Origin of the sequence: Arachnia propionica (assembly GCF_037055325.1) — a bacterium.
Classification (GTDB): Bacteria; Actinomycetota; Actinomycetes; order Propionibacteriales; family Propionibacteriaceae; genus Arachnia.
The window spans coordinates 230,686-461,371 of the sequence record NZ_CP146373.1; the positions used below are offsets into that span (position 1 = coordinate 230,686).

Below are 230,686 nucleotides of genomic sequence, written 5' to 3' on the forward strand. Positions count from 1 at the left end.
GCGGAGGCATCGTGACCACTTTTGCGGTCTTCGCGGTTTCTTTCGCGATGGCCGCGGGCGCCGCTTTCCTACTCCCCGAAAAACGCGATGCCGGTATCGACTGATATGGGCCGGGTCTGGAACCAGTGGGCTGACGGGCTCGTAGAGAGTGTTCCGGAACCTTGATGCCTTTGAGGTTGCACCAGCGGGAGGCTCTTGACGCCTGGCGTAGGAATATCTCGGCGGGGGTTTCCAGGGGTTGGATCGTCCTGCCACCGGGCGCCGGCAAGACCATGGTCGGTGTGCGGGCGATTCGCGAGTCAGGGCGCACCGGTGTGGTTTTCAGTCCGAACATCGCCATTCAGGGCCAGTGGCAGGTCGCTGCGCCGGAGGTTCGCTGCCTGACCTATCAGGCACTTGCCAATTTCGGGGACGACCTCGGTGGGAGCACACAGCTGGCTCGTCTGCACCCGAACGGAAGAGCCTTGGTGGCCGAGCTCGCAGCTACGGAGAACCTGATGATCGTCTTGGACGAATGCCATCACCTGCTCCGGACGTGGGGACGGCTGCTGGCCGAGGTGCTCGGACTGTTGTCCGACGCCGTCGTACTGGGTCTCACGGCCACCCCGGCAACCGCCCTGACTGGAGCGGAGGCCATCCTGGAGAACGAACTCTTCGGTGAGATCACGTATTCCGCGACCATTCCCCAAGTGGTGGCGGCCGGGGACCTGGTCCCTTATCAGGAGCTTGGCTGGCTGACGAACCCCACCGCCGCTGAACGCGACTGGCTGGGAGAGCAGCAGGGGAGGGTTCAGGAACTGCTCACCCATCTCAGCGCCCCGGACAGGGCGAGCATTTCACTCTTCGAGGCAGTGGCGAACCTGCAGGCCAACGTCTCCTGGGAGGACCTCGCGGCCACGGATGAACGCCTGACCGATGCCCTACTGCGCCTCGCCCACGCGGGTTACGCCGAACCACCCATCGGAGTTGCGTTCGGCGAGTGTCACCGACGCGATCCCGGAATCGAGGACTGGGTGGCGGTACTGAACCAGTGGCTCCTTCCGTTGGTCGACAGCCCCGACCCGCGGGACCACGCCCTGATCATGGAGGTCCGGGAGGTTCTTCCCTCCATCGGTTACCGCTGGACTCGGCGAGGCATCAGCGCGACCGCCTCCACCATGGACCGGGTACTGGCCCGCAGCGCTTCCAAGGCTCTCGCCGCGGTCGAGATAGTAAGTCTGGAGGAGGAAAACCTCGGAGCTGACCTGCGCGCCCTGGTGGTGTGCGATTTCGAGCGGGCGGCCGCGCTGCCACACGGTCTGTGCGACGTGGTGACCGCGGACTCGGGATCGGCCTGGCAGACCTTGAAGGCCTTGGCCGAGAACCCGGTCGGGCAGCGCCTCGAACCGTTGCTCGTCACCGCTGGGGTCGTCGCGGGAACCCCGTCGAGTTCCCGGGCGCTGATGGACTTCGCCGCGGGTCGGCTCCCCGGGCACTCCTTGGATATCGCCGAGGAGGAGGGTCTGGTGCGGGTTCTCGGCTGGAATGTCCGCCAGTGGGTGCCGGTGGTCACCGATTTCTTCCAGATGGGTGGCACCAGGCTCTTGGTCGGTACCCGTGGGCTGCTGGGGGAGGGATGGGACGCCCCGGGCGTCAACTGTCTGGTGGACCTGACCAGCGCAACCACACCTGGTGCCGTGATTCAGCTTCGCGGGCGCAGCCTACGACGCGACCCGGAGAATCCGGCTAAGGTCGCGATCAACTGGTCGGTGGCCTGCGTCGCCGACGGGGTGATGGGGGACGCGGATTGGCGTCGTCTCGTGCGCAAGCACCGTGGTTACCTCGCTCCCGACGAGCGGGGCGATCTGGTGGACGGGGTGGCGCACCTGGCTGGTGGGTTCAGCGAGTTTCGGACTCCGGAATCGGACGGGATCGAGGCCGCCAACATTCTTGCGGCCCGGCGTTCCCGGGAACGCGACCGGGTCACAGAGCAATGGAACGACCCGCGGATCAGGACCGGCCGGGAGGTGTCGGTGGTGCGGGTGAGTTCCAGGGCGAAGGAACCGTTGACCGGAAGCGGTTTCGGGGAGGCGGCGCCCCGGAGGCTGGGGCTTGTGCTGTGGCCCTGGGCGCTGGGCACGGCCCTGGTGCTGGTGGTGCTGGGGCTGTCCTGGTGGGTGGTCGCCGCACTGGTGTTGACAGGAGCGGATCTGTTGATCCGGGTGATACGGGCGGGACGCAGGCTCACCGGGCTGGCGGCGAACGTCGGTGTTGGCAGGGTGGCTAGGGCGGTTGCCGATGCTCTCCAGGCTTGCGGCTTGCTCACTGCAGGGGCCGGGGCGGTTGCGGTGGAGGTCAGAGGACAGGAACTGCACTGTCGACTGCTCAGAGTGTCCGCGGAGGAAGCAGCCAAGTTCGCGGAGGCTTTGGACGAGGCGTTGCAGCCTGTTTCCCGACCCCGATATCTGATCTCCCGTCTCACCGCCGCCCCACCCCGGTTTCGGGACGTCTTGAGGCTTGCCCTGACCGGGTGGGAAACCGTTCTGGAAACCTGGCATCCGGTCCCGAGCGTGCTCGCCTCCAGCCGGGACCAGGCCGATGCCTACCTACTCGCCTGGAAGCGATGGGTGGGGGAAGGGGAGGTTCGGTACGCTCACGGCCCCGAGGGCAAGGGCATCACGCGAGCGGTGCGTGGCGCCGATCCGTGGCAGTTCACCTCGGTGATTCGTCTGCACTGGGAGTGAGTGCTCTTGTGGTTCGAGTTGGCTGGTTCACCATGCCGCACTTCTGATGTGCTGACAGGCCATTGGAGCCGGGTCGCTGTTGCTTCTCTCAAGTGCTTCTCTTGGAGACCGGGAGCAGGCTGCCCTGCACTCTTGGATTGGTAGAATTAGACCTGTAGTACACGACGGGAGGGTCTTACAGGGTGAGTGTCTTCCTGATTCTCGGAGTCGTAGGAATCGCAGTCCTGCTGGTGTCTTTGATCCTGGGGGATCTGCTGGATTCGGCTCTTCATTTCGACGGCTTGGATTCCGAGGTCTTCTCAACCTCGGTCATCGCGGCCTTCATCGGGGCCTTCGGGTTCGGTGGGGTGGCCGTCCAGGAATTCACGAACAATGTGTGGTTGGCCTCCTTGGTCGGCATGGTCACGGGAAGCCTGGCTGGCTGGGGGGCGGTGACTCTCACTCGCTTCCTGAAACGCGCAGAAACCGGGCAGGCGCTTCGCAGTGACCACCTGATCGGGGCGGAAGCCCATGTCATCACGGACATTCCGGAAGACGGTTTCGGCGAAATCCGGATCGGCACCCACAAGCGAGCAGCACGGGCGGAACTGCCGATTCCCGCCGGAACCCCGGTCTGGGTTTCTGGTGTCCTGTCTCCCACAGCCGTCGAGGTTCGTCCCAGCGTCAATGAGCTTCCCCAGCCCTGAGCAGAAACAGAAAGGTCCAAATATCCATGAATAATTTCTCCTCCCTGATCACCGGAGTGGGAGGCATACTTCTACTGATCGCCCTGCTGATCTGGCTGGTTGCCAGCCGGTACCGGGTGGCCCGTCCGAATGAGGCCTACATCATCACGGGCCAGAAGGGCAAGGCGGTCACCAACCCCGAGACCGGCCTGGTTTCCACCGACCTGTCCGGACAGAAGGTCATCATGGGCGGCGGTGTCTTCGTGATCCCTCTGATCCAGCGTTTGCACGTGCTCGACCTGTCCAGTCGTCGCATCATGGTGCAGATCCGCAACGCGGTCTCCGGTCAGGGCATCAAACTGAACCTCGACGGCGTTGCAATTGTCAAGGTGGGTGGCAACGAGGACTCCATCCGTGCCGCTGCACAGCGCTTCCTGATGCAGCAGGAGGAAATCGAGACGTTCACCCAGGAAACCCTTGCTGGTGCGCTCCGATCCATCGTCGGTGGGCTTTCCGTGGAGCAGATCATTCGTGACCGTGCTGCTTTCGCACAGAGGGTGGCCGATGAGTCGGAGGCATCCCTGACTGGTCAGGGTCTGGTGCTTGACACCTTCCAGATTCAGGACATCACCGACGATGGTTCCTACTTGTCGGACTTGGGGCGTCCGGAGTCGGCCAAGGTTGGTCAGATTGCCGCGATCGCCGAAGCCGATGCTCGACGGGAGGCTGAACAGGCGAGGCTGGCCGCCGAGCAGGAGATTGCGATCTCGGAGCGGGCCCTTGTGCTCAAAGAGGCCGAGATCAAGGCCGAAACGGATGCTGCTCGCGCCCAGGCAGCCGCAGCTGGGCCGCTCGCCCAGGCCGATCGTGATCAGGCCATCCTTACCGAGCAGGAGAAGGTCGCCGTGCGGCAGGCGGCGCTGAAGGACCGCCAGCTCGACACCGAAGTCCGCAAACCCGCGGACGCGAAACGGTACGAGACCGAGACCGCGGCCCAGGGACGGCGCAACTCCGAGATCTTCGAAGCCGAGGCCCGCAAGGCAGCCGCCATCGCCAACGCAGAGGCCCAGGCCGAGACAGCACGTCTTACCGGTGAAGGTGAGAAACAGCGCCGTGCCGCACTCGCCGAGGCTGAGGCCATCGAAGGTGCGCGTCGCGGTGAGGCCGAGAAGGCACGTCGTATCGCCGAGGCCGATGCCATCCGCGCCGAGGGAGAGGCCAAGGCCGCCGCGGCCCTTGCCGTCGGTACCGCTGAGGCGGAAGCCATGAACAAGCGGGCCGCCGCCTTCGCGAACTACAACGAGGCAGCGGTGTTGCAGATGCTTGTTGAGGTGCTGCCGCAGGTCGCTGAGAAGGTTGCCGCCCCCATGGGCAGCATCGACAAACTCACCGTTGTCTCCACGGAAGGGGCGGCCGCGTTGCCCCGTCAGGTCAACGACAACGTGCTGCAGACCGTCGAGATGATCAAGAACACCACTGGTATCGACCTGCTTGACATCCTGAAGGGTCACACGAGCGGCAAAGCTCTCAAGGGCGAAACCGTCGAGTGACAATCCCTGGAGCGCGAGGGGCTGGACCTCATCAGGTCCGGCCCCTCGTCTCGTTGATCAGCTGGCCACGGCGGCGGCAATCCGGTCTCCGACCTCGGAGGTCTTGACGGCGCCGGGGGTGCGGCCCGCGATATCGGCGGCAACTGCGTCGTCAATGCGGCGGGCCGTCTCGGGGTGTCCCAGGTGCGCCAACAACAGAGCCACGGAACTGATGGCCGCGGTCGGATCAGCGATGCCTCGACCGGCGATGTCCGGAGCCGAACCATGAACGGGCTCGAACATTGATGGGTACTCGCCTGACGGGTTGATGTTCGCGGAGGCCGCCAGGCCGATGCCCCCCGTGACCGCCGCAGCCAGGTCTGTGACGATGTCGCCGAACAGATTGTCGGTGACTATCACGTCGAACCGGGCAGGGTCGACCACCATGGCGATCATGGCGGCGTCGATGTGCAGGTAGTCGCGTGTGACCTCAGGAAACTCCTCACCGATCTGATCGAAGAGGCGACGCCATAGGCCCCCGGCATTGACCAGGACGTTGTGCTTGTGCAGCAGGGTGATCCTGCCACGCCGCGCCCGGGCGCGTATGAACGCGTCACGAACCACGCGCTCCACACCGAAAGCAGTGTTGACGGAAACCTCGGTGGCAATCTCCTGAGGGGTGCCGATTCGCACTGCGCCACCATTGCCGCAGTAGAGTCCCTCGGTTCCTTCACGCACCACCACGAAGTCGATGCCGCCCTGGGCCGCGACCTCGGGGGACAGGGGAGTGGAAACTCCCGAGTAGAGCCGTGACGGGCGGAGGTTCACTGCGTGATCGAAGGCGAACCTGAGCTTCAGCAGCAGTCCCCGTTCGAGCAGGCCGCTCGGGATCTTGTCCGAACCGGGCGCAGCCCCGACCGCTCCGAGCAGGATGGCGTTGGTGGCCCGCAGATCCTCCAGAGTGGAGTCGGATAGGACCTCGCCGGTACGCAACCAATGCTCCGCACCGAGATCGAGATGCACCTCCTCGAAAGTGTTTTCGCCCGCGGCGGCCCGCAACACCTTGAGCGCCTCGGCAGTCACCTCCGGGCCGATACCGTCGCCGCCAATAACTGCCAGGGTCTGTCGTGTCATGCGGGAAGACTAGGCGTGCCATCGGTGGTGGCAGTCCGATTCCCACTTCTCGAGATGGATGCGATCGCCGCGGCCTCGCGCCCCGATCCCGGTTCCGTCGCTAGGCTTGCAGCATGCGTATCGCCCGTTTCGCCGTGGCCGGCAAGGATCCCGCCTACGGCATCATCGAGTTGGAGGTCGACGGCGGGGAGTACCCGGAAACTGTCGCCGCGATAACGGGGGACCCGCTGGCCGGGGTGCCCGTCAATTACACGGGCGCCAGGCACGACCTCGCGGATGTTCGGTTGTTGGCACCCGTCATTCCCCGAAGCAAGATCGTTGCGCTCGGGCGCAACTACGCCGATCACGCCGCCGAACAGGGGGCATCCATTCCGGAGGAGCCAATGGTGTTCCTCAAACCGAACACCTGCGTGATCGGACCCGACGAACCCATCGTGCGCCCTGAAGGATGCAGAGATCTGCATTATGAAGGTGAGCTGGCCATCATCATCGGGAGGATCTGCAAACAGGTCCCGGAGCAACGAGTGGCCGATGTGGTGTTCGGCTACACCATCGCAAATGATGTGACCGCACGGGACTGGCAGAAGGAGAACGATCAGTGGTTCCGGGCTAAGGGATGCGACACCTTCTGCCCTCTTGGTCCGTGGATCAACACACACCTTACCCCGGCGGAGGCGGGTCATCTCGCGATCGAAACCCGAGTGGGTGAGGATGTGCGGCAGCAGGGGAACACGTCCCGGCTGGTCCGGGGTATTCCGGAGCTGGTGACCTACGTCTCCTCGTTCACAACACTGCTTCCTGGGGATGTCATCCTCACCGGAACCCCGGCAGGGGTGGGTCCGATGGCCGACAGGGACGTGGTCTCGGTGGAAATCGATGGGCTCGGGGTGCTGAGCAATCCCGTGACCTCCGCGTGACCGCCCGCCTGCCCGGACCGGAGCTCAGATATCCGGTCGCCCTGCGGGGCGAAGACCCCGGGAAACTGGCGATGGGCCTGCTGGGAGCGCTCTTGGCTTTCCTGGTGGTGGTGCAGCTACTGGCGCAGGCCGTATTGGGGGTCGGTTGGTTGTTTAGGGGGCAACCGACCTTCGAGGATTACCGGTCCCGTGCGCTGGCCTATGAACTTCCCGACGGAATCTTGGCGAGCCATCTTGGGATCGCGGGTCTGCTGCTGTTCGTGCTGCTGATCCAGCGGTACTGGCATGGCAGGAAGGCCGGCTGGGCGATTTCCGTCCAGCCGGGGGGACGCTGGCGGTACTTGTTGATCTGCCTCGTGCTGGCGGCAGTGCTGCTGAATATCGTCATGTGGCTCATGCGCGGGGGGAACATGGCATGGCAGGCGGCCCAACCCGACTGGATGGTATATCTCGTGCTGATCCTCATCACCTCGCCCCTGCAGGCAGCTGCGGAGGAGTTTTTCTTTCGCGGTTACCTGCAGCAGGCCATCGGTTCCTTGGCAGGCAGGGCCTGGGTCGGCGTTCTGTGCTCAGCTCTGGTTTTCGCGTTCTTCCACGGAAATCAAAACATCGCGCTTTTCGCGCATCGTTTAGGTTTCGGACTGATAGCAGGGATCCTGGTGTGGGCCACAGGTGGCCTGGAGGCTGCGATCGCCGTCCATGTGGCCAACAACGTCTTCGCCTTCGGATATGCGCTGTTCACGGGTGGGGTTGTCGCACTCAAGGCAACCTCGGAGATTTCCTGGGAGGCGGCCTGTTCAGACCTCGCCGGTTTCGCCGTCTTCGGCGTCGCTGCATGGTGGATCGGCCGCAGGATGCACGTCGCGACCCTGACACCCTGAGTGTCTCCAGATGCTGACTCGAGTCACCGTCAGGGTGGCCGTGAGGTGCGGCGTCTTACACTCCTGTCATGATGGATGTGCTTCTAGGGGTTGTGGACCGGGGGTGGGTATCCGAGAGCCACCACCGGGGCAGGATCAGTGTGGTTCGCGAGGACGGACGGCCTCTGCTGTCTCTCGGAGACATGACCGCGCCCACCTTGCCCAGGTCGGCCCTCAAACCGTTCCAGGTCATCGCGATGCTGCGCAATGGCCTGGATCTCGAAGGTCAGCTGCTCGCGCTGGCCGCGGCGTCGCACCTCGGGCAGCCCATGCATACGGAAGGGGCACTGCGCATCCTCGAGATGACCGGGCTGAGTGCGTCGGACTTCCAGCACACCGCTGACCTTCCCGGCGATGAGACATCGCTCGCGGCCTGGCTGGCTGCTGGGAGGAGGAAAGAGCCGCTGGCGCACAACTGCTCCGGGAAACATGCGGCCATGTTGCGCACCTGCCGACTCGCAGGGTGGCCCCTCGATGGCTACCGAGACCCGTCGCATCCCCTGCAACAGGCCATCAGGGCCGTCATCGAGGAGTACTGCGGTGTGCTCGGTGAACCGGTGGTCGATGGCTGCACGGCACCTGCCTTCGCCACCACGTTGCCGGGGCTGGCACATGGTTTCGCGCGCCTGGCATCTGAGGAGAAGGGCCCCGGCAAGCTGGTGGCGGACGCCTTCCGCCGCTATCCCGAATACACATCCGGTGCTTCCCATCCTGTAGTCAGCCTCGTGGAACAGGTACCAGAAGCCGTGGCCAAGGTGGGTGCCGAGGGAATCCTCGCCGTCGGTTTGCCCGAGGGGATTGGGATCGCGGTGAAGATTTCCGACGGGATGGGTCGTGGACGCTTTGAGGTCGTTGACGCCATCCTCACCCGCCTCGGACACCCGGTGACCAGCGGGCCAGGTGAGGTCCGCATCAGTTCCGAATTGGAGGAGAATCTCGCCTCCTTGACGGGGTGAACCACCAAGTTGCGCGCCTGAGACGGGCCGTGTACTGTTTCTCTCCGTGCTCGGGAGAGCGCACAGGGGTATGGGGTAATTGGCAGCCCGACTGATTCTGGTTCAGTTAGTCTTGGTTCGAGTCCAGGTACCCCTGCGGAGCGGGTCTTCGAGGAGATCCATCCCATCGCCTGGCCCCGTTGTGTAGCGGCCTAGCACGCCGCCCTCTCAAGGCGGTAGCGCGGGTTCGAATCCCGTCGGGGCTACCAGGACAATTGCCTTGGTCAGACGCAGGTTTGGCCAAGGCATCTGTCGTTCGTGGGGTGCAATATCCCGCACCACATTTCGATTCTCCTGTTTCACAGGGTACCCCGCAAGATTTCCTCCAGGATCGTCACGCCAGTGCGGAGAGCGAGCAACGCCAGCTGCACCCGATCCCGCGACCCCGTTCTTGATACCAAGGGTTGTGACCGTGGGCATCGCCCGTCCTTGGGGCTGCGGCGCTCGGCATCCCGCTGCTGCTGCACGCTTTGGTGTCGATGCTGATGAGGTCTTTACGCTGCATCTGTGGCTATCTTTCTAGCGGATGCATGATTGGTTTTGCTACTGCTGTTCGGGAGTCCTAACGGGACTGTTGGTGCGGCACCGGCCTTGTGGCTCACGAGTAGGTTCTCGTGCGTTGGTCATTCGGTTCCGTTGCGGCGCAACACCTCACTCAGGCGTTCAGCAGCGGCCATCACGGCGGGGGCGTGGAGCCGTCCCGGCTGCCGGGTCAGGCGTTCGATGGGACCGGAGACGCTGACGGCTGCGATGATCTTTCCAGAGGGGGAGAGCACCGGGGCTGAGACCGAGGCGACCCCCGGCTCGCGTTCGGCAACAGACTGCGCCCATCCGCGGCGGCGTACCTGCTGCAATGACAGCACCGTGAACGTGGCTTCCTTGAGTAGACGAGGCAGGTTCTCGGGTTCTTCCCAGGCCAGCAACACCTGCGCGGCAGAACCTGCGGTCATGGAGAGCTGTGCCCCAAGGGGAACGGTGTCTCGCAGACCCGAAGGACGTTCCACAGCGGCGGAGCAGATTCGGAGATCACCCTGGCGGCGAAACAATTGGGCCGATTCGCCGGTGATGTCGCGTAGCCGGGTGAGGATGGGTCCTGCGGTGGCCAGCAAGGGATCCTCCGCGGCGGAGCTGGCCAGCTCCGCGAGGCGTGGGCCCAGAACGAAACGTCCCTGGAGGTCTCGGGTGACCAGGCGATGGTGTTCCAGGGCCACTGCCAGTCGGTGTGCCGTCGGTCGTGCCAAGCCGGTGGCACCTACTAGGCCTGCGAGCGTCAGAGGGCTGTTTTCCAAGGCAGTCAGTACGGCCGCTGCCTTGTCGAGAACTCCTACTCCGCTTCCTTCGTCCATATTCCGAGATTATCGTTTCGAATGTTGGACATGCAAGATAGAGTGCCGCCACCTGGCAGGCCCTGTCCTGCGATCAATCGTAATGAGGAAGCATGAAAATGGGGAAGACCCTCGCTGAGAAGGTTTGGGATGCGCATGTCGTACGCGCTGTCGATGGTGAACCCGACTTGCTCTACATCGACCTGCACCTGGTGCACGAGGTTACGAGCCCGCAGGCCTTCGAGGGTTTGCGGATGAATGGTCGAAGGGTGCGCCGTCCGGATCTCACCTTGGCGACTGAGGATCACAACACTCCCACGCTGAACATCCTCGAACCGATCGCGGATCCCGTCTCCCGAACCCAGGTGGAAACACTGCGCAGGAATGCAGCTGAGTTCGGAATCCGTCTTCATTCGCTGGGCGATCGCGATCAGGGGGTCGTCCACATCATCGGCCCGCAGCTCGGGGTGACCCAGCCCGGCATGACCATCGTCTGCGGCGACTCCCACACCTCGACCCACGGTGCCTTCGGGGCCCTGGCCTTCGGCATTGGCACATCGGAGGTGGAACACGTGCTCGCCACCCAGACGCTGCCGCAGAAGAAACCCAGAATGATGGCCGTCAACATCAACGGCGACCTGCCGCCCGGGGTCACCGCCAAGGATGTTGTCCTGGCGTTGATCGCCAAGGTCGGCACGGGCGGTGGCCAAGGCTACATCGTCGAGTACCGGGGAAGTACCATCGAAAAGTTGTCGATGGAGGGTCGCATGACGATCTGCAACATGTCCATCGAGTGGGGCGCCAAGGCCGGCATGATTGCTCCGGACGAAACAACCCTCGCATACCTGAAAGGCCGCCCCCACGCTCCAGAAGGAGCCGAGTGGGATGCCGCGGTTGAGTACTGGAAGACTCTTCGCTCCGACGACGACGCCCACTTCGATGCGCAGGTGGACATCGACGCGACCCGGCTGACCCCCTTCGTCACGTGGGGCACCAACCCAGGGCACGGCGTGCCGCTCGGGGGTGTGGTGCCCGCTCCTGAGGATTTTGATTCCGATGTGGAGCAGGCCACAGCGCGCCGAGCCCTCGAATACATGGATCTGACCCCGGGGACCCCGATGCGGGAGATCGCGGTAAACGCAGTGTTTCTCGGTTCCTGCACCAACGGCCGGATCGAGGACCTGAGGCTGGCGGCCTCCGTGCTCCAGGGACGCAGGATAGCCGAGGGCGTGCGGATGCTCGTCGTCCCGGGTTCGGCCCGGGTTCGGATCCAGGCTGAGCTCGAGGGCCTGGACAAGATCTTCCTCGCATCTGGGGCCGAGTGGCGGGCGGCGGGATGTTCGATGTGCCTTGGCATGAATCCCGATCAACTCTCCCCGGGGGAAAGGTCGGCCTCCACGTCCAACCGCAACTTCGAGGGACGCCAGGGCAAGGGTGGACGCACCCACCTCGTCAGTCCCGCGGTCGCCGCCGCGACTGCCGTCACCGGGTACCTCGCTGCCCCTGCTGACCTGATCGGAGCCTGAGACATGGATGCTTTCTCCACTCACACCGGAATCGCCGTTCCACTGCGCCGCAGCAACGTCGACACCGACCAGATCATCCCCGCCGTCTACCTCAAACGCATCACCCGGACCGGCTTTGAGGACGGGCTGTTCGCGGGCTGGCGCAGCGACCCTGATTTCGTGCTCAACCGCGAGCCCTTCACGGACGGGACCATCCTGGTGCCCGGACCTGACTTCGGGACTGGCTCGTCGCGAGAACATGCCGTCTGGGCGCTGCAGAACTACGGCTTCAAGGTGATTGTGGGAACCCGGTTCGGTGACATCTTCCGTTCCAACTCGGGCAAGGCAGGGTTGCTCGTGGCCCTCGTCACGGAGGAGGACCGGGACAGGCTCTGGGCTGCCATCGAGACCGCCCCCGAGGAACCGGTGACGGTGGACCTGCCGGAGCAGACCATAACCCGCGGGGATCTCGTGATCGGGTTCGAAATCGACGAGTACACCAAGTACCGCTTGCTGAACGGCTTGGACGACATCTCCATGACCCTGCAGCACGACGACGAGATCGGGGCGTACGAGGCGACCCGCCCGGGGTTCAAGCCGAAGACCCTGCCCGTGCGGACTGTAGACACCGTCTCCTGAGGACCGCTGCTCGGACGGGTGACGATCCCGACGGTATTCTCCTGCTTCGTGGAAGTCGAAAAACGTCCCTGGCATCGCTCTCTGCGTGAGGCGAACCAAGAAACGGCGCCCCGTGCCTACCGTTTCCTGGCGCGACTGGTTCACCTGGTGATGGGTGGTCTGGTCCGGCGGACCTGGCGGGGGCAGGAGAACGTCCCGCCCGGCGGGGTGCTGGTGGTATCCAATCACCTCTCGAACTTCGATGTCCCTACGACCGGCGAGTTCCTCGTCTGGTCCGGGCGCTGGCCCCGCTACCTGGGCAAGTCCGAGATCTGGAAGGTGCCGGTGGTTGGGTGGTTCGCGCGCGAGTGCCGCCAGATTCCTGTCATACGCCACTCCGAACGGGCCAAGGACTCGCTCGTGCATGCTCGCGAGGCCCTGGAAGCGGGGGAATGCGTCGCGATCTTCCCCGAGGGAACCATAACGGCCGATCCCGATGGCTGGCCCATGACCGGGCGCCCGGGCGCCGCCCGCCTGGCGCTCACGACCGGGGTGCCGGTGATCCCGGTCTGTCAGGTCGGGACAGACGCCCTCCTGGGTCGGAAGAAGCTGGAACTTCACCGGCTGTTCTCCCTGCGTAGGCGCCCCGTGATGGTGCAGGCGGGGCCGCCTGTCGACCTCAGCGCCTTCCCGATGGGGGAGGAGCCCGCGAAGGAGGACGTGGAACAGGCCAGCGTCGCGATCATGGACGCGATCACCGCGGTCGTAGCCGAACTCAGGGGCGGCCCCGCCCCCGAGGGGCGCTGGGACATGCGGGTAGGTGCCCGCGTGCCCCAGCGGGGGTGAGCCTCAGGCGGGATCGTTCATCAGGGTGCGGGCCTGTTCCATCAGTTCGACGGTGGCGATGGTGGCGTTCAGCGGACGCAGCGGGGACTCGGTGATCCCCGCTGCGATGCAGCGAGCCACCTCCACGGCCTCGTGGAAGAGGCCCTCGTGGTGGATACGTGGCTCGTCCCAGGACAGCACCCGGCCATCCCGGAACCTCACCTCGACGGGCCCCGGGCGGTAGAACGGGCCGTCGAGCACCAGGGTGGCGTCGCTGCCCCCGATGACGGCGACGCTCGGGGTGTCGGTCAACATCGAGGCGAACACACTCGCCTGGCGCCCCTCGCCGTCCCCCAGCAAGGCCATGAACTGTCCGACGGCGCCCGTCGCGTGCCGGGGACCGACGGCCGCCACCACCTCGACCCCGGGCAGGACCCAGTCGGCGAACATCAGCGGATAGATCCCGAGATCGTTCATGGCCCCGCCACCCTGGGCCGGGTCCATGGCGCGGCGGTGATCCACCAGGTACTCGCCCATGTCCACGGTGACGGCCTCGATCCTGCCCAGCAGATTCGCCGCGAGCACCTGCCGGACCACGTCGAAGCGAGGCAGGGCCAGCGACCACACCGCCTCCATGCAGAACAGGTCCTTGTCGCGGGCCAACTCGACCAGTTCCCGCGTGGCCTCGACGGTGGGGGTCATGGGTTTCTCGACGAGCACGTTTCGCCCGGCCTCCAGGGCGAGCCGGGCGTGGGAGGCGTGGTCTAGGTGGCCTGTAGCGACGTAGACGACATCCAGGTCCTGGGCTACGAGTTCCTCGTAGGAGCCGCAGGCCTTCTCGACGACGTGTCCTTCAGCGAATTCGCGCGCTCGATCCAGGGAACGGGATCCGACGGCGACAATGCGCTGGGAGGTGTTCCGGGTCACCGTGGTGACGAACTGGTCGGCGATCCATCCGGTTCCGATCACGCCCCAGCGAAGGGAGGGGACGGAGGTCGGGTCGGTGGTGCGGGGCTGGGGCAGGGAGTCAGTCATCTGGAGTCCGTTCCGGGCAGCAAAGCCCACATTGTCAGGACAAATTCTCTAGCTGATTCTATCTCTCGGTGCGCAGAGGCTTGTCGGCGCCTCCGGAGGGTCGCCTCAACAGGGCTGACCGGCCACGGACAGGGTCGCCTCATTCTACGGAAGCGCACACATTCGGAACGACCCCGCCGCCGAGCTGGGAGCGCGGCCATATTCGACGGGCCATCAGCCTCGGAGGCGGGATGGCTGAAGCTCGCCGAGGACTTCGCATGCTCAACCACATCATCAGGAGGAACCCATGAAAGAAAGCAGTAGAAATCATTTCTCACGGGGCTGGTTGCCTTGTCTGCGTTCCTGACGAGCTGCTCGTCGGTCCCCGTCCACACGAGCAGATCCCAGGTCCTGCGGCCTCCGTATCGGGAGGATCATTCAGCTTCAAGGACATCGGGGGCGCGACACCGAGTTGGTGGCTCCGACGAACCTGGCCTGCGGGGTGGGTCCTCTCGCCACTGCACCTTCGGCGCGGACAAACTTGCCGGCTGGAACGCCAAAGCGACCGAGCGGGTATCCCGGTAGGTGACTCCGGAGGCTGCGGAGCTGCCGGGTCTCGGTAGGGCGAACGCCAAGGACGGCGCATTCAATGCCGAGACTCTGTTGGGCCGCGGGGTCAACGTCATCCTCGACGCGGGTGAAATCTCCACCGCGTACGCGAAGATCGACGACGATCACTGACGAGCAATGTGTCTTCGTCTACTACGGCACAGGTGATTCGGGCCTGAGCACCGCGGGGAGCAAGACCATCCAAGTTCAGGTGATCGATGTCATTGGTGCCACAGACGTCTACGGAACGACTGCGAAGGCCTCGGGCTGGGGCGACGTAAAAGCCGAGCAGCTGCTCACCCCGGATCCTGACTGGATCATCGCCATGCCCGGAAGGGTGAGACGGACCTGGCGCGAGTGATGTTTTCAAGCCCTTGTGGGCGGCTTCCCAGGGCAACGTGCTGATCTCCTCGCAGATCCCTGGGGTTGGATGGACGGCCCACCCTCGGTGAACCAGGTGATCGGCGCGGTCTAAGCGGTGGAGAGCACCTACCCGGTTGTCTACAACTTTGCCCCTCCGAAAGAAGTGAAGGAGATCCACTTGCTCTTCTACCGTCACGAGCTGACCGAGTCCGAGGTAAACGGGATTCTCGTAGGAACCGGTCGTAGAAGTTGATCTATCCGGGGAGCCGTGACAAGTTGGATGAATCGGCAGTCAAGCTCAGGAGGCCCCGGTGTCGGAACGAACCAAAATTGCCCTGGTTTTCGGTGGAAGATCATCGGAACACGGCATTTCCTGTCTGACTGCAGCCAGCGTGCTCGGAGCCATCGATCGGGAACGGTTCGATGTTGTGGCCGTCGGTATTTCGAAGAGCGGTCGGTGGTCCCGGATGTCGTTGGAGGAGGTTGCAGATCTCCGCATCTCCGGTGGCGCAACCCCGGAGGTTCCGGAACCGGAACACGATGCGGTCTGGCTGATCGGTGAGCACGGGGGCGAGATCGCGACCCGGGTCGGCGACCAGCTGGTGGACATCCAGGAAGTGGATGTCGTCTTTGCCCCGCTGCACGGCCCCTACGGCGAGGACGGCACCATCCAGGGGATGTTCGAGATGATGGGTATCCGCTACGTCGGACCGGGGGTGCTGGCCTCCGCGGTGGGCATGGACAAGCACTTCATGAAGTTGGCCTTCGAGGCGGCGGGGCTGCCTGTTGGTCCCTACGTCGTCGCTTCGGAACGTCGGTTGCGCCTCGAACGTGAGGCCGTGCTGGCCGAGGTGGCCGGGCTCGGCTTCCCGGTGTTCGTCAAACCTGCGAGGGGAGGCTCCTCCATTGGAATCACCCGGGTCACCGATCCGTCCGGACTGGAGGCCGCCATAGCGGAGGCGCAGCGCCATGATCCCAAGGTGATCTTCGAGCAGGGATTCGTTGGAACTCGGGAACTGGAGGTGGCGGTGCTGGGTGACCCTGATGCCCCTGAGGGATGCCAGGCCTCGGTGGTCGGTGAGATCCGTGTCCAGGACGGGAATGGTTTCTACGACTTCGCCACCAAGTACCTGGATGATGACGGGGCCGCTCTCGACGCCCCTGCCAGGACCACCCCGGAACTGGCTGCCACACTCCAGAGGTTGGCCTGCCGGGCCTTCAATGCACTTGGCGCCGAGGGCCTCGTGCGTGCTGATTTCTTCGCCACCGAGGACCAGGCGTGGATCAACGAGGTGAACACCATGCCAGGGTTTACCCGCATCTCGATGTATCCGGCCTTGTGGCAGGCAACTGGTATTTCGTATCCCGAATTGGTCACCAGGCTTATTGAGCTCGCCCTCGAGCGCCCGGTGGGGTTGCGTTGATGAGCGCCGAGTTCGAGATGATCGCCGAACTCACCGATGGTTTGGCATTCGGCCCCGATGTGCGGTTGGGCCCTGGTGATGACGCGGCGGTGCTGGTGCCGCGCGGCGAGATCGTCATCACTACCGATGTGCTGATCGAGAACGTCCATTTCAAACGCTCCTGGTCGCCCGCCTTCCAGGTCGGTAGGAAAGCTGTGGCGGTCAATGTCTCGGATGTCGAGGCCATGGGGGCCGAACCCAGCGCGGTGGTGATCGGGCTGGCCTTCCCGAGAGACCTGGACCGACGCTGGGTCAGCGACTTCCAGGAGGGTGTGGTTGAAGAGTGCGCCCGGGCCGGGGTTAGCCTTGTCGGCGGTGACCTGTCCTCGTCGCCGCACATCGCGCTCGGGGTGACCGCTCTGGGAAACTTGTCCGGGCGCCCCGCGATCACCCGGGCGGGTGCGAGGATTGGCGACCAGGTTGCGGTGTGCGGTCGGCTCGGCTGTTCGGCGGGCGGCCTGCTGGTCTTGCAACGGGGCTTCGGTTCTCCCAAGGACCTGGTTCTGGAACAGCAGTGCCCAACAGTCCCCTACGGGCAGGGAAAGGCTGCCGCGGAAGCCGGGGCCACCGCGATGATCGACATTTCCGACGGTCTGCTGCAGGACCTCGGGCACATCTGCGAGCTCTCCGGGGTAGGTATCGATGTGAGAACCGCGGCGTTGAAGATACACGACAGCCTGGCGCGTCTCGCGGCAGCCACGGGCAAGGATCCGCTGGGTCTCGTTCTTGCCGGCGGCGAGGATCACGCTCTTGTGGCGACCTTCCCCGCACAGGTGGAGCTTCCGCAGGGCTGGCTACGAATCGGCACGGTGACCTCAGGTGCGGAAGTGATTGTGGACGGCATGCCCTGGGCGGGTAGCGTCGGCTGGGATCACTTCGCTTGAAAGGAAAATCGATGAGAATCAGCGCTCGCAACCAGCTCAGGGGAACCGTTGTCTCCATCGAACAGGGAGTCGTCAACGGTATCGTCCAAATTGAGGTCGCGCCGGGACTAGTTATCAGCTCCTCGATCACGAACGAGGCCATCCGCGATCTCGGGCTCACGGTCGGCGGGAAAGCGGTCGCCGTGATTAAATCGTCCTCCGTGATGGTAGGTGTGCAGGACTGAGAAGTTCCTCCCTCCGATCCCTTGGGAATCCGCGTGATGGGGTACTGAGCGGGTGGGTCATCGGAGTGGGTTTCGCATCTGATACGCCCTCTGGACTAGGTTGGAATTATGGCGACACGCGGCTCTTCCTCTGCCAGGAGTTCTTCCAGCAAGTCGGGTGCCGGGCAACGGACCAAGAAAGCGAGCACCGCATCCCGCGGTGGTTCGAAGAAATCCGACACCCGAAAACCGGCTGTCAATTCATCCGATACCCGAGGGGCCACGGAACCGAATCCTGTGTTGCAGTTTGTGGGGAGGATGCTTCGAGGGCTTGCCCACGGAGTGGGTGCGCTCGCCAGGAGCTTTGGGGGAGTGGAGAAGGACGTCGAGCCCGAGCGACGCCGGGATGGCACGGGTTTGTTCATCCTGGTGCTCGCTCTCGTATTCGCCTCACGAGCCTGGTTCATGTTGCCGGGGCCTGTGGGAGAGAGCATAGGGGCTATCACCTCGACCCTGTTCGGAATGACTGCCCCACTGATACCAGCGGTTCTGTTCTACGGTGCCTGGCGGGTCCTGCGACACCCGAGGGACCTGGACGGGGCTTCCCGCAGGGGCTTGGGCTGGTTCCTTCTCACCATGGGTGCGCTCGGGCTCATCAATCTTTCACGTGGGCTGCCCCGCCCGGACCAGATGGCGGAGCTGCAGCGTGCAGGCGGGGTGCTCGGTTTTCTGGCGAGTAGTTTCATCGCCGACCTGACCTCGGCATGGGTCGCGGTTCCTGTGCTTCTCGTCGTCACTCTTCTGGGTGTTTTCTTCGTGATCGGTAAACCCTTGCGAGTGGTCCTTGCCGGGATCCGGGCGGCCTTCTCATCGTTGGTGGAACGCCCGGAGGTGCCACAGGAGAAGCTGAAACTCGGCGTCGACGTGCCCTACGACACCCCGCTGATCACCGAGAAGGACGATCCTTCCCATGAGGATTCGGTTTACGACTACGAGGCGGACGAGGACTACTCCTTGGAGTCCGGTATGGAACTGGATGACTCGCAGGTCCATGTCCCCACTGTTCCCCGTGCGGAGGAGAAACCCGACCTGCCCCCGCCGGTGCATACCCCCATGGCAGGGCGGGCTGAGCAGCTACAGCTCAGTGGTGACATCATGTATCAGCTCCCGGATGAATCGCTGCTCGCACCCGGAACCCGTCCGAAGGCTCGGACTGAAGCCTCCGACCGGATCGTGCGGCAGCTCGCTGCCACTCTCGAGGAGTTCAGTATCGATGCCCGGGTCACCGGGTACACACGAGGTCCCACAGTCACCCGTTATGAGGTCGAACTCGGCAATGCCATCAAGGTTTCGAAGGTCACGGGACTGGCCGACAACATTGCCTACGCCGTCGGCAGCAATGAGATCCGTATCCTCACGCCGATCCCCGGGAAGTCCGCCATCGGGATCGAGATCCCGAACCTCGACAAGGAGGTGGTCAGTCTCGGGGATGTGCTGCGTTCCCCGAAGGCGCGTTCTGATCATCACCCCCTCACCGTCGGACTGGGAAAGGATGTCGAGGGCGGGTTCGTTCTGGCCAACATGGCCAAGATGCCGCATCTGCTGGTGGCGGGTGCCACCGGGTCTGGCAAGTCCAGTTTCATTAACTCGCTGATCACATCGATCATGATGCGAGCCACCCCGGAGGAGGTGCGGTTGTTGCTGGTGGATCCCAAACGGGTGGAGCTCAACCAGTACGAGGGTATTCCGCACCTGGTCACCCCCATCATCACAAACCCGAAAAAAGCGGCGGAAGCCCTGGCCTGGGTGGTTCGCGAGATGGATATGCGCTACGACGACCTGGCTGCTTTCGGGTTCCGACACGTTGACGACTTCAACAAGGCTGTCAAGGCCGGACAGGTCAAACTTCCCGAGGGGTCCCAGCGGGTGCTGGCTCCCTACCCATACCTGTTGGTCGTGGTGGATGAGCTCGCCGACCTGATGATGGTCGCCCCACGGGACGTGGAAGAGTCGGTGGTGCGGATCACGCAGTTGGCGCGAGCTGCGGGTATTCACCTTGTCCTGGCCACGCAGCGGCCCTCCACAGACGTCGTGACCGGGCTGATCAAGGCCAATGTGCCCTCACGCCTGGCCTTCGCCACATCCTCCATGACCGATTCGCGGGTGATTCTCGACCAGCCGGGTGCAGAGAAACTGGTTGGCAAGGGTGATGGGCTGTTCCTGCCCATGGGGGCTGGCAAACCAATTCGTGTGCAGGGCGCGTGGGTGAACGAATCCGAGATTCGCGAGATCGTTGCCCATATCTCGGGGCAGTTGCAGCCCACTTATCGGGAGGACGTGACCACGGCAGCAGCTGAGAAGAAGGTCGTGGATGACATCGGTGACGATCTCGAGTTGGTGCTGGACGCGGCCCGTCTCGTGGTGGAGCTCCAACTCGGTTCCACATCGATGCTGCAACGCAAGCTGCGCGTCGGTTTCGCCAAGGCGGGACGTCTGATGGATATCCTCGAATCCCGCGGAGTGGTGGGCCCCTCGGAGGGGTCCAAGGCGCGCGACGTGCTAGTGAAACCTGACAATCTTGATGACCTGCTCGCTTCCCTCGGAGCCGGGTGAGTGATACTGGGAAGATCATGAACAAGGTCCACATCCAGACGTTGGGCTGCGCCCGCAACGACGTTGATTCTGAGGAACTCGCGGGCCGGCTGGCGGCGGGGGGATTCGTCCTGGTGGATGACCCGGCGGAGGCAGAGACCGTGGTGGTCAACACCTGCGGTTTCATCGAACAGGCCAAGAAGGATTCCGTTGACACGCTGCTGGCGGCCGCCGACCTCAAGGAAACCGGCACGACGAAGGTGGTAGTGGCGGTGGGATGCATGGCTGAGCGCTACGGCGTACAGCTTGCGGGGGCCCTTCCCGAGACTGATGCGGTGTTCGGGTTCGATGACTACGCGGATATCGCTGATCGGCTCCGAGTGATCCTCGCCGGAGGCAGCCACGAGGCCCACATCCCGAGAGATCGACGGGAACTGCTGCCGCTCACGCCAGTGGACCGTCCGCAGGCCGCCGGTCGGATTGTGACACCGGGACACACCCCCTTACCTGAGGGACTGGCCCCTGCAACGGGGCCGCGCGTGACCCGTCGCCGCCTGGGATCAGGGCCTACGGCTCCCTTGAAGATAGCCTCCGGATGCGACCGACGCTGCGCCTTCTGCGCCATCCCTGCTTTCAGAGGCGCCTACCTCTCGCGTCCCGTCTCCGACATCATCGCCGAGGCGCGCTGGCTCGTGGAACAGGGAGTCAAAGAGGTGTTGCTGGTTTCCGAAAACACATCCAGCTACGGCAAGGATCTCCCCGGCGCAAGCCTGGAGACCCTGCTGCCCCAGTTGTCCCGGGTGGACGGGCTGGAGTGGATTCGGGTCTCCTATCTACAACCCGCCGAGATCCGCCCCGGAATGTTGGAGGTCATGCTCGACACCGACAAAATAGTGCCCTACTTCGATCTCTCCTTCCAGCATGCAGCGCCCGGCGTGCTTCGGCGTATGCGACGTTTTGGTGACCCGGATACTTTTCTCGGACTGATCGAACGGATCAGGGAGGCCGAACCAGCAGCCGGTATTCGCAGCAACGTGATCGCAGGGTTCCCTGGGGAGACCGAGTCGGACGTCGAGACTCTCCGGGAGTTCATCATCGAAGCCAATCTGGATGTTCTTGGAGTTTTCGGCTACTCCGATGAGGATGGTACGGAGGCAGAGGGCCTGGACTCCCACCTGGGCCAGGCAGAAGTGGAAGCGCGGCGGGAGATGCTGGCAGATGTCGCCAACATGGTGTGCGAGTCCCGAGCCGCGGAGAGGGTGGGGGAGCGGAGCGTGGTTCTGGTTGAGGAAACCGATGCCGACGGGGCGTCGGGGCGCGCGCCGCATCAAGGCCCCGATACTGATGGGGTAGTGGAGCTTCCTCCCGGAGCCGATCTCCGGATTGGGCAGTTCATCGAAGTTGAGTTCATAGATGCCACAGGAATCGACATGGTGGGAGAACCCTGATGACCGAAAAACGGTCCAGTAATCTGAACGTTCCCAACGTGCTCACGGTGCTCCGCATTATCATGGTGCCGTTGTTCGTCGCGGTGTTGTTCTGGCAACCGGCGAACCAGGGGTGGCGTTTCACCGTTTCCGGAATCTTCGTGGCCGCGATGCTGACTGACCTGGCGGACGGTTACATCGCCAGGCGCTACGACTTGATCACGGATTTCGGAAAGCTCTGGGATCCGATAGCTGACAAGGCCCTAACCGGCGCGGCCTTCATTTCCTTGAGCCTGTTGGGCGAGCTTCCATGGTATTTCACGGTGCTGATCCTGGTTCGTGAATGGGGAATCACGTGGCTGCGGGCAGCCATTGCGAAATACGGGATCATGGCTGCCAATCGTGGTGGCAAGCTGAAGACCGTCACGCAGTCGTTGGCCCTGATCGTTTTTCTCGCGTGGCTGCCAAGCCTGCCGGGAGCGGTGCAGTTTCTGGCCTGGGTACTGATGTGGGCGGCTCTGATCCTGACGCTGGTGACCGGTGCAGACTACATTCGCGAGGCCATCCGAATCCGTGCCCGGGGGAAGCAACCACGGCGCTCCGCCGAGTGAACACGGGAGCGATCAGCTGCCGGTAGTGGTCTTCGGTTCAGCGGGAACTGGGACGACTACCACTTCGACGCCCAACTCTCGGATGTGAGCCAGCTCCTCTTCCGGGGCGTTGGAGTCGGTGACGAGAATGTCGATCTCGCTTAGATCGGCCATCTTCGCTAGGGTAACGTGCCCGATCTTGGAGGCATCGGCTACAGCGATCACTCGTTGTGCCCGTTCGATCATCGTGTGGTTGGTGCGAGCCTCGATGTCGTCATGGGTGGTCAGCCCTCCGGACGAACTGAGTCCGTCGACCCCCACTAGGGCGGTGCCGACATTCACGAGCCGGAGTGTCGCCTCGGCCAAGGAACCCACGAGTTCCAAGGAGTTGGAACGCAGCACCCCGCCGGCGATGAGGACGCGACTCTGCCCCTGCTCGGCTGCCTCCAAGCCGATGCTCAGCGAGTTGGTGATGATCGTCAAATCTGTTCGATGGTGCAGGGCTCGAAGTACCTCGGCGGCTGTGGTTCCGCCACTGAGACCGATGGCGTGCTTGCCCTCGGGGACGAGCTTGGCTGCTGCTGCTGCAATACGAGATTTGGCGGCTTGATTGCGCCCATCCCGCAGTCGTACAGGAAGCTCACGACTGCCCTGGATTGGACGGGCGCCACCATGGGTACGATCCAGCAGTCCCTGAGAAGCGAGTACGGCCACATCGCGCCGGATGGTGGCCTCAGAGGTTCCCAGCTCGGTGGCGAGACTGGACAACGACATCTGTCCATTTTCCTGTAGCAACGCGAGCATCGCGAGCATTCGATCGGAGCGCTTGTGGGAATGCGTACCCGCAGCGTTCATGTCGACTCCTTCGTGCGCTTTCTGAGCATTTGGTGATCGTGTTCGTGGGTCAGTGTAACGAGAAACTTCCTCGGTTTGCTGTAAGCCACTTGGGATAAGAGGTTTCTTGATTGTTGGATGTTCGGATTTCCTATCCTGTGGAGGTGTTTCGCGAACGGGGTTTCGCTGTCGCTGATGCTAAGATACGCAGCTGTTCATGATGGGCTATTTAACAGCACCCTGAAACAAGGGGTGTGGAACGGGATGGTGTACGTGGTCCGGGAGTTGCAGGCTGCGTAAGGTTGCCTACATGCGCGAAGTGGAATTGTGGTCGAGACTCGTGGCTGCGCTTGGTGGAGAGTATGCCCGGAGCTGGGCGTCGACGGTTGCTTTACAAGAACTTGAGAGCCGCACTGTGGACGAGGCCTTAGCTGCCGGCGTTTCATGCAAAGAGATCTGGAGGGCTGTGTGGGTTGCGCTTGAGTTGCCGGCAACGATGCGTTGAAGACAGGATGCGTTGGCAGGTATGTGTCGCGCACTCTGCCACGAGCAGTTTCACAGGCGACTTGGATCGCACCTTTCGGGAAATGTGTGATTGGGCTGGCGTGTCGAGTCCGCAGGATGCAGGAGGCCGGCGGGACATCCCCTGGGGTTTTGTGACGTGTCATCGCGACACGTCGCGATGCAATCGAACACATGTTCGGCTACACTGTGTATGTCTTCGGGTTTTCCACAGCCTGGAGGTGAGCCGAATTTTTGTCACCCCCGATTCCTACAGTGAGGGTGAAGGTTGAGCTGGGCCTGAAGGAAGGCTCGGGGAATCGAAAGGAATCACACCATGGCTGTTGCGGACCGCGCCAAGGCGCTTGAAGCCGCCCTCGCTCAGATCGAGAAGGTACACGGAAAGGGATCGGTGATGCGTCTGGGGGAAGATACCCGGTTGCCCATCGACGTCATCCCCACCGGGAGTGTCGCCTTGGATGTGGCTTTGGGGATCGGTGGCCTGCCGCGAGGTCGGATCATCGAAATCTATGGTCCTGAGTCTTCGGGAAAAACCACCGTTGCTCTCCATGCCATTGCGAATGCGCAGGCTGAGGGTGGGATCTGTGCCTTCATCGACGCGGAGCATGCGTTGGATCCAGATTATGCGGGAAAGCTCGGTGTCAACACCGATGAGCTCTTGGTCTCCCAACCGGACAATGGAGAGCAGGCCCTCGAGATCGCAGACACTTTGGTGCGTTCAGGCGCCTTGGCGCTCATCGTCATCGACTCGGTGGCCGCGCTAACTCCGCGCGCTGAAATTGAGGGCGAGATGGGAGATTCGCACGTCGGTCTTCAGGCGCGTTTGATGAGCCAAGCCCTCAGGAAGATGACCGGAGCCCTGAAATCTGCCAACACCACTGCTATTTTCATCAACCAGCTGCGTGAGAAGATCGGTGTGATGTTCGGATCTCCCGAGACCACCACGGGGGGGCGTGCGCTCAAGTTTTACTCCTCCGTCCGTCTCGATGTCAGGAGGATCGAAACGCTGAAAGACGGCTCGGAGATGGTTGGTAACCGGACCCGAGTGAAAGTGGTTAAGAACAAGGTCGCCCCACCTTTCAAGCAGGCTGAATTCGACATCATCTACGGAGAGGGGATCTCGCGGGAGGGGAGCCTGATCGACATGGGTGTCACCAATGGAATCATCCGCAAGGCAGGTGCTTGGTTCACCTATGAAGCCGACCAGTTGGGGCAGGGCAAGGAGAATGCCCGGAACTTCTTGAAGAACAATCCAAAAATTGCGGAGGAGATCGAACGCCGGATTCGAGCCGTTCTTGGCGTAGCGGAAGGTGCGATCAATCCCGAAACAGGTGAGGTCAAGGTTGTGTCCTGAAACCAGCCGTGCGGAGCAGATCGAATTCGCTAGACGAATAGCGCTCAAACTTTTAGATCTCAGGAGTCGTTCGGAGGCAGAACTTCGGGAGCGACTGGATGCTCGAGGCGTGCCGGAGGATATCTCCGAAGAACTGATCGGGCGTTTCCGCGAAGTCGGGTTGCTGGACGATGCCGTTTTCGCGGATGCGCTCACGCGGACCCGGCTTCAGGTAGACAAGCACGGCCTCGCCCGGATTCGGACGGAGTTGCGACGTCGCGGGGTGGGTGAGGATGCGGCGACGGAGGCTTTATCCAAGGTGGGGCATGAGGAGGAGCTGGAGGCAGCGCGAGCCTTTGCGCAACGTCGTGCTCGTGCCTTGGCCGGACTGGATTCCCGAGTCGCGCGCCGGCGTCTGTTCGGGGCGCTTGGGCGCAGAGGATTCAGGGGATCCGTGGTGTCGTCAGTCCTCGATGAGGTGCTTGGGGAAACGGACCCCGACACGGATGACATGGCCTTGTGAACTAGCCTTGGCGGTCGTAAGGTCATTGACTCACGGTTCGAGACATCTTGGTTGGTCCCATGGGCCCGTGCGCGGCCCGGCACGACGTGCTCACGTCTGCCGTTCAGCAGTTCGGGGTGCCCTGAACCTCCAGGTCACTTCGTCAGGTGCAAAGGGGTAGCCATGGAATGGCTGGGCTGGCTCATCGCCGGGCTGCTGGGCGTCATCTTGGGGATTCTCGCTTGGCGACAGAGGAGGGTTGCTCTTTCATTTATTCAGGAGAGAGCCCGCATCGAGCGCCGGAGCCGTTCAGACGCTGCATCGATTCGCAAGCAGGCAATCGAGGCGGCCGAGCAGCTCAGGGCGGATGCAGCACGCACACTTGAGCAGGCGAAGGAATGGGTTCAGGAAGCGGGGGCGGACATCGACAGGCGCCGAGAGGAACTAGACGCGTCAATCGCAGCGCAAAGGGCCGAGCTTCGCGAGCAACGCAGCGCGCAGGAGCGACAGGAAGAGCGCCTCAACGAGAAGGAGGACCGGCTCGCAGCAGAAGCAGAGGGACTCGCCACACGGTCGGAACTCCTCGAACGGCAGCGTGCGGACCTCAGGAAACAGCGTGAGGAACTTGTAGCGGAGCAGAAACGAGCGACCACAGAGCTTGAACGAGTGGCCGGGCTGACGGCGAGCGCTGCTCAGGCTGAACTCATGGCCGACGTCGAAAGACAGGCTCGTTTGGCAGCAGCCACTTTGGCGCGTGACATCGAGGAAACAGCGAAGAAGGAAGCCGATCAGCGGGCCCGTGCGATAGTCGTGACCGCTATTCAGCGATGTGCTGCTGAACAGACGAGTGAATCTGTGGTCTCGAGCGTCGATCTTCCCAGTGACGAGATGAAGGGGCGAGTCATTGGGCGTGAGGGTCGTAACATCAGGGCTTTCGAGCAGATCACTGGTGTCAATGTGATGGTGGATGACACTCCGGAAACCGTGTTGCTTAGCTGTTTCGATCCGGTGAGGCGTGAAGCTGCACGATTGACCCTCATGGATCTGGTGGCTGATGGGCGTATCCATCCGGCACGCATCGAGGAGGTGCACGCCCGTAGCATCCGGGTCCTGGACGAGCGCATCAGGGCTGCGGGAAACGAGGCCCTCCTGGAGGTGGGGATCACTGATCTTCATCCGGAGTTGCTGCCTGTGATCGGTTCCCTCGCCTACCGCACCAGCTTCGGGCAAAACGTTCTCGCCCACCTGGTCGAGTGCGCACACTTGGCTGGGGTCATGGCGGCTGAGCTGGGGCTCGACATTGCACAGTGCAAGCGAGCAGCGTTTCTGCACGATATCGGCAAGGCTCTCACTCACGAGTCCGAAGGGCCTCATGCGATTATTGGAGCCGATTTGTTGCGTCGTCACGGTGAAAATCCCGACATCGTTCACGCCGTCGAGGCGCATCACAATGAGGTGGAACCCCGTACCGTTGAGGCCATCCTTACCCAGGCTGCAGACGCCATCTCTGGGTCACGCCCAGGAGCGAGGCGTGAGTCGCTGGAGGCCTACGTGGAGCGGATGCAACATCTTGAATCCATCGCCATGGCTCATGAAGGTGTGACCCGCGCCTACGCGATGCAGGCGGGAAGGGAGGTTCGGATCATGGTTGCTCCCGAGGTCGTGGATGACGTGATGAGTCGGGTGCTTGCGCGTGAGATCGCGGCCGAAGTGGAGGCGAATCTCACCTATCCGGGACAGATTCGTATCACGGTGGTGCGTGAGTCACGTGCCACGGAGTTGGCTCATTGAGCGTGCCCATGTGCGCGCACGCCCCAGACCGCATTCGCTGAATCACCCGGGCGCAGCATAATTCGGTCCCTATACGTTGGCCCTTCGTTGAAGGCGTCAGGACCGCACGTCATCGGTTCCACCGCAATGCTGTCGCGGTGCGGCGCGGTGAACACTTGCGCCCACTGGGTGGTCGCTTCACCCCACACGTCGATCGTGCGACCGTCGCCGCTCAGACTGATGACCCAATCTCTGGTCAGGGGATCAGTGAAGGCAGTGTCCAGGACAGTTGTCTCTATGGCGCGGGGCTGGAGGAAATCGTGTGCGGGTGTTACGGGACCGAGCCGGATGGGGAGTCGCCTGTCAGGATCGACTGTCAGTTCCGCGTCGAACGGCACGGTCAACTTCACATTCGAGATGTCATCGAAACGGAAGTAGGGATGGGCGCCATACCCCCAGGGAAAGGGTGAGGTTCCGATGTTCGTGGCGGTGACCTCCACCCTGAGGCCTCCTGCACCTAGCTGGTGCAGGATCTCCACGGCAAGGATCCCGGGCCAGCCGCGTCGGGGCCAGAGAACGACCCGCTGTCGAACAAAATCTCCGGAATGTGCCAGGGATTTCCACGCCAACCCCACGTTGAGGCCATGATTCGCATTGTTCCGGGCCGGTTCGTTGATGGGCAGCTGGAACTCCTGGCCACTGAGACGATAGCGTCCGTCCCGGAGTCGGTTGGGCCAAGGAAATAGATGTGCTCCCTCCCAGCCCTTCGGGGCCTGGTCGGGTCCATGTGTTGCAAGGAGCTCTGTTCCGTCAAAGGTGAAGCTGCGCAGTCTGGCACCCACTTCGGTGATCACGGCGCTGTAACTCCCGGCGTTGATCTCATATTGCTCGCCTGTTGGGAAGACCATGAATCAACACTAGAGGTTGTGTCAACAAGCGAGATTGCTGGTGGCGTCAGGAAATTGATCAGCGCGTGCGGGAGGAACGGCATGGGCGTGATACGTGAAGCACAGCCAACAGGTCGCCGAGTTGCGGCGGTTCGGCGTTGCACACCACTAGAGTTGGGCCACCATGACTTCACGCACTTACCACGTCATTACCTACGGCTGCCAGATGAACGTCCACGATTCCGAACGGATCGCGGGTTTGTTGGAGGAAGCCGGCTTGATGCGTGCCCCTGAGCCCGCAGAACCTGTTCTCGGAGCAGGAGCAGATGTGGTGGTCTTCAACACCTGTGCGGTGCGCGAGAACGCTGACAACCGTCTTTACGGCAATCTTGGGCACATGGCGGCAATCAAGGCACGCCATCCCGGGATGCAGATCGCGGTGGGTGGTTGTATGGCCCAGAAGGACCGGGATGTGATTCTGCGCAAGGCGCCATGGGTGGATGTTGTCTTCGGTACTCACAACGTGGGCAGTCTTCCTACGCTGCTTGAGAGGGCCCGCGTAGAGGAAGCCGCCCAGGTGGAGGTGGTCGAGGCCCTGCAGACCTTCCCCAGCAACTTGCCGAGCCGTCGCGAATCGCCCTACTCCGCCTGGGTGTCGGTGAGTGTCGGATGCAACAACACATGTACCTTCTGCATTGTTCCGCAGCTCCGTGGAAAGGAGACTGATCGACGTCCGGGAGACATTCTTGCCGAGGTGCGGATGCTAGTTGACCAGGGTGTGCAGGAGATCACCCTTCTGGGGCAGAACGTGAACGCCTATGGAGTGGAGTTTGGGGACCGACAGGCCTTCGCGAAGCTGCTGCGTGCATGCGGCCAGGTTGAAGGTCTGGAACGAGTGCGGTTTACATCCCCCCATCCCAAGGATTTCACCGACGATGTGATCGTCGCCATGGCCGAGACCCCCAATGTCATGCCGCAGCTTCACATGCCCCTGCAATCTGGCTCGGACGCGGTTTTGAAGGCGATGCGGCGCTCATACCGCAGGAAACGGTTCCTTGGGATCTTGGAACGTGTTCGGGAGGCCATGCCGCATGCAGCGATAACCACGGACATCATCGTTGGTTTTCCCGGGGAGACCGATGAAGACTTCGAGGCCACGATGGATGTGGTGCGTGAAGCGCGTTTCTCCGCCGCATACACCTTCCAATACTCGAAACGACCGGGAACCCCGGCAGCTGAAATGAAAAATCAGGTGGCCCCTGAGGCTGTCCGGGAACGCTACGAACGGCTGGCCGAGCTGGTAGGAAAGATCGCTTGGGAGGAGAATCGTCGCTTCGAGGGCGAGGAAATAGAGGTCATGTTTGCTCTAGGGGAAGGGCGCAAGGACTCCGCAACCAACCGTATGAGTGGGCGGGCCCGTGACAACAGGCTGGTGCATGTGGCGGTTGGTGAAGAGCCAACGGAACGTCCGAGGCCCGGGGACATCGCCTATGCGACCATCACCCATGCCGCTCCGCACCACCTGAATTCCGATGCCCCGCTCAGGGGACTGCGGCGAACTCGGGGTGGCGATGCGTGGGAAGCCGCCAACACGGAGGTGCCTGAAACCACGGGAGTTTCTCTGGGCATGCCAGGCCTGCGGCGCCCCTGAATAGAGAACAACCCCCGGCCTGAGGCCAGAGGTTGCCGAGGTGAGATGTCAAGAACCGCCCCGGTGGGGAGCGCCGTGGTGGCGGGCCGGTGAGACGGTGCGATGAGGAACGGGCCGGGCGACCAAGAGTATCGGTACACAGCCGCGAAACCCCGTTCGTATGACCTTCTACTCGCCCTCCTTCTTGTTGGCCAGACCGCCAACCTTGTCCTTGACGAAATCGGTGGCCTGATTGATCTGCTCGCTGTGTTTGCCGCCAGTCTTCTCATCGATGAATTCGGCCCCCTTCTCGATTGCCTGATCGATGGTTTCGCCGTGTTGGGCCACCTGCTCGCCGATGTTGTCGAAGATTCCCATGTCATTGCCTCCTGGTCTGAGTGCCTGGCGCACCGTAGGGATCCATCATGCCTGTTTCGGACAAGTTCCGCACCGGGACTGGCAGGATGGTGCTCATGCATCCGCCCCTGATAGTGCTTGTCGGACCTACCGCGACGGGCAAGTCGGCGCTCGCGGTCTCGCTGGCCCGCGAGCTTATTGGGCGGGGGAAACCCGCCGAGGTGGTCAACGCGGATTCGATGCTGGTCTACCGAGGCATGGACATCGGTACCGCGAAACCTTCCGAGGTTGAACGAGGTGGAGTTCCGCACCACCTGATCGACATCCTGGAGGTCACCGAGACCGCATCTGTTGCTGATTTCCAGGCCCGCGCCAGGGAAGTCATAGCGGATTTGCGGGATCGTGGAGTCGTTCCGATCCTGGTCGGTGGTTCTGCTCTTTACACTCGAGCCATCACCGATGCCTTCGAATTCCCGGGCTCAGACGCGGTTCTCAGGGCAGGGCTGGAAGCCGAACTGGAACGTGTTGGGGTGGAAGAACTGTACGCTCGCCTGACGGTTCTGGCCCCGGAATCTGCTGCTCGCATCGACCCCGGAAATGGCAGACGCATCGTGAGAGCGCTGGAAATCCGTGCGCTGACGGGGGGGCATCAAGCAGTGCTTCCCGATTGGACCTACGAACTCGATGGGGTACACCAGGTCGGGCTGGAACTGGATCGGAATGAACTGGACAGCCGCATCGACGCACGGGTGGAAGAGATGTGGCGCCGAGGCATCGTGGCCGAGGTCGAGAACCTGATTCCTCGTGGCTTGCGGGACGGGCGGACGGCCTCCCGTGCGATCGGGTACCGACAGGTTCTCGCCTTCCTTGACGGACAGTGCAGCGAGGAGGAGGCGAAAGAGGAGGTGAAGCGAACCACCCGGAGGTTTTTCCGCAAGCAGCTAGGATGGTATCGACGGGACCCCAGGATCGTGTGGCTGCCTGCGAGGGATTCTGGTAACCCCGCCCGAATCATCGAAATCTCCGGGACGTAGAATTGTTGAATCGGGCTGGAAGGGATAGGTGGGCACTTTGTTCCGGTACACGTTCGCCAAGGGTCACGCCACAGGCAACGACTTCATCATCATTGATGATCCACACGGGATGCAGGATCTGAGCGCCGAAGCAGTTGCTGCGCTCTGCAACCGCCACACCGGTGTCGGAGGAGACGGGCTGCTGCGGGTGGTGAGGGCCGGCCAGGTGGCCGGAGAAGAATTCGATCCGGAGCTGTGGTTCATGGACTACCGCAACGCCGACGGGTCGATTGCTGAGATGTGCGGGAATGGTCTGCGACTGTTCGCCCGCCACCTCTTGAATGATCAGCTGGTCCAGAGCGGGGAGTTCACCGTCGCGACCCGGGTGGGGCTCAAGCAGGTTCGGGTCGCCCGCGGAGGACTGATAGCGACGAATTTGGGTGTGGTTAGCTTGGGAACGGAACCTGTTGCCATCACTCACGAGGAGCGGATGTTTACGGGTCGGGCTGCCGATGTCGGCAATCCACACGTTGTTGTGTTCACAGACCATGACGTCCTCCGGCGACTCGATCTTTCCAAAGCTCCATCATGGAGCCCCACGGATGCCTTTCCTGCGGGTGTGAACGTTGAATTCGTTCATGAAGTCTTGCCCGGGGAACTGCTCATGCGTGTTCATGAACGCGGCTGTGGGGAAACCCTGAGCTGCGGCACGGGAGTGGTAGCCGCTGCAACCGCTTATCGTGATCGCAGTGGATTTGATGGTCCAATCCAGGTGCGTGTCCGTGGTGGAGATCTGACCGTGAGCTTTGAGGGTGATGATGCCTGGTTGACGGGACCGGCCGTGATCGTAGCGCGCGGTGAGTACTGGAGCTGAGAATTTGTCGTCGGGGCCTGAAAGAATGGTCCGACGATGAGCACTTCCTTTGAGACACAACCGCACCACGACGGTGATCAAGCTGAGCTTGCCGAGCGGCACTCGCTCAGACGAGTCATTGGTATGCGCACCGAATTGGAGGATATCTCCGAGGTCGAGTACCGCCAGCTGCGGCTGGAACGGGTGGTGCTGATATCTGTGTGGACTTCCGGGACCCAGGAGGACGCCGATAACGCGATGGCCGAGTTGAAAATGCTGGCAGAGACCGCTGGCTCCGAGGTTCTGGAGGCCTTGGTGCAGCGGAGAAATCAACCCGATCCCGCCACCTACATCGGACGCGGCAAGGTGGAAGAAGTGGCCGATGTGGTTCGCGTCACCGGCGCCGATACGGTTGTCTGCGATGGCGAGCTGCAACCGGCGCAATTGCGGAATCTGGAAGATCGCATCAGGGTCAAGGTGGTGGACCGGACTGCGTTGATCCTTGATATTTTCGCATCGCATGCGAAATCTGCGGAGGGCAAGGCCCAGGTGGAACTTGCCCAGCTGCAGTACCTGAAACAGCGCCTCCGTGGCTGGGGTGGAAACCTGTCTCGACAGGCTGGCGGTCGCGCCGCTGGCGGCGCGGGTATCGGTGGCCGCGGGCCCGGTGAGACGAAACTCGAGACGGATAGGCGGCGCATTCACCACCGGATTGCACAGCTTCGCCGCAGGCTCCGTGACATGGATGTCACCCGAGAAGGCAAACGCGCTGAACGCCGCAGAAACAGGGTGCCCAGTGTAGCGATTGTCGGATACACCAATGCGGGCAAGTCTTCGTTGCTGAACCGGCTGACTGGCGCGGGTGTGCTCGTGGAGGATGCGCTGTTTGCCACCCTGGACCCCACCACCCGCCGCACCGAGACCCGGGACGGGAGGGTGTTCACGTTGACCGACACTGTCGGATTTATTCGTCATCTTCCACACGACTTGGTGGAGGTGTTTCGTTCGACCCTGGAGGAATCCACCACCGCGGATCTTCTCCTTCACGTAGTCGATGCCTCAGACCCGGATCCCGAGGGGCAGATCGCGGCGGTGCGTCAGGTCCTCGGTGAAATCGGCGCCGGCGATGTGCCAGAACTGCTGGTCTGTAACAAAGCGGACCGTGCGGATGACGCCACACTGCTGGCCCTACGGGCCGGACATCCCGGTTGCGTGGTGGTTTCCGCTCGTACAGGTCAGGGCCTGGAGGAGCTGGCCGATGCCCTGGAGACCAAGCTGCCGAACCCGGAGGTACACGTCGAGACGCTCATTCCGTACAGCCGCGGTGACCTCATGGACCGCATCCACCGGACAGGAACCATTGAGGCGCTGGAGCACACCGGTGATGGCACCAAGGTGCGTGCGCGAGTCCATCCCGGCTTGGCGGAGGAACTGAGCGAATACGGTGTCTGACCTTGCGGGACGGATCCTGGAGCGGGCGATCTCCGGGATCGATGGAGGCGAAAGGCCCGGCCAGGTGGCGATGGTGGCAGCTGTTGCCGACTCCTTGGAGGAGGGCACCCATCTGCTTGTCCAGGCCGGAACCGGAACTGGCAAGTCCCTCGGCTACTTGGCGCCAGCGCTGGCGCGGATCGTGGAGCGTGGCGAGGTCATTGTGGTCGCAACGGCCACCTTGGCGCTTCAGGCCCAACTGGCCGGCTCCGACATTCCGGCTGCTCTGGACGCGGTCGAGCATGTGGCGGGACAACGTCCCCGGGCCTGCGTGCTGAAGGGACGCAACAACTACGCTTGCCTGTTCCGTGCCCGCGATGGGTCTACCGAGAGCGGTCAAGGGACTCTCCTGGGGGCGGCTGAACTGAGCGATTCCCATGAATCTGGGTCGCCTTCAAAACTCGGAGTTGAGGTGTTGATGCTGCGTGAGTGGGTGGAGGAACAGCTCCTGGCGGGAGGGGCAGGTGATCGTGATGAGGCTCCGCCCCACACAGCCGCTGCTTGGCAACAGGTTTCCATCCCGACCCGGGAATGCCCAGGCGTCTCTCGGTGTCCTTTTGGCGGGGAGTGCTTCGTCGAGAGGTCACGGGAGTCGGCTCGGAGCGCGGATCTGATCGTTACCAACCACGCCCTGGTGGCGATCAACGCCATGCACGGTGGCACTGCGCTTCCGGAACACGATGCGCTGATAATCGACGAGGCGCACGAGCTGATGGGTCGCCTCACCACGGCTGCGACCGGGGAGCTGAGCGCTGGGGTTGCAGAACGAGTGGTGAAACGCTGCTTGGCCTGGCTGGGTGATGAACTGGGTGGTGACTTGTTGGATGCGGTCGAGGAACTACAGGATGCTCTGGCAGACAGCCCCACGGGACGCATCACTGGGGCTGACGTGCCGTTGCCGGTGGCCTGCGCCGGCCTTCGCGATGTCTCGCGCCGGGCGATCAGCGATTTGGGGAAAGACAGGGACAATCCTGAACGTTCTCAGGCGGCTGGGGCACTGGGGGAAATCTTCGACATTTCCGAACGAATCGCGCGACTGGCCGATCAGGATGTGGTGTGGGTCAGCCGTTCGGACGGGATGGGGGAGACTGTCCATGTTGCTCCGCTCTCGGTGGCAGGTTTGCTGCGGGAACAGGTGTTCGGGCAGGCAACCACGGTGCTCACATCCGCGACCCTCACACTGGGAGGTGATTTCCGGGTCTTCGCTACCAGCATCGGGCTTAATACTGCCGATGAGCTGAGCGGGTACGCTGGAGGAGCCGAAGGTGACGCCAGCTGGCGAGGGGTTGACGTGGGGTCTCCCTTCGACTACGCCAAGCAGGGTATCCTTTACGTCGCTGCATCTTTGCCTCCACCCGGTAGGGATGGGCTCACCGACGCCGTGCTGGCCGAGATCGCGCAACTCGTCTGGGCGGCTGGCGGACGGACCCTGGGGCTGTTTGCCTCGCGTCGGAACGCCGAACAGGCGGTGACGCACTGCCGTCGGGTGTTGCCGGAGCTCGAGTTCCTATGCCAGGGGGATGCGCAGCTTTCGGAACTTCAACGAAACTTCCGGGAGACACCGGCCACGAGCCTGTTTGGCACCATGTCCTTGTGGCAGGGGGTCGATGTTCCAGGAGAGACCTGTCAACTGGTCATCATTGACAAGATCCCCTTTCCACGTCCCGACGACCCACTGATGCAGGCGCGCAAGAAAGCTGTGGACGATGCGGGAGGCAACGGTTTCATGGCGGTGGCAGCCACTCATGCGGCGTTGCTGCTGGCGCAGGGAGCCGGTCGGCTGATTCGGCGTGAGGATGACCGCGGTGTGGTCGCGATACTTGACCCTCGGGTCATCAGGGCCCGTTATGGAGGATTCCTCACTAGCTCTCTTCCGGGATTCTGGCGCACGAAGAACCTGGATATCGCTGCCAATGCGCTCTTGAGGCTGCGCGGCGCCGAGTAGAAGACCCGGCGCCGCGCAGCTGCTTGAGAGGAAAAGGGAGAAACCTCACATGGAAATCCCGATTGATCGGAGGTAGCTCATCGGGTTTGTGGCGGAGTAGACATCGCCAGGGGTGACCCCGGAGGGATAGTACTCGAAGTGCAGGTGAGCGCCGAAGCTGCGTCCTGTACTGCCCACGTTCCCGATCTTTTGCCCAGCGGTGACCTGCTGGCCCACCTTTACATCAGTACCGCTCATATGCGCGTACAGGGTGGAAGAGCCATCAGCTGCGCGGATGACGACGTAGTTGCCGGCCCAGGAACCGACATTCCCGCTGATTACGGTGCCGGAGGTCGCGGCGTAGACGGGGGTTCCGCTACTGGCGGCGAAGTCCTGACCAGTGTGGTACCGGGACCAGCTTCCAGTGGCTCCGAAGGCTGCACCGATCCGGTAGCTTCCCTTTGCCAGGGGTGCTGCTGCCCCGCTGGTGGTTGTGGTGCTGCTGGGGGCAGCCGCGTCGCTGCTGGCGGCGGGGCTAGTGGATGATGAGCTGGAGGAGCTGCTCGACTTGGAACTGCTCTTCGTGTAGGAATAATTTCCCGAGCGGGTGCTGCCGTTGTAAGAGTTCTTGGAGTGCCCGGCTCGTTTCTTGTTGCTGGTGGACCCGGAGTTCTTCTTGGCGGAACTTGACTTGTTGCTGGTGGACCCGGAGTTCTTCTTGGCGGAGCTCGATTTGTTGCCGGTGGAGCTCTTGCTGTTGTAGCTGCTCTTCTTGTTGGGTGAGCTTGAGCCCTTGCGGCTGTACGAGGAGCTGCTGATGCTCTTGTCACCGTCAGTGGACGTCTGAACGGATTCGGAGTGCGCGCGTCGAGGAACGGACTGCTCATTGCACTCGTGATTGCTGGCGGCAGCGCGCTTCGGGGTCACAGCGTGGTCAGAACCGGACTTCTGGGTGTCGCGAGACGTGGATTTGGCAGAGGCCGGATTCTGTTCGCCAGACTTGTTGGTAACGGCATCATGATGCCCTGCCGACGGGTCGATCTCGGCGGCAGCTGCGCTCTGGGATGCCATGCCCATCGTTCCTATGCTTCCTGCCAATACCAGCGCGGCGAGCGGGCGACGCCAAGGAGCAGGTGGAGTCGGGAGGGCTCGGCGCGGGATGGCTCCCGGACCAAAGGCTGCGCAGCCACGACGAGGCTGAGTGGGCTTCAAGAATCCCATGGTTGGTCCTTTCGGTTGGAAGATGCCATCAATCCTGAGGGTTTCTCAGGATGAGTTCAAGTTTACTTCAGGGTTCTGCGGACGGTCGGCGGAGGTTGAGTGTTCAAATCGCTTTGACTAGGGCTTTTGTCAAAATTCTTCACAGAAAATTCATAGGTTGGTTGAGGTTGGGGTGCATGTGGGTGAGCGTTAACTGAGAAATTCCTGAGGATGTGCTTCTTGCTGTCGTGCCTCGGCGTATCGGAGGTGTGGGTACGGAGGGAGCCGGTCTGCTTGAGCAAGATGTCCCCGGTCGATGGAGTTTGGAGGGTGTCAACTGTGGGCTGCGGCATGAAAAAGACGTCGGGATGAAAATCCCGACGTCTGTGATTGCGTGTCCGAGGTTCAACGACCATCGAGCCAGCTGGTCAGAGGACCCGAGCATAGTAGCGGGGACAGGATTTGAACCTGTGGCCTCCGGGTTATGAGCCCGGCGAGCTACCGAACTGCTCCACCCCGCGGTGCTTGATCAACTGTACACCGGGTGTGAGGGAACGCCAAATCGCTTGGGCGGCGCAGCATTAACGTTTGAGGGGGGGGAGCGGGTTAGGATTGCCGAGGTCTTCATCGCCGTCCATCACGGGAGAGAACGTAGACATGAGAACCAACCGGCCTTTTCGCCTTTTGACGGCTCTGCTGGTCATGTTGCTGGGATTCAGCCTGGCATTGGTGTCCTGCGGCGGATCCAGTGGGGCAGGGTCGGGACCCATCGTCCTCAATGTTGGGGCAACTACCGAGCCCACAGGCATGGATCCAGCCACTGATACGGGAGCAGGTACACCGTTTGTGCTGCTGTACAACGTCTACGAGACATTGGTGCGTATCGATGAGAAGGGTGAGATCAAACCCCTTCTGGCCCGTTCGTGGAGTGTTAGTTCCGACGGTAGTGTCTACACCTTCAAGTTGGAACCCAACGCCACCTTCGCTTCTGGGAAGTCAGTCGATGCAGCTGCGGTCATCGCATCCTTCGAACGTACGCGGGATGGTGAGAACACAACCGAGGTGCTCAAAAAGCAGATGAGTCATGTCAAGGAGATGCGTGCCGTCGATGAACGTACGGTGGAGGTGTCCCTGACAGGTCCAAGCCGACGCTGGCTCTATGACATCACATCCACGGCTGGGATCATCTACGACCTTTCTTCTGGACAGAACCTGAGTGCGCAACCTGCCGGTTCCGGCCCGTATGTTTTCTCGCGCCATGACATCGGTTCCGTGGTTTCCTTGGCGCGAAACAAACAGTACTGGGGAACCGGGCCTCGCGTGGACGAGGTGAACTTCAGGTATTACGCAGATGCGAACGCCATGGTGGCGGCGATGCTGTCGGGTCAGTTGGACATCATCTCCAACTTGGCTGTTCCTCAGTCGGTGAGCCAGTTTTCCGATGCATCCCGCTTCAAGGTGCTCGAAGGCACCACGAACGGCGAAGTGGTGCTGGGTTTCAACCACAGCAACCCAGCTCTTTCCAATCTCAAGGTTAGGCAGGCCATCAACCACGCCATTGACCGCAGGGCCGTTCTGGACAGTGTCTGGGGTGGGAAGGGAACCCTCATCGGTTCGATGGTTCCCCCCACCGACCCGTGGTATGAGGACCTCTCCAACACGTACCCGTACGATCCGGCCAAGGCGAAACAACTTCTTGAAGAGGCCGGATATGCCAGTGGCCTGACCTTGCGCCTGCGGGTGCCCACCCTTCCCTACGGTCCCCCTATCGCGAAACTCGTAGCTGCCCAGTTGCGTGCGGTCGGTATCGAGGTCAGCGTCGAGGAGCTGGACTTTTCCACGTGGCTGTCGCAGGTTTACACCCAGCACGACTACGACATGACCGTCGTGGCCCATGTTGAACCCTGGGATCTTCCCCAGTTTGCCAATCCCAACTACTACTGGAAGTACAACAACCCCCAGTTCGCGGAGCTGATCAACAAAGCGGACGCTGCCCCCACGAGCACAGAACAGGAGACCATCTTGAAGGAGGCAGCGAAACTGCTGGCGGATGATGCCGCCGCCGACTGGTTGTTCCTGCTACCCAATCTGGTGGTCACCACGACCGAGATCTCGGGGATAACGACGAACGCCACGGGACTGTCGTTCGACATGACCCACGTAGCCACCAGCCGCTGAGGTGTTGCTCAGGGATCTCGGCCGGCGGCTGATCGGCCTGATGGTGAGTCTGTTGGTGGCTTCGCTTCTGATCTTCCTGGTCACCAACGCGCTTCCCGGGAGCATCGCCAACGTGGTGTTGGGGACCCAGGCGAGCCCGGGAGAAGTGGCTGCCTTCGAGGAACGTCACGGATTGAATCGTCCGCTACTGCTCCGCTATTTCGAATGGCTCAAGGGAGTCATGGTGGGCGATTTCGGAACCACCTTCGTGGGGGGGCGCGACGTACTGGGGGAGATCCTGCCGAGGCTTGGTATCTCCGTGTGGTTGGTGGTTCTCGGGATGCTCTTCGCCCTGGTCATCGCGATCCCGCTCGGCTCCTTCGCGGCCCTGAGGCGACGACATGTCAGCGGGTTCATCGCATCGACGTTCTCCCAGGCCGGTTTGTCCGTTCCTGCTTTCTGGGCAGGCATGTGGTTGGTTATCGTGTTCGCGGTGAACTTGCGGTGGCTGCCCGCCGGGGGCTACATTCCCCTGAGTCGTGATCCGGTGGGCTGGGTGACCCACCTGGTGCTCCCCGTCGCGTCCTTGGCGTTGGTTCAGGGCAGCCTGCTGGCGCGTTATGTCCGAAGCGCTGTGATTGAGGTGACCAGTGAGGACTGGTTCCGTACTGCCCGTGCCGTTGGGTGGTCCAGGCTGGGTGCGCTGCTGCGTCATGGAACCCGCAACATCGCGATATCACTGCTCACTGTGATCGGACTCCAGGTGGCGACGCTGCTGGTGGGGGCAATCATCATCGAACAGGTGTTTGCCATCCAGGGGCTGGGCTCACGGCTGTTGCTGGCAGTCTCCCAGCGTGACCTGGTGTTGGTCCAGGGAATCGTCCTGATCCTCGTGTGGGCGGTTCTGGTAATCAATTTCGTGGTTGACGTGGTGTACCAGGCCGTCGATCCGAGGCTCAAGGAAGCGGGGACGATCTCATGATGCGTCGGTCGAATCTGGCCTTCGGTGCCGTGTTGATCTCCTTCGTTGTCCTACTCGCCCTGGTGGGGTTGTTCTGGACTCCTCATGGCCCTGCAGCTGTCACGGGAGGCGTCCGGGAGGCGCCATCGCTCGCCCATTGGCTGGGTACCGACAACAGCGGTTTTGACATTGCTAGCCGCCTGATCGCTGGGGCGAAGCTGGTGCTCCTGGTCGGGCTGGGATCGGTGGCCGGGGCCGCGCTGATCGGTATCCCTGCGGGAATGATCGCAGGGATGTCGCGCGGTTGGGGAGCCGTCCTGATCTCTCGGGGAGCCGATGTGCTCTACGGTTTCCCTGCCCTGTTGCTGGCCATTTTGTTTGCGGCTGCGCTCGGCGGATCCGTGTGGACTGCCTTGATGGCCATAGCCCTGTCCACAATCCCGAGTTTCGTGCGGATTGCCCGTGCAGCGACCATCCAGGTGATGGGGTTGGCCTTCGTCGAGGCAGCCCGGCTGTCCGGTACTCCGCGCCGGCATATCGCACTCAGACACGTGCTTCCTAATATTGCTCCGGTGCTGGGGGTGCAGGCCAGCGTCAGCGTCGGGATCGCCATCCTTGCGGAATCCGGACTTTCCTATCTGGGACTGGGGTCGGGAACGGATGTACCGACATGGGGGCGGATGCTGCAGGAGGCACAGAAAGAGATCTTTGTGGCTCCTGTGATCGCCTTGTGGCCCGGAGTGGCCATAGCTGCGGCGACCATGGGGTGCAACCTGCTCGGAGATGGTCTTCGTGATCTTCTCGACCCCAGGCTGCGGGAGCTGACATGAGTCTTCTGGAGATCGAGGATTTGCGAGTAACCTTCGGTCGGCGTCGGAAGGTGGCGGTCGACGGGGTCTCGTTCGTTCTCGGTGAGCGGGAGCGTCTCGGCCTCATCGGGCAGTCCGGTTCCGGAAAAACCGTGATAGCGCTGTCCGTCATGGGGCTGCTTCCAGAGAACGCTCAGGTCAGCGGGTCGATCCGATTGGCTGGCAGAGAACTTGTGGGACGCCCCGAGAAGGAACTTCGAAAACTGCGTGGAGACGTGGTTTCGATGGTTTTCCAAGAACCCATGACGGCGCTGGACCCAACCATGCGGGTCGGCCGTCAAATTGGTGAGGTGGTGGCCTTGCATCACGCCGAACACAGGGGAGAAATCCGGGCCCTCGTGCTAGATTGGCTGGCGCATATAGGGCTGCCGGATCCTGAGCGTATTGCAGACTCCTTCCCACATCAGCTCTCCGGCGGGCAACGACAACGCGCCCTGATCGCCATGGCCCTGGCCAACCGGCCGGACCTAGTGATCTGTGATGAACCGACCACTGCACTCGACGTGATCGTGCAGAAACAGATTCTCGACCTTCTCGATGCCGAGTTTGCGGGCCGGGCTGCGCTGTTCGTCAGTCACGATCTTGCGGTGGTGCGGCAGGTCTGCCAACGAGTGATGGTTGTTCTCGACGGGAGAATTGTTGAGAACGGTTCCATCGAGGAAGTGATCGGTTCTCCTCAGCATCCCTATACCCAAGGCCTGGTTGCCGCTGCGCGATTGTCAGATGTGGCTCCTGGAAGCCGACTCCCGACCGTGGCTGATTACTGGCGAGGGGTGGAGAGATGAGCGCATTACTGGAACTGGACGGCGTCGATGTGATTTTTCGCCGCGGTCGCAGAACTTTCCAGGCACTTCACAAGGTGAGCGTTACCCTCTCTGCGGGGGAGCGGGTGGGGCTGGTCGGCGGTTCCGGGTCAGGCAAGACTACCACGTTGAGGACTCTGCTGGGTCTGGTCCGTCCGGTAGCGGGTGAGGTACGTTTCGAGGGTCGGCGGATCGATGGGCTGTCCGACAAGGACCTCGCTGATGTCCGAAGCAGGGTGTCCTTGGTCTCACAGGATCCGAACGCATCCTTGAACCCACGCATGAAACTACGGGAAATCGTTGCCGAGCCACTTCGTTCACCGTGGCTGAAAGCCCGGGAAGGAAAAGAAAGTGTCGTAGCGGAAACCATCAAGGGAGTTGGGTTGGATGTTGCGATGCTGGATCGGTTTCCTCATGAACTGTCTGGGGGACAACGCCAGCGGGTCGCCATTGCCCGGGCCCTTGTGAGTTCACCGGACCTGCTGATCGCTGATGAGCCCGTCTCAGCTCTCGACGTCTCCGTGCGTGCCCAGGTGCTGAATCTGCTCGTTGAAGCCGTTCGGGAAAGAAATCTTGCGATGTTGTTCGTCAGCCACGATTTGGCCGTCGTGCGGCATCTGTGCGAGCGGGTCGTGGTGATGGATGCTGGGCAAGTTGTTGAGGAAGGTCCTGTGGAAAAAGTCTTCAAGGAACCACGGCACAAGTACACGCAGAGGCTACTGGAGGCCACTCTCTCCTTGTGACCATGGGGTGCGGCTGTAACATGACCTGCCGTGAAGGTCCTGCTTCTAGAGAACATCCATTCCGAGGCCGTGCGTGCGCTTGAAAGCCGCGGCCACGAGGTCGAGGTGCTGTCCAGCGCGCTCGATGAAGTCGAACTGATCGAGGTCCTTGATGGTGTCGAGCTTCTCGGCATTCGTTCCCGGACATACATCACTGAGCGGGTGTTGAAAGCTCATCCGCAGTTGCTCGCGGTCGGCGCCTTCTGTATTGGGACTAATCAGATCGATCTTCCAGCTGCGGCAGCTGCGGGAGTTGCCGTGTTCAACGCCCCCTACTCCAATACGCGCTCCGTGGTGGAGTTGGCCCTCGGTGAGATCATTACCCTGGCGCGGCGCCTGGGGGACAGGAACACCAGCATGCATGCAGGCATCTGGGACAAATCGGCAACTGGATCTCATGAGGTGCGCGGCAGGACTCTGGGAATTGTTGGCTACGGCAACATCGGTTCTCAGCTGTCGGTGCTGGCCGAAGGTCTTGGGATGCGGGTCTACTTCTACGACATCGTGGACCGCTTGGCGCTGGGAAACGCTACGCGTGTGTACTCTCTGCAAGAGTTGTTCGAACGTTGTGAAACCATCACGCTGCACGTAGATGGCAGAGCCTCCAACGCGCACATGATCGGGGAGAAGGAGTTCTCCCAGATGCGGCCACGAACCCTTTTCCTGAACCTGTGCAGAGGTAACGTCGTGGATGTCGACGCCTTGGCGGCAGCCCTTAGATCAGGGCACATCGCGGGCGCAGCGGTCGATGTGTTCCCGGGAGAGCCTGCGAGCAAGGACGAGCCTTTCGTGTCACCTCTGCAGGGAATCCCGAATGTCATCCTCACTCCGCATGTTGGCGGATCAACCCAGGAGGCACAGGTCGACATTGGTCGCTACGTGGCCGGCAAACTTTCGGATTACGAGGCCTATGGGAACACATCTATGGCGGTAAACCTTCCTGAGGTCTCCGTCTCAGCAGCGAGCGCGGAGCGTATCTTGCATCTTCACCGGAATGTTCCGGGGGTATTGGCTCGGCTCAATCACGCGCTCGCCTCCCACAACATGAACATTGGTTTCCAGACCTTGGCTACCTCTGGAGAGTACGGCTACGTTGTCACAGACGTTTCCGGAGAGCACTACGAGGGTCTAGTGGCCGAACTCCAAGGCCTCGAGGAGAGCATCCGGGTTCGGATGGTCTAGGAGACGTCCCGCATCATCCTGCCTCGGAGGGGCGCAACCTTTCAAGAACGACGTCGTGGAGCAGGCCGTTGGTCGCCAAAGCGTTTCTGTGATATGGACCTGGTTCGCCATCGATGCTGGTGAAACGGCCACCGGCCTCGCGGACGATGATGTCGAGAGCAGCCATATCGTAGAGTGCGAGTTCCGGCTCGCAGGCGATGTCCACGGCTCCCTCGGCCACCAGCATGTAGCTCCAGAAGTCACCATATCCACGGGAACGCCAGCATTCGCGCATCAGGTCCACGAAACCCTGGCCACGTCCCGACTCCACCCAGCCATTGATGCTCGCATAGGACAAAGACGCGTCGGAAAGCTGTGACACCTTACTGGTGTGGATCGGGGTGGCGTTCAAGATTGAGCGACCCGTGTAGGCGCCACCGCCCATGCTGGCCCACCAACGACGTCCGAGCGCGGGAGCGGAAACCACGGAGGCGACGATCTGTCCTTCGAGCTCGAGGGCAATGAGTGTCGCCCATACCGGAACCCCACGCAGGTAGTTCGCGGTTCCGTCGATGGGGTCGATTATCCAACGACGATTGGATTCTCCGGTGTCCTGCATCTCCTCGCCGTGGACTGCGTCACGGGGCCGGGTTCGAGACAGAGTGCGTCGGATCGACTCCTCAACGGCGGTGTCGGCCTCCGTGACCGGGGTGGAATCCGGTTTGGTCTTGATCATCAGGTCTTGGGCCTTGAAACGGCTCATGGAGATGGAGTCGGCATCGTCGGCCATCACATGAGCCAGGCGGACATCGTCGGTGAGTTCTTTGCTGGCGACCATGTTCCTAAGGTAGCCGAGACCTCAACTGTCAGGCGAAGGCCCGCTCCATCCTTCGGAAGGAGAGCAATCTTTCTGCGCTGAGCCTGCCATGGCGAACGGCATCGTCCAAAGCGCATTCTGGAGCGGAGGAGTCGTGCCGGCAGCCACGTGGACAGGCAGTGACGATGTCTTTGAGATCAGGGAACGCTCCGATGAAGGCCTCGGCACGAACATGGCTGATCCCGAAGGAACGTACACCGGGGGTGTCGATGATCCAGCCGCCGCTGGGCAGGGCGATGGCGGCCGCGGATGTGGAGGTGTGGCGTCCCTTGCCGGTCACGTCGCTGACCGCTCCAGTGGCTCTGCCAGTTCCGGGAACCAGCGCATTGACCAGCGTCGATTTTCCCACTCCGGAATGTCCGATCAGTACCGTCACGTGGTGCTCGAGGAGACTTCTGACAGGAGAAAGATCGCTGCCGGGGTGGATCACGACGACGGGGATCTCCAAAGGGGCATACGCAGTACGGAGCGCATCGGGGGACGCAAGATCAGCTTTGGTCAAGCACAGAATCGGAGAGACCTGGGCGTCGTAGGCGGCGACCAGGATGCGGTCGATCATTCCCGTTTTCGGTTCCGGATCCGCTAGAGCGGTAACGATCATCAGCTGATCAGCATTGGCGACGATGGGACGTTCAAATGTGTCAAGGTCATCGGCAGAACGACGCAACCATGTGCGACGCTCTTCGACCTCGACGATGCGAGCAAGGGAACCGGCAGCGCCAGAGACGTCACCGTCCAACTTGACCCGGTCCCCGACGATGACGCCCTTGCGTCCCAGGATGCGTGCTTTGGTCGCAGTGACTGCGGTACCGTTGTTGAGGAAACAGCGGTACCGACCCCGATCGATGGAAACAACCAAAGCATCCGGGGCACTCGAGTAATCGGGGCGATCCTTGGTGCGTGGGCGGCTGCGTTTTCGGGGACGTTCGAAGGACGCATGGTCGTCCTGCCAGCGTGCCATCAGGCGGCCACCAAGCGGTTCCAGAGTTTCGGAAAATCCGGCATGGTCTTCGAGACACAGGATACGTCATCAACGGTGGTGCCCGGCCTGGTCAATGCGATGATCGCAGCGAAGTGCACCATGCGGTGGTCGGCATAGGAGGACAACGCGACAGGAGTTCGTTCCTCCGGCTTGCCCACGATCTCCAAGCCGTCATCATGCTCGATGACTGCGATATCCATCTTCTGGAGCTCGGTCCTGAGCGCGGTCAGACGGTCGGTCTCATGGCCGCGGATGTGTGCGACACCCATTATCCGGGTGGTTCCCTCCGCCTGAGCAGCAAGGGCGGCCACGACAGGGGTCAGCTCTGAGGCGCTGTGCAGGTCGATGTCAATCCCCTGCAATCGATCGGGCCCGGTGACGGTCACGCCTTCCGGGCCACGGGATGTGGTGCAGCCCATCCGTTTCACTACATTCAAGAATTGTTCTCCTGGCTGAAGGGTGGATTCAGGCCATCCCGACACCGTGACGGAGCCGCCTGTGGTGGCGCCAGCAGCGAGGAAGACCGCGGCATTGGTCAGGTCGGGTTCAACACGCAGATCGAGTGGCGTGATTGGGCCGGCATGGACTCGCCACGAGAATGCATCCGTTTCATCTTCATCGACGAGCACACCGCGGCTGCGCAGCATCGCCAAGGTCATCTCTATGTGGGGTCGGGAAGGCACGGATTCTCCGATGTGACGCAGCCTGAGACCTGATGGTAGACGTGCTCCGACCAGCAATAGCCCGGAGAGGAACTGGCTGGATGCAGACGAATCAACCGTGACCTCGGGGTTACTCACAAGCGGTCCCGGGGACAGAACGAAGGGTAGTGAATCGGTCTCGATTCTTGCGCCCAACTGACGCAGACCATCCAGAAGTCCGGACATCGGGCGGGTCGTGGCCTGCGGGTCGCCGAAGAAAAGGGTGGGGGTAGCGGCCAAGGCCGCCATGGGGGGGACGAAACGCATCACTGTGCCGGCAAGACCACAGTTGATGCCGTCTGGGGCCCCGTGAAACCGTTCCGGGGGGGTGATGTGCAACTCGCCGGGGCTGAGCTCCTCGATGATTGTTCCAAGCGCGCGCAACGCATTGAGCATGAGGGTGCAGTCTCGTGACTTCAGTGCTCCAGTCAGTATCGACGGGCCACTCGCGAGTGCGGACAACACCAGTGCCCGGTTCGTCTCTGATTTGGAACCGGGCACCTCGACAATTCCCCGGACTGCTGTTGCAGCTGTCGCGAGGAAGTCAGCAGTCAGGAGGTCACCGCCTGCCGTGCCTTCTTGGCGGCCCGAGCCTTCATCCGGCGGCAAAGTTTGTGGGAAGCATTCTTGCGGCGCCACGAGGCACTGGGACGACCTTGAAGATCCTGGGTTGCGAGCAGGGATGCGCCGAGGAGTGCCACGTTCTTCAGTACTTCGGGGCGTCGTGCCTGCTTTTCGTCGGGATCGGAGCCCTTCTCGGGAAGGGCTACGGCGATGTTCAAAATGCTCGCCTTGGCCAGCAGGCACGCCCCGATGCGGCGACCGATTCCGGTTGCAAACATCACGCCGCCGGCGACCTCGACGGCACCGCAGATGCGCACCCAGGATTCTGCTCGGTCGGGCACGTGCGAGGAATAGCTGGAGGGGACAACCCGCTGAACGATGGGAGTGACGCGGGATGTGAACGCCTCGGCTTCTGGGGCCAACTCGTTCGGTGAGGTGACTTTACGCACGCCATCAGCGACGAAGGTGCTGGCGAAAAGGCTACGGGCTAGGAAACGCAACAGACTCATGTAGTCAAACTTACCCATGTCAACGTCTGGTTGGAACGACTGGGGGGTGATGTCATGGACATCGACGGGTACGGGAATATTTCCCCGGTTCCGGTGTGTTCACTCTGCATGACATCTGCTGTCCTGTCGGGGGCTCCTCCTTCGATGCGGAGCCGGACCCCGGTATGTTCTTTCGTGATGGAAGAAAGCGACACCACCCTCCTGGATGCAGCAGAGTTCGGGTTGGCGTTCGAGAACGAGGCCTTGACGCATCTCGACCGCCTCTATTCCGCTGCCCTGCGCATGACCCGAAACCCTGCTGATGCCGAAGATCTGGTGCAGGAGACCTATGTGAAGGCTCTGAGAGGCCGCGACTCGTTCAGGCCAGGTACAAACATGAAGGCCTGGTTGTACCGGATCCTCACCAACACCTATATCAACTCCTACCGGAAGGCCGCCCGCTCACCGCAGACGAGCGGGGACGAGGAGGTCACAGACTGGCAACTGGCGAAAGCCGCCTCCCATGACTCCCAAGGATTGCGGTCGGCCGAGATGGAGGCCCTCGACAACACTCCCGACACTGTCGTGGCAGATGCGATGGCCGGGCTTGCCGAGAATTACCGGTTGGCGGTGTACCTCTCCGATGTTGAGGGATTCAGTTACAAGGAGATAGCCGCCATCATGGGAACCCCGATAGGCACTGTTATGTCACGCCTGAACCGTGGCCGCGCACAGCTACGTAAAGTCCTTGCAGCTTATGCTGCTGAACGTGGTATCGGAGGTGTCAGGGCATGACCGATCCTGACATGTCGAGACACGAACACGAGGGAATGGATGAATGCCTGCAGGCTCTGGATGCGTTGCACGCTTTCCTGCACGGAGAACTGCCCGAATCGGATGCCGATCACGTGCGACACCATCTACATGCTTGTGAGCGATGTATGGAGAGCTTCGAGATTGAATCCGTCATCACCGAGATGATTCGCCGAAGCCAGCCGGCCACCGCCGCTCCGGCAGCGCTGCGCGACAAACTCATGGCTCTCTGCCTCTCCCACTGAGGTCTCCTGCGCACAACGATGCCCCCGTTCCTGTGATCGAGAACGGGGGCGGATCGCTTCACGCGTCAGGCGTTGGGACGCTTGCCGTGATTGGCCTTGCTCTTGCGACGTGCGCGACGCTTACGGCCGGTCTTGCCCATCGGGGTCTCCTTCTTCCAGTTGCGACGGCCATTGTGCCAGATGCTTCGTGGCGTCACCAGTCAAGACGATGGCAGAGTAGGGCCATGGTGAGGAAACATCCCCCCGACGAACTATCCGATTCTGAATGGCTTCTGGCCTTCCGGGGGCAGTGGCACCTTTTGAGCGATCTGTCGTTCTCGGACCTTTTGTTGTGGGTTCCTGAGGACGACAGCCCTGGGTGTGAGGTGTTCACATGCATTGCCCAGATTCGTCCGGTGACCGGACCGACGGCGTTGGAAGACGACGTAATAGGGGAACAGATCGCCTATGAACTTGACCACCAGGTAGTGGTGGCCTACATGAGCCATGAGATCAGCGAAACCAGCGACAACGCGCTGTCCGCCGGTATACCCGTTGATGTATGGGCCATACCGGTTCTCCGAGGAGGCCGTTGCATCGCGGTGCTGGAGCGTCATACCAACCAGATGGGTATGCGTGCCACCGGTCTCCTGGAGGAGAACTACCTCAAGGCCGCGGACATCCTGACCAGCATGATCCGTGAAGGGGACTTTCCTTTGGCTCCGGTTTCCGACAAGGCCTTTGCCCCCCGGGTGTGTGATGGGGTTCTCCGGGTTCAGCCCGGCGGGCGGATCAGTTACGCCTCACCGAACGCGATCACCGCCTTCCGGCGGCTCGGTGCTCAGGGCGACATCGCGGATGAAGATTTCACCGCCTTGATCCGAAGCGTCATGCGTGGGGTTGAATCCATGGGGCAGACCGTGCAGGCTGATCTGGCGGAGCAGCGCAGCGTCGTTTTCGACGTGGAGCAGCCACGCGCATCCATGCGTGTAGTGGTGCTTCCACTCGTAGTACAGGACGAGCCGATGGGCTCGTTGATCCTATGCCGTGACACTACGGATCTGCGGAGCCGCGATCGCATGCTCGTGACCAAGGACGCCACCATTCGGGAGATTCACCACCGGGTCAAGAACAACCTCCAGACAGTGGCGGCTCTGCTGAGGATGCAGGCTCGACGGATCAAGTCTGAGGAGGGCCGGGAGGCATTGCAGGATGCGATGCGCAGGGTGTCATCCATAGCCGTCGTTCACGACATGCTGAGCCACAACCTGGACGAGGACGTGATCTTCGACGGTGTGTGTGACCGCATTCTTCGTATGATCGGCGATCTTGCGGCCACTTCGGGAGCTGTTGAAGCAGTTCGCGTGGGTAGTTTCGGGGAGATTAGGGCCGAAACCGCGACGTCCTTGGCCATGATCATCACAGAACTCTGCCAAAACGCTGTCGAACACGGCATGGATGGTGGGGAGGGTCGCATCGAGGTGAGGCCCAAGGTGTCCGAGGACGAACTGGTCATCGACGTGGTCGATGATGGAGCAGGTCTACCCGAAGGGTTCGTCCTCGGACATCAGACCAGCCTTGGTTTGGCAATCATCTCGACACTTGTCGGGGATCTGGGCGGGACTCTGGAGATCGGGAACCGGGAAGATGAACCCGGGGCCTGCGCCCGTTTGGTGCTGCCTCCACTGTCATGATTTCATGCCGAGAAACGGGCCTGGTGGAAGCATCATGACCTGTTGCGGCGATGGATAGGTTCGCTCCGCGTCTTTCCGATGAAAGTCACTGCGCCGCGATCCGCCCTCCGAGGGTCTTTGTGGGTTCAAAGCCATGAGGAGTCCCGCGCTTCTCAGCTGGCGCGCACCCGGGAGCGAGCAGCGCGGCGCTTCATGGCTCGTCGCTCGTCCTCGCTCATACCACCCCAGACACCGTGGTCCTGGCCAGCGTCCAGCGCCCAGTTGAGGCACTGGTCTTTAACAGTGCAACTTTGGCAGATCTTCTTGGCATCCTCGATCTGCTGGAGTGCAGGGCCGGTATTGCCGACAGGGAAGAACAGCTCCGGGTCCTCTGTCAGGCAGGCTGCCCTGTGGCGCCAGTCCATGAATGGCACTCCTTTTTCGGCTAGGTGATCTTTCGAGCGGATAGAACTTACTCCGGTCTACAGCAATAAACAACCCTGCCACTCCGTGAGGCCGACGGAATTCGGAGTTCAGCTCAAGCGGCCGGCCCCTCCAGAGGGAGTCGCCGTGAACCATGAAGGTTTCTGAAAACCGGCCTTCTCGAACGCTTCGTGAATGGCTGAGCCGATGCGATTGGCCTGTCCCGTGGAGCACCACGCGATGATGCAGCCACCGAAGCCGCCGCCCGTCATCCGGGCTCCAAACGCTCCGTGCGTCAAGGCTGTTTCCACGGCGAGGTCGACAGTGGGTACCGTGATCTCGTAGTCCTCGCGCATGGAGATATGGGATTCATTCAGCAGGCGAGGAAGTTCGGACAGCAGTCCTTTCCTGGCCAGGTCCAGGGCAGCGTGGGTCCGCTCATTCTCACTGACCACATGTCGAACCCGTCTGCGCATTTGTGTGTCGGGGAGTCGCGACAGGGCGGCATCCAGGTCCGTGACATCGCGTAGAGCTCTGACCCCGAGAATCTTGGCAGCCTGTTCACAGGTGGCGCGACGTTCCCCGTACTCACCATCGATGTGGCTGTGCGGGCTGTGGGTGTCGAGAACCAGGATTTCAAATCCCTGGTCGTGCAGCGGCAGTGGCACATCGGTGGTTTCAAGAGTGCGGCAGTCGAGGAAGAGCCCGTGGCCGTTTCGGCAGAGGGTACTGGCTGCTTGATCTAGGAGCCCGGTGGGAGCACCCACGTAGACGTTTTCCGCCCGCTGTGCAAGCTGGGCACGTTCCATCGGAGCGATGCTCAGGCTGAAGAGATCACACATTGCGGCCATGACTGCGCACTCGATTGCTGCAGAACTGGATAGACCGGCCCCGAGAGGCACATCTGAGGTGAGTGCCAGGGTGACCGCTCCTACCTGGTGCCCTGCCTCGCGTAGTACCCACAGCACTCCGGCCAGATAGGCGGCCCAGCTACCTTGCCCGGGAGCAAGAGCGGACAATGACACTTCCATGGTTTCCGATAGGTCTGCCGCATGCATGACGATCAGGCCGTCATCACGATGCCCCGCTGCGATGAGAGCGCGTTGCTCTAGGGCGAAGGGGAGGACGAAACCGTCGTTGTAGTCGGTGTGTTCGCCGATCAGGTTCACCCGCCCGGGGGCGAACCAGATTCCCTCCGGGTCGGATCCCGCCAGCTTCCGGTAGCAGGTGGTCAGCTTCTCAACGGCCTCCATTGTTCACCTTTTCTCAAATCCGGGATCTTGTGGGTCGGGCAGATACTTTCCGGTGTTGGAAGCTTGCCTGCCATCGGGAAGTAGCGTTCTCACGCCCCGAATGCACTGTTCATCAGATCTGCTGTCTGTTGCTGATGAACCTTCATGGAGCCGACTGATGGTGCAGAAGACCACGGTCGTGCCACCCGGTGCATGCGCAACGGAATGTCTGTGTGGTTCGCCACAGAATTCGGCAGATGCACAGAGATGAACGGCCATGGTCCCTGGTTGGCGGGCTCGTCCTGGACGAATCGGATGTCGGTGACGTGGCGGTAGCGCTCCAGTACCTTGGCCATCTCGGCTCCGGGTAGCGGATAGAGACGTTCCAGGGAGATGATTGCCACTTTGCCGTCGAGACCAGACTTCTCCCGGTTCGCCACGAGTTCCCAGCGGATCTTGCCGGAGCAGATCAGCAGACGGGAAACTTCGGACGGATCTGTGATCGTCGGATCGTCCAGCACCGGATGCCAGACTCCTGAGGTGAATTCCTCCGGCAGCGAGGCGGCCGCCTTGCTGCGCAACATCGACTTGGGGGTGGCCACCACGACCGGGCGGTGGTAGTTGACGTAGGCGTGCTGACGCAGCAGGTGGAAGTAACTGGCTGCCGTCGAAGGCTGGCTGACGGCGAGAGCGTTCTCGGCGCACAGCTGCAGCCAGCGTTCGATGCGTGCAGAGCTGTGGTCCGGACCCTGCCCCTCGAAACCATGGGGCAACAGCACCACCACACCGGACTTCTGGTCCCATTTCGCTTGCCCGGAGACAACGAACTCGTCGGCAATGATCTGGGCCCCGTTGGCGAAGTCACCGAACTGCGCCTCCCACAAGACCAAGGCGTCCGGTCGGGCCACGGAGTAGCCATACTCAAAACCCATGGCCGCGTACTCACTGAGCAGTGAGTCGTAGACGTCGAAGGTGGCTTGGTCGTCGCTCAGGTGTTTCAGGGGAACCCAGGCTTCGTTGGTGATGCGGTCCACGATTGCTGCGAATCGTTGCGAGAAGGTCCCACGGCGTGAATCCTGCCCGGCCAGCCGGACGGGCCGACCCTCCATCAGCAGTGAACCGATAGCGAGTAGCTCGGCGGTAGCCCAGTCGATGGGGCCGTTGAGGATCTGCTCGGCCCGGCGTTTCAGTTGGGGCAGTACCTTCGGATGCGGGGTGAAACCCTCCGGGAGAGCGGTGTGCACCTCACTGATTCGGTGCATCATATCTGGTGTTATTGCGGTGAGTTGGTGCCCCTGCTTCGTCGGGTAATAGGGCACTCTCGTGTACTCCTCGATCACCGCGTCGGTGTTCTTGGCGTCGCGCGCTTCCTTGAACACGTTCTCTAGGCGAGCCCTGAACTTGTCCATCACGTCCTCGGCATCGGACACGGAAATGTCACCACGCCCGATCAGCGCTTCGGTATACAGGCGCCTTACGGAACGCTTTTGCTCGATCAGGTCGTACATCTTGGGCTGCGTGAAACTTGGATCGTCACCTTCGTTGTGGCCGCGGCGCCGGTAGCAGACCAGATCGATCACGACATCCTTGTGGAATCGCTGTCGATAGGCGAAGGCCAGTCGGGCGGCGCGGATGCAGGAGTCGGGATCGTCGCCATTGATGTGAAGCACCGGAGCGGAGATGGCCTTGGCGACATCCGTGCAGTAGGTAGAGGTGCGTGATTCGATGGGGGCGGTTGTGAACCCCACCTGGTTGTTGACCACGATGTGGATGGTGCCTCCGGTCTTGTAGCCACGCAGTTGGCTCATCTGCAAAGTCTCGAAGACGACCCCCTGTCCGCAGAAAGCTGCGTCGCCGTGCAGGAGAAGTGGCAGTACCGGAAAGTCGTCTTTCCCTATCATGTCCTGTTTCGCTCGGGCGATTCCCTGGAGAACGGGATTCACTGCCTCAAGGTGAGAAGGGTTGGCTGCGACGGAGGTTTTGATGGTGGCTCCGTTATTGGCGACGAACTTGCCTTCCGACCCCAGGTGATATTTGACGTCGCCGGTTCCGGAGACATCAATGGTGCCTGCGAACTCGTGGAAAATCTGAGCGTAGTCCTTGCCGACGATGTTTGAAAGAACGTTGAGACGCCCACGGTGTGGCATGCCTATGCACACCTCATCGAGTTGCTCGTTTGCTGCTTGCTGGCAGATTTCGTCTAGCAGGACGATGACGGATTCACCACCCTCTAGGGAGAAGCGTTTCTGCCCGACGAATTTGGTCTGCAGAAAGGTTTCGAAGACCTCGGCCTCGTTCAGCTTGTCGAGTGCGTGCATGTGCTCTTGATGCGTCAGAGCTTGGCGCGGTATTTCGATGCGATCCTGGAACCACTTGCGCTGCTGGGGGTCCGCGATGTGCATGTACTCGACGGACACGGTTCGGCAGTAGGAGTCCTGCAAAATTGCGAGGATCTCCCGTAGCGAGCGGTAGACCCTTTCCTGTCCGCCGAAGGTACCTACAGCGAACTCGCGGTCCAGGTCCCAGATGGACAGGCCATGGGCTTCCAGGCGGAGGTCTTCGTGTGAGCGTTGCCGGTACTCCAGAGGGTCGGTGTCGGCCACCAGGTGCCCTACTGAACGGTAGGCGTTGATGAGTTCCAATACCCGTCCCTGTTTCGCGACCTGGTTCTCTCGGTAGGTGGAAACGTCGACGCTCCACCTCAATGGCTCATACGGTATGCGCAGGGCTTCGAAAATTGTGTCGTAGAAGTTCTCTTCCCCGAGCAGCAGCTGGTGGATGATCTTCAGGAACTCACCTGATTGGGCACCTTGGATAACTCGATGATCATAGGTGGATGTGAGAGTCGTCACCTTGGAGATTCCGAAGTCGTCAACATGGAACAAGGAAGTTCCTTGGAACTCCGCTGGATAGTCGATGCTCCCAACCCCCAAGATCATTCCCTGCCCGTTCATCAGGCGGGGTACGGAATGATTCGTGCCGATCCCTCCAGGATTGGTGATGGTAGCTGTGGTTCCGGCGAAATCAGCCACGGTGAGTTCCCCGGAACGCGCCTTGGCAATGATCTTTTCGTAGGCAGCCCAGAATTGAGCGAAATTGAGTTTCTCGCATCCCTTGATGTTGGGAACGAGGAGTTGGCGAGTGCCATCTGATTTCTTGAGGTCGATGGCGATCCCCAAGTTGATTGTGGGATTCTCAACCAATGTTGGTTTGCCATTGATCACGTCGTAGGAGTTGTTCATCGAAGGCACTGCCTTCAGCGCCTGGATCATTGCGTAGGCGATCAGGTGGGTGAAACTGACCTTGCCGCCCTTGGATGTTTTCAGGAAGTTGTTGATCCCGGTGCGCTGATCGATCACGAGTTTCATGGGGACGGAACGTACGGAGGTGGCGGTGGGCACACTCAGCGAGGCATCCATGTTTTTTGCGGTGCGCATCGGGGCCCCACGAAGTACGGTCAGGCGGGGTGCCACGGCGGAAGGCTCAGGACGTAGTGATGGATTCGGGGCATTTGCCGACAGGCCGGCTCCGGTGCCTGGGGTGGAGGGGGATTCCCTGGTGGGTTTGACTGATTCCACCTTTGGCTGGTTTCCCTCCCCCCGAGGGGTGCGCTCCCGCGGGGGAGAGGAGGGGTGGTCACTGTGTACCGGGGAGGTGGGATTCGTGTTGGCGGGAGTCGCCTTGTCCTTGAAGAAGGCCTGCCATGTTTCGTCCACGGACGAGGGATCTTTCTCCCAGGCTTCCCGCATCTCGTCAATCAACCAAGAGTTCGCGCCAAATGCATCATGTGATTCAGGTGTCGACATCTTCGCCAGTGGCTGTTGCCACGATCCCCTTACGTGAGACTACTGCTTGGGCGTCAGGCTTCATCGCCCAGTGATCAGCTTAGCGAACTTCGCTCAGGATGGCTGGGGTTGGGACGGGAGGAGGCGCGCCACGCGAGTCCTGCCGAGAAGCCTGCCAGGAGCACGAGAAGTGTGTTGCGCATCACCAGGGTGGAGGATTCAAAGCCAGAGCCGTTGGGGATCGCCATGATCCCCAGAGTTCCCCATGGATAGGTGTATTGGGTGAGCACCGCCACGATTACCAGACCGGTTGCCAGTATCCGGCGAGGGAGTCGTAACCAAGGACTGGTGCCAAGGGCGAGCAGGGCTGCCAATGGCCCTGCCAGCCACTGGACGTACTGTGTGGACAGGGTTTTGTTCGCGATCACGGTGGCGAGTACCACGGCCAGCACTGACAACAAGATGGCCTGCGGCAGGTTTTCGTTGTGTGAGCGGAAATTACGAAGCAGCCTCCACGTGAGCGCCGCGGTGAGCAGGAGCGAGCCCACTGTGAGGAAAGTTGACACCCCAAGAAGAACATCGACAGCCGGTCCTTGGAACTCGATGGCGTTGTATTTGCTGAGCGCCACCTGCCAAGCCGGGTTGGTGGTGAACGTTCGTAGGAACACGAGCGCCGTTGCGGGTACCGACTCCATCTGGAGCCCTCGGCTCGACTGCCAGGTCATGGGGGAAATAGAACGGGACCATCCACCGATCAGGAGTGATGCAAGGCCCAGAGAGAACCCAGCAACAATAAAACCAATCAGTCGGAATCGTCCTGTTCCTTTGTGCAGAGGTGCAGGGGCTGACATCGGGGCGATCAGTAGGGCTGGCCAGAGTTTTATCGCCGCGCCGAGGCCGATAAGGGCCCCCGAGAGCGCGGGATGGCGATTCAGCCACAGGCATGCCAGTGCAACGGCTGCTGCTGTCAACATGTCGAAGCGGAACCACACGATGGGTCCGCAGGCGCCTATGAACAGGATCCAGAAAACGGTGGCGCTCACTGAGCCGTATCTGAAGAGCATCGCTGCCACGATTCCGTCGAGCAGGAGCATGGCTGAGGCGAAGACTGGAAGCCAGGAATTGAAGGCGGTGGCGCGATAGGGCAGGGAGGCGGTGAACCAAACCGCGAAGAGTAGGACGATAAGGGCGCCCCCCCCGACGAGGGCAGGTTTCCTGCGGTTGTGACTCCACAGCACTGCGAGAGGGATGATGCCGATCAGAAATCCCCCGAGCAGGAGGAAGGGTAGCCACGGGGGGTGGCCTCCCCCGAGCGTGTAGAGAAACTCAAGGAACCAGACAGCGGGAAGCGGGTATTCTGTCATCACACCGGACCCCGCCATGGCCGTGGCGCACTGCGAATTGTGGCTACCATCCCCGAGCAGGCACCAGAGCCAGTACCCGTAGTAGCTGACGTCGTTCTGGACGAAGGACACGTGAGGGATTTTCCACAGCAAGACGTTGAATGCGCGGGTCGCTACGAACACGAGCATGAGTGTCACGGCCCATTTGGTGCGGTAGGAGCGCTTGATGGACGGTGGTGTGGTCTCGGTCAAGCGCGGACCCCCTGGAATTCTGGGCTCGCCGGCCACGCCGGCCCTGAAGCGCCCCCGCGAGGATTCGAACCTCGGCACCCGCCTCCGGAGGGCGGTGCTCTATCCCCTGAGCTACGGGGGCTTCGACGTGCGAAAGGCTAGCATGAACCCGGACGTCCGGGACAACTTGGAGGTTCTGGGACGGCCTGAAATCCTTGTCGTTGGTGAGGTTGGATTCCACCACGATGTGCTCGTGACAGTTCGTGGGAACGGCTGTCGCCCTTTGTGGACCCAACACCGGAGCTAGAGAGCGCCTGCGGTGATCCAGGACGCCAGCCAGCCTGTCAAGAACGTGCTGTGTCATGGCTTCCTGGCGTCGTTGCCGGGCATCCTGCTAGTTCCGCTGTGACCAGGTTATGGTCTGTGGAGGGCAGTCGAGTGCGCGAATGACCTGCGTGATTGTGTCAGGGGTGCGGTCGGTGACCCGGCTCGGCAGGTACCGTGAGATGGTTGATGCCGAAACCTCTGTTCGTGGGGTCGTTTGCTTCCCGAAAAGGACCGGCGCTGCCCTGGGGGAGGCCCAGCTCCTGATGGAGAAGGGTCGCGAGGTGCTTCTGGTCGTTCCCCAGCCTCTTCTACAGGCGTGTGATGATCATCCTGTGATTTTGCCTGACGACTTTTCTCCATATCATGGTTGGGTTCTTATGCCCAGTTCATTCCTGATGAGTTCGGCTGCAGGCCCTACCTGATCATCGTGTTCCTCGGGCTGTTCGTGTTCTCCCTGTAGGCCTTCATCGGCCTGCTCAGCTGGCTGCGGCTGTCCAAGATGTTCTCGCTCAGGATTTCGGGTATTCACGCTGTGGAGCACGAACGGCCTCTGCTCGTTGCACCCGTTTTGTGGGATGCGTCGGAGTTTCATCTGTCCCGGTACGCCCCTTCTGGCAAGCTTTGGCCTCATGACTCATGCTCACATCGCCGGTTCGATTCACGCCGACGTCGCCAAAGCAGGACCGCAGTGGCTCACGTTGCCCGAGGACCTGAATCAGTTGCGAGCGGAGCTGTGGCCTTCAGGGACCGAACGGGACGAAATGGGGCGCATCGTGATTGGTGGGGTCCCTCTGACGCGGGTCGCGGCCGAGCAGGGCACACCCGCCTACGTGATCGACGAACAGGATTTCCGCACCAGATCGCGGGCCTTCCGCGACAATTTTGCCAGGTGGCGGGTCTATTACGCGGGAAAGGCATTGTTGACCCGGGCGGTGGCGCGCTGGGTTACCGAGGAAGGGCTCCACCTGGATGTGACGACCATGGGGGAGATGCGGATCGCCCTGGCCGGGGGGATGCCGGCGGAGCGGCTCGGGTTCCATGGCAACAACAAATCGGTGGAGGAAATCCGTTTCGCCCTGGAGCAGGGAGTCGGGCGCATCATAGTCGACTCCTTCCATGAGATAGACCGCATCGAGGCGGCCTGCCAGGAGCTTGGGAAACGGGCTCATGCGCTGGTACGGGTCACTACCGGGGTGGAAGCCCACACGCATGAGTACATCGCCACGGCTCACGAGGACCAGAAGTTCGGTCTGTCCATCCTCGGGGGTCACGCCCTCGCGGCGCTGGTGCGGTGCCAGTCGTCGCCCTTCATCGAGCTGCGTGGTATTCACAGCCACATCGGCTCCCAGATCTTTGAGACCCATGGCTTCGAGGTGGCGATTCGTCGCACACTGCGACTGGCGGAGCAGTTTCGTGTCGCCACTGGGGTGGAACTGGCGGAGCTGGACCTCGGGGGTGGTTTCGGAATCGCCTACACGGAGGCCGACTCACCCATGCCAACCGACGCCCTCGCTCAAGCCTTCGAGGACATCCTCGATCACGAGTGTCGAGGTTTCGGATTGAAACGCCCCCAGCTCAGCATCGAACCCGGACGTGCTATCTGTGGCCCAGCCGGGGTTGCCCTGTACGAGGTCGGGACAGTGAAGGTCGTGGAGTTGGAGAACGGGCGTTCACGCACCTACGTTTCTGTCGATGGGGGCATGAGCGACAACATCCGCCCCGCCCTGTATGCCGCCGAGTACTCCTGCGCCTTGGCGAACCGGACCTCGCAGGCCGAGCCTGTGCTCGCGCGGGTCGTTGGGAAGCACTGCGAAGGAGGTGACATCTTGATTCGGGATGTCTTCCTGCCCCGGGACATCCAGCCGGGAGACCTGATCGCAGTCCCGGGGGCCGGGGCGTATTGCCGATCCATGGCCAGTAACTACAATCAGGTCCCGAAACCGCCCCTGCTGGCGGTGTGCCAGGGGGAGACACGAACGCTTCTCAGGCGGGAGACCCTGGAAGACCTGATGCGACTTGACGTAGGGGAGTGAACATGGCTGAGGAGACTTCGCCGTTGAAGGTGGCACTGCTCGGTGCCGGTGTGGTTGGTTCTCAGGTGGCCCGAATCCTGAGCCAGGAAGCGGATTCCTTGCGCCAACGCATCGGTCGACCCTTGGAACTCGTCGGCATCGGGGTGCGCAGGCTGGACGTGCAACGTCCAGGAATCGATCCCGACCTGTTCACCATGGATGTGCATGGCCTCGTCACGCGTGGTGACTTGGATCTCGTCATCGAGGTGATCGGTGGCATCGAGCCCGCGCGGACCCTGCTCACCGAGGCCATGAACGCGGGTGCCTCGGTGGTCACCGCCAACAAGGCGTTGCTGGCCGAGGACTTGGCACAACTGAGTGCAACAGCCAAGAAAAACGGCGTCGACCTCTACTATGAAGCAGCGGTGGCGGGAGCGATCCCGATCATCCGGCCACTCAGGGAATCCCTAGTCGGCGACGAGATCCGCGCGGTCATGGGGATCGTCAACGGCACCACCAACTACATTCTCGACCAGATGACCACCAATCACCTGAGCTTCGAGGTGGCGCTGCGCCAAGCCCAGGAGCTCGGTTTCGCGGAGGCTGATCCCACCGCTGACGTCGAGGGCAAGGATGCGGCTGCGAAGGCAGCGATTCTTGCGGGGTTGGCGTTTCACACCGAGGTGCACAGCTCTGAGGTTTTCTGCGAGGGCATCACGTCGGTGACGGAAACTGACATCCGGGCTGCCGACCGGATGGGGTGTGTGGTGAAACTGCTCGCCGTAGCCAAGCTGGCAGACGATGATCGAGTCATCGTCAAGGTTCATCCCACCATGATCCCGAAGACCCATCCACTGGCCTCTGTTTCTGGCGCTTACAACGCAATTTTCGTCGAGTCGGTCGAGGCAGGGCAACTGATGTTCCTCGGACAGGGAGCGGGTGGTGCCCCCACAGCCTCCGCAGTCATGGGAGACGTGGTGACTGTGGCCCGCAACCGGGTTCGGGGAACCGCTGGTCACCTCGGGACCGGATACACCAAGCGCGGGGTCGCCCCGATCGGGGATGCGACCAGCCGCTACTACATTCGTTTCCAGGTGGAGGACAAACCAGGTGTGCTCGCCAAGTGCGCCACTATCTTCGGAGCCCACCGGGTATCCCTACAAACCTGCCAGCAGTCCTACCTGGAAGGCTTGGGACGCACCGACGGGTTCACCGCGGAGTTGAACTTCATGACACACGATGCACGTGAACAGGACCTCCAGGACGTCGTCGCGGCGCTGCGGGAGGCTCCCTTCATCGGGAACGCCATTGACTACATGCGCATCGAGGGCAAGTGAGACTCACCGTACGTGTCCCGGCAAGCACCGCCAACCTGGGGTCGGGATTCGACTGCGTGGGGTTGGCCGTGGACTGGTTCGATGAACTGACATTGGAGGTCTCGAGGACTGGGGGCCTCCAGATCGAGGTGTTTGGTGAGGGTTCCCATCAGGTGCCTCGCGACGAGTCCCATCTCGTGATCGCAACGTTGCTGCACGCCCTGCGCCAGTGGGGTGTGGCCCCGCCGGGCGGATTGCTCCTGAGGACGCGCAACACGATTCCGCACTCGCGCGGGCTCGGCTCTTCCGCGGCGGCCATAGTGGCTGGCTGTGCTTTGGCCCACGGCATTGCCTTTCCAGATGAAGAGCTGGACCGGGTCGAATTGACCCGGGTCGCCAGTCTTCTGGAGGGGCATCCCGACAACGCGGGTGCGGCGGTCTGGGGAGGTGCGATACTGGCCTGGCTGGATGGTGAGCGGGTGGAACTGATTCGGTTGCGGCTCGTAGAGGGTCTGCGGTGCCTTGCATTCGTCCCCGATCTGGAGGTCCGTACCGAGGGAGCCAGAGCTGTCCTACCCGACATGGTGCCCCGGAAAGATGCTGTGGCCCAGGCCGTAGCTGCGGCTTCCCTTCCCCTGGCTCTTGAACAGCGTCCCGATCTGTTGTTGTCCGCAACCAGGGACCGTTTGCATCAGTTCCAGAGAGCCGAGTTGATGCCGGCCTCCTGGTCGTTGCTGCGGCGATTGCGGCGGGTAGGAATTCCTGCGACCATTTCCGGGGCGGGCCCGACTGTGTTTGCGATCGGTCTGGAGGACCAGCTGGCGAAAGCGGACTCCCTTGAACATGAGGGATTCCAACGCCACGACCTCGTGCCTGGTGAGGGAGTGCAGCTCGTGGATTGAGCAATGCGGGTGTCTCAGCATCCGAGCGGCGTACGACCACGTACGCGAGTACGGTGGACGGCTTCTGAGTGTGGACGCAACAATTTCAAGAAGTCCTGTGGATGGAAGCCGGTCCCCGTGAATGCATCGACATGAGACCTGATCGTGTTGCTCCATGGGGGTGGAAGACGTGAAGGGGTCTATGGTGCCTATGAGCTTGCGAGTAGAGCTCCACTGCAACGCCCTGGAACAGCATCGAACCCTCTTTACGTAACGCCAGCTGGGGAGAAGGTCGGGTCTCGTGTTATTATTTCGGTAGTCAACTGAACGGCGTCGGTGGCGGTTTCTTTTACCACCGTGAAATGAGCGCTTTGACTAGACACTTCACCGGTTGGGCAATTTTCAGTGCCACCGGTTTCCTGAGTTAAGGAAGGCATTCCGTGACCGAATCCGGTTCCAGCTCCCTGGCAGACCTGAAGCTCCCTGAGCTCAAGAAGATGGCAGCAGGGATGGGTATCAAGGGCACTTCTGCGATGCGCAAGGGTGATCTGATCGCCGCGATTTCCGGCGAGGTCAACGTCCCTGCCAGGCCTGATCACAAAGCCCGTACCTCACCTCCTAGGAAGCGAGCCGAGGTCGAACCGCAGCTCCCTGCGGAGGCGTCGGAACATGCCGGTCCCGAGCGGCCGAAAGTGGAGAAAACAGAATCCGAATCACCCGTTCAGCAGCACCAGTCACGGGTGGATGGTGAAGGCGTTAGTCGCAACCGTCGGCGCCGTGAACGTAACAAAGAACGTGACCGTGCGGCGCAGGAAGCGACGAACGAAGAGGTCGGAGAGCGTTTGGCTGCTGCTCTTGGGCAGACCGGTACCTCCACCGCAGCGCCCGTCCTTGCCACGGCAAGCACAGGGGTAGGGCGTTTCGAGGAAGAGAACGAAGGCGGACGTCGCGGACGGCGCCGTCGCAACCGTGATCGCCAGAACCGTCGCAACCGTGGTTCTGGGGGCATGGACCGCTTCGAGAATGAACCCACGGTTTCCGAGGATGACGTTCTTGCAGCCGTTTCCGGGATTGTTGACATTCTCGACAATTACGCCTTCGTTCGCACCACCGGGTACCTCCCCGGGCCCAACGACGCCTACCTGCCGTTGGCCATGGTGCGTAGATTCGGGTTGCGTAGAGGCGATGTGATCGTCGGTGCTATCCGCACCCCCCGAGAAGGTGAGCGCAAGGAGAAGTACAACCCGCTGGTGCGGATCGACTCCATCAACGGTGACGATCCTGAGAGGGCGAAGCAGCGTCCCGAGTTTGCGAAACTGACGCCCCTCTACCCCCAGGAAAAGCTCCGCCTCGAAACAGTCAATACGCAGCTGACAGGTCGCGTCATCGACTTGGTTGCCCCGATCGGCAAGGGGCAGCGTGGCCTCATCGTTTCCCCACCCAAGGCCGGCAAGACGATGGTAATGCAGGCCATCGCGAACGCAATCGCCGCGAACAATCCTGAGGTTCACCTCATGGTGGTTCTCGTCGATGAGCGTCCCGAAGAGGTCACGGACTTTCAGCGGACCGTCTCCGGTGAAGTGATCGCTTCCACCTTCGACCGTCCCGCTGAGGACCACACAGTGGTCGCTGAACTAGCCATCGAACGTGCCAAGCGTCTCGTCGAACTTGGTCACGATGTGGTTGTATTGCTCGACGGGATCACTCGTCTGGGTCGGGCGTACAACCTGGCGGCCCCTGCTTCTGGGCGCATTCTTTCCGGCGGTGTCGATTCAGCAGCCCTCTATCCACCTAAGAAGTTCTTCGGTGCGGCCCGCAACATAGAAAACGGCGGCTCCCTGACGATTCTGGCGACCGCTCTCATCGAGACCGGGTCCCGCATGGATGAGGTCATCTTCGAGGAGTTCAAGGGCACTGGCAATATGGAGCTCAGGCTCGCCAGGCAGCTTGCTGACAAGCGGATCTTCCCCGCGATCGATGTGGACGCTTCCGGAACTCGCCGTGAGGATCTGCTGCTCGGTCGCGACGAGTTGAACATCATCTGGAAGTTGCGTCGCGCGCTTTCCGGGCTCGACGACCAGGCCGCTCTGGAGACCCTGCTGGCAAGGATGCGAAAGACGCAGAACAACCATGAGTTTTTGCTCAGTGTCCTGAAGACCACTCCGGCTCAGGATGGCTGAGCCGATTGCGCCGGAGCCGTCGGGATCGTTTTGATTCGGCGGCATTGGCTGGCACAATTGCAGGCCGTGCCGGTTCACGCCCGCCGACGGTGTGGCGACCCGGGAAGAACACACCTAGGAGAAAATCATGAAGCAGGGTATCCACCCCGAGTACATCGAGACGAAGGTTCACTGCACCTGTGGCAACACCTTCACCACCCGCAGCACCTCGAAGAAGGGGGCTTTGAACGCAGACGTGTGCTCCGAGTGCCATCCCTTCTACACCGGCAAGCAGAAGATTCTTGACACCGGTGGCCGTGTCGCTCGTTTCGAGCGCATGTACGCCAAGAACAAGAAGAAGTGAGCTCACGGGGCCTGCGAAATTGTTCGAGAACGCGGATCCCCTGATCGCCGAACACGATCGGCTCGAGGCTCAGCTGGCCGACCCCGCGACGCACGCCGACCCGGCGCTGATGCGCCGGGTCGGTCGTCGTTATGCGGCGCTGAGGCCTGTGGTCGAGGCCCTGGCCCTGTACCGCGGACTGGTCGCTGATCGTGAGGCTGCACTCGAACTTGCCGAGCAGGATCCCGTTTTCGCGGAGGAGGCCGAAGCAATCAGAACGCGGCTCGAAGAGACCGCGGTGCGGCTCACCCGGCTGCTGGCGCCAAGGGACCCGAACGATGACACCGATGCGATCCTCGAGATCAAGTCGGGGGAGGGAGGTGAGGAGTCCGCACTGTTTGTGGCTGATCTGCTTCGCATGTATCAGCGGTATACAGAACAGGTCGGCTGGCGCCTCGAGGTGTTGGACTCCCAGACAACGGATCTCGGCGGATTCAAGTCTGTGACAGTGGCTGTGAAGGGAACCGGCATCGATGGGGTCGGTCCTTATGGGCGGCTCAAGTTTGAGGGTGGGGTACACAGGGTCCAACGCGTTCCCGTCACCGAAACCCAGGGACGCATCCACACTTCCGCCGCTGGTGTACTGGTTTCACCTGACATCGAGCCAGAGGAGTTGGAGATCAGCGAATCCGACCTCAGGATCGATGTGTTTCGGGCTTCAGGGCCCGGCGGTCAAGGAGTGAACACCACGGACTCGGCCGTCAGGATCACCCACATCCCGACGGGGGTTGTGGTGAGCTGCCAGAACGAACGTTCCCAGCTGCAGAATCGTGAACAGGCGATGCGGCTGCTGCGTTCCAGGCTGGCCGCCATCCGGGAGGCGAAGGCCGCGGAGGCGGCATCCGCCGCTCGCAGGTCGCAGGTGCGCACGGTGGACCGCTCCGAACGGATCCGCACCTACAACTTCCCGGAGAACCGATTCGCTGACCACAGGATTGGTTTCAAGGCTCACAACTTGGACCTGGTCCTGGCGGGGGCTTTGGCGCCCGTTCTCGATGCACTGGCCGAGGCCGACCTGGCTGAACGGCTGTCCGGACCAGGCCTATGAGGGCCTGGGACCTGGTCCTGGAGGTCTCGGAGCAGCTGGCGGAGGCCGGCGTCACCACTCCAGCGGCTGATGCCCGTTGGCTTGTCTGCCACGCGCTGAAGTGCGATTCGGCGGCGCTGGTCCTCCGAGATGCATCGCCCGGGGATCGTGACAAGGTGGCGGGTTTCGTTGCGCGACGGAGGACCGGGGAGCCGGTCCAGCACATCACGGGGTGGGCGCCGTTCCGCTACGAAACCCTCGCGGTCGGGCCTGGGGTTTTCATACCGCGTCCCGAGACGGAATTGTTGGTGGACGAAGTTCTCGGGTACGTGACAGACCTGCCCGCCGGGAAACGCTGCGTGGTTGAACTGTGTGCCGGCTCGGGGGCCATCGTGCGGAGCCTTGCGAGGGAGTGTGGTGGCCTGGAGCTGCACGCAGTAGAACGTTCCTCCGACGCGTGGCCTTGGTTGCTGCGGAACCTCGAGGGCCTCGGGGTGGACTGCCGCCAGGAGGATATGTCTGAGGCTTTCCATGATCTCGATGCCCGGGTCGATGTCGTGGTGGCAAACCCGCCCTACGTTCCCACCAGCCTGCGTGGCCGGCTCCCGGTAGAGGTGAGCCATGATCCTGCTGAGGCGCTGTTCGGTGGTGAGGACGGGCTGGATGTCATTCGGGTCGTCCACTCGGTGGCGCGCAGGCTTCTGGCGCCGGGAGGCCTGGTGGCCATGGAACACGACCAGTCGCACGCCGACCAGGTCCGGGAAATCTTCTCTGATGGCTTCTTCGATATCCGGACGGTGCGCGACCTGGCAGGGCACCCCCGACACCTTCTCGCTAGACGTGGCAGGATTGGCGGGTGAACGAAACCGGGTCCAGGACGTTGTCTCTCGAGTTTGAAACCGATGCCGCTCTTGAGGCGGCCCGGGAGGCGGTTGCGGCAGGGCAGTGCGTCGTCTTCCCAACTGACACGGTCTACGGGATCGGGTGCGCTGCATTTGACACCAACGCGGTCACGGGGTTGCTGGATGCCAAGAAGCGGGGACGCGACATGCCGCCGCCGGTTTTGATAGCGGAGGGCTCGATGCTGCGAGCCCTCGCCGGTCAGGTGCCAGAGGCGGCCAGAAAGCTGGTGGCACAGTTCTGGCCGGGGGCTCTGACCATCATCGTCAAGGCACAACGATCGCTTCCCCTGGACCTGGGAGAAACCCGGGGAACAGTGGCGGTCCGGGTTCCCGACCATGATGAGACCCGTGCCCTGCTGCGCCGTACGGGCCCCATGGCCGTGAGTTCAGCAAACGTCTCCGGACAGCCTGCCGCGACCACTGCTGGGGAGGCCCGCGACATGCTGGCCGATGCTGTAGCGGTTTACCTGGACGGTGGGAAGGCTCCCGGGGGAGAGGCCTCCACGATCATCGACTTCACCAGTGACGAACACGGACGGGTTCTCCGCCAGGGGGCGATCGCCCTCGAGGAGCTCCGTCAGGTGGTACCGGAGCTGCAGGCTGGCTGATGCGCGAATATCTTCTCGTGCTGTTGGTCGCCACCGCCGCCACCTACTTGTTCGCGGCGGTGTGTCGTCAGCTTGCCCTGCGCTGGAACGCGGTGGCGAAGGTGAGGGCGCGTGACGTGCACACTAGCCCTAAACCTTATTTCGGCGGACTTGCGATGTTCGTTGGGCTGGTCGTCTGCCTGATACTTGCCGTGAACATGCCCTTCCTGTCGCGATTCGCCACCGTCGGGCACGACGCCTTAATGGTGCTCCTGGCAAGTGGCCTGATCTGCGCTGTTGGTCTGGTCGATGACGTGGTCGAATTGAGCCCGGTAGTGAAATTCGGTGGCCAGGTGTTGGCCGCGGGGGCTGCTGTGCTGGGAGGGGTCCGCATCTACTGGATTCCCTTGCCGAATGCGGTGTTGGCTCTCGATGACGCCAGCAGCATTCTGATCACGGTTATCTTCATTGCGGTGTGTGCCAATGCCGTCAACTTCGTTGACGGGCTGGATGGGCTGGCTGCCGGTTTGGTGGCGGTTGGGGCGGGCGCGTTCTTCGCCTACTCGTACGTGCTCGCCTACGAACAGGACCTGGCCCGGGCCACGACGGCGAGTTTGCTGACTGTTGCCACCCTCGGCATCTGTCTCGGGTTCCTCGGCCACAACTTCCAGCCGGCGCACATGTTCATGGGGGATGCGGGAGCCATGCTGCTGGGGTTCCTGATGGCGATGAGCGCCATCTCGTTCACCGGGCAGGTGGATCCGAGTGCTCTCAGCAGAGATCATGACGATGTTCTGCCCGCCCTGCTCCCGGTGCTGCTGCCGTTTGCCACGATGGCCCTACCACTCAGCGACCTGGTCCTGGCCTGGATTCGCCGGACAGCACGGGGCCAGCATCCTTTCAAGGCCGACAAATACCACCTGCATCACAGGCTTGTCGCCCGAGGGCACTCGCAGCGCGGGGTCGTGTTCATCATGTGCTCCTGGGGTGCGGTGATAGCAGGGGGTCTCGTTTGCACAGTGCTCCTGAACCACCCCGCCACGTGGTGGGCCATCGGGGTTTTCCTCGTGCTGCTGGTGCTGATTACCGTCATGCCTGTCAGGCGTGGAGCAGGGACGGTGAAACGTGGCTGAACGCCGGGTCACGGGGGCAACCCGACGTGCCCGGCAGATGATGTTTGGTGGGCTGGTGGCCGGGCAGGCAGTGGGCATCTCGGTGTGCGGACTGGCCTTGGCGACCGGTTCCCGAGCGGCGCTCATCGGGGCTGCGTTGGGATTCGCTGCGGTGGTCATCTTCTGCTCTGTGGGGCAGGCCGTCGAGGTCGTGGCCTGCGAACTGGAACCCGTCCAGGGCCTCGGAGTGGTACTCGCAAGCTATGCGGTTCGCGTGGTCGGGATTGGAGCTGGTATTTGGTTCGTGACGAGTCATCCGCGGCTTGGTCCTGAAACGGACACGAACTGGCTGGCGATTGCGGTCATCGCAACAGTACTGTCCTGGACGACAGGCGTGGTCGTGGTGGCGTCACGGCAACGCGTCCCCATTTACGATATGCACGACCAAGGCTGAAAGTGCGATTCTTGGGATGAAGGTGGGGGAGTTTTCCGCTAGGCTCACTCCCGACATGGGCACCAGACCAGGATCCGAGGAGAAGCCCTCGCAGCGGCAGGGCACCGAGGATGGGATGGTCGTGCTCAGTTACATCCTGGCGGGTCTGCTCTTCTACGGAGGGTTGGGCTGGCTGGGCGACCATTTCTGGAAGACATCGTGGTTGCTGCCAATGGGCCTGATCATAGGCCTGGTCTGCAGCACATATCTGATCATCAAGCGATATGGGAGCGGCGCGTGAACCCTTGGCTTCTTCCGCTGGACAGCGGTGGCGATGGCGGTTACACCCCGCCGAGTGTCAACGACTTCATTTTCGACACTCCCGTTATTCCGGGCACCCCCACCTGGATGAACAAGCCCTTCTGGCAGGCCGTCATAGCGGCTCTACTGGTGGTTCTGCTCTGGTGGCTGGCCTCGCGCCGACTCAAGGTCCTGCCCCCCAAACGGCAGTTCTTCGCAGAGTACCTCTACGAATTCGTCCGCAATGGCATCGCCCGCGACATTCTCCACCACGACTACAGACGCTTCCTTCCGTATCTGCTCGGTCTCTTCTCCTTCCTGCTGGTTAGCAACTGGTTTGGTGAAACCTTCGTTTTCATGCTCCCAACCTTCAGCAATGTCGGATTCGCTTACGGCCTGGCTTTTCTGTCCTGGTGTGTCTACGTCGGTGCAGGATTCCGCAAATTCGGCATCGGGTTTCTCAAGAAGGCGCTCATCCCCGAGGGCGTTCCGTGGTATCTCCTGTGGTTGATCATCCCGCTGGAGTTCCTCGCGACCTTCATCACCAGGCCCGTGACTCTCGCTTTGCGTCTGTTCGCCAACATGTTCGCCGGACACCTGGTGGTTCTGGTGTTCGTGGTCGGAGGCTCCTTCTTGTTGACCTTCCAGAACAACCTCATGTACAACGTCTCCGGTGCCGTCTCGGTGGCATTCAGTTTCGCGATCCTGTTCCTGGAACTGTTCATCGGCGCACTGCAGGCCTACATCTTCACGGTCCTGACCGCCCAGTATGTGTCAACCTCAGTCTCAGAGGCCCACTGAATCGAAAATCCGACTCCATCACCAATCCCGGTGAGGAGCCATCCGAAAGGAAAACCATGCAGACCCTCCTGGAAATCAACGGCTCGCTCAACATGCTCGGCTATGCGATCGCCACCATCGCCCCGGCTTTGGGTGTGGCCTGGATCTTCGCCTCGGTCATCAATGGGACCGCTCGCCAGCCCGAGGCGCGTGGCGCCATGATGAGCACCGCCTTCATCGGTTTCGCCGTGGTCGAGGCGCTCGCCATCATCGCCATCGCCCTGGCCTTCGTTCTTAAGTGAGGATGGACGTGATCCCCGTGAGTGGGGTGCTGCTCGAGTCCGGGATCGATCTCGGACCGCTTCTGCCCCATCACCTGTCCGAGGTCGTGGTTGGCATCATTTTGATGCTGCTGGTGTTCCTCGTCATGTGGAAGGCCGTCGTACCGGCCTTCGAGAAACTGTACGAGGAGCGCTACCAACGCATCGAGGGCGGAATTCAGCGGGCTGAGCAGGCCGAAGCGAAAGCGGCGGCTGCGTTGGCGGAGTACAACGACCAGCTCAACTCTGCACGCGAGGAGGCGGCAAAAATCCGCGAGGAGGCCAAGAACACCAGTGCACAGATGCTGGCGGAGGCCCGGGAAAGGGCCAGCAAAGAGGCTGATCGCATCCTCGCCGCTGGCAGGGCCCAGCTGGAGGCCGAGCGTTCGCAGCTCTTGGTCGAGCTTCGTGGAGACATCGGCGGTCTGGCCACTACCCTTGCCAGCCGGATCGTCGGCGAGGCGCTTACTGACGATGAGCGTGCCAATCGAACCATTGACCGTTTCATGCATGAGCTAGAAACGGCGGGCACATCCCGATGAAGTCTCGCGACGTCGCCCTCAGCGCCTTTGACCCAGTGGTGGACGCTATTCAGGTTGATGCAGCCGCTGCCGATGAGTTGTTCGCGGTTGTCGATCTGCTCGAAGAACAGCCTCCGCTGAGACGTTCGCTGTCAGATCCCTCTGCGAGTTCGGAGGACAGGCAGGCGCTGGCCCGTAGGCTTTTCGAGGGCAGGCTGGGGGCCGCTTCATTGTCCGTGGTCGTCGAAGCGGTTTCGCGCCCTTGGTCCAGTGGGCGAGCCATGATCGAGTCCATCGAACGGCAGGGCGTACGCGGCCTGCTGCGTGTTGCCACCGCGCGTGGAGAACTGAAGCGCGTCCAAGAGGAGTTGCATCAATTTGCACTGTTGATTGAAAGCTCCCCTGAGTTGTCCGACGCCCTGCGTAACCGGGGGCGCAGCCTCGCGGATCGACGTGCCCTGATCACCCGGCTGCTCACGGGACGGGTGGCTTCCGTCACGGTGGTGCTCGCGCTGCGTGCAGCGGCGCCCCGTGCCCGCACGGTCCCGCTCGCCCTCACCAATTATGTGGCTCTTGCCGCCGACCTGGCAGGGGAAAAGGTGGCGCGGATCACCGTGGCACGTCCTCTCGACACAGGCCGCATTCAACGACTTCGCAGGGCTTTGGAGGCTCGGGTCGGCGGTCCGGTCCTCCTGCTGATCGAGGTGGACGAGAACGTGATCGGTGGTATGAGCGTCGATCTTGGCACACATGTATTCGAATCAACCGTGGCCGGGCGGCTCGACGAGGTCCGCCGGCTCCTGAACTGACATCAAGCGATGAAAGCGAAAGTAGGACGCAATGGCTGAACTCACCATCAGTCCCGATGAGATCCGCAGCGCGCTGGACGAGTTCGTCTCGTCCTACCAGCCCGCGGCTGCCAGCATGACGGAGGTCGGCGTTGTCGCGACCTCTGGCGATGGTATCGCGCGCGTCGAGGGTCTGCCCTCGGCCATGGCGAATGAGCTGCTGCGTTTCGAGAACGGCACCATGGGTATCGCCCTCAACCTCGATGAACGTGAGATCGGTGTGGTTGTACTCGGTGATTCCGAGGGTATCGATGAGGGCTCTACCGTGCGTGGCACGGGTGAGGTGCTCTCCGTGCCAGTCGGTGACGGCTATCTCGGACGTGTCGTCGATGCAATGGGTGACCCCATCGATGGGCTTGGTGAGATCAAGAACATCGAGGGCAGGCGGGCTCTCGAACTCCAGGCGGCAGGCGTCATGGATCGACAGGAAGTTCGCGAGCCTTTGCAGACCGGAATCAAGGCCATCGATGCAATGACCCCTATCGGGCGGGGACAACGGCAGCTGATCATCGGTGACCGCAAGACCGGTAAGACAGCGATCGCGATTGACACGATTATCAATCAGAAGGCCAACTGGGAAACCGGCGATCCGAAACAACAGGTCCGCTGCATCTATGTGGCCATCGGCCAGAAGGGATCTACCGTTGCCGAGGTGCGCAGCACCCTCGAAGCAGCTGGAGCATTGGAATACACAACCATCGTTCATGCCCCTGCATCCGATCCCGCGGGCTACAAGTACATTGCACCCTATGCCGGGTCTGCCATCGGTCAGCACTGGATGTACCAGGGCAAGCACGTGCTGATCATCTTCGATGACCTGACCAAGCAGGCCGAGGCCTACCGTGCCATGTCCCTGCTGCTGCGCCGACCGCCCGGTCGCGAGGCCTACCCGGGTGATGTCTTCTACCTGCACTCGCGCCTGCTGGAACGTTGCGCCAAACTGTCGGACAGGTTGGGCGGTGGCTCGATGACTGGTCTGCCTATCATCGAGACCAAGGCCAACGATGTCTCGGCCTACATTCCCACAAACGTGATTTCCATCACTGACGGACAGATCTTCCTCCAGTCGGATCTGTTCAACGCCAACCAGCGTCCAGCAATCGATGTTGGGATCTCGGTTTCCCGGGTCGGTGGTGCGGCGCAGGTCAAGGCGATGAAATCCGTGGCAGGGTCCCTCAAGATCAACCTCGCCCAGTACCGTGACATGCAGGCCTTCGCGATGTTCGCCTCTGACCTGGATGCGGCGTCTCGCCAGCAGCTGGATCGTGGTGCACGGCTCGTGGAGTTGTTGCGTCAGGGCCAGTACGCCCCCTACCCGGTGGAGGAACAGGTGGTCTCGGTGTGGGCAGGCGTACAGGGGCATTTCGATGACGTTCCTGTGATCGAGGTGCTTCGCTTCGAGCAGGAGTTCCTCGAGCATCTTCGGCACAACACCCAGGTGCTCCAGACGATCGCAGATACCAAACTGTTCGGCGATGACCTCAGGGAGGTCACGATGCAGGCCCTGGCCGATTTCAAGCAGCTGTTCCGCACCTCTGAAGGAACCCCCTTGGCCCGTGAAGAGCACATGCCGATCTCGGACGAGGCGATCGCGCAGGAAACGATCATTCGCAAGAAGCGGGGTTGATGCCCAATGGCCAGCAGCCTGCGGGAACTCAGGCAGCGACGCAATTCCGTCGCCACCACCAAGAAGATCACCCGTGCCATGGAACTGATTGCTGCTTCTCGCATCGTCAAGGCTCAGCAGGCGGTTCGTGCTGCCCTTCCCTATGCTGATGCTTTGGTGCATGCGGTATCAGCCTTGGCAACCTACTCCCATGTTCTGGAGCATCCGCTGCTTCGTGACGTCGAGCCACCCCGCCGGTCGGCTGTACTCGTCATCACAGGTGACCGAGGTCTGGCGGGAGCTTATTCCGCGAACGTGATCCGGGTGGCGGAACAGCTGCGGGCGAAACTGCTGGAGGAAGGGCAGGAGTGCCTGATCTATGTGACCGGGAACAAAGGCCTCTCCTACTACGATTTCCGGCATCGCCCGGTGGAGCAGAGCTGGACCGGTTTCTCTATCGCGCCGCAGTACTCGCATGCCAAAGAAATCTCCAATGTCCTGATTGAGCGTTTTCTGCGTCCATACGAGGACGGGGGCGTTGACCAGCTGCACGTCGTCGCGACTCGGTTCATGACGATGCTTACTCAGGAAGCAATCACCTTGCGACTGCTTCCTCTCGCCGTTGAGGAATCGGATGAGCCCGTGAGCGGCGGCGATACTGTCCTGCCACACTATGCCTTCGAACCAACCCCCGAGGCGATGTTGGACCGGGTCCTCCCGATGTACGTGACCAACCGTATTCACTCGATGCTTCTGCAATCGAGTGCTTCGGAACTGGCCAGTAGGCAGCGTGCCATGAAGTCGGCGACGGACAATGCCCAGCAACTGATCGAACGTTTGACCCGTGAGGCTAACCAGGCCCGTCAAGCGGAGATCACCCAGGAAATCTCTGAAATCGTCGGGGGCGCCGCGGCGCTCGCCGAATCAGCCGGAAGCGAGTGAGGTAAGACATGACTGCCACTGCACATTCGACCACCGCGGCAGGCATTGGCCGCGTCGCCCGGGTCATCGGTCCGGTCGTGGATGTCGAGTTCGCAGCTGATCAGATTCCCGAGATCGGCAACGCCCTGCTCGTCGAGACCGAGGTCATGGGTGAGAAGCGAACCATGACAATGGAAACGGCCCTCCACGTCGGAGATAACCTGATCCGGGCCATCGCTCTGAAACCCACTGACGGTATGCGTCGTGGGGCAGAGGTCCGCGACACGGGAGCTCCGATTTCGGTGCCGGTGGGCGACATCACCAAAGGGCACGTGTGGAACGTGACCGGTGATGTGCTGAACGTCGATCCAGCATCGATTCAGATCACGGAACGCTGGCCGATTCACCGCCCGGCCCCCGAGTTCGATGCGCTGGAACCCCGTACCGAGATGCTGGAGACCGGCATCAAGGTCCTTGACCTGCTCACCCCGTACGTCAAGGGCGGCAAGATTGGCCTGTTTGGTGGCGCGGGTGTCGGTAAGACCGTGCTCATTCAGGAGATGATTTACCGCATCGCCCACAACTTCGGCGGCACCTCCGTATTCGCGGGTGTGGGGGAGCGGACCCGTGAGGGCAATGACCTCATCAATGAGATGGAAGAGGCCGGCGTCCTGAAGGACACGGCCCTGGTGTTCGGCCAGATGGACGAACCCCCGGGGACTCGGCTTCGTGTCGCCCTGACGGCACTGACAATGGCGGAGTATTTCCGTGATGTCCAGAACCAGGATGTGCTGTTGTTCATCGACAACATCTTCCGGTTCACCCAAGCCGGTTCCGAGGTCTCTACGCTGCTGGGCCGCATGCCTTCGGCCGTCGGGTACCAGCCGAACCTGGCCGACGAAATGGGGCAGCTCCAGGAACGGATCACCTCCACCAAGGGGCACTCCATCACCTCGATGCAGGCCATCTACGTGCCCGCCGACGACTACACAGACCCGGCCCCGGCGACGACTTTCGCCCATCTGGACGCGACGACGGAGCTGAGCCGCGAGATCGCGTCCCGCGGTCTGTATCCGGCAGTTGATCCGCTGACGTCCTCGTCGCGGATCCTCGATCCGCAGTACATCGGCCAGGAGCACTACGAGACTGCTGTGCGTGTCAAGCAGATCCTGCAGCGCAACAAGGAACTCCAGGACATCATCGCCATTCTCGGTATCGATGAGTTGTCCGAGGAGGACAAGATCACAGTGAACCGGGCACGGCGGATCCAGCAGTTCCTGAGCCAGAACACCTACATGGCGGAGAAGTTCACGAACATTCCTGGCTCCACTGTGCCGTTGGCGGACACCATCGAGGGGTTCTCGATGATCTGTCGCGGTGACGTCGATCACATTGCTGAGCAGGCTTTCTTCAATGTTGGTGGCATGGAGGACGTCTTCGCGAGCTGGGACAAGATGCAGAAGGACCTGTGAGCGTGGAGTATCAGCCGCTGAAGCTGGAGGTCGTCTCCGCGGACAAGATGGTGATGCAGTGTGATGTCGTCAACGTCATCGCGCGCACAAGCGAGGGCGACATCGGTATCTTGCCTGGGCATGAGCCACTCATGGCTGCTCTGGTTCCTTGTATGGTGGAGGTCATCGTCGTTGATGGCAGGACGGAGATCCTTGCCATCGACGGCGGGTTGCTGGCCGTTGCCCAAGGGCACATCCGAGTTCTCAGCCACGAGGTTAAACTTGCTGAGGAAATCCTTCTGGAAGAAGCTCGCGGGGAGGCGCACGAACTGCGTCACATCCGGAGCCAGGGCGGGGCAACCGACGATCAGATACATCGGCTGCACATTTTGAATGCTCAGATTCGGGCGGGTGAGAAGTACCAGGCCAGTCGCTGACAACCATTCCATGGTGGGCCGGGACATTTCGTGGTTTTTCTGCGAGTGTCCCGGTCCGGCTTCTACCGATGCAACGCTATGTTTTGTGCATGGGGCTGACAGTGATCGCAATAATCGTCGCGGTCACCTGCCTCTGTATCCTGCCTTTTCTGCTTCTTTATGCACGCCGCCGCTGGCTCACCCGCCAGGGCGGCCTTTTTGACTGTGCCCACAGGATGCGGGACGGGGAACCCGGTGTTGGATGGGTGTTGGGTTTTGCTCGCTATCGCGGGGACCGGCTCGACTGGTATCGCGCTTTCTCGCTGGCGTTGCGACCGAATCGTTCCTTCTCACGTGCCGGAACCAGCTGGCAGCGGCGGCGTGTTGCCACTGCTTTGGAGGAGGTCGTCCTGTTCGACAACTCGTGGATCGTCACGATCAAGGATCGTTTCAATGACCACGAGCACAATTTGGCTATGGATCTGGAAAACGTGTTGGGGTTGATGGCCTGGCTGGAGTCGGCCCCTCCTGGAAGCCACTACCTTCCAGGTAGCGCCGACTCGCCTCTGTAAACGGGTGTTATTTCTTCGTGCGTCCGTGGCGCTTCTCGGGTGGCTTGCGATCCGTTCCCGGAACCCACAGCACGTCTCCTTCAGGGCCCGCAGCGGTCCGGCACATGTTGAACAACAGATCGCTCAGCCGGTTCAGATAGGTGATGGCCAGCAGGCTGACCCCGCCTTCGCCACGTTCTGTCGAAGGCTTGGTTCCATGGACCTGAGCAGCCTGCCAGGCCACCCGTTCGGCACGTCGGCACACCGTGCGTGCGACGTGCAACTGAGCTACTGCCGGACTGCCGCCGGGCAGAATGAAGGAACGTAGGGAGGGAAGCTCGGCGCCGAGTTCGTCGCACCACTCCTCCAGACGGTCGATGGAGGACTGTTCGATCCGCAGAGGTGGGTACTGAGGATCGGGGTGTACAGGTGTGCTGAGATCAGCGCCGACATCGAAGAGCTCATTACGAACCAAGGAGAGCATCTCCACTACGCGTTCCGGCAGCCCACCGTGGGCGACTGCCAGTGCCAGGTTTGAGTTGGTCTCGTCGACCGCCCCATATGCCTCGACTCGTGGATCTGTCTTTGGCACCTCGGCGTTGTCCGACAGACGAGTGTTTCCTGCGTCGCCGGTGCGGGTGTATATGCGTGTCAGGTTCACCATGGAGCAACTGTATCTACAATTGCTGAGGTGTCGTTCAAGGCCTTTGCTCCCCTGATCGCTTTCGCCCTTCTTCTCACCGGGTGTAGCGACGCTAACCAGTCGAATCCCGCGAATGAGACTGGGCGAGCCGTCAGTTGTTCCTATCCGCCTGGGGGAGAACCCGCCAAACCTGTTGACCCGCCCAGCGGCGAGGACGTCCTGAATGCCGGAGAGACCAAGGCGACCCTTCACCTGACAGCAGGTGATGTGGAAATCACGATGGATCGCTCGGCCACGCCGTGCACCATCAATTCCTTCATGTCCTTGGCGCAACAGGGGTGGTTCAACGAAACCAGGTGCCACCGGCTCACTGATTACGGGATTTTCGTGCTCCAGTGTGGGGATCCGACGGGAACTGGCATGGGAGGGCCCGGATATACGGTCCCAGACGAACTGAGTCCTCGTACCACTGGGCTGGAGAAGGAGGGAGCCGTCGCCACATACCCCAAAGGAACCGTCGCGATGGCGAACACCGGAAAACCCAACACGGCTGGGTCACAGTTCTTCATCGTCTGGGAGGACAGCCAGCTCAGTCCAGATTATGCCGTTTTCGGCACTGTCGATGATGGCGGATTGGCTGTTGTGCAGGGAATTGCGGCGCAAGGAGTCGATGAATCTGATGGTGTGAGACCCATAGCGGAGGCCGCCATCAGCTCGGTGACGTTGAGCTGATGGGGGCGGGAGAAACCAAGAACTCCGTGCAGATCGATGTGAATGCATCCGGTTCGTCGGCGTGAACCCAGTGGCCTGCCTGTTTGAGGGTTATTGTGACGACTCGGGGAAACAACTTGCGCATTGGTTCGGCATGCTCGCGTAGGACATAGTGCGATTTCCCACCTGCCACCCACCACACAGGGCCGTCATAGACTGCGTCCATTCTCGGCCAGCCACCGATGATCCGGAGGGAATCGCCGAGCAGATCCAGGTTGGCCTTCCACGCCCAGTCGCTGCCCAGCCGGCGCAGGTTTTGAAGTAGGAAGCCGCGGACCTGCGGGTCGGGGATCGCCTCTGAGAGCCGTCGGCTGGCATCGGTGCGGCTCGCCAGATGTTCCAGATCGAGGTTGCGCATTGCAGCCACCAAAGGAGCGAACGCGGTGGGGCCATCGCTTGGTACGGGTGAGATGTCCACCACCAGAAGGCGTTCGACGAGATCGGGATATGTGAGGGCCAGCCTCATGGCGAGCTTTCCGCCTAGCGAATGTCCCACCAGGGCGACAGGAGCGTCGAAATTCTCCCGCAGCCAGTGGGCAATGTGCTCAGCTTGACCATCCAGGCTGAAGCCGACCGTCCAGGATGATGCCCCATGATTTGGAAGATCGAGCAGGTGACAGGTCGCGATCTCAGTCAAGGCGGTCGCGATCCGGGTGAAGTTCTTTCCCTGACCGAATAGGCCGTGCAGGAACACTACCTGCGCTGGGCCTGAACCCATGATGCTGTCGTGGATCATCGGTTCAGTCTCCAGCAGTGTGAATGCCAGTGCCGGCGCTGCTCTGTCCCGGAGCTGAAACCAACACCGGGTTCTTCAGGCCAAACGACCACATGGGCCATTCCCACAGGGATCGGATTGTTGCACCCTGGACAGGTGTACGGCTTCATCGCACGATCCGTGGGAACTTCTCTGACGAGAAAGGCTCCTGCCGAGGTCATCCTCCTGGACACGTGGCGGGACGTATCGAGAGGACGTGGTGGGCGTAGATGCTTTGAAGGACGTCGCGCCATCAGAAAAGCCGATCCTCGGGATTGTCCATTCCACGCAGCGCGTCATAGTCCAACAGTTGACATGTAATGCCTCGGTCAGCGGCGAGGGTGGCGGCCTGTGGCTTGATGTGTTGGGCGGCAAAAATTCCCTTCACAGGTGCCAGCTGCGGGTCACGATTCATCAACTCGAGATAGCGGGTCAGTTGTTCCACACCATCAATCTCGCCTCGCCGTTTCACCTCCACGGCGACGTGGAATCCATCAGCGTCTCGCAACAGCAGGTCGACCGGGCCGATCGGGGTGTAAAACTCTCGTTTGACCACCTGCCAGCCATCTCCGAAAGTTGCGGGGTGCTCGGCGAGCAGGGACTGCAGATGCGCTTCGACCCCGTCCTTCTGGAGCCCCGGGTCAACACCAAAACTGTGATCCACGTCAAGAAAGACTTCCCCCAGCGCGATTCGCAGGGTGTCGCCAGACGTGGAACGGACCAGCCAGAGGGCGTTCGCACCAGCCTCCCGAGCCGCATCGTCGGGTTCTGTAATGGTGAGGGAACAGGGGGCGCTCATCCAGTTCAGGGGCTTGTATGCGCGATCATCTGCATGCACAGAGACGGAGCCATCGGCTTTGAGCATGATCAGTCGCTTGGCCATGGGAAGGTGGGCTGTCAATCGACCCGCGTAGTCGACCTGGCAGTGAGCAATGACGAGACGCACAGATAGATCCTAACGGGCGTCCAGATGCGGTCGGAGCACCTCGCGGTAGAGCAGCAGCAGGGCAGCCGTTGTTGGGATGGCGATCAGGGCACCGATCACTCCCAGCAAGATGCCACCGATCAGCGCAGACAGCACGACAAGTGCCCCGGGTACTTTCACCGTCCGCTTCATGACGGTTGGGTAGAGGATGTAGGCGTCGAACTGCTGGTAGATCAGGAAGTAGATGATGGTGGCCACGCCTATTGTCGGGGACGTGGCGAAGCCGACCAGAGCCACAGCGAGCATGGCCAGCGAGGAACCCACCAGAGGGATGAAACAGAACAGGGCGACTATGAAAGACAACGCCAAGGAATAGGCGCCGAGCCCGATGATGTTCATAAATATGAAGCTGCATCCCGAGGCCACCGCGACGATCATGAACATTCCGGTGATGTATCCGGAGACCCCACGAAAGATCTCATCTGCCAAGTAGCGAGAGCGGGCACGTCGGCTGGCCGGAGCAAGCGTGTAAATAACCTCTTTGATCGCCGGTAGTGAAGCGAGGAAGTAGATGGTGAGCACCAGCGTCATGATCACGGAGAAAATGAGGTTGGCAACCAATACGCCTGCTCCCCAGATGCCGCCGAACAGGTTCTGCATTAACCCGCCCGAGGCGAGATAACGCTGGGCTGTTTCGAGCAGATTGTACTGGGCATCCCAACGTGCCACCTGCTCGTTCGTGGCTAGCATCGCTATCCAGTACGGCACCCTAAATGTCAGAGACTGCACTTGGTTCATCATCAATGGCACCAGTGCAGTGACTCCCAGAACGATGATTCCCAACAGGGTGACGGTCACGAAGAACACCGCCATCGCGCGGGGTACCCGGCGTCGTGTGAAGAACTCGACTGCCGGGTTCAGTCCTAGTGCCAGGAACAGGGAGAGCACCACGAGGGTCAGAATGTTCTGCACTTGTGTGGCGGCGGCCATGAGGCCGATCGCCACGAGCACCCCGAATGCGCCGAAAAAGCCTATGGAGAAAGGGGAGTGGTTCAGCAGTTTCGTCTCGTTCTGCACCATCACGGGAGGAACGGGCGAGACCGGTTCCTCGGGAATGGGTGCCAAAAGCTGCTCGGCTCCTTTGCGGGCGTTGCCGAACAAACCTCCGAGGAACTGCCGGAACCTGCCTAGAGATGCTCTGCCCCCGAGCGAGGTGGACATTTTTCTGCGTCCGGAATTCTCTACTGGGACAGTAGGCTCCGTCGCTGGCTTGTCGGGCTGGGCTGTGGGGGAGACCGACTCCTCCGGAGCATTCCCTGTGTCGCCAGAGGTTGGAGGCTCGTCCGCAGCCCCGGGAACGAGGGCCGTCACTTCGCCTGCTTGCGTTCCCGTGGTTGCGGGGCCGTCACCTCGCCACCGCTGATGATTTCGGTGAGCTCCATGTCAGGTACAGCTTCCTCGGCCATGGCGCGCAGGTTCTGCATGGAAGCGACGATGGAGGTCCGGCGTGCCATCAGCGCCGCCACCTCACGTTCCAGCTGCTCCTTGCGCCAGGCGACCTGTTCCTCAAGCTGTTCCTGTTTCTGGCGCACTTCCTCCCGCATGGCCGACAACGTAGCCTCGGCTTCGCGTGTGGCGGTGGTCCGGATCTGTTCAGCCTCCTCCACTGCGGATTCGCGGACCTTGATGGCTTCTGCTCGAGCTTCCTCGATCTGCTTGGTCGCGGCCTCAGAACGAGCCCTGGCCTCCGCAAGCTGGGCGCTGACGTTTTCCTCGGTTTTCCTGACCGCTTCAGCCTGCTTTGATAGAGCTGCGGCGGTGGACTTCTCCGTGGCCAAGCGCGCAGCAGTGGCATCCCGCTCAGCCTCCTGACGCATTCGGGCCGCATCGATCCGGGCAGCCTCCAACTGCGCATTAATCCGCTGCGAGGTCTCCTCCAACAACGACTTTGATTGGGCCTCCGCATCAGCGCGAACCAGATTTGCGTCACGTCGTGCTGCCTCCAGCACTGCCTGTCCTGCTTCGGCCTGTTCCTGCCGGAGCTTGCGGAGGCTGGCGAGCCCGGACAAACGTACATCGTCTGCTTCCTGCTGGGCGGCTTCGCGGGAAGCCGCCGCCGCCAGACGCGCTTCCTGCCTGAGTCGATCGGACTCGGCCTCCGCCAGGCGGACCAGTTCGGCTGCCTGCGCTTCAGCGGCTTCCAGCAGTCCACGAGCATGAGCACCGAGTTTGGCGAAATCCGTTGTTCCGACCTGCGCTCGCACGAAGCTTGTCTCTCGGCGTTGCTCCCGCAACTGCACCTTCATCTCGAGTAGTCGTTGCTCGAGATCTTGGATGTAGGAATCCACCGCCTGTTTGTCATAGCCGAGCATGGCATGGGGGAATCCCCCGACGGCGCTGGCCTTGTCCTCGAAGAGGTTGAGGCCGGTCTCCTCCTCGATCTCAGTACGAACATCGGTCATTGTTGTCTCCTGGCTTGGCACGGTCGGTACCGAGCCTACCTCGGAGTAGGGATGAAAGCGCCGGTGGGCACCATCGCGTCCACCGGCGCTTTCTCATGAACGACCTCAGTGAGAGGCGCCCTTGGCGGGTTCCACCAGCTCCAAGAGGACGCCACCGGCATCCTTCGGGTGAACGAAGTTGATGCGGGAATCAGCGGTTCCCCGTTTGGCCTCCGGGAAAAGTAGCCTGAGGCCACGCTCACGCAGGACTGCGCTCACATGATCCAAGTCATGCACGCGATAGGCGAGCTGCTGAATGCCGGGGCCGCCGTTGCGATCCAGCCATTTGGCGATGGTCGACTTCTCGTTGAGGGGAGCCAGGAGCTGGATCTTGGCGTTCTCTTCTCCCTGGGTTCCGGTGCCAATCATGGCCTCCGCAACACCCTGCTCCTCGTTGACCTCGCGGTGCAGCTCGCGCCACCCGAACACTTCGCTGTGGAACTTGATGGCCTCGTCGAGATCGGGAACGGCCAGGCCGACATGATCGATGCAGATGAAAAGATCTTGGTTCTCCATGCTCGTCATTCTTCCACCTGGGTGATGAACTCGGGCGCTGGGGTCGGAGGTAAGGGGGATGTGGTGTCTCGGCGCGGCGTGAGCACTTCAACGCGGTCGAGGTGAGAAACTGTTGAGTTCAACAGCGGCGCGTCAGGTTCAAGCAGCACCTTGGATGATGCAGACTGGTAAACGCTCGTGTGAGTCCCTTCCCCCTTGAGACTTGGAGACATCATGGTTGGCTGGATCAAGAAGGTCCTGCTCGTGCTCGGCATCGCCTTCGTGGTCTACTACCTTTTCACTCGCCCAGAGGCGGCAGCGGAGGCCATCAGGACGTTCTTTGGCGCCTTTGAGTCGATCGTCCGGTTTTTCTCCCGCTTGGCCGGATAGCCGGTCGTGGGTTTGCTTGCTCGCCTCCTGGAGCCCGACATCCAGCGCCATTTGTTGCTCGAGGAGGACGAACGGGTGATCGATGAGGTGCGCAAGCACTGGGTGGTCTCCCTGCCGTGGATAGGCGTGATGGCCCTGAGTATTCCCGCGTTCTTTCTCATGATCGTGGCACGTGGTTTCTTCTGGGTACCGATGCTTGTTGGGTTCTACCTGTTGGGCCTTGGGTTTTGGAAGGCCCATGTCGCGCACATGGACCGATTTGTCATAACCAACATGCGGGTGTTCAGGATCCATGGTGTGTTCAACACGCACTTGGCGACGATGCCCATGACCCGGATCCTGGATATCTCTTTGGAGCAGTCGATGCTCGGGAAGATCTTCGACTACGGGCACCTGGTGTTCGAATCTGCAGCCCAGGCGCAGGGGCTGCGGGACATTCGCTACGTCGCTCACCCAGCGGAAAGAGATCTGACTATCCAGCGGGTGATTCAGCGCTCTGGTCTCCGCAAGAAGATGGTCATGGAAGAAGAAGACGAAGCCGACGGGGTGTGACCCGCCGGCCTCACAGGAGAATGGCTCAGCCTCGGAGGGCAGCGTCGACCACTTCGCGGGCCTCCGCTTGGATCTGGGCCAAGTGGTCCGCGTCGCGCAGCGACTCGGCGTAGATCTTGTATTTGTCCTCGGTCCCGGAGGGGCGGGCAGCGAACCAGCCGGAATCGGTGGTCACCTTGATACCCCCGATGGGTGCCTCGTTGCCAGGGGCATTGGTCAAAACTGCGGTGATGGGCTGCCCTGCCAGCTCATGAGCCCTGACATCGTCGGGAGAGAGGGCAGCGAGCCGGGCCTTCTGCTCGCGGCTGGCTTCTGCATCGACGCGGGCGTAGTAGGAGGTGCCGAAGGCTGATTCCATGTCGGCATAGTGTTGGCTGGGCGAGCGTCCTGTCACGGCCAGGATCTCGCTGGCGAGCAGAGCCAGGAGGATGCCGTCTTTGTCGGTGGTCCAGGTACGGCCCTCGACATCGAGGAAGCTCGCACCTGCTGACTCTTCACCGCCGAAGCCGAGCGAGCCGTTAGTCAGCCCGGGGACGAACCATTTGAAACCGACAGGCACCTCAACCAGTTTGCGCCCGAGTCGCGCCGCGACTTTGTCGATGATGGAGGAGGACACCAGGGTCTTGCCGACCCCCGTCGTTGCCGCCCAGCCGGGACGGTGGGAGAACAGATAGTCGATCGCGACTGCGAGGAAGGCGTTGGGGTTCATCAACCCGGAGTCCGGGGTGACGATCCCGTGACGGTCCGAGTCTGCGTCGTTGCCCGTGGCGATGTCGTAGCGGTCGCGATTGGCCACCAAGGAGGCCATCGAGTTCGGTGACGAGCAGTCCATGCGGATCTTGCCGTCGGTGTCCAGGGTCATGAACTTCCAGGTGGGGTCCACCGCAGGGTTCACCACGGTCAGGTCGAGGGAGCTGTGCTCGGCCAGATACTCCCAGTATTGAACAGAGGCCCCTCCAAGCGGGTCCGCTCCGATGCGGACGCCTGCCGCCGCGATGGCATCGAGATCCAGGGCGGTTGCAAGCTCGGTGCAGTAAGGGGTGCGGTAGTCGAAGCGGGTTACCCCAGAAACAGTCTTTTCGTAGGGTTTCCGGCGAATCTCCGCGGGGGAGGCCATCAGGGCGTTGGCGCGGTCGGCGATCCACTTCGTGGCATCGGTGTCGGCCGGGCCACCCGTCGGGGGGTTGTACTTGAACCCGCCGTCGCGCGGTGGATTGTGGGAAGGGGTCACGACGATGCCGTCAGCGACCTGCTTCGGGTGCTCACGGTTGTAACGAATGATGGCGCGGGAGACTGCGGGGGTCGGGGTGTACTCGTCTTCTCGTTCCGCGAAGACAGCGACTCCATTGGCCACCAGCACCTCGATGGCGGTGCGCCAGGCCGGCAGGGACAACGCATGGGTATCCTTGCCGATGAACAAGGGGCCGCTCACTCCCTGCACTGCCCGATACTCCACGATCGCTTGTGTCGTGGCGGCGATGTGGAGATCGTTGAAAGCGGTATCGAGGCTGGAGCCGCGATGTCCAGAGGTGCCGAAAACGACCTTCTGGTCGGGGTTGCTGGGGTCGGGGGTCAGGTCATAGTAGGCCGCAAGGACGGCGTTGACGTCGATGAGATCGGATTCCAGGGCCACCAGGCCAGCTCGCTCATGTGACATGCACCCATCTTTCCACTTCCGGTTGTAGGAATTGATCTCGCCCGCAAAGATTGATGACATGACGAATCCGAACTTCACGCGCCCCGGTGCCGTAGATCTGTCCTCCCTCGCCGCAGCACAGTCCGCCAGCGGTGCCACCGGAGGGAACAGTTATGTGACCGACATCACCGAGCCGGGTTTCCAGGAGCTGGTTGGTCGTTCTATGCAGCACCCCGTGATCGTGGAGTTCTACTCACCCCGTGATACAGCCGGAGCCACGGTCTCCAGCGACCTGGCGGAGCTCGTCAACGCCGCGGAGGGACGTTTTCTCCTGGCCCGAGTCAATGTTGATACCGAGCCGCGTCTTACCCAGGCGCTTGGAGTGACCGCTGTGCCAATGGTCGTGGCGATCATTGGGGGGCAGGTGGCGCCGCTCTTCCAAGGAACCCGTGACCGTGCAGACATCTCGGCCGTTCTCGACCAGGTGGCCCAGCTTGCCATCGCCAATGGCATGACGGGTCGTGCCCAAGCGACGGGATCGACCGCTCCGGAGAAAACAGCGGAACCAACGACGGATCCGCGATTCGAGAAGGCTGACGCTGCTTTGGCCGCCGGTAATTTCGCTCAGGCCGTCGCTGAATTCGATGCTCTTCTCGCTGCCACCCCCGGGGATCCCGAGGCAACCGCGGGTCGTGCCCAGGCGGCGCTCCTGGAGCGTTCCGCATCTTTTGACGGTGCAGCCATCGTGAAGTCTGCTGCCGAACGCCCGGACGATGTCGCGGCTCAGCTGGACGCCGCCGATCTGGAGATGATCCAAGGGGAGTACGGATCCGCCTTCGACCGCCTTCTGGGGCTGGCTGCTGAGGTGACTCCGGACGAACGGGAGACGATTCGGGTCCGGCTGTTGGAGCTCTTCGAGGTTGCCGGACGGACCTCCTCGGATGTGCTGAAGGCCCGTCGTCGCCTGACGACCGTGCTGTTCTGAGCCCCCTTCGCGCCCTTGGGAGTGGCGATTTGGAAAATGCCATTGCCGTCCTCCGGCCAGCGAGACCCCTAGTAAAACCGCATTTGGTGACGGCTGTGGATAAGTCTCGCAGCTCGTGTGGAACAAAATTCTGCCACTGGACGACCGAGCCAAAACTGTCTCCTGTGGAATGCGGATCGCATAATAAGAAGCCCGGATTCCGGGGCTCATTCACGCATCCTGCGACGATGGCTTTCCTGTTGACGAGTATTCAGGCGCCCACATGCCTGGTCGATGATCAGAAATACACGGCTACAGGACCCCGTGGCCCCGGGATGATTGTGACGGATGTCTCGAAGATGTCCGTCAGAATCTCTTCGCGAAAGAGTTCTTCAGGGCTTCCGGAAGCCGCCACCTTCCCGTTCTTCATGGCGATGATCGTGTCGGCGTAGGTGGCGGCGAAGTTGATGTCGTGCAGCACGATCACGATCGTGCGTCCCAGTTCCTTCGCTGCCCGGCGCAGGTGCTGCATCATCTGCACGGAATGGGCCATGTCCAAGTTGTTCAAGGGCTCATCCAGCAGCACATATGTGGTGTCCTGGGCCAGCACCATGGCCACGTAGGCGCGTTGCCGCTGACCCCCCGAGAGCTCATCGATGAAACGGTCTGCGATCTCCTCCAGACGCAGGAAGGAGATGGCCTGCTCGATGATCTCAATGTCCTCGACGCTCAGGCGTCCCCGCGAGTGGGGAAAACGACCGAAACCAACCAGCTGGCGAACCGTCAGCCGGGTCACGAAATGGTTCTCCTGACGAAGCACGGACAGCACCTTGGCGAGGTCCTTGGACTTGGCCGTCGCCACGTTCATGCCTGCCACCTCGATGGCTCCGGCGTCCATTCCCAGCAGGCGCCCGATCATGGTCAGCAGCGTGGATTTGCCTGCCCCGTTGGGGCCCACCAGGGCGGTGATGCCGCCTTCGGGGATTTTGAGTTCCAAGGGACCGATGGTCGTCGTGGAGCCGTATGTTTTCAGGGCCGAGTCTACGAGGATCACAGCCGTCCCTTTCTCAGTAGATGGATGAGGAAGAAGGTGCCACCCACCGCCTCGATGATGATGCCCACGGAGCCGGTGGCATAGAAGATATGCCGCAGGGTGAAATAGGCGCCACCGAGGATCACCACACCGACCAGCCACGCCATCGGGAGGACGAACCGGTGCTCGTGGGTGTCGGACAGCTGATGGGCGGTCATCGCCACCAGGAAACCGAGGAACGACATGGGGCCGACCAGCGAGGTGCTGACGGCCATCAACACCGCCGTCAACATCAGGATCACCAGCGAATTGCGGCGGTGATCCACGCCCAGGCCGATGGCTGTGTCGCGTCCCAGCCCCAGCACGTCGAGGGTCCGTGACATCGCCAGCAGCAATCCACCAGCGACCAGGGCCAGGGGAATCGCGACCCGCAGCTGGGACACATCGGCATTTGAGATGTTGCCGATGAGCCTGGCACTCAGGATGTCGAACGCCGACGGGTTCAGGAGGTTCTGCATGTAGGTGGACAGGGCACCGAGTCCCGTCCCGATGACGATGCCTAGCAGAAGCGTCTGATGGATGTTGGCGCGCTCGTTTCGAAGCATCCAGCCGTAGAGCAGCGCCGCCAGGGCTACCATGAGCCCAACCTGCATGAGGTACTGTCCTGTGCTGTCCATGCTGGTCAGCCCCGTGATGCCGAAGAAGAACACGATGCTGGTCTGGAGCAGGCGGTACAGCGACTCGAAACCCATGATCGAGGGTGTGATGATCCGGTTGTTGGTGATGGTCTGGAAGGCGACCGTCGCCAGTGCCTGACACCAGGCGACCACCAGGATCACGGCCACGGATGCGGCTCGCACCTGGGCAATCCGCCAGAAACCGGGCGAGCCCACGGGCATGGGATTGCCCCAGGCGAGGATGCCGTAGCAGACGGCCGGGGCCAGGAGGACCAGGACCGCGAGGATCATCCAGTAGCGCCCCGCTGCCCGGGAATCCGCGAAGGCGCCGTGGCCTACACGTGTCATCGTCTCAGGCATTTCTCCGCCTCCTCAACAGGAGGAAGGCGAACACGAACGCCCCGACCACCGACAGGATGGTGCCGACGGGAATCTCGAAGGGCATGATCACGAGTCTCCCCACGATGTCGCAGGCCGTGACCATCGCGGCCCCGGTCAGGCAGACCCACGGCAGGTTGGAACGCAGATTGTCGCCCCGCAGCAGGGAGACGATGTTCGGGACGACCAATCCCAGGAAGGGAAGGTTGCCGATCACCACGGTGATGATGCCAGTGACCGCCGCGATCATTCCGGTGCCGAGCAGCACGACCTTCCGGTGATCGAGCCCGACATTTGTCGCGACGTCCTTTCCGAGACCAGCGATCGTGAACTGGTCCGCCACCAGGAAGACCCCGATGACCACGATCACCACGGCCCACACCGGTTCGTATTGTCCTTGGATCGTTGCGGAGAACGAGCCCTGGAACCACACCCCCAGGGTCTGGAGCATGCTGGTGGCCTGCGCCAGGTAGGAGGAAACGGCGCCGACCACCGCGCCCAGCATGATGCCGACGATCGGGACGATCATCGCGGAACGCAACTGGATGCGCCTCAGAACCAGGAAGAACACCATCGTGCCCCCGAAGGCGGCGGCGATGGCGGCCACCATCTTCACCATCAAAGGTGCCTCCGGGTAGAGGATCAGTACGCAGAGCAGTCCAAGACCCGCCCACTCGGTGGTTCCGGTGGTGGTGGGTTCGACGAAACGGTTCTGGGAGATCTGCTGCATCACCAGGCCCGATATGGCCATGGCGGAGCCTGCCAGCAGCAGGGAAACGGTGCGGGGAATGCGGGTTAGGGCGAAGATGTAGGCGCCGTCCGGGGAACCGAACACGTCATAGACCCCGACCAGCAGGGACAGCACGGTCAGCGCCAGGAGCCCAAGAAGACCCAGCAGCAGGGGAGCGGTGAACAGTCGTTGCCGGAATGTGACACCGCCGGGGACTCGGCTGCTGGTTTCGTCCCCGGCGGTTTTCGGCTCGGTCAAGCAGACTTCTCCATGGCGTCGGCCATGTCGTTGAAGAATGTGGTGTAGGTCTGGATGCCCTCATTGAGGTAGGTGTCGGCGGGCATGTAGACGATCTGTTTCTTGGTGACTGCCGTCACGTTCTGTAGGGGAGCTGAACCCGCGATCACCTCGGAGGCCGGGGTGACGGTTTCCCCCTCGGCGGTGATGGCGCCGTCGCGGTCCATCGCGAGGATCCAGTCCGGGTTGGACTGGGCGATGGCCTCGACGGAGATCTCGTCGCCCTGGTGGTCGCTGCTGCCCTGGCTCTCCAGGGCGGGGGTGAGACCGAGGATCTCGAAGATGGGCCCGAGCGTGCGCCCGGAACCGGGAGCCGCGTAGTTGACCTTGCCCTTCGAGACGATGACGGCCATCACCTTGGAGCCCGGCTTGTACGCGGCCTTCACCCGGGCGATCGAGGCGTCGAAATCGCTCACCAGCTTGGCGGCCTCGTCCTTCTTGCCGAAGATCTCCCCGGCCACGGTGACCTGGCGTTTCAACTCCTCGTCGAACTTGTATTTGAGCTTCCCGTTTTCGTCCTTCTCGTCGCGGATGTCGATGTCCACGAGGGCGGCTTCGGGGGTCAGCTGCTTGAACTGGTCGTATTTGTCCTTGAAACGCTGTCCGTTGATGATCAGGTCGGGCTGGACCCCGACTGCGGCCTCCATGTTGGGTTCCCGGTGATCCCCGAGATTCACGATGGAACTGTCGGTCTTGTACGGGGATCCCTTCGCGATGATCTCCTGCGGGGCGGCAGAAAGCTTCACCCCCCACTCCTGGAGGGGTTGGAACAGGCGGTTGTCGGTGACGATGACACTCTTGGCGGGCACCGGAACGGTCACGGAGCCACGGTTGTCCTGGATGGTCACGGTGGTCGCCCCGGCGGACTGCGAGGCGTTGGCAGGGTCGCTCGGCTGCGAGTTCGCGCCGCCACAAGCGGTGAGGCCGATGCTCACGCTCACGAGGGCGACCAAGGCGGGTAGCAGACGGGTCTTCGAGATACTCACGCTTCTCCTATGCGGTTGCCGGATGCGGGTAAGGTAAGTCAACCCTATCTTTTGCGAAAAGGTAAGGGGTGGTGTGTCGGCCGCCCGATCAGGGAATCCGCATTCCGTTCTCCGTGGCACCCCGGTAACCGTCGAGAAGCAGGTTGATTCTCCGGGCTGACAACTCGCTGACCCTGTCCGGGAGCTCCTCGCGTGGGACCCAATGGATTGCCCTGAGCTCACGATCACAGGGCGCGAGGGAACGGGCGATTGTATTGGGCAGGATGCCGCCGTCGTAGATGAACTCGATGGCGTCGCTCCAGCCGAGGTGGGGCGTCATCCAGTCGGTGATGGCGGGCTCACCGGGATCGATGTCGAGGCCGATTTCCTCGAGCAGTTCGCGGCGGCCTCCCGCGCGGGGCGACTCATTCGGATCCACCACCCCGCCGGGAAGTTCCCAATCCTCCTTGTAGGTCGTTTCTGTCAGCAATACCCGACCGGCCTCGTCTCGGAAAACGACGTGGGCGATGACGCGTTTCGTCGGCAGCACCGAGTTCATCACCCCTGAGAAACCGTGCGGACCGTAGACCGGATCCACGGCCAGCCGGGCGTAGACCAGCACGTCCACCAAGTGCCCCGACGGGGTGAGCAAAGCTGAACGCAATCTGCCCTCCCGCCGAAAACCGCAACGGTGCAGTGCAACCATGGCGACCCGGTCCGTGGCTGGGATGTCGCACTGCAACCGACGAAGGTTGTGGGCCAAGATGGCATCGTCGGCGGCGAGGGAAACCGCTCGCTCGAGGGTCGAGGCGTCCACCACCTGCTCCTCCCAACGGAGCTGGCCGATACCGTCAACGATGTCCACCTGGACCTTGAAGTCGCTCACCTGGTTTTGCTGCGCAGCCAGATCGACCCTAGCGGGGGAATGGTCACCTCGGCGCTGGCCGGGAAGTGCCCCCACGGTTCATCGTGTGCTGTCACTACGCCCAGGTTGCCGAACTGGCCAGAGCCATCGTAGGTCTCTGAATCAGTGTTCAGAATCTCCTCCCACTCACCGTCTCCGGGCAATCCGACGAGGTAATCGCGCAGCGGTTCCGGGGAGAAATTGGTGAAGCAGGCCACGTGGTTTCCCTGGGAGTCGTTGCGTACCCAGCTCAGTGTGTTGTGTCCCTTGTCGTCGGCGTTGATCCAGGTGAAACCCTCCGGGGCGTTGTCTAGCTCGAACAGCGGGGGATTGTCACGGTAAATCATGTTGAGGTCGCGGAACAGCCGTTGTAGCCCTCCATGACCCCAGAGTTCCGTGACCCACCACTCCAGGCTGGTGGCTTCGTTGAACTCTGGGCGCTGGGCGAATTCGGAACCCATGAAGATCAGCTGTTTGCCGGGGAAACTCCACATGAACGAGTAGAAGGCACGAAGTGTGGCGAATTTGCGCCAGTCGTCCTGAGGGACCTTGTTGATCATCGACCCCTTGCCGTGTACGACTTCGTCGTGGCTGATCGGCAGGATGAAGTTCTCCGAGTACTGGTAGACCATCGCAAACGTCAACAAATTGTGTTCGTACTGGCGGTAGACCGGGTCCAGTGCCAGATAACGCAGGGTGTCATTCATCCAGCCCATGTTCCACTTGAAACCGAAACCGAGCCCATCCTTGTCGACGGGTTTGGTGACTCCAGGGAAACTCGTAGATTCCTCGGCGATCATCATTGTTCCGGGATGGCGCTCGTACATGTGTCGGTTGACGTAGCGCAGGAAGTCGATGGCCTCCAGGTTCTCGCGGCCCCCGTACTTGTTCGGTACCCACTGGCCTTCGGCGCGTGAATAGTCGAGGTACAGCATGGAGGCCACCGCATCGACACGCAGTCCGTCAATGTGGAACTCGGACAGCCAGTACAAGGCGTTGGAGACCAGGAAACTCTTCACCTCGTTACGGCCATAGTTGAAGATGTAGGTTCCCCAGTCCATGTGTTCGCCCTGGCGAGGGTCGGCATGCTCGTACAGCGCAGTGCCATCGAAACGACCCAGCGCCCAGTCATCCTTGGGGAAGTGTCCCGGCACCCAGTCGAGGATCACTCCGATCCCGGCCTGGTGGAGCTTGTCGATTAGGAACCGCAGGTCGTCGGGTTTACCGAAACGACTCGTGGGTGAGTAGTAGCCAGTCACCTGGTAGCCCCAGCTCGGCTCGAACGGGTGCTCCGCCACAGGCATGAACTCGACATGGGTGTAGCCCTGCCACTTGACGTAGGAGACGAGTTCCTCCGCCAGGTCCAGGTAACTCTTGCCGCGCCGCCACCCACCGAGGTGCACCTCGTAGATGCTCATCGGCTCCTTGTGGGGCTGCGATTTTTCACGCTTCGCGATCCATTCGTCATCGGACCAGACGTATTTCGACTCGTAGACGATCGATGCGTTGGCCGGGGCCTGCTCCGAGAAACGGGCCAGTGGATCCACCTTCTCCCGCCAGACACCGTCGGGACCCTGGACGCGGAACTTGTAGAGGGTTCCTTCTGTGAGGCCCTCGATGAAGGTTCCCCACACACCGGATCCGGGAATCAGCTGCATCGGGTCACCGGTCCACCAGTTGAAGTCACCGATCACCTGCACCGCACGTGCATTGGGGGCCCACACAGCGAACCTGACCCCTTCAACAGGACCTCTCTCATCATCCTCGATTGTGCACTGAAAGGCGCCGAGACGCTTCCAGATTTCGGTATCACCGCCGTTGTGGAATCCTTCCAGGTCCCAACCGGTCAGCCCGCCAAACGGATCATGCGCCATTGTCAGCTCCTCAAGACTCGATGCCTGCCAGATAATCTACCGGGATATGGGTGAAAGTGGGACGGTTCCGGGTTTCATAGACCACCTCGTAGATAGCTTTGTCCACCTCGTAGGCGAGCAGGACATCCACCGGGATTTCGGCGGAAGCACTGTAGCCATCCAGGAAGGCCGCCCGGGCCTCATCCCGCCAGCCTTCGGGGGCGTCCCCGCTGGCTGCGGCGTAGTCGAAGGAGCGCAACATACCGGCCACGTCCCGCAGTGGGGAATCGGGCTCGCGCCTCTCCTGCAATGATTTGATGGGTTCTCCCTCGAAATCGACGTAGCGCCAGCCATTTCGGGTTGACAGAGCCTGGCCGAGATGGCAGTCCCCATGGATGCGTTGGGTCGGCAACTCGAGTTCCTCGATGGTGCGATAGGTGCGCAGTGCAGGGCTGCGGAATCTCTCGAGTAGCGGAACTTCGAGGACAGCAGCTTCCAGTCGTGCTCGAAACTGAGCCGCCAGCTTCTGCCCGAGCAATCTCCCGGTGGGGAAACGGCTGGCCAACAGGCCGTGTACCAAGGTCAGCTGGCGGCCCAGGTCCCGAGCCTGTCCGTCAAAGCTGGTTCTGGTTTCGGCAGCCCGGCAGGCCTCGACGAACCCGTCATGTGGGTCGGGCAGCGCCTCCAGGAACACCCCGAGGTGTGCCCCCTGCCACTCCCACCAACCGAAGAGTTCTGCCACCGCCCCTGAGCCGGACAAGGCCTGGTGCATCTCGACATCGGTGTTTGGTCCGTTCTCGATGCGACGAAAGATCTTCCCGACGATCAGGTCACCGAAGAACATAGAGGTGTTCGACTGTTCCCCACGGTAGCGGTGGCCCGGAAGTCCGGATGGAACCTCCCGGGATGCGATGAAACCCGGTGCTCCAGAGGCTAGGCAGTCGAGCAGGGCGGTCATCGCGGCAGGCTCGTCTGCGACCTCCGCAACGTCGAAGTTGGTGCCTTCCAGGTTGACTTGCGCCAAAGGCCTCGTCGGGCAGTCCCCGGCAGTGTGAAAAGCCAGCGGCACGTGGTATTTTTCCGTTCCTCCCGCTGGGTATTCCACTTCCAGCAGAGCGCTTCGCAGCCCGGGGCCGTCATTCCCGGGTGGCCGAAACCAGTCGGTCAGTTCGACCTGGCGCGGGACTCCGCCACGGGAGCGCCCGGAGAACCACCGGGCGTCCTGTGCCAAGGCCCAGAGCGCCTGGAGCAGTGAATCGTGGTTACCAGCCATGGCTCAATGCGAGGTGACGTGGAAAATGTGAGCAGGCTTGCTTGGATACAGACGAACCCAGTTTCTCTCGCTCCAGTTGTAGGTTTCGCCCGACAACTCATCACGAACTTCTACTGTGGAACCCGGAGGAAGCCCCAACGCCGAAAGATTCAGGTAGACATCGGATTCCACGGTGTTGTCCGGATCCAGTGAACAGACAACCAGCACGACGTCTTCTCTATCGTGCTTCGAATAGGCCATCACCGAGTCGTGTGGGGCATGGTGGAAATGGATATCACGCAGCTGTTGCAGGGCTGGATGTTTCTCGCGGATTCCGTTCAGGCTCCCCAGGAGCATGTTTAGATTCGGTTCTGCGGCGAAGTCGCGCGGACGGTACTCATATTTCTCTGAGTTCAGGTATTCTTCCCGCCCTTGGACTAGAGCAGTGTGCTCGAACAGTTCGAATCCTGAATAGACTCCCCAGGACGGGGAAAGAGTGGCTGCCAGAATCGCGCGGATTGCGAAAATTGCGGGATTTCCGGACTGTAGATGGAAGGGGAGGATGTCCGGGGTGTTCACGAAGAAATTGGGTCGGTAGTAAGAAGCCATGTCCCGGCTCAGCTCCGTCAGGTACTCCGTGAGTTCCCACTTCGCCACACGCCACGTGAAGTAGGTGTATGACTGCTGGAAACCGACCTTCCCGAGGGCGGCCATCATCTGTGGTTTAGTGAACGCCTCTGCCAGGAAGATGACCTCCGGGTTGGTTTCGTGAACCCGCTCCAACAGCCAGTCCCAGAATTCCACGGGTTTGGTGTGGGGATTGTCGACCCGGAAGATGGTCACGCCGCGGTCGATCCACAGCCGAACAATCCTCAGTACTTCCTGATAAATGCCCTCGGGATCGTTGTCGAAGTTCAGGGGGTAGATGTCCTGGTATTTCTTGGGCGGGTTCTCCGCATAGGCAATGGTTCCGTCCAAGCGAGTCGTGAACCACTCAGGATGCTCCTGTACCCACGGGTGGTCGGGAGAGGCTTGGAGGGCGAGGTCGAGGGCCAGCTCCAGCCCGAGCGACTTTGCTTTCGCGACAAACCGCTCGAAGGATTCGAGATCGCCCAGGTCCGGGTGGATGGCGTCATGCCCGCCCTCGGCCGATCCAATGGCCCACGGGGAGCCCGGGTCCTCGGGGGTCGGGTCGAGGCTGTTGTTCTTCCCCTTCCGGAAGGATGAGCCGATGGGATGGATTGGGGGCAGATAGACCACGTGGAAACCCATCGCCGCGATCGCTTCGAGACGCGAGTGCGAGGAATCGAAACCACCCGAGATCCAGTGGCCCTCCTCATCACGCATGGCTCCCTGGGAACGCGGGAAGAACTCGTACCACGACGAGTAGAGGGCGCGGCGACGTTCGACGCGGATCGGGTATTCCTGGGTGGCGGAGATAGCCTCCCGGGGGCCGAACCGTGCCATGGCGCGATCAATGGGCCGCGATTTGATCAGATCCTCGATCTCGCTGACGGGGGTGTTGGGGTTCAATGCCTCCGCGGCGGCGCGCAGCAGATGGGAGGCCGGCATCACGCGCGACTGTTCGGCGGTCTCGGCCGCCTCCTTGAAGAGCTCCCGGCCCTCCAAGCAGAGCAGTTCGACATCCATGCCGAGTGGCAGCTTTGCCAACGCGTTGTGACGCCAGGTGCCCCAGGGATCGGACCAGCCCTCGATGCGGAAGGTCCAGTCTCCCTCCGTTGCCATGCGGACATGTGCCTGCCAGATGTCGAGTCCCTTGGGTTCGACCTGGGTCATGTCGATCCGGCGTTGGGTGCCGTGCGGCGCCGTGAGGATCACCGACGCGTTCACGGCATCATGGCCTTCGCGGAAAACGTTCGCGCTGATCAGGATTCGTTCATGGGCCACGGCTTTTGCCGGGTAGGCGCCGTCGGCTATCACGGGGGAAACCCCCGTTACCGGGATGCGGCCGAAACCGCCCTCGGTGCGTCGCAGGTGTGCTCGGGCTGGTGTGGGGTGGTTCACAGGGACCAGCCTAGCTTCCTCAGGGTTTCGTGTGCCGGGGTGAGGCAATGTAATTTATCCTCGTGCGTGCATTCCGACGATTCACCGTTCATCCTGTGCTGCCCGAACGTATCGCAAAGCTTGATGCGCTGGCGAAGAACCTTCGCTGGTCGTGGCATCAGGAAACCCGAGACCTTTTCCGGGCAATTGACCCAAGACTCTGGGAGGAAGTGGGCGAGGACCCCGTCAAACTGCTGTCCGCGGTTCGTCCCGAACGGGTCCAGCAGCTCGCGGCTGACCAGGTCTTCGCTCGCAATGTGGGACTCCTCCACGACGATTTGGTCACCTACCTCTCCGATGACCTGTGGTTCCAACGCTACGCTGCCGAGAACGAGGGAGCGCCGGCGGGAATCGGTTATTTCTCCGCCGAGTTCGGCGTCAGCCAGGTTCTTCCCCAGTATTCGGGGGGCCTGGGGATCCTGGCCGGCGACCACTTGAAGGCGGCCTCCGACCTCGGTCTGCCCCTCATCGGAGTCGGTCTTCTCTACAGGTTCGGGTACTTCCGGCAGTGGCTGAACGCTTCCGGCTGGCAGCAGGAGCGCTACCCGGTGTTGCCCTCCAACGAAATGCCCGTGGCCCGCCTGCTGGACTCCGCCGGGAACCCGCAGGAAATCAGTGTCGAGGTCTTTGGCAGGGAGGTTTACGCCTCCATTTGGGTGGCCTCGGTCGGCCGTATTCCGCTGCTGATGCTCGACACCGATCGCGACGACAACGACCCCGAGGCCCGCAACATCACCGACCGGCTCTATGGTGGTGGCACTGAGCATCGTCTTGCGCAGGAGGTCGTCCTCGGCATCGGTGGTGTCCGGGCACTGCGCCGCTACTGCGAGATCACCGGTCATCCTCGGCCCGACGTCTACCACTGCAATGAGGGTCATGCGGGGTTCCTCGGTTTCGAACGCATTCGGGAGTACCTGGCCGACGGGCGCGACCTGCCCACCGCCATCGAGTTGACCCGCGCAGGAACCGTTTTCACCACCCACACCCCCGTGCCGGCGGGAATCGATCGGTTCGACAAGAGCCTCGTCGAGCATCAGTTCGCGAACTTCGATCCCGGGTTGCCGCTGGAGGACATCATGTCCTTCGGGACCGAGACCTATCCCGGCGGCGACCCGTCGCGCTACAACATGGCTGTGCTTGGGCTGAGGCTCGGTCAGCGTGCCAACGGCGTCTCAAAACTTCACGGCGAGGTTTCACGGGAGATGTTCAACGGTCTGTGGCCGGATTTCGACGACACCGAGGTGCCCATCGGCTCCGTCACCAACGGCGTCCACCACCGCACCTGGATTCATCCGGAGCTCCTGGAGATCCTGAAGGCCCACACCGATGATGCCAGCACGGTCGTCGATGGCTACGACTGGGCCGCCATCCAGGAGGTGGATGACGATACCCTCTGGGGTCTGAAACGGCAGTTGCGCTCTTCCATGATCCAGATGGCACGTAAGCGTTTGGCGGAGTCCTGCAAGGCCAGGGGCATCCCCGCCGACTGGACTTCTGAGGCGCTGAACCCGCGGGTCCTGACCCTCGGTTTTGCGCGCCGCGGTGCCTCCTACAAGCGTCTGACACTGATGTTGTCGGACCCGGAGCGTCTGAAGGCTCTTCTCAACCATCCCACCACTCCCATCCAGATCGTGATCGCGGGCAAGGCTCACCCCGCTGACAACATCGGCAAGTCGCTGATCCAGCAGATGGTGCAGTTCTCCGATCAGGACGACGTGCGCGGGAAACTGGTCTTCCTGCCCGACTACGACATGTCCCTGGCTCGTCCTCTTTACCCGGGCTGCGACGTGTGGGTCAACAACCCGCTGCGGCCCTACGAGGCCTGTGGCACATCCGGCATGAAGGCAGCCCTCAACGGCGCCGCGAATCTGTCCATCCGCGATGGCTGGTGGGATGAACTGTACTCGCCGAGGTTCGGCTGGGAAATTCCCTCTGCGGAGGGAATCGCGGACCAGGCCGAACGTGATGCTGCAGAGGCCGAGTTCCTCTACTCAATCATCGAGAATGAGATCATCCCCCGCTTCTACACCCTTGATGCGAACGGCAACCCCGCCGAATGGCTGCAGATGATGCGCGATTGCATCTCCGAGCTCGGACCGGAGATCCTCGCCTCCCGCATGGTTCGTGACTACGTCACTGACTATTACACCCCGGCCGCGCAGTCCCTCGCCGCTCGGAAAGATGACGACGTCGCCGCCGACCTGGCGAAGTGGAAGGAACGGGTCCGCCGCGACTGGCACACCGCCCAGGTCGTCGGCCTCGACGTCGGTGTCATCGGGCAGCTCGAGACCGGAACGGTCCTGCGTCCGACCGTCGATGTCCGGCTCGGTGCCCTGAGGGCCGAGGACGTCGCGGTGCAGTTGATCTTCGGCGATGTCGACAACGAGGACAGGCTCCACGACATCCGCAAGTACCCGACGGTTCCCGTCGGGGAGGCCGACGGGGTGACCCGATTTGTTGCCGAGATCCCCACCCGCTACGCGGGACAGATCGGTTGCCTGGCCCGCATGGTGCCCTCGCATCCGCTGCTGGCCAGCGACTCCGAGATGGGGCTGTCCGCCGTCATCAGGTGAGCCGGGCCGTGCCGGTGAGGACCAGTTTATGCTCCACCGGCACGCCCCCCGGAATCGGAAAGCCTCCGCGGGAGAAAGAACCCGCGGGGGCTTTTCAGTGCCTGTTGCCCGGTGGTGTCCCGGGGCTCAGGGAATGAGCACCGGGGACATGCCCAGCAGTTCGGCCGCGGTGGTCGGCACGTCGCAGCGCATCAGCACCACGCAACGCCCCGGGACCCTCAGCACGGAACCGGGAGACAGTTCATCGGATAGCAGCTCATCGGTTCCCGCCGAGTGCCAAATGATCTTCAGCTGGGCGGCCCAGGGTAGGCCGGGAAGGATCACCTCGATGGGCTCGGCCCCCGAGTGGAACCACGTCAGGAAAGCATTCACGTCGTCGGAGACGTACATGCCCAACAGGCGGCGGGAACCGTCGTACCAGTCCTGCTCGGTCATCTGGGCGCCGTGGTCGTTGAACCAGGTGAGGTCCACGCGACCCAGGTTCTCTCCGTGACTGTTGAAGACGTCGGTGTGGTGCAGATAGTGGTCGGGGCGCAACAAGGGATGTTTCGCCCTCAATCGCAGAAGATCGACCAAGCGAGCCCGGACTCCCTGCCATCGGGCATCGGGGGTCCAGTCCACCCAGCTCAGCGGCGAATCCTGGCAGTAGGCGTTGTTGTTGCCCTTCTGAGTGCGCCCGAACTCATCGCCGGCGAGGATCATGGGGGTTCCGGCCGCGAGAACCTGGGTGGCGTGCATGTTAAGCACCTGCCGGGCTCTCAGATCGTTGATGGCCGGATCATCACTCTCGCCCTCGAAACCATGGTTCCAGGAACGGTTGTTGTCGCTGCCATCGCGATTGCCTTCGCCATTGGCGGAGTTGTGTTTCACGTCGTAGCTGACCAGGTCGCGCATCGTGAACCCGTCGTGGACGGTCACGAAATTGATCGAGGCCTGTGGAGGGCGACCGCTGTGCTGGAACACGTCCGAGGAGCCAGAAAGCCGAGTCGCGAGTTCCTGGACTCCGTGAACCGTGCTCTTCCAGTAGTCACGCACGTGATCGCGGAACCGGTCGTTCCATTCTGACCAGCCGGGGCCGAAACTGCCGAGCTGATAGCCGTAGGGACCGATGTCCCAGGGTTCGGCGATCAATTTCACATGAGAGAGAACAGGGTCGGAGTTGATCTGTTGCTTCAAGGGATGGTCATGGACGAAGTGGTGTTGGCTGTCACGGAACAGCGTGGTGGCAAGGTCGAAACGGAATCCGTCAACGCCCATGTGCTCCACCCAGTAACGGAGAGAATCGACGATCAACTGCCGAACCATGGGAGTGGAGGAGTTCACCGAGTTTCCGCAACCAGTCACGTCGTAGTCGTCCCGCAGGTCATCGGTGAGGCGATAGTAGCCCGCGTGGTCGATGCCGCGCATGGAGAGCGTCGGGCCCTCGTGCCCACACTCTGCGGTGTGGTTGTAGACGACGTCGAGGATCACCTCGATACCGGCATCGTGGAGGGCAGCCACCATGGCTTTGAATTCCGTCACCTGATTCCCGAGAGTGCCCCGAGTCGCGTAGTAGGCGTGCGGAGCGAAATAGCTGAGGGTGTTGTATCCCCAGTAGTTGCTCAGTCCCTTGTGGGCGATGAAGGGCTCGGATGCGTAGTGGTGGATGGGCAGCAGCTCGATCGCTGTGATGCCGGTGTCCAGCAGGTAGGAGATCACTTCGGGATAGGCCAGGGCCGCGTATGAGCCGCGCAGGTGTTCGGGCACCAGCGGGTGCATTTTTGTGAAACCGCGCACGTGCATCTCGTAGATGACCGACTCGGCCATCGGGCGCCTGCCCCCCGCCACTGGAGGGGGCGGGGGGGTGTCGGCGACGACGACGCTGAGAGGCACTGCTCCGATGGAGTCGGTGGCGTCGGGGCGGAAATCGTCGTGGGCCAGGTGGTCATGGATCGGGCCCCGGTAGTCGATGCCGCCGGTCACGGCTCGGGCGTAGGGGTCGAGCAGCAGCCGGGCCGGGTTGAAGCGGCGACCGCGGCTCGGAGCCCAATCTCCGTGGACGCGGTAGCCGTATTCCTGCCCCTCACCGATACCAGGAACGAAGACGTGCCAGATTCCTTGGCTGTCCGCTTTCATCTCCACGTTGCGTTGATTCTTCATCAGGTCCACGAGCGACAGCTCCACTCGGGTGGCATGAGGGGCCCACAGGCCGAAGCTGACGCCGTCCTTCTCGACCTTCGCTCCCAGGCGGCTGGTGTCGAGCGGCTCAATGAACATGTTTCGCCTTCCGGCCCTCGGCGGGCATCCGCCCCGAGGGCCGAACCATTTTGCCATAAGTCATCTGATCTCGCAGATAAGCCCGGTCGATCAGTCATGATGGATGGTTGAGAGAAGGAGAGTGAAACGGTGAGCACCTACCTGGATCACGCCGCCACTTCGCCGATGCGCTCCGAGGCGCAAGAGGTGTTGCTGAGCGAGCTCGGACGGGTCGGCAACCCCTCGTCCCAGCATCGCGCGGGACAGCGGGCCAGACGCCGCCTCGAGGATGCGAGGGAGGAACTGGCGGCAGCGCTCGGTGCCCACCCCGGGGAGGTGATCTTCACATCGGGTGGCTCAGAGGCCGATTCGATCGCCATTCTGGGCTCTTTGGCAGCCCGGCCTGAAAGACCACGGAGTCTGATATCGGCGGTTGAGCATCCGGCTGTGCAGGAGGCCCGCGGCAAGGGAGCCGAGGTGCTCGCAGTGAGCCCCCACGGACTCGTCGAAGACACCGCATGGGAGACCGCGGATGAACAAGTGGCCGTGATCTCGGTGGTGAGGGTGAACAACGAAACCGGGGTGATTCATCCCCTCGACGGATTGATCGCCGCAAGCTCACGGACGGGCGCATGGAGTCACAGCGATGCGGTGCAGGCCCTCGGGCATGTACCCCTGGACTTCCATGACACGGGTCTGGACCTGATGAGCGTCTCAGCCCACAAGATCGGTGGTCCTGTTGGGATCGGGGCCCTTGCCATGAAACGTGGCGTCACTCCAGCGCCGATCGGGCTCGGTGGTGGGCAGGAGGGTCGTATCCGCTCCGGTACGCTCCCGGTGGCCCTCGCTGCCTCTTTCGCCGCCGCCGCGACGGCGGCCGTGGTGAGTCTTGAGGCCGAGACTATGCGGCTCGTCGCGCTCCGGGACGGGATCCGCGAGACCGTTGTGGCTTGCGGTGGGAGCATCAATGGCACCAACTGCGCCCCGCACGTCGTCAGCGCCACCTTTTCCGGAATAAGAGCCCAGGACTTGTTGTTTCTGCTCGACGCTGAGGACATCCATGCCTCGGCGGGTTCCGCGTGCCGCGCCGGGGTCTACCGGCCCAGCGAGGTCATGCTGGCAATGGGATCCTCCGAGGATGAGGCCATGTCCACGGTCCGTTTCTCCCTCGGCCACACGAGCGGCCAGGGGGACGTCGATCGGCTTCGTGAGGTGCTGCCGGTGGCCGTGGAACGGGCCCGGGTAGCCATGTAGAATTCTTCGGCCGCGAATCCGGAGAAGGGAGGGGAGATGAAGGTACTGGCAGCCATGTCGGGCGGGGTTGACTCCGCCGTCGCTGCGGCGCGCCTCGTCGCCGCCGGACACGACGTGACCGGGGTGCACCTGGCGCTGAACCGTAACCCGCAGCCTTATCGCGAAGGATCACGCGGCTGTTGCTCCCTGGAGGATGCCCACGACGCCAGGCGTGTCGCCGACCTGCTGGACATTCCCTTCTATGTGTGGGATTTCTCGGAGCAGTTCCAGAGGGATGTGGTCGACGATTTCGTAGCCGAGTACCGTGCGGGTCACACTCCGAATCCGTGCCTCAGGTGCAATGAGAAGATCAAATTCGCAGCCGTACTGGAACGCGGTCTCGCGCTCGGTTTCGACGCCGTCGCGACGGGACATTACGCCCGGGTTGTGGACAACGGGTCGGAACTTGAACTGCATCGCGCCGCCGACCCGGACAAGGACCAGTCCTACGTGCTCGGCGTGCTGGACCAGGACCAGCTGCGCCGCTCCCTGTTTCCGCTCGCAGACACGCCGAAACCGCAGGTGCGGGCGGAGGCCCATTCGCTGGGCCTCAAGGTCGCAGACAAACCCGACTCCTACGACATCTGCTTCATCCCCGATGGCGATACCCAGGGCTACCTGAGGGCCCACCTTGGTGAGACCCCGGGGCCGATCGTGGACTGTTCCGGAACCGAGCTCGGACGGCACAGGGGGCACCACGGTTTCACCATTGGGCAGCGCAAAGGACTCGACCTGCGCGTCCCCGCTTCGGATGGCAATCCCCGCTACGTGTTGCGGATCGAACCGGTCGGTAATCGCGTGGTCGTCGGCCCTAGGGAATCACTGCTGGTCAGCCACCTCGAAGGTATCCGTCCCACCTGGACGCAGCACAGGGTATCCGGAAGCTGGCGGGGACAGGTGCAGTACCGGGCCCACGGCGCCGCACTGCCCGCCACTATCACCACCACCGGGGACGACCAGGTGCGGGTGGAACTCGACGAACCAATCCGTGGGGTGGCGCCAGGACAGTCCATGGTTTTCTTCGATGTCACCCGGGTTGTTGGTTCCGCGACGATCAGTGGGACCTCATGATGCGCGTCACCGCTGCCGGTTCCCTGCCTGGTGACGACTTCCGCGGGGCCTTGACAGCAATGACCGAGGTCCTTCCGGAGGTGTTGCCCCTCCCAGAACTGCCTGCGCGGGGTGTGGGATCCGGGATGATCGGCAGGGCGCTGGGGATCATTGACGGTCTCGGTTTCGATATTCAACCCTCCGGGTGGCGCCTGACCGCCGCGTCCGGGAGTGATCATCGCAGGGCAAGGGCCCGGTGGCGTCACGACCTGGACGACGCGGAGGAACTGCTCCAGGGGTTCGAGGGTGTGCTGAAGATTGGGCTGGCCGGGCCGTGGACCCTCGCCGCCACGGTTGAACGTCCCCGGGGAGACCGGTTGCTGGCCGATCACGGAGCCCGCAGGGAAGTGGCGCAGGCGCTGACCGAGGGCTGGCTGCAGCTCCGGGAGGATCTGAGGCGCCGTATCCCGGGGGCGAGGCTGTTGCTGCAGCTCGACGAACCTGCGCTGACGGCGGTCGGTGATGGCACCATTCCCACGGCCTCCGGTTTCAGCAGGCACCGTCGGGTCGAGGTGCCGGAACTAGCCGGCGCCCTGAAGCCTCTGTCGGAGGGCGCCTGGCTGCACTGCTGCGCCCCCGGAAAGTGGCTGCCGGTGGCGCAACGCGCGGGATTTGCGGCGGTGGCTGTCGACACCCGGTTATTCCTAGAATCTGCGGGGATCGACGCTCTGGCGGAGTGGGCCCAGGCGGGACGAGGGCTGGCTCTGGGGATCGTCGACAGCGCGACCGGGCGCGTCCAGGGCGTCGATGAACTAGCCCGAGAAACCTTGCGGGTGCTACGTCCCCTGGAACTTCCTGCTCCGAGCATTGACTCTGGAGTGCTGCTCACCACAGCCTGTGGCCTGGCCTCCTGGAAACTGGCAGAGGTGCCCGGTCAGTTGGCAGCGCTCCGGCGAGCAGCCACGCTCGTTGCTGAGGAACTGCAATAAACTTGCCTTCGTGCGCTTTTTCTCCGACCTCAACCTGAACGGCTCCACCCCGCTTCGCGCGCAACCCCGGGTTGGGGAGTGGGGACCGGTGATGGTGCCCTCCACCCGTTGGAAAAAATGGACCCGGGTGCTCGTACCGCTGATCGCTGTCGGCTTGGCCGTCGGGGTTTTCTTCCTGGCTCGGACTTTCTACCTGATGCTCACTGGGGATGAGGCCGGGGCCTATTTCTCGTAGGTGACGGCCTTCAACACCTCCGGCCAGGTTCGGTCCAGCTGTCGCCCACCCAAGGAGATCAACCCCAGGGCGGCCAGGAGACCCAGGACCGGCCCCACCGGCAGGAACAACCAGCCGAGTAGCGGGAAACGGTAGGAGGCGAAGACCATCCCCGCCGCTGGCAACAGCAGGATCACGGAGCCGATCATCTGGAGCACGCTGGCGAGGAAAGCCGCTCCCTGGCCCTTCGACGTGCTGGCGAATGGATTGGTGCCCGGAGGGGGAGCGGTGCCGTTCAGGAAAGAACTAATCAAAAGGCTCATCCCCTGGTTGGCGATCAAGGTTCCTAGGCCCAGCCCGAAGGCGAACGGAAAGACTCCCCATGCCCCCAGCAGCGTCGAGGCCAACACCATCGTCATCGCGAACGTGCCACCGTAGATCAGGGAGTTCGCCATGAGACGGCCCAGCCGGTCCTCGAAACCGCGGATCCCGGAGACCGCGTGCAGCCACAACGCCGAACCGTCCATGGGTGTGTCCTGCAGTGCGCTGATGCCTCCCATCCAGGTGGCCAGGGCAGCCACCAGCCACAGGAACTCGGGGATCAGCTTCTCGTCTCGGACCATGTTCATGAAAACCACGAAGAAGGGAGCGGCCATGATCATCAGCACCGAGGCGAACCTGCGAGGATCGCGTCGTAGATACCGCAGGTTCCGGGCTGCGATGGCCCCGGCGGGATTCGGGGGAAACAAACGATCAAGCCAAGGTGAGGACACGGTCGGAGCGCCACCTCCGGCGCTTGGTAGGGGGCTGGTCAGGGCCCGGTCCAGCTGCCGGGACCACAACCAGATCATCGCTGCGAGTAGCACCAGAGCCAAGGCGAGACGCAACGCAGCCACCCCGGAGCGCCCGGCTGCCAGGTCGGTGGGTAGGGCCCAGGCCCATCCCATCGGACTCCAACCGGCTGCACCGCCTACCAGCTCGATGGCTTCTCGGTTCAGGTCGAGATTGAACATTCCGCGGCTCAGTAGCGGACCACTCCAGCTGATCGCTATCAGGCCGAGCAGGAGCACCACGTACAGGAGATCCCGACTTCTGCGGGCGGCCAGCCAGCGCGACAGGGAGGTCACCAGTATCCGGCCAGCGAGCATTCCTGTCACCGCTCCGAGGGCCGTGGAAGCGATCCCGGCGATTGTCAGAAGTGGATCGGTGGCCCAGCCAATCACGAAACCGCAGCAGACCAGGAGGGTGAAGACCCCCGGCAAGGTGAGCAGGTCCGAGACCAGCAGGGGAACCAGCAGATCGCGGGACCGGAGTGGAAACAACACCAGGCGCTGCGGGGACACGGAATCGTCCATGGCGAAGAACAACACCGACCCGAAGGTCCACACCAGCACCAGGACGGCGCCCGCCGTGAGCATCAAGGGGGAGCGCACATCGGGTAGGAACCTCAAGTAGGACAACCCCACGGTCAGGCCGACGAAAAGCGGCAGCAGCATCAAGGCGAGCAGTATGTATCCGACCATCGCCCACGGGCTGCTCCTGAGAGCGGAGAGCTGGGAACGAAGCCTCACAGCGATGAGTGGCGCAACCATTGCAGCGTCTCCTCCCCGGCCATCTGTCCCTGACCGACCAGTTCCACGAATTTTTGCTGAAGAGTCCCGTCGCCCCGGACCTGGTCCACGGTTCCCGCTACCAAGATACGCCCAGCAGCCATGATTCCGACCCCGTCGCAGATGTTCTCCACCAACTCCATGACGTGACTGGAAAGCAACACCGTGCCGCCGCCATCTACGTAGTCACGCAGCAGATCGCGAATGACCTGACCGGACACCGGATCCACGGCCTCGAGAGGTTCATCGAGAATCAACAACTTGGGAGCGTGGATCAGGGCGCTGGCCAGCGAGATTTTCTTGGTCATACCGGCCGAATAGTCGGCGACCAGCTTGTCGGCGGCATCTGCCAGGTCCAGCACACCGAGCAACTCCCGCGAACGTTCCTCGACGACCTTGGGGGCGAGGTTGCGCAGCCGACCGTTGTAGCGGAGCAGTTCGACGCCGGTTAGGCGGTCGAACAGCAGCACCCCGTCGGGCAGCACCCCGATGTGTTTCTTGGCTGTCACCGGATCGGCCCAGACATCGTTGCCGAGAACCCGAGCTGTTCCGGAGTCGGGCCGGAGCAGGCCACAGATCATGGACATCGCAGTGGTTTTGCCCGCGCCGTTCGGACCAACCAGACCGAACAGATGCCTTTGGGGGATCTGGAGGCTCAAGTTGTCTACGGCAACCTTGGGGCCGAATCGTTTGAACAGGCCATCCGTAATCAGAGCTGGGTTCATGATCACAACTTTAGAGTGGTATCAGTGGGATGATTGCGCTACGCGCAGGATTATCACCAGCTGCACCCGGTGCCGACGTCTGATCGACAAGGTGTGAACCCCTACGCCACAAGCGAGAGTGAACTCGATGCCCCTCGTCCCGCAACCCTGGCGGCGATCCCCGGTGGCATCCCTTCGTGCCCAACGAGCGCCATCTGGCCTAGCAGGAATGCCGGAGCTGATTCTGTTCGCACAGCTCCTGCGGCAGCCGTCCTCCTGAGGGGCGCACAACGACTTGGAGGGGACTGCCTCGAAGAATCGAAACCGATTCCGTTACGATCTTGCCCACTTCTCTGGTTGGTTCTGGGGGCCGAAGACAGGAAATTGAATGCGGAGGTCGGGAGATGGGCGGAGTCGCCCGCGCACAGGGATGACCAGAGCAACGGAGACCGTCGAACGGATCAAGCAGTTCATAACAACCAGCGGGCTTCAGCCTGGTGACTGCCTGCCCAGCGAATCTGATCTGTGCGACAGCCTCGGTGTTTCCCGGAGTTCGGTCCGGGAAGCTGTGCGAACCCTCAGCACCCTGGATATCGTCGAGGTCCAACACGGTCGGGGAACCTTCGTCGGGAACGCCACCCTCCGTCCCTTGGTGGAGACGCTGACCTTCCGCATGGGCATGCTTCACGGGGAACACCAGCAAGCGCTTTGCGAGGTGGTCGAAGCGCGGCGGGGAATCGACCTGGGTGAGGCTGATCAGGTCTGTTCCATTCTCCGGGGAACCAACGACGAGGAGCTCCACCGGTTGGTCGACCAGATTGCCGAGATGAGGAGACAGGGGGAATCCTTCGCAGAGCTGGACCGTAGCTTTCACATCACCCTCATGCATCGCGCAGGCAGAAGGATCATCGCGGACCTGGTCGCGGCCTTCTGGGAGGTTCAGGCCGTGACAATGGCCAAGCTCCCACCGAGCACCGTGACGGACCTGCCCAGTGCACATACAGAGATCCTCAAAGCAGCCGAGGCCGGGGACGTGAACGACTACCGGCGAGCGGTGTGCACACACTATGAGCCTCTTCTCGCGAGTTTCCGGCGCTAGGATTGGCCACGCCCGTGGCAGCGGGATTGCAGATCAACTAGGAGAAACTGTGGCCCTGACCCCTCAGGATGTGGCGCGGCTGGCAGCACTGGCCCGGCTCGAACTGACCGAGTCGGAATGTGCCGAGCTGGCCCCCGAACTGGAAGTGATCTTGGGCTCGGTGGCCCGGGTGGGCGAAGTGGCGGGAGACGACGTCCCCCTCATGACCCATGCACTTCCTTTGACCAACGTGATGCGCGCCGACCAGGTGCATGAATCCCTGCCTCAGCAGGAGGTGCTGGCAGGAGCCCCCGACGTCGAGGACGAGCGTTTCCGCGTTCCCCGGATCCTGAGCGAGGACTGAACCGTGACCGAGATCATCACCAGGACGGCCCATGAACAAGCCGACCTGCTCGCGGCGGGCGAGGTGAGCTCCGTCGAACTGACCCGCGCCCATCTCGACCAGATCGAGGCGATTGACCCGGCCCTCAACGCATTCCTGCACGTCAACGCCGAAGGCGCCCTGGCCGCCGCGGCCGCGATCGACGCCCGCCGGGCCAAAGGTGAGGAACTCGGCCCGCTGGCGGGAATCCCCATCGCGGTGAAGGACAACTTCTGCACCACGGGACTGCCCACCACCTGCGGTTCCCGCATCCTGGAGGGCTGGATCCCTCCCTACGACGCGACGGTCGTCGCGCGCCTCAAACAGGCCGGGCTGATCATCCTCGGCAAGACCAACATGGACGAGTTCGCGATGGGATCCTCCACCGAGACCTCCGCCTTCGGGCCCTCCCGCAACCCGTGGGACCTCGATCGGATTCCCGGCGGCTCGGGGGGAGGATCCTCCGCCGCGGTGGCGGGCTGCCTCGCCCCGCTCGCTCTGGGCTCCGACACCGGGGGCTCCATCCGCCAGCCCGGGGCGGTGACCGGCACCGTTGGGGTGAAACCCACCTACGGCGGGGTATCGCGCTACGGGGTGGTGGCGATGGCATCCAGCTTGGACCAGCCCGGTCCCGTCACCCGCAACGTCCTGGATGCTGCGCTACTGCACGCAGCCATGGGCGGTCACGACCCCATGGACTCCACGTCCATCGCACAGCCGCTGCCCCCTCTGGTGGAAGCGGCACGCCGCCGCGAGGTCCGGGGGTTGAGGATCGGCGTGGTCAAGGAGCTCGGCGGTGAGGGCTACGACGCCGCCGTTGAAACCCGATTCACCGAGGCCGTCCAGTGGCTGCGCGACGGCGGAGCCGAGGTGGTCGAGGTGTCCTGCCCATACTTCGAATACGCCCTGGCCGCCTACTACCTGATCATGCCGGCGGAACTGTCCAGCAACCTCGCGCGCTTCGACGCGGTGCGTTACGGGCTGCGGCTCGGCGACGACGGATCCCGCGACATGGAGGCAGTCACCTCATTCACCAGAGGACAGGGCTTCGGACGCGAGGCCAAACGCCGGCTCATCATAGGCACCTACGCCCTTTCCAGCGGCTACCACGACCAGTACTACGGATCCGCCCAGAAGGTTCGCACTCTTGTGGCCCGCGACTTCGAGGCGGCCTTCGCCGAGTGCGACGTGCTGGTCTCGCCCACCACACCCACCGTCGCGTTCAGACTGGGGGAGCGCACCAGCGACCCGATGGCGATGTACAAGGCGGACCTGTGCACCATCCCGTCGAACCTTGCCGGCAACGCGTCGGCGAGTTTCCCTGTCGGTCTGAGCGATGAGGGGTTGCCCGTCGGGTTGCAGGTGATCGCACCCCCGCTGGCCGATGACCGGCTCTACCGGGTGGGTGGTTTCATCGAGGCAACCCTGGAGGACAGGCTGGAAGGGCCGCTGCTCAAACGGGCGAAACCTCTCGACGGAACAAGGGCGGTGTGGCGATGACGGACCTGATGGACTTCGACGAGGTCATCGAAAACTACGATCCGGCGCTCGGGTTGGAGGTGCACGTCGAACTCAACACGAAATCGAAGATGTTCTGCGGCTGCTCTACCGAGTTCGGGGCGGAACCGAACACCCAGACCTGTCCCGTGTGCCTCGGTCTTCCGGGGGCACTTCCCGTGGTCAACGCGAAAGCCGTCGAATCCGCGATTCGTATTGGTCTGGCGCTCGGATGCCGGATCGCACCGTGGGGCAGATTCGCGCGGAAGAACTACTTCTATCCGGACATGACCAAAAACTTCCAGACCTCCCAGTACGACGAACCGATCGCCTTCGACGGCCGGGTCGAACTGGAGGTCGACGGAGAGAGTTTCGTGGTCGAGATCGAACGCGCTCACATGGAGGAGGATGCCGGTAAACTGACCCACATCGGGGCGACGGGACGCATCCACGGGGCCGACCACTCCGTCATCGACTACAACCGGGCCGGCATGCCGCTGATCGAGATTGTCACCCGGCCCATCCTCGGCGCAGGGGCGAAGGCCCCGCAGGTGGCGCGTGCCTACGTCGCCCACCTGCGTGACCTGATGCGCGCCCTCGACGTCTCGGACGTGCGCATGGAACAGGGCTCACTGCGCTGCGACGCGAACGTGTCGCTGGCTCCCAAGGGATCAGCAGAGTTGGGAACCCGCACCGAAACCAAGAACGTGAACTCGCTGCGCTCCATTGAACGGGCCGTCACCTTCGAGATGCGACGCCAGGCTGCGATCCTCGCGGGCGGGGGACGGGTCACGCAGGAAACCCGGCACTTCCACGAGGGCGACGGCTCAACCAGCCCTGGCCGCTCCAAGGAGGAGGCGCAGGACTACCGCTATTTCGCCGAACCGGACCTCGTGCCCGTGGCGCCCAGCGCGGAGTGGATCGAGGAACTGCGCGCCACGCTTCCCGAACCCCCCGCCGAGCGTCGCAGGCGCCTGGCCGAGGAATGGGACATCGATGCCAAGACCATGGCAGCTGTCGTGGCCGCCGGGGCCCTGGACCTGATCGAGGCGACGGTGGCCGCGGGGGCTTCCCCGCAGTCGGCCCGGAAATGGTGGCTGAGTGAGCTGGCCCGCCGGGCCAACGAGGCCGGCGTCGAAATGGATGCGCTCGGCGTCACCCCGGCCGATGTAGCGGAAACCCAGGCGATGGTGGATGCGGGCGAGCTGACCGACAAACTGGCGCGCGCAGTGTTTGACGGTGTCATCGCGGGCGAGGGCAGGCCCGGCGACGTGGTCGCCACGCGTGGCCTGAAGGTGGTTTCCGATGATGGAGCGCTGAAAGCGGCCATTGAGGATGTGATTTCCACGAACCCAGATGTGGTCCAGAAGATCCGCAGTGGAAAACACCAGGCGGTGGGGGCGCTCATTGGGCAGGTCATGAAGGCCATGAAGGGCCAGGCGGATGCCGCCCGGGTCCGGGAGCTGCTGATGGGGAAACTGACCTGACCGGGCGGGCCCGGGCCGCTACAGGCCGCCGACGGCTCTCCGGAACTCCTCCACGGTTTCGGGTTCGGCCGTGATCTCGATGTCGGCGTCCCGGTCCGTCAGGAACAGCAGCAGCTCCGAGGGGAGGCCTGCGAGGCGCAGCGGTCGATTTCCCCTGCCGTGACGGATGACCCCACCGAGTGTGGGAACCAGGATGAGCTGCCCACCCCAGGCACGCTGCGCACGGAAGGCCAGCACCCGGACGGTGCGCAGCAGTTCCGCCTGATCCTTGTCGTCGCTGAGGTGCTGGGTCAGGCCATTCGCACGCAGCACGTCCTCGTGGTGGACGAAGAACTCCACAGCGTTGACGATGCCATCGAGCGGGCGCATCACCCAGCCCGGGCGGCGTAGCTCCCTGACCAGGGCCGGAAATCCTTTCAGATGCAGGGCTTCGGTCTGGATTCGTCTGGTGAGCTCGGCGAAGCGTTGCGAACCGATCCCGGGCAGCGATGCCGGTTTGTGCTCTCGGATCCACAGGTGCGCGGCCAGGTCGCCAACGTTCCAGCCGTCGCACCTGGTGGGGGCCAACGGCCCGAGTTCGGACATCAGATCGCACAGCGACTCGCGCTGCCGGGAAGCAAGGCTCATGCCCCAAGCCTACGGGCTCGGGGCACGGGTCGCCTCGGAGAACGGCTCCAAGGCGACCCAGGTTCACCCCTTGATGCACAGCAGGGTCCGGAGCCGTGCCACGACCTCGACCAGATCAGACTGCGCCCGAATCACATCATCGATGTCCTTATAGGCGGCTGGGATTTCGTCGATTACGCCGGGATCCTTGCGGCACTCAATTCCTCTGGTCTGCTCGGCCAGGTCCTTGGTGGTGAACCGCCGCTTGGCCTGACTCCGCGACATCCTCCGGCCCGCACCATGCGAGGCCGACTCGTAGGAGACCGGGTTGCCGAGTCCCCGAACGATGTACGAGCCGGTTCCCATGGAGCCGGGAATCACACCCAGATCATTCTTTCCGGCCCGGATCGCCCCCTTCCGAGTGACGATCAGCTCCAGGTCGTCGTAAGTCTCCACGGCCACGTAGTTGTGGTGGCAACGGATCGGATCCTCGAAGGCGATCTGGGGGATGTGCCGTGAGAGGTCGTCGCAGATGCTGGCGAGCATCACGTCACGGTTGAGCAGCGCGTAGGACTGCGCCCACCACAGGTCGTGGAGGTAGGCCTCCATCTGCGGGGTGTGGCTCAGGAACACGGCCAGGTCCCGGTCCACCAGGCCCTTGTTGTGGGTGAGGGACTGGGCGACCTCCATGTGTTCCTGAGCCAACCGATTGCCGATGCCACGGGAACCGGAGTGCAGGGTCACCCAGATGCGGTCATCGTCCCCGGCGCACAGCTCGATGAAGTGGTTGCCGCCACCCAGCGTGCCGATCTGGCTCACCGCCTTGGTCTCGAGTCTTCCGAAGGAACGCGCGAGCCTGCGGGCCTGCAACGATTCGAAGCCCTCCCGCATCTGCGTGAACCTGCGCTTCAGCCTGCCGTGCCGGTCGATGGTGGGGGAGTGATCCCTGTGTGCCCCATTCCCGACCGGAACGCCCCGCTCAATGGCGTGGCGGAGCCGACCGAGATTGTCAGGAAGCCGGTCGGGACTCAGGTTGGTGCGTACCGCGGTCATGCCACAACCGATGTCGACACCGACCGCGGCGGGAGCCACTGCCTGGTGCATGGCGATCACGGATCCGACGGTGGCACCCTTCCCGTAATGGACGTCAGGCATGACGCGCAGCCCGTGGGTCCACGGAAGGGCGGAGACATTGCGGAGTTGCCTGATCGCAGGCTCCTCAATGTCGGTCTCGTCGGCCCACATGAGGGTGTTCACGGTGCCGCTCAGCGGCACCGGGTAGATGGACATGATGGTTCTCCTGAATCGGGAGGATCCGCGGTGGGCAGCACCCATCCGCAGGGCCTCAAAATGTTGACAGGGGCAACCAGAGACCTCTCGGAAACGAGGCATGTGAGAAAAATCGGGCGAGAGGGCTCCGTGCCCCCGGAACTCAGCGGGACTGTGCGGAGTTCGTGGGACGGGTTGAGACGGCAAGACGCAGCAAACGCGCCGCGGTGCCGCGACCGAACTGCTTTTCTTGCATGTTTCAACCTCTCGCTCACCCGGTGAACCGGGCCCGGCACCTTACCTTGATGCCGCGGAGAAGCATGGCAAATTCGCTGGCGAAATGCAACTCGTCGGCGGGAATCACCCGGGTAGTTATGGTCCGGTTGCCCCGTCACCCAACCCTGTCGATCCCTCCGGGCGCCCTTCGTTGATTCTTGATCTTGTGAATCTGGCCACGACCTGCCGACCTCGGCTCTCGCACCACTGGTGAGGTCCGTGTGGTCGGAATTCTGCATGAGGATCTTGGAATTTCTGTAGCCCTTCCACGGCCTTTCGGGTTGGCCAGGCCACGAGCTTACGGGAAGAATGGCTCCATGAGATTGCGTGAGGACGTGGCCGCCCGGGTGCGGTTCAACGCCGACGGGCTCGTTCCGGCAGTCGCCCAGGACGTCGCATCCGGGCAGGTGCTGATGCTGGCCTGGATGGATGAGGAGGCCCTGGCCCGCACCTTGACGAGTGGTCGGGCCACCTACTGGTCCCGCAGCCGTCAGATCTACTGGGTCAAGGGAGAAACCTCCGGTAACCACCAGCGCGTGCTCTCCGTTCATGTGGACTGCGACGGCGATACGGTACTGCTACGCGTCGAGCAGGCCGGGGCCGCCTGTCACACGGGCAACGCCACCTGTTTCTTCGCCGAGCTGACCGGAAGCGACGTCGAATGCTGAACATCTCTCCTTCCTTCGCCGAATTCACCGAGCTGGCGAAGACCCGTCGCGTGATCACCGTCCATGCCCGCCTGCTGGCCGATCACCTCACGGCGATTGGGCTGTACGCCACCCTGTGCGGGGCACGCGAGGGAACCTTCTTGTTGGAATCGGCCTCGGAAGGTGTGTGGTCCCGCTACTCCTTCGTCGGGGTGCGTTCCGCTGCCACCCTCACGGAGCGCGGCGGGAAAGCGATCTGGCTGGGGCGGGAACTGACCGGCATCGGTGACGGCGATCCACTCGATGTTCTGCGCCAGACCCTCGCCGAACTCGCTACACCAGCCACCGAGGGACTACCACCGTTCCATGCCGGGATGGTCGGTTATCTCGGCTACGACGTGGTGCGGCGGCTGGAGACGCTGCCGGATACCTGCACCGACGACCTCAGGCTTCCCGAGCTGGTGATGATGCTCGCATCCCAGGTCGCGGTGCTGGACCACAAGACGCATGAGGTGTACTTGATCGTCAACGCCATCAACTACGACGGCACCGACGAGGGTGTGGAACGGGCCTATCACGAAGCGCTGGTCGGCATCGAGGAAATGGCCGAGCGGCTCGCCGAGCCGGTCCCCTCCCTGGTGGAACCGGCACGCGACGGCCTGGTCGACCTCGAGATCAGGCGGCAACGCACTTCGGCTGAGTATGAGCAGGCGGTTCGGGCCACCATCGCTGAGATCGAGTCTGGGGAAGCCTTCCAGGTGGTGGTCGCACAGCGCTTCGACGTGCCCACCGACTCCGATGCGCTGGAAGTATACCGAGCCCTCAGATTGACCAACCCCAGTCCCTACCTCTACCTGCTGCGGCTGCCCGGGTTCGCAGTCATCGGCTCCAGCCCCGAGGCTCTCGTGACGGTCCAGAACGGCGTGGCCACCACCCGGCCCATCGCCGGTTCGCGACCACGGGGCAGCACCGAGGTAGAGGACAGGGAGCTGGCCGCCGAACTGCTGGCGGATCCGAAGGAGCGTGCTGAGCATCTGATGCTGGTGGATCTCGGACGCAACGACCTGGGGCGTATCTGTGAACCCGGCAGTGTCACCGTCCACGAGTTCATGCAGATCCACCGCTACAGCCACATCATGCACCTGGAAGCTGCAGTCAGCGGACGACTGGCCGAGGGGCGCACCGCGCTGGATGCCACCTTGTCCTGCTTCCCAGCTGGCACCCTCTCCGGGGCGCCGAAGGTGCGGGCAATGGAGATCATCGATCACCTGGAGGTCAGCCGCCGCGGACTCTACGGCGGCGTGGTCGGCTATTTCGATTTCGCAGGCAATTCGGACGTGGCCATCGCGATCCGTACCGCCGTGCTCAAGAACGGCATCGCCCACGTCCAAGCGGGCGCGGGAATCGTCGCCGACTCCGTTCCTGGGAGAGAGGACGCCGAGTGTTCGCACAAGGCTGCCGCCGTCATCACCGCGCTCCGCCGCGCCGCAAAGTTGGGAGAAACCACATGACCGTGCTCGACGAGATCATCACCGGGGTCAGGGAGGACCTGGCCGTTCGCCAAGCCGATCAGCCCTTTGAGACACTGCTGGAGTTGGCGCGGGAGGTACAACCGGCGCGCCCTGTGCTCCCCGCTCTGCGAGCCCCCGGGTTGGCCGTCATGGCCGAGGTGAAACGTCGTTCACCCTCCAAGGGGGACCTGGCCGAAATCACGGATCCCGCGGCGCTTGCCGTCGACTACGCAGCAGGGGGAGCTGCCGCGATCTCCGTGCTAACCGAGCAACGGCGATTCAACGGTTCGCTGACGGATTTCGATGCGGTCCGCGAAGCAGTGGAGACCCCGCTGCTCCGCAAGGACTTCATGGTGCATCCTTACCAGTTCTACGAGGCACGGGTTCACGGTGCCGACCTGGTGTTGCTCATAGCTGCCGCCCTCAGCGATGTGGAGCTGCGGGCTTTCCTGGACCTGACCGACGCGCTGGGGATGACCGCGTTGGTGGAGACCCACACCGAGGAAGAGGTGGAAAGGGCCGTCAGCGCAGGGGTTGAGGTGATCGGGATCAACAACCGGGACTTGAAGACACTCGAGGTGGATCTCGACCAGTTCGGGAAACTCGCCTCTCTCATTCCCGATGACCGGGTCAAGGTCGCCGAGTCCGGGATCCTCAGCCTCGATGATGCTCGAAGGGTTCGCCAGGAGGGAGCCGACGCCATCCTCGTTGGGGAGGCATTGGTCCTAAATGGTGACCCCCGCGCCGCTGTGGAGGAGTTCGCAGCGATCGACTGACCGTGCCTACCGGTGGGTTCTCCTTCCCCGGCAAACCGATGGACGGCCTGGGTCCAGCGATCTGTCGCAGAAGCACAAGGACCACGTGGTGGCAATCAGAACCAGGATGGCGTCGAAGAGCATCGGCGATGTGGGAAAGCGACGTTCGCACCTGCGCGACCCAGTAGGCTGCTGCACATGACCGCATTTCCCGATGCCCGAGGCCATTTCGGTCGATTCGGCGGAACGTTCGTGCCGGAGGCGTTGCACGCCGCCCTGGCGGAGCTGGACACCGAGTTCCGGGCCGCCCGGGCCGATCCGGTCTTCCAGCGTGAACTCGCATGCCTGCAACGAAACTATGCGGGACGACCGACCCCTGTAACAGTCGCTGAGAACTTTTCCAGGCACTGTGGCAATGCCACGATCTTTCTCAAGCGCGAGGACCTAAACCACACCGGCGCACACAAGATCAACAACGTGCTCGGCCAGGCGCTGCTCACCAAGCGAATGGAGAAAACGCGGGTGATCGCGGAGACCGGCGCCGGACAGCACGGCGTCGCCACCGCCACGGCGGCCGCCCTGCTTGGCCTGGAGTGCCGCATCTACATGGGACAGCTGGATACCGAACGCCAAGCCCTTAACGTGGCCCGGATGCAACTGTTGGGCGCCGAGGTTCACGCCGTCGCCTCTGGTTCCCGCACCTTGAAGGACGCGATGAACGAGGCGATGCGGGACTGGGTGTCGAGCGTCGAGAACACCCACTACCTGATTGGAACGGTCGGCGGGCCGCATCCCTTCCCCTACCTGGTCCGGGAACTTCAGCGGGTGATCTCCACTGAGGCCCGCGCTCAGATGCTCGAAGAACACGGCGGCCTTCCAGACTGCGTGGTGGCTGCCGTCGGAGGTGGCTCCAACGCCATCGGAGCGTTCGCCGAGTTCATCCCCGATGAATCTGTGCACCTGCTCGGTATCGAGGCCGCGGGTGAGGGCATTGAAACCGGGAATCACGCGGCGACGATCGGTGCGGGCCGCCCCGGTGTGCTGCACGGTGCCCGCACCTTCGTGCTCCAGACCGAGGATGGGCAGACCATGGACTCGCACTCGATCTCTGCCGGACTCGACTACCCGGGGGTTGGTCCCGAACACGCCTGGCTGGCCGAGACCGGCAGGGCAGGTTACGAACCCGTCACCGACGTTGAAGCAATGGATGCTTTCCAACTGCTGACCCGAACCGAAGGGATCATTCCCGCGATCGAGTCCGCGCACGCCATTGCAGGTGCCAGACGCCTGGCCCTGAAACTGACCGGTGAGAAACCCGAGGCGCGCCCCCGCATCCTAGTCTGTCTGTCTGGGCGAGGTGACAAGGACGTCTCCACCGCCTTCGAGTGGTTCGGAATGTCTGGCGAACCCGACCGAGTCGTGGGAGAGATGAAATGAACAACTTCACGGACCCCACCCGCCTGGGGATCTCCGGCAAGGTTCTGGACGCCTGTCGCACCCAGGGGCGTGCCGCCTTTGTCGGTTACCTGCCGGTCGGCTACCCGGACGTTGCGAAAAGCTGCGAGGCTTACCGCGTTCTGTGTACGGGGGCCGACATCGTGGAGATTGGGATGCCCTACTCCGATCCTTTCCTCGACGGCCCTGTCATACAGCACGCCACCACCAGGGCCCTTGCCCGGGGGGTGCGCACCCGTGATGCTTTCACCGCCGCCGAGACCGTCGCCTCGTGTGGCAGGACCCCGGTGGTGATGACCTACTGGAACCTGATCGAACAGTACGGCCCCGACATGTTTGCTCGAGACCTGGCCGCCGCTGGGGGAGCGGGCGTCATCACCCCCGACCTCACCCCGGACGAGGCCGACGAATGGATTGCCGCCACCGACGCCCACGGCCTCGACAGGATCTTCCTGATCGCCCCCTCCAGCACTCCGGAACGCATTGCCATGACCATGGCAGCCTGCCGGGGGTGGGTGTACGCCACCAGTGTCATGGGGGTGACCGGTGTGCGCCAGGGCACCTCGCAAGCCGCCCCGGTGATTGTCGCACGCGCCCGGGAGATCGATCCGGGCCTGCCGGTCGGTGTCGGCCTGGGAGTCGGCAACGGAGAGCAAGCCGCAGAGGTCGGCGCCTATGCGGATGCGGTCATTGTCGGCTCCGCCCTGGTGCGTTGTCTGGCAAGCGATGGGACGGATATGCCGGGGGATCTGGAAAAGCTGGGCACTCTGAGTGCCGAATTGGCGGACGGGGTGCGTCGATCCTTAAAGTGACGCGCTGGCCTGAACCACTCGAATCCTACAATGGATTTCAAGCGATGTGATAAAGGAGTTCGCCGTGGTTCGAAGTCGTTTTCTTGTGGTCATCGTTTGTGCGGTTCTCGCTCTTGCTGCTTGTGGGCGAAGTGCGCCACAAATCGATTCCGACCCAAACCTTGATGCCAGCGATATCTTGAGCAAGGCCATGAATCGTGGTGCGTCACAGCAACTCATCTCAGATCATGACAAGACTGTGGCTATGGATGCCGCGCTCACGGTATCGATGGACAACATGACGATGAAGATGGACATGAATCTGGACTCCAAGGAATCCGGTGATCAACGTATGAGTGAGGTCGGGTCGATATGAAAGTTTCAGCCGGCTCCGGGAAAACCAGTGATGTGAAGCTCTATATGCTCTTTCAACAGGAGGAGGAGGGCTATCACGCCTATGCGCGATTGGGGCAGGGGGCCGGTGCTGACAAGAAGGGACAGGAGAAACTGTCTGAGGAAGGAGCGCGGAGTCTGCTTGATCACATGCAACAGTCCTCCATGGCCTCAGTGGAGATGTATGCGAAAAATCCTGAAAAGGTGGGTGCAAAGGAAGAGGGTGGAAACTATATTGTTCAGCTGATTCCCTCGCATGAAGCTCTGATGAATATCGCCAAAAAAACTGGCTCCGGCAACAGCATCGAAAATTTGTCGAATAGTCGCTGCCTACTCACTATGGTAGTGGATAAGAACACCTATCATATGAAAAGCTTTGCCCTGGAACTCGAAGCCGATGTGACTTCTCAGGGGCAGAAGGCAAAGATGGACATGAAGGTGAACGTGACCTCCGACGAAAGCAAAGAGGTCACCCTCAGCGTTCCTGCTGATCTGACGGATGCCCCTGAGACCAGCCTGAAGACCTTCTTCTCTTCCTGAGGCCAAGCCTTCCGCGGGGTGCGTGGGACATCAGCTGGAGAGCATAGTGAGCACGGCCTTCACCCGGCGGTGAACGCCCGGGTCCGGGTGGAGGCCGAGTTTGGAGAAGATGCGCTGGGTGTGTTTCTCGATCGCCCCTTCCGTCACTACCAGGCGCTTCGCTATGCCGGCGTTGGTATGCCCCTCGGCCATCAGCCCCAGGACTTCTCTTTCCCTGGGACTCAGCTGGGCAACGGGGTCCGCCTTGCGGCCACGCCCCAGAACCTGCGCCACCACCTCGGGGTCGAGAACCAGCCCGCCCTCCGCGACTCGATCCGCAGCTTCCAGGAAGGTGTCGATGTCGGCGACCCGGTCCTTGAGGAGATAACCGAGGTGGGTGCCGCCGTCGGCGAGCAGTTCCTGCACGTAGGCAGCCACGACGTACTGGCTCAGCAACAGGATGGGGGCCTCACGCCAACGGCTGCGAATCTCGACGGCGGCCCGCAGGCCCTCGTCGGTGTTCGACGGGGGCATGCGGATGTCGGTGATGATCAGCTCGGGACGCAGCTCGAGTGCACGGGGCACCAGTTCGGTTCCACTCCCGACGGCGGCGATCACCTCGTGACCGCCGTCGCCCAGGAGCAATGCTAGGCCCTCCCGCAGCAGGACCGAGTCGTCGGCTATCAGGATTCGCAAGGGATCACCGCCTCGATCGTGGTTGGCCCCCCGGTCGGGGAAGTCACGGACAACCTCCCGTCGACTCCCTGGAGGCGTTCCTCCAAACCTGCCAGACCGTGTCCTTTGGCCGTTGAGGCACCTCCCATGCCGTCGTCGGTGATGGTGACGTACAGCCAACCGTCCTGGACCGCGGTGATCAGGTCGATTGTGGTGGCCCGGGAGTGTTTGTTGGCGTTGACAAGGGACTCCGAGATCACGAAATAGGCCGCCTGCTCGACGTGGTCGGGCAGTTTCCCGGGGATGCTGGAGTAGACGGTCACCGGGATGGCGGAGCGCGCTGCGGTCTCGTCGATGGCGGCCTCGAGCCCACGATCGACCAGTACTGGCGGTGCGATACCGCGAGACAGCTGCCTCAGCTCGGCAAGGGTTTCCTGAGTCTGGGCCATGGCCTCTCCCAGCATCTCGCGGGCCCGCTCCGGGTTCTGTTCCATCTGCTTGCGGGTGCGGGCCAGATCCATATTGAGTCGCACGAGTCGTTGCTGTGGACCGTCGTGAATGTCGCGTTCCAGCTTCCGCAGGGCTCCGGTCTCGGCGCGTTGCACCGCAGCCCGAGAGTCACGGAGCTGAGTGATCTGGGCATTGTTGCGGGCCCTCAGGTTCAGCAGGGCATCGCTTACTGAGCTGCGCAGCCATGCCAGTCCGCGGAACACGGGTGGTGCCAGCTTGATGGCGAGCAATCCCACCACTATGTAGATGAGTGCATCGAGGATTCTCACGAGGGTCGGGTTCAACATGGGAGTGAAACCTGTGCCCCACCAGTAGAGGTAGGCAAGACCGCCGCCATTCGAGTGGAAAATCTCGTTGAGCAGGGCGGAAATGGGGCCTATCACCGGCCCTGTGCACAGACCTGCCCAGGCCACGGCGAGCGCCCATGTGAAGGTGGAAGTGATGAAGCCCACGAACACCCACAGGACATCGAGCCATGATTGGGGATCTGCGATGACGTTGAGCATCGCCTTGAACCAGGAATCCCCTTCTTGGCGCTGTCGATAGTGCAATGCTGCTGTTTCGCGTCCGAAGAGTCCCGCCTGGACATGCCGTTCCATGGTGGCGAACCCACGGGCCATCAGCAGGGCGAAGGCCAGGATGGGGAGGCCAACCCAGATGACGGTTGTACCGATTCCGAGCGCCGTGAAGGTCACGACCATGATGAAGGCGAACAACATAACGGGCCAGCCGAGCAGGAGGTAGGCGATAGTTCCTCCGAGGGGAGGCTGAAAAGTGCGGTTCGTGTTCATGGTTTCACTCTTCACCTCAGCGGGCCGTGTTCCCATCCTGCTGGCACGAGGCCCGGGGTGGGGCTGGCCCGACAGTTTCAGAGCAGCTCCTTGAACTTCTTGAAGAAAGATTTGTGTTTCGGGCCGTACACCTTGACGTTTCCGAAGATACAGACACCGGTCAGCACCAGCTCCGGACCGCTCTCATCCGGTTCCAGACCGGCCACCCCCACGTCCCCGAAAATGCAGGCGGCCTCGTTGCGGACCCTAACCCCGGTGGGAACCCGCAGGACCACATCGCCCATGGCCACCATGACGTTCAACTGGGGGGACGCGGAATCGAACACGGCTTTGGTCAGGTCCAGTTTCACGTCGCCGAAGACCGTGTTCACGTGGGTGTTGGCACGCACCCGCCAGCCCTCGCCCCGTTTTGCATCCCCGAAGATCGCGACGATGTTCTCGCTTTCCGGTCCTGCCCCCGCAGGATCGACCAGCACGCGCGACTGGTCGTCCCGGGTGCTCTCCACCAGATACGAGGCGGGCTTGGGAGTGGTGGATACCAGGTCGGTGGTGATCTCCCGCAGATCCCCGAAAGTTTTTGCTTCCCAGGTCCTGTTGAGGCGTTCGTCGTGTTCTTCGCGCGTCAGGCGACCATCGGAGTAGGCATCGGTCAACAGCTGTTCGATGGCCGTACGGTCCGCATCCGAGCAGCGTAGGTGGTCCGGTTGGGGCATGGGGGTCAGCTTACGCGGTTCCCAAGTGGCCCATGCAGGCCCGATCCGCTTCCCGGGGTAGGGTTGGTGCCCGTTCGGGTCGGATGGAAGGAGCGGTCGTGGGGGATACGTTCGTACACCTGCACTGCCACACGGAGTTCTCGATGCTCGACGGCGCCGCGCGCGTCCACGATCTGTTCAAGGGCGCGGAACGCATGGGCATGCCGGCGCTGGCGATCACGGATCACGGGAACCTCTACGGGGCCTACGAGTTCTACAAGGCATCCAAAAACTACGACGTCAAACCCATCATCGGTCTGGAGGCCTACCTCACCCCCCGTACCCATCGCACCGAACGCAAACGCGTGCAATTCGGTGACGGCACCGGAGACGACGTCGCATCGAAGGGCGCATACACCCACATGACGATGTGGGCCTCCGACAAGCAGGCCATGCACAACCTGTTCAAGCTCAGCTCTCGAAGCTCCCTGGAAGGATTCTTCTACAAACCCCGAGCCGACCGAGAACTCCTGAACGAATACGGCAAAGGGCTGATCGCCACCACGGGCTGCCCCTCGGGTGAGGTCCAGACCTTCCTTCGACTCGGCCAGTACGACAACGCACGGGCCGCGGCGGCGGAGTTCCGCGACATCTTCGGGGAGGGTAATTTTTACGTCGAATTGATGGATCATGGCTTGTCGATCGAGAACAAGGTGCGACGTGACCTGCTCCGCATCGCCAAGGACCTGAACCTACCTTTGGTGGCCACCAATGACCTCCACTACGTGCATGCCGAGGACGCCGATGCCCACGACACCCTGCTGTGCGTTTCGGCCGGTTCCCGCAAGGCCCAGACCGACCGGTTCAAATTCGATGGTTCCGGCTACTACCTTAAGAGCTCTGAGGAGATGCGAGCCTTGTTCAAGGACATCCCCGAGGCCTGTGATAACACCTTGGCCATCGCTGAACGCATCGAAACCGTCTTCGATGAGGGTATTGGCACGTACATGCCACGTTTCGACTGTCCAGAGGGCGAAACCGAGGACTCCTGGTTCCACAAGGAGGTGGAGAAGGGACTCCACCAGCGTTACCCCGACGGCATTCCCGACGCGGTCATCGAACGTGCCGAGTTCGAATCCGGAATCATCTCCAAGATGGGCTTCACCGGCTATTTTCTGGTGGTTGCGGACTTCATCAACTGGGCTAAGAACAACGGCATCCGAGTGGGTCCCGGACGGGGATCGGGGGCTGGATCCATGTGCGCCTATGCCATGCGCATCACCGACCTCGATCCTCTCGAGCACGGCCTGCTGTTCGAGAGGTTCCTCAACCCCGAACGCATCTCCATGCCGGACTTCGACATCGACTTCGACGATCGCCGCCGCGGTGAGGTGATCCAGTACGTCACCCACAAGTACGGCTCCGACAAGGTTGCCCAGATCATCACCTACGGCTCCATCAAAGCGAAGGCCGCTGTCAAGGATGCATCCCGGGTGCTGGACATGCCGTTCGCCGTCGGGGAGCGGATCACCAAGGCCATGCCTGCCGACGTCATGGGCAAGGGGGTTCCGCTGCCGGACCTGTTCAACCCGGAACACAAACGCTACGCCGAGGGTCAGGAGTTCCGGGACCTCTACGACTCGGACCCGGACGTCAAGACCGTGGTCGAGGCGGCCAAGGGAATCGAGGGCCTGAAACGCCAGTGGGGTGTGCACGCCGCAGGGGTGATCATGTCGAATGCCCCCCTGCAGGACGTCATCCCGGTGATGAAACGGGAATCCGACGGTGCCATCATCACCCAGTTTGACTACCCGGGATGCGAATCCCTCGGGTTGATCAAGATGGACTTCCTGGGGTTGCGGAACCTCACGGTGATCGCCGATGCGGTGAACAACATCAAGATCAACCGCGACATCGATATCGTGCTGGAGGATCTTCCCCTGACCGATTCGGCCACCTATGATCTGCTGCAACGCGGCGATACCCTGGGGGTCTTCCAGCTCGATGGTGGCCCGATGCGACAGCTCCTGCGTTCCATGCAGCCCGACTGCTTTGAAGACATCTCCGCCGTCGGCGCGCTCTATCGCCCCGGTCCCATGGGGGCCGACTCGCACAACAAATACGCGCGACGCAAGACTGGACGCGAGACGGTGGAACCGATCCACCCGGAGCTCGCCGAAGCCCTCGAACCGATTCTGGGGGAAACCTATGGCCTGATCGTCTATCAGGAACAGGTGATGGCGATCGCCCAGCAACTTGCCGGATATACGCTGGGCGCCGCCGACATGCTTCGCCGCGCCATGGGCAAGAAGAAGAAGGCGGAGCTGGACGCCCACTACGAACGCTTCAGCAAGGGCATGCAGGAACGAGGGTTCAGTCAGGAACCCATCGACGTGCTCTGGAACATCCTGCTGCCTTTCTCGGATTACGCCTTCAACAAGGCTCACTCAGCCGCCTACGGGGTGGTTTCCTACTGGACTGCTTACCTGAAGGCGAACTATCCGACCGAGTACATGGCGGCCTTGCTGCAGTCGGTCCGCGATGACAAAGACAAGTCCGCCGGCTACCTGGCGGAGTGTCGTCGCATGGGAATTCACGTCCTGCCGCCCGACGTCAATTCCTCCGAGATCGCCTTCACCCCGGTCGGAAAGGACATCCGTTTCGGCCTGGGGGCCGTCCGCAACGTCGGCGACAAGGTGGTTTCCGCGTGGACCACGGAACGGGCCCGGGCTGGAAAGGCCAAGGACTTCTACGACTTCCTCGACAAGGCGCCCCTGCTGATGTGCAACAAGCGGGTGATCGAGTCGCTGATCAAGGCAGGTGGGTTCGACGAGCTGGGACACAGCAGGAGGTCGCTGATGACCGTCCACGAGGATGCCGTCGACTCGGTCATCGAACTCAAGAAGAACGAGGAACACGGGCAGTTTGACCTCTTCGGAGAATTCGGCGGTGATGGCGAGGAAGGTGGTCTCGACAGGCAACCCGTCCCCGACCTGGACGAATGGGACAAGCGCACGAAACTGGCCTTCGAGCGGGAGATGCTCGGACTCTATGTCTCTGACCACCCGCTCAACGGCTTGGAACATGTGCTGCTTCAGCACGGCAAACATTCGGTTTCGAGTCTCGCTGCGGAAGGCGGATTCCGAGGCGAGACCACCGTGTGCGGGCTCATCACCTCGGTGACCAGACGGGTCAACAAGAAAGGGGCCTTCTACGCGGTCCTCATGCTGGAGGACCTGGAGGCCAGCATCGAGGTCACGGTCTTCCCGAAGGTCTATGATGCGGTGGCCCAGTATTTGGCGCCGGACACCATCGTCGCGGTCAAGGGAGTGGTCGAGGATTCGGAGGATCGGGCACGGATGCGAGCTCAGGACGTGCACGCCCCGCAGGTGAGCGCTGACGGCGGCCTGGGGCCGGTGGTGCTGACCTTGCCGACGATGCGTTGCACTCCAGGGGTTGTCGGCAACCTCAAGCAGGTGCTGTCGGGCCATCCCGGGTCGGCGGAGGTACATCTCCAGCTCCGCAACGGTGACCGGCTCACCACCTTCCGGCTCGGCAATGGTTTCCATGTTGCCCCGAGCTCGCCGCTGTTCGCCGATCTGAAGGCACTCCTGGGACCGAATGCGGTGTCCTTCGGGAGGGGAGCTACTCATGGCTGAGGCCCGCCCTTCCCGGGCCATGCCACGCCTGCTGTGGCGTGTGCTTCAGTTCCTCGGGGTGCTGCTGGGGCTGGGAGTTCTGTGTGCCCTCATCTGGGCATGGCTCGCGCGTAGGCCCGGGTATCTCGTGTCCCAGGAACTCGGAGCGAGCCTGCCGGAACGAGGGCTCGCTGAGGTCTTTTCGACGGATGCGCTGTTCGCGCTGCTCGCCGCTCTCAGTGGTATCGCAATCGGGTTGATCTCCTGGTGGTGGTTCAGGGACCGCGGCTGGTGGGTGTGTGTGGCGGCTGTCGGTGGAGCGCTGGCGGTCTGTCTGCTCACATGGCTGGGCGGGATGTGGATCCTGCCGCCGACCTTCGACGCCCGCCTGGCTGCGGCTTCTGCTGGGGACATCATCCCAATCGACCTGACCCTACATTCGATGTCCGCTCTGCTGGTGGGGCCGTTCTGCGCCATCACCCCTGTGATGCTGCTCGCAGCGTTCTGGCCTGAATCGCCACCACATCAGGTACCGCCATCGGAACCTCGGAGGATCGCGGCGGTAGACTGACCGACTGTGCTTAGAACGGTTGACCTGACCGACCTCGTGGGTGACTATCGCGCCCATATTCCCCGAGCGGCTTTGGACGTCGCGGGAGCCATGGATGCGGTACGGGAGGTGTGCGACGCAGTCCGTGAGCGAGGAACTGAGGCACTTGCCGAGTACTCGCATCGCTTCGACGGTGTGGTTCCCGTGACCTTTCGGGTGCCGGAGCGGGTTCTGGCGAAGGCCGCCGAACAACTCGACCCAAAGCTCCGGGAAGCCTTCGAGGAATCCATCAGGCGTCGCCGCGTGGTCGCCGAAACTCTGGAATGTGATCCCGACCCCGCCCCCGTGGTCCTAGCCGAGGGCGCCTGGGTGGGGTTGCGTAATATTCCTGTCGAACGGGTCGGTCTCTACGTGCCGGGCGGGCTCGCTCCGCTGGCCTCCAGCGTGATCATGAACGTCGTCCCTGCCCAGGTGGCCGGTGTCCGGGAAATAGCTGTCGCATCCCCGCCGCAGGCCGGTTTCGGCGGCTGGCCGCACCCGAACATCCTCGCGTTGTGTCACATGCTCGGCGTTGAGGAGGTCTACGCCGTCGGCGGGGCCCAGGCAATCGCGATGTTCGCCCATGGGGTGGCTGGCCTCTGCGCACCTGTCGCCATGGTCACCGGTCCCGGGAACATTTACGTGGTGGCTGCGAAACGGTTGGTGCGGGGAATTGTGGGCATCGACTCCGAGGCCGGACCCACCGAGATCGCCATTATCGCGGACTCCTCCGCGAATCCCGCCTACGTGGCCGCCGACCTGATCTCCCAGGCCGAACACGACCCGATGGCCGCATCCGTCCTGATCACGGACTCCCCTGAGCTCTCTGACTCGGTGGCGGTCGAGCTGGGCTCTCAGGTTGCTGTCACGAAACACCGGGAGCGGATCCGCACCGCTCTGACGGGGCAACAGTCGGCTGTACTACTGGTGCGTGACCTCGACCAGGCGGTTGATGTGGCTGACGCCTACGCCGCCGAGCACCTGGAGATCCAAACCCGCGACGCCGGAAAGGTAGCTGCCCGGATCAACAATGCTGGTGCCATCTTCGTCGGCGATTCCTCGCCCGTCAGCCTCGGCGACTACTCGGCTGGCTCTACCCATGTCCTGCCGACCGCGGGCTGCGCGTGCCACGGATCGGGTCTGACCGTGCGCTCCTTCATGCGCACCGTGCACGTCATCGACTACTCGGTGCAGGCCCTGAATGACATCGCCGATGGGATCGAACGGTTCGCGCTGGCCGAGGACCTACCCGGGCACGCCGCGGCGATCACGGTCAGGACGAGACGATGAGCGGCTTCTCCAGCCTGCCGCTCCGGGAAGACCTGGTGGGGGAGGAGCCCTACGGCGCACCGCAGATTGACGTACCCGTGGTCCTCAACGTCAACGAGAACCCCTATCCGCCCTCCAGAGAATTGAGGCGGGCCATGGGAGAGGCCATCCAGGAAGCCGCGGCGACGATGAACCGCTACCCGGACCGGGAAGCGGTAGCACTTCGTGAGGACCTGGCGGCCTACCTTGGCAATGGTCTGACTGCTCGCAACGTCTGGGTGGGAAACGGATCCAATGAGATCATGGGGCAGCTGCTGACCGCTTTCGGAGGGCCAGGTCGCAAGATGCTGACCTTCACTCCCACCTACTCCATGTATCCCGAGTACGCACGCAACACCTGCACCACCTACGTGACCGAATCCCGCAATCCGGACTTCACGCTGGATGCCGACCTGATGCTCTCCGCGATGGAACGCCACACCCCGGCAGTGGTCGTCATCACCACCCCAAACAATCCGACCGGCACGTGCACCGCTCCGGAGGTGATCGATGAGATCTGCTCCGCCACGGACGCGATCGTCGTGGTCGACGAGGCCTACCAGGAGTTCTCCCGCCGCCCCGGGGCATTGTCGCTGCTGGCCAGACATCCCAGGCTCGTGATCACCCGCACCATGTCGAAGGCCTTCGCCATGGCCGGTGGACGCGTCGGATACCTGGCAGCCGCCCCGGAGGTCGTGAACGCCTGCCGGATTGTGCGGCTGCCCTACCATCTGAGCCTCCAGACCCAGGTCCTGGCCCGGGTGGCCCTTGCACACCGGGACGAACTGCTGGCCCAGGTGGAGGAACTGACCGAGGAATGTCGGGCCTTCCAGGGCTGGCTGCGGGGCCACGGCTACGAGGTGGTGCCCTCGGATGCGAATTTCGTACTGTTCGGGCGCTTCACGGACCGCCACGCCGTGTGGCAGGGGCTGCTGGATCGAGGGGTACTGATTCGCGAAACCGGACCCGAGGGATTTCTGCGGGCCTCCGTGGGCACCCCCCGGGAAATGGCGGCCCTGAAACGGGCCATCACCGAGAACAATCCGGAAGGACGTCATTCATGAGCCGCACCGCAACCAGGTCCCGGACCACCAGCGAGTCAGAGATCACCGTCACCCTCGACCTGGACGGAACCGGCCTGAGCCGGATCTCGACCGGGGTTGGTTTCTACGATCACATGCTCACCGCACTGTCCAGGCACTCCTTGATTGACCTTGACATCCAAGCCAGCGGAGACGTGCACATCGATGGGCATCATGTCGTCGAGGACACCGCGATCGTGCTCGGTCAGGCGCTGGGCGAAGCCCTCGGGGACAAACGCGGCATCCGGCGCTACGCGGACGCCACCGTGCCCCTCGACGAGGCCCTGGCGCACTGCGTGGTCGACGTGGCGGGACGCCCCTACGTGGTGTGCTCGGGCGAACCCGAGGGACAGGCCTACGCCCGCATCGGCGGATCGGGTGTCACCTACGCGGGTTCCATGACCTACCACGTTTTCGAGTCCCTTGGTGTGAACGCTGGCTTGTGCATCCACCTGCGGCTCCTCGCAGGTCGTGACCCCCATCACATCGTCGAGGCCGAGTACAAGGCCCTGGCCCGCGCTTTGCGTGATGCCGTCGCCCTCGACCCGCGCGTTGTGGACGTGCCCTCCACGAAGGGGGCGCTCTGAAACCCCGGGTGGGATTGTTCGACTACGGATCGGGCAACCTGCATTCTGCAGCACGTGCCTTGGCGGCGGCCGGGGGCAAGGTTGTGCTGACCGCGGACATCCAGGAACTGGCGGGATGCGATGCGCTGGTGGTGCCCGGCGTCGGGGCCTACGCCGCCTGCATGGCGGGGCTGCAGGCTGCCGGGGGATCGGAGCTGCTGGAGGGGTGGCTGCCCACCGGGAAACCGCTGCTGGGCATCTGCGTGGGACACCAGATTCTCTTCGAGGAGGGCACCGAGCACGGCATCTGCACCGCCGGTCTCGGCCTCTGGCCAGGAACCGTGCGCCCCCTGACGGCCCGCCGGCTTCCGCACATGGGCTGGAACCGCGTCGAGGTTCCCCCCGGCAGTCGTCTGTTTTCCGGCATCGAGGACGAACGGTTCTATTTCGTTCACAGCTACGCGGTGACCCAGATGTCGGGAAATGACGGCGTCCTGGTGACCACCGCCACTCACGAGGTTCCCTTTGTGGCCGCAGTGGAACGTGGGAACGTCTGTTCCACCCAGTTTCATCCTGAGAAATCCGGGGAAGCCGGCGCGCGGCTGCTGCGCAACTGGCTGGGACTGTAGGCCCTTCAGGAGGCCAGCTGATCCACCAGTTGAGGTAACCCGATGGCCGCAGTGGTGCACCAGTGCAGGTCGCAGTCCAGGTTGGTGGGATTCGGGTTGACCTCCACCACGAACGCCCCGGCACGTGCCGCCAACCCAGGGAGGGCGGCTGCCGGATAAACGATCGAGGAGGTCCCCACCACCAGGGCCAGGTCGGCTAGCTGGGCGGCCTCCACGGCCGCGTCGATGTCGGTCGCGTCCAGGGGTTCGCCGAAGAACACGATGCTCGGCCTGAGGTCGCCCCCACAGGATTCGCACGGGGATGGCTGGACGCGCAGGACCGGTTCTCTGGAGGCCATTGACAGGTCCGGCTGGCCGGGAAGACCGCAGTCGATGCAGTGGAAACGGTCGAGCCTGCCGTGGAGATGGGAGAGCACCGCCGAGCCTGCTCGCTCATGGAGGTCATCAATGTTCTGAGTGACGATATCCATGTGCTGCTGAGAAAATCTTTGGCCCTCTAAACCCGCCCAGCGGGCAAGCGCCTCGTGTCCTGCGTTCGGGGATGTGGAGTTCACGATCCCGATGCGCCACAGGTACCAGGCCCACACCAGCTCGGGATCTGCACGCCACCCCTCCTCGGTGGCCATCGCCTCGGGGGAATACCGGGACCACAGGCCAGCTGATTCATCACGGAAAGTGGGGACTCCCGACTCCGCCGACATACCAGCCCCGGTCAGCACCAGGATTCTGCGAGCTGAGCGCGCTCGTTCCAGCAACTCGGGGGGAAGCGGTTCCAGTTTCTGGCGGTTCATGTCCCTACTCTTGCACAGCGCCACCGCGCATGGACCCCGTGCGCAGGGATGGGGACGGTCTGCGGAAGCTGGGTGCAGGGCCGGCCTGCCGACCTATATCTGGTGAGTCACCCACTCCGGGTGGGAATATTCTGACTTGGTGAAGACCTTGGTGACCGGATTCGAACCCTTTGGCGGTTCCGACCGCAATCCTTCCGCGGAACTGATCACCCGGCTCGAGGGTGAAGCCATCACCGTGGTGCTTCCGGTGGAGTTTGAAGCGGTGAGAAAAGTGGTTCCGGATCTGCTGGCCGAGCATCGCCCCACCCATGTGGTGTGTCTGGGCTTGTCCGGCTGCGCAACGGGACTGACCCTGGAGCGGGTCGCCATCAACCTGATCGACGCCCGTATTCCTGACAACGCTGGGGACCAACCCGTGGACCGACCGGTGATTCCCGGTGCTCCAGCGGCCCGGTTCTCCACCCTGCCCGTGAAAGCCATGCTGCGTGCCGTGCAGGCCACCGGGATTCCAGGAGAACTCTCTCTCAGCGCCGGAAGCTATGTCTGCAACGCTCTGCTTTATCACGTGCTGCACGCGGCTGCCGCCTTCCCCCGGGACATTCGACCGAGATGTGGATTCATCCACGTTCCCTTGGAGGACGCTGTCGACCTCGATTCCCAGGAACGAGGCCTCAGAGCAGCCATGGCGCACCTCGACGTTTCTGAGATTCATTTCGCGGACGGCGAGCTCTGTTAGAACCTCTTCGTGCTTTTAACCCCGGCTGGCGGCTCTCTGCCATGCAGACCAGCTTCGCGGTAGGGTTGCGCGTCGTGGAAGCATTGCAGTTGTTGCCCGCAGTCGATGTGCAGGATGGTCGGGCCGTTCAACTCGTCCAAGGCGTTGCAGGTACCCAGAAGGAATTCGGGGATCCGCTGGCAGCGGCACTCAGGTGGCAGGAAGAAGGCGCGTCCTGGATTCATCTGGTTGATCTCGACGCCGCCTTCGGGTGTGGCTCCAACGCCGCTCTGCTCGCCGAGATCATTGGCGCACTGGACGTAGACGTTGAACTCTCCGGGGGAATTCGGGATGACGCATCCTTGGAGCTGGCCCTCCGCACCGGGTGTCGACGGGTGAACATCGGTACCGCCGCCCTGGAACGACCGGAATGGTGCGAACAGATCATCGATACCCACGGCGACCGCGTCGCCATCGGACTGGACGTGCGCGGAGAGAAGCTCGCTGCTCGCGGCTGGATCACAGAGGGGGGGCCGTGGGTCGAGACCCTCGACCGGTTGGCCGCAGCCGGGTGTCGGCGTTTTGTGGTCACCGACGTCAACTCTGACGGCATGTTGACCGGTCCGAACCTCGACCTGTTGGGTGATGTCTGTGCCCGCACCGACGCCGCCGTGATCGCGTCCGGTGGTATCTCCACCCTGGACGATCTGCGCGCCCTGCGAGGGCTCGTCCGTGACGGCGTGGAGGGGGCCATAGTCGGCACCGCCCTCTACCTCGGCAGGTTCACTCTGGCCGAGGCCATCGAAGTCGCTGGCCCGCAGCAGATTGGAGGGGCGGCATGAGTCCCGCACCACGCACCAGTTTCGGAGCCTCAGAGTCGACACGCCTGCACACCCCGCCGCTGCTGACCGGGCGGATCGCTGAATTGCTCGCGGGCAAGAAGATTGCCATGACAGGCGTCACCGGTTTCATCGGTGAGCAGATGCTCTGGAAGTTCCTCACCGAGTGCCCGGACACGACCACGGCGGTGCTGGTACGCCGCAAGGGCTCCCTGTCCGCCACACAACGTGTCGCATCGCTGCTGAAAAAGAAGATCTTCAAGGATCTCGTCGCCGAAGCAGGTTCCGTGGAGAAGCTGATGGCTGATCGCATCGATGTGATCGAAGGGGATCTCCCGGACGCACCGGAGCTACCACGTGACATCGATGTAATGGTTCACTGCGCAGGAGACGTCTCCTTCGACCCGCCCATCGACGCTGCGTTCAAGACCAACGTGCTCGGCGTCAAGGCGTTGCTGAAACGATTTCGTGAATCTTGTTCCGACGAGAACGGCAACCTGGTGCGCGTCCCGCACTACGTCCACATTTCGACGGCCTACACCGCGGGGCGTCGCAGGGGACCTATCCCGGAGGCCGCCCACCCCCACGAAGTGGACTACGAGGCCGAGACCCGGGCTGCTTTGGCGATGACGGACCTCGTCGAGGCCCGGTCCCGTACCTCCGAGCGATTGACGGCGCTGCGTAAGGAGGCCGAGAAACTGCACCGCCGCGCCGGGTACCTCACCACCAGCGAGGACACCGAAAGGCGACGCCTCGAGTGGGTGAAGAAGGAATTGGTGGCTGCGGGCACGGAACGGGCCCGTTCGCTGGGGTGGACCGATGTCTACACCTTCGCCAAAGCGATGGGTGAGGTGGTCGTTGCGGACCTGTGCCATGACATGCAGGTCTCGATTGTCCGCCCTGCCATCGTGGAGTCGTCGCTGAAATACCCCTACCCGGGATGGATCGAGGGCTTCAAGATGGCTGATCCGATCATCCTGGCCTATGGGCGAGGACAGTTGCCGGAGTTCCCGGCCTCCCCGGATGCCGTGATCGACATCATTCCCTGTGACTACGTGGTCAACACCATCGTTGCGGTCTGCGCTACCCAACCGAAGGTGGGGGAACCGGAGTTCTACCACTGTTCCTCGGGGGCCAGAAACCCCCTGACCTTCCGTGGTATCTACGAACACATCCGCTCCTACTTCTCGCGTCACCCATACCGCGATGGGCAGGGCACCCACCAATTGGCGACGTGGAACTTTCCGGGACCGGAACCGGTGGAACGCAAGCTTTGGTTTGCGGAAAAAGGGGTCGCGATAGGCAATTGTCTGCTGGGATTCGCTCCACGCGGGAAGAGGACCCGCGCGGCTGCCCGGGCTCTCGACAAGACCGCGAAGCAGCTGGACTTTCTCAACAGGTACCTGGGTCTCTACGGTGAGTATCTCCAATCCGAACTGCACTTCGTCGATGACTGCACCCTTGCACTGCACAACAGCCTTCATGAGAAGGACCGCGAGGTCTTTGGGTTCGATTCGGGAAATCTCGACTGGACTCACTACCTGGAAGACGTTCATGCCCCGGCCATCACCGATCCCGTACGCCGTCTCGAGGCTGCCCGGCGTCGTCGCAAAGCCCGCTCCGCCACCTACCGGGACCTTAAACCCGCCAAACCTGGAACGGTGCTGGCAGCCTTCGATCTAGATGGCACCGTGATGACCACCAATGTCATCGAAACCTACCTGTGGTTGAAGCTGCCTGAGCTTTCCCTGACGCAGCGTGCGGGGGAATTGATGAGGGTTGTCGCTCAGCTCCCCAACTACCTGGGCGCCGAACGCAAGGATCGTGGCGTCTTCCTGCGGCAGGTCTATCGCCGCTATGAGGGTGCACGGTTGGATGAGCTGGAACACTTCGTCGATGAACGTTTGACGTCTTTCGTATTGGACCGAACCTCGCCCGAAGCGGTCCGGCGTATCCGGGAGCATCGGGAGGCGGGACACACCACGATCCTGCTCACTGGTGTCATCCGCCCCTTGACCAGACCGTTCGAGGGGCTTTTCGACCACATCGTCGCCGCCGATCTGGCGACGGATGAGGATGGGGTGTGCACCGGTTTCCTGACCGGACCTCCCATGGTGGGGGATTCCCGGGCAGCCTGGCTCACCCATTACGCTGGCCTCCACGGCGTTGATCTGTCAGCATCCTTCGCATACGCGGACAGCCACGTTGACCTGCCGATGTTGCGTTCTGTCGGCAATCCCGTTGCGGTCAGCCCCGATATCGGCTTGATGCGTGCCGCAAAGGAGTCCGGTTGGTCCATCATCGAGTGGCCTTCTCATGCGATGCACCCCAGATGGAAGCTACCGTCATGAGTCGTCCCGGCTTTGCGCTGAAGGTCGACGAGCACACCCCACAGCTGCTCACCCTTGCGGGGGACAGAGTTCGTCTGCAGCGTTTTCCTATCGGAACCGAGGTGATCTACCCTCCACAGCCCGTTGCCTCCTCGGACCCCGTCGCTCTGGTTGAGGGGGCTCTCGCGAATCCCGTCGACAGCGCATCTTTGGAAAAGTTGCTGCGGCCCGACATGAAGCTGACACTCGTGGTGGGCAATGTCGACCCGGTGCAGCCGAGGATGCGTTTCGACATCAGACGCACCATCCTTGAGCGCGTTCTCGAGCATGCCGCCAGAGCACAGGTAGACGATGTTGCCATCGTGGTGGCAGGTGGTCTGGGGCCCCGTTGGGGCGGTCAGGAGATCGTTGAGGCCCTCGGGGATCGTGTCGCTACGTCTTTTCTTCCCGAGGGAAGAATCATCAGCCATGACGTGACTGCGGAGGATTTGGTTACTGTTGTCACCTTGTCTGGGGAACCTGTCAGGGTGAATTCGCGAATCGCGGAGTCGGACCTGGTGGTGTCTGTGGACATCTGCCATGGTCCGAGAGAACCGATGTCGTTGGCGGTTGGGGCAACCGATGTGGCCACCATCAACCGTGTCTGCGGATTCGCTGGTAGTGATTCAGCACGTCGGGAGATCGTCACGGCGATTCACGGTGCCATTCCCATTTTTTCAGTGGTCGCGGTGCTCGGACAGCCCTACCTTGGGCGTCAGCTGAGTTTCATGAACCACTGCGAGTGGGAGTGGCGGTTTCCCGAACAGGTCGCCTATGCAACAGCTCGTCAGTTCGTCTCTCTGATGCCTCGGCAGGGTACTCAGAAACTTTATGCGGCGCCGCGAGCGGATTATGAACTCTGTGATGTGATCGGAGGCGCTCCCACGCAGGCAGCTGCCCGCGCCGCAGAGGTGTGGCGGGCCGCCAATACCGTAGCGGCGCCGCAAACCGGAATCCTCCTGACCTCTGTGTGGGGTAGCAGTTTCGATCCGGGGGATCCTGTGGGATCACCTGTCAATGCTGCGCACCAAGCCCTGTGCGATGCGGGAACTGATGCGGAGCATTCCTTTCTGCGGAACGACGGGGTGCTCATCGCGTTTCATCCGCTCGGCCGAATCTTCCCGAACCGGGTTCTCACCCCGGCTGCCGATTTCTTCACCAAGGTGCTTCCTGTCACGAAGGAACCGACCGAGATTCATGAAAGATGTGAACCCCAGGTCCTCGACGACGGCTGGTATGTGAAGCTCTACCGCAACCACAATGCATGGCATCCGTTGGCCGTTTTCCACACCTGGTACGAGATTCGCCGTGCAGCCAGCCGACTGGCTGATGTCATCTGGGTGGGAGCGGACCGTGAAACCACCCGTATCCTCGGTCAGCGGGCAGCGACCACGTTGGATGACGCACTCGAGCTGGCCTGGCAGATCACCGGTGACCGAGAGCCCGCCACCTACCTGCACGGGCCCGGACGGATCCTCGGGGAGCCTCGGTGATCACCTGGTTCTCTGACATGCTGGGGTTCGCCCGGACGGGATTCGGGCTCGTGCAGCGACGTCCGACAGACGCACCACACCCTGTGGGGCACAAACGCAACCGTTTGGCACGCTCAGACCTGACCGAAACCCCAAACCCGTTCAACCCTTTGACCTGGCGCTTGGACTACCAGGTGGCCGGTCTCGATTCGTTGACAGGAGTGGAGGGGCCGGTTGTCTTCGCAGTCAATGGACAAGGAGTCCTTGACTGGCAGGTTCTGAAAGCTGTGCTGCCCGCCCGGCTGCGCACGACCACCCGGAGCGTCAATCGTGCGCTGGCGAAGGGCCGAAGCATCGTCGTCTTCTCTGAACCCTCACTCATCGACGGCGGGGTGGGGGAATTCACCACGCTGCTGGCGGAACTGGCAACCGAGCACAATGTGCCGATAATTCCTGTGGCGATCGTCGGGACCTTCAAACTGAACGAGGTGCTGAAGCTGGCTCTGAGGCGAAGGCCCCGGATCTCCGTGCGGTTCGGCTCACCGATCTATGTCCGGGGCAGGTCGGTCACGGAAACAACCGACGTACTCCAGGGGGCGATAGGTGCGCTTTTTCACAGCGAGGAGCTCTCATGGTGGGCGGTCCGAAGGCATGCTCCCATGGCTAGCGGCGAGCCTATGCCCCGCTGGCGTAGGCTCTGGCAACAGACGGCACCGCGTCCCGATTGGCAGCGGCGCATCTGGAAGAGTGATGGGTGAGGAGGAGTCGTGGATCCCTACATCGAGAACAATCTCGCATGGCGCATTCTCACCCAAGATGACTGGGAGGATCTTCTCTCCTTGAGAGCCCAGCTGGAAGCGCTGGACGACCTCGTGTTACCCGCTACCGACCGGGTGATCGGAGAAAGTGTGCAAACCGTGACTCCGGGAGATGCCATCGGCGGTTGGGACTCCTACGGAAATCTGTCGGCATTCGGGTGGAACATCCCGGAACCGGGAAGCCATCCTGCGAAACTTTTTCTGCTTGGCGGGGTCCACCCAACCCACAGATATCAGGGAATTGGGCGTGCATTGTTGGCCTGGCAGGAGGAGAGGGCGCTCACCTGGCGGGACGAGCATCATCCAGGGGAGCCGATCTGGCTCGGCTCCTACGTGGAAGCGGATCAGGTCTGCCTGCGACATCTTCTTCTGGAGCGAGGATTCTTGGCGGAACGCTACTTCTTCGACATGCACAGAGAATTGTTTGACCTTCCCAGGCCACACGACATTCCCGGGCTGGTCTTTGAGAACTTCAGTCCAGAACGCAGCCACCAGGTGCTGCAACTGCACAATTCGTGCTTCAGCGCCCAGATAGACGATGATGCATGGGCGGAGTCACTGAAAGAGGAGACCTTCCGCAGCGACTGGTCATGGATCGCGATCAGCGGGGACGAAGTCGTCGGATACTGTCTGTCGGGGACCGACGACGCCGCGGGACTGGACGGTGTGATGGAGGGGTGGTGCGACCGGTTGGGTGTAGCTAGGGCCCATCGACATCACGGAGTGGCTCAGGCCCTGCTGTGCAGGTCCCTTCATTCGATGGCTGCATCCGGTTGTCCTGCTGCGGGAATCGGGGTTGACACCCGCAACCGTGCGGTCGCGGACTGGCTGCACCGGGTGCTGGGGTATGAGGAGCGCGACAGCGTGACTCTGTTCGGAAAGAGCATCCCGGCTGCTTGAGATAAGCTCGCTCAAGCAAAATTGACCTCTACCCGAAGGGCGGGATGCATGAGCGGACACTCCAAATGGGCTACGACCAAACACAAGAAGGCGGTCATTGACGCCAAACGCGGCAAGCTGTTCGCCAAACTGATCAAGAACGTTGAGGTGGCGGCCCGGCTGGGCGGTGGGGACCCAAGTGGCAACCCGACGCTCTACGACGCCATTCAGAAGGCCAAGAAGTCCAGCGTCCCCAACGACAACATCGACCGCGCTGTGAAACGTGGCTCCGGCGCCATATCCGGCGGCGCCGACTACGAGACGATCATGTACGAGGCCTACGGGCCCTCTGGGATCGCGATCCTGATCGAATGCCTGACCGACAACCGTAACCGCTCCGCCTCGGACGTGCGTGTCGCGGTCACCCGCAATGGCGGCACCATGGCGGATGTCGGATCGGTGCAACGCCTGTTCGCCCGCAAGGGAGTGGTCGTGGTTCCCAAACGGCAGGAGAGCAAAGAGGTCACGGAGGATGACCTGCTCGAAGCGGCCATCGAGGCTGGTCTTGAAGAGGTCAACGACGAGGACGAGGCCTGGGAGGTGGTCTGCGATCCTGGCGACACGGTGGAGGTCCGCAAGGCCATCGAGGCGGCGGGATTTGACTACGACTCCTCGGAGGTGCAGTTCGTTGCCTCCTTCGACCAGGAGATCGACACCGTGGAACTCGCCCAGAAAATCTTCCGTATCATCGATGCCCTCGAGGACTCCGATGACGTACAGAACGTCTTCACCAACCTAGACCTCACGCCGGAGGTGGCGGCTGCCCTCGATTCCGGGGATTGATCGTCTATAATCCGAACTGATGTTCGAGAGAAAGCGCATTCTGGGTATAGACCCTGGCCTCACCCGTTGCGGTATCGGCGTGGTTGATGGCACTGTGGGGCGGCCCCCCGTCTTCGTCGCGGTCGGGGTCGTACGCACCAGCCCGGGCCTGGATGTGGCTCATCGGTTGCTCCAGGTGGAGGCTGGACTCGAACAATGGTTCACCGAACACACCCCCGACGTGGTTGCAATCGAACGCGTGTTCGCCCAGCATAACACGGCATCCGTGATCGACACGGCGCAGGCTGCGGGGGTCGCCGCTCTGGTTGCGGCCCGGCGCGGGCTTCCTGTCACCTTCCACACCCCGAGCGAGGTCAAGGCGGCCGTCACCGGCTCGGGACGAGCTGACAAGTCCCAGGTGACTTCCATGGTCACCGCGATCCTGAGGCTCAATTTGCCGCCCCGACCGGCGGACGCAGCTGATGCCTTGGCTCTGGCCGTCTGTCACGCCTGGCGAGGCGGTCATACCAATCGATATGCGGCGCTGGTCGCGGCCGCGAGAGGAGAACGATGATCTCCCAGTTGACGGGTACCGTGACAGCTGCGGGAGCCGCCTGGTTCGTGATTGATGTCGGCGGGGTGGGTTTCCGTGGACACTGCACACCGGCCACGGCAGCCGCGCTGCGCCCGGGGGAGACGAGAACCATCCACACTTCCCTTGTCGTGCGTGAGGACTCGCTGACGTTGTTCGGCTTTGGCGGCGAATCCGAGCGGGAGGCATTCGAGCTGGTGCAGAGCGCATCGGGAGTGGGTCCCAGACTCGCTTTAGCCATCTGCTCCGTGCTGTCACCGGGCGACTTGAAACGAGCGATTCTCGCAGGCGACCTGCGTGCTCTGTGCCGAGTGCCCGGGATCGGCAACAAAAGCGCTCAGAAGCTGGTGCTGGAACTCAAGGACAAGGCAGGTCTGCTCGCCCTGGAAGAAGCGGAGCCGGAGGCTGTGAGCCCCGGTGTGGTGAACGAATCGTGGCGTGATCAGGTCCTGGAGGGCCTTCAGGGGCTCGGCTGGTCCACAAAGGAGGCCGGAACCGCGTGTGATGCCGTTGCAGATCTGGCAGCCGAGGGCGCAGGTGTGGCTCAACTGATGAGGGCTGCCCTCGGGGCATTGGCCAAACGCTGAGGAGGAAATCATGGATTTCTCTGAGGTGGATCCTGTCGGTCGTTCTGAGGAGAAGGACTTTGAGGCAGCTCTGCGGCCCAAGCGTCTGAGCGAGTTCGAGGGGCAACCCCGGGTTCGCGACCAACTTGGTCTGGTCCTGGCCGCGGCCAGGCATCGGGGCAGCAGCCCGGATCACGTGCTGCTTTCAGGGCCTCCAGGTTTGGGAAAAACCACTCTGGCGATGATCATCGCGGCGGAGCTCGGGGTGAATCTGCGCATCTCGTCAGGTCCCGCCATCCAACACGCAGGGGATCTGGCAGCGATCCTCTCGGGCCTCGACGAGGGTGATGTGCTGTTCCTCGACGAGATCCACCGACTCGCCCGCCCCGCCGAGGAGATGCTCTACCTCGCCATGGAGGACTTCCGGGTCGATGTTGTGGTCGGCAAAGGACCAGGGGCGACTGCCATACCGATAGATCTGCCCGCCTTCACTCTGGTTGGAGCAACAACCCGGGCGGGTCTGCTGCCGGGGCCGTTGCGGGATCGGTTCGGTTTTACCGCGCAGCTGGAATTCTACGATGCCGCAGATCTGGCGGGCATCGTCGCGGTATCGGCTGTGAAGTTGGGGGTGCAGCTGAAGGATGTGGCCGCCAAAGAGATCGCGGGCCGGTCGCGCGGTACTCCCCGGATCGCGAACCGCCTGCTGCGACGGGTTCGTGACTATGCCCAGGTGGGGGGACACCGGGAGGTGGAACGTGAGCATGCCCGGGCTGCCCTTGAACTGTATGAGGTGGATGAACGCGGCCTGGACCGACTCGACAGGGGAGTGCTGCGCAACTTGTGCACCCTGTTCGACGGAGGTCCCGTCGGCCTATCCACTTTGGCGCTCAGCGTGGGGGAGGAAACCGAGACCGTCTCCGAGGTGGCGGAGCCCTTCCTGATCCGTGAGGGCCTGATGATGCGCACCCCGCGTGGCCGGATCGCCACCGCGGCTGGTTGGCGACATCTCGGTCTGCGCCCTCCGGTCGGTGAGCCTTCATTGTTCGAGTGAGCTATTCTGACCCACGGCAAACCCGCCAACCGCCTCGTTAGGAATGAACAGATGCCAGGTCTCGATCTGCTTTTGATGCTCGTCCTCTTTGCGGGCGCCGTATATTTCTTGATGATTCGGCCCCAGCAGAAGCGCATGCGTGAACACCAGTCCCAGATTGACGCGCTGCAGCCTGGTGAGCGGGTCATCCTTACCTCCGGTATTTTCGCCACTCTTTCTCACATCGCCGACACACAGGCGATCGTGGAGCTGGCTCCCGGTGTCGAGGTGACCATCCTCAAACAGGCCATTGCACGCGTCGCCAAGAACGATGAGGAAGAGTTCGAATTCACCGACGAGGTGGAGGAGACCATCGAGGGCGAGGAGAACGTGGACGGTACTGACGCCTCCGAGCCGAAGGACGCCGCCGCGAGCGAAGAGCCCGTTTCCGAGAAACACTGAATCGAGCCCATATGGCAACGGTATCCCGCAAACCCCGACCCGCTTTGACGCTGTTCATCTTCATGGTCGCCATCGGCGCGATGTTCGGGATCATGGCATCGGCCGGTGCTTGGTCCCCCAAGCTTGGTCTCGACCTTCAGGGGGGCATGACCATCACCTTGACCGCCACGAATTCAACGGTCGACAAGGACTCGCTCGAGCTGGCCAAGAACATCATTCAGAAACGTGTCGATGGCTTGGGAATCGGTGAGGCATCGGTGACCACGTCTGGTGACAGACACATCGTCGTCTCCGCTCCCAACGTTCAGCGCGATGACATGGTGAAACTGATCGGCAGTACCGCCCAACTGACCTTCCGCCCCGTGCTTCACGTCGGCCAAGCAGCGCAGGAGAACACCGATCCCAACCTCCCCGGGCTTCCCACACCTACTCCGGAGCCAGGCGAGGTGGGGAGCGTTCTCAGCGTCGATGAGGTGTTGGCGTACACCGCAACGGAGCAGGACAACCAGGCATTCAAAGAGTTCAAATGCAGCGACAAGGTCGAGTCCCCACTGGACAGGGCCACGGTTGGTTGCGATCCGACGGGGCAGATGAAATACCTCCTCGGACCCGCGGCCATCGTCGGCGAACGTGTCGTCAGGGCCAACTCCGGGGTTCCGCAGGGGCAGATTGCCCATGTGGTGACCCTCGAGTTCGATGAGGCGGGCACGAGCACCTTCAGTCAGATGACCACAGCAATGGTCTCCAAGCAGGCGCCGGCCAACCAGTTCGCGGTGGTGCTCGATGGCGTGGTGCAGTCCGCACCGCGCGTTCAGAGCGCCATCACCAACGGCCAGGCCCAGATCACCGGCAGCTTTACCGCAGAGTCTGCGGCCGAACTCGCCAACATCCTGAAATTCGGCGCGCTGCCCCTCAACTTCGAGCCATCCCAGGTGGAGACGGTCTCTCCCACACTCGGCGGTGAACAGCTCCGTGTCGGCCTGCTCGCAGGCGGTATCGGCCTCGCGCTCGTGATCCTGTACTGTCTCGTCTACTACCGCGGTTTGGGACTTGTGGTGATCGGTTCCCTCGGTGTTGCGGCACTCGCGACCTATGCCTCCATGGTGGTTCTCGGCGAGGCGATGGGATTCACCCTGAACCTCCCGGCCATCGCCGGTGCGATTGTGGCAATCGGTGTGACGGCCGACTCCTTCGTCATCTACTTCGAACGCATTCGTGACGAGATACGTGACGGACGAAGTCTCAGATCCGCACTCATGACGGGGTGGACCAAGGCCAGACCCACGATCCTGGTCGCGGACATGGTGTCCATCCTGTCTGCCATCGTCCTGTTCATCCTCGCTGTTGGCGGGGTGAAGGGTTTCGCATTCTCCCTCGGCCTGACCACCCTGCTTGACTTGGCGGTCTGCTTCTTCTTCACCAAACCGCTCGTGCAGCTGCTGGGACACACCAAGTTCTTTGGTGAAGGCCATCGGCTCTCGGGTCTTGACGCCAGCCACATGGGTGTCAGCCGAGATTCCCTGCTGGGCCGTCGCAGTCGCCGCACCCACCGCGCCAAGGAGGCCTGATGTCTACCAAACACGGGCTGGCCCACCGCTTCTATACGGGCCAGATCTCCTACGACTTCGTCGGGCACAAGAAGTTCTGGTACACGTTCTCAGCCGTGATCCTCGCTGTCTGCTTCTTGGCGGTAGGTTTCAAGGGGCTGGTTCTTGGCATCGACTTCCGGGGCGGAACCGACTTTCAGGTGGCGCTGCCCGTCACCGAGACCACCGTCGACGAGGTACGTGCCAAGGTGGCCGGTTTCGAGGTCAAGGACCTTGGCGCCCAGGTCTTCTCCCTCGGGGAGAGTGCCGTGCGGATCCAGACGCGCGCTCTCGATCCCGAGGAGACCGTCTCGGTTCGTACCGCCATCGCCGCGCTGGCAAACGTGAAACCCGCTGACGTCACCTACACGGCGATTGGTGCCTCGTGGGGTGAGCAGATCTCTCGGCAGGCGCTGATAGCCCTGACGGTTTTCATAGCGCTCGTGATGGTGCTGATCGGTTTCTGGTTCCGAAACTGGAAGATGTCCCTGGCAGCCGTTATAGCTCTGGCTCACGACCTGGTGGTTACCATTGGCATCTATGCCCTGATCGGTTTCACTGTCACTCCTGCGACCGTCATCGGTGTGCTGACCATTCTCGGATACTCCCTCTACGACACCGTGGTGGTCTTCGACCGGGTGACGGAGAACACGAGGAACCTGAAGGACAGCGGGAGGACATACGGGGAATCAGCCAACCTGGCGATCAACCAGGTGCTGATCCGGTCCCTGAACACCACCCTGATCGGGATCCTGCCGGTCACCGCCCTGCTGATCGGTGGTGCCATGTTGCGCAGTGGTCCTCTCGCCGATCTCGGCCTAGCGCTGTTCATCGGCATGATCGCTGGTGCCTACTCCTCTATCTTCATCGCCACCCCGCTGCTGGTGCAGATGAAAGAACGGGAACCTGACCAGATCGCCCACCGCGCATCACTGGCGCGCAAGGCCGAACGTGCGACCGCCAAGGCCGAACGCAAACTGTCCAGGGAGACAACCGACGACAAGGAGGACGTCTCGGGCAGCGAGGCCGTCGTCGCCTCGGGAACACGCAGACAACAGCGCAGCAACCTGTCGCGCGAGCAGAGGAAGCGTCAGAAGCGATGAGCTTGATTTCCTCCCTGATCGCGGACGTACCGGACTGGCCCAAACCCGGGGTGGTCTTCAAAGACATCACCCCATTGCTGGCCTCCCCCGAGGGTCTCCGGCAAGCGGTTGACGCAATTGTGGCGTCAGCTCCCGAGGCCATTGACGTGGTGGTTGGTATGGAAGCTCGGGGATTCATCTTTGCCACCCCCGTTGCCCTGGCCCTCGGAGCCGGGTTCGTGCCGGTCCGGAAACCAGGGAAGTTGCCACGTCCTGTGTTAAGCGAATCCTTCGATCTCGAATACGGCACGGCGACCCTCACCATGCACGCGGATGCCCTCGTCGCGGGGGCACGTGTGCTCATCGTGGATGACGTGCTCGCCACCGGAGGCACCATCGCCGCCACGGCAGCATTGCTGAAACGACTCGGAGCAGAGCTTGTGCACGTGAGCGTGCTCCTCGAGCTCACAGCCCTCGGTGGCAGGGAAAAGCTTGCTGAGCAGGGAATCAGTAGTTGTTCGGCGGTTCTGACGAGCTAGGGCCGTGGGCAGACTGAGGAAGCGGGTTCCCAAGGGGTATGCCACCTCAATGGTGAGCATGCCTCGTCCGCAGGTCCAGCCGCTGCGTGAGCTCGGCAAACGAGGTGTGCTGGCGCTCCTGCTGTTGATGATCAGCACCTTTGTTGTGTGGCTGGACCGCGATTCTTACATCGACAACAGCCGCCACGACGGGGTTAGTTTCATCGATGCTCTGTACTACTCAACGGTCACAATGACCACCACGGGTTACGGCGACATCACCCCTCTTGCCCCGCACGCCCGGCTCCTGAATGCGATCCTCATCACCCCGATGCGTGTCGGCTTCCTGGTGCTGTTGGTCGGTACCACCATCGCTGTGCTGGCCGATGAGGGCAGCCGCGCCATCCGTGACCTGCAGTGGAGGCAGAAAATGCGCAATCACGTTGTCGTGATCGGCTACGGCACGAAGGGCCGCAGCGCAATCAACACTCTTCGTCGTCACGGGGAACCGGACGACCGGATCGTCGTCATTGACAGCAGTGACGTCGCGGTGAATGAAGCCAACCTCGACGGGTTGGCCTCCTTTCTGGGGGATGCGACACGCCGTGATCTGTTGCGGCGGGCCGAGGTGTCCAAAGCCCGGAAGATCATCATTTGTTTGTCCCGCGACGATGCCGCTATTCTCACCACGCTCACCGCCAGGCAGCTCAACCCCGGGGCCAGCATCATCGTCAGCGTTCGTGAGAAGGACAACGTTGCCTTGGTCCGCCAGTCGGGTGCCACGTCTGTGGTGACCTCCTCGGACACGGTTGGACGGCTGCTCGGCCTGTCGGCGGTTGGCCCGGAGCTCGGAGCCATCATCCAGGATTTGCTGACTGCAGGAACAGGCCTGGAGGTTCAGCAACGACAGGCGATACCTAGTGAGGTAGGACGGTCCCCGAACGATGTCAAGGGGGAGCAGGTCATCGGAATTATCCGCAACGGAACTCTGCGGCGTTTCTACGATTCCACGGCGTCTAGTATCCAGACCGGTGATCAACTGATCGTCGTGCGTCGTGCGGAACGACCCAACCTGCGAGACACCGATGACTGAGCCAGACATCTGCGTCGATCGCACTAAACTTTCACTATGGCTGAGCAGGTGACGCACCAAGGAGCATTGCGACGCCTGACCAGCGGACCGGAACAGCCGCGGCTTCGAATGCGGCACCGTTTGGCCAGGCTGGGGGCCGTCAGACCTCGTTCCGCCGTGCTCGATCCTCTTTTCAAGATCATCAAGGCGAGCCATCCCAAGGCTGATCTGTCGCTGATCGAGCATGCTTATCGCACTGCGGAACAGCTTCACCGGGGGCAGAAACGCAAGTCCGGGGATCCCTACATCACCCATCCGCTGGCAGTGGCCACCATCCTCGCTGAGCTGGGCATGACTGAACCCGTGCTGGTCGCTGCTCTGCTGCACGACACGGTCGAGGACACCGAGTACACGCTCGATCAGTTGCGCGAAGAGTTCACCGACGAGGTTGCCCGGATGGTGGACGGGGTCACGAAACTGGACAAGGTGACCTATGGCGAAACTGCCAAAGCCGAAACAATCCGGAAGATGATCATGGCCACCTCCGAAGAGGTGCGGGTCCTTGTGATCAAACTTGCTGATCGTCTCCACAACATGCGAACCATCGGTTTTCTCCGCCCCGACAAACAAGTCAGGATCGCCACGGAAACCCTCAATATTTTCGCCCCGCTGGCCCACCGGCTGGGCATGAACACCGTCAAATGGGAGTTGGAGGATCTATCCTTCCAAGCCATCGAGCCCAAGGTGTACTCAGAGATCGCGGACCTTGTGGCCCAGCAGGCACCGGGACGGGAACGCTATCTGCGGGATTTGATTGCGCAGTTCAAACAGCTAATGGCGGACAACAAGATCAAGGCGACCATCTACGGTCGACCCAAACACTTCTACTCGATCTATCAGAAGATGATGGTCCGGGGTCGTGATTTCGCCGATATCTACGATCTCATCGGGTTGCGGGTGCTGGTCGACAACGTGCGGGACTGCTACGGCGTGCTCGGGGTTGCTCATTCCAAGTGGAAACCGATCCCGGGCAGGTTCAAGGATTACATCGCGAACCCGAAATTCAATATGTACCAGTCCCTGCACACCACAGTGCTTGGAGATCGAGGCGAACCTGTTGAGCTGCAGATTCGCACCCACGAGATGCACCGTCGTGCCGAGTACGGCGTCGCGGCGCACTGGAAGTACAAGGAGAATTTGCGCAATGGGGTCACCCCCGAAGAGGCGGGGTTGCGCGCCATGCACCAGCTCGGGGTGATGAGCAAGGAAACCGAGGACCCGACGGAATTCCTCGACTCGGTGCTGTTCGAGATCAACTCCGATGAAATCTACGTGTTCACCCCGAAAGGTGAGGTGAACGCCCTGCCGGTGGGCGCGACTCCTGTAGATTTCGCCTTCTCGGTGCACACAGAGGTCGGGTATCGCTGTATCGGTGCCCGGGTGAACGGTCGCCTGGTGGCACTGTCGACGAAACTTGCCCAGGGCGACAAAGTGGAGATTCTCACCTCGAAATCCCCGAATGCCGGGCCGAGTCGCGATTGGCTTGGGTTTGTCGCCACCAGCCGTGCCCGTCAGAAGATCAAGCAGTACTTTTCTCGAGAACGTCGTGACGAGGCGATCGAGGACGGTAAGGAGATGTTGGCGAGGCGGCTTCGGCGTACTGGTTTGCCGATGCAGCGTCTCCTCACCCTGGAGAACCTCACCGCTGTCGCCAACGAACTGCGCCACGCGGATGTCTCCGGTCTCTACAAAGCGATAGGAGAGGGACAGATCGGCGCCCAGGCCGTGGTCACCCACCTGATAGAACTCGTCGGGGGCGAGGACGAGGCCGTGGAGACCATCACCGAGGACGAGGGGATGCGAAATTCCCGGAGACGTCCCCGCGCCACGGAACCCCGCGTGCTGGTGGATGACGACCCGACAATGGTCGTCAAACTGGCACGTTGTTGCCACCCGATCCCTGGGGATGTGATCACGGGCTTCGTCACCCGGACCGATGGGGTGTCAGTGCACCGTGCCGACTGCACGAACGTTCCCGCCCTGCAAGAAACCCCGGAGAGGCTGGTGAAGGTCGCCTGGGACAAGACAGAAGGCGGGCAATTCCCCGTCACGATCCAGGTCGAAGGCATTGACCGGGCGGGACTGTTGGCGGATGTCAGCCGAGTGATCTCAGACCTGCACGTCGATATTCTCGAGGCCACGTTGACCTCGGGGCGCAACAAGAAATTCTCCGGAAGGCTCACCTTCGAGTCACCGGACCCAAGACACCTGAACCACGTCCTGAAGCAGGTACGGCGGGTTCCCGGGGTCTATGACGCCTTCCGCACGAATTCCTGACACCAGGAGGGCCAGTTCTTCTCCTCCAGAGGCCACGATCCTCGGCTTCGCACGCGTAGGGCGGATACGAACGGCCACCCGGCAGACCCCAGAGATCGGGTCCTCTCCCTTAGCACGTGAGGGAGAGGACCCGATCGTGTTTGCTTACATGTCCTGGAAATCCTGAAGGGTTTGCCGGGCCTGGTCCAACCAGGATGTGTAGGTCTCCAGCGATGTGCGCACATCCTTCGCTTTGCGCGCATCACCTGCGGCCTCCGCCGCCTCAAGATCCTTGGTGAGCTTGTCCACCTGCGACTGGAACAAGGCAACGGTGTCCTCTGCACGTTTACGGGCTTCGGGATCGGTGCGGCGCCAGCGCTCGGCCTCCAATTCGCTGACCCGGTCGGAAAGTTTCCTGACCCGAGAATCAAGGTCACGCATGGCTGCCCGAGGTACGTGACCGATTTCGGAGAACTTGGACAAGAATCCACGAAGAGTGCTCTTGGCGGCGTCGACATCCGTCACCCCCTCGAGGTCTCGTTCTGCCTGTTCCAGAAGTGCGGTTTTTGTCCTGAGGTTCTCCGCCTGCGCATCATCCGCGGCGTGCTGGGCAGCTGAGCGGGCGTTGAAGAATGTGTCCTGTAGGGCGTGGAACCTGGCCCACAGGGATTCGTCGTCTGCCCTCCGGGCGGATCCGGCTGCCTTCCAACGAGCCATCAGATCGCGGAAAGCGCCCGAGGTTGGCCCCCAATCAGTGGATTCGGCCAAGGGAGTGGCCTCCTCGATGATTTCTTCCTTGAGGCGTTTCGCCTCGTCGCGGCGTGCGTTCAGCTCGGAGAAATGAGCCTTGCGTCGGCGTGTGTATTGGGTGCGTGCCGAGCTGAACCGGTGCCATAGGTCGTTGTCGGTGGTGCGGTCGACGCGGGGCAGCGCCTTCCACTCCTCCAGAAGCTCCCGGAATCGATCCACTCCGTGGCGCCAGTCGTTGCCACCTGCCAGGGACTCGGCCTCGTCCACCATCGCCTGTTTGGCGGCGATAGTGGACGCGTTCTGCTCTGCGCGGGCAGCCTTGCGCGTCTCGATCTGAGCCGGGAGCAGCTCCTCGAGAGCGTCCAATCGGGCTGCGAGGGCCGCAAGATCACCAACGGCATTCGCCTCTGTGACGGTGGCGCGAGTGGTGGCAATGGCCTTGTGCGCATCCTCGGGGGACATAGCCTGGGCCTCCACGCGGGAGACGAGCAGAGTCACCTCAGCGGCTAGGTTCTCATAGCGTCGTGTGTAGAACGTCAAAGCCTCCTCAGCGGTGGAATCGGGGATCTGCCCGACACTTCTCTCTGTGTCACCGACGCGAACATAGACGGTGCCGTCCGGATCGACACGACCAAAGTCCGCGGGCGCTTGCTGTTGACTCATGCACACAATCTAGCGGGCAAATCCTTCAGGGGACAGGGCGGGTGCGAAGGTTCCGCGAAACCTTTTTGTGCACACCCCCGGATCGCTGCCATACAGTTGGGCGCGTGCGCATTGAGACCATTCCCGTTTCCCCGTGGACCGCGAACTGCTACCTCATCGCGGCTGATCCGGATGAGAACGGCTGTCTTGTCGTCGATCCGGGCGTGAAGGGATCCGAGCTGGTCTCTGCCGCCCTGAATCGTCTCGGTTGGCATCCGGAGGTCATCCTGTGCACACACGGACATCTCGATCACGTCGGTGATGCTGCGACCCTGGCGGCCGTATGGGACGTTCCTGTTCGATGCGCGAAAGCCGACCAGGAGATGCTCACCCGGCCTTCCGCAGGATTGGGAACCCGGTTGGTGCCCCTGATACGGCAGCTCCTCGGCGAGGATCTGCTGGAGCGTCCTGCCGACTTGCGGGACCATGAGGTCTTCCAGGTCCCCTGCGGGCTTGAAATCAGACCTCACATCGCTCCGGGCCATACCCCCGGATCGACACTCCTGGAAGTCGGGGACGACACCGGGAAGGTGTTGTTGACTGGAGACGTGATCTTCCGAGGCACCATTGGGCGTACCGATCTTCCCGGAGGGGATCTGGAACAGATGCGTATCACCCTGCGCCGAATCGTCGAGACCTTCCCCGACGAGACCGTACTGTTGCCCGGACATGGGGAACCCACCACCGTCGGGACCGAAAAACTTCACAATCCCTACCTGCAAGCTGATTTCTTGAAGGATTGAGCCATGGCACGCCCTACACCGATCTCCGGTTTCCCCGAGTTCCTTCCAACCGGGCGCCTGGTGGAGAACCAGGTGCTCGCAGCCATCACATCCACCTTCGAACTCCATGGCTTTGCTCCCATTGAGACCCGGGCCGTCGAACCCCTCGAGCAACTGGCCCGCAAGGGGGAGATTGACAAGGAGATCTACGTCGTCAGGCGCCTGCATGCACAGGAAGGGGAAGCGGATGAACTCGGCCTCCACTTCGACCTGACGGTGCCTTTCGCCCGCTATGTGCTGGAGCATTCAGGGCACCTGAACTTTCCCTTCCGCCGCTACCAGGTGCAGAAGGTCTGGCGTGGTGAACGTCCGCAGGAAGGACGCTATCGGGAATTCACCCAGGCCGACATCGACATCGTAGGACGCGACCAGCTGGCCGACCACCACGACGTCGAGATCCCCCTAGTGGCCTTGGACGTCTTCGGGAAACTGCACCGGGACATGGGGCTGCCGCCGGTGAGTATCAGGGTCAACAACCGGAAACTCTCGGAGGGGTTCTACCGGGGACTCGGGATCGAAGACACTGCAGCCGTGCTTCAGCGCGTCGACAAGTACGACAAAGTGGGGCCGGATGTTGTGGTCGAACTGTTGACCGAGCAGGTGGGACTGGGGCAAACCCAGGCCCGTGCCTGCGTCGCTCTGGCGGGTATCAGCTCCGAGGACGAGTCCTTCGTCGATCAAGTGCAGGCCCTGGGCGTCACCCACGAGATGCTGGAGGAGGGCCTGACGGATCTTGCCTCGCTCATCAGGATCGCACGCGGTGCCGAAGCGGGTCGGGTGGTGGCGGATCTCAGGATCGCGCGGGGACTCGACTACTACACGGGTACCGTCTACGAAACTTTGCTGCTGGGCTCGGAGAAACTCGGTTCCGTGGCATCGGGTGGTCGGTACGATTCCTTGGCTAGCGATGGGAGAACGACCTTCCCCGGAGTCGGGTATTCCTTCGGCGTCACCCGGATACTTGCCCCCTTGATCGGCAAGGGCGTCTTGAGTGCCACCCGCAGCGTCCCGTCGGCGGTCCTGGTGGCGGTCGATGCGGAAGAGACCCGAGATCGGGCGATATCCGTGGCACGCAGACTGAGACAACGCGGCATCGCGTGTGAGGTCGCCCCTAGGGCCGACAAGTTCGGGCGCCAGATCCGGTTCGCCGAACGCAGAGGAATTCCGTTCGTCTGGTTCGGAGCCGGTCTTGAGGATTCGGTCAAGGACATCCGCTCGGGGGAGCAGCTACCGGCAGATCCGGATGCCTGGTTGCCACCGATTGAGGACACTGCCCCGCGGGTCGTCCGAGGCTGAACATTTCATGCTGGAAAGGCAATCACATCAAGACGACATGCCCGGGTAGGATTCGTCGCTGGCTGGCTGTACCGTCCACGCGGCCGGAGAAGAGAGGAAACTGCATGTTGCGCACACACCACGCGGGTGAGCTGAGGGCTGCGAACGTGGGTCAAGAGGTGGTGCTCGCCGGCTGGGTGGCGAAGCGACGTGACCACGGCGGCGTGGCGTTCATCGACCTGAGGGACGCCTCCGGTGTCGCCCAGGTGGTGGTCCGGGACGAGGTACTGGCCTCCTCCGGCGCGCACGATCTGCGCAACGAGTTCTGCATCAAGGTCACCGGCGTGGTCGAGACCCGCCCCGAGGGTAACGCCAACCCGGATCTGCCGACCGGGGATATCGAGGTCGCGATCTCCGAGCTGGAGGTGCTTAACCCGTCGGCTCCGTTGCCCTTCCAGATCGACGAACGCGTCACCGTCGGCGAGGAGGCGCGTCTGAAACACCGCTATCTGGATCTGAGGCGACCAGCACCTGCCGCTGCGCTCCGGCTGCGTTCCAAGGTGAACCAGGCAGCCCGGAAGGTGCTGGGGGAACGTGATTTCGTCGAGATCGAGACCCCTACTTTGACCCGCTCCACACCGGAGGGGGCCCGCGATTTCCTGGTGCCGGCACGGCTCAATCCTGGTTCCTGGTACGCGCTGCCACAGAGCCCACAGCTGTTCAAGCAGCTTCTGATGGTGGCGGGAATGGAACGCTACTACCAGATTGCCCGCTGCTATCGCGACGAGGACTTCCGCGCCGATCGGCAACCGGAATTCACCCAGCTCGACATTGAGATGAGTTTCGTTGATCAGGAAGACGTGATCGAGCTGGGGGAGGCCATTGTCAAGGAGATCTGGGCCATCAAGGGGATCGAACTGTCGATCCCCTTCCCGCGCCTGAGCTTCGCCGACGCCATGAACCGCTACGGTTCGGACAAACCGGACCTGCGTTTTGACGTGGAGCTGACGGAACTGACCGATGTCTTCTCCGAGACCGGGTTCCGCGTGTTCCAGGCTTCGTACGTGGGGGCTGTGGTCATGCCCGGCGGTGCGTCGCAACCGCGACGCCAGTTCGATGCCTGGCAGGAGTGGGCGAAACAGCGCGGTGCGAAAGGCCTGGCGTACGTCACCGTCTCCGATGCCGGGGAACTGGGTGGACCGGTCGCTAAGAACCTCTCCGATACAGAACTGGCCGCGCTGCCGGAACGCACCGGGGCGAAACCCGGCGACTGTATCTTCTTCGCCGCCGGGGAACGTACCGCATCCCAGAACCTCCTGGGTGCGGCCCGCGACGAGATCGCCCGTCGCTGCGGGCTGATTGACGAAAACTCCTGGAGTTTCGTGTGGGTGGTTGACGCGCCCCTGTTCAAACCCGCATCCGAGGCGAAGGCAGAGGGAGATGTCGCTGTTGGTGAAGGGGCCTGGACCGCCGTGCACCACGCCTTCACCTCGCCCAAACCTGAGTGGCTCGAAAGCTTCGACGAACACCCGGGAGAGGCCACCGCCTACGCCTACGACATGGTCTGCAATGGAAACGAGATCGGCGGTGGGTCCATCCGTATCCACCGCCGTGACGTGCAAGAGCGAGTGTTCAAAGTGATGGGCATCACGCAGGAACAGGCGCAGGAGAAATTCGGTTTCCTGTTGGATGCGTTCGCCTTCGGCGCCCCGCCGCACGGCGGCATCGCCTTTGGGTGGGACCGGATCGTCGCCCTGCTCAGCGGTGCAGAGTCGATCCGCGAGGTCATCGCCTTCCCGAAGTCGGGAGGGGGCTACGATCCGCTGACCGCGGCACCGGCCCCGATCACCGCCCAACAGCGCAGGGAAGCTGGGGTCGATTCCAAGCCGAGCGAAAAGAACGCGAGGTCGTGATTCGCAGTGTCCATGCCGACCGGCGCGGGGTGGCATGGACACCGATCAGCCGACTCAGGATTTGTCAGGGTTTTCGCCATTCGAGGAGCTTCGGATAGATCCGACGCTTGCGAGGATCACCAGCGCCATGGCGGTCAGTTCCAGGGCTCCGAGCTGTTCGCCCAGAAGCAGGAAGGCGACGAGTGCGGCAGCCGCTGGTTCAAGGCTCGTCAGGACGCCAAACGTGGCTCGAGACATGCGTTGCAGAGCCCGCATCTCGAGAGGGAAGGGGACGGCGGAGCTGAGCAGGCCGAGGGCCAGCCCCATGCCCCAAACACCCGGGTCCAGGGCCCAGGAATACTCGCCCGAGATGGCTGTGATCAAGGTCACAGGAAGCAGCAGGATGGCTGCGATCCAGAAACCCACGGTCAATCCGGAGAAGCCCTCCCAACGGGCACCGAGGGTGGGGGTGAGCAGGATATAGGCGCCCCAGCAGGCCCCGGCCAGCAGAGCCAAGACCACGCCCACGGGTTCCAGCGGGGCCGGGCTGATCCCAAGAAGAACCACCCCCAGAGCGGCGAGGGCCACCCAGATCAGATCACGCCTGCGTTTGGAACCGAACGCGGCGACGGTCAACGGGCCCAGGAACTCGAAGGTCACCGCCATGCCGACAGGAATGCGCTGGATCGACAGATAAAAGATTGCGCTCATGCCCGTGAGCGCAACCCCGTATCCCACAGCCGAGAGCCACTGTCCCCGGCTGCGACCGCGTAGGGTGGGACGGAACACGGCGCTCAGGAACAAAGCAGCGAACAGAATACGCAACCAGGCCGCCACCTGTGGTGGGGTCGCGACGAACAATCCTTTAGCCAGAGAGGAACCGATCTGTACCGAGGTGGTTGCCATCAACACCAGCAGAACCGGCGGAATTCCCCGCCTCACAGCGTGAACTCGATCCGTCTCGGACGGGCGATCAGCCACAGAAACAGCGCAGCTGCGGCGGCGCAGCAGAGCATCGAGATTGCCATCGGGGCAGCCGAAGCCAGTTCGAACTGACCGATGACGGGCCCCACCACGGCGGCGAGTGTCATGTTGAGGGCCCCCATCAAGGAAGCGGCCACTCCCGAATCTTTCCGATGGTTCTGCAACGCCAGCACCTGGGCGGCAGGATTGCATGCCCCGAAGGCCAGGGTGTAGGCAAACATCGCGGGGATCAAAGGGATGTGACCGCTACGCATCGCGTCGACTCCCAACAGCAATGAGGCCGCCACGATCATTCCCGCGGTACCAACGATGAGCACCCTCTGCGGCCCGAGATGCGCAGACAGACGGCTTCCCAGCTGAACTCCGACGAAGACGCCTACAGAACAGATGGCGAACACGACACCAAACTCGGTTTCGCGCAGCCCGAAAGTTTCCTGCAACAGCAGTGACGAGGTGGAGATGTAGGAGAACAAACCTGCGAAGCAGCAGGAAGCGGTCAGCCAGATACCGACAAACACCCTGTCGCCCATCACCCGGCGGTAGGCCGCCAGCAGCGGAGCAAGGCCACCCGCAGTGCGTTCGCCGGGCGGGCGAGTCTCCACGATCAGGAGCAGGATCAGCAACAACAGGATCGCACCATAGCTGGCCAGCGCCCAGAAAACCCCACGCCAGTTCATGACCGTGACCATCCACGAACCCACCAGAGGAGCGATGATGGGCGCCAAGCCGTTGATGAGCGCCAGCCGGGAAAGCATCACGACCAATCGCCTCCCAGAGAACAGGTCCCGGGCCATTGCCATCGACACCACGGCCCCGCCCGCAGCTCCGATGCCTTGGAGGACACGCATGGTGGTGAGGAAAACGGCATTGGGGGCAATCGCCACGAGAACCGAGGAGATGATGTGCAGGAAAGCAGCTGCCACTAGCGGAATCCTGCGTCCCAGACGATCGCTCAGAGGACCCACGACGAGCTGCCCAACAGCGAATCCCAAGGTGGTGGCCGAGAGGGTCACCTGGACCTGGGAGTCAGTGATTCCCAGGTCGGCCTTGAGCGCAGGAAAAGTGGGCAGGTACAGGTCTATGGTGAATGGACCGAGACCGGTCAACAGACCGAGGGTGACGATGGTCACCACCCTCCGGCGCGTGCTGAACTGGTCCCCCAGTGGTTGTGGCATTCGAACTCCGCGGATGCAGGGACGTCAAGAGCAAACAAATGATACGGCAGACACCCTGAATCTCCCGCTACTGTAATTCGCGTGAGTCCTGACCTTTTCGGCAATCCCGATCCGATTCCCGCCGGGACGGGTGGTTCCTTGGGGAATGCCCGCGGCGAGGGGGCACCACTGGCGGTCAGGATGCGTCCCGAAAACCTGGAGGAGCTCGTCGGACAGCAGCACCTGCTCGGCCCGGGCGCGCCGCTGCGCCGGTTGGTCGCAGGGCAACCGATGAGTGTCTTCCTGTGGGGGCCACCGGGAGTCGGCAAGACCACTTTGGCGTCCATCGTTTCCAACGCATCCGGGGCCCGGTTCGTCGAACTCTCGGCGGTGACCGCGGGAGTCAGGGAACTGCGTGTCGAACTCGACGCGGCCAAGCGGGAACTGGAGCGGGGCGTCTCGACGGTGCTGTTCATCGACGAGGTGCACCGTTTTTCCAAGACCCAGCAGGACGCGCTGCTGCCCGCGGTGGAGAACCGGATCGTCACACTGATTGCCGCAACCACGGAGAACCCTAGTTTTTCCGTGATCTCCCCACTGCTGTCGCGTTCGCTGCTGCTGCGCCTCAAACCCCTGACCGACACTGACATCGCAGCCCTGGTCTCCCGTGCGCTGGTCGATGAAAAGGGCCTGGCAGGCGTCGTGGCCCTGACCGATGCGGCCCGGGACGACCTGGTGCGTCTGGCCGGCGGGGATGCTCGCCGTGCGCTGACCTACCTCGAGGAGGCTGCTGCTTCCGCCGAGGCACTCGGGCTTGTGGAGATCACCCCCGAGGTGCTCGCCCAGGCGGTGGATCGGGCTGCTGTGCGCTACGACAGAGATGGTGACCAGCACTACGATGTGATATCAGCTTTCATCAAATCCGTGCGGGGATCCGATGTCGATGCGGCCCTGCACTACTTGGCCCGAATGCTGGAGGCGGGGGAGGACCCGCGGTTCATTGCACGCCGGTTGATGATCTTGGCCAGTGAGGACATCGGAATGGCCGCGTCCGGTGTGCTCGGCACCTGTGTCGCGGCAGCCCAGGCAGTACAGCTGTTGGGGATGCCAGAGGCCCGCATCACCCTTTCCCACGCCACGGTGGCAGCGGCCACCGCTCCTAAGTCCAACGCCGCCTACATGGCTTTGGAGAAGGCAGTCGCTGATGTGCGTGCGGGCAGAGGAGGGGCGGTTCCGGCGCACCTCAGGGACGCCCACTACGCCGGTGCCGCGGTTCTTGGGCACGGCGAGGGATATATCTATCCCCATGATCTGTCCACCGGCGTGGCGGCCCAGCAGTACCTTCCTGATGATCTCGTGGGAGCCAGCTACTACCAGCCGACCGGTCACGGAGCGGAGGCGGCCATTTCTGAACGCATGACGGCGGTTCGGAAGTTGCTGGGTCATTGAGGACGTAGGTCGGCTAGAGTTACGGCGATACTTCGATTCAAGGAGGCGACCTCACATGTCCGTCGGTGAGCTGGCAGGTCTGCTTGCTGCCATTGCCCTCTGCGTTCTCGTGGCCCTAGCAGCCGTTCCCCTGATCAAGGCCGGTCGAGCTCTCGATGAGGTCCGCATCGCGGTGCGTGACCTGGGCCACCATTCAGTTCCCGTCCTGGTCGAGCTGAAGAGCACCGTCGAGAGCACCAACGACGAGCTGGCGAAGCTGTCCGTGGTCACCGATGACGTGGCGCGTGTCTCTGGTCACGCCAGCGTGGTCAGCGAACATGCCGCCAACATGTCTCAGCTTTTCGCAGCCACCCTGGGCGGCCCCCTGATTCGTGGCGCTGCGGTCGCCCACGGTCTGCGAACTGCTTTGAAGGGACGAAAGAAGTGAGGCGTCTGTTCTGGATCCTGGTTGGCGCCACCGTGGCCGTTGTGCTTGTGCTCCGAGGCCGCAAGTGGCTGTATCAGTTCACTCCAAAGGGAGTGGCCGAACGCGTCGAGGCATCCGGACAGCAGGCCGTCAACAGGTTCAGCGATTTCCGCGCCACCTTCACAGCAGCCATGCGGGAGAAGGAAGCAGAGCTTCGCGCGGAGCTCGACATGCCCCAGAAGCCCTGAGAAACATCGACCTCAAGGAAAAACCTCCAATGAAAACCTCCGAAATCCGGAGCCGATTCATCGATTTCTTCGCGCGCCACGACCACACTGTCGTGCCGAGCGCGTCGCTCCTTTACAACGACCCCACCTTGTTGTTCATCAATGCCGGGATGGTTCCCTTCAAACCCTATTTCATGGGGGAGGAACCCACTCCCTACAGCCGAGCAGCCTCTGTTCAGAAGTGTGTGCGTACCCTGGACATAGACGAGGTGGGCAAGACCACCCGGCACGGCACGTTCTTCCAGATGATGGGGAATTTCGCATTCGGTGACTACTTCAAGGAAGGAGCCATCAACTACGCCTGGGAACTGATCACCACCGAAGTTCCCAACGGCGGTCTCGGATTCCATCCCGACCAGATCTGGGTGACCGCCCTGCAGGGCGATGAGGAGACCATCGCCCTGTGGCGGAGGGCCGGAATTCCGCGTGATCGCATTCAGGAGCGTGGTTTCAAGGACAACTACTGGCACATGGGGGTGCCTGGTCCGGGTGGTCCCTGCTCCGAGATCTACATCGACCGCGGACCCGAATTTGGTCCTGACGGCGGACCAGAAGCAGACGAGGACCGTTTCCTGGAGATCTGGAACCTGGTTTTCCAGCAGGAGGAGATCACCAACGTCACCGCCAAGGACAAATTTGATGTGGTCAAGCCCTTGGTCACGCAGAACATCGATACCGGCAGCGGCCTGGAACGCATCGCCTACCTGCTCCAAGGCGTGGCGAACATGTACGAGACGGATGAGGTCTACCCAGTCATCGCGAAGGTGGCGGAACTCTCGGGGCGCACCTACGGGGCAGACCCGGATGATGACGTGCGGTTCCGTGTGGTGGCGGACCACATACGTTCCTCGTTGATGCTGATGACCGACGGCGTCACCCCCGGCAACGAGGCCCGCGGCTACGTCCTGCGTCGTCTGCTGCGCCGCTCCATTCGGGCCATGCGGCTGTTGGGTGTCGACGCTCCGGTGCTCGGTGAGTTGCTGCCCGTCAGTCGAGACGTGATGAGTGTCTCCTACCCGGAGATCAACGACTCCTGGGCGAGGATCTCCGAGATCAGCGAACATGAGGAGGCCTCGTTCCGGCGCACGCTGTCCGCCGGGACACAGATCTTCGATCTCGCGGTGGGACGCGTCAAGCAGGCCGGCGCGAAAGAACTTCCCGGCGATGAGGCGTTCCAACTGCACGACACCTACGGTTTCCCGATCGACCTGACCCTCGAGATGGCTGCCGAGGCAGGACTCGGGGTGGATCGTGCCCGTTTCAGCGAGCTGATGCGTGAGCAGAAGGAACGGGCCCGTGCTGACGCGAAGGCCAAAAAGGGTGGGGCCACCAGCCTTGAGGCCTACAAGAAGATTCGTGAGGGACACGAAACCCCCTTCGTCGGATACCGGGAACTCGAACACGAGACGAAGGTGATCGGCATCGTCTCCGGAGGCCAGGTGGTCACTTCCGCTGGCGACGGGCAGGTCGTCGAACTCGTACTGGCTGAAACCCCCTTCTACGCCGAGTCCGGCGGCCAGGACTCTGACGCGGGACGGATCGCCGGTGACGGCTGGTCTGCTGAGGTGCTTGATGTTCAGCGTCCTGTTCCGGGCCTGGTTGTGCATCGGGTCCAGTTGTTCGGTGATCTCGGTGAGGGGGCGGTGGCGCACGCCGCCGTGGACCCGGCGGCCAGGCACGCCGCGTCGCAGGCACACACCGCCACCCACATCGTTCACGCCGCGCTGCGGGAACTGGTGGGACAGACCGCAACCCAGGCCGGTTCCTACAACAAGCCGGGCTACCTGCGCTTCGACTATTCGGCGACCCACGCCATGAGCGAGGCCCTGCGGTTGGAAGTCGAGCAGCGCGCCAACCAGGCCATCCGGGATTCCTTCGACGTGACCGCCAGCCAGATGAAACTGGAGGAGGCCAAGGCTCTGGGGGCAATGGCTATGTTCGGCGAGAAATATCCATCGGTTGTGCGCGTGGTGGAGTTCGCAGGCCCGTGGTCGCGGGAACTGTGCGGCGGAACGCACGTCGCCAACACCGCCCAGATCGGGGTGCTGAACCTGCTCAGTGAATCCTCCATCGGTTCCGGGGTGCGCCGCGTCGAGGCCCTCGTCGCGCAGGATGCGTTCGAACGGTTCGCAGCGGAACGGGCCCTCGTGGCAACCCTCACAGACAACCTCCGGGTCCAACCGGAGAAGCTCGTGGAACGGGTCGACAAACTGCTCGGCCAGTTGAAGGCAGCGGAGAAACAGATCGCTTCCCTCCAGGCGGAGAAACTGCTGGCCCGCTCCGGGGAGCTCGCAGGAGCAGCCCGAACGGTCGGCGAGGTCAGGTTGGTGGCTGAGTCTCTCCCCGGTATCGCCGGCGGTGATTTGCGGACCCTCGCCCTGGACATCCGGGAACGACTGGGTGCGGAACCCGCAGTCGTGGCTTTGTTCGGCGGTGGGGGAGCAAAAGCGGTCGGTGTGGTGGCCACCAATGCAGCAGCCCGTGACGTGGGCGTTCACGCTGGCCAGCTGATTTCTGCTGCCTGCCGCGCCATGGGCGGCAAGGGCGGTGGCAAGGACGACCTCGCCCAAGGAGGCGGTTCTGATCCGGCGGCGGCTCCGAAAGCGATCGCCGCGGTTGAGGAGATGCTGGCTGATCGTGGCTGAGCTGGGGCGTCTCGGGATCGATTGGGGCAAGGCGAGGATAGGCGTTGCGGCCAGCAATCCGCGCACCTCGTTCGCCTATCCAGTGGAAACGGTTCGCGCAAACGGTTCGGAAGTGAAACGGCTCAAAGAGCTGGTTGGGGAGTACGAACCCGAGCTGATCTACGTGGGGCTTCCCCTGACTCTGTCGGGGCAGCGTTCCTTCGCCGCCCAATTCGTGGTGGAGAAGGCCTCCCTGCTTGCCGCGGCGGTACCAGGCGTGTCGATCAGGCTTGTTGATGAGCGGATGAGCACGGCCGGGGCGTCACGTAGTCTTGGGGGAGCGGGCCGCAGTTCCCGGCAGCAAAGGCGGATCATAGACCAGGCCGCCGCGGTCGAGATCCTGCAGCGCGCGTTGGATCTGGAGATGGCCTCCGGCCGACTGGCCGGAGAGCCACTGGAACAGGAGGATCTGTGAGCCCCACCTTCGTCGACAACGACGGCCAACCGGACTGGCGCAAAATCGGCTATCACGCCCGCAGTGCTTTCGCGGTTCTGCTCTCAGTCGTGGTGTTGTTCGGCGGCGGCTGGTTCGTCGTTCACAAGGTTCATGAGGCCTGGATCGCGTGGCGCACCGAGAGCGACTACATCGGTGAGGGCAAGGACGAGGTGGTCGTGGTGATCCCGAAAGACGCCACCGTCACGCAGATCGGTGATGTGCTCGTAGAGAATGGCGTTATCAAATCCACCCGCACTTTCCAGTCGGTGGTGGGACGCCAGCCCGGGATGGGATCCAAGCTTCAGGCGGGACGTTTCCGGTTGCGTACAGAGCTTCCGGCCGAGACCGCACTGGCGATGCTGGTTGAGCCGACCAACAGGGTTGCGCTGAAGGTGACGATTCCCGAGGGACGGGTCCGGACGCAACAGTGGGAGATTTTGGCCAAGGAGCTCGGGCTCACGGAGGAACAACTGACCGCGGCTGCTTCGGATCACAAGGAAATGGGTCTGCCGGAGTGGGCAGGTGGTGACGGCAATCTGGAAGGTTTCCTCTTCCCCGAGACCTATGAGGTGGAAGAACCCGTGAATGCCTCTGGGGTCCTGAAACAGCAGGTGAACCAGTTCAACAAGGTTGCAAGCACCATCAAGTTGGAAGAAGGGGCCAAGAAACTCGAAAAAACCCCGTACGAGGTCCTGATCGCCGCATCCATCGTGGAGAAAGAAGCTGCACGTCCGGAGGACAGACCGAAAATCGCCCAGGTCCTCTACAACCGTTTGGGGAAGGACATGCCGCTGCAGTTCGACTCGACGGTGCACTACGCGATCGGGGAGTTCAGCCATGTCACGACAACCCCGGAAGACCGGGCTACGGACTCGCCCTACAACACGTACAAGGTCAAGGGCCTGCCACCCACACCGATATCGAACCCGGGACAAGCCGCCATCGAAGCCGCTCTGAATCCGAGTGGTGACGATTTCCTGTATTTCACCACTGTCGACCTCGACACTGGTGAAACCAGATACTCGAAGGACGAGGCGGGTCACGCGGAGAACGTGGAACTGTTTCAGCAGTGGTGCCAGTCACATCAAGGCCGCTGCGTCTGATGCGCTGCGCCGTCATCGGAGATCCTGTCGAGCATTCGTTGTCCCCAGCGATCCATCGCGCGGGCTATCGTATCAATGGTCTCGACTGGAGCTATGAGGCGATTCGAGTTGCCCCCGGAACGCTGCCGAAGTTCATCGATTCCCTGACCGATCCCGGATGGGTCGGACTGAGCGTCACGGCACCCCATAAGAAGGATCTGCTCGGGCTGGGCGAGCCGGATTCGATCTCCCTCATGGTCCAAGGGGGCAACACGATTCTCCTGGGTGAGGAACCCCGCGTGTACAACACCGACGTGCCAGGGTTCCTCAAGGCCTGGCGGAATCGTGGCCTGGAAGGCATTTCCACGGCGGTTATCGTCGGCAACGGCGCCACCGCACGTTCCCTGCTGGTCGCGCTGTCGGGCCTGTCGGTTCGGGAAGTGACGGTGCTGGCCCGTGTGCCATCCCGGGCTGCGGCGCTGTGTGAGCTGGGAATCGCCCTCGGGATCGACATCACCGCGCAGCCGATGGATGCTTCGTTCCGGGACGTCGATCTGCTGGCCAGCACCGTTCCGACCTCGGCGACGGAGAAATGGGCCGGTGCCTGGGCCGAACGGGCTGCGGTGATGTTCGACGCCGTCTACGATCCCTGGCCGACCCCCCTGGCCAGTGCCGCCGATCCTGATCAGCCGGTGGTCACGGGGCTGGAGCTGCTGGCCGGGCAGGCCGTGGACCAGTTCCGGCTCCTGACGGGATGCGAGCTGAGCTTCCAGGAAGCTCTGTCCGCCGCCACGGTCGAACTCGAAGCCCGTCGGTGCAGCTGACACAATTGCCACCATGCTGCGTTACCTCACGGCCGGGGAGTCACACGGCCAGGCTCTGATCGCCACCATGGAAGGCATCCCGGCCCATGTCCGCGTGGGAGAAGCGGAGATCTCTGCTGCCCTGTCCAGAAGACGTCTCGGGGTCGGGCGAGGGGCGCGCATGAAATTCGAGGCAGACACGCTGACCCTGCTGGGCGGTTTCCGGCACGGCGAAACCCTTGGCTCGCCGATCGCCATCATGATTGGAAACACGGAATGGCCCAAGTGGGAGACCGTGATGGCCCCCGGTGAGGTGGATGCCGAACAGCTCGCCACCCAGGCACGTAACACCCCGCTCACCCGGCCCAGGCCCGGTCACGCCGACCTGGCCGGGATGCAGAAATACGATTTCCCCGAGGCCCGCCCCATCCTGGAACGCGCCTCGGCCCGTGAAACCGCGGCGCGTGTGGCACTTGGTGCCGTGGCTGCGGCTTTTCTCGACCAAGCACTGGAAATCGGCATCGTCAGCCACGTCGTAGAACTTGGCGGGGTTCGAGCAACCCGTACCGATCTGCCCCGTGTCGCGGACCGCACGGCAATCGACGCCGACCCCACCCGCTGCTTCGATGCAGAGGCAGCAGCGGCCATGGCAGCGGAGGTCGAGGAGTGCCGCAAGGCGGGCGACACCCTCGGCGGGGTGGTCGAGGTGGTCGTGTGGGGTTTGCCCCCCGGTCTCGGTTCCCACATCCAGGGGGATCGTCGACTCGATTCCCGGCTCGCCGGGGCCCTGATGGGGATCCAAGCCATCAAGGGGGTGGAGTTCGGTGATGGCTTCGAACTGGCCAGGCGCCGCGGTTCCGCCGCCCACGACGAAATCTTCCCCACCGATGAGGGCATCACCCGCACTACCCACAACTCGGGAGGTGTGGAGGGCGGTATGTCTACCGGGGAGGTGCTCCGGGTACGTGCCGCGATGAAGCCGATAGCCACCGTCCCTCGGGCTCTGCATACCCTCGATGTCTCGACGGGTCAGCCTGCGATGGCCCATCACCAACGCTCCGACGTGTGTGCGGTTCCGGCGGCTGGAGTGGTGGCTGAGGCTGTGACTGCGCTGGTGCTGGCGGAGGTCGCCCTTGAGAAATTCGGTGGCGATTCCCTCGCGGAGACCCGCCGCAACCGGGATACCTACCTGGCAGATGTCGCTGCCCGCGGCCTGGGAGTGCGAGGGTGACCATCGTGCTCGTCGGCGCCCCCGGCTCGGGGAAAAGCACGGTCGGGGCGGAGCTCGCGGGCCTGCTCGGGAAGTCCTTCACCGATGTGGATGCCCGGATCGAGGAAACGGTGGGTAAACCTGTCGCCGAGATCTTCGCGGATGACGGTGAGGCCCGTTTTCGTGCTCTGGAGGAATCGACTGCCCTCGAGCTGCTGGAGACCGGGCAGGTCGTGAGCCTGGGCGGGGGAGCAGTCATGAACCCCCGGATTCGCGAAGCCCTGGCGGGTCACGACGTCATCTGGCTGGAGGTTTCCATCCAGCAGGCCTCCCGTCGCATTGGGCTCCATGCTGTTCCGCTGGCGCTCGGCAACCTCCGGGGGAGGCTCATCAAGCTGCTTCGAGAACGCACACCCGTCTATGAGGCGGTTTCAACCACCCGTGTCGATACCGACCGGCGTGCCCCCGGAGAAATCGCCATGGAACTCGCCGAAGCCAGGAGGCAGTCGTGATCATTCCGGTGAACAGCAGTAGCGCTCCCTACGAGGTACACATCGCCCCCGGTGCGCTGGATCGGCTCGGTGAGGTGCTCGGCGATGCCGCGCGGGTGGCAGTCATTGTTCCTGAGCCCCTGATGGCTCTCGCGGAAAGGGCCAGGAAGCACTGTCAGGACCGGCAGGTGACCACGATCACCATTCCTGATGCCGAGGCTGCCAAAACCCCCGCGGTGTTGGCGAGATGCTGGGACGAACTGGCCACGGCCGGTTTCACGCGCAGCGATCTGGTGGTTGGGCTGGGAGGAGGCACTGCCACCGATGTGGCGGGTTTCGTGGCCGCCAGTTGGCTGCGCGGGATCGATTTCATCAGTGTCCCAACCACAGTGCTCGGTATGGTCGATGCCGCGATCGGGGGGAAGACCGGCATCAATCTGTCGGCGGGCAAGAACCTGGTCGGGGCCTTCCATGAACCGAGAAGCGTGATCTGTGATCCAGAGCTGCTGTATGAACTCCCCAAGGAGGAGGTTGTTTCCGGGCTGGCCGAGGTGGTCAAGTGCGGTTTCATCTCGGATGCCGAGATCTTGCGTTTGATGGATTCGGACCTTCATGGCGCCCTCGACGTCACCTCGGAAACCTTCACCGAGCTCGTGGGTCGTGCAGTCACTGTGAAAGCCGGTGTGGTGGCCATGGATCTGAAAGAACGTACTTCCTGCAGTGGTTCTGTGGGTCGGGAAGCCTTGAATTACGGCCACACGCTGGGACATGCCGTCGAGGCACATGCGGGTTTCCGGCTGCGTCACGGTCAGGCCATCTCCATCGGGATGGTCTGGATCGCCGAGGTCAGCCGGCGGTTGCTGGGATTGGAAGCCGCCCTGGCCGCCGATCATTCCAGATTGCTGAGCGCTCTCGGGTTGCCTGTCGCTCACGCCCCGGAGGCGTGGCCTGAACTTCGTCGCCTCATGCAGCTCGACAAGAAAACGCGTGGGCGGGAATTGCGTCTGGTAGGACTCGCTGCTCAGGGACAGCCAGTCATCCTGACCAGTCCGGATGAGAGCGAAATCGCCGATTCCTACGCCGCGGTTTCCGAGCGGGGGTAGGGCTCGGGTAAAATTCCGCGACGGCCCGTGCAAGCTAGAGTCGGAAAGGCGACAGGCGTGGTATCCACCAATGATCTTAAGAACGGAATGGTGCTGGACCTGAACGGTGAGCTGTGGCAGGTGCAGTGGTTCCAACACCACAAGCCGGGCAAGGGCAACACCGTCGTCAGGTCAAAGCTGAAGCACGTGCTCTCGGGCAAGATCATCGATAAGACATTCAACTCCGACACCAAGGTGGACACTGCCACCATTGACCGCCGAGACATGCAGTACCTCTACCTCGATGGTGAGGACTACGTGTTCATGGACAACACCACCTACGACCAGATCCACATCACCGCTGATGTTGTGGGGGATGCTCGTTTCTACCTGTTGGATAACCAGACTGCGACTGTTGCGCTGCACGAGGGAACACCTCTGTTCATCGAGCTTCCCGCCAGTGTGGAACTGGAAGTCACCTACACCGAACCCGGCCTGCAGGGGGACCGTTCCACCGGTGGAACCAAGCCCGCCACCCTGGAAACCGGCAAGGAGATCCAGGTCCCGCTGTTCATCACCACGGGCGAGAAGATCAAGGTCGACACCCGCGACGGATCCTACATCTCCCGGGTGAATGGCTGAGACCGTTCGCTACGGCACCCAGACGAAGGCTCGGCGAGTTGCCCTCGACATCCTGTACGCCGCCGAGCTGCGGGGCCGGAGCATCGTCGAAACCTTCATCGAGGCCAGGGACCTGACCGCGATCACCGTGCGCGAGCTCACCACGAGAATTGTCCACGGCGTGGCCGAACACCAAGAGGAGATCGACGCGCGCGTCTCGGCCGCACTCGACAAGTCCTGGACCCTGGAGCGTATGCCGGCCGTTGATCGCAACTTGGCGAGAATCGCGGTCTTTGAGATGGATCACACAGACACCCCCGGGCCCGTCGTCATCGCCGAGGCGGTGCGGCTGGCGCAAGAGCTGTCAACTGACGGTTCACCCGGTTTCCTCAACGGTCTGCTGAGCAAGGCCTTGTCAACCAAAGAAGCAAACTCCTGACCCCTGATTTGGAGCGATCATGAATTCCCTTCCCGCGTTGTTGGTTCTGGAGGATGGGCGTTCATTCCTCGGGAGATCCTTCGGAGCACAGGGGGAGGCCTTCGGGGAACTGGTCTTCACCACCGGCATGTCCGGCTACCAGGAAACCTTGACCGACCCCTCCTACCGGGGCCAAGTGGTACTGGCCACCGCCCCGCACATCGGGAACACGGGCTGGAACGATGAAGATGACGAGTCGGCCCGAATCCAGGTGGCAGGATACGTGGTGCGCGACCCAGCGCCCCGTCCGTCGAACTGGCGAAGCCGCAGAAGTCTTGACGCGGAACTCGCGGACCAGGGAATCGTCGGAATCTGCGACATCGACACCCGGGCTCTGACCCGCCACATCCGCTCCCTGGGGGCGATGCGGGTAGGGATCTCGACCCGCGAGCTGGACCCGGACAGGCTGCGCGCCAGGGTGCTGGAGCGGCCTGTGATGGCGGGCGCAGACCTGTGCGGTGAAGTATCCACGCCCAAGGCCCGAATCGTTCCCGCGGTGGGGGAGCGGCGCTTCACGGTGGCGGCCGTGGACCTCGGTATTAAGGACATGACACCTACGCAGATGGCAGGCCGTGGCATGGATGTGCACGTCCTGCCCGCGTCGACGAGTTTCGAGGAGATCGCCGCGCTGGAACCCGATGGGGTTTTCTTCTCCAACGGTCCTGGCGACCCGGCCACCGCCGACGGGCCGGTGACTGTGCTGCGGCAGGTGCTCGCCGCGGGTATCCCGTACTTCGGGATCTGCTTCGGCAACCAGCTGTTTGGACGGGCTCTCGGGTTCGGCACGTATAAACTGAAATTCGGGCACAGGGGCATCAACCAACCAGTGCTTGACCGCACTACTGGGAGGGTTGAGATCACCTCGCAGAACCACGGGTTTGCCGTTGACGCCCCCCTGGACCGGGTAGTGGACACCGAGTTCGGGCAGGCGAGTGTCTCCCACACGGGTCTCAACGACGACGTTGTCGAAGGTCTCGAACTGCATAGGGATGGGAAACTGGTGGCATTTTCCGTCCAATACCACCCGGAGGCCGCGGCTGGGCCGCATGACGCCAACCACCTCTTCGACCGCTTCGCCGACCTCATGGAGCGTGATCGTGCGCATTGAACACATGAGGGTCAGGAACTACAGGGTACTTCGGGACATCACATTCAAAGACTTGAAGCCCTTCACCGTCGTGATCGGATCCAACGGCAGCGGAAAATCCACTGTTTTCGATGTTTTTGCCTTTCTTCATGAAGCTTTCACGGTGGGTCTTAGAGGAGCTTGGGACAAACGGAATCGAATCGATGCCATTCGTAGCCGGGGTTCTGAAGGGCCCGTCGAGTTTGAGTTGAAGTATCGCGTTGACGTGGACGGGCAGAAAAGGCAGACAACATATGAAATCGCCATCGACGAGGAGAATGGGCAGCCGGTTGTACAGCGCGAAGTTCTCCGATGGACCACCGCGCAAGGGTCAGGGCGTCCTCGAGACATTTTGAGATTCGAACGTGGAAACGGAAAGATCTACAACGAGCAGACAAGTAAATATGAGGATGAAGCCTTGGATTCCCCTGATCTGCTGGCGGTCTCCGCCTTGGGGCAGATGCAACGTCATTTCAGGGTCAAGGCGCTGCGCAACTTTATTCAGGGATGGTATCTGTCGTATCTGACCGCGGACAACACCCGTACCACACCCACGAGTCGGCCGGAACCGAGGTTGAGTCAGACTGGGGACAATCTGGCCAATGTGATTCAACATCTTCAGGAAAACCACCCGAGGACCTTGGAGGCGGTTTTCGATGTACTTGGTCGGCGAATTCCTCAGCTTGAGAGCATTCTCCCCAAGTTGCTCGAGGATGGTAGGCTCCTGCTACGCCTGAAAGATCGCCCGTTTGACGATCCCGTTCTCGACCGTTTCATCAGCGACGGTACGCTGAAACTTCTTGCCTACCTGACCATGCTTCACGATCCGACCCCTCCGACGGTGATTGGTATCGAGGAGCCGGAGAACCAGCTGCATCCAAGGTTGGTGCCGCCGTTGGCCGAAGATATTCGTGAACTCTCGGGGCGGTCCCAGGTTTTCGTCACCACACACTCTCGTGAATTTCTGTCGCTGGTGGATCCAAAGGAGTTGTGGATCATATTCCGTCGTGATGACGGATATGCGAGGTTGCACAGAGTGAGCGAGGATGAAAGGGTCATGGCCATGCTGCGCAAGGGAGCCTCGTTGCCTGAGCTATGGGCTGAGGGTTACCTGCATTCTGCCGACCCCAAGATGGCGTGATCACATGACGGTATCCGTTGCGCATGTCGATTTCTTGGTAGAGGGATACTCGATGAAAATATTTCTCGAGACTATTCTCCCCAAGATCCTGCCGGATGATCTCGTGTTCGAGGTGTTTGATCTTGGCAGTAAAAGTCAGTTCTTGAAGAAATTTCCCAAACGCCTCGCCGGCTATTCTTTGTGGATGCCGGATGACTATCGCGTCGTTCTTGTGGTGGATGCCGACCGGGATGATTGTAGCGAACTCAGAGCTATGATGATCACCGAGATTGAGAAATCTGGTTTGACTGTGACAAGTTTGGGGTCATCATGTCAGGGTCAGGTTCTTCTCTGCATAGCGATTGAGATGTTGGAGGCTTGGTTCTTTGGTGACGCCAGGGCGATAGGAGAAGCATATGGAAAAAAGTTTATGAATCTCCATAACAGAAGAGGTTGTCGTCAACCGGATAGAATTCAAGATCCGGCTCGTCGTTTGGAAAGCATACTGACAAATGTTTCGAAGCATCAGGCCGGACTGAAAAAAGTGGACCTCGTTTTGGATGCGACTCCGCACATGGATATTGAAAACAACACGTCGAACAGTTTCTGCCGGCTCCGTGACGGAGTTCGGTTCCTGATCAATTCATCCCAGGAGAGTCATGCCCCGTCGAACTGACATCTCGTCGATCCTTGTCATCGGCTCCGGCCCCATCATCATCGGTCAGGCCTGCGAGTTCGACTACTCCGGTACCCAGGCCTGCCGAGTCCTGAAGGCCGAAGGATTCCGGGTGGTCCTGGTCAACTCGAACCCGGCCACGATCATGACCGATCCCGATTTCGCGGACGCCACATACATAGAACCGATCACCCCGGAATTCGTGGAACGCGTCATCGCCCAGGAACGCCCCGATGCTCTCCTGGCGACCCTGGGTGGTCAGACTGCGCTCAACACCGCCGTCGCGCTGCACGAGAAAGGTGTCCTGGAGAAGTACGGTTGCGAACTGATCGGCGCTTCCTTCGAGGCAATCCAGCGTGGTGAGGATCGAGAACAGTTCAAGGCCATTGTCGAATCCCTGACCGACATTCCCGGTGGCGCCCCCGAGGTTGCCCGTTCCCGGATTTGCCACAGCTTGGAGGAGGTGATGAACGCGGCCGACGAACTCGGTTATCCGGTGGTGGTGCGTCCCTCCTTCACCATGGGAGGGGTCGGCTCCGGGTTCGCCCACGATCCGGAGGAGCTGCGACAGATCGCAGGAACGGGCCTGGCGGCCAGCCCCGTCACCGAGGTGCTGATCGAGGAGTCGATCCTCGGGTGGAAGGAATACGAACTGGAGGTCATGAGGGACAAGGCCGACAACGTCGTCATTGTCTGTTCCATCGAGAACTTCGACCCGATGGGGGTGCACACTGGTGACTCCGTGACGGTGGCCCCGGCCATGACCCTGACGGATCGTGAGTACCAGCGGATGCGCGACGTCGGAATCGCAATCATCCGCGCGGTTGGGGTGGACACAGGTGGATGCAACATCCAGTTCGCCATCAATCCTGACAACGGTCGCATGATCGTGATCGAGATGAATCCTCGCGTCTCACGAAGTTCCGCGCTGGCATCCAAGGCCACCGGTTTTCCGATCGCGAAGATCGCCGCCAAGGTTGCGGTTGGATACACCCTTGATGAGATCCCCAACGACATCACCCGGGTCACCCCTGCCTCCTTCGAACCTGCTCTCGACTACGTGGTGGTCAAGGTTCCTCGCTTCGCCTTCGAGAAGTTCCCATCCGCGGATTCCACTCTCACCACCCACATGCAATCGGTCGGGGAGGTGATGTCCATCGGTCGCAACTTCACCGAGGCTCTAGGCAAAGCCATGCGCTCCACCGAAACCGGCACCGGCTTCTGGCTCGGGCAGACCACTGGAGACCTGGAAACCCTGCTGACGGAACTGAGCCGCCCCCACGACGGGCGGGTGTTGAAACTGATGAGCGCCCTCGATGCGGGTGCCACCGTGGAACAGCTCCACGAGGCCACCCGGATCGATCCTTGGTTCCTCGACCAGATCGCCCTGATCCAACAAGCCGGTGCCGAAGTGCGGGAAGCGGACCACCTGTCCCCGGAACTGCTGCGCCACGCGAAACGCCACGGCCTGTCGGATGTTCAGATAGGCCGTCTCAGAGGACTCGATGAGAGCGTCATCCGGCAGCTCAGGTGGGCCCTAGACATCCGCCCGGTCTACAAAGCAGTCGACACCTGCGCCGCCGAATTCGAGGCCCTCACCCCCTACCTGTACTCCACCTACGAGGAGGAATCGGAGGTGCCGGCGCGCACCAAACAGGCGGTCCTGATCCTGGGCTCCGGGCCGAACCGGATCGGTCAGGGAATCGAGTTCGACTACTCCTGCGTGCACGCGACCATGGCGCTGCGCGACGCCGGGTACGAGGCGATCATGGTCAACTGCAACCCGGAGACCGTCTCCACCGACTACGACACCTCGGACCGGCTCTACTTCGAACCGCTCACCGCTGAGGACGTCCTCGAGGTCTACCACGCCGAGACTCTGGCCGGTCCCGTGGCCGGGGTCATCTGTCAGCTCGGTGGTCAAACTCCCCTGAAGCTCGCGCAGACCCTGAAGAACGCCGGGGTGCCGGTCGTCGGCACCCCGCCGGAGGCCATCAACCTCGCCGAGGACCGGGGTGCTTTCGGGAAAGTGCTGGCGGATGCCGGGTTGCCCGCCCCGAAACATGGAATGGCCGCATCGGCTGCAGAGGCCAAACAAGTCGCCTCGGAGATTGGGTATCCGGTACTGGTGCGGCCCAGTTTCGTGCTGGGTGGGCGTGGAATGGAGATCGTCTATGACGACGCCGCCCTGGACCGCTACATCGCCGGAGCCACGGAGGTAAGCGACGGCGCCCCTGTACTGGTTGACCGGTTCCTCGATGACGCCGTCGAAATCGACGTGGATGCCCTGTACGACGGCGAGGAACTGTATATGGGCGGGGTGATGGAGCACATCGAGGAGGCTGGAATCCACTCTGGCGACTCCGCCTGTTCGTTGCCACCGATCACGCTGGGCGACGAGATGATCGAACGCATCCGGAGTTCCACTCGTTTGATCGCCGAGGGCGTCGGAGTGCGTGGCCTGTTGAACATCCAGTACGCCCTCCAGTCCGACATCCTCTACGTGCTGGAGGCGAACCCACGGGCGTCCAGGACGGTTCCCTTCGTCTCCAAAGCAACCAACACCTCGCTGGCCAAGGCCGCGGCGCGGATCATGTTGGGAGCCTCGATTCGAGAACTTCGTGACGAGGGCCTGCTAAGACCTGTCGGTGACGGTACCAACGTTTCCCCCGGTTCTCCTGTGGCCGTCAAGGAGGCAGTGATGCCGTTCAACCGGTTCCGCACGGCCTCGGGTGCTTTTGTCGATACTCTTCTCGGTCCCGAGATGCGTTCCACGGGTGAGGTGATGGGCCTTGACCTCAGCTTCGGCACCGCCTATGCCAAAACCCAAAGCGCTGGAGGGTTCCCGGTTCCCAGCGAGGGAACTGTGTTCGTCTCCATCGCGAACCGGGACAAGCGCCACGCTATCTGGCCCATCAAACGCTTGGCGGACCTGGGATTTCGGATTCTTGCAACCTCCGGAACCGCTTCGGTGCTGCGCCGCAACGGCGTCGCCGTACAGGAGGTGACCAAACTCAGCCAACGCGCGGAAGGTGACGCTGCGCCCTCCATTGTCGATCTGATCAAGAACGGCGGGATCGACCTGATCTTCAACACCCCGCAGGGTGCCAGTGTCAACACGAACCCACGGAAGGATGGCTACCTGATACGCGCGGCCTCGATCTTGGCCGATGTCCCGTGCATCACCACGGTCCCGACGATGGCGGCGATCGTGCAGAGCATCGAATCGAAACGGGCCGGACATCTCGAGATCCGTTCTCTCCAGGACTGGGCGGCCTGGTCGTGACGAGTCTGTTCACCCGTGCCGAGCTGGCCGCCTACCAGAAGCTGCTGCGCCCGATCCTGTTCCGCTGGGCCGGGGGCGATCCGGAGGCGATCCACGAGGCCATGATCTCCTGGCTCGGCCACGTGCCCGCCACCCGCTCCGCCCAGGTTGCCAACCCCGTGACTGTCGCAGGAATCGAGTTTCCGAACAGGATCGGGGTGGCCGCGGGACTGGACAAGGACGGGGTGGCCGCCGCGGCCTGGGCGCGATTCGGTTTCGGCCATGCGGAGTTGGGAACCGTGACGGGGCAGGCACAGCCCGGCAACCCCAGGCCTCGGATGTTCAGGGCTAAGGCCTCGCGGGGAGTCATCAACCGGATGGGATTCAACAATCGCGGTGCAGATGCCCTGGCTGATCGGCTCCTGAAGCTCGGGGTACAGCGTGGCAACCGCAGACTCGGCATTCCGCTCGGCGTCTCGATCGGCAAGACCAAGGCCATCGCGCTGGTGGACGCCGCCTCGGACTATCTGGCCTCCCTGGATGCGCTGCGGGACCACGCCGATTACTTCGCCGTGAACGTCTCCAGCCCGAACACCCCCGGGTTGCGTTCCCTCCAGGCCGCGAAGGAATTGGAACAGCTCCTGGGATGCATCATCGAGTCGGCGTCACAGGGAACTGATCCTGTTCCGGTTTTCGTGAAACTCGCTCCCGACCTGGAACCCAGTCGGTTGACCGAGACCCTTGCTGTGATCCGCGACTGCGGCGCGGCGGGAATCATAGCCACCAATACCATCCTGAGCAGGGAGGGCCTGGATGTGGCCGACGCACACCTGGCCGGTGAGGAAGGAGGACTCAGCGGCGCTCCCCTGACCAGCAAGGCCCTGGCGTTCGTCGAACGAGTGGTGTCTGAAACTGACCTCCCAGTAATCGGAGTCGGGGGCATCATGTCGCCGCGTGATGGGGTGCGGATGTTCGAGGCCGGGGCCGTGCTGCTCCAGATCTACACGGGATTCATTTACGCGGGTCCTGCCCTGGTGCGGGGCCTCAACGACCTCCTGAGGTGCGCATGAGCTACGCGAGAAGACTCTCGGAAACAGTCAGGCAACGCGGGAACCTCTGCGTCGGTATCGACCCGATGCCATCGGTGCTGGCCGCTTGGGAATTGCTGACGGATGTGAAAGGGCTCGAGGCTTGTGCTCGGGGAATCGTGGAGGAACTGGGGGAGTTGATTGCGGTGTTCAAGCCGCAGTCGGCCTTCTTCGAGGCCTTCGGTTCCCCCGGCATCGCAGTGCTGGAACGGGTGCTGGCGGACATCCGCGAGACCGGGGCCATCAGCCTGCTGGACGTCAAACGGGGCGACATCGGCTCTTCCATGACCGGGTACGCAACCGCCTACCTGGAGGATGGGTCACCGCTGGCTGCGGACGCCGTCACGCTCAGCCCCTACCTCGGGGTGAGGGCGTTGCTGCCTGCGATCGACCTGGCCGTCATGCAGGGAAGAGGGGTCTACGTTCTGGCGCGCACATCCAACCCGGAGGGAGCGAGGATCCAGCATCATGCTGCCCAGGTCGTGATCGACGAGATCACCGGGCTGAACCCTGAACGGGATCATGCGATCGGACTGGTGGTGGGCGCCACCCACAGTGACCTGGGCTGCGACCTCACCGGTTTTAACGCCTCGATCTTGGCACCCGGAATCGGCGCCCAGGGTGGCACCGTTGAGGGTTTGGGGACAACTTTCGGATCAGCTCTGCGTCACGTGCTGCCAACCGCTAGCCGTGAAGTGATCGGTGGGGGCCGCGACGAACTTCAGGGTCGGGCCACGAGGCTGTTAGAGAAGATGGCCTTGATCGCTTCTTGACGATTTCACGGTCATTGAAATCCTGATTCTCCTACTTCCAAGACACGGGAAGAGTAGATTTGTCAAGCAGGGGCATGTGTCCCTGCGAGGCCGGTCACTAATCCACGAAGGAGGACCGATGGCCATTCCGCATCTGAGCACCGAACAGCTCAAGTCGGCACGCGCCGCTGCAACGGAAGCACGGAGAGCTCGAGCCCAGCTCAAGGATCAGGTCAAGTCTGGTGCCCTCACACTTCCCCAAGCCCTTGACCGGGCGGCGAAGGACGAGGTCCTTTCCCGCGTGAAGGTGGTGGATCTGCTACGCGCCCTACCTCGCGTCGGGGTGACGCGGTCCCAGGAAATTATGGAGAGCCTCGACATCGCCCCGAATCGTCGTATCCGTGGCCTCGGTCGGCATCAAATCGACCGGTTGAAGGAGCTCTTCTCCTAGAGGGTTTCCGGGCCTTTGGGAGTTCTCGTCAGGAGGGGGTGGCGTGTGAGATGCCGATGAGGGGATCCGTACTGTGCCATCTTCCTTTCACGGAGCATCTAGGATCGTTGAGTGCGTTCACCCAGAAAACCTTCGGTTTGGATCATTTCCGGTCCCAGTGGCGTCGGCAAAGGCACCGTGTGTGCAAGGTTGCGCACGTTGCGTCCAGGCATCTACATTCCCGTCTCCCTCACTACCCGAGAGCCACGACCGGGGGAAGTCGACGGGGTCAGCTACCACTTCGTTTCTGAGCAACGATTCCAGGAGAAGGTGGAATCCGGGGAACTGCTGGAACACGCGATTGTTCACGGTACGCATAGCTACGGCACACCCCGCGGGGAAGTTGCTGATGCGATCGCATCGGGCAGGGACGTGCTTCTGGAGATTGATCTCCAGGGGGCACGCCAGGTGAAGCGAAACCTCCCCGAGGCACAACTCGTGTTCATCGCACCACCCTCCTGGGAAGAACTCGTCAGGCGCCTCACGGGCCGAGGCACGGAGAACGCATCCCAGGTGGAACACAGGCTCGCCACCGCACGGGTGGAGTTGGAGGCCCGGGAAGAAGCAGATTTCGTGATTGTGAACGACCGAATCGAGGACACCGCCCAAGCTTTGATAGTCTTGATGGGCTTGTGACCGCAAGCCATTACTCGACCCTGCAGAGGTAGATCTTGAGCACCAATCCTGAAGGCATCACCAACCCTCCGATCGACGATCTGCTGGACAAGGTGGATTCCAAGTACCGACTGGTGATCTTTGCAGCCAAGCGGGCACGGCAGATCAACGCCTACTACTCCCAGCTCGGTGAGGGACTCCTGGAGAACGTCGGCCCGCTGGTTGGCGTCGCCCCCCAGGAGAAACCGTTGTCTGTCGCTTTGCGCGAGCTGCAGGGTGATCTGCTCCAGTACAGCCAGGTTGATCCGGAGGCCGAGGCCGCAGAGCGTGCCGCCGCCGAGTCCGACCCGGCTTTCGCCTTCGTGGATCCGTTCGCAGAGCTTGACGCCAATTCCCCCTCCTGATCCACACAAACTTTTCGAGAAGGAGCAGCCTTGAGTCGCTTGTTCACGTCCGAATCGGTCACCGAGGGACACCCCGACAAGATAGCCGACTCCATTTCCGACGCCGTTCTGGATGCCCTTCTTGCGGAGGACCCCATGGCACGGGTGGCGGTTGAGACACTGATCACGACCGGCCTGGTGGTGGTTGCAGGTGAGGTGTCCACCACCGCGTGGGCTGATGTGGCGACTCTGGTGCGGCAACGCATCCTGGAGATCGGGTACAACAGTTCCAGGGTAGGTTTTGATGGAGCCTCGTGTGGCGTTACCGTGGCCATCGGTTCGCAGTCGCCTGACATCGCCGGCGGCGTCAACGATTCCCTTGAGGTTCGCAACCACGAGGATGGAGATGCCGCCAGTCGCCAAGGAGCTGGCGACCAAGGCCTGATGTTCGGGTACGCCTGCGACGAGACCGAACAGCTGATGCCCTTGCCCATCCACCTGGCACACAGACTTGCGTTCCGCTTGACTGAGGTTCGCAAGCAGGGCTTGCTCGGCTACTTGCGTCCCGACGGCAAGACCCAGGTCACTGTCCGCTACGAGGACGGGAAACCCGTCGGCATCGAGACCGTCGTGGTCTCCACGCAACACGATGACGGCATCTCCCTGCCGGACGTGATGACTCCGGAAATCAACCGCGAGGTCATCCTTCCCGTGCTGGGTGAGTACGGGTACGACGGAGCAGCTGCCCGGATCTTCGTGAATCCCTCGGGCAAATTCGTGGTCGGCGGCCCGATGGGAGATGCGGGTGTCACGGGGCGAAAGATCATCGTTGACACCTATGGAGGCATGGCCCGTCACGGCGGAGGCGCGTTCTCTGGCAAGGACCCCTCCAAGGTGGACCGTTCCGCTGCCTACGCCACCCGCTGGGTGGCCAAGAACGTGGTGGCCTCCGGGTTGGCCGAACGCTGCGAGGTACAGGTCGCCTACGCCATCGGTCGGGCGCATCCGGTCGGCTTCTACCTGGATACCTTCGGAACTGGGAAAGTACCCAACGAGCAGATCGTGGACGCGGTGAACACTACCTTCGACCTACGGCCCGCCAGCATCATCGCCGACCTCGACCTGTTGCGCCCCATTTACCGGCAGTTCTCCACCCTCGGGCATTTCGGACGCACCGAGGTGGACGCTACGTGGGAGCGCACCGATCGTGCGGAAGCGCTGGCGAGGGCGGTGAAGGGCTGAGCGTGTCGGCCACGCTGTTCGAGGTTCCGACCGCCGAACAGGTCGCCAAGGTGGCGGTCGACGTCCCGCTCGCGCATCTGGATCGCCTCTTCGACTACCGCATTCCCGGGAAACTCCTTGAGGATGCCCGCCCAGGGGTTCGAGTCAGCGTGCCCTTCGCCGGGCAGGTGGTGGATGGGTGGCTGGTATCCATCGGCGTCCCGGAAACCAGCGGGAAACTCGCCGATCTGCGTTCGGTTATCTCCCCAGAACAGATCTTGACTCCGAGGCTTTTTGACTTGATTCGGGCGGTCGCTGACCATTACGCGGGAACCTGGTGGGATGTTGCACGCCTGGCGATCCCGCCCCGCCACTCGAAAATCGAGAAGCAGGAACAACGTGCCTGGCCGGTCCCCAGGCCCGGAGGAGCAGCAGAAATCCTGCCGGGTTTCCCGGGAGGTTCCGAACTGCTTACGGCACTGTCGGAAGGTGGCGCTCCGCGTGCCTTCTGGCAGGTTCCGTGCGTCGCCGGCCCGCAGGGGGATCTCACCGGAGGGGTGCTGGAGGCTGTTTCGGCAACCCTGGCCTCGGGACGCGGGGCACTGGTCCTATTCCCAACGATTCGGGGCATGGAGGCCGGCGTCGCCCGGCTGGAGCGGCTCCTGGGACAGGGGTGTGTGGCGCGGCTCAGCTGGGAACTCAGCAGAGGGCTGCGTTACGAGAACTACCTGGCGTGTTCGCGCGGCCGGGCCAGGGTCGTGGTGGGAACCCAGTCGGCGGTTTTCGCCCCCCTGTCGGACCCGGGCTTGATAGTGGTGATTGACGATGGCAACGAGGGGCACTGTTTTGAACGGTTCCCCCGTCCGCACGTGCGTTCGGTAGCGATGATTCGGGCCGTTCAGGAAGGCTGTGCACTGCTGCTCGCCTCACATGCCCGCTCCTGCGAGGCACAGGGGCTGATCGAGCGTCAATGGCTCCGAGAACTGTCCCTGCCGCCACGGGAGATGCGCCGCATTGGCCCGGCTCTCCGGTCGGTGCCCGGGACCCAGGAAAGCAATCCTGGTGGGATCCGGATGCGGCTTCCTCGCCAGGCCTTCGAACACCTGCGGATCCGGTTGGCCTCCGGGCCGGTGTTGGTCTCCGTGGCTCGGGCCGGGCATTCCACGGGGCTTCGCTGTCAGCGTTGCCGTGGGAGGGTGACCTGCCCCAGGTGTGGTGGTCCACTGGTCCGACTGGCGCGAGAGCGGCTGCTCTGCCGCCTGTGCGGGCACACTCCGGTCAGGTTCGAGTGCACCCGATGCCATGCCACCGGGTTGCGTGCCCCGATCGCGGGGTCGGAACGCACGGCGGAAGAACTGGGGAAGGCTTTCCCCGGGGTGCGGGTGATGAACTCCTCAGCGGAGCGGATCCGCTCTGGGGTATCGGAGGAACCAGCGATCGTTGTCGCGACCCCTGGGGGGGAGCCCATGGCACCAGGCGGCTATGCGGGCGCCCTGATCCTCGATGCGGAGCTGGCCCTGTCGCGTGCGGATCTGCGCGTCAGCGAGGAGACTCTGCGCCGCTGGTGCCAGGTGGCTTGTCTCGTGCGACCCGCGGTTGACGGGGGAGGACTTCTCATCGTCGGGCCACCGGAGGAATCTGCGGTCCAGGCGCTGCTCCGGGCCGACCCCGGGGGATTCGCCGCCCGGGAACTTGCCGATCGCGCCGCCGCCGGCCTGCCCCCTGCCGTTAAGGCGGTTCAGGTTGGTGGCGATCCGGAGGCGGTGGCGGCCTTCTTGGACAACGATCCGTTCACCGGTGCCGAGGTTTTGGGACCCACACTGGTGCGGGAGGAACCCGACCCGGAGGCCATGTCCTTGCTGCGCTGTCCTTTGGAGAAGGGCCGTGAACTTGTGAGCGCGGTAAAACATGCGGCCGCCATCCGGTCGGCCCGCAAGGAGGGCGGCCGGTTGTTCCTGCAGGTCGATCCGATGACCCTCACGTGAGGAGGAAACCATGAAACTGGTGTTCGCGGGCACCCCTGGAATTGCCGTGCCAAGTCTCGAGGCCCTGGTGGGTTCGAGACACGAGGTGGTGGCGGTGGTCACCCGGCCGGACGCTACGGCGGGCCGGGGACGCCGGCTCACTTCGTCGCCGGTGGCGATCCGGGCGGCGGAACTGGGGCTCGAGGTCCTCAAACCCGGCCATCCCCGGGACCCGGAGTTCCGGTCCCGGCTGAGGGAGTTGAACCCGGATGTGTGTGCGGTGGTCGCATACGGTGCCCTGCTGCCCACCTCGGTCCTCGAGATCCCGACTCACGGCTGGATCAACCTGCATTTCTCCCTGCTGCCCAGATGGCGTGGAGCGGCCCCGGTGCAGCGGGCCGTGATGGCGGGTGATTCTGAAATCGGGACTTCCTGTTTCCGTATTGTCCGGGAACTCGACGCGGGGGATGTCTACCGGATCGCTGCTCGCCCCATGCCGGACGCCACCGCGGGAGAGCTTCTCGAGCTGCTCGCGATCTCAGGGGCGGCCCAACTGGTCGAGACCATCGACGCCATTGAGGCGGGCGAAACCCCTGTGCCCCAGGAAACCGACGGGGTGACCCGGGCCGCAAAGATCACGGTGGAGGAGGCGCGCGCGGATTTCACCCGACCGGCGATCGAGGTCCGCAATCACATTCTCGGTTGTTCCCCGGAGCCGGGCGCCTGGTGCGAACTGAACGGAAAACGACTCAAGCTGTACCGGGCGCGAATCACCGATGCCCAGTTCACTCCGGCACCCGGAGAACTGTATGTGACCAAACGCCAGGTTTTTGTCGGGGCGGGTGACGGTGCTCTCGAGCTGCTGGAAGTCCAGGCCCCGGGCAAACGGCGAATGGCGGCCATTGACTGGGCTCGTGCCGGTGCCGCGTCAGGGAGACTCGCGTGAGCGGGGGTATGTCTCCCCGGAGGGTCGCGTTCGACGTGCTGAGGCAGGTGAGCGGTGAAGGCGCCTACGCGAATCTGGCGCTTGCCAAAAACTTGGCTCGGGCGGACCTGGAGACCAGGGATGCAGCCTTCGTCACGGAACTCGTGGCCGGTACCTGCCGCCTGCGGGGAACCTATGACGCGATCATCGAATCCGCCTCGGGACGAGGTTTGAAAACCATGCAACCCGCAGTGGTGGACCTGCTGCGGCTGCTCGCGCATCAGGCGCTGAACATGGCCGTGCCCGCGCGGGCTGCCGTCGACACCACAGTGAAACTGGCCCGTGAGACCGTCGGGCAGCGGGTCACCGGCCTGATCAATGCTGTCGGGCGTCGGATCACCGCCCATGCCCTCCGGGAATGGGTGGAGCTGCTGAGCGCGGGCCTTGATGAGAACGGCAGGCTGGCGGTGGCTACCCATCATCCCCGCTGGATTGTGGCGGCCTACGAGAAAGTGCTTCCAGAAAACGAGCTCGCCCAGGCTCTGGAGGCCAACAACCTTGCGCCGAAACCGACCCTTGTGGTGCGTCCCGGACTCGCACAGGTGGAAGAACTCGCTCCCGCCGTTGCCACCATGTACTCGCCGTTTGGGGCGGTTCTCGACGGGGTTCCGGGTGATCTGACGGCGGTCAGGGAGGGCCGGGCCGGCGTGCAGGACGAGGGATCACAACTGGTGTGTCTGGCCCTGGACCGAGTGAATACCCCAGATGGACCGTGGCTGGATCTGTGCGCCGGGCCCGGTGGGAAGTCCGCTCTCCTGGCTGGACTGGCCAGGCGACGGGGGGAGTACCTCGTCGCCAACGAAGTAGCGGTACATCGCGCAGAACTCGTTGAAAAGGCCTTGGCGGTCTACCCGCCTGGAACAGTGAACGTCATCTGCTCTGACGGGCGTGACTCGGAACCGGTCAGGGCGCGTCGCCCCTTCTCGAGGATCATGGTGGACGCTCCTTGTAGCGGCCTGGGAGCGTTGCGGCGCCGCCCCGAGGCCCGGTGGCGCCGGACACCGGACGACGTGGCGGAACTTGTCTTGTTGCAACGCGCTCTATTGGAAACAGCCATCGGTCTACTCGTTCCCGGGGGAGTGGTCGCCTACGTAACCTGCTCACCCCACGCGGACGAGACCACCGGCGTTGTCGAGGCGGTTATGGCAGATTGTCCGGACCTGAAGCTCCTGGATGCATCGTCCTTGCTGCCTGAGGTGCCCAATACCACTCGACGTGGGTGCGTGCAGCTGTGGCCCCACCGCCACGGAACCGATGCCATGTTCTTGGCGCTGCTACGGGGCATGTCCTGAACATCGCTAGGCTTCGGACATGCGCATCACCCCGAGCATCTTGAACGCTGACTTCGCACATCTCTCCCACGAGATCGAACGGATATCTGGGGCGGATGGGGTGCACGTGGATGTCATGGACAACCATTTCGTGCCGAACCTAACGATCGGGCTTCCCGTGGTCGAGTGTCTGCGCAAAGTGACTGATCAATTCCTGGACATTCACCTGATGATCGAGGATCCGGACCGCTGGGCCCCGGCCTACGCCGAGGCAGGGGCGGAGTCGGTGACCTTTCACATCGAGGCGGCCCACGCCCCGATCCGGTTGGCTCGGGAGCTGCGCGCCCGGGGGGCGAGGGCGTCAATGGCTCTCAAACCCGCCACCCCGATCGAGCCCTATGCCGAGATGCTCGACGAACTGGACATGGTGCTCCTCATGACCGTCGAACCCGGTTTTGGTGGGCAGAAATTCCTCGACCTCGTGCTGCCGAAAATCCGTCGAACCAGGGAACTGATGGGGGATCGCCCGCTCTGGTTGCAGGTCGACGGCGGGGTCTCGGTGGAAACGATCGGACGCTGTGCCGAGGCGGGCGCTGACACCTTTGTGGCTGGCTCCGCGGTCTACAACGCCCCTGACCCAGACGCCATGGTGCGGACATTGCGCGAGCTGGCCGGTGCCGCGTGCCGCTGCTGATTCAGCCCGGGTCACCACCCCGGTTGCGGAGATAGCGTTCGAACTCCGCAGCAATGGAATCTCCGGTGGCACCCTCTACATCGGAGGCGTCGCGTGCCTCCTCCAGTTGCTCGATGTACTCGGCCACGTCAGGATCCTCCGCGCTCAGTTCGTCAACGGCCTGCGCCCACTTACCAGCCTCACTGAGCAGGTCACCGGCTCCAAGACTGGTGCCCAGAACCTGTTCCATGCGGCTGAGCAGGGCGTGTTGGCCTTTCGGGTTCGGGGGAGTGGCGACGTAGTGGGGAATGGAGACCCACATGGATGCGCTGGGGAATCCTTCGGCGATCAGCATCTGGTTGACCACCCCCGTGATCCCGGTCGGGCCCTCGTAGGTGAGTTCCTCGATGGCCAGGCTGCCCCGCAGCTGTGAGTCGTAGGTGTACATGGCAACGGGGAGGGGTCGTGAGTGCGGGGTGTCGCTGAGCATCGCTCCCAGCAGCAGCACCATCGAAGGGTTGTAACGTTTCAGTCGCTGGACCAATTCGCGGGAGAAGGTTCGCCACAGTTGGTTGGGCTCAGGGCCGACCACGATGATCAGATCCCGCTCTGGAAGACGCACCTGCTGAAGGCTGATGTGGGGCCACTGGATCCAGGGGCCATCGGGGGAGCGGCGCAGGATCGGGCGGGTCACCTGGAAGTCGAAATAGCGTTCGTCATCAATGGTCTCAAGCTCGGACGACGGGTAGTGCTCCATTAGGTGTAGTAACGCGTCGCTGGCCGCGTTGGCCGCGTCGTTCCAGCCGCTGAAGGCGATCACGACGGCCGGGTCTTTGAGGTCCTCGGGCCGGGGGTGCTGCATCCCCCCAGTCTATGGGGCTCTTCGATGCCCTCAAAGCGGTCGTGTCGGCAATGATTGACAGAGACGTTAACAGGGATTTATGCTCGCCAAGGAGTTTGGGGGGATCAACTCTGTTACATGGGTATTCCGTCAATTTCCGAACAATGTTCGATGTCGAGCCGGAAAGGCGCCCATGAAATTGCTGAAACGCATCGTGTTCGGCATGCTCGCCAGCCTTATCGCGACCGCAAGCGGCATTGTTCTGGCCCCGCAACCGGCGCAGGCCGATTACGCCACCGGCGGCCGGGGTTACTTCGTCAAGTCCGTGGTCTGGGCCGAGTGGGGAAACAAGGGTGACATCATCCCTGCCTCGGGGATCACGAAAACCCAGTACATGCAGATCGGCAGCACGAAGCTCGCTCTCGAATGCACTCTGTCACAGCCGGATTCTGGCAATGGCTACGGATATGATCGAAGCACCACGCTGGATGTCTGGACCGCGGGAAGCTGGCGGAAGGACGGTTTGGACGATCTCTACAACCGTGGTGGCACGGGCACCAGCAACCAAATGACCAACGCCATTCACACCAAATACAGCAAGACCACGGTCAGTTTTAAGGTTTCCTGCTCGGCCATTGTTTCCGGTCCGGGTTTTCCCGCGGGAGGGCAGCGTGTTCCGGTGGATGGAATGGTCGTGGCCGATGCCGAGTCCAGCGATCCAAATCCCGACGAATACATCAAGGTGGAAACCGGCAGCAATGCCCAGTGGCGGGTTCTGGATCGGTTTCGTGACACCGGTTGCACATCGACGACGCTGGCCCAACAGAGCACATCAGGAGGATCACGATCCATGACGTTGCTCCCGGGCGGCGTGACCTGTTCCAACACCGGCCCCACCGTCGCCATGGTCGCCAGCAATGTCTCAGAAGCAACCATCACAATGTTCGGCCAGGGACAAGCCGCAGCAGCTGTGGGTGCCGTCATCAACCTGGACTACGGCGATGCCCCCATCAGCTACGGAGCCGCAGCCGCGCAATACCTGACGGGCTGGAATAATTCGTCACTGCCCGACGGCACCACCGATGCCTTCAGCACCAGGCTGGCGTGGCCACCCAGGAACCCCGACGTGATGCTGGGCAGACGTATTGACCCCGAACCAGTCAACCCTGTGAACGGTGACGGCACCCAGGACGACAAGAACCCTGCCAGTCCGAATGACGAGGACGCGATATCGGGAACACCGCTTTACCACGTGATGCGGGGCGGGGGAACCGCCACCCAGGAGATCGCCTGCACGGGCCGAGGCCACAACCGCGGCTGGGTGGACTGGAATCGCAACGGGGTCTTCGACGAGGCAGAGGCATCCGACACGGTGCAGTGCACCGGGGGCAGCGCCACCCTCACCTGGTCAATCCCGGGGGATGCGGTTACCGGGAACAGCTACCTGCGGCTGCGTGCCGCAGCCACAGCTGATTCCCTGACGAGTCCCACGGGTTTGACCTTCACCGGGGAGGTCGAGGACCACAAGGTGGAGATCAGCACCTACGATCTCGAGATCTCCAAAACCTCCGATGCCCTGGCCGGGAAAAAATTCGCGGGCGACGAGGTGACCTACACCGTCACCGCGAAGAACCCGAGCAGAACCCCTTTCACCAACACCAGTCCGGCCTACGTCTTCGACAACCTAAGCGGGGTGGTTGACGACGCCACAGTGATCACGAATTCCCTGCAGGCAACCGTCGGGAACAGCAGACGCGGTGACGTGGTCTTCGACTCGAGCACGAGCAGGATCACCTGGCAGGGCACGTTGGCCCCCGAAGAGGCCCTTTCCCTGACCTATCGGGTGCGCCTCAAGGTCGGGGGAGACCGTGACCTGCGCAACGTCGCCTGGGGACAGGCGGGTGTCGCCACCCCGGCGACGAATGTGACCTGCGAGAACCGTACAGCCGGGGGACGTGACGGAGTGACGAACCACCCCTGTGCCGCCGAGCGGTACCAGTTGATGTCGCTGCTGAAGACTTTCCAGAACAGCTACGACCCGGCCCCGAATGCCGCGGATTGGACACTGACTGCTACCGGAAACTTCGGTGGCGAATCCGGTGACACCGAACGTATCGTCCCGGGGAACACCGCCGTCACCAACGCGAACACCTTCGTGGTGCCGGTAGGGGAGTCTTTCCAGTTCAAGGAAAGGGCTGCTCCGGAGGTCATGAAGGGCTACGAACTCCTGAATTCCGGAGTGACTGCGGTGGGTGGGAGCCAGGTGGAACTCGTGAATAAGGACAAACCTGCATCCGCCACATGGACCAAGACTGACAGCGAGACCGGCGAGCTGATAGGGGAATCCGAGTGGATACTGAAAGGTCCCACTGCCCCCGGTGGATCGGTGATCACAGACTGCATCGCCGCAGATCGCAGCCTGTGCACGGGACTGGACAAGGATCCCGGGGCCGGTTCCTTCCTACTAGAGGAAATGAAATGGGGAGAACACACACTGACCGAGGTCACACCACCGCCCGGGTACGTGCTGTCAGATCTTCCTGAACAGATCGTCCGACTCAGCAGCACCGACACCGGCTCCGAACCTTTTGCGATCGGCACGATCTCCAACGATCGCCTGCCGGGATCCATTTCCTGGCGGAAGACGGAAGCGGGAACGATGAGCCCGCTTGCCGGTTCCGTCTGGCGACTGACGAATGCCTCGGGAAAGACCATCGCTGACATCAAGGACTGCGTTGCTCCGGGCAGCTGCTCGGGACCCGACCGGGATCCTGCACCTGGGGCGTTCCGGGTTGAGAGGTTGTCGTGGGGTGCCTGGACACTCACGGAGACCAGCGCGCCACTGGGTTACCTGTTGACCACACGGGAGGAAACCCTCCAGATCGGCTCACAGGCTTTGCATCAGACGGTGGAGGACCCATTCGAGAACACCCGTGCCCCGGTTCCAGTGTTGCCGCTGACCGGAGGAACACCGAGCGACATCTACCACTACTCGGGGGGTGGCCTGCTGCTCGTCGCGGCAGTGATGGCGTTCCTCAGAAATCGCCACCGAAAAGAACGTCGGTGATCTCGCGATCCGCACGAGATCACACGCGAAACCGTCGAAGGGCATTCGACAAAACAGATGGAGGGAATCACATGACCACTCGGAAGAAACCCGGCAGGCGACTGTTGTCGCTGGCCGCGGCTCTGACCGTCGGCCTGCTGGGGCTCACCGCTCCGGCGCACGCTGACAGCGCCGACATCAATCCGGCACAGAAGGCAACTCTGACGCTGCACAAGTGTGTCCAGCCCGAGAACGCGGGGGCGCCGGCGAACGGCAAGGAACAGGCGGGAACCGGATGTAACCCAATCGATGGGGTCAAATTCACGCTCTACAAGGTGGACGGCATCGACCTGACCACCCCGGGCGGCTGGGAAGCGACTAAGGGCCTGACGGCCCCGGAGTCGGGAACCACTGTCGGCAGCCACACCTCCACCGAGATCTCGGAGATGACCACGTCCAGTGGGGGACTCGCACGCTGGCAGAACCTCGATCTCGGGCTCTACCTGGTGGTCGAGACCGACACCGGTTCCCCCGACACCAAAGTCGTGCTCGGTAGCAAACCGTTCCTGGTCACCCTGCCCTACCACACCGATGACAACCAGTGGAACTACGACGTCCACGTGTACCCGAAGAACTCGGTGGCGGGCATTGAGAAAACCGTCGACGCATCGGTCGAGCAGGCGGGGTACAACGGCAACGACGTGAAATGGACCATCACCACCGACATCCCGCGCAGTGGACAGGGCACCGAGATCACGAGCTACGTCATCACCGACACCCTGCCGGCGGGCCTCACCCTCGACAACGACAAGACCGACCTTCGTCTCAATGACGGCACTGTTTTCGCGAACAATGTCGACTACTCGTGCACGGGTAACCTGACCTGTACCTTCACCTCGGACGGCATCGCAAAGCTGAAAGCCAACGGTGGAAAAAAAGTGGTCTTGACCCTGGTGACCGACGTCACGGATGTGGCGCAGGCCACCAACGGTGTTTTCACCAACAAGGCCAAGATGACCATCAACGGGATCGATTCCACCGAGAAAAGCGCCACCACCACGTGGGGTCAGCTCGCCGTCTACAAGTACGACGGAAGCAATGAGGGTTTCCTGAGCGGGGCCAAGTTCAAGCTTTGCAAGACTGAGGCCTGTCCGAACCAGGATGTTCTCCTCGCAGGACTGACCACCGGGCCCGACGGCAAGGTCCTCTTCCCCGTGGTGAGGCCGGACACCTACTACCTGGTCGAGGAGGAGGCCCCCGCGGGCTACGTCAAGGTTGGAGCCCAACAGGTCATCGTCGAGGCCGGTGTGACCGAGGCCCCGGCGCAGCCCACCTATCCCGGCAAGAACTACAAGCCGGTCGCGAACGTCAAGCAGACCGTTCCGCAGTTGCCCCTGACCGGTGGCATCGGCCAGGTCGCCCTGGCAGCCGGTGGCATCGGACTGCTGGTGATCGGTGGCGCGGTGATGATCCTCAGCCGGACTGCCGTCAAACGTAAGCAGAGCTGAGTAGGACTGACGAACCGTGACATCACGTTCCCGTCAGCGCACACGACGGTGGAGACCTGGCCTCATGACATGGCTGGCCGCGGCGTGCGCGCTGACGGGAATCGTGCTTCTCAGCTACACCCCGGCTGCCTCATGGCTTTCCCAGTATCAGCAGTCACGGTTGATAGACACCTACAACGACTCACTGCGCAAAGAGGAACAGGCAACAGGGAACGAAACGGGGCATGCAGCGGCCGGAGAGGCCCTGACGGCGGCCAGGGCGTACAACGAAGAACTCAGGGCTGGAGCGATTGTCGCCCCGAATGCCAACGTGCCCCGGAGCGCAGCGGAAACCAGCGGAAATGAGTACCACAAACTTCTCAACGGTCCTGCAGACATCATGGCCCGGATCCGGATCCCGAGTATTGACGTCGATCTTCCCGTCTACCACGGCACCTCTGATCTGACGCTGCTTCGCGGCGCCGGACATCTACAAGGCACATCCCTCCCGGTGGGTGGTGAATCCACCCATTCCGTCATCACGGCCCACCGCGGCCTCGCCGAGGCCACCATGTTCACCAACCTGGACAGGATGCGCTCCGGGGACATCTTCACCATCGAGGTGATGGGTGAGGTACTGGTCTACGAGGTGCGTCAGACGCAGGTGGTAGCGCCCGAGGAGCAGGAGGCCCTGTACCCGCAGGAGGGCCGCGACCTGTTGACCCTGGTCACCTGCACCCCGCTCGGAGTCAACACCCACCGGATCCTCGTCACCGGGGAGCGGGTGATCCCGACCCCGCAGGAGGAAGTTGACAGGGCGCTGCAGGATTCCGATCTTCCACGCTTCCCGTGGTGGCTCTTCCTGTCCGGAGGCGGTGGCGTCGCCGTTGTCGGCTATCTTTGGCTCGCTGGCCGCCGGGATGCCCGGCTCCACCAGGTCACGGTCTCAGCAGGGACAGAAAGGGCGGAGGAAACCGCTGACCCGGAAATCACCGACACGCCCGGGGATGAATGCCTTGCTGTGGAACACGAAGAAACGAACGTCGGCGATCAGGAAACCCCCTCACAATATGAGGAACCCATGGACGATCAAGACGATGGGGAATCAACCGGGAAAGCGGATAACCTCGACGGGTGAACCACTGGAACGCTCAAGCGGCCCTAGACCGGCTCGAGAAATCGCGCAGCCATGAACGAGCATTGACGGAACTGGTCCGTGACCCGTTGTCCCGGTGTCTCAGGCTTGGTCCCGGGCTGGAGATCCCCGTGGCAAACGGCGAGTTGATTTCCGAGGCCTTCGACGGTGAGCGAAGACCGGACGACCTGTTGCTGGGCAGGTTGGATGGCCACATCTGGTGGGCGCGCAGCGACGGCAAAGGCGGAGCCGATCTGCGATCCCTCGACCTTCCCCCAGGCCAGACACAACTGGCCATGATGGCAACGGCCCTCTACGAATGGCATCGCAGCAACCCCGTCTGTGCCCGATGCGGGGCGGCGACCACACCGGACCGGGCGGGAACTGCACGCCGCTGTCCGCAATGCGGCCACGAGCTCTTCCCACGTACCGACCCTGCGGTCATACTCGCCGTGACAGATCCTGCCGACCGCCTGTTGCTCACTCACGCCCGGGGATGGCCGGGTAACCGCGTCTCCGTACAGGCCGGATTCATCGAGGCAGGGGAATCGGCGGAACAGGCCTGCCACAGGGAGATACGAGAGGAAACTGGCCTGACCATCCGGGAACTCAGGTTCGTTGGAACCCAACCCTGGCCATTCCCACGTTCCCTGATGTTGGGTTTCGAGACGAGAACCGATGGCACGGAACCATGCCTCGATGGAGAAGAACTCGCTTGGGGTTCCTTCTACACCAGGAAAGGTCTGCGGAGGGCCGTGAAGGAAGAAGAACTCGCCCTTCCCGGCTCCATCTCTTTGGCGCGCCAGTTGATCGAGTTCTGGTTGGCGCGCGGCAGGTAGGATGGCCCGCCGTGACCAAACTTCGCGACCTGCTGAACTCCCGTGTCCTCGTAGCTGACGGAGCCATGGGCACCATGCTGCAGGCCCAGGGTGATCTCGATCTCCAACGCGACTTTCAGGGCCTCGAAGGGTGCAACGAGGTCCTGAATATCACCCGGCCAGACGTAGTTTCGGCAGTGCACCGCGCCTACCTAGAGGCAGGTTCCGACTGCGTGGAAACCAACACCTTCGGCACCAACCTTGCCGCGCTCGCCGAGTACGGCATCGTGGATCGTTTGGCGGAACTGGCCAGCGCTGGGGCACGCATTGCCCGGGCGACAGCCGACGAATTCAGCGACAAACCACGCTTCGTACTCGGCTCGGTTGGTCCCGGAACGAAACTCCCCAGCCTAGGGCACGTCGCCTTCGCCGAGATCCGAGACGCCTACCAGGCCCAGGTGGAGGCCATGATTGCGGGCGGCATTGACGCCGTGCAGATCGAAACCTGCCAGGATCTCCTGCAGGCCAAGGCAGCGGTGATCGCCACGAAACGCGCCCGGACCAGACTCGGGGTGGATCTACCGATTCTCGTCAACGTCACCGTCGAAACCACCGGCACCATGCTGCTCGGTTCCGAGATCGGAGCGGCCCGCTCCACCCTGGAGGCCCTCGGCGTCGACGTGATCGGATTGAACTGCGCCACAGGGCCGGCCGAGATGAGCGAACACCTCAGGTATCTGTCGCGCAACGCGTCCTGCGGCATCGGCGCCATGCCCAACGCGGGCCTGCCCGAACTGACCCCAGAAGGCGCGGTCTACCCGCTCGGCCCCGATGCGCTGGCGGATGCCCTGGCCGGTTTCCTGGATGACTACAGGTTGTGCGTGATCGGTGGCTGCTGCGGAACCACTCCCGACCACATCCGGCTGCTTGCGGAACGCTTCGGGGGCCGCGAGGTGCGCCCCCGCGAGATCACGACGGAGCGAACCTGCTCGTCGCTGTACGTGGAAGTGCCGTTTCACCAGGACCTCAGCTATCTCAACATCGGGGAACGCACCAACGCGAACGGCTCCAAAGCCTTTCGGGAAGCGATGCTGGCCGGCAATATCGACGACTGCGTGGAGATCGCAAAGGGCCAGGCGCGCGACGGCGCACACGTGCTGGACCTGTGCGTCGACTACGTCGGCCGTGACGGCATCAGCGACATGGAGGAATTGGCCGGGAGACTGTCCACGGCAGTGACCCTGCCGATCGTGCTGGATTCCACCGAACCGCAGGTCCTCCAGGCAGGTTTGGAGAAGCTCGCCGGACGCTGCGTGATCAACTCCGTCAACTACGAGGACGGCGACGGCCCCACATCCCGTTTCGCCCGCGTCATGCCGCTGGTGGCGGAACACGGTGCCGCCGTGGTTGCCCTGACCATCGACGAGGAGGGACAGGCCCGCACCGCCGAGTGGAAACTGCGGGTTGCCTCGCGCCTGATTGACGAGCTGACCGGGACTTGGGGCATGGACATCGGCGACATCCTTGTCGACTGCCTGACCTTCCCGATCGCCACCGGGCAGGAGGAAACCCGCCGTGACGGCATCGAGACCATTGAGGCGATCCGCGAGCTGAAGCGCCGCTACCCGGGGGTGCGGACCACGCTCGGGGTCTCGAATGTTTCTTTCGGGCTCAATCCCGCGGCCCGGATGGTGCTGAATTCGGTGTTCCTGCACGAATGCGTTGCCGCCGGACTGGACTCGGCCATCGTGCACTCGGCGAAGATCATCCCGATGGACCGCATCCCCGAGGAGCAGCGTAAGGTGGCCCTCGACCTGGTCTGGGATCGCCGCCGCGAAGGCTACGACCCGCTGACCCGCTTCCTGGAACTGTTCGAGGGGGTCACGGCCGCTTCTGTGCGGGCTTCCCGGGCCGCTGAACTGGCCGCCCTACCTTTGGCAGAGCGGCTGCAGCGCCGCATCATCGACGGGGAAGCAAAGGGGCTCGAGGCTGACCTGGACGAGGCCCTGACCGGCAAGGCTGCCCTCGAGATCATCAACGAGGACCTGTTGGCCGGCATGAAGGTGGTCGGTGAACTCTTTGGGTCCGGACAGATGCAGCTTCCGTTCGTGCTCCAGTCCGCCGAGGTCATGAAAACCGCCGTCTCCCATTTGGAGCCGCACATCGACAAGGTGGAGGGCAGCAGCGGAAAGGGCACCCTGGTGCTCGCCACGGTGCGGGGGGACGTCCACGACATCGGCAAGAATCTCGTCGACATCATCGTCAGCAACAACGGCTACACCGTCATCAACATCGGCATCAAACAACCGATCCAGGCCATCATCGACGCCGCCGAAACCAGCGGGGCAGATGCCATCGGCATGTCGGGTCTGCTGGTGAAGTCCACGCTTGTGATGAAGGACAACCTCGCCGAACTGAACCGCCTCGGTCTGGCGGAGAAGTACCCGGTACTGCTGGGTGGGGCGGCGCTAACCCGGGCCTTCGTGGAGCATGACCTCAACGACATGTTCGACGGGGAGGTTCGCTACGCGAAGGATGCCTTCGAGGGGCTTGCCCTGATGGACGCCGTGATGGCGGTGAAACAGGGAGTGCCGGGCGCGAAACTCCCGGAACCCAAGAAACGCCGCTACAAGAAGGCCGAGGTGGTGGAGCAGCAGGAGATCGACACCCGCCGCTCCGACGATGTGGAACGCCGCATCGACGTACCGACCCCACCGTTCTGGGGCACCCGGTTGGTCAAGGGACTGCCCGTCGCGGATGTGGCTCAGTGGCTCGATCACCGCGCCACCTTCCTGGGCAGGTGGGGACTCAAACCTGTCAAGGGCGGCCCAGGCTACGAGGAACTCGTGGCGACGGAGGGCTTGCCGCGTCTGCGGATGTGGCTGGACCGGATCACCACTGAGCAACTAGCGAACTTCTCCGTGGTCTATGGCTATTTCCCCGTCCACAGCGAGGGAAACACCCTCATCGTCGGTGACCCCGACGATCCGTCCCAGGAGCTGACCCGTCTCGACTTTCCCAGGCAGCGTCGCGACTCTCGGCTCTGCCTGGCCGATTTCTTCCGCGACGCGGATGAGGCCCGGGAGCTCGGTCCCGACGTGCTGGAGATGCAGCTCGTGACAATGGGAGCTGAGGTGGCCAGAGGCACCCAGCAGCTGTTCGAGTCTAATCGTTACCGTGAATACCTGGAGCTGCATGGTCTTTCCGTGCAGCTGACCGAGGCCCTCGCCGAGTTCTGGCACCACCGGGTGCGCGTGGAACTGGGTTTCGCCGCCGAGGAATCCACGGTAGACGCGGCCATTCGCGACCAGGCCTATCGCGGGTCGCGGTACTCGTTTGGCTATCCGGCATGCCCGAACATGGAGGATCGGAGAAAGCTCGTGACCCTGCTGAGACCCGAACGCATCGGGGTGGAGCTCTCCGAGGAGCTGCAGCTACATCCCGAACAGTCCACCGATGCGATGGTGGTGCACCATCCGCAGGCCAAGTACTTCAACGCCAACTGAGGAATCATGGATCAGCGACGACTGCGTGCGGTGCTGTGGGATTTCGATGGTGCCGTAGTCGATTCGGAACTGATGTGGATCGAATACGAGAAAGACGAGCTCGCCCGGCACGGCGCGTCGTGGTCCGACGAGCAGCTCAAGGACCGGATCGGGGAGCCCGCGATCGTCACAGCACAGCGAATCTCCGAGTCCTGCTCGGGCGCGATCACCCTCGCCCAGGCTTATGAGGACTCGGTGCCGGGAACCGAAGCTGTCTCCGCCATGGGGACGGCTGTCCTGGCCGTACCATTGCGGGACTGCCCCGGAGCGAGACCTCGGAGGCTGCTGCGCGAAGGCAGCCTGGAAGGCCTGGATGTCGAATGCCTGGAGAAGACCTGGAGGAGCCAGTGGTGAATCTGTCGGGGGTCCGGACCGGACCGCTCGTGGTGGGGGAGCGAGTGACGCTGACCGACCCCAAGGGACGCAGGAAATCAGTGGTCTTGAGGGAGGGGGCCGTTTGGCACACCACGAAGGGGGCGGTCAAGCACGACGACCTGATCGGTGGCCCTGATGGTGTGACGGTACGCTCCGCAGGCGGCACCGAATACTTGGCGCTGCGCCCTCTGCTGAACGAGTTCATGGTTGCGATGCCCCGGGAAGCGGCGGTCGTCTACCCGAAGGACGCTGCCCAGATCGTGATGTGGGCAGATATTTTTCCCGGGGCCAGGGTGTTGGAGGCGGGGGTCGGTTCGGGGGCCTTGTCGCTGGCCTTGCTGCGAGCCATTGGCCCGCTCGGGAAGCTGTACTCCTATGAACGCCGACAGCAGTTCGCTGATGTCGCCCGTAGGAATGTGGAGAACTTCATTGACGGGGAACACCCCGCGTGGAAACTGACCGTGGGTGACCTGGTGGAGGTGATAGCGGACGAACCCATCGATCGTGCCATCCTGGACATGCTGGCCCCTTGGGAGTGTGTGGACGCGGTAGGTGAGCGGCTCATCCCGGGCGGGGTGCTCTGCTGCTATGTCGCAACGACCACGCAACTCGGTCGGGTAATGGACACCTTCCGCGCCCATGGTGGTTTCACCGAACCGAGCGCGACCGAGACGACGGTGCGCGACTGGCACGCCGAAGGTCTGGCGATCCGTCCTGGCCACGGCACCTCCGCCCACACCGGTTTCCTGGTGTTCTCCCGCCGCCTCGCTCCCGGGGTCAGCGCACCCATCCGCAAACGACGCCCCGCACCGGGGGCCTACGGGCCCGATTACCAGGGGCCACGCCCGCTCAATATGCCGGAGTCGAACTGATGAGAGTGAGGATCATCGGAACCGGATTGGTCGGTTCCTCACTCGGGATGGCTCTGAGGAGGGCAGGAATTGATGTTCTGCTGGAGGACCTGAGCCCCTCACATGCCAGGGTCGCCGCAGGCCTGGGGGCGGGGCGGGTCACCAGGGACGACGAACCTGTCGACGTCGTCGTGGTGGCTTCACCTCCGACGACGATCGCGGGAGTCGTGACGCGGATGCTGGAACGCCACCCGGAAGCTGTAGTCACCGACGTCGGCTCGGTGAAATCCTCCATCATCCGGGCGGTGACCGCTGCCAGCAACCGCCCCGAACGGTACGTGCCCGGCCACCCGATGGCCGGTTCCCAGCTCACCGGGCCTCTGACCGCCTCCGCCGACCTGTTCACGGACCGCACCTGGGTGATCACCCCCCAGGCCGGCAACAGCCCCGAGGATGTCGACCTGGTTCATCGGCTGGCTCGCCTCTGCGGGGCGCGCGTCGTGGAGCTCGATGCGGATCTCCATGACGAGGCTGTCGCCCAGGTCAGTCACGTACCGCACTTGATGAGCATCCTCACCGCCTCGCACCTGCGCGGAGTGCCGGGGGAGAACCTGATCCTGGCGGGACAAGGAATCCGTGATGTGACACGCATCGCCGGTTCTGATCCCGGACTGTGGCGACAGATCATCACGACCAATTCCGTGGCCATCCGGAAAGAATTGAGCGAGGTGGCTGCGGACCTCGACTACCTGATCGGAGTGCTCGACCAGGATGAGCCTCTCGAGGCGTTTCTGGCTCTCGGGCAGCACGGCGCCATGGCCTTGCGTGGAAAACACGGGCAGGAACCGAAGGAACTTGCCGTGGTCACCGTCGAAATCCCGGATGAGCCACGCGCACTGACCCGGTTGTTTGGTGACGTCGGCGATTTCGGGTTCAATGTGGAAGATTTTGAGCTGACCCACGACGCCGTGCGCGAGGTGGGTTACCTATCCATCTCCGTGGAACGCCCCCAGGCCGAACGGTTCCGGGAAGACCTGGAATCGCGCGGCTGGCGGGCCTGGCTGGACCGGGAGGGAAGCTGATGGATGATCTGGTGATCGCAATGGACGGGCCGAGCGGGGTCGGGAAATCCTCGACAGCGAAACGGGTGGCGCGAAAGCTCCGGCTCGCCTACCTTGACACGGGTGCCATGTACCGGGCTGTGGCCTGTGAGTTTGTTCGGCAGGGGCTGGATCGCACCGATGAAACCGGGATCGGGGACCTGGCGAGAACGGCTGACCTACGGATCAGCACAAATCCGGATGCGCCTCGCGTGTACATCAATGGTCGAGATGTCACCGAGGAGATCAGGAAACCGGAGATCTCCGCGATTGTCTCGGCGGTGGCCGTTGTCCCGGAGGTGCGTCGCGTACTGATCGAGCGCATGCGCCGGATTATCACGGAGCACGATCGTCGCATCGTCGTGGAGGGACGCGACATCACCACGGTGGTGGCTCCTGACGCCGAGGTGCGTGTGCTGCTCACCGCTGACGCGCAGGCACGCATTGGGAGGCGGGCCGCAGAGCTGGGGGAACGGGCCGATCAGGTTACGGTGACGGACTCGATCCTCAGGCGGGACCGCGACGACTCCACGGTCTCCAACTTTACCGAAGCCGCCTGCGGGGTGAACGTCATCGATTCCACGCACTTGGACCTCGACGAGGTCGTTGCGGAGATCCTGAAGTTGGTGCCCGATGCGTGATCCCCTTGATGTTCTCGTGTTCTACGTGCCCATCCCGGACACCGACCACGTGTTGGAGGAACTCTTCAGGGTCGGGGCTGGACACATCGGAAACTACGACTCTTGCGCCTTCGTGGCCTCGGGGATGGGTCGGTTCCGGCCTCTGGAGGGAGCAGATCCCACCATCGGCAAGGTCGGTGACCTGGAAATGGTGACGGAGAACCGAGTGGAGGTCACCTTCCCAAGAAGCCTGCGCGCCGCCGTTGTCGCTGCCCTTCGGCGGGCACATCCCTACGAGGAACCTGCGTTTCACGTGGTGGAGAACGCGGCTCAGGACTGTTGAATCCGGGCCAGTACCAATTCCGCCACGTACAGCAGCTCGTTCTCGGACAGGTATCCGATGGCGCTCTCGTCGAACAGCCGGTCGTGAATCGCGGCGGCCTGCTCCGGGGACGCTGGTGAGCGGGATTCGTCGGCTTCTTCCGGGATGCGGTTGACGCCGTCGATGAGCAATCGCAGGGCCATGTCGGTGTCGCCATGTCCCGCGCACTCAACGACGTCATCGCAGATCAATCGCGCACTGACCCACCACGGTGTGAACTTGAGTGCGATCATGGTCATGGCGCCACATCACTCCGGTCGTGCAGTTCACCATCCCGAGACAACTCCACCACCCGGTCCAGGTGGAGACGCTCCAGCAGATCGGCGTCATGACTCACAACCACCAGCGCTCCTGTATAAGTGGTGAGGCCATCCACCAGGGCATCGACGCTCTCGAGGTCCAGATTGTTGGTGGGTTCGTCCAGCACCAGCAACTCCACCGGAGGATCGGCGAGCAGTACCCGAGCCAGTGCCACCCGGAACCGTTCGCCCCCGGACAGGGCGCCGACGAGACGTTCCGTCACATCTCCGCGCAGCAGGAACCGGGCCAACCGGGCGCGGATCTCGTGGGGTGGGGCCGACGGGCAGCCCCGTGTGATGCATTCGAGTACCGGGAGGTCATCGTCTAGTTCAAGGCGTTGGTCCAGGAAACCAATCCGGCCAGAGACCGCTTCCCGCACCAACCGGGCGAGCAGGGTTGACTTTCCCACGCCGTTGTCACCGACCAGCCCCAGACGCATCCCGCCGGTGACATGGATGCTCTGGTTGGAGCCGACGAGTTCCGCTAGCCCTCTGCCCCGTGTCGATCTCAGCTCTGGGAGATCGACGCTGATCCGTTGCTCGCGGCGAACGGTTTTCTCCGCGGTTCGAAGCGCGTCCCGGGCCTCGTCGACCTTCCGGGCCGCCAGCTTGTTCGCCCGGCCTCTGCGTCCCTCGGCACTCGATTTGTACTCGGGATCGGACAGCCGCGGACCCTGCCGGATGGTGGTGAACCGTTGCCGGTCTTTGCGGTCTTGGCGGGAGGTAGCCACTTGCACCCGCATTCGTTCCCGCTGCTCGACCCGCAGCTTCTGCTCGGCGGTTCTGACGGCCCGCTCGGTGGCCTCCTGTTGGGTTCGCAGCTGATCCCGGTAGGCATCAAAATTGCCGCCGTGAACGGTAGCGGTGCCGTCGTGGATCTCCACGATCATCTCCATCAGGCGGAGCAGGGAGACGTCGTGGCTGACCACCACCAGCCCGCCGCGCCAATCACGGATCCAGTCGCACAGCCTTGCCCGGGCGGTGGCGTCCACATTGTTCGTCGGCTCATCGAGAAGCAGGACATGCGCCCCGTCCAATTCCAGTCCGGCCAGGGCGACCAATACGAGTTCCCCTCCCGAGAGGGTTTCGGCCGTGCGGGTAAGCAGATCCTCACCACGCAAGCTGGGAACACGGGCCGCCAGCAGAGCTAGCGAACGGGCCTCGACATCCCAGTCATTTCCCACGATCTCGAAGTCGGATTCTGCGATGCTCCCGGCCTCGATGGCACGCAGGGCGCGGAGCTTGGCGTCGATCCCGAGGAGCTGGGCGACGGTGTGTTCGCCGCGTTGTAGGAGGTCCTGCGGCAACCATGCGAGCCGTTCGGGAACTGAGACGACCCCCGCGGTCGGTTGTAACTCTCCCGCGATCAGCCGCAGCAAGGTCGATTTGCCGGAACCGTTGCGTCCGACGACACCGACTCTGGTCGTCGGAATGGTCAAGTCGAGGTCACGCACCAGAGGCGTGGCAGAGTGCTCGAAGGCGTAGGAAACGTTCGAAAAAATTATGGATGAAGGCATGAAGGCTCCTGGGAACGGCTGGATGCGCCGGACCGGAGCGCGGAACTGGCTCTACGGTGCAGCGCGGGGTCAGCAGTGCGCAGAGCCTGTCATCACGTGGCCTTTCGTCGGAAACAAGACGCCGCCAGTGTAGCGGAGCGTTGGAAGTTGGGGGTGGGCGGTTACGATGATGCGTCGGTTCGCGATAGGAGGCGCAACATGAGCGAGGAATCCACGATCAAGCCCGTGGTGGCGGTGGTGGGTCGTCCGAACGTCGGCAAATCCACGCTGGTCAACCGCATCCTGGGCCGCAGGGAGGCCGTGGTGCAGGATGTTCCGGGCGTCACCCGTGACCGTGTCTCGTACGACGCGAACTGGAATGGTCGCGAGTTCGTGCTGGTCGACACCGGCGGCTGGGTCTCGGACGCCAAGGGCATGGCGCAGCAGATAGCGGAGCAGGCGGAGCTCGCGATCTCGATGGCCGATGCGGTGCTGTTCGTCGTCGACGCCACCGTGGGCACCCTCGACGAGGACGAGGCCGTGGTCAAGGTACTCAGACGTTCCAGGAAACCCGTGGTGCTGGCCGCGAACAAGGTGGACGACCAGCGCCACGAGGCCATGGCGGCCACCATGTGGAACCTGGGGCTGGGGGAGCCGTACCCCGTCTCCGCCATGCACGGCAGGGGCTCCGGTGATCTCCTGGACGCGGTGCTCGCGGTCCTGCCGGAAGCTCCCCGGGAGAGTTTCGAAGAGATCGGCGGGCCGCGCCGGGTCGCGATCGTCGGGAAACCGAACGTGGGCAAGTCCTCGCTGCTGAACAAGCTGGCCCAGCAGCAGCGGGCGGTGGTCTCCGATGTCTCCGGAACCACCGTCGATCCCGTCGACGAGATCGTCGAGGTCGGCGGGACGGTGTACCGGCTCATTGACACCGCGGGTATCCGCAAGCGTGTCAGGGAAGCCTCGGGGCACGAGTTCTACGCCAGCCTGCGCACCCAGACCGCAATCGAACGCGCTGAGGTCTGCGTGGTGGTGATCGACGCCTCGACCCCGGTCACCGACCAGGATCTGCGCATCCTCACCAACGTCGAGGAAACGGGCCGGGCCCTGGTGATCGCCTTCAACAAGTGGGATCTCACCGACGAGGAGCGCCGCTGCTACCTAGAAAGGGAAATCGAACGCGACCTAGTCGCCTTCCGGTGGGCACCCACGGTCAACATCTCGGCGCTGACCGGACGCAACGTCGACAAGTTGAGCAGGGCCATCGAGGCGGCGCTAGAAGGGTGGCAGACGCGTGTCTCCACCGGCAAGCTGAACTCCTTCCTGGGGCGTCTGGCCGCCTCCCATCCACACCCGGTGCGCGGCGGCAAACAACCGCGGATTCTTTTCGGCACGCAGGCCCACAACTGCCCGCCCACCTTCGTGTTGTTTACCAGCGGCCAGTTGGACGCCACATATATACGCTTCATCGAACGCCGTCTCCGTGAGGAATTCGGCTTTGTCGGCTCACCCATCCACCTGGAGATCCGGGCCAGAGAGAAACACAGGAACCGGCAGTGATCCGTTCGATCGCCGTTTCGAAGTCACGCTGTGGTCATCGGGGCGGGCAGAACCGGAATCCTTCGCCGTCAGGTCGTGGTCCTGCCGCCCATTGCCGCGGAACGCGTCCCGGGGGTCACTGCCCGGTGGCGACGGGACGCGTCGGATCGGTGATCCAGTCGCTCCACGAGCCCGGATAAAGGGCTGGGAGAGGCAATCCTGCGACCACCGAAGCCAGGGCGACGTGCGCCGCCTGGATACCGGATCCGCAGTAGACCCCGACTATGCCCTCGCCGGCTCCCACGGCCTCGAACTTCTCCCGCAATTCGCTGGCCGGCAGCAGGAATCCGTGCTCGTCGGCGAGTTCGAACGCTGGCAGCGAGCGGGCCCCGGGGATGTGCCCTGCCACGGGATCGACGGTTTCGCCAACACCTCGGAAGCGGTCTCCTGGGCGGGCGTCCAGGAGCATTCCGGTAGAGGCCAGCCCAGCCGCCTCATCGGCATCCAGCACTGCGGAGGAAGGATTGTTTCCCAGTCGGAAATCCCCCGGTGCCGGAGAAATGTTCCCCTGTTCCACCGGAAGACCGGCGGACTGCCAGGCCCCGAGACCGCCGTCGAGGACGAACGTGTCACCGTGCCCGTGGTGCTGCAGAAGCCACCATGCCCGAGCAGCGGCAATGGACCTCCAGTTGTCGTAGACCACGACGGGCCGGTCGTTGCTGACCCCCGCGGCCCGCATCGCCGCCTCGAAGGCCTCGGGGTGAGGGAGCGGATGCCGTCCGCCAGGACCAATGCTCGGGGAAGCCAGCGCCGTGTCCATGTCCACCAGAACAGCCCCGGGGATGTGTCCCTCGAGGTAGTGCTCTTGGCCACCCGAGCTTCCCGGTCCTCCGAACCGCACGTCGAGAAGGGTGATGTCTTGTTGCTGGCGCAGGGCGGCCAGTTGAGAAACAGTGATCAGTGGGTTCTGCATGGCCCCACTGTTTCACAGCCCCCGGTTTCGTCTCACGGGAGCCGGGCCTCATCGGGTCAGCCCTGCCCGAGAAGATCCGCCATGCTCATGGGAGACCGCCCGGTCAGGATCTGGACGCTGTCGGAGACCACGTTCAGCTCCCCGGAGGCGATCGCGGTGTAGGTGGACACCCAGGCGTCGACCTGCCAGGCTGGGGCGCCGTAGTGGGCGCGCGAGGCGTAGGCCTCTTCCACGGTTTCCTCCCGATAGGTGACCTTCCGTCCCTGGGTCTGACCGATGATCCGGGCCATGTCCGTGAGCGAGAGCGTCTCCGGGCCCGTCATGTCGTAGGTGCGCTCCGCGTGGGATGACGGGTCGCGCAGGACCGCAACAGCTGATCGTGCTACGTCCTGCCTGGCGACTGCGCCCACCCGGCCGCTGCCTGCCGGGCCGCGCATCACCCCCTGCTCGTCCACGATCTCGGGGAAGAAATCCAGGTAGAACGAGTCACGCAGGAAGGTCCATGCCATTCCCGATTCGCGGATGTGCTGCTCGGTGTGCCAGTGGTCGCGGGCCAGGGTGAAGGTGGCATCCGGGGCGGCCGCCAGGAAGGACGTGTAGACGATGTGTCCGACCCCTGCGGTGGCTGCGGCGTCTACGAAGACCTGATGCTGCCGCACCCGGTCCGAGCTTTCCCCGGCGGAAACCATGAAGAGCACGTCAACCCCGGTCAGTGCCTTGCGGGAAGCCTCCGCGTCGCCGTATTCCATCACGGCCACGTCCCCCTCGAGCCGGGGCACCCGGCCGGCGTCGCGCACCAGCAACCTCAGCCGCGGAGCCAAGTCCTGCAGTCCACTCGCCACGGCCCCGCCGAGCTTCCCTGTGACTCCCGTGAGAGCGATGGTTACGGGGCGTGTCACTGTCACTGCCCGCTCCTTCCTAGTTTTCACGATCGTTGATTCCGGGGTTTCCTGAGACCATGATTGCATGAGCATCACATCCACGGATGAAAACGCCCGCGTCCTCCGGCTGGTCTGGCCGCAGTGGCAGGGTGCCGGTCGTGACGTGGTCGCTTCCTTGCTGCCGGAGGTGCCACTCGGAGCCGCCAGGCGCGGGTACGCGGTGGGGGCGCAGGTGCTGCAGGAGATCCTGCCCGCCCATTCTGGGCCGACGGAATTCGTCGACGTCCCAACCGGTGACGAGGAAGACGTCGTGAATGGGATCGAGTCCCGGGAAGCCATCCTCGAATCACTCAGGAATGCGCTCGACGCGCTGTCCCGCCGCGACGCCGAACGCGTGCTCACCTTGGGAGGCGATTGTTCGGTGAGCGTCGCGCCGTTCTCCACCCTGGCCGAAAGATACGGGAATGACCTCGCGGTCGTCTGGATCGATTCACACCCCGACATGGACACGCCCGAAACCGGCTACCCCGGATATCACGCTATGGCGGTCAGCACACTGCTCGGGCACGGCGCCCCGGAGATCGTCGACATGCTCCCCGCCACTCTTGATCCTTCCCGGGTCGCTCTTGCAGGCCTGCACTCCTGGGAGGAGGATGCATACGCGAACGTCGCCGCGTGGGGATTGGCCACGTTCCCTCCAGACGATCTGAGAGTCTCGACCGAGGGTCTGCTCACTTGGCTGGCTTCAACGGGGGCGTCCAAGGTCGCGATCCACCTCGACGTCGACACCGTCGACAGCCACGAGGTCGTTCTCGGCCTCGGACAGGTTCCGGGTGGGTTGACATCCACGGATGTCCGACGGGTCGTGACGGATCTGGCGGCCGCAGCCGATGTGGTCGGCATGACCGTGGCCGAGTTCATCCCGAGGACCGCGCTCGTTGCACAGGAGCTTCTCACCGGCCTACCACTGCTCTCCCCGTGACCTGTGGCGGTTCGCTCCACACAGCGTCCCAGCAGACTGGAACGTCCTGATGTCGATCCCACCTCCACGCGGAATTCCCCCAAGGTCCTGCCACGTCCGTCTCTCCGTGGCAGGGTCTCCACCGGGGTGTCGCGGCACACGGGGAGACGAATCAGGTATCCCTAACTCAATTAGGTTATATTTAGGTACCATAAATACTGGCGGTGACGTCGAGTGGGCGTTGCCGCAAGCGATAGAGCAACCAGCCCCGAGGAAGAGGTCTTCATGGTCAAGCGCCAGTTCCCGAAGCCCAGTGAGATATTTGACCTGCTGCACTTCAAGAAACCAACCCTGAACGCCAAGAAGCGGCGTCTCCAGGACTCCCTGACGATCTGGGACCTGAGGAAGATAGCCAAGCGCCGCACCCCGAGGGCTGCCTTCGACTACACCGACGGCGCGGCAGAGGGAGAGCTCTCCCTCGCGCGGGCTCGTCATGCCTTCGAGGACATCGAACTGCATCCCGACATCCTCCATCCCGCGGAGGATGTCGACACTTCCTGCGAGATCCTCGGCGGACCGTCGGCCATGCCATTCGGGATCGCACCCACTGGATTCACTCGCCTGATGCAGACTGAGGGCGAGATCGCGGGCGCAGGAGCCGCCGGAGCCGCGGGCATCCCATTCACGCTGTCCACTCTCGGCACCACCTCCATCGAGGAAGTCAAAGCCACCAATCCGCTGGGCCGGAACTGGTTCCAGCTCTACGTGATGCGTAAGCGGGAAATCTCCTACGGCCTGGTGGACCGGGCCAAGCAGGCGGGATTCGACACCTTGATGTTCACCGTCGACACTCCCGTTGCAGGCGCTCGTCTGCGCGACAAGCGCAACGGTTTCTCGATCCCGCCGCAGATCTCCCTGGGAACCGTGCTCGACGCCCTGCCCCGTCCTTGGTGGTGGTTCGATTTCCTGACCACTCCGAAGCTGGAGTTTGCCTCCCTCAGTTCCACGGGAGGAACGGTGGGGGAGTTGCTCGACTCCGCGATGGATCCCACCATCAGCCACCAGGACCTCGATGTCATCCGTGGCATGTGGGACGGGAAGATCATCATCAAGGGTGTGCAGACCGTCACCGACGCCAAGAAACTCGTTGACGCGGGCGTCGACGGCATTCTGCTGTCCAACCACGGCGGCCGCCAGCTCGACCGTGCTCCGGTGCCGTTCCACCTGCTGCCGCACGTGGTCCGGGAAATCGGCAAGGACGCCACAGTGATGGTGGATACCGGCATCATGAACGGCGCCGATATCGCGGCCTGCATGGCGCTGGGCGCTGACTTCACCCTCATCGGCCGCGCCTACCTGTACGGTCTCATGGCTGGAGGACGTGCAGGCGTCGACCGCGCCATCGAAATCCTGCGGGAGGAACTGGTTCGCACCATGAAACTGCTGGGCGTCTCCAGCATCGCCGAGCTCGAACCCCGGCACATCACCCAACTCACGCGCTACGTGCCAGTCCCTAAACTGGCCCAGCATGCGGCAGAGGCCCTCGTCTGAGCCCTGCTTCGAGGGGAGACCGTGCCATCGTGTTCGGCGGGCCGGGGCTGATATCCCGGCTCGCCGAGTCCTTGCACATGGTCGGGGGACCGGGAACCGGCATCGGTCGACCTTCCAAGGGAACCTGCATCACCATGCTCGTCCACGACCACGACGTCACCATCATCAACACCCACACCGGCCAGATCATCCGAGAACTCACCATCGACCCCACCCGCGACTACCAACCCCATCGGCCCAAACAAAGAAGCCTGAACCTCCAAAACGAAGGTTCAGGCCATGCCAATGTCCCGAGACATCACAAAGTCGGGCTGACAGGATTTGAACCTGCGACCCCTTGACCCCCAGTCAAGTGCGCTACCAAACTGCGCCACAGCCCGAAACCGCTCAATGCACGGCTCGGGTAGCTTAGCGGGTGAGTGGCCAAGGAGGCCAATCGAGTTCGGGAGGACGATGCTGAGTCCTGTTGTGACAACCTGTGGTCGTACCCTTATCACCATGAAACTGCGCCTCCGCTCCCTGCTCGCCACTCTGGCGGGGTTGACGCTCTTGCTTCCAGCCTGTTCTCCGGCGAATCCCGGAACCCAGGACACCCCCGTAGACGCCGCATCGGTTCCTTCCGGGACCGAGACCTCCACTCAAGAAGCCTCACCCACCCCGGTGGCGCCGGTCGGGGCCATGACTATCACCTCATCGACGGACGCCGCCCTACCCAGTGACCCCGTCACCCTGAGCGTTGAGAACGGCACCATCACAAACGCCACGGTCACAGGGCCAGGAGGCGCGGTGGACGGCACCTTCGAAAAGGATGCCTGGACCCCCTCGAAAGCCCTTGAACTGAACACCGAGTACAAGCTCACCGCCACCGCCAGCGACGGCACGGCGAAAGAGGCCACCTTCAAGACGGTCTCACCGGGCTCAGCTGAGACCACTTTCAGCCTGGCCTACCTGGATGACAACATGGGTGTGGGCATGCCCGTGCACGTGAAATTCAACCGCGCTATCCCGGAGGAATACCGCGCCTCCATCGAGAAGCACGCCAAGGTCACCGTCACCCCTGAGCAGGAGGGGTCGTGGGGATGGATCGGTGACACCGAACTGGCTTACCGCCCAAAGGAGTACTGGAAGCCGGGAACGAAGATTTCCTTCGAGCTGAAGTGGCTGGGGGTGCAGGCAACCGAGAAAACATGGCTGAAGAAGGACCTCCCCGGAAGTTTCTCCATCAAGGATGTGTCACGCGTCATCAAGGTGGACATTGCGAACTACACCACCACCGTGGTCGAGAACGGGGAAGTGGTCAAGACCCTGCCTTCGACCACCGGGAAGGAAGGGTTCGTCACTCGCTCCGGCACCAAACTGATCCTGGAAAAATACGACAGCCTGAAGATGGACTCCGAAACCATCTCGATTCCTTCGGGCAGTTCCGAGTCCTACAACCTGAACGCAGAGTACGCCATGCGGGTCACTTGGACGGGTGAGTTCATTCATGCTGCTCCGTGGTCGGTCGATTCCCAGGGGAAGGCGAATGTCAGTCATGGCTGTGTCGGACTCAGCAGGGAGAACGCCGGATGGCTCTACGAGGGCACCAGCGTTGGTGATGTCGTGGAATTCACCGGGTCTGAGAGGAAGATGGAGCCCTCCGAGGGAATGGGGGTGTGGCTCTATTCGTGGGATGAGTGGAAAGCACTTTCAGCCTCCGGTTCATGAGTTGACCGGGGGCACTCCCGGGCCGGATTGCTAGTATGACGATGCTCATGCCTGTCATCGTTCCTGTCGTCCTTCTCGCACTGGCTTTCGTGACCACCCCGTTGTTCGTCCGTTTCCTGGGACGAAACGCAGGGTGGCCCTTGTCGGCGCTCTATGTGGCTGCTGCTGCATTCGAGGCTCCTGCTGCAGGCGCCGTGGCGGCGGGGCAGCGGTCGGCTTGGACCCTGGACTGGCTGCCCGCCCTCAGCATTCGGCTGGCCTTCACGGCGGACGGTCTGGGCCTCGTCTTCAGTTTTATTGCGCTGCTGATCGGTGCAGTCGTTTTTGTCTATTCGACGCGCTACCTCGCGGTCGGCAGGAACTATGCCTTTTACCAGGTGATGACGGCGTTCACCCTCTCGATGCAAGCACTGGTGCTCGCTGATGACCTGGTGGTGCTGTTCATCTGCTGGGAACTGACGTCCTTGGCGTCCTTCCTGTTGATCGCATCCGCTGGGAACGCGGGCGAAGGCGCCTCAATGCGCACTCTCCTGATCACATTCGTCGGTGGTGTCCTGCTTCTGCTCGCGATCGCTGCCATCTGGTGGCGCACGGGCACCACCTCGCTGTCAGGGGATTCAGGGGCTTTCGCCCACGAGGTTTGGGTCTCCGACCCTGGCTTCACGACGTTGATAGCTGTTCTGGTGGCCCTGGCCGGGTTCACGAAGGCCGCCCAGTTCCCGTTCCATGTGTGGCTCCCTGATGCCATGGCCGCGATCACCCCGGTCAGTGCTTATCTTCACGCCGCGGCGGTCGTCAAGGCCGGCATCTTCCTGTTGCTGCGTTTCAGTCCCGTTCTACACGCAAACGCGGTCTGGAACGGTCTTCTGGTGACGGTTGGGTTGATCACCACCTGCGTCGGCGGGTACTTCGCCCTGGAACAAACCGACGCCAAGAAGCTGATGGCCTACTCCACTGTCAGCCAGCTGGGTCTGTTGACCGCGAGTATCGGGTTGGGCACCGAGGCCGGTATCGCGGCAGCGGTGTTGCACACCATCGCGCACGCCCTGTTCAAGTCCGGGTTGTTCATGATGGTGGGTGTGGTCGATCACGCCACCGACACCCGCGATCTTCGCCGTTTCCCACCCGGACTGTACAGGCGGATGCCTTTTAGCTTCGCGGTGATGGCGCTGGGATGCGCGTCGATGGCCGGCATCCCACCGATGCTGGGGTTTGTCTCGAAAGAAGCGATCCTGGCCTCGCTGCTGGGGGCTCCCGGGGCGTCGTGGACCGGTTGGGCGGCTTTCCTGGTGGCCGTCGTGGGTTCCGTGCTCACCTTCGCCTACTGCGCTCGGGTCCTGCTCGGAATTTTCTTCGACGGTACGGACGAGGACCGTTCAGTACACATGCACGATCCGTTGCTCGCGGGAAGCGCGGCGTTGCCGATCCTGGTTTCCGTACCTCTGGTCGCATGGCTCGGGGGGCTGTCGGGCCCGGTGGGGTTGGCCGCCGGGGCGGCTCTCGGTGGGGCTGTCCCCGGGACCCATCTGGCCCTGTGGCACGGCCTCAGCCCGGAGCTGTACGCGACGATGGGCATCCTGCTCCTCGGGTCCATCATCGCGTGGCGGCGCAAGCCTTTGGCCGGCTGGGTGTTGCGGCATCGGTTCCCGCTCAACGGTTCCAAGGCCATGTGGCACATCTCGGAGTGGACCCGTCGTTTCGGCGCATTGCAGGCCCGTGCCGTCGCCTCGGACACCGCCACCCGGCACATCGTCCCGATCCTGGGTTTGCTGGGGGTGCTCGGTCTGGCGGGCAGCTGGGCAGCCCACGTCGCCGGCTTGCAGGATCAACAACCGGGACTGACCAAGTCAATCGACGTCATCGTGTTCGTCCTCATCACCGCGGCCACCGTCGGGGTCTGTATCTCCCGGGTGCGCATCGCGGCGGTGCTGTCGTTGTCGGCGGTCGGGATCCTCGCGACAGTTCAGATCCTGGCCCTGGGAGCCCCCGACGTAGCCCTCACCCAGCTTCTGGTGGAGAGCCTGAACATCATCGTGATCATGCTCGTTCTTCAGCGGCTCCCGGTCCAGTTCCCGGTGCGCCGCCGGGGCCGGAACCTGCTGACCCTGGCCGCCTCCGCGCTGGTGGGTGGAGGGGTCGCGGCCCTCACCTGGGCCCTGACGGCACGGCGCGACAAGTCGGATCTGGCCAAGGAGTTCCTCGAACGAACGAAGGAACTTGCCTCGGGCGACAACGTCGTGAACGTGATTCTCGTGGAGTTCCGCGGATTCGACACCCTGGGCGAATTGAGCGTACTCGCCATGACGGCGGTCGCCATCTTGGCCCTGCTCTCAACGGTGAGGGACCGCTACATCGATCCACCTGGCGAGGACCCCTACGTGGTTGCGGTGACGGCACTGCAGATAAACCAGGACCCACGCTCGCGCGCACACCGCGCGATCATGGATGCATGGCCCAACGCGGTCAGCCTGCAGGTGATGCTTCGCTTCATGACCCCACTTCTCGTGGTGATCTCCGCCGTCCTGTTCTGGCGTGGACACAACAGCCCGGGCGGAGGCTTCAATGCGGCCCTGGTGGCCGCTTCCCTGGTGGGACTGATCTACCTGTCGACCTCCAAGGACCGTTCAGTGGGCCCGCCCCGGCTACCCCTCTTCCTGGTCGGAGGAGGAGTCATGCTGGCGGTTGCCACCGGTTTTCTCGACCTGTTCCTGACCGGTTCTTTCCTGCAACCGATCCACGGGGAGATTCTGGGGAATCACCTGACCACGTCGATGATCTTCGACGCCGGCGTGTACCTGGCGGTCGTGGGGCTGATACTCGTCTCCTTCAATGTGCTGGGCGCCACTCGGGGTACCCAAGCCGGAGGTGAGGGAACCCGCGAACGCATTGACGAGCTGCTGGAGGGTGAGCTTCCAGGGCCGCTGGAGACCGTTCGGGGGGAACGTCCCCGGCGTCCCGCGATCCGGACTCGCTTCATCGCTGAGGGCACCCGTCCGAAGGAAACCAAGAAATGATCTTGATAGCCACGATCTTCGTTCTGGTCACCGGCGGGGTGTACCTCCTGCTCCAGCGTTCCATGGTGCGCGCAGTGTTCGGGCTCGGACTCCTGAGTCACGCCGTCAACTTCGTCCTGCTCACCACCGGAGTGCCGGGCTGGCGGACGGAACCCATCACCGACGGAACCAGTACGGGCACGGTGGCGGATCCGCTCCCGCAGGCCTTCGTTCTGACCGCGATCGTGATCACCCTGGCCACGAGCATCCTGATGCTCGCCATGGCCGTCATCGGGCGCAACGACAACATGCTGCGCCATCCCGAGACGGGGGAGACCCACCGCGTATGAACTCCGCCATTCTGCCTCTGTTCGTCGCCGTTCCACTCGTGTCGGCGGGGGCCACCGTTTTGTTGCGGGGGCCCATCGTGCAGCGCATTGCGTTGTTGCTGGTGTCGTCGGCGACCCTCATTGGGGGAGTGGCACTCCTGGTGTTCCACCAGCACACCCCGGCCTTGGCGCATTCCATCGGGTCCTACAAACAGAAGATGGGCATCGTCTTCGTCTCCGATACCCTGAGCGCACTGCTTCTTGTGGTCACCGCATTCCTGACCATGATCTCCGGCATTTTCCTGATGCTCACCAAGGAAGACCGCTACCGTTTCGTGGTCCCCTTGATTCTGCTGCTCAACACGGGGGTCAACGGGGCTCTTCTGACCGGCGACCTGTTCAACCTCTTCGTGTGGGTGGAAGTGATGCTCCTTCCCTCTTACGCGTTGATCGCGGTGACCGGCTCCTGGCGAAGGCTCGGCATCGGACGGATGTTCGTGATCGTGAACATAGTCACATCCACCATTCTCGTGATGGGAGTCGGTCTGCTCTACGGGGCCATCGGATCGGTGAACCTGGCGGCTCTGGCGGGTAAGGGCGGAGATCCCCAGGTCTCGCTGGCCACCTCGATCATCCTGTTCGCGCTCCTGGTCAAGGGGGGCGTGGTTCCCGTCCACGGTTGGCTGCCACGCGCCTATCCCGCGACCTCCGCCGGGATCATGTCCTTGTTCGCAGGGATTCACACAAAGGTCGGCATCTACGCTGCCTACCGGATCTATGCCACCATCTTCGGTGGGCCTGCCCCATGGCTTCCGGTGCTGACGGCCGTGGTGGTGATGACGATCGTCGTTGGTGCTTTCTCGACTTTTGGTGAATCCCGGATCCGCGGAGCGCTCGCCTTTCAGATGGTCACGGGAGTCGGTCAGATCCTGATCGGCCTAGTGGTGCTGACCGAGTTCTCTGTGGCGGCAGGCCTGTTTTACATGGTCCATCACATGATCACCATGGCGGGCCTGGTGCTGGCCTCGGGTGCCGTCGAGAACGTCTACGGTTCAGGACGGTTCGACCGACTCTCCGGGTTGATGCGCCGCGATCCGTGGCTTGCGGCTATTTTTGCCATCGGGCTGGCCTCGTTGGTCGGGTTGCCACCGACTTCAGGGCTGTGGGGGAAGGTCGGATTGCTGGGGGCCTCCGCTCAGGCGGATCCGGTTACGAGTTGGCTTCTCATGGGCTGCGTGGCACTGGCCTCCGTCGCATCCCTGATGGCTCTGCAGCGCCTGTGGCGCGAGGCGTTCTGGGGAGCACCTATGAAGAACTACCTGCCTGACGACCCCACCACCTCGCGTGGAGCACCGACCCCGATCGCCGATGACGCGAAGGTGTCTTGGCGGATGTTGTGGCCTTCAACCCTGCTCATCGGGATCTCCGTGCTGCTGTTCCTTGGTGTCGGTTGGCTGTGGCCGCTGTTCGAATCGGCTGGCCACGGTTTGATCGACGTCTCCGCTTACGTGGCCTCTGTGGATGCGGTGAGTGAGTGATGCTGGTTTTCAGGCTGCTTTCGTGGTGGTGGTACCTGACCGCCCAGATCATCATCGGGTCGTGGAATGTCGCGGTAGCGGCGTGGCGGCCCAGACCGATGACTGCCCCCGCCATCGTGGAGTACCCGATGCGTGCCACCACCGACTTCGAGATCGCGATGTTCGCATCCGCCATCACGATCACGCCTGGCACCCTGGTGCTCGGCATCTGTCCTGGTGATGAGAACCGGGGACCCTCGGTGTTCGTTCATTCACTGTTCGACTCGGAGCGTACTTCTGTCATCAATGGCCTGGCAGAGTTGGAATGGCACCTGCTGCACGCGTTGCGGCGTCACGGAATGCCGAAGGGGGAGAGATGAGCCTCGCCATCTGGGTAGCAATCGGGCTGCTCGCCGTCTCCGTCCTCTTGGGACTGGTGAGGGTGATGACCGCTCCCGACTCAGCAACGCGGGCGGTGGTGGGTGACCTGGTCTTCTTCTCCTGCATCGGGATTCTCGCCATGTTCGGGATGCTGCACCGTTCCAGCGTTTCGGTGGATGCCGCTCTGCTGGCTGCGATACTTGGGATCCTGGCAACCATCGCGCTGGCACGGATCATGACCAGGGGGAGAAGATGACGATGCTCGAAATCTTGGCTTCCATGTTGGCAGTGTTGGGAGCCTTGCTCGTGCTGTCTGTTGCAGTCGCGCAGTTCAGGGCCAGGGACGCCGTCTCACGTATCAATGCGCTCGGACCGGCGACTGCGCTGGGGTTGCCTCTAATCCTGGTGGCGGCTGCCCTCGGCTGGACATCCACCAACGGCTTTGACCTGATGCTGTGGGCGAAGACGGCTGTCACAGTGGCGGCCCTGCTGATCGTGAGTTCGGTGGCATCAAACGTGCTTGCCCGTGCCACCGTCCGGACAGATGCCAGACTTGACCCGAGAACCGAACCCAACGACCTGCAAAGCGAGACATGATGCGCACAGGAAACCTCATCACCCGATGCGTCCGGACCCGCTCCTGAACGTGACCGAAAACCTGAACACAGTCTCTGCCACCGTCCGGCTGTTCACCCCCGATGCACCATTGGTGCTCGCCAGCGGCGCCGAGCTGGGGCCTGTGGATGTCGCCTACGAAACCTATGGGGAACTGAACCCACAGGGTTCGAACGCCATCTTCGTGTGTCACGCCCTGACCGGTGACGCACATGCGGCAGGCCTCAGGCCTGGTGACCGGAAACCTGGTTGGTGGGACAACCTCATCGGCCCCGGGAAGGCGGTTGACACGAACCGCTGGTTCGTGGTGTGCGCGAACATCCTCGGTGGTTGCCGCGGCACCACGGGACCGTCATCGATCAACCCCACAACGGATGAACCATACGGACTGGACTTCCCGCTGTTGGCGATGTCAGATTTCGTGACGGTGCACCGCCGCCTGGGCCAATACCTGGGCATCGACCACTGGGCTGTCCTGCTCGGGGGCTCGTTGGGAGGCATGCAGGTCCTCCAATGGACGTTGTCTTACCCGCAGGACTGCGACAATGCGATCATCATCGCCGCGTCATCACGGCTGACCGCGCAGAACATTGCCTTTTCCGCAGTGGGTCGGCAAGCCATCATGCGGGATTCTGCCTTCCGGGGAGGACGTTTCCTCAGCGAGGGCACGATGCCCGCAAAGGGGTTGTCGGTGGCCCGGATGCTGGCACACATCACCTACCTGTCGGAGGATGCGTTCAGTGCGAAATTCGGTCGGTCGGCCCAAGCCGGCACGCTGGATCCGGGGTTCGGAATCGACTTCGCAGTCGAAAGCTACCTGGAACACCAGGGGGAGGCCTTTCTGGAACGCTTCGACGCTCTCAGTTACCTGTACCTGACTCGGGTCATGGACTACTTCGACCCTTTTGCCTCTGATGACGCCTTGACACGGCTCATAGCCGATCCCGTGACGTTCCTTCTGGTGAGTTTCGACAGCGACTGGCGATTTGATACCGGCCATTCCCGAAGGATTGTCCGGCACCTGGAAGGAGCCGGTTTGCCCACCTCGTTTCGAGAGATTCACTCCCCGTGGGGGCATGACTCTTTCCTGCTGGATCTGCCGGACTACCATGCCCTCCTACGGGCCTTCCTGGACCGGGCCTCAGGGGAGGGGATCCGATGACACGCGCCGACCTCCGGCTGATTGCGAGGCTCATACCGGAACGTTCACGCGTGCTTGACCTCGGATGTGGTGACGGAGAACTCCTGCGATTGCTTGAGAAACGTGGCTGCCATGGGACCGGGGTCGAAATCGAACCGGAGCCCTTCCTAGCTGCCCTCCGACATGGCGTCAATGTCATCGACCTGGATATCAACAGTCAGCTGGGCCAGTTCGAGGACTGCTCCTATGACGTCGTCGTGCTGTCCCGAACCCTTCAAAATCTACGACAACCGGCCGAGGTGTTGAGAGAGATGGCGAGGATTGCGGGACGCGGGGTGGTCTCGATGCCGAACTTCGTACACTGGCGCAATCGGCTTCGGTTGTTGATCGGGCGCATGCCCGTGACCAAGGACCTTCCCTACAGCTGGTACGACAGCCCCAACCTGCACTTCACCTCGCTGAAGGACCTATCCCCGTTGTTTGCTCGGCTCGGTCTCGAGGTGGAGCGTTGCATTCCCCTCACCGAGAGCGGTCACCCCTTGAGGACGGGGGAGTGGGGCGCCAACCTACTTGCGAGTTCCGCGGTCTACCTGCTCCAGGGTGTGCGGTGATCTCGATGCAGGCTCTGCATCGTACCCGGATTCCTAGGTCGCTGACCGCTCTTCTCGCCCTGCTTGCCGGGCTGGGCCTGGCCGCGGGATTCGCCCCTTGGGGGCTCTGGGCGTTGACGATCACCGGGGTGGGGCTGCTGACGTGGCTGGTCGCGGACAGCACCCCCCGGGCCGGATTCGCTGTCGGCATGCTGGCGGGTTGTGCCCTGTATGGCACCACCATCTGGTGGGTGGGCGCACAGGCGGGACCGATGGTCTGGGTGCTGGTCGTGGTGATGGCTGTCTGGGTCGGGCTTCTCGGAGCCATGTCCTCGCTCATCACACGGCTTCCTGGCTGGTGTTTCCTGGTCCCGCTGTCCTGGGGGGCCATCGAATACGGTGCCGGACAGATCCCGTTCGGGGGATTTCCCTGGCTGAGGCTAGGTCACACGACCATCGACCAGCCCCTGGCCGGTTGGTTACCGCTGGTAGGAACCCCGGGGACCACCTGGTTGGTGGCAATGGCGGGATGCTGCTGTCTGGCTGTCATCGTTCAGCGGCACCGGCTGGTTCCGTTGCTCTCCATCATCGGTGTTTTCATCATCGGTGGTGGGGTGCTCCTACTACCAGCGGAGCGCGGTGGTGAGGGCATTTCGGTAGGTATGGTCCAGGGCAATGCGCAGTTGGGCCTGCACGGTGGTTACATCTCAGCGACTGGGGCAACCCCCCTTCACCTCAGCGAGAGCATTTTCCTGCTGGCAGATGCACGAGCCCATGGCCGAAACCTGGACATGATCGTCTGGGCGGAGAACTCCACCGACACTGACCCGATGCGCAGCCCAACCACGCAAAAGCAGGTGAGTGCCGCCGTTGAACTGGCCAAGGTTCCTCTCGACCTGGGAGCAATCACCGCTGGCCCCGAACCCCAAACCCGGCAAACCACCACACTGATCTGGGTTCAAGAGCAAGGAATCGTGGATCGCTACCACAAACGCAATCTCGCTCCCTTCGGGGAGTTCGTGCCTTACCGAGACGTCCTGGAACCCATATTTCCAGACGTGAAACGGGCCGGGTACCAGTCAATACCAGGCACCGATCCGGGTGTTGTGACAGTACCGACACCTACCGATCCGGACCTGAGAGCGGGTACCGTGATCTGTTACGAGCTGGCCTACGATCAGACCGTCTACGACACCATCACGAACGGTGCCGAGATCTTGGTGGCGCAGAGCACGACCCACAATTTCTCGGGCACCATCGAACCCCAGCAACAGATGAACATGAACCGGGTGCGGGCAGCCGAGCTTGGGCGGGAGTTCATCGCCAGTACTCTCAACGGGTACTCGGGCCTCATCGACACTCGGGGTGGGCTGCACGAACCCACTCGGGAATACACCGCAGCACACCGTATCTACACCGTCCCCAAACGGAACAACGTCACCCTGGCGGTATACCTGGCGCCGATACTGGGTCCGACCCAGGTCCTCGGTTGTTTGTTAGCCGCCGGATTCGGGGTCCGTGCGGCCCGCATCGCCCATCGGGCCGGTAGTCTTGAGCGAACGTCCACGAACTCGGATGAACAGGAGAAACAATGACCGAGGCCTCACACACTGGCAAGGTGCTCGTCATCATTCCAACGTTCAACGAGGCCCAGAATATAGAGAGCATCGTCTCCCGGCTGCGGCGCAGCGTCTCGGGGACCCATGTGCTCGTCGTGGATGACAACTCACCGGATGGCACGGGCGAGCTCGTCGATGCAATGGTGGCGCGGGACGATCACGTGCATGTGCTGCACCGCAGGGGCAAGGAAGGTTTGGGAGCGGCCTACCTGGCGGGATTTCACTGGGGTCTTGAACGAGGATACGGCGTGCTGGTGGAACACGACGCCGACGGTTCCCACCAGCCGGAACAGCTGCCCAGCCTGCTGGCCGCCCTGGAACACGCCGACATGGTCAAGGGTTCTCGCTGGGTCAAAGGGGGATCGGTGGTGAACTGGCCTTGGACACGTGAATTTCTCTCTCGCGGAGGTTCTTTGTATATCCGACTGATGCTGGGGATGCCCTACCGCGACATTACGGGCGGGTTCAACGCCTTCCGTGCCGATGCCCTCGCCAAGATCATCGACCTGCCCATTGACCGTCGCGGCTACGGAATCCAACGCGATCTCACCTGGCATGCCCATCAGGCCGGGTTGCGCATCGTCGAAGTCCCCATCGAGTTCGTGGAGCGTGAATTCGGCGATTCTAAGATGGGCGGCACAGTGGTCAGGGAAGCAATAATCTCAACCACAAAGATAGGGCTCAGACACCGCTGGCAACAACTGAGAAGACTCTTTGGGAGGTGCCATGGCTGAACGACGTGTCCGGTTCCGGAGAGTAGGGCTGTGGCTGGTGCTCATTCCCTTCCTCATCTACGTGGCAACCGAAGTCATCATCCTGGTCATGGTGACCGATGCCTTCGGCTGGTGGACCATCGCCCTGCTGATTGCCTCCACACTGCTTGGCTGTTGGCTCCTTCAAAGAGAGGGACGTCGTACGTGGGGTGCACTACTCGAGTCTTTGGGCAGGGGATCCCTACCGCCGGGGCGAACCGCTGACGCGGTGCTTGTGATGGCTGGCGGTCTTTTGCTCATCATGCCCGGCTTCATCTCTGACATCATCGGGCTGCTGCTGCTCATCCCACCAAGTCGCCATTTGGTTCGCAGCACGCTGGGGAAACTGTTTGGCAAAGCCATTGGTTACTCCTCCGAACAGCCTGTGGTGATCGAGGGGGAAGTCGTTCAGGAAACCTCGACCACCGACACGATGATCCCGAGGATCAGCCCACCGAGCCCCTGAGCTTCTCCAGCTGCTCAGCCAGGATGTCCTCGAGCTCAGGGATGCTGCGTCGCTCGCGCAGCATATCCCAATGGGTTCGGGGGGGTTTCGTCTCCTTCGCTTCTCCCGTTGCACCGTCGGAGCGTTTCGCCAGCTGACCGCAGCGTTTGCACTCCCACTCGAAAGGCAGCTCAGCCTCAACGGCGAAGGTGACCTCGAAGTGATGGCCCTTGGGGCAGTCGAACCCCACTTGGCTGCGTTCAGCGAACTCGATTCCCTGTTCATCCTCGAAGCTCTTGGCGCCCAGCCCGACACCACGAAGCGCTCGATCTGCCATGTTTTTCTACCTCCCTACTTGGAGTTAAACGTCTCAGATGCTTCTCATGTTCCAAGCGTGCTGGCCCACATACCCCGAGCCTGCAGCACCTCCCGGAGAAGATCTGGCCGATCCGTGACTATGCCGTCCACCCCCCAGTCAATGAGTGTATGCATGTCATCGCGCACATTGATGGTCCAAACGTGCACCCTGTAGCCAGCGCGATGAATTGCCCCGACGCGCGCCTTGGTCAGCAACTTGACCTTCAGTCCGGCCACCTCATGGGAGACGGGGATCTGAAACACGCCCGGGCCTCCTGGACGGTAGGTGCGAATGCTTCCCATGGCCATCGCGGCCACGCCTAGTGGACCAACTGCTGTTGTCACCTCGGGCATCAACTTCCGGAATCTGTTGATTCGATGCTGTGAGAAGGAGCCGACGCATACCCGCTGTTCGGCGTGGAAGCGACGGATGATTCCCGCGAGAAGCTCAACGGCACCAGGCGCTTTGAGGTCGAAGTTGAAACGAGCCCCGGGAAAGGCCTCGAACAGTTCCTCCACAGTTGGGATTGGCTCACGTCCACCGACATGAACCTCGCGTACGGCACTGAAAGGCAGCTGCGCGATGTGCCCCTCCACGTCAGTGACACGCGCAAGGTCCGAGTCGTGAAAGGCCACCAGATGGCCATCTGCGGTGGCGTGAACATCGGTTTCCAGGTAGTCAAATCCCAGCGCGACCGAGTTGGCGAAGGCTGCCAAGGTGTTCTCGATACCGAGGTTGGCAGTGAGCAGGGCGCCACCGCGATGTGCCATCGCGATGAACTCCGGTTCGAGGAAACCCGCACACATGGGAACCATTATGCCTACTGAGGACGTGCTTGTGTCAGTGAAGTGAGAGACTTGCCCACATGCACAATGTCCTATCGATCCAGTCGGCCGTCGCCTACGGTCACGCGGGAAACTCGTCCGCAACCTTTCCGCTACAGCGGGCCGGTGTGAATGTGTACCCCGTCTATACCGTCACCTTCTCCAACCACACTGGGTACGGGAGCTGGCGTGGCCCCATGATCGCCGCCTCCGACGTGGCGGATGTGATCACAGGAATAGACGAGCGAGGAGCTCTCGCCGGAGTAGATGCTGTGCTCGCCGGCTACCTCGGTTCGGCCGATATGGGGCAGGTCGTCCTGGAGGCCGCGGCTCTGGTGAAGTCGCGGAACCTGGAGGCGATTTTCCTCGCCGACCCAGTCATGGGTGATGTCGGGCGGGGGTTCTACGCCCGGCCTGGCATCCCGGAATTCTTCCGTGACCACGTCGTGACGGCTGCTGACATCATGACCCCAAACCTCTTCGAGCTGCAGTACCTAGTGGGGCACGAAACAGGTACGCTGTCCCAAGTCGTCGAAGCAGCCCGCGAGCTCCGGGAGCGTGGCCCCCAGATCGTGGTTGTGACCTCCGTCGTGGCCTCCGATGTTCCTGATGGCTTGCTGCGAATGCTGGCCGTGGACGCGAATCAGGCCTGGCTAGTAGAAACTCCGATGCTGGATCGCAACTTCACTGGATCGGGTGATCTCACCGCTGCCATGTTCCTCGCGCACTGGTTGCGTACCAAGGACCTCGGTGAAACCCTCGGAGTGACCGCGTCGGTGGTCTACTCGATCCTGGAACAGACCTCAATCAGCGGAGAGACCGAACTACAGCTCGTAGCAGCCCAAGAACAGGTGGTGAACCCGATCAACAAGTTCACCGCACACCGTCTCGACTGAGGCCAGCTAGATCAGCTCGGTGCATCACCCCAGAAGGTGTTGATCTGTGCACCGAGCTGATTGAAGCGTCTCGGAAGGTCCTCGTAGCCCCGGTTGATCACGTAGACATCTCGCAGGATGGTGGTGCCGCGGGCCGCGAGGGCCGCTAGGAACAAGCACACTGAAGGACGCAACGCAGGTGGACACTCGATGTCACGTCCACGCCATTTCGTCGGACCGATGACCATCAGCTTGTGGGCGTCCATGACGGTGACGTTCGCACCCAGGTCGCAGAGCTTCTTCAGGTGCACCGCACGGTTTTCGTAAACCCAGTCATAGATGATTGACTGCCCATCGGCTGTCGCGCAGATCAGGGCGAAAAAGGGAAGGTTGTCGATGTTCAACCCCGGGAACGGCATTGGATGGATTTTGTCCAGAGGGGCCGTCAGCTTGGACGGTTTCACAGTGACGTCCACCAACCGGGTGTGATCGTTGCCCGATGGGTATTCACTGCTCATCACCATTCGCTGCCCCATCTCCTCCAAAACGGCGAACTCCACCTCCAGGAACTCAATGGGGCAGCGTTTGACTGTCAGCTCCGATTGCGTGACGATGCCGGCAGTGATGAGGCTCATCGCCTCGATCGGGTCCTCCGAGATGTGGTATTCGACGTCTTTGCGGATTTCTTTGACGCCCTGGATACGCAAAGTGGTGGTTCCGATACCCTCCACGCCGACCCCCAACTCGCGGAGGAAGAAACACAGATCTTGCACCATGTAGTTGCCCGAAGCGTTACGGATCACGGTCAACCCTGGGGTGCGTGCCGCGGCCATGATCGCGTTTTCGGTGACTGTGTCTCCACGCTCCACCAAGGTGATGTGGTGTTCGGGTGCACCGTCACGTTGCACGGTGGCGTGGTACTGGCTGTCGTGCGCGTCCACAGACAGACCGAGACGTTTCAGCGCCGACATGTGTGGATGTACAGTACGCGCCCCGAGATCACAGCCACCAGCGTAGGGGAGTTCGAAGGAATCGAACTCGTGCATCAGAGGACCAAGGAACATCAGGATGGAGCGCGTGCGGCGTGCTGCACGTTGATCGATGGCTTCAGGGGTGAGTTTCTCTGGTCGTGTCAACTCGAGATCCTGGCCTCCGTTGGTCGGGGTGACTGTGACCCCGATGGACTGGAGCACGTCGCAGATGCGATCCACTTCCTCAATGCTGGCGATTCCGCGCAGAACTGTCCGGCCATGGTTCAGCATCGAGGCGCAGAGCAGTGCGACGGCAGCGTTCTTGGAGGAACGGACCTCGATTTCACCCTCCAACTTCGTTGGACCGGTGATCTCGAAGTTGACGGTGCCCTCGGTGGCCGCGAGGATCAGGGGCATCTCGAGCGCGGATGCCAGTCTCTCAATCATATTGAGCGAGACGTTCTGCTGTCCCATCTCTATCCGGTGAACGGCAGACTGCGAGGAGTTGATTTCGTCGGCGAGGCGCTGTTGGGACCATTGACGGGCCTTGCGCGCCTCCCGGATCATGATTCCCAAGGACTGGCTGGTGGCGGTCATGGCGCCATCCTAACTCATATCTGAGATAGCGCTTCTCGCCGCGTGTGGGAGTGCGCGTGTGCAGACGATAGGAGCACTAGAGTAGGGTCTATGACCCACGAATACGACGTCTGCGTGCTCGGCGCCGGTCCCGGTGGCTACGTTGCCGCCATCCGTGCCGCCCAGCTCGGCCTGAAGACCTGCATCATCGAGAAACGTTACTGGGGAGGCGTGTGCCTGAACGTCGGCTGCATCCCGACCAAGTCGTTGCTGCGCAACGCGGAGCTTGCTCACATCGTCACGCACGAGGCTGCCGCCTTCGGTATCAAGGGAGACATAACCGTCGACTACGGCAAGGCCTTCTCCCGCAGCCGCCAGGTCTCGGAGCGGATGACCAAGGGCATCCACTTCCTGATGAAGAAGAACAAGATCAAGGAATTCAACGGCTGGGGTACGTTCGTTGACGCCCACACCATCGAAGTCGCCGACGACAAGGGCACCACTACCCAGGTGACCTTCAACAACGTCATCATCGCGGCCGGATCCACCACAAAGATGCTCCCCGGGACCAAGGTCTCGACCAACGTAGTCACCTACGAGGAACAGATCCTGGCCGACAAGCTCCCGGGCTCGATCATCATTGGCGGCTCCGGGGCCATCGGAACTGAGTTCGCCTATGTTTTGCGCAGTTACGGTGTCGACGTGACCATTGTCGAGTTCTTCGACCGAATGGTTCCCAACGAAGACGCGGAGATCTCCGCAGAAATCACCAAGGCGTACAAGAAACTGGGCATCAAGGTACTGACCGCCACCAAAGTCGAGTCCATCGAGGACACAGGCAGTGGGGTGCGTGTCACTGTCAGCCCCGCTGCAGGAGGTGCCTCGCAGGTCCTGGAAGCGGATCGTTTCCTCTCGGCTGTCGGGTTCGCCCCGCGCACCGAGGGTTATGGTTTGGAGAACACCGGGGTCGCTCTGACCGAACGCGGCGCTATTGCCGTTGACGACCATCTCCGCACCAACGTTCCCGGAGTCTACGCTATTGGCGACTGCACGGCGAAGATGATGCTCGCTCACGTGGCTGAGGCGCAAGGCATGGTGGCAGCCGAAACCATTGCCGGGGTTGAAACCCACCCCGTCGACTACGACATGATTCCGCGGGCAACCTATTGCCAGCCACAAATCGCTTCCTTCGGGTACACCGAGCAACAGGCCAGAGACAAGGGTCACGAGGTGAAGGTCTCGAAGTTCCCATTCGCCGCCAACGGCAAAGCCTGGGGCCTGGGGGAGGGAGTCGGTTTCGTCAAGCTCGTCGCCGATGCCCGATACAACGAGCTGCTGGGTGCACACATGATCGGCCCTGATGTCACGGAGCTGCTCCCGGAACTCATCCTGGCCCAGAAATACGAACTGACCGCCGATGAGATTGCGCACGCCGTTCACGCCCACCCGACGCTGTCCGAGGCCATCAAAGAAGCCGCCCACGGTATCGGTGGGCACATGATCAACTTCTGAGTTCCCCAGTTTGGGGAACAGGACGGACGGGGCGATACCCCCGGGGGGTATACAATCGATGATGACGACAAACGATTGGAGCCCCGCATGTGCCGCCCCGTCCCCTGTTCCCAATGCCACAAGACCACGTGGGCCGGTTGCGGTCGACACATCGAGGAGGCGCTACGGGACGTGCCCCCGGAAAAACGTTGCACCTGCCCCAGAGACGCGGACCAGTGACGCAACTGGATCCCGATGAGGTAAAGCCGTCGGTGCTTCGCCTGAAACGCGCCAGCGGACAGCTCAACGCCGTAATTCGCATGCTTGAAGCCGGTCAGGACTGCGAAGAGGTGATAACCCAGATCGCCGCGGTCTCCAAAGCCATCGACCGGGCCGGTTATTCGATCATCGCCCACGGAATGCGCACCTGCCTGTTGAACGACCCCACAGGGGAGTCCATCAACGCTCAGAAGCTGGAAAAGCTATTCCTGAGCCTGTCGTGATCAGAAATCATTTAAATTGACGGGCCCACAAGCGGTAGCGAAAAGCCGGGAAAGCTTCTGGATGGAGCCTGGAGAGCCATAGATGAGACCGGAACGGGCCAGCTGCGCAGCGGTCACATCGCCGAACCAGAGCCGGGCCAGGCTGTCCACGCCGAGCTCAACAGCGGGGGAGAGGGAGGTTCTCACAGCCTCCCCCTGGCCTTCTCGCACAGTGATGCACCAGGTTCCCTCACAGAACCCCATCGAATCAGCAACCTTGATGACCACGTGGCCGTCCGATTCGAATCCGCGGTCAGCAACCGCCTCCTCCAGGTCCAGGATCCGCAACCAGATGCCGTCGCGGATGGCATTCTGTTTGATGGCCCAGGGGTCGATGAGCGAGCCGGGCAAGGGGTCATCCAGGCCGGCTGATTCGTAGGTAAGTTTCTCGACCAGGTCGAAACTAGCCAGACCTTGCCACAGTGCCCGCTCGACCTCAGGAGTGGAGGAGCACACCGACAAGACCGCGGTGGGCGCGGGGGATTCGCTGTACTTGCTGACGAAACCACCGTGCTTGAATTCCGCAAATCCATCTGGGACGCCGGAGGCGTCGAAGTGGAGCAGGTAGCGCAATTTCTTGGACGGTCCCTGTTCGTCGAAGTCCCACGTGCCGTCGGCCTTGGCGAGATGCATGCCCAAGGGACTGAAAGCACCGCGATGGGCCGCCTGATGGGCCGTGGACAGGCGTTCGAATATATTCTCATCGAGTGGGGGATTGGTGAGTTCCAGTGAACCCGGGGCAACCATCACCTCCGAACGGATGGCGAAACGCCGGGTGTCGATCTCCCACTCGACACACCGGCTGGCGACCCCAAAGCCGAAGCGACCGTAAATTGTGGCCTCACTGGCGCTCAAGGCGGCCAGCGTAAATCCTTCAGCTCTGGCACACCGGAGGTGATGGTCCATCATCATGCGCATCAGGCCACGGCGACGGTGGGTGGGACGGACCGCGACGGTGTTGATGGCCATGACCGGAACGATGTTTCCACCGGCGTTTACCCGGATCGGCGCCCAGGCCAGCCCAGCGACAACATGGCGCCCATCGAGTCCGGGCCCTTCTGTGGTGACCATGCCAAGGGTTGCACCATCGGCGCGCCGGTGCCTGCGAAAAGCAGCCACACCGTCTTCGGGAGCGCGGCCCTCAAGGAAGACGATTGCAAACAGATCCAAGTATGCGGCCCAACGAGGATCATCGTCTGGGGTGTCGAGCGGCAGGAGCTCGAGCTCGTAGGGTTCCATCATCACGATAGTTTATGAGGCATGGTCGTCGAGGGTGATGGCCGACAGGCGTAGAAAGCCGGGTGGCGTGCGTGCAATCTGGCTTTCTTCCCATCAACCCAAAAGTCCGATAACGAACATTATGTAATTATGAGACCGGTTCAGAGACCTCTGAGCTGAACACCGCGAGGCCTCATCCCTCCTCTGCTCGTTCACCTGCATCATCCCATAGTCTGGGTTGTACCAATCGGGATTGGAGTTGCAATGTTCACCGAAGAGCAGATCCCCGAGCTTCTCGAGCAGCTCACCCTCGAGGAAAAATGTTCACTGCTCTCCGGCAGTGATTTCTGGCACACCCAGCCGGTCGAACGACTCGGGATTCCTGCCTTGATGGTCTCCGACGGCCCCCACGGGCTCCGTAGACAGGCCGAGAATGCCGACGAGATGGGCCTGGAGGAATCAGTGCCGGCCACATGTTTCCCCACGGCCGCAGCACTTGCGTCCACCTGGGATGTGGCGCTGCTCGAAGAGATCGGGCGGGCGCTGGCCGAGGAGGCGAAGACACAGGGCGTCGGCGTGATCCTGGGACCGGGCGTAAACCTGAAACGTTCCCCGCTGTGCGGACGGAACTTCGAATATTTCTCGGAGGACCCTCTGCTGGCGGGAGAACTGGCTGCCGCCCTGGTAGCAGGCATCCAGTCCGGAGGGGTCGGGACCTCTGTGAAGCACTTCGCCGCCAACAATCAGGAAACCGATCGAATGCGCATAAATGCGCGAATCGATGAACGAACCCTGAGGGAAATGTACCTCAGTATATTCGAACGAATAATCGAGCGAGCGCGCCCGGCAACGTTGATGTGCTCGTACAACCGAATCAACGACGTCTACTCATCCGAGAACCGCTGGCTCCTGACCGAGGTGCTGCGCGAGGAATGGGGCTTCGACGGCCTGGTGATGACCGACTGGGGGGCGGTCCACGACCGGGTCGCCGGAGTCACCGCCGGACTGGACCTGGAAATGCCGTCTTCGCGCGGCTGGAACGACCAGCTCGTCGCCGAGGCCGTCCGGATTGGTCTTTTGGACGAAGCCGATCTGGACAGGGCCGTCATGCGCGTGTTGCAGCTGGTTTTCCGATACCACCGGAAAACACCCGAGCAACCCCTCGATTTCGAGGCACACCACGAACTGGCCCGTAAGGCCGCATCGCGAAGCGCCGTGCTGTTGAAGAATGAAGGATCGGCACTCCCCCTGCCCGGGTTCGGTGACGTCGTGGTCATTGGAGAGATGGCACGCACCCCCAGATATCAAGGAGCCGGATCGTCACAGGTGAACCCGATCCACTTGGACAATGCCCTCGACGCCCTGCGGCGCAGACACTCCGATTTGCCGTTCGAACCCGGGTATCCGCTGCCCGACTCCCCTGCGGCTGCCTTCCCCGCCGAGGAACTGCTCAGGCGAGCGCAGGAGGCCGCTGCGGGCCGCACGGTCCTGTTGTTTCTCGGCCTGCCCGCCGCGGACGAGTCGGAGGGATACGACCGGCAAGACATCTCGCTGCCCGCCGAGCATGTGGACCTGCTGTGCGCAGTGCGCCGGGTGGCCGACGGGGTGATCGTCCTGCTCTCGAACGGCGCAGCTGTCGAAACCGCCTCCTGGCAGGACGACGCGGACGCGATCATGGAGCTCTGGCTGCCAGGCCAAGGCGGGGGTGAGGCCGTGGCGCGGCTGGTCACCGGTGAGGACTCCCCCAGCGGCAGGCTGGCGGAAACCATCCCCGAGAAGTTGGAGCAATATCCCGCACAACTCAATTTCCCAGGTGAAGCAGGTGAAGTGCGCTATGGGGAGGGGGTTTTCGTTGGATATCGCGGGCTTCAGAAACTCGGGAACCGACCGAGTTATCCCTTCGGCCACGGTCTGGCCTACACCACCTTCGAGTTCAGCGATCTGCGGGCGGAGGTGGCCGAGGTCACCCCCGAAACGGCGTTGGGCGAAGTGGTTCTCACCGCTTCGTTCACCGTCACCAACACCGGCGGCCGACGCGGCGTCGCAGTCCCCCAGCTTTATCTCGGGTATCCGGTCTCCTCGGTGGGCCGCCCTCCCCGGGAACTAGGAGGTTTCCAGCATCTGGAACTGGGACCGGGGGAAAGCACCCGCGTCGAGATCCGGGTGACTCGCCGCGACCTGTCCTTCTGGGACGCGAGAACCCACTCCTGGAGCGTGGAACCGGGAAGGATCCGTGTCGAGATCGGGGCCTCCGCGGAGGACATCAAACTGAGCCTTGAGGCGGACCTGCCCGCTCCCCCACGGCTCCTGCCGCTGACGGAATGGTCCACCGTCACCGAGTGGAGACAGCATCCCGAAGCTTGGGAGAAGCTGGAGCCCTTCTTGGCCTCCTTCGGGAAGGAATCGGAGTTCTTCCTGCTGGACCTGCCGGTATGCAAGCTTCCGCTGATGTTCGAGGACACCCTGACCTTCGATCAGCTGACAGAACTGCTCGCCGAAATCCGCACGATCCCCTCTGTTCCCTGAGCGCACGGGCCGGTGGGACCGCCAATCAAGGAATGGTGCCCAGCAGAAAGGATTTCCGCACCGTTTGAAGAGTTTCAAGGGGTGAGAGGATCAGGGAATCCTTATGTGACTCCCGGCCAGTAGGCATTGGGGTCCAGGCGGTTGCCGAAGATAGCCTGGCCGACACGAACGCAGGTGGCCCCGTACTCGATTGCCAGTTCGAAGTCACCGGACATGCCCATGGATAGTTCTTCCCAGCCCTTTCCTGTGGCGTCCCTCAGTTCCTGCTGCACTTGGCGCATCACCTTGAAGCACCGCGCGATGCGCTCAGTGTCGTCGGTGAACAACGCCAGGGTCATCAGCCCCCGGACATCCAGCGCGTCGAAGGTGTCGAGTTGTTTGGCGAAGGTCACCACTTCCTGCGGCGGCAGACCGAACTTCTGATCTTCGTCAGAGCTGTTCACCTGCACCAGGACTTCGAGCCGGCGACCTTCCTGGTGCAGCCGGCGATCCAGTTCTGAAGCGACCTTCAGGGAGTCGAGCGCCTGGAACTCCGTCGCGAACCGAGCGACATACTTGGCCTTGTTGGATTGCAGGTGTCCGATCACAGCCCACTCGATGTCGGCCACCTCCCGCAGGGCCTCCCATTTGTTCTGGGCCTCCTGCACCTTGTTCTCCCCGAACCTCCGGTACCCGGCGCCGTGGGCCTCGAGGACGGCCTCCGGGGGTTTGGTCTTGGAGACGGGGAGCAGCCGGATCTCGCTGCTGTCGCGTCCCGCTCTCGCAGCTGCGGTCGCGATTCGCTGTTCGATCTTCTGCAGGTTGGCGGCAATGCTGGTCACCCGCCCAAGTCTAGGACCACACCACCCAGGTACCGTCCATGGCAGAATTCCGGCTCGTGGAGAGCTTCCGTATCACCCGGGCCCGGCCCATACCGGGACTCGGGACCGGCAGGTACAGCGAGCCGTTGGACGTCACGGTGACCGACGGCACGATCACCGCCATCGAACCCACCCGGGGTGTCGGCGACGGCGACTTCGACGCCGACGGCGCGAACCTCATGCCCGGCCTGTGGGACAACCACACCCATTTCTCCTTGGCGGCGCTAATCAGCCAGTGCACCCGCTTCTCCCACAAGGCAACGAAATCGGAGATTCTCGCGGCCGTCGAGGATCACCTGCGGCACCGGCCGCCGAGGCTGGTCGGCTACGGCTTCCGTTCGGCAACGTGGCCCACTCCCCCGACCGCAGCCGACCTGGATGCGATCACCACCGTCCCGGTCGCGTTGATGTCCCGCGATCTCCACAGCCTCTGGTGCAACACCCCGGCCCTCGAACAGGCCGGGGCGGCCGGGCATCCGACGGGATTCCTCGTGGAGGAGGAGGCCTTCGCAGGCATCCGTCGCATCATGTCGCGGTATCTCGACCTGGTGGAACACGCCGTGCAGGCGGCCGAGCTGGAAGCCGCCTCCCGGGGGCTCGTGGGCATCGTGGATTTTTCCTCCGACTGGGCCGTGGAGGCCTGGCAGCAGCGCGCGGCATCCCGGTCCATCGGGCTGCGAGTGGAGGCCGCCACCTACCCCGAGCGGCTCGACGATCTGATCGCCATGGGAGCCGGAACCGGCGACGAACTGGCCGAGAATCTGAGGGTCGGCCCACTCAAGATCATCGCTGACGGCTCGATGGGCAGCCGCACCGCCCACTGCATCGCGCCTTATCCGAATCCTCTGCCGGGGTATCCGAACGGCAAACCCAACTACACCCGTTCCGAGTTGCTCGCTTTGCTGAGGCGCGCTCACAAGGCCCGGCTCCAGGCTGCGGTTCACGCCATCGGCGATGCCGCCTGTCACAACGTCCTGGACGCTTTCGAGATCTCAGGTGCGCGTGGGTCCATCGAGCACGTGCAGTGCGTTGCTCCCGCCGATCTACCACGATTTTCGCGGTTGAAACTAGTTGCAAGTATCCAGCCCGCGCACCAGCTGGAAGACGTCGGGGTGGTTGACCAAGTCTGGCCTGACGCGAAGAGCCGGGCCTACCCGATGCTCGACCTACAGCGTTCGGGGACGAAACTGGCATTCGGCTCCGACGCTCCTGTGGCCTCCCTCGACCCCTGGAAGGCCATCGAGGCCGCCTGTCACCGCCCCTACCGGACGGACCAGGCGCTCACTCCCCTGGCCGCCCTGCGGGCCAGCACCCGGACCACGCTCGGTATCGGGCAGCCCGCCGACCTGGTGCTCACCGCCGGTCCCGGAAAGGTGTTGCTGACGATGCTCGGCGGCCGGGTCACCTTCAGTCGCTGATCATTCGAAGGGGCCGGGATCGCCCGCCCCGACCCGCACGACCTCCGGTTCGTCACCGCTGAGATCCACGACGGTCGTCGGGGTCAACCCACAGTCACCAGAGTCCAGGACCGCATCCAGTTCGTGGTCCAGCAGCTCCTTGATGGTCCACCCCTCCACGAGCGGCTCGGGATGATCCGGGAGCAACAAAGTGGAGCTGACCAGTGGTGAACCGACCGCGTCGAGCAGGGCAAGGGTGGTTCGATGATCGGGGATCCGTACGCCAACTGTGCGCTTTTTGGGGTGCTGCATCATCTTCGGTACCTCTCGGGTGGCCCTCAGGATGAAGGTGTACGGTCCTGGAGTTGCCGCCTTGACTGCACGGAAAACCCAATTGTCCATCTCGACGAAGGCTCCGAGCTGGGCGAACTCAGAGATCACCAGGGTGAAATGGTGCCTGTCCCCCAACTGCCGGATTCGCCGGATGCGTTCAATTCCCGATCCATTGCCGAGGGCGCAGCCGAGGGCGTAACAGGAATCGGTGGGGTAGGCGATCAATCCGCCCTCTTCGAGGATTCGCACCATCTGGTTGAGAGTGCGGGGTTGTGGGTTATCAGGATGAACATCGTAATACTGGGCCACAGACTTACCCTAACTCTCTGGGCAAATCCAGTAGTTCCTACGCCTACCCGGGAATCTCGTCCAGCGAGGAGGGCGGTCACCCGATCACTTGGTGCGTTCGGTTGGGATGCTGGCTTCCTGGCGTACGGTGACGTTCACCATGGGAAGCACCCGTATGGCAGTTCCCTCGACGACAGCGATGGTGAACGTGGGTGCGCGGTCAACTGTCACTGTGACATCGCTGATGGCAGTGTTGAAGATGGCGCGTTTCCCGGCCTCCCGGCCATCCGACACAGAGCCTCCCAGGACAGCGGCGGCCCGAGCCGAGTCCTGTGCCGCTGCCATGGCCGTTGATTCCGCCCACAACAACAACGCCCACTGGAGCGCTGCCAGCAGCACCAGTATCGCGAGTGGGAGCAGCAGGGTGACTTGGACGCTGCCGCTCAGACCCCGCTGCTTCCAGCCAGGCCTTGAGAGGCTAGCCATTCCGGCCTCGGTAGGTGTCAACGGGCGATACCCCCTCCCCCGTCAGAAATCTGCTGGAAGGGAAACCCGGCATCGAGACCGGGAATACTGCCCGACATGTGAGTCGTACCGTCACGGATGCGACCGTTCCTTCAGGGGCAGCCAGGCCCTTGGCATCCACACTCACTTGAGCATCTGTGCAGGTGACGTGGGAACTACCCAGCTCGGCCACGGCTGCCTCCAGTGCCGCTCGTTCTGCCGAAGTCTGCGAACGTTCCAGAGAGGCTGCGCGTGCTGCACGTGTGGCGGCAGCAGTGACTGCCTGCTGGGCGATGGCATGCCCGGCCATCACGATCACCAGGCCGATGAACAACATCGCGACGGGCAGCACCAACGCCGCCTCCACTGCAACGGAGCTTCCTCGCTCCGACTCTTTGGGAATCATCTGCATCCTTCCGGATCACTGACAAACCATCCTGCCACGTGCAGGGCATGGCCGGCTAGGCTAGGTCTCGGAATCGATTCTGAAAGGAATGTTCATGGTCAAGAAGGTAGCCATTCTCACGGCCGGCGGCTTTGCGCCATGTCTGTCCTCGGCCATCGGTGGTCTCGTCCAGCGGTATACCGAGGTGGCTCCTGAAGTGGAGATCATTGCGTACAAGCATGGTTACCAAGGGCTTCTTCAAGGTGACTACTTCGCTGTCGACAAGACCGTCCGGGAGAAGGCACACCTGCTTCACCTGTTCGGCGGTTCTCCTATTGGAAACTCTCGTGTCAAGCTCACCAATGTCAAGGACCTCGTCAAGCGCGGTTTGGTCGCAGAAGGGGCTGATCCGCTCAGGGTAGCCGCCGACCGCCTCGTCGCAGATGGCGTGGATGTTCTTCACACCATTGGTGGCGATGATACCAACACCACGGCCGCTGATCTGGCTGCTTTCCTCGCCACCAACGACTACCCACTGACCGTGGTGGGTCTGCCCAAGACCATCGACAACGACGTGATTCCGATTCGTCAGTCGCTGGGCGCCTGGACTGCCGCAGAGCAGGGAGCGAGCTTTGCCAAGAACATCGTCGCCGAACACAACTCAGGCTCCCGGATGCTCATCGTGCACGAGGTGATGGGACGCCATTGCGGATGGCTGACTGCAGCCACCGCCGCCGACTACCGCAAGTGGTTGGACACGCAGGAGTGGTTGCCCGAGATCGGCTTGTCCCGGGAGGCGTGGGACATTCACGCCGTGTATGTGCCCGAGGCGGTCATCGATATCACCGCCGAGGCTGAGCGCCTCAAAAAGGTGATGGATGAGGTGGGCAATGTCACTATCTTCCTTTCTGAGGGAGCCGGCCTGGACGCCATCGTCGCAGAGATGGAGGCGGCGGGCGAGGAAGTACCGCGCGATCCTTTCGGCCACGTGAAACTCGACAAGGTGAACCCCGGAAAGTGGTTCGGAGACAAGTTCGCGGAGAAGCTGGGAGCTGAGAAGGTCATGATCCAGAAATCTGGCTACTTCTCCCGGTCGGCCGCTGCCAACAAGGAGGATCTGGCGCTCATCAAGCAGTGCACAGATTTGGCAGTTGACTGCGCTCTCGCTGGCAAACCCGGCGTCATCGGTCAAGATGAGGAGAATGGCGACGAACTGACGGCGATCGCCTTCGAGCGCATCAAAGGCGGCAAACCGTTTGACATCGCTCTACCGTGGTTCACCGAGCTGGTGTCCAACATCGGTCAGCCCGCGCCGGTTGCTGCTGCAACCCATTGATCAATCGCGATGGCGGTACCTCGTGAGTAGGGCCGCCATCGCAGCCCCGATACCGAGACCGGTTAGCGTCCCCATCCCGTAACCGATCCTTGCTCCCGCCCGGACCCCCTGCGCAGCCACATCGACCGGTATCGCCGGGGTCGGGTCAGATAGTTCCTCAGCTTGATCATTCGCAGTTTTCTGACTGTCTGATTCAAGCGATGGCCGCGTTGCCTCTGTTCTCTCCCCTGCCCAAGCTGCACAAAGCAGCAAGATGGTCGACAGGAGGTTGAACAAAATCATGATCACGATCACAGGTCCAAAAACCACCGCAGTGGGGTTGGAGGTAAAAATGCCGAGAATTGCTCCTGCGAACTGTTGCAGCAAAGCAACCAGAACTGCACCTATTATGGAAGGAGGCAGCCAGCTGTGATAGTGAATCCTTTTCCTCGGAAGGGTGCGAAAAAGGAAGGCGAGCAGCAGCCAACTCACCAAAAGGGTGAGGAGCAGATGAACTAGCCAACCGATTATCCCCGCTGAACCAACCCAGGACATTCCGATGACGGCAATCCCTGAAGGAAGCAGCAGACATGCAAACAGACCGAGAAGAATCAACAGGTTTCCTCCCACTTCTTTCAGGAAGCCCAGCACCCCTTTTCTTTTTTCGATTTCTTGCTCATCGGTTTGCAGCATCCGGCAAAATCCAATTCGCAGGTTCCCGACCCAGTTCGACCCTGAGTAGGCGGCGGCAATCAAGGCGGTACCGGCCAGGCCATACCAGTTTTCTATCGCACTTTGCAGTACGTCAATTGTTTTCTTGGCAAGGTCTGTACTGCCAAGAATATTCACGATCCCGTCAGACAGAAGATGGAACCAGTCGGGACGCAACACTGCCAAGGTGAATCCGGTTGCAGCTCCTGCCAGCATCAGAACCGGAACCAACGTCAAAACTGA

General features: G+C 62.5%; 214 protein-coding genes, 5 tRNA genes and 1 pseudogene (2 of these 220 running past the window's edge). 160 read left to right on the forward strand and 60 right to left on the reverse strand.

The window, feature by feature from the left end:
• The 4 genes from V7R84_RS00965 to V7R84_RS00980 all read left to right on the forward strand — a co-directional run.
• Positions 1–104 carry the final stretch of an MFS transporter gene (locus tag V7R84_RS00965; protein ID WP_338571113.1) on the forward strand. The gene continues 1,225 nt to the left of window position 1, outside the view, so 104 of the gene's 1,329 nt are visible here — the last part of the coding sequence; the start codon falls outside the window, past its left edge; the stop codon is at positions 102–104.
• Positions 105–164: 60 nt separating this feature from the next.
• Positions 165–2,723 carry a DEAD/DEAH box helicase family protein gene (locus V7R84_RS00970; RefSeq protein ID WP_338571114.1) on the forward strand — a complete coding sequence of 853 codons (2,559 nt, stop codon included), beginning with the start codon at positions 165–167 and terminating at the stop codon, positions 2,721–2,723.
• Positions 2,724–2,905: 182 nt separating this feature from the next.
• The gene (locus V7R84_RS00975) at positions 2,906–3,409 is read left to right on the forward strand and encodes an NfeD family protein (RefSeq protein WP_338571116.1); all 504 of its coding nucleotides are present in this window, start codon (positions 2,906–2,908) and stop codon (positions 3,407–3,409) included.
• Between the two features lie 26 nt (positions 3,410–3,435).
• Entirely contained in the window at positions 3,436–4,938 is a 1,503-nt protein-coding gene (locus V7R84_RS00980; protein WP_338571119.1) for a flotillin family protein, read from the forward strand.
• Positions 4,939–4,995: 57 nt separating this feature from the next.
• Here V7R84_RS00980 and V7R84_RS00985 read toward each other — a convergent pair whose 3' ends face one another.
• Positions 4,996–6,051 (reverse strand): 3-isopropylmalate dehydrogenase, encoded by a 1,056-nt coding sequence (locus V7R84_RS00985; protein WP_338571120.1) that lies wholly within the window; start codon positions 6,049–6,051, stop codon positions 4,996–4,998.
• A 113-nt stretch (positions 6,052–6,164) separates the two neighbouring features.
• Between V7R84_RS00985 and V7R84_RS00990 the strand changes: the two genes are divergently transcribed.
• The 5 genes from V7R84_RS00990 to V7R84_RS01010 all read left to right on the forward strand — a co-directional run bounded on the left by V7R84_RS00990 (position 6,165) and on the right by V7R84_RS01010 (position 9,092).
• The gene (locus V7R84_RS00990) at positions 6,165–6,968 is read left to right on the forward strand and encodes a fumarylacetoacetate hydrolase family protein (protein ID WP_338571123.1); all 804 of its coding nucleotides are present in this window, start codon (positions 6,165–6,167) and stop codon (positions 6,966–6,968) included.
• A complete protein-coding gene (locus V7R84_RS00995) occupies positions 6,965–7,849 on the forward strand; it encodes a CPBP family intramembrane glutamic endopeptidase (RefSeq protein ID WP_338571124.1) in 885 nt (294 codons plus the stop codon). The genes V7R84_RS00990 and V7R84_RS00995 overlap by 4 nt, the downstream gene beginning before the upstream one ends.
• A 68-nt stretch (positions 7,850–7,917) precedes the next feature.
• Positions 7,918–8,844, forward strand: coding sequence for an asparaginase (locus tag V7R84_RS01000; RefSeq protein ID WP_338571126.1), 927 nt, complete (start codon positions 7,918–7,920; stop codon positions 8,842–8,844).
• 64 nt (positions 8,845–8,908) lie between these two features.
• A tRNA-Gln gene (locus tag V7R84_RS01005) sits at positions 8,909–8,980 on the forward strand.
• Between the two features lie 36 nt (positions 8,981–9,016).
• Positions 9,017–9,092, forward strand: a tRNA-Glu gene (locus tag V7R84_RS01010).
• Between the two features lie 414 nt (positions 9,093–9,506).
• Here V7R84_RS01010 and V7R84_RS01015 read toward each other — a convergent pair.
• On the reverse strand, positions 9,507–10,229 hold the full coding sequence (locus V7R84_RS01015; protein ID WP_338571127.1) for an IclR family transcriptional regulator: 723 nt from the start codon (positions 10,227–10,229) through the stop codon (positions 9,507–9,509).
• Positions 10,230–10,327: 98 nt separating this feature from the next.
• Between V7R84_RS01015 and leuC the strand changes: the two genes are divergently transcribed.
• The 3 genes from leuC to V7R84_RS01030 are packed head-to-tail and all read left to right on the forward strand — an operon-like array spanning position 10,328 to position 13,177.
• Positions 10,328–11,734: a 3-isopropylmalate dehydratase large subunit gene (leuC, locus tag V7R84_RS01020; protein WP_338573761.1), complete on the forward strand. Its 1,407-nt coding sequence runs from the start codon at positions 10,328–10,330 to the stop codon at positions 11,732–11,734.
• A gap of 3 nt (positions 11,735–11,737) precedes the next feature.
• A complete protein-coding gene (gene leuD, locus V7R84_RS01025) occupies positions 11,738–12,352 on the forward strand; it encodes a 3-isopropylmalate dehydratase small subunit (RefSeq protein WP_338571130.1) in 615 nt (204 codons plus the stop codon).
• Positions 12,353–12,400: 48 nt separating this feature from the next.
• Positions 12,401–13,177 carry a lysophospholipid acyltransferase family protein gene (locus V7R84_RS01030; protein WP_338571132.1) on the forward strand — a complete coding sequence of 259 codons (777 nt, stop codon included), beginning with the start codon at positions 12,401–12,403 and terminating at the stop codon, positions 13,175–13,177.
• A gap of 3 nt (positions 13,178–13,180) precedes the next feature.
• Here V7R84_RS01030 and V7R84_RS01035 read toward each other — a convergent pair whose 3' ends face one another.
• Positions 13,181–14,191, reverse strand: coding sequence for a Gfo/Idh/MocA family oxidoreductase (locus tag V7R84_RS01035; protein ID WP_338571135.1), 1,011 nt, complete (start codon positions 14,189–14,191; stop codon positions 13,181–13,183).
• Positions 14,192–14,755: 564 nt separating this feature from the next.
• On the opposite strand from V7R84_RS01035, the gene V7R84_RS01040 reads away from it, so the two are divergent.
• From V7R84_RS01040 to pgsA, 8 genes are all read left to right on the forward strand, one after another.
• A complete protein-coding gene (locus tag V7R84_RS01040) occupies positions 14,756–14,911 on the forward strand; it encodes a hypothetical protein (RefSeq protein ID WP_338571137.1) in 156 nt (51 codons plus the stop codon).
• A gap of 79 nt (positions 14,912–14,990) precedes the next feature.
• Positions 14,991–15,140 carry a hypothetical protein gene (locus V7R84_RS01045; protein ID WP_338571139.1) on the forward strand — a complete coding sequence of 50 codons (150 nt, stop codon included), beginning with the start codon at positions 14,991–14,993 and terminating at the stop codon, positions 15,138–15,140.
• 313 nt (positions 15,141–15,453) lie between these two features.
• Complete coding sequence (locus tag V7R84_RS01050; protein ID WP_338571140.1) at positions 15,454–16,566, forward strand: D-alanine--D-alanine ligase family protein; 1,113 nt, start codon at positions 15,454–15,456, stop codon at positions 16,564–16,566.
• Complete coding sequence (locus tag V7R84_RS01055; protein ID WP_338571142.1) at positions 16,566–17,489, forward strand: thiamine-phosphate kinase; 924 nt, start codon at positions 16,566–16,568, stop codon at positions 17,487–17,489. Before V7R84_RS01050 ends, V7R84_RS01055 begins: the two co-directional genes overlap by 1 nt.
• Positions 17,490–17,500: 11 nt before the next feature.
• Positions 17,501–17,713 carry a TOBE domain-containing protein gene (locus V7R84_RS01060; RefSeq protein ID WP_338571143.1) on the forward strand — a complete coding sequence of 71 codons (213 nt, stop codon included), beginning with the start codon at positions 17,501–17,503 and terminating at the stop codon, positions 17,711–17,713.
• A 108-nt stretch (positions 17,714–17,821) separates the two neighbouring features.
• Entirely contained in the window at positions 17,822–20,305 is a 2,484-nt protein-coding gene (locus tag V7R84_RS01065) for an FtsK/SpoIIIE family DNA translocase (RefSeq protein WP_338571144.1), read from the forward strand.
• Positions 20,306–20,322: 17 nt separating this feature from the next.
• The gene (gene rimO, locus V7R84_RS01070; protein ID WP_338571147.1) at positions 20,323–21,732 is read left to right on the forward strand and encodes a 30S ribosomal protein S12 methylthiotransferase RimO; all 1,410 of its coding nucleotides are present in this window, start codon (positions 20,323–20,325) and stop codon (positions 21,730–21,732) included.
• Positions 21,729–22,322: a CDP-diacylglycerol--glycerol-3-phosphate 3-phosphatidyltransferase gene (gene pgsA, locus V7R84_RS01075; protein WP_338573763.1), complete on the forward strand. Its 594-nt coding sequence runs from the start codon at positions 21,729–21,731 to the stop codon at positions 22,320–22,322. Before rimO ends, pgsA begins: the two co-directional genes overlap by 4 nt.
• A 12-nt stretch (positions 22,323–22,334) precedes the next feature.
• Here the strand turns inward: pgsA and V7R84_RS01080 are convergent, their stop codons facing one another.
• Positions 22,335–23,114 carry a DeoR/GlpR family DNA-binding transcription regulator gene (locus tag V7R84_RS01080; RefSeq protein ID WP_338573764.1) on the reverse strand — a complete coding sequence of 260 codons (780 nt, stop codon included), beginning with the start codon at positions 23,112–23,114 and terminating at the stop codon, positions 22,335–22,337.
• A 331-nt stretch (positions 23,115–23,445) separates the two neighbouring features.
• Between V7R84_RS01080 and V7R84_RS01085 the strand changes: the two genes are divergently transcribed.
• From V7R84_RS01085 to rny, 4 genes are all read left to right on the forward strand, one after another.
• Positions 23,446–23,640, forward strand: coding sequence for a DUF3046 domain-containing protein (locus V7R84_RS01085; RefSeq protein ID WP_338571149.1), 195 nt, complete (start codon positions 23,446–23,448; stop codon positions 23,638–23,640).
• A 333-nt stretch (positions 23,641–23,973) separates the two neighbouring features.
• Positions 23,974–25,011, forward strand: coding sequence for a recombinase RecA (gene recA, locus V7R84_RS01090; RefSeq protein WP_338571151.1), 1,038 nt, complete (start codon positions 23,974–23,976; stop codon positions 25,009–25,011).
• Positions 24,989–25,513 carry a regulatory protein RecX gene (locus tag V7R84_RS01095; protein WP_338571153.1) on the forward strand — a complete coding sequence of 175 codons (525 nt, stop codon included), beginning with the start codon at positions 24,989–24,991 and terminating at the stop codon, positions 25,511–25,513. The genes recA and V7R84_RS01095 overlap by 23 nt, the downstream gene beginning before the upstream one ends.
• Before the next feature lie 162 nt (positions 25,514–25,675).
• Entirely contained in the window at positions 25,676–27,283 is a 1,608-nt protein-coding gene (gene rny / locus V7R84_RS01100) for a ribonuclease Y (RefSeq protein ID WP_338571156.1), read from the forward strand.
• Here rny and V7R84_RS01105 read toward each other — a convergent pair.
• On the reverse strand, positions 27,277–28,170 hold the full coding sequence (locus V7R84_RS01105; RefSeq protein ID WP_338571158.1) for an aldose epimerase: 894 nt from the start codon (positions 28,168–28,170) through the stop codon (positions 27,277–27,279). The two genes, rny and V7R84_RS01105, sit on opposite strands and share 7 nt — an antisense overlap.
• A gap of 163 nt (positions 28,171–28,333) precedes the next feature.
• Between V7R84_RS01105 and miaB the strand changes: the two genes are divergently transcribed.
• Positions 28,334–29,800 carry a tRNA (N6-isopentenyl adenosine(37)-C2)-methylthiotransferase MiaB gene (gene miaB, locus V7R84_RS01110; protein WP_338571160.1) on the forward strand — a complete coding sequence of 489 codons (1,467 nt, stop codon included), beginning with the start codon at positions 28,334–28,336 and terminating at the stop codon, positions 29,798–29,800.
• A 168-nt stretch (positions 29,801–29,968) separates the two neighbouring features.
• Here the strand turns inward: miaB and V7R84_RS01115 are convergent, their stop codons facing one another.
• Entirely contained in the window at positions 29,969–30,157 is a 189-nt protein-coding gene (locus tag V7R84_RS01115; protein WP_338571162.1) for an antitoxin, read from the reverse strand.
• Between the two features lie 47 nt (positions 30,158–30,204).
• Between V7R84_RS01115 and miaA the strand changes: the two genes are divergently transcribed.
• From miaA to V7R84_RS01135, 4 genes are read left to right on the forward strand one after another with little or no spacing between them, the layout of a single operon-like run.
• Complete coding sequence (gene miaA / locus V7R84_RS01120) at positions 30,205–31,170, forward strand: tRNA (adenosine(37)-N6)-dimethylallyltransferase MiaA (protein ID WP_338571164.1); 966 nt, start codon at positions 30,205–30,207, stop codon at positions 31,168–31,170.
• Between the two features lie 28 nt (positions 31,171–31,198).
• Positions 31,199–32,023 carry a diaminopimelate epimerase gene (gene dapF / locus V7R84_RS01125; protein WP_338571167.1) on the forward strand — a complete coding sequence of 275 codons (825 nt, stop codon included), beginning with the start codon at positions 31,199–31,201 and terminating at the stop codon, positions 32,021–32,023.
• A gap of 36 nt (positions 32,024–32,059) precedes the next feature.
• Positions 32,060–33,454: a GTPase HflX gene (gene hflX, locus V7R84_RS01130; RefSeq protein WP_338571170.1), complete on the forward strand. Its 1,395-nt coding sequence runs from the start codon at positions 32,060–32,062 to the stop codon at positions 33,452–33,454.
• Positions 33,447–35,438 (forward strand): ATP-dependent DNA helicase, encoded by a 1,992-nt coding sequence (locus tag V7R84_RS01135; RefSeq protein ID WP_412728072.1) that lies wholly within the window; start codon positions 33,447–33,449, stop codon positions 35,436–35,438. The genes hflX and V7R84_RS01135 overlap by 8 nt, the downstream gene beginning before the upstream one ends.
• Positions 35,439–35,483: 45 nt before the next feature.
• Here the strand turns inward: V7R84_RS01135 and V7R84_RS01140 are convergent, their stop codons facing one another.
• Together V7R84_RS01140 and V7R84_RS01145 are read right to left on the reverse strand one after the other, a co-directional pair.
• The gene (locus tag V7R84_RS01140; protein ID WP_338571172.1) at positions 35,484–36,488 is read right to left on the reverse strand and encodes a M23 family metallopeptidase; all 1,005 of its coding nucleotides are present in this window, start codon (positions 36,486–36,488) and stop codon (positions 35,484–35,486) included.
• A gap of 576 nt (positions 36,489–37,064) precedes the next feature.
• Positions 37,065–37,138: transfer RNA gene (locus V7R84_RS01145), tRNA-Met, on the reverse strand.
• A gap of 136 nt (positions 37,139–37,274) precedes the next feature.
• Between V7R84_RS01145 and V7R84_RS01150 the strand changes: the two genes are divergently transcribed.
• The 6 genes from V7R84_RS01150 to serA are packed head-to-tail and all read left to right on the forward strand — an operon-like array spanning position 37,275 to position 43,371.
• On the forward strand, positions 37,275–38,795 hold the full coding sequence (locus V7R84_RS01150) for an ABC transporter substrate-binding protein (protein WP_338571175.1): 1,521 nt from the start codon (positions 37,275–37,277) through the stop codon (positions 38,793–38,795).
• Between the two features lies 1 nt (position 38,796).
• Positions 38,797–39,756, forward strand: coding sequence for an ABC transporter permease (locus V7R84_RS01155; RefSeq protein ID WP_338571176.1), 960 nt, complete (start codon positions 38,797–38,799; stop codon positions 39,754–39,756).
• Positions 39,756–40,565, forward strand: a complete 810-nt coding sequence (locus V7R84_RS01160; protein ID WP_338573767.1) for an ABC transporter permease — start codon at positions 39,756–39,758, stop codon at positions 40,563–40,565. Before V7R84_RS01155 ends, V7R84_RS01160 begins: the two co-directional genes overlap by 1 nt.
• A complete protein-coding gene (locus tag V7R84_RS01165; protein ID WP_338571178.1) occupies positions 40,562–41,389 on the forward strand; it encodes an ABC transporter ATP-binding protein in 828 nt (275 codons plus the stop codon). Before V7R84_RS01160 ends, V7R84_RS01165 begins: the two co-directional genes overlap by 4 nt.
• Positions 41,386–42,150 (forward strand): ATP-binding cassette domain-containing protein, encoded by a 765-nt coding sequence (locus V7R84_RS01170; RefSeq protein ID WP_338571179.1) that lies wholly within the window; start codon positions 41,386–41,388, stop codon positions 42,148–42,150. Before V7R84_RS01165 ends, V7R84_RS01170 begins: the two co-directional genes overlap by 4 nt.
• Before the next feature lie 30 nt (positions 42,151–42,180).
• A complete protein-coding gene (gene serA, locus V7R84_RS01175; protein WP_338571180.1) occupies positions 42,181–43,371 on the forward strand; it encodes a phosphoglycerate dehydrogenase in 1,191 nt (396 codons plus the stop codon).
• Between the two features lie 13 nt (positions 43,372–43,384).
• On the opposite strand, the gene V7R84_RS01180 is transcribed toward serA, so the two are convergent.
• The 4 genes from V7R84_RS01180 to V7R84_RS01195 are packed head-to-tail and all read right to left on the reverse strand — an operon-like array spanning position 43,385 to position 46,983.
• Positions 43,385–44,188: an inositol monophosphatase family protein gene (locus tag V7R84_RS01180; RefSeq protein WP_338571183.1), complete on the reverse strand. Its 804-nt coding sequence runs from the start codon at positions 44,186–44,188 to the stop codon at positions 43,385–43,387.
• 28 nt (positions 44,189–44,216) lie between these two features.
• Positions 44,217–45,188 (reverse strand): ribosome small subunit-dependent GTPase A, encoded by a 972-nt coding sequence (rsgA, locus tag V7R84_RS01185; protein ID WP_338571186.1) that lies wholly within the window; start codon positions 45,186–45,188, stop codon positions 44,217–44,219.
• A complete protein-coding gene (aroA, locus tag V7R84_RS01190) occupies positions 45,188–46,465 on the reverse strand; it encodes a 3-phosphoshikimate 1-carboxyvinyltransferase (RefSeq protein WP_338573768.1) in 1,278 nt (425 codons plus the stop codon). Before aroA ends, rsgA begins: the two co-directional genes overlap by 1 nt.
• Positions 46,462–46,983 carry a DoxX family protein gene (locus V7R84_RS01195; protein WP_338571188.1) on the reverse strand — a complete coding sequence of 174 codons (522 nt, stop codon included), beginning with the start codon at positions 46,981–46,983 and terminating at the stop codon, positions 46,462–46,464. Before V7R84_RS01195 ends, aroA begins: the two co-directional genes overlap by 4 nt.
• 177 nt (positions 46,984–47,160) lie before the next feature.
• Here V7R84_RS01195 and V7R84_RS01200 point away from each other — a divergent pair, with 177 nt between their 5' ends.
• Both V7R84_RS01200 and V7R84_RS01205 read left to right on the forward strand, forming a co-directional pair.
• Positions 47,161–47,757, forward strand: coding sequence for a sigma-70 family RNA polymerase sigma factor (locus tag V7R84_RS01200; RefSeq protein ID WP_338571191.1), 597 nt, complete (start codon positions 47,161–47,163; stop codon positions 47,755–47,757).
• The gene (locus tag V7R84_RS01205; protein ID WP_338571193.1) at positions 47,754–48,020 is read left to right on the forward strand and encodes a zf-HC2 domain-containing protein; all 267 of its coding nucleotides are present in this window, start codon (positions 47,754–47,756) and stop codon (positions 48,018–48,020) included. The genes V7R84_RS01200 and V7R84_RS01205 overlap by 4 nt, the downstream gene beginning before the upstream one ends.
• Positions 48,021–48,085: 65 nt before the next feature.
• Here V7R84_RS01205 and V7R84_RS15380 read toward each other — a convergent pair whose 3' ends face one another.
• Complete coding sequence (locus V7R84_RS15380; protein WP_395858221.1) at positions 48,086–48,160, reverse strand: 50S ribosomal protein bL37; 75 nt, start codon at positions 48,158–48,160, stop codon at positions 48,086–48,088.
• 84 nt (positions 48,161–48,244) lie between these two features.
• Between V7R84_RS15380 and V7R84_RS01215 the strand changes: the two genes are divergently transcribed.
• A complete protein-coding gene (locus tag V7R84_RS01215) occupies positions 48,245–49,693 on the forward strand; it encodes a sensor histidine kinase (protein ID WP_338571195.1) in 1,449 nt (482 codons plus the stop codon).
• A gap of 152 nt (positions 49,694–49,845) precedes the next feature.
• On the opposite strand, the gene V7R84_RS01220 is transcribed toward V7R84_RS01215, so the two are convergent.
• The 5 genes from V7R84_RS01220 to V7R84_RS01240 form a co-directional block, all read right to left on the reverse strand.
• A complete protein-coding gene (locus V7R84_RS01220; protein ID WP_338571197.1) occupies positions 49,846–50,097 on the reverse strand; it encodes a WhiB family transcriptional regulator in 252 nt (83 codons plus the stop codon).
• A gap of 108 nt (positions 50,098–50,205) precedes the next feature.
• A complete protein-coding gene (galK, locus tag V7R84_RS01225; protein WP_338571199.1) occupies positions 50,206–51,348 on the reverse strand; it encodes a galactokinase in 1,143 nt (380 codons plus the stop codon).
• A gap of 89 nt (positions 51,349–51,437) precedes the next feature.
• Positions 51,438–55,133: a multifunctional oxoglutarate decarboxylase/oxoglutarate dehydrogenase thiamine pyrophosphate-binding subunit/dihydrolipoyllysine-residue succinyltransferase subunit gene (locus V7R84_RS01230; RefSeq protein WP_338571201.1), complete on the reverse strand. Its 3,696-nt coding sequence runs from the start codon at positions 55,131–55,133 to the stop codon at positions 51,438–51,440.
• Positions 55,134–55,207: 74 nt separating this feature from the next.
• Positions 55,208–56,707 carry a glycosyltransferase family 87 protein gene (locus V7R84_RS01235; RefSeq protein ID WP_338571203.1) on the reverse strand — a complete coding sequence of 500 codons (1,500 nt, stop codon included), beginning with the start codon at positions 56,705–56,707 and terminating at the stop codon, positions 55,208–55,210.
• 49 nt (positions 56,708–56,756) lie between these two features.
• Positions 56,757–56,828 (reverse strand) — tRNA-Arg (locus V7R84_RS01240).
• Positions 56,829–57,642: 814 nt separating this feature from the next.
• Here V7R84_RS01240 and lysA point away from each other — a divergent pair.
• The 20 genes from lysA (at position 57,643) to V7R84_RS01340 (ending at position 75,580) form a co-directional block, all read left to right on the forward strand.
• Positions 57,643–59,046 carry a diaminopimelate decarboxylase gene (gene lysA, locus V7R84_RS01245; protein WP_338571204.1) on the forward strand — a complete coding sequence of 468 codons (1,404 nt, stop codon included), beginning with the start codon at positions 57,643–57,645 and terminating at the stop codon, positions 59,044–59,046.
• Positions 59,047–59,048: 2 nt separating this feature from the next.
• A complete protein-coding gene (locus V7R84_RS01250; protein WP_338571205.1) occupies positions 59,049–60,362 on the forward strand; it encodes a homoserine dehydrogenase in 1,314 nt (437 codons plus the stop codon).
• On the forward strand, positions 60,359–61,243 hold the full coding sequence (gene thrB, locus V7R84_RS01255; protein ID WP_338571208.1) for a homoserine kinase: 885 nt from the start codon (positions 60,359–60,361) through the stop codon (positions 61,241–61,243). Before V7R84_RS01250 ends, thrB begins: the two co-directional genes overlap by 4 nt.
• 419 nt (positions 61,244–61,662) lie before the next feature.
• Positions 61,663–63,402 carry a transcription termination factor Rho gene (gene rho / locus V7R84_RS01260; protein WP_338571210.1) on the forward strand — a complete coding sequence of 580 codons (1,740 nt, stop codon included), beginning with the start codon at positions 61,663–61,665 and terminating at the stop codon, positions 63,400–63,402.
• Between the two features lie 127 nt (positions 63,403–63,529).
• Positions 63,530–63,745, forward strand: coding sequence for a 50S ribosomal protein L31 (gene rpmE / locus V7R84_RS01265; RefSeq protein WP_338571212.1), 216 nt, complete (start codon positions 63,530–63,532; stop codon positions 63,743–63,745).
• Positions 63,746–63,764: 19 nt separating this feature from the next.
• Complete coding sequence (gene prfA, locus V7R84_RS01270) at positions 63,765–64,832, forward strand: peptide chain release factor 1 (RefSeq protein ID WP_338571215.1); 1,068 nt, start codon at positions 63,765–63,767, stop codon at positions 64,830–64,832.
• Positions 64,829–65,671 (forward strand): peptide chain release factor N(5)-glutamine methyltransferase, encoded by an 843-nt coding sequence (prmC, locus tag V7R84_RS01275; protein WP_338571217.1) that lies wholly within the window; start codon positions 64,829–64,831, stop codon positions 65,669–65,671. Before prfA ends, prmC begins: the two co-directional genes overlap by 4 nt.
• Entirely contained in the window at positions 65,668–66,321 is a 654-nt protein-coding gene (locus V7R84_RS01280) for an L-threonylcarbamoyladenylate synthase (protein WP_338571220.1), read from the forward strand. The genes prmC and V7R84_RS01280 overlap by 4 nt, the downstream gene beginning before the upstream one ends.
• A complete protein-coding gene (locus tag V7R84_RS01285; protein ID WP_338571223.1) occupies positions 66,321–67,433 on the forward strand; it encodes an MraY family glycosyltransferase in 1,113 nt (370 codons plus the stop codon). The genes V7R84_RS01280 and V7R84_RS01285 overlap by 1 nt, the downstream gene beginning before the upstream one ends.
• Positions 67,426–67,866, forward strand: coding sequence for a hypothetical protein (locus V7R84_RS01290; RefSeq protein WP_338571225.1), 441 nt, complete (start codon positions 67,426–67,428; stop codon positions 67,864–67,866). The genes V7R84_RS01285 and V7R84_RS01290 overlap by 8 nt, the downstream gene beginning before the upstream one ends.
• Before the next feature lie 55 nt (positions 67,867–67,921).
• Complete coding sequence (locus tag V7R84_RS01295; RefSeq protein ID WP_338571227.1) at positions 67,922–68,146, forward strand: hypothetical protein; 225 nt, start codon at positions 67,922–67,924, stop codon at positions 68,144–68,146.
• Positions 68,143–68,946: a F0F1 ATP synthase subunit A gene (gene atpB, locus V7R84_RS01300; RefSeq protein ID WP_412728073.1), complete on the forward strand. Its 804-nt coding sequence runs from the start codon at positions 68,143–68,145 to the stop codon at positions 68,944–68,946. Before V7R84_RS01295 ends, atpB begins: the two co-directional genes overlap by 4 nt.
• Positions 68,947–69,002: 56 nt before the next feature.
• Positions 69,003–69,227, forward strand: coding sequence for an ATP synthase F0 subunit C (gene atpE / locus V7R84_RS01305; RefSeq protein ID WP_338571229.1), 225 nt, complete (start codon positions 69,003–69,005; stop codon positions 69,225–69,227).
• Positions 69,228–69,229: 2 nt separating this feature from the next.
• On the forward strand, positions 69,230–69,787 hold the full coding sequence (locus V7R84_RS01310; protein WP_338571230.1) for a F0F1 ATP synthase subunit B: 558 nt from the start codon (positions 69,230–69,232) through the stop codon (positions 69,785–69,787).
• Entirely contained in the window at positions 69,784–70,575 is a 792-nt protein-coding gene (locus V7R84_RS01315) for a F0F1 ATP synthase subunit delta (RefSeq protein ID WP_338571231.1), read from the forward strand. Before V7R84_RS01310 ends, V7R84_RS01315 begins: the two co-directional genes overlap by 4 nt.
• Positions 70,576–70,606: 31 nt before the next feature.
• Positions 70,607–72,241, forward strand: coding sequence for a F0F1 ATP synthase subunit alpha (gene atpA / locus V7R84_RS01320; protein ID WP_338571232.1), 1,635 nt, complete (start codon positions 70,607–70,609; stop codon positions 72,239–72,241).
• Between the two features lie 6 nt (positions 72,242–72,247).
• A complete protein-coding gene (locus V7R84_RS01325; RefSeq protein WP_338571233.1) occupies positions 72,248–73,162 on the forward strand; it encodes a F0F1 ATP synthase subunit gamma in 915 nt (304 codons plus the stop codon).
• An 8-nt stretch (positions 73,163–73,170) separates the two neighbouring features.
• A complete protein-coding gene (gene atpD, locus V7R84_RS01330) occupies positions 73,171–74,613 on the forward strand; it encodes a F0F1 ATP synthase subunit beta (protein WP_338571236.1) in 1,443 nt (480 codons plus the stop codon).
• 2 nt (positions 74,614–74,615) lie between these two features.
• Positions 74,616–75,029, forward strand: a complete 414-nt coding sequence (gene atpC, locus V7R84_RS01335; RefSeq protein ID WP_338571238.1) for an ATP synthase F1 subunit epsilon — start codon at positions 74,616–74,618, stop codon at positions 75,027–75,029.
• Positions 75,030–75,118: 89 nt separating this feature from the next.
• Positions 75,119–75,580 carry a DUF2550 domain-containing protein gene (locus V7R84_RS01340; protein ID WP_338571240.1) on the forward strand — a complete coding sequence of 154 codons (462 nt, stop codon included), beginning with the start codon at positions 75,119–75,121 and terminating at the stop codon, positions 75,578–75,580.
• A gap of 7 nt (positions 75,581–75,587) precedes the next feature.
• Here the strand turns inward: V7R84_RS01340 and V7R84_RS01345 are convergent, their stop codons facing one another.
• The gene (locus V7R84_RS01345) at positions 75,588–76,223 is read right to left on the reverse strand and encodes a cob(I)yrinic acid a,c-diamide adenosyltransferase (RefSeq protein WP_338571242.1); all 636 of its coding nucleotides are present in this window, start codon (positions 76,221–76,223) and stop codon (positions 75,588–75,590) included.
• 27 nt (positions 76,224–76,250) lie between these two features.
• Here V7R84_RS01345 and V7R84_RS01350 point away from each other — a divergent pair, with 27 nt between their 5' ends.
• Complete coding sequence (locus V7R84_RS01350; RefSeq protein WP_338571243.1) at positions 76,251–76,934, forward strand: peptidylprolyl isomerase; 684 nt, start codon at positions 76,251–76,253, stop codon at positions 76,932–76,934.
• On the opposite strand, the gene V7R84_RS01355 is transcribed toward V7R84_RS01350, so the two are convergent.
• The 5 genes from V7R84_RS01355 to mce all read right to left on the reverse strand — a co-directional run bounded on the left by V7R84_RS01355 (position 76,912) and on the right by mce (position 81,678).
• Complete coding sequence (locus V7R84_RS01355; RefSeq protein WP_338571245.1) at positions 76,912–77,709, reverse strand: alpha/beta fold hydrolase; 798 nt, start codon at positions 77,707–77,709, stop codon at positions 76,912–76,914. The genes V7R84_RS01350 and V7R84_RS01355 overlap by 23 nt on opposite strands.
• 271 nt (positions 77,710–77,980) lie before the next feature.
• A complete protein-coding gene (gene nucS / locus V7R84_RS01360; protein WP_338571247.1) occupies positions 77,981–78,673 on the reverse strand; it encodes an endonuclease NucS in 693 nt (230 codons plus the stop codon).
• Between the two features lie 9 nt (positions 78,674–78,682).
• Positions 78,683–80,023, reverse strand: a complete 1,341-nt coding sequence (locus tag V7R84_RS01365; RefSeq protein WP_338571250.1) for an AI-2E family transporter — start codon at positions 80,021–80,023, stop codon at positions 78,683–78,685.
• The gene (locus V7R84_RS01370; RefSeq protein ID WP_130873956.1) at positions 80,020–81,114 is read right to left on the reverse strand and encodes a hypothetical protein; all 1,095 of its coding nucleotides are present in this window, start codon (positions 81,112–81,114) and stop codon (positions 80,020–80,022) included. The genes V7R84_RS01365 and V7R84_RS01370 overlap by 4 nt, the downstream gene beginning before the upstream one ends.
• Positions 81,115–81,219: 105 nt before the next feature.
• A complete protein-coding gene (gene mce / locus V7R84_RS01375; RefSeq protein WP_338571255.1) occupies positions 81,220–81,678 on the reverse strand; it encodes a methylmalonyl-CoA epimerase in 459 nt (152 codons plus the stop codon).
• Between the two features lie 204 nt (positions 81,679–81,882).
• Between mce and V7R84_RS01380 the strand changes: the two genes are divergently transcribed.
• Positions 81,883–82,038, forward strand: a complete 156-nt coding sequence (locus V7R84_RS01380; protein ID WP_338571257.1) for a hypothetical protein — start codon at positions 81,883–81,885, stop codon at positions 82,036–82,038.
• Positions 82,039–82,044: 6 nt separating this feature from the next.
• On the forward strand, positions 82,045–82,590 hold the full coding sequence (locus tag V7R84_RS01385; protein ID WP_338571259.1) for a PH domain-containing protein: 546 nt from the start codon (positions 82,045–82,047) through the stop codon (positions 82,588–82,590).
• Positions 82,591–82,615: 25 nt separating this feature from the next.
• On the opposite strand, the gene pgm is transcribed toward V7R84_RS01385, so the two are convergent.
• On the reverse strand, positions 82,616–84,247 hold the full coding sequence (pgm, locus tag V7R84_RS01390) for a phosphoglucomutase (alpha-D-glucose-1,6-bisphosphate-dependent) (protein ID WP_338571262.1): 1,632 nt from the start codon (positions 84,245–84,247) through the stop codon (positions 82,616–82,618).
• 58 nt (positions 84,248–84,305) lie between these two features.
• Between pgm and V7R84_RS01395 the strand changes: the two genes are divergently transcribed.
• On the forward strand, positions 84,306–85,211 hold the full coding sequence (locus tag V7R84_RS01395) for a tetratricopeptide repeat protein (protein WP_338571263.1): 906 nt from the start codon (positions 84,306–84,308) through the stop codon (positions 85,209–85,211).
• A gap of 277 nt (positions 85,212–85,488) precedes the next feature.
• On the opposite strand, the gene V7R84_RS01400 is transcribed toward V7R84_RS01395, so the two are convergent.
• The 8 genes from V7R84_RS01400 to V7R84_RS01435 form a co-directional block, all read right to left on the reverse strand.
• The gene (locus V7R84_RS01400; RefSeq protein WP_338571264.1) at positions 85,489–86,244 is read right to left on the reverse strand and encodes an ABC transporter ATP-binding protein; all 756 of its coding nucleotides are present in this window, start codon (positions 86,242–86,244) and stop codon (positions 85,489–85,491) included.
• Positions 86,241–87,260, reverse strand: coding sequence for an iron chelate uptake ABC transporter family permease subunit (locus V7R84_RS01405; RefSeq protein ID WP_338571266.1), 1,020 nt, complete (start codon positions 87,258–87,260; stop codon positions 86,241–86,243). The genes V7R84_RS01400 and V7R84_RS01405 overlap by 4 nt, the downstream gene beginning before the upstream one ends.
• On the reverse strand, positions 87,253–88,266 hold the full coding sequence (locus V7R84_RS01410; protein ID WP_338571268.1) for an ABC transporter permease: 1,014 nt from the start codon (positions 88,264–88,266) through the stop codon (positions 87,253–87,255). The genes V7R84_RS01405 and V7R84_RS01410 overlap by 8 nt, the downstream gene beginning before the upstream one ends.
• On the reverse strand, positions 88,263–89,291 hold the full coding sequence (locus tag V7R84_RS01415) for a siderophore ABC transporter substrate-binding protein (RefSeq protein ID WP_338571270.1): 1,029 nt from the start codon (positions 89,289–89,291) through the stop codon (positions 88,263–88,265). Before V7R84_RS01415 ends, V7R84_RS01410 begins: the two co-directional genes overlap by 4 nt.
• An 88-nt stretch (positions 89,292–89,379) precedes the next feature.
• The gene (locus tag V7R84_RS01420) at positions 89,380–90,177 is read right to left on the reverse strand and encodes an NUDIX hydrolase (protein WP_412728098.1); all 798 of its coding nucleotides are present in this window, start codon (positions 90,175–90,177) and stop codon (positions 89,380–89,382) included.
• The gene (gene glgB / locus V7R84_RS01425; RefSeq protein WP_338571273.1) at positions 90,153–92,048 is read right to left on the reverse strand and encodes a 1,4-alpha-glucan branching protein GlgB; all 1,896 of its coding nucleotides are present in this window, start codon (positions 92,046–92,048) and stop codon (positions 90,153–90,155) included. Before glgB ends, V7R84_RS01420 begins: the two co-directional genes overlap by 25 nt.
• Before the next feature lie 10 nt (positions 92,049–92,058).
• The gene (locus V7R84_RS01430) at positions 92,059–93,300 is read right to left on the reverse strand and encodes a hypothetical protein (RefSeq protein WP_338571275.1); all 1,242 of its coding nucleotides are present in this window, start codon (positions 93,298–93,300) and stop codon (positions 92,059–92,061) included.
• A gap of 3 nt (positions 93,301–93,303) precedes the next feature.
• Entirely contained in the window at positions 93,304–95,304 is a 2,001-nt protein-coding gene (locus V7R84_RS01435) for an alpha-1,4-glucan--maltose-1-phosphate maltosyltransferase (protein ID WP_338571276.1), read from the reverse strand.
• Positions 95,305–95,366: 62 nt separating this feature from the next.
• Here V7R84_RS01435 and glgP point away from each other — a divergent pair, with 62 nt between their 5' ends.
• Complete coding sequence (glgP, locus tag V7R84_RS01440; protein ID WP_338571277.1) at positions 95,367–97,916, forward strand: alpha-glucan family phosphorylase; 2,550 nt, start codon at positions 95,367–95,369, stop codon at positions 97,914–97,916.
• Positions 97,917–98,042: 126 nt separating this feature from the next.
• On the opposite strand, the gene glgX is transcribed toward glgP, so the two are convergent.
• Entirely contained in the window at positions 98,043–100,172 is a 2,130-nt protein-coding gene (glgX, locus tag V7R84_RS01445) for a glycogen debranching protein GlgX (protein ID WP_338571279.1), read from the reverse strand.
• A gap of 129 nt (positions 100,173–100,301) precedes the next feature.
• On the opposite strand from glgX, the gene V7R84_RS01450 reads away from it, so the two are divergent.
• Genes V7R84_RS01450 through V7R84_RS01465 form a run of 4 tightly spaced genes read left to right on the forward strand, consistent with a single transcriptional unit; the run spans position 100,302 to position 103,718 of the window.
• Complete coding sequence (locus V7R84_RS01450; protein ID WP_338571281.1) at positions 100,302–101,405, forward strand: cysteine desulfurase family protein; 1,104 nt, start codon at positions 100,302–100,304, stop codon at positions 101,403–101,405.
• Positions 101,406–101,441: 36 nt separating this feature from the next.
• A complete protein-coding gene (mnmA, locus tag V7R84_RS01455; RefSeq protein WP_338571283.1) occupies positions 101,442–102,515 on the forward strand; it encodes a tRNA 2-thiouridine(34) synthase MnmA in 1,074 nt (357 codons plus the stop codon).
• Positions 102,512–103,483, forward strand: a complete 972-nt coding sequence (locus V7R84_RS01460; RefSeq protein ID WP_338571286.1) for a methionine synthase — start codon at positions 102,512–102,514, stop codon at positions 103,481–103,483. Before mnmA ends, V7R84_RS01460 begins: the two co-directional genes overlap by 4 nt.
• A 10-nt stretch (positions 103,484–103,493) precedes the next feature.
• A complete protein-coding gene (locus V7R84_RS01465; protein ID WP_338571288.1) occupies positions 103,494–103,718 on the forward strand; it encodes a hypothetical protein in 225 nt (74 codons plus the stop codon).
• Here V7R84_RS01465 and V7R84_RS01470 read toward each other — a convergent pair.
• Positions 103,706–105,289, reverse strand: a complete 1,584-nt coding sequence (locus tag V7R84_RS01470) for a hypothetical protein (protein ID WP_338571290.1) — start codon at positions 105,287–105,289, stop codon at positions 103,706–103,708. The two genes, V7R84_RS01465 and V7R84_RS01470, sit on opposite strands and share 13 nt — an antisense overlap.
• On the reverse strand, positions 105,265–106,017 hold the full coding sequence (locus tag V7R84_RS01475) for an ABC transporter ATP-binding protein (RefSeq protein WP_412728099.1): 753 nt from the start codon (positions 106,015–106,017) through the stop codon (positions 105,265–105,267). The genes V7R84_RS01470 and V7R84_RS01475 overlap by 25 nt, the downstream gene beginning before the upstream one ends.
• A 424-nt stretch (positions 106,018–106,441) precedes the next feature.
• Here V7R84_RS01475 and V7R84_RS01480 point away from each other — a divergent pair, with 424 nt between their 5' ends.
• From V7R84_RS01480 to gatB, 4 genes are read left to right on the forward strand one after another with little or no spacing between them, the layout of a single operon-like run.
• Positions 106,442–107,110: a FadR/GntR family transcriptional regulator gene (locus V7R84_RS01480; RefSeq protein WP_338571294.1), complete on the forward strand. Its 669-nt coding sequence runs from the start codon at positions 106,442–106,444 to the stop codon at positions 107,108–107,110.
• A gap of 49 nt (positions 107,111–107,159) precedes the next feature.
• Positions 107,160–107,453 carry an Asp-tRNA(Asn)/Glu-tRNA(Gln) amidotransferase subunit GatC gene (gene gatC, locus V7R84_RS01485; protein ID WP_338571296.1) on the forward strand — a complete coding sequence of 98 codons (294 nt, stop codon included), beginning with the start codon at positions 107,160–107,162 and terminating at the stop codon, positions 107,451–107,453.
• Positions 107,454–107,456: 3 nt separating this feature from the next.
• The gene (gene gatA, locus V7R84_RS01490; protein WP_338571298.1) at positions 107,457–108,971 is read left to right on the forward strand and encodes an Asp-tRNA(Asn)/Glu-tRNA(Gln) amidotransferase subunit GatA; all 1,515 of its coding nucleotides are present in this window, start codon (positions 107,457–107,459) and stop codon (positions 108,969–108,971) included.
• Positions 108,968–110,455 (forward strand): Asp-tRNA(Asn)/Glu-tRNA(Gln) amidotransferase subunit GatB, encoded by a 1,488-nt coding sequence (gene gatB / locus V7R84_RS01495; protein WP_338571300.1) that lies wholly within the window; start codon positions 108,968–108,970, stop codon positions 110,453–110,455. Before gatA ends, gatB begins: the two co-directional genes overlap by 4 nt.
• Positions 110,456–110,473: 18 nt before the next feature.
• Here the strand turns inward: gatB and V7R84_RS01500 are convergent, their stop codons facing one another.
• Positions 110,474–111,082 (reverse strand): maleylpyruvate isomerase family mycothiol-dependent enzyme, encoded by a 609-nt coding sequence (locus V7R84_RS01500; RefSeq protein ID WP_338571301.1) that lies wholly within the window; start codon positions 111,080–111,082, stop codon positions 110,474–110,476.
• Between the two features lie 63 nt (positions 111,083–111,145).
• The gene (locus V7R84_RS01505) at positions 111,146–112,351 is read right to left on the reverse strand and encodes an RtcB family protein (protein ID WP_338571302.1); all 1,206 of its coding nucleotides are present in this window, start codon (positions 112,349–112,351) and stop codon (positions 111,146–111,148) included.
• Positions 112,352–112,923: 572 nt separating this feature from the next.
• Here V7R84_RS01505 and hisI point away from each other — a divergent pair.
• From hisI to V7R84_RS01540, 7 genes are all read left to right on the forward strand, one after another.
• Positions 112,924–113,274, forward strand: a complete 351-nt coding sequence (gene hisI / locus V7R84_RS01510; RefSeq protein ID WP_338571303.1) for a phosphoribosyl-AMP cyclohydrolase — start codon at positions 112,924–112,926, stop codon at positions 113,272–113,274.
• Positions 113,268–114,764 (forward strand): anthranilate synthase component I, encoded by a 1,497-nt coding sequence (locus V7R84_RS01515; protein ID WP_338571304.1) that lies wholly within the window; start codon positions 113,268–113,270, stop codon positions 114,762–114,764. Before hisI ends, V7R84_RS01515 begins: the two co-directional genes overlap by 7 nt.
• On the forward strand, positions 114,761–115,540 hold the full coding sequence (trpC, locus tag V7R84_RS01520; protein WP_338571307.1) for an indole-3-glycerol phosphate synthase TrpC: 780 nt from the start codon (positions 114,761–114,763) through the stop codon (positions 115,538–115,540). Before V7R84_RS01515 ends, trpC begins: the two co-directional genes overlap by 4 nt.
• 177 nt (positions 115,541–115,717) lie before the next feature.
• Entirely contained in the window at positions 115,718–116,956 is a 1,239-nt protein-coding gene (trpB, locus tag V7R84_RS01525; RefSeq protein ID WP_338571309.1) for a tryptophan synthase subunit beta, read from the forward strand.
• Positions 116,953–117,786, forward strand: coding sequence for a tryptophan synthase subunit alpha (trpA, locus tag V7R84_RS01530; RefSeq protein WP_338571311.1), 834 nt, complete (start codon positions 116,953–116,955; stop codon positions 117,784–117,786). The genes trpB and trpA overlap by 4 nt, the downstream gene beginning before the upstream one ends.
• 64 nt (positions 117,787–117,850) lie before the next feature.
• Positions 117,851–118,141, forward strand: coding sequence for a hypothetical protein (locus V7R84_RS01535; RefSeq protein ID WP_338571313.1), 291 nt, complete (start codon positions 117,851–117,853; stop codon positions 118,139–118,141).
• Positions 118,138–118,698, forward strand: coding sequence for a DUF6612 family protein (locus V7R84_RS01540; RefSeq protein ID WP_338571314.1), 561 nt, complete (start codon positions 118,138–118,140; stop codon positions 118,696–118,698). Before V7R84_RS01535 ends, V7R84_RS01540 begins: the two co-directional genes overlap by 4 nt.
• A gap of 30 nt (positions 118,699–118,728) precedes the next feature.
• Here the strand turns inward: V7R84_RS01540 and V7R84_RS01545 are convergent, their stop codons facing one another.
• From V7R84_RS01545 to V7R84_RS01555, 3 genes are all read right to left on the reverse strand, one after another.
• Entirely contained in the window at positions 118,729–119,373 is a 645-nt protein-coding gene (locus tag V7R84_RS01545) for a response regulator transcription factor (RefSeq protein ID WP_338571316.1), read from the reverse strand.
• Positions 119,361–120,653, reverse strand: a complete 1,293-nt coding sequence (locus V7R84_RS01550) for a sensor histidine kinase (RefSeq protein WP_338571318.1) — start codon at positions 120,651–120,653, stop codon at positions 119,361–119,363. The genes V7R84_RS01545 and V7R84_RS01550 overlap by 13 nt, the downstream gene beginning before the upstream one ends.
• Before the next feature lie 77 nt (positions 120,654–120,730).
• The gene (locus V7R84_RS01555) at positions 120,731–121,366 is read right to left on the reverse strand and encodes a DUF1707 domain-containing protein (protein ID WP_338571321.1); all 636 of its coding nucleotides are present in this window, start codon (positions 121,364–121,366) and stop codon (positions 120,731–120,733) included.
• A gap of 83 nt (positions 121,367–121,449) precedes the next feature.
• On the opposite strand from V7R84_RS01555, the gene dnaE reads away from it, so the two are divergent.
• Genes dnaE through hisH form a run of 6 tightly spaced genes read left to right on the forward strand, consistent with a single transcriptional unit; the run spans position 121,450 to position 129,157 of the window.
• Positions 121,450–125,004: a DNA polymerase III subunit alpha gene (gene dnaE / locus V7R84_RS01560; RefSeq protein ID WP_338573772.1), complete on the forward strand. Its 3,555-nt coding sequence runs from the start codon at positions 121,450–121,452 to the stop codon at positions 125,002–125,004.
• Positions 124,997–125,554, forward strand: a complete 558-nt coding sequence (locus tag V7R84_RS01565) for a hypothetical protein (RefSeq protein ID WP_338571324.1) — start codon at positions 124,997–124,999, stop codon at positions 125,552–125,554. The genes dnaE and V7R84_RS01565 overlap by 8 nt, the downstream gene beginning before the upstream one ends.
• 6 nt (positions 125,555–125,560) lie before the next feature.
• Positions 125,561–126,862 carry a histidinol dehydrogenase gene (gene hisD, locus V7R84_RS01570; protein WP_338571327.1) on the forward strand — a complete coding sequence of 434 codons (1,302 nt, stop codon included), beginning with the start codon at positions 125,561–125,563 and terminating at the stop codon, positions 126,860–126,862.
• Positions 126,859–127,944, forward strand: a complete 1,086-nt coding sequence (locus V7R84_RS01575; protein ID WP_338571330.1) for a histidinol-phosphate transaminase — start codon at positions 126,859–126,861, stop codon at positions 127,942–127,944. Before hisD ends, V7R84_RS01575 begins: the two co-directional genes overlap by 4 nt.
• Positions 127,941–128,549 carry an imidazoleglycerol-phosphate dehydratase HisB gene (gene hisB / locus V7R84_RS01580; protein ID WP_338571333.1) on the forward strand — a complete coding sequence of 203 codons (609 nt, stop codon included), beginning with the start codon at positions 127,941–127,943 and terminating at the stop codon, positions 128,547–128,549. Before V7R84_RS01575 ends, hisB begins: the two co-directional genes overlap by 4 nt.
• A gap of 8 nt (positions 128,550–128,557) precedes the next feature.
• Positions 128,558–129,157 carry an imidazole glycerol phosphate synthase subunit HisH gene (gene hisH / locus V7R84_RS01585; protein WP_338571335.1) on the forward strand — a complete coding sequence of 200 codons (600 nt, stop codon included), beginning with the start codon at positions 128,558–128,560 and terminating at the stop codon, positions 129,155–129,157.
• Positions 129,158–129,162: 5 nt separating this feature from the next.
• Here the strand turns inward: hisH and V7R84_RS01590 are convergent, their stop codons facing one another.
• Positions 129,163–129,948 carry an NAD-dependent deacylase gene (locus V7R84_RS01590; protein WP_338571338.1) on the reverse strand — a complete coding sequence of 262 codons (786 nt, stop codon included), beginning with the start codon at positions 129,946–129,948 and terminating at the stop codon, positions 129,163–129,165.
• Positions 129,949–130,087: 139 nt separating this feature from the next.
• On the opposite strand from V7R84_RS01590, the gene V7R84_RS01595 reads away from it, so the two are divergent.
• From V7R84_RS01595 to V7R84_RS01670, 16 genes are all read left to right on the forward strand, one after another.
• Positions 130,088–130,684, forward strand: coding sequence for a hypothetical protein (locus V7R84_RS01595; protein ID WP_338571341.1), 597 nt, complete (start codon positions 130,088–130,090; stop codon positions 130,682–130,684).
• Positions 130,685–130,725: 41 nt separating this feature from the next.
• Positions 130,726–131,505 (forward strand): bifunctional 1-(5-phosphoribosyl)-5-((5-phosphoribosylamino)methylideneamino)imidazole-4-carboxamide isomerase/phosphoribosylanthranilate isomerase PriA, encoded by a 780-nt coding sequence (gene priA, locus V7R84_RS01600; protein ID WP_338571342.1) that lies wholly within the window; start codon positions 130,726–130,728, stop codon positions 131,503–131,505.
• Positions 131,502–133,853: an SDR family oxidoreductase gene (locus tag V7R84_RS01605; RefSeq protein WP_338571344.1), complete on the forward strand. Its 2,352-nt coding sequence runs from the start codon at positions 131,502–131,504 to the stop codon at positions 133,851–133,853. The genes priA and V7R84_RS01605 overlap by 4 nt, the downstream gene beginning before the upstream one ends.
• Positions 133,850–135,364 carry a lactate racemase domain-containing protein gene (locus tag V7R84_RS01610; protein ID WP_338571347.1) on the forward strand — a complete coding sequence of 505 codons (1,515 nt, stop codon included), beginning with the start codon at positions 133,850–133,852 and terminating at the stop codon, positions 135,362–135,364. Before V7R84_RS01605 ends, V7R84_RS01610 begins: the two co-directional genes overlap by 4 nt.
• Positions 135,361–136,101 (forward strand): hypothetical protein, encoded by a 741-nt coding sequence (locus V7R84_RS01615; protein WP_338571349.1) that lies wholly within the window; start codon positions 135,361–135,363, stop codon positions 136,099–136,101. Before V7R84_RS01610 ends, V7R84_RS01615 begins: the two co-directional genes overlap by 4 nt.
• A gap of 9 nt (positions 136,102–136,110) precedes the next feature.
• Positions 136,111–137,061, forward strand: a complete 951-nt coding sequence (locus V7R84_RS01620; RefSeq protein ID WP_338571351.1) for a GNAT family N-acetyltransferase — start codon at positions 136,111–136,113, stop codon at positions 137,059–137,061.
• A gap of 48 nt (positions 137,062–137,109) precedes the next feature.
• A complete protein-coding gene (locus V7R84_RS01625) occupies positions 137,110–137,883 on the forward strand; it encodes a YebC/PmpR family DNA-binding transcriptional regulator (protein ID WP_338571354.1) in 774 nt (257 codons plus the stop codon).
• A gap of 40 nt (positions 137,884–137,923) precedes the next feature.
• A complete protein-coding gene (gene ruvC / locus V7R84_RS01630; protein WP_338573774.1) occupies positions 137,924–138,436 on the forward strand; it encodes a crossover junction endodeoxyribonuclease RuvC in 513 nt (170 codons plus the stop codon).
• Positions 138,433–139,041 (forward strand): Holliday junction branch migration protein RuvA, encoded by a 609-nt coding sequence (ruvA, locus tag V7R84_RS01635; protein WP_338571357.1) that lies wholly within the window; start codon positions 138,433–138,435, stop codon positions 139,039–139,041. The genes ruvC and ruvA overlap by 4 nt, the downstream gene beginning before the upstream one ends.
• 10 nt (positions 139,042–139,051) lie before the next feature.
• A complete protein-coding gene (gene ruvB, locus V7R84_RS01640) occupies positions 139,052–140,071 on the forward strand; it encodes a Holliday junction branch migration DNA helicase RuvB (protein ID WP_338571360.1) in 1,020 nt (339 codons plus the stop codon).
• A gap of 51 nt (positions 140,072–140,122) precedes the next feature.
• Positions 140,123–140,512, forward strand: a complete 390-nt coding sequence (gene yajC, locus V7R84_RS01645; protein ID WP_338571362.1) for a preprotein translocase subunit YajC — start codon at positions 140,123–140,125, stop codon at positions 140,510–140,512.
• A gap of 62 nt (positions 140,513–140,574) precedes the next feature.
• Positions 140,575–142,080, forward strand: coding sequence for a protein translocase subunit SecD (secD, locus tag V7R84_RS01650; protein WP_412728100.1), 1,506 nt, complete (start codon positions 140,575–140,577; stop codon positions 142,078–142,080).
• A complete protein-coding gene (secF, locus tag V7R84_RS01655) occupies positions 142,080–143,201 on the forward strand; it encodes a protein translocase subunit SecF (RefSeq protein ID WP_338571366.1) in 1,122 nt (373 codons plus the stop codon). Before secD ends, secF begins: the two co-directional genes overlap by 1 nt.
• Positions 143,198–143,719: an adenine phosphoribosyltransferase gene (locus V7R84_RS01660; RefSeq protein WP_338571368.1), complete on the forward strand. Its 522-nt coding sequence runs from the start codon at positions 143,198–143,200 to the stop codon at positions 143,717–143,719. Before secF ends, V7R84_RS01660 begins: the two co-directional genes overlap by 4 nt.
• Positions 143,720–143,768: 49 nt before the next feature.
• Complete coding sequence (locus tag V7R84_RS01665) at positions 143,769–144,791, forward strand: potassium channel family protein (RefSeq protein ID WP_338571370.1); 1,023 nt, start codon at positions 143,769–143,771, stop codon at positions 144,789–144,791.
• Positions 144,792–144,827: 36 nt separating this feature from the next.
• On the forward strand, positions 144,828–147,107 hold the full coding sequence (locus V7R84_RS01670; RefSeq protein ID WP_338571372.1) for a bifunctional (p)ppGpp synthetase/guanosine-3',5'-bis(diphosphate) 3'-pyrophosphohydrolase: 2,280 nt from the start codon (positions 144,828–144,830) through the stop codon (positions 147,105–147,107).
• A 144-nt stretch (positions 147,108–147,251) separates the two neighbouring features.
• On the opposite strand, the gene V7R84_RS01675 is transcribed toward V7R84_RS01670, so the two are convergent.
• Positions 147,252–148,499 carry a DUF349 domain-containing protein gene (locus V7R84_RS01675; protein WP_338571375.1) on the reverse strand — a complete coding sequence of 416 codons (1,248 nt, stop codon included), beginning with the start codon at positions 148,497–148,499 and terminating at the stop codon, positions 147,252–147,254.
• Between the two features lie 104 nt (positions 148,500–148,603).
• Between V7R84_RS01675 and V7R84_RS01680 the strand changes: the two genes are divergently transcribed.
• From V7R84_RS01680 to aspS, 3 genes are all read left to right on the forward strand, one after another.
• Positions 148,604–149,281, forward strand: a complete 678-nt coding sequence (locus V7R84_RS01680; protein WP_338571377.1) for an MBL fold metallo-hydrolase — start codon at positions 148,604–148,606, stop codon at positions 149,279–149,281.
• A gap of 3 nt (positions 149,282–149,284) precedes the next feature.
• Complete coding sequence (gene hisS / locus V7R84_RS01685; protein ID WP_338571378.1) at positions 149,285–150,616, forward strand: histidine--tRNA ligase; 1,332 nt, start codon at positions 149,285–149,287, stop codon at positions 150,614–150,616.
• A 104-nt stretch (positions 150,617–150,720) separates the two neighbouring features.
• Positions 150,721–152,508, forward strand: coding sequence for an aspartate--tRNA ligase (aspS, locus tag V7R84_RS01690; protein WP_338571380.1), 1,788 nt, complete (start codon positions 150,721–150,723; stop codon positions 152,506–152,508).
• Between the two features lie 54 nt (positions 152,509–152,562).
• Here the strand turns inward: aspS and V7R84_RS01695 are convergent, their stop codons facing one another.
• Together V7R84_RS01695 and V7R84_RS01700 are read right to left on the reverse strand one after the other, a co-directional pair.
• A complete protein-coding gene (locus V7R84_RS01695; RefSeq protein WP_338571382.1) occupies positions 152,563–153,393 on the reverse strand; it encodes an EamA family transporter in 831 nt (276 codons plus the stop codon).
• A 32-nt stretch (positions 153,394–153,425) separates the two neighbouring features.
• Positions 153,426–154,646 carry a multidrug effflux MFS transporter gene (locus V7R84_RS01700; protein ID WP_338571384.1) on the reverse strand — a complete coding sequence of 407 codons (1,221 nt, stop codon included), beginning with the start codon at positions 154,644–154,646 and terminating at the stop codon, positions 153,426–153,428.
• A gap of 81 nt (positions 154,647–154,727) precedes the next feature.
• On the opposite strand from V7R84_RS01700, the gene V7R84_RS01705 reads away from it, so the two are divergent.
• The 26 genes from V7R84_RS01705 (at position 154,728) to rpe (ending at position 181,304) form a co-directional block, all read left to right on the forward strand.
• Positions 154,728–156,074, forward strand: coding sequence for a replication-associated recombination protein A (locus V7R84_RS01705; protein WP_338571387.1), 1,347 nt, complete (start codon positions 154,728–154,730; stop codon positions 156,072–156,074).
• A 55-nt stretch (positions 156,075–156,129) separates the two neighbouring features.
• On the forward strand, positions 156,130–156,501 hold the full coding sequence (locus V7R84_RS01710; protein ID WP_338571390.1) for a DUF948 domain-containing protein: 372 nt from the start codon (positions 156,130–156,132) through the stop codon (positions 156,499–156,501).
• Positions 156,498–156,728, forward strand: coding sequence for a hypothetical protein (locus tag V7R84_RS01715; RefSeq protein ID WP_338571392.1), 231 nt, complete (start codon positions 156,498–156,500; stop codon positions 156,726–156,728). The genes V7R84_RS01710 and V7R84_RS01715 overlap by 4 nt, the downstream gene beginning before the upstream one ends.
• A gap of 29 nt (positions 156,729–156,757) precedes the next feature.
• On the forward strand, positions 156,758–159,412 hold the full coding sequence (gene alaS, locus V7R84_RS01720) for an alanine--tRNA ligase (RefSeq protein ID WP_338571394.1): 2,655 nt from the start codon (positions 156,758–156,760) through the stop codon (positions 159,410–159,412).
• The gene (ruvX, locus tag V7R84_RS01725) at positions 159,405–159,866 is read left to right on the forward strand and encodes a Holliday junction resolvase RuvX (RefSeq protein WP_338571396.1); all 462 of its coding nucleotides are present in this window, start codon (positions 159,405–159,407) and stop codon (positions 159,864–159,866) included. The genes alaS and ruvX overlap by 8 nt, the downstream gene beginning before the upstream one ends.
• Entirely contained in the window at positions 159,863–160,990 is a 1,128-nt protein-coding gene (gene mltG / locus V7R84_RS01730) for an endolytic transglycosylase MltG (RefSeq protein WP_338571398.1), read from the forward strand. The genes ruvX and mltG overlap by 4 nt, the downstream gene beginning before the upstream one ends.
• Positions 160,960–161,793, forward strand: a complete 834-nt coding sequence (locus tag V7R84_RS01735) for a shikimate dehydrogenase (protein ID WP_338571401.1) — start codon at positions 160,960–160,962, stop codon at positions 161,791–161,793. Before mltG ends, V7R84_RS01735 begins: the two co-directional genes overlap by 31 nt.
• Before the next feature lie 13 nt (positions 161,794–161,806).
• A complete protein-coding gene (gene aroC / locus V7R84_RS01740) occupies positions 161,807–163,003 on the forward strand; it encodes a chorismate synthase (RefSeq protein ID WP_338571403.1) in 1,197 nt (398 codons plus the stop codon).
• Complete coding sequence (locus V7R84_RS01745) at positions 163,000–163,494, forward strand: shikimate kinase (RefSeq protein WP_338571407.1); 495 nt, start codon at positions 163,000–163,002, stop codon at positions 163,492–163,494. The genes aroC and V7R84_RS01745 overlap by 4 nt, the downstream gene beginning before the upstream one ends.
• Complete coding sequence (gene aroB / locus V7R84_RS01750) at positions 163,491–164,576, forward strand: 3-dehydroquinate synthase (protein ID WP_338571409.1); 1,086 nt, start codon at positions 163,491–163,493, stop codon at positions 164,574–164,576. Before V7R84_RS01745 ends, aroB begins: the two co-directional genes overlap by 4 nt.
• A gap of 57 nt (positions 164,577–164,633) precedes the next feature.
• On the forward strand, positions 164,634–165,197 hold the full coding sequence (efp, locus tag V7R84_RS01755) for an elongation factor P (protein ID WP_338571412.1): 564 nt from the start codon (positions 164,634–164,636) through the stop codon (positions 165,195–165,197).
• Positions 165,190–165,615, forward strand: coding sequence for a transcription antitermination factor NusB (gene nusB, locus V7R84_RS01760; RefSeq protein ID WP_338571415.1), 426 nt, complete (start codon positions 165,190–165,192; stop codon positions 165,613–165,615). Before efp ends, nusB begins: the two co-directional genes overlap by 8 nt.
• Before the next feature lie 19 nt (positions 165,616–165,634).
• Positions 165,635–166,762 (forward strand): glutamine-hydrolyzing carbamoyl-phosphate synthase small subunit, encoded by a 1,128-nt coding sequence (carA, locus tag V7R84_RS01765; protein ID WP_338571418.1) that lies wholly within the window; start codon positions 165,635–165,637, stop codon positions 166,760–166,762.
• A complete protein-coding gene (locus tag V7R84_RS01770; protein ID WP_338571421.1) occupies positions 166,752–167,921 on the forward strand; it encodes an AAA family ATPase in 1,170 nt (389 codons plus the stop codon). Before carA ends, V7R84_RS01770 begins: the two co-directional genes overlap by 11 nt.
• Before the next feature lie 4 nt (positions 167,922–167,925).
• A complete protein-coding gene (locus tag V7R84_RS01775) occupies positions 167,926–168,576 on the forward strand; it encodes a DUF4276 family protein (RefSeq protein WP_338571424.1) in 651 nt (216 codons plus the stop codon).
• Positions 168,560–171,862 (forward strand): carbamoyl-phosphate synthase large subunit, encoded by a 3,303-nt coding sequence (gene carB, locus V7R84_RS01780; protein ID WP_338571427.1) that lies wholly within the window; start codon positions 168,560–168,562, stop codon positions 171,860–171,862. The genes V7R84_RS01775 and carB overlap by 17 nt, the downstream gene beginning before the upstream one ends.
• Positions 171,859–172,911 (forward strand): quinone-dependent dihydroorotate dehydrogenase, encoded by a 1,053-nt coding sequence (locus V7R84_RS01785; protein ID WP_338571428.1) that lies wholly within the window; start codon positions 171,859–171,861, stop codon positions 172,909–172,911. Before carB ends, V7R84_RS01785 begins: the two co-directional genes overlap by 4 nt.
• Complete coding sequence (gene pyrF / locus V7R84_RS01790; protein ID WP_338571429.1) at positions 172,908–173,702, forward strand: orotidine-5'-phosphate decarboxylase; 795 nt, start codon at positions 172,908–172,910, stop codon at positions 173,700–173,702. The genes V7R84_RS01785 and pyrF overlap by 4 nt, the downstream gene beginning before the upstream one ends.
• A gap of 118 nt (positions 173,703–173,820) precedes the next feature.
• On the forward strand, positions 173,821–174,132 hold the full coding sequence (gene mihF, locus V7R84_RS01795; protein WP_338571431.1) for an integration host factor, actinobacterial type: 312 nt from the start codon (positions 173,821–173,823) through the stop codon (positions 174,130–174,132).
• A gap of 111 nt (positions 174,133–174,243) precedes the next feature.
• Positions 174,244–174,807: a guanylate kinase gene (gene gmk, locus V7R84_RS01800; protein WP_338571433.1), complete on the forward strand. Its 564-nt coding sequence runs from the start codon at positions 174,244–174,246 to the stop codon at positions 174,805–174,807.
• Positions 174,808–174,839: 32 nt separating this feature from the next.
• Positions 174,840–175,190 (forward strand): DNA-directed RNA polymerase subunit omega, encoded by a 351-nt coding sequence (gene rpoZ / locus V7R84_RS01805; protein WP_338573776.1) that lies wholly within the window; start codon positions 174,840–174,842, stop codon positions 175,188–175,190.
• 30 nt (positions 175,191–175,220) lie between these two features.
• Positions 175,221–176,411: a methionine adenosyltransferase gene (gene metK, locus V7R84_RS01810; RefSeq protein ID WP_338571435.1), complete on the forward strand. Its 1,191-nt coding sequence runs from the start codon at positions 175,221–175,223 to the stop codon at positions 176,409–176,411.
• 2 nt (positions 176,412–176,413) lie between these two features.
• Positions 176,414–178,375 carry a primosomal protein N' gene (locus V7R84_RS01815; protein WP_338571436.1) on the forward strand — a complete coding sequence of 654 codons (1,962 nt, stop codon included), beginning with the start codon at positions 176,414–176,416 and terminating at the stop codon, positions 178,373–178,375.
• A 10-nt stretch (positions 178,376–178,385) separates the two neighbouring features.
• Positions 178,386–179,300: a methionyl-tRNA formyltransferase gene (fmt, locus tag V7R84_RS01820; RefSeq protein ID WP_338571438.1), complete on the forward strand. Its 915-nt coding sequence runs from the start codon at positions 178,386–178,388 to the stop codon at positions 179,298–179,300.
• 8 nt (positions 179,301–179,308) lie between these two features.
• On the forward strand, positions 179,309–180,631 hold the full coding sequence (locus tag V7R84_RS01825; RefSeq protein ID WP_338573779.1) for an RsmB/NOP family class I SAM-dependent RNA methyltransferase: 1,323 nt from the start codon (positions 179,309–179,311) through the stop codon (positions 180,629–180,631).
• A 19-nt stretch (positions 180,632–180,650) separates the two neighbouring features.
• The gene (gene rpe / locus V7R84_RS01830) at positions 180,651–181,304 is read left to right on the forward strand and encodes a ribulose-phosphate 3-epimerase (protein WP_338571440.1); all 654 of its coding nucleotides are present in this window, start codon (positions 180,651–180,653) and stop codon (positions 181,302–181,304) included.
• A gap of 1 nt (position 181,305) precedes the next feature.
• On the opposite strand, the gene V7R84_RS01835 is transcribed toward rpe, so the two are convergent.
• Complete coding sequence (locus tag V7R84_RS01835) at positions 181,306–182,145, reverse strand: PAC2 family protein (protein ID WP_338571442.1); 840 nt, start codon at positions 182,143–182,145, stop codon at positions 181,306–181,308.
• Between the two features lie 172 nt (positions 182,146–182,317).
• Between V7R84_RS01835 and V7R84_RS01840 the strand changes: the two genes are divergently transcribed.
• From V7R84_RS01840 to V7R84_RS01885, 9 genes and pseudogenes are all read left to right on the forward strand, one after another.
• Positions 182,318–185,191, forward strand: a complete 2,874-nt coding sequence (locus tag V7R84_RS01840) for a CshA/CshB family fibrillar adhesin-related protein (RefSeq protein WP_338571444.1) — start codon at positions 182,318–182,320, stop codon at positions 185,189–185,191.
• Between the two features lie 71 nt (positions 185,192–185,262).
• Entirely contained in the window at positions 185,263–186,678 is a 1,416-nt protein-coding gene (locus tag V7R84_RS01845) for a SpaH/EbpB family LPXTG-anchored major pilin (protein WP_338571447.1), read from the forward strand.
• A 64-nt stretch (positions 186,679–186,742) separates the two neighbouring features.
• A complete protein-coding gene (locus tag V7R84_RS01850; RefSeq protein ID WP_338571450.1) occupies positions 186,743–187,795 on the forward strand; it encodes a class C sortase in 1,053 nt (350 codons plus the stop codon).
• On the forward strand, positions 187,792–188,631 hold the full coding sequence (gene nudC, locus V7R84_RS01855) for an NAD(+) diphosphatase (RefSeq protein ID WP_338571452.1): 840 nt from the start codon (positions 187,792–187,794) through the stop codon (positions 188,629–188,631). The genes V7R84_RS01850 and nudC overlap by 4 nt, the downstream gene beginning before the upstream one ends.
• Positions 188,632–188,696: 65 nt before the next feature.
• The gene (gene metH / locus V7R84_RS01860) at positions 188,697–192,116 is read left to right on the forward strand and encodes a methionine synthase (RefSeq protein ID WP_412728101.1); all 3,420 of its coding nucleotides are present in this window, start codon (positions 188,697–188,699) and stop codon (positions 192,114–192,116) included.
• 183 nt (positions 192,117–192,299) lie between these two features.
• Positions 192,300–193,402: pseudogene (locus V7R84_RS01870) on the forward strand (tRNA (adenine-N1)-methyltransferase); the annotation flags it as partial.
• Positions 193,402–194,463, forward strand: a complete 1,062-nt coding sequence (locus tag V7R84_RS01875; RefSeq protein ID WP_338571459.1) for a prephenate dehydrogenase — start codon at positions 193,402–193,404, stop codon at positions 194,461–194,463. The pseudogene V7R84_RS01870 and the gene V7R84_RS01875, both read left to right, overlap by 1 nt.
• Positions 194,463–195,122: a (d)CMP kinase gene (gene cmk / locus V7R84_RS01880; RefSeq protein ID WP_338571461.1), complete on the forward strand. Its 660-nt coding sequence runs from the start codon at positions 194,463–194,465 to the stop codon at positions 195,120–195,122. Before V7R84_RS01875 ends, cmk begins: the two co-directional genes overlap by 1 nt.
• Positions 195,115–195,444: a hypothetical protein gene (locus tag V7R84_RS01885; RefSeq protein WP_338571463.1), complete on the forward strand. Its 330-nt coding sequence runs from the start codon at positions 195,115–195,117 to the stop codon at positions 195,442–195,444. Before cmk ends, V7R84_RS01885 begins: the two co-directional genes overlap by 8 nt.
• Here V7R84_RS01885 and V7R84_RS01890 read toward each other — a convergent pair.
• Positions 195,432–195,722, reverse strand: coding sequence for a hypothetical protein (locus V7R84_RS01890; protein ID WP_338571466.1), 291 nt, complete (start codon positions 195,720–195,722; stop codon positions 195,432–195,434). The two genes, V7R84_RS01885 and V7R84_RS01890, sit on opposite strands and share 13 nt — an antisense overlap.
• Positions 195,719–197,299 carry an ABC-F family ATP-binding cassette domain-containing protein gene (locus tag V7R84_RS01895; RefSeq protein WP_338571468.1) on the reverse strand — a complete coding sequence of 527 codons (1,581 nt, stop codon included), beginning with the start codon at positions 197,297–197,299 and terminating at the stop codon, positions 195,719–195,721. The genes V7R84_RS01890 and V7R84_RS01895 overlap by 4 nt, the downstream gene beginning before the upstream one ends.
• Before the next feature lie 153 nt (positions 197,300–197,452).
• Here V7R84_RS01895 and der point away from each other — a divergent pair, with 153 nt between their 5' ends.
• Positions 197,453–198,835: a ribosome biogenesis GTPase Der gene (gene der / locus V7R84_RS01900; RefSeq protein ID WP_338573781.1), complete on the forward strand. Its 1,383-nt coding sequence runs from the start codon at positions 197,453–197,455 to the stop codon at positions 198,833–198,835.
• Between the two features lie 115 nt (positions 198,836–198,950).
• Here the strand turns inward: der and V7R84_RS01905 are convergent, their stop codons facing one another.
• Positions 198,951–199,787 (reverse strand): sulfurtransferase, encoded by an 837-nt coding sequence (locus V7R84_RS01905; RefSeq protein ID WP_338571470.1) that lies wholly within the window; start codon positions 199,785–199,787, stop codon positions 198,951–198,953.
• A gap of 56 nt (positions 199,788–199,843) precedes the next feature.
• Positions 199,844–200,692: an SDR family oxidoreductase gene (locus tag V7R84_RS01910; RefSeq protein WP_338571472.1), complete on the reverse strand. Its 849-nt coding sequence runs from the start codon at positions 200,690–200,692 to the stop codon at positions 199,844–199,846.
• Positions 200,693–200,753: 61 nt separating this feature from the next.
• Here V7R84_RS01910 and V7R84_RS01915 point away from each other — a divergent pair, with 61 nt between their 5' ends.
• The 3 genes from V7R84_RS01915 to V7R84_RS01925 all read left to right on the forward strand — a co-directional run bounded on the left by V7R84_RS01915 (position 200,754) and on the right by V7R84_RS01925 (position 203,521).
• Positions 200,754–201,650: an arginase family protein gene (locus V7R84_RS01915; RefSeq protein WP_338571475.1), complete on the forward strand. Its 897-nt coding sequence runs from the start codon at positions 200,754–200,756 to the stop codon at positions 201,648–201,650.
• Positions 201,651–201,914: 264 nt separating this feature from the next.
• Positions 201,915–203,180, forward strand: coding sequence for an alpha-hydroxy acid oxidase (locus V7R84_RS01920; protein WP_338571477.1), 1,266 nt, complete (start codon positions 201,915–201,917; stop codon positions 203,178–203,180).
• Positions 203,181–203,209: 29 nt separating this feature from the next.
• Positions 203,210–203,521 carry a hypothetical protein gene (locus tag V7R84_RS01925; RefSeq protein WP_338571480.1) on the forward strand — a complete coding sequence of 104 codons (312 nt, stop codon included), beginning with the start codon at positions 203,210–203,212 and terminating at the stop codon, positions 203,519–203,521.
• On the opposite strand, the gene V7R84_RS01930 is transcribed toward V7R84_RS01925, so the two are convergent.
• A tRNA-Pro gene (locus tag V7R84_RS01930) sits at positions 203,487–203,560 on the reverse strand. The genes V7R84_RS01925 and V7R84_RS01930 overlap by 35 nt on opposite strands.
• Positions 203,561–203,678: 118 nt before the next feature.
• Between V7R84_RS01930 and V7R84_RS01935 the strand changes: the two genes are divergently transcribed.
• Genes V7R84_RS01935 through V7R84_RS01990 form a run of 12 tightly spaced genes read left to right on the forward strand, consistent with a single transcriptional unit; the run spans position 203,679 to position 215,290 of the window.
• Positions 203,679–204,887 (forward strand): L,D-transpeptidase, encoded by a 1,209-nt coding sequence (locus tag V7R84_RS01935; protein WP_338571483.1) that lies wholly within the window; start codon positions 203,679–203,681, stop codon positions 204,885–204,887.
• Positions 204,888–204,934: 47 nt separating this feature from the next.
• On the forward strand, positions 204,935–207,901 hold the full coding sequence (locus tag V7R84_RS01940; protein WP_338571484.1) for a DUF4040 family protein: 2,967 nt from the start codon (positions 204,935–204,937) through the stop codon (positions 207,899–207,901).
• Positions 207,898–208,230 (forward strand): cation:proton antiporter subunit C, encoded by a 333-nt coding sequence (locus V7R84_RS01945; RefSeq protein ID WP_338571487.1) that lies wholly within the window; start codon positions 207,898–207,900, stop codon positions 208,228–208,230. The genes V7R84_RS01940 and V7R84_RS01945 overlap by 4 nt, the downstream gene beginning before the upstream one ends.
• A complete protein-coding gene (locus V7R84_RS01950; RefSeq protein WP_338571489.1) occupies positions 208,227–209,747 on the forward strand; it encodes a monovalent cation/H+ antiporter subunit D family protein in 1,521 nt (506 codons plus the stop codon). The genes V7R84_RS01945 and V7R84_RS01950 overlap by 4 nt, the downstream gene beginning before the upstream one ends.
• On the forward strand, positions 209,747–210,106 hold the full coding sequence (locus V7R84_RS01955; RefSeq protein ID WP_338571492.1) for a Na+/H+ antiporter subunit E: 360 nt from the start codon (positions 209,747–209,749) through the stop codon (positions 210,104–210,106). The genes V7R84_RS01950 and V7R84_RS01955 overlap by 1 nt, the downstream gene beginning before the upstream one ends.
• Complete coding sequence (locus V7R84_RS01960; RefSeq protein WP_338571494.1) at positions 210,103–210,363, forward strand: monovalent cation/H+ antiporter complex subunit F; 261 nt, start codon at positions 210,103–210,105, stop codon at positions 210,361–210,363. The genes V7R84_RS01955 and V7R84_RS01960 overlap by 4 nt, the downstream gene beginning before the upstream one ends.
• A gap of 2 nt (positions 210,364–210,365) precedes the next feature.
• Entirely contained in the window at positions 210,366–210,704 is a 339-nt protein-coding gene (locus V7R84_RS01965) for a monovalent cation/H(+) antiporter subunit G (RefSeq protein ID WP_338571496.1), read from the forward strand.
• A gap of 25 nt (positions 210,705–210,729) precedes the next feature.
• Complete coding sequence (gene metX, locus V7R84_RS01970) at positions 210,730–211,884, forward strand: homoserine O-acetyltransferase MetX (RefSeq protein ID WP_338571498.1); 1,155 nt, start codon at positions 210,730–210,732, stop codon at positions 211,882–211,884.
• Positions 211,881–212,474, forward strand: coding sequence for a methionine biosynthesis protein MetW (metW, locus tag V7R84_RS01975; protein WP_338571500.1), 594 nt, complete (start codon positions 211,881–211,883; stop codon positions 212,472–212,474). The genes metX and metW overlap by 4 nt, the downstream gene beginning before the upstream one ends.
• A gap of 5 nt (positions 212,475–212,479) precedes the next feature.
• Positions 212,480–214,048 carry an apolipoprotein N-acyltransferase gene (lnt, locus tag V7R84_RS01980; protein ID WP_338571502.1) on the forward strand — a complete coding sequence of 523 codons (1,569 nt, stop codon included), beginning with the start codon at positions 212,480–212,482 and terminating at the stop codon, positions 214,046–214,048.
• Positions 214,045–214,806: a polyprenol monophosphomannose synthase gene (locus tag V7R84_RS01985; RefSeq protein ID WP_338571504.1), complete on the forward strand. Its 762-nt coding sequence runs from the start codon at positions 214,045–214,047 to the stop codon at positions 214,804–214,806. The genes lnt and V7R84_RS01985 overlap by 4 nt, the downstream gene beginning before the upstream one ends.
• Entirely contained in the window at positions 214,799–215,290 is a 492-nt protein-coding gene (locus tag V7R84_RS01990) for an FxsA family protein (RefSeq protein WP_338571508.1), read from the forward strand. Before V7R84_RS01985 ends, V7R84_RS01990 begins: the two co-directional genes overlap by 8 nt.
• Here V7R84_RS01990 and V7R84_RS01995 read toward each other — a convergent pair.
• On the reverse strand, positions 215,271–215,606 hold the full coding sequence (locus tag V7R84_RS01995; RefSeq protein ID WP_338571511.1) for an RNA polymerase-binding protein RbpA: 336 nt from the start codon (positions 215,604–215,606) through the stop codon (positions 215,271–215,273). The two genes, V7R84_RS01990 and V7R84_RS01995, sit on opposite strands and share 20 nt — an antisense overlap.
• A gap of 44 nt (positions 215,607–215,650) precedes the next feature.
• Positions 215,651–216,433: a glycerophosphodiester phosphodiesterase gene (locus V7R84_RS02000; protein WP_338571513.1), complete on the reverse strand. Its 783-nt coding sequence runs from the start codon at positions 216,431–216,433 to the stop codon at positions 215,651–215,653.
• A 59-nt stretch (positions 216,434–216,492) separates the two neighbouring features.
• On the opposite strand from V7R84_RS02000, the gene pdxY reads away from it, so the two are divergent.
• A complete protein-coding gene (gene pdxY / locus V7R84_RS02005; RefSeq protein WP_338571518.1) occupies positions 216,493–217,347 on the forward strand; it encodes a pyridoxal kinase PdxY in 855 nt (284 codons plus the stop codon).
• Between the two features lie 11 nt (positions 217,348–217,358).
• Here pdxY and V7R84_RS02010 read toward each other — a convergent pair whose 3' ends face one another.
• Positions 217,359–218,894, reverse strand: a complete 1,536-nt coding sequence (locus tag V7R84_RS02010; RefSeq protein ID WP_338571520.1) for a UDP-N-acetylglucosamine 1-carboxyvinyltransferase — start codon at positions 218,892–218,894, stop codon at positions 217,359–217,361.
• Positions 218,895–218,984: 90 nt separating this feature from the next.
• Between V7R84_RS02010 and lpdA the strand changes: the two genes are divergently transcribed.
• Together lpdA and V7R84_RS02020 are read left to right on the forward strand one after the other, a co-directional pair.
• The gene (lpdA, locus tag V7R84_RS02015) at positions 218,985–220,385 is read left to right on the forward strand and encodes a dihydrolipoyl dehydrogenase (RefSeq protein ID WP_338571522.1); all 1,401 of its coding nucleotides are present in this window, start codon (positions 218,985–218,987) and stop codon (positions 220,383–220,385) included.
• A gap of 215 nt (positions 220,386–220,600) precedes the next feature.
• Positions 220,601–220,867: a metal-sensitive transcriptional regulator gene (locus V7R84_RS02020; RefSeq protein WP_338571524.1), complete on the forward strand. Its 267-nt coding sequence runs from the start codon at positions 220,601–220,603 to the stop codon at positions 220,865–220,867.
• Here the strand turns inward: V7R84_RS02020 and V7R84_RS02025 are convergent, their stop codons facing one another.
• Positions 220,868–222,148 (reverse strand): GNAT family N-acetyltransferase, encoded by a 1,281-nt coding sequence (locus V7R84_RS02025; RefSeq protein ID WP_338571527.1) that lies wholly within the window; start codon positions 222,146–222,148, stop codon positions 220,868–220,870.
• Positions 222,149–222,388: 240 nt separating this feature from the next.
• Here V7R84_RS02025 and V7R84_RS02030 point away from each other — a divergent pair, with 240 nt between their 5' ends.
• Positions 222,389–224,650, forward strand: a complete 2,262-nt coding sequence (locus tag V7R84_RS02030; RefSeq protein WP_338571530.1) for a glycoside hydrolase family 3 C-terminal domain-containing protein — start codon at positions 222,389–222,391, stop codon at positions 224,648–224,650.
• A gap of 101 nt (positions 224,651–224,751) precedes the next feature.
• Here the strand turns inward: V7R84_RS02030 and V7R84_RS02035 are convergent, their stop codons facing one another.
• The gene (locus V7R84_RS02035) at positions 224,752–225,471 is read right to left on the reverse strand and encodes a YggS family pyridoxal phosphate-dependent enzyme (RefSeq protein WP_412728074.1); all 720 of its coding nucleotides are present in this window, start codon (positions 225,469–225,471) and stop codon (positions 224,752–224,754) included.
• A gap of 38 nt (positions 225,472–225,509) precedes the next feature.
• On the opposite strand from V7R84_RS02035, the gene V7R84_RS02040 reads away from it, so the two are divergent.
• Complete coding sequence (locus V7R84_RS02040; RefSeq protein WP_338571533.1) at positions 225,510–226,928, forward strand: amidohydrolase; 1,419 nt, start codon at positions 225,510–225,512, stop codon at positions 226,926–226,928.
• Here the strand turns inward: V7R84_RS02040 and V7R84_RS02045 are convergent, their stop codons facing one another.
• The 3 genes from V7R84_RS02045 to V7R84_RS02055 form a co-directional block, all read right to left on the reverse strand.
• Positions 226,929–227,549 (reverse strand): L-threonylcarbamoyladenylate synthase, encoded by a 621-nt coding sequence (locus V7R84_RS02045; RefSeq protein WP_338571536.1) that lies wholly within the window; start codon positions 227,547–227,549, stop codon positions 226,929–226,931.
• An 84-nt stretch (positions 227,550–227,633) separates the two neighbouring features.
• On the reverse strand, positions 227,634–228,014 hold the full coding sequence (locus V7R84_RS02050; RefSeq protein ID WP_338571539.1) for a TadE/TadG family type IV pilus assembly protein: 381 nt from the start codon (positions 228,012–228,014) through the stop codon (positions 227,634–227,636).
• Positions 228,007–228,438 carry a TadE/TadG family type IV pilus assembly protein gene (locus V7R84_RS02055; protein ID WP_338571542.1) on the reverse strand — a complete coding sequence of 144 codons (432 nt, stop codon included), beginning with the start codon at positions 228,436–228,438 and terminating at the stop codon, positions 228,007–228,009. Before V7R84_RS02055 ends, V7R84_RS02050 begins: the two co-directional genes overlap by 8 nt.
• 94 nt (positions 228,439–228,532) lie before the next feature.
• Between V7R84_RS02055 and V7R84_RS02060 the strand changes: the two genes are divergently transcribed.
• Positions 228,533–229,753, forward strand: a complete 1,221-nt coding sequence (locus tag V7R84_RS02060; protein WP_338571545.1) for a pyrophosphate--fructose-6-phosphate 1-phosphotransferase — start codon at positions 228,533–228,535, stop codon at positions 229,751–229,753.
• Here V7R84_RS02060 and V7R84_RS02065 read toward each other — a convergent pair whose 3' ends face one another.
• Positions 229,754–230,686: the 3' portion of a YihY/virulence factor BrkB family protein gene (locus V7R84_RS02065; protein ID WP_338571547.1), read on the reverse strand. The gene runs 105 nt beyond the window's last position; the window shows 933 of its 1,038 coding nt (coding positions 106–1,038); the start codon falls outside the window, past its right edge; it ends in the stop codon at positions 229,754–229,756.

Bases quoted from the DNA above. Each gene is read 5' to 3' on its own strand.
- V7R84_RS00970 (WP_338571114.1), top strand. From the start codon at position 165: ATGCCTTTGAGGTTGCACCAGCGGGAGGCTCTTGACGCCTGGCGTAGG.
- V7R84_RS00980 (WP_338571119.1), top strand. From the start codon at position 3,436: ATGAATAATTTCTCCTCCCTGATCACCGGAGTGGGAGGCATACTTCTA.
- V7R84_RS00985 (WP_338571120.1), bottom strand. From the start codon at position 6,051: ATGACACGACAGACCCTGGCAGTTATTGGCGGCGACGGTATCGGCCCG.
- V7R84_RS00990 (WP_338571123.1), top strand. From the start codon at position 6,165: ATGCGTATCGCCCGTTTCGCCGTGGCCGGCAAGGATCCCGCCTACGGC.
- V7R84_RS01000 (WP_338571126.1), top strand. From the start codon at position 7,918: ATGATGGATGTGCTTCTAGGGGTTGTGGACCGGGGGTGGGTATCCGAG.
- V7R84_RS01015 (WP_338571127.1), bottom strand. From the start codon at position 10,229: ATGGACGAAGGAAGCGGAGTAGGAGTTCTCGACAAGGCAGCGGCCGTA.
- leuC (WP_338573761.1), top strand. From the start codon at position 10,328: ATGGGGAAGACCCTCGCTGAGAAGGTTTGGGATGCGCATGTCGTACGC.
- leuD (WP_338571130.1), top strand. From the start codon at position 11,738: ATGGATGCTTTCTCCACTCACACCGGAATCGCCGTTCCACTGCGCCGC.
- V7R84_RS01035 (WP_338571135.1), bottom strand. From the start codon at position 14,191: ATGACTGACTCCCTGCCCCAGCCCCGCACCACCGACCCGACCTCCGTC.
- V7R84_RS01055 (WP_338571142.1), top strand. From the start codon at position 16,566: ATGAGCGCCGAGTTCGAGATGATCGCCGAACTCACCGATGGTTTGGCA.
- V7R84_RS01060 (WP_338571143.1), top strand. From the start codon at position 17,501: ATGAGAATCAGCGCTCGCAACCAGCTCAGGGGAACCGTTGTCTCCATC.
- V7R84_RS01065 (WP_338571144.1), top strand. From the start codon at position 17,822: ATGGCGACACGCGGCTCTTCCTCTGCCAGGAGTTCTTCCAGCAAGTCG.
- rimO (WP_338571147.1), top strand. From the start codon at position 20,323: ATGAACAAGGTCCACATCCAGACGTTGGGCTGCGCCCGCAACGACGTT.
- V7R84_RS01080 (WP_338573764.1), bottom strand. From the start codon at position 23,114: ATGCTCGCGATGCTCGCGTTGCTACAGGAAAATGGACAGATGTCGTTG.
- V7R84_RS01085 (WP_338571149.1), top strand. From the start codon at position 23,446: ATGCGCGAAGTGGAATTGTGGTCGAGACTCGTGGCTGCGCTTGGTGGA.
- recA (WP_338571151.1), top strand. From the start codon at position 23,974: ATGGCTGTTGCGGACCGCGCCAAGGCGCTTGAAGCCGCCCTCGCTCAG.
- rny (WP_338571156.1), top strand. From the start codon at position 25,676: ATGGAATGGCTGGGCTGGCTCATCGCCGGGCTGCTGGGCGTCATCTTG.
- V7R84_RS01105 (WP_338571158.1), bottom strand. From the start codon at position 28,170: ATGGTCTTCCCAACAGGCGAGCAATATGAGATCAACGCCGGGAGTTAC.
- miaB (WP_338571160.1), top strand. From the start codon at position 28,334: ATGACTTCACGCACTTACCACGTCATTACCTACGGCTGCCAGATGAAC.
- V7R84_RS01115 (WP_338571162.1), bottom strand. From the start codon at position 30,157: ATGGGAATCTTCGACAACATCGGCGAGCAGGTGGCCCAACACGGCGAA.
- miaA (WP_338571164.1), top strand. From the start codon at position 30,205: ATGCCTGTTTCGGACAAGTTCCGCACCGGGACTGGCAGGATGGTGCTC.
- hflX (WP_338571170.1), top strand. From the start codon at position 32,060: ATGAGCACTTCCTTTGAGACACAACCGCACCACGACGGTGATCAAGCT.
- V7R84_RS01140 (WP_338571172.1), bottom strand. From the start codon at position 36,488: ATGGCATCCCAGAGCGCAGCTGCCGCCGAGATCGACCCGTCGGCAGGG.
- V7R84_RS01150 (WP_338571175.1), top strand. From the start codon at position 37,275: ATGAGAACCAACCGGCCTTTTCGCCTTTTGACGGCTCTGCTGGTCATG.
- V7R84_RS01160 (WP_338573767.1), top strand. From the start codon at position 39,756: ATGCGTCGGTCGAATCTGGCCTTCGGTGCCGTGTTGATCTCCTTCGTT.
- V7R84_RS01165 (WP_338571178.1), top strand. From the start codon at position 40,562: ATGAGTCTTCTGGAGATCGAGGATTTGCGAGTAACCTTCGGTCGGCGT.
- V7R84_RS01170 (WP_338571179.1), top strand. From the start codon at position 41,386: ATGAGCGCATTACTGGAACTGGACGGCGTCGATGTGATTTTTCGCCGC.
- V7R84_RS01180 (WP_338571183.1), bottom strand. From the start codon at position 44,188: ATGGTCGCCAGCAAAGAACTCACCGACGATGTCCGCCTGGCTCATGTG.
- rsgA (WP_338571186.1), bottom strand. From the start codon at position 45,188: ATGGCACGCTGGCAGGACGACCATGCGTCCTTCGAACGTCCCCGAAAA.
- V7R84_RS01195 (WP_338571188.1), bottom strand. From the start codon at position 46,983: ATGAGTCTGTTGCGTTTCCTAGCCCGTAGCCTTTTCGCCAGCACCTTC.
- V7R84_RS01200 (WP_338571191.1), top strand. From the start codon at position 47,161: ATGGAAGAAAGCGACACCACCCTCCTGGATGCAGCAGAGTTCGGGTTG.
- V7R84_RS01205 (WP_338571193.1), top strand. From the start codon at position 47,754: ATGACCGATCCTGACATGTCGAGACACGAACACGAGGGAATGGATGAA.
- V7R84_RS01215 (WP_338571195.1), top strand. From the start codon at position 48,245: ATGGTGAGGAAACATCCCCCCGACGAACTATCCGATTCTGAATGGCTT.
- V7R84_RS01220 (WP_338571197.1), bottom strand. From the start codon at position 50,097: ATGGACTGGCGCCACAGGGCAGCCTGCCTGACAGAGGACCCGGAGCTG.
- galK (WP_338571199.1), bottom strand. From the start codon at position 51,348: ATGGAGGCCGTTGAGAAGCTGACCACCTGCTACCGGAAGCTGGCGGGA.
- V7R84_RS01230 (WP_338571201.1), bottom strand. From the start codon at position 55,133: ATGTCGACACCTGAATCACATGATGCATTTGGCGCGAACTCTTGGTTG.
- lysA (WP_338571204.1), top strand. From the start codon at position 57,643: ATGACTCATGCTCACATCGCCGGTTCGATTCACGCCGACGTCGCCAAA.
- V7R84_RS01250 (WP_338571205.1), top strand. From the start codon at position 59,049: ATGGCTGAGGAGACTTCGCCGTTGAAGGTGGCACTGCTCGGTGCCGGT.
- rpmE (WP_338571212.1), top strand. From the start codon at position 63,530: ATGAAGCAGGGTATCCACCCCGAGTACATCGAGACGAAGGTTCACTGC.
- prmC (WP_338571217.1), top strand. From the start codon at position 64,829: ATGAGGGCCTGGGACCTGGTCCTGGAGGTCTCGGAGCAGCTGGCGGAG.
- V7R84_RS01285 (WP_338571223.1), top strand. From the start codon at position 66,321: ATGCGCGAATATCTTCTCGTGCTGTTGGTCGCCACCGCCGCCACCTAC.
- V7R84_RS01295 (WP_338571227.1), top strand. From the start codon at position 67,922: ATGGGCACCAGACCAGGATCCGAGGAGAAGCCCTCGCAGCGGCAGGGC.
- atpE (WP_338571229.1), top strand. From the start codon at position 69,003: ATGCAGACCCTCCTGGAAATCAACGGCTCGCTCAACATGCTCGGCTAT.
- V7R84_RS01310 (WP_338571230.1), top strand. From the start codon at position 69,230: ATGGACGTGATCCCCGTGAGTGGGGTGCTGCTCGAGTCCGGGATCGAT.
- V7R84_RS01315 (WP_338571231.1), top strand. From the start codon at position 69,784: ATGAAGTCTCGCGACGTCGCCCTCAGCGCCTTTGACCCAGTGGTGGAC.
- atpA (WP_338571232.1), top strand. From the start codon at position 70,607: ATGGCTGAACTCACCATCAGTCCCGATGAGATCCGCAGCGCGCTGGAC.
- V7R84_RS01325 (WP_338571233.1), top strand. From the start codon at position 72,248: ATGGCCAGCAGCCTGCGGGAACTCAGGCAGCGACGCAATTCCGTCGCC.
- atpD (WP_338571236.1), top strand. From the start codon at position 73,171: ATGACTGCCACTGCACATTCGACCACCGCGGCAGGCATTGGCCGCGTC.
- V7R84_RS01340 (WP_338571240.1), top strand. From the start codon at position 75,119: ATGGGGCTGACAGTGATCGCAATAATCGTCGCGGTCACCTGCCTCTGT.
- V7R84_RS01345 (WP_338571242.1), bottom strand. From the start codon at position 76,223: ATGGTGAACCTGACACGCATATACACCCGCACCGGCGACGCAGGAAAC.
- V7R84_RS01355 (WP_338571245.1), bottom strand. From the start codon at position 77,709: ATGATCCACGACAGCATCATGGGTTCAGGCCCAGCGCAGGTAGTGTTC.
- V7R84_RS01370 (WP_130873956.1), bottom strand. From the start codon at position 81,114: ATGACCGATGTTCGTACTGAGATCGAGGAGGAGACCGGCCTCAACCTC.
- mce (WP_338571255.1), bottom strand. From the start codon at position 81,678: ATGACGAGCATGGAGAACCAAGATCTTTTCATCTGCATCGATCATGTC.
- V7R84_RS01380 (WP_338571257.1), top strand. From the start codon at position 81,883: ATGGTTGGCTGGATCAAGAAGGTCCTGCTCGTGCTCGGCATCGCCTTC.
- pgm (WP_338571262.1), bottom strand. From the start codon at position 84,247: ATGTCACATGAGCGAGCTGGCCTGGTGGCCCTGGAATCCGATCTCATC.
- V7R84_RS01395 (WP_338571263.1), top strand. From the start codon at position 84,306: ATGACGAATCCGAACTTCACGCGCCCCGGTGCCGTAGATCTGTCCTCC.
- V7R84_RS01405 (WP_338571266.1), bottom strand. From the start codon at position 87,260: ATGCCTGAGACGATGACACGTGTAGGCCACGGCGCCTTCGCGGATTCC.
- glgB (WP_338571273.1), bottom strand. From the start codon at position 92,048: ATGGCGCATGATCCGTTTGGCGGGCTGACCGGTTGGGACCTGGAAGGA.
- V7R84_RS01430 (WP_338571275.1), bottom strand. From the start codon at position 93,300: ATGGCTGGTAACCACGATTCACTGCTCCAGGCGCTCTGGGCCTTGGCA.
- glgX (WP_338571279.1), bottom strand. From the start codon at position 100,172: ATGTTCATTGAGCCGCTCGACACCAGCCGCCTGGGAGCGAAGGTCGAG.
- mnmA (WP_338571283.1), top strand. From the start codon at position 101,442: ATGAAGGTACTGGCAGCCATGTCGGGCGGGGTTGACTCCGCCGTCGCT.
- V7R84_RS01460 (WP_338571286.1), top strand. From the start codon at position 102,512: ATGATGCGCGTCACCGCTGCCGGTTCCCTGCCTGGTGACGACTTCCGC.
- V7R84_RS01470 (WP_338571290.1), bottom strand. From the start codon at position 105,289: ATGGTTGCGCCACTCATCGCTGTGAGGCTTCGTTCCCAGCTCTCCGCT.
- V7R84_RS01480 (WP_338571294.1), top strand. From the start codon at position 106,442: ATGACCAGAGCAACGGAGACCGTCGAACGGATCAAGCAGTTCATAACA.
- gatB (WP_338571300.1), top strand. From the start codon at position 108,968: ATGACGGACCTGATGGACTTCGACGAGGTCATCGAAAACTACGATCCG.
- V7R84_RS01500 (WP_338571301.1), bottom strand. From the start codon at position 111,082: ATGAGCCTTGCTTCCCGGCAGCGCGAGTCGCTGTGCGATCTGATGTCC.
- V7R84_RS01505 (WP_338571302.1), bottom strand. From the start codon at position 112,351: ATGTCCATCTACCCGGTGCCGCTGAGCGGCACCGTGAACACCCTCATG.
- hisI (WP_338571303.1), top strand. From the start codon at position 112,924: ATGAGATTGCGTGAGGACGTGGCCGCCCGGGTGCGGTTCAACGCCGAC.
- V7R84_RS01515 (WP_338571304.1), top strand. From the start codon at position 113,268: ATGCTGAACATCTCTCCTTCCTTCGCCGAATTCACCGAGCTGGCGAAG.
- trpC (WP_338571307.1), top strand. From the start codon at position 114,761: ATGACCGTGCTCGACGAGATCATCACCGGGGTCAGGGAGGACCTGGCC.
- trpB (WP_338571309.1), top strand. From the start codon at position 115,718: ATGACCGCATTTCCCGATGCCCGAGGCCATTTCGGTCGATTCGGCGGA.
- trpA (WP_338571311.1), top strand. From the start codon at position 116,953: ATGAACAACTTCACGGACCCCACCCGCCTGGGGATCTCCGGCAAGGTT.
- V7R84_RS01540 (WP_338571314.1), top strand. From the start codon at position 118,138: ATGAAAGTTTCAGCCGGCTCCGGGAAAACCAGTGATGTGAAGCTCTAT.
- V7R84_RS01550 (WP_338571318.1), bottom strand. From the start codon at position 120,653: ATGAACACGAACCGCACTTTTCAGCCTCCCCTCGGAGGAACTATCGCC.
- V7R84_RS01555 (WP_338571321.1), bottom strand. From the start codon at position 121,366: ATGCCCCAACCGGACCACCTACGCTGCTCGGATGCGGACCGTACGGCC.
- dnaE (WP_338573772.1), top strand. From the start codon at position 121,450: ATGGAAGGAGCGGTCGTGGGGGATACGTTCGTACACCTGCACTGCCAC.
- V7R84_RS01565 (WP_338571324.1), top strand. From the start codon at position 124,997: ATGGCTGAGGCCCGCCCTTCCCGGGCCATGCCACGCCTGCTGTGGCGT.
- V7R84_RS01575 (WP_338571330.1), top strand. From the start codon at position 126,859: ATGAGCGGCTTCTCCAGCCTGCCGCTCCGGGAAGACCTGGTGGGGGAG.
- hisB (WP_338571333.1), top strand. From the start codon at position 127,941: ATGAGCCGCACCGCAACCAGGTCCCGGACCACCAGCGAGTCAGAGATC.
- V7R84_RS01590 (WP_338571338.1), bottom strand. From the start codon at position 129,948: ATGAACCGCCAGAAACTGGAACCGCTTCCCCCCGAGTTGCTGGAACGA.
- priA (WP_338571342.1), top strand. From the start codon at position 130,726: ATGCAGACCAGCTTCGCGGTAGGGTTGCGCGTCGTGGAAGCATTGCAG.
- V7R84_RS01605 (WP_338571344.1), top strand. From the start codon at position 131,502: ATGAGTCCCGCACCACGCACCAGTTTCGGAGCCTCAGAGTCGACACGC.
- V7R84_RS01610 (WP_338571347.1), top strand. From the start codon at position 133,850: ATGAGTCGTCCCGGCTTTGCGCTGAAGGTCGACGAGCACACCCCACAG.
- V7R84_RS01625 (WP_338571354.1), top strand. From the start codon at position 137,110: ATGAGCGGACACTCCAAATGGGCTACGACCAAACACAAGAAGGCGGTC.
- ruvA (WP_338571357.1), top strand. From the start codon at position 138,433: ATGATCTCCCAGTTGACGGGTACCGTGACAGCTGCGGGAGCCGCCTGG.
- ruvB (WP_338571360.1), top strand. From the start codon at position 139,052: ATGGATTTCTCTGAGGTGGATCCTGTCGGTCGTTCTGAGGAGAAGGAC.
- yajC (WP_338571362.1), top strand. From the start codon at position 140,123: ATGCCAGGTCTCGATCTGCTTTTGATGCTCGTCCTCTTTGCGGGCGCC.
- secD (WP_412728100.1), top strand. From the start codon at position 140,575: ATGGTCGCCATCGGCGCGATGTTCGGGATCATGGCATCGGCCGGTGCT.
- secF (WP_338571366.1), top strand. From the start codon at position 142,080: ATGTCTACCAAACACGGGCTGGCCCACCGCTTCTATACGGGCCAGATC.
- V7R84_RS01660 (WP_338571368.1), top strand. From the start codon at position 143,198: ATGAGCTTGATTTCCTCCCTGATCGCGGACGTACCGGACTGGCCCAAA.
- V7R84_RS01665 (WP_338571370.1), top strand. From the start codon at position 143,769: ATGGTGAGCATGCCTCGTCCGCAGGTCCAGCCGCTGCGTGAGCTCGGC.
- V7R84_RS01670 (WP_338571372.1), top strand. From the start codon at position 144,828: ATGGCTGAGCAGGTGACGCACCAAGGAGCATTGCGACGCCTGACCAGC.
- V7R84_RS01675 (WP_338571375.1), bottom strand. From the start codon at position 148,499: ATGAGTCAACAGCAAGCGCCCGCGGACTTTGGTCGTGTCGATCCGGAC.
- hisS (WP_338571378.1), top strand. From the start codon at position 149,285: ATGGCACGCCCTACACCGATCTCCGGTTTCCCCGAGTTCCTTCCAACC.
- aspS (WP_338571380.1), top strand. From the start codon at position 150,721: ATGTTGCGCACACACCACGCGGGTGAGCTGAGGGCTGCGAACGTGGGT.
- V7R84_RS01695 (WP_338571382.1), bottom strand. From the start codon at position 153,393: ATGGCAACCACCTCGGTACAGATCGGTTCCTCTCTGGCTAAAGGATTG.
- V7R84_RS01700 (WP_338571384.1), bottom strand. From the start codon at position 154,646: ATGCCACAACCACTGGGGGACCAGTTCAGCACGCGCCGGAGGGTGGTG.
- V7R84_RS01710 (WP_338571390.1), top strand. From the start codon at position 156,130: ATGTCCGTCGGTGAGCTGGCAGGTCTGCTTGCTGCCATTGCCCTCTGC.
- alaS (WP_338571394.1), top strand. From the start codon at position 156,758: ATGAAAACCTCCGAAATCCGGAGCCGATTCATCGATTTCTTCGCGCGC.
- aroC (WP_338571403.1), top strand. From the start codon at position 161,807: ATGCTGCGTTACCTCACGGCCGGGGAGTCACACGGCCAGGCTCTGATC.
- nusB (WP_338571415.1), top strand. From the start codon at position 165,190: ATGGCTGAGACCGTTCGCTACGGCACCCAGACGAAGGCTCGGCGAGTT.
- carA (WP_338571418.1), top strand. From the start codon at position 165,635: ATGAATTCCCTTCCCGCGTTGTTGGTTCTGGAGGATGGGCGTTCATTC.
- V7R84_RS01775 (WP_338571424.1), top strand. From the start codon at position 167,926: ATGACGGTATCCGTTGCGCATGTCGATTTCTTGGTAGAGGGATACTCG.
- carB (WP_338571427.1), top strand. From the start codon at position 168,560: ATGCCCCGTCGAACTGACATCTCGTCGATCCTTGTCATCGGCTCCGGC.
- pyrF (WP_338571429.1), top strand. From the start codon at position 172,908: ATGAGCTACGCGAGAAGACTCTCGGAAACAGTCAGGCAACGCGGGAAC.
- mihF (WP_338571431.1), top strand. From the start codon at position 173,821: ATGGCCATTCCGCATCTGAGCACCGAACAGCTCAAGTCGGCACGCGCC.
- fmt (WP_338571438.1), top strand. From the start codon at position 178,386: ATGAAACTGGTGTTCGCGGGCACCCCTGGAATTGCCGTGCCAAGTCTC.
- V7R84_RS01825 (WP_338573779.1), top strand. From the start codon at position 179,309: ATGTCTCCCCGGAGGGTCGCGTTCGACGTGCTGAGGCAGGTGAGCGGT.
- rpe (WP_338571440.1), top strand. From the start codon at position 180,651: ATGCGCATCACCCCGAGCATCTTGAACGCTGACTTCGCACATCTCTCC.
- V7R84_RS01835 (WP_338571442.1), bottom strand. From the start codon at position 182,145: ATGCAGCACCCCCGGCCCGAGGACCTCAAAGACCCGGCCGTCGTGATC.
- V7R84_RS01840 (WP_338571444.1), top strand. From the start codon at position 182,318: ATGAAATTGCTGAAACGCATCGTGTTCGGCATGCTCGCCAGCCTTATC.
- V7R84_RS01845 (WP_338571447.1), top strand. From the start codon at position 185,263: ATGACCACTCGGAAGAAACCCGGCAGGCGACTGTTGTCGCTGGCCGCG.
- V7R84_RS01850 (WP_338571450.1), top strand. From the start codon at position 186,743: ATGACATGGCTGGCCGCGGCGTGCGCGCTGACGGGAATCGTGCTTCTC.
- metH (WP_412728101.1), top strand. From the start codon at position 188,697: ATGGGCACCATGCTGCAGGCCCAGGGTGATCTCGATCTCCAACGCGAC.
- V7R84_RS01875 (WP_338571459.1), top strand. From the start codon at position 193,402: ATGAGAGTGAGGATCATCGGAACCGGATTGGTCGGTTCCTCACTCGGG.
- cmk (WP_338571461.1), top strand. From the start codon at position 194,463: ATGGATGATCTGGTGATCGCAATGGACGGGCCGAGCGGGGTCGGGAAA.
- V7R84_RS01885 (WP_338571463.1), top strand. From the start codon at position 195,115: ATGCGTGATCCCCTTGATGTTCTCGTGTTCTACGTGCCCATCCCGGAC.
- V7R84_RS01890 (WP_338571466.1), bottom strand. From the start codon at position 195,722: ATGACCATGATCGCACTCAAGTTCACACCGTGGTGGGTCAGTGCGCGA.
- V7R84_RS01895 (WP_338571468.1), bottom strand. From the start codon at position 197,299: ATGCCTTCATCCATAATTTTTTCGAACGTTTCCTACGCCTTCGAGCAC.
- V7R84_RS01905 (WP_338571470.1), bottom strand. From the start codon at position 199,787: ATGCAGAACCCACTGATCACTGTTTCTCAACTGGCCGCCCTGCGCCAG.
- V7R84_RS01915 (WP_338571475.1), top strand. From the start codon at position 200,754: ATGAGCATCACATCCACGGATGAAAACGCCCGCGTCCTCCGGCTGGTC.
- V7R84_RS01920 (WP_338571477.1), top strand. From the start codon at position 201,915: ATGGTCAAGCGCCAGTTCCCGAAGCCCAGTGAGATATTTGACCTGCTG.
- V7R84_RS01935 (WP_338571483.1), top strand. From the start codon at position 203,679: ATGAAACTGCGCCTCCGCTCCCTGCTCGCCACTCTGGCGGGGTTGACG.
- V7R84_RS01940 (WP_338571484.1), top strand. From the start codon at position 204,935: ATGCCTGTCATCGTTCCTGTCGTCCTTCTCGCACTGGCTTTCGTGACC.
- V7R84_RS01945 (WP_338571487.1), top strand. From the start codon at position 207,898: ATGATCTTGATAGCCACGATCTTCGTTCTGGTCACCGGCGGGGTGTAC.
- V7R84_RS01950 (WP_338571489.1), top strand. From the start codon at position 208,227: ATGAACTCCGCCATTCTGCCTCTGTTCGTCGCCGTTCCACTCGTGTCG.
- V7R84_RS01955 (WP_338571492.1), top strand. From the start codon at position 209,747: ATGCTGGTTTTCAGGCTGCTTTCGTGGTGGTGGTACCTGACCGCCCAG.
- V7R84_RS01960 (WP_338571494.1), top strand. From the start codon at position 210,103: ATGAGCCTCGCCATCTGGGTAGCAATCGGGCTGCTCGCCGTCTCCGTC.
- V7R84_RS01965 (WP_338571496.1), top strand. From the start codon at position 210,366: ATGCTCGAAATCTTGGCTTCCATGTTGGCAGTGTTGGGAGCCTTGCTC.
- metX (WP_338571498.1), top strand. From the start codon at position 210,730: ATGCGTCCGGACCCGCTCCTGAACGTGACCGAAAACCTGAACACAGTC.
- metW (WP_338571500.1), top strand. From the start codon at position 211,881: ATGACACGCGCCGACCTCCGGCTGATTGCGAGGCTCATACCGGAACGT.
- lnt (WP_338571502.1), top strand. From the start codon at position 212,480: ATGCAGGCTCTGCATCGTACCCGGATTCCTAGGTCGCTGACCGCTCTT.
- V7R84_RS01985 (WP_338571504.1), top strand. From the start codon at position 214,045: ATGACCGAGGCCTCACACACTGGCAAGGTGCTCGTCATCATTCCAACG.
- V7R84_RS01990 (WP_338571508.1), top strand. From the start codon at position 214,799: ATGGCTGAACGACGTGTCCGGTTCCGGAGAGTAGGGCTGTGGCTGGTG.
- V7R84_RS01995 (WP_338571511.1), bottom strand. From the start codon at position 215,606: ATGGCAGATCGAGCGCTTCGTGGTGTCGGGCTGGGCGCCAAGAGCTTC.
- V7R84_RS02000 (WP_338571513.1), bottom strand. From the start codon at position 216,433: ATGTGTGCGGGTTTCCTCGAACCGGAGTTCATCGCGATGGCACATCGC.
- pdxY (WP_338571518.1), top strand. From the start codon at position 216,493: ATGCACAATGTCCTATCGATCCAGTCGGCCGTCGCCTACGGTCACGCG.
- V7R84_RS02010 (WP_338571520.1), bottom strand. From the start codon at position 218,894: ATGACCGCCACCAGCCAGTCCTTGGGAATCATGATCCGGGAGGCGCGC.
- lpdA (WP_338571522.1), top strand. From the start codon at position 218,985: ATGACCCACGAATACGACGTCTGCGTGCTCGGCGCCGGTCCCGGTGGC.
- V7R84_RS02025 (WP_338571527.1), bottom strand. From the start codon at position 222,148: ATGATGGAACCCTACGAGCTCGAGCTCCTGCCGCTCGACACCCCAGAC.
- V7R84_RS02030 (WP_338571530.1), top strand. From the start codon at position 222,389: ATGTTCACCGAAGAGCAGATCCCCGAGCTTCTCGAGCAGCTCACCCTC.
- V7R84_RS02040 (WP_338571533.1), top strand. From the start codon at position 225,510: ATGGCAGAATTCCGGCTCGTGGAGAGCTTCCGTATCACCCGGGCCCGG.
- V7R84_RS02050 (WP_338571539.1), bottom strand. From the start codon at position 228,014: ATGGCTAGCCTCTCAAGGCCTGGCTGGAAGCAGCGGGGTCTGAGCGGC.
- V7R84_RS02055 (WP_338571542.1), bottom strand. From the start codon at position 228,438: ATGATTCCCAAAGAGTCGGAGCGAGGAAGCTCCGTTGCAGTGGAGGCG.
- V7R84_RS02060 (WP_338571545.1), top strand. From the start codon at position 228,533: ATGGTCAAGAAGGTAGCCATTCTCACGGCCGGCGGCTTTGCGCCATGT.